This window comes from Acerihabitans arboris (genome assembly GCF_010131535.1).
GTDB lineage: Bacteria > Pseudomonadota > Gammaproteobacteria > Enterobacterales > Enterobacteriaceae > Acerihabitans > Acerihabitans arboris.
Genome location: NZ_WUBS01000004.1, coordinates 57,672 through 288,357, shown reverse-complemented (window position 1 = coordinate 288,357; position 230,686 = coordinate 57,672). Strand labels below are relative to the sequence as shown.

Here is a 230,686-nt window from a genome sequence, read left to right as displayed (position 1 = left end):
TCCCTGCTCTTCTTATAATAATTGGTCTTAGTCCAGTAGCGGGTCAACGCGCTGAGCTGTTCAAAGGTGGTGTCGGATTTATCATGCACCACCAGGTTAAAGCCGGAGCCATGGTTGGCCTTGATAACAAACGCATCCGGCAGATTGGAATAAATCTCTGCCGTCAGTTCGCCAAAGACGGCGTGCAGTTTAATAAGATACTTTTCCCCAATGGTGTTGGCGATATACTCGCGCACCTTAAATTTATCCGCTAAATTGGTGTAGATAGTTTTAGGCCGAAAGTTTCTAATGGTGATTTTTTCACTAAAAGTTGTGGGCTGGGCAACATTAGGCCATTTTTTGAAAACGCGCGCATATTTTAATTGATGATATAACATGTCCGGTAACAAGTTAAAGGCTTGCCTGACGAGTGGATTTAACATAGTTTTGCACCTCAATTATAAATTTTGGAATACTTTTATAGGCACTGAACAGCTGGTAAGTGACTAACCCTTTTTTGAACATCGCATTGAGCACCAATAGTGATATGACTTCGGACAATAAGGTGGATAACGCCGCTCCTTTAATGCCAAAGAGCGGGATAAAGTGATAATTAAGACCAATGTTTAGTAATGCGATAACCGGCATCTTTAACGCGACGAAACGATAGCCGGAGTGCATCAGTATTATCCGATACGAAATGGTGCCCAATACGCTGCAAAGGGAAGTCAATCCACATATCAACAGGATAGATGCCGAATCCATAAACGCGTCGCCATAAATTAACTGTATGATATCCTTGCTGAAAAAACCTAAAGCCACGATCACCGGCGCGCAGAGCGCCAGCGTAATCATATAAAGCATACGCACCCGGTCGCCGGCTCTGCGGGCATCGCGCTCGCTGGCGATGGTGCTCATAAACGAGGTTATCAAAGCCATGGGAACCAGCACCCATCCCCCGCTTATTGCCAGAGCCGCGCTATAAATACCCACGGCATGGTAACCCATAAATTTTGCCAGCATTATCTGATCGATACGGGTATAGATCACTATTGCCAGGCTGGATATGGCCAGCGGGAAACCCACTTTGAGCAAATAAATATTATAAAAGGTACTGTATTTCGCTTTAAGCCTTCTTTTATGCCGCATGCCTTTAGCGCGCTGCTCCCGGCTAAACAGTATTTTTCTCACCATATAAGGAATAATACTTCGGACCGCCAGTGAAAATGCAAACCATATTAAACTCAACTGCAGCCAGGCGAACATCAGGTTGGTCGCCACGAATAGCACCAGCACCGAATTGTTGATCACCAGATTAACTTTGGATGCCAGGGTGGCATCGTAATACAGCTTATAGATGTCGCGTAAAGTAAAAAACGTCCCTGCTAACAGTACCAGCAATATCTCGGTATGTTCCAGGGGTAAAAAATAACAGGCCCAGGTAATAAGTCCAATGCTAAAAATGATGAATAGCATCAATTTCAATCGTAATGAGGCGATCATTAAATTCATGCCGCTGTGCGGCTTCTTCGCAATACGATTAAACAATACATTGTCGCTGCCCAGTTGTATAAAGGGCAATATCAGCGCAATAATAGACACTAAATAGCTTAATGTCCCGAAATTTTCAGGCCCTAAATAGCGGGCTATATACATTGCAGAAATGATGCCGGCACCGGCAAAGCAAAATTTCTCAAGTATGATCCACAATGAATTATAGATGATAGCTCGCATGATCCTCTTATGGGTAAAATTTTATGAAAATGCCATTCTCAATAGAGCTTTTAAACTTTACTTAGGAATGGAGGCCATAGGCTCTCATCCGAAATATAACTTTATCGAATAATCGAAAAATATAGCCTTATGGATATATGCGCAAATAAAAAAAAGTAAAATATTAAAGCAATGTTGAGTTTTATTTTATAAATCCATAACGCTTTAATGTGAAAACCATATTTCATCTTTATTTCATTTCACTTTATAGGCAGTATGAATTTTTTGAGGCAAAAAAAACCCGAATCATCATTCGGGCTCTTATTAAGAAGATCATCATAGCGGCGCTGACCAGGTAAGATTATTTATCGCCTAATGCCTGGCAATCAAAGGCGATGCCGTCGAATTTAACCGTCATGCTTTTACAGGAAAACGCATCGCTGGATGCGCTGTTATATCCCAATGGGCAGGTCAGCGTCACTGCGCTGACCTTGTTGAACCTGGCCAATTCCAGCGCATATGAGGCAAACGGGATCTTAATTGTTGAAAATAAATACATTATCAAAGGTGATAAAATAAAAAAAGCAAACAATCCCATCATGATTTTACTTTTTGTTTGAAGAATCCTTGCGGCAAAAGCGTAGGAAACATCTCTTAACGCATTCGATCTATTCACTGTGGTTTTAGCGATCGTCTTGGTTGTTCTTGAATGAGAGGGCAATGCCCAGATGGGTTGGCCGTAAATCTCGTCATCCAGGGGCGGGTTGTCCTGGATCCCGCTATCGTAGGCCGCTTTATTGCTGGATTCCGGTAGCTGTGGAGGCTGCTGAGGTAATGCCTCTGGCACGGCTTCGTCCAAGGACGCAGGATTAAATGAAATATTAACCATCTGTTTTTCCTCAATAATGTAGCCAATGCGAGGAATGGTTTTGATAATGTCATGGTTATCATCTCCCAACTTTTGACGTATCGATTTGATCGTCTGGTTAATGGTTGAATCCGAACAATAGGTTCCTTTCCATATCTGGTTGACCAGCTCAGCGCGCGTCACTACCGCAGGTGAATTCTGGATTAATAAATTGAGAATCTGATACTCTTTCCAGCGAAGTCGATTATGGATGTCGGGCGCAATTTTCACTTCAAGATGATTGATCGTGATGGGTTGTGTAAGTTTCATCTCCAAATACCTCAATAGTATTTTTTTTCTTATTGCATCACTGATGCGCACGTTACGCGCGATCATAAAATTTTCAAGATGTATAAAGGCCAACTGCCTGATATTTTATTTTTTTCATCCCCCACTTACCTGATCATATGTTCCTCCAATAGGTTGTTTTTACGTTTTGCAGAATGAGTCCATATAAACAATAGACGAGCTCTCAGATCTCGCGACGGTAATAATTCTGAATTTAAAAACAACAAATCATGACATCAGGCGCAAGTGAAATTAGCAAAGACTAATAGTTTAGGCATTTTGCTAGGGGTTTTTATAAAATTTCATCCTTTTCGCTTTTGCCGCGTTGAATAGAAACGCATTAACTTTAAACTTTTAATTGTAAATAACCAGCCTGTTAACCTAATCCCACACCGGCCCCAACGTAGCCCTCTAGGCGTTTACCGATAGTAAAACAGATAGGCTTATTGGACTTGGTATTGCCACTATTGTCTAAAGATCAGAACGTTATTTAAACGTAAACCGGTTCCGGACGAAGGTTCTAGAATAATTATTCATGCCGCCAGCCTTGCTGCGCCTTTTGGCGCAGGGTAACTAAGATATCGGCAATCCGGTGTTTCCTCCTTTCGCACAAGAAAATGGCTAACTTTTTTTACCGGACCAGGGTGCCGGTTAGCTTGAGATAATTCTTAGTGATTTCACTTTCCGTTGCGTAAATGTGAACATTTTATGTCATATCGTCCTGTAAAGGACTCCGTCGGACGGGGCTCTTAAGCACTAATTGTCAACGGCCGGCAAAAAATTGACTATAAATGTCGGCATGATTATTAGCCATTGCCGATTTTAGCAATGTGCTCGGGGCCAGACACGATTTCACGGCGCAGGCGCAAGATTGTTCTTTGCCCTCTCTGCCGGTATGTTAAATGCTTAGTTGTGAAAAAAGTTTGAAGATGAAAAGGTTTTGCACCATGAACATCATATTTTTTCACCCGGCGGAGAACGCTGCGGTGTGGCTGGACGGGTTGCGGCGGCGTTTGCCCGGCGCGCAGATAAGGCGGTGGCGGGAGGGCGATACTATGCCGGCCGATTATGCCCTGGTCTGGCATCCGCCCACCGGGATGCTGGCGGGCAGGACCGGACTGAAGGGCGTGTTTGCGCTCGGCGCCGGGGTGGATGCGCTGATGGACCAGCTGCGCCTCCATCCCCACATGCTGCCGGAAGATGTGCCGCTGCTGCGGTTGGAGGATACCGGCATGGCGCAGCAAATGGTGGAGTATGTTATTGCGGCGGTGCTGCGTTATTATCGCCGTTTGGATGAGTATGCCTTGCAGCAACGCCTGGGGGAATGGCGCGAACTGGCGATACCGGCTAAGGACGATTTTGTCATAGGCATTACCGGCGCCGGGGTATTGGGGCGCAAAGTGGCAATGGCCGTTAACGGCATGGGATTCCCGGTGCGTTGCTGGAGCCGGAGTGTGAAAGTTATCCCAGGCGTCATCAGCTTTGCCGGGCAGGAAGGGCTCGACGACTTTCTGTCAGGGGTGCAGGTACTGGTGAACCTGCTGCCCAATACGCCGCATACCACCGGCATCCTCGACGCGGCCCTGTTTGCGCGCCTGAATAAAGGCGCGTTTATCATTAATATTGCCCGTGGCGCGCATCTTGTGGAAAGCGACCTGCTTGACGCCATGGCGCAAGGGCATATCGCCGCGGCAACCCTGGATGTGAGCCGCCAGGAGCCGCCGCCGGCCGATCATCCCTTCTGGACATCGCCGCGCATTGCTTTTACTCCGCATATTGCCGCCATGACATTGCCGGAACTCGCCATGGACAGCATTGCCGACAATATCCGGCGCATTGAGAACGGACACCTTCCCCGCGGCCGGGTCGATCGCCATAAAGGGTATTAATGCCATTGCGCAAGCGGCCGTTTTATGACAAGGTCGGCGCCGGTTTTGGATTTTGCTGAATTGTATAAGTTGAACGACTGGAAACGGATAAAATGATGAATGATTTTTCCATGGTTTGCCGGGTGCTCGGTACGCTATTTTACCGACAGCCGCAGGATGCCATGCTGGCGCCGCTGATGTTGCTTATCGGCGAAGGCAAACTGGCGGCCCATTGGCCGCTGGAGCAGGATCCCCTGCTGGAACGCCTGCAGAAAAGCTGCGATCCGCAGGGCTTGGCCGCGGAATATCGTTTTCTGTTCTCGGGTGCCGGGGCGCAGGTATCGCCGCTGCGCTCCGCGTGGGTGACGGCGGATGACAGCGATATCGGGACGTTCCTGCGGCAGCTCGGCATGCCGGCCGGCGACGGCCCGGCGGATCACTTCGGCGCGCTGCTCCTGGCCGGCTCCTGGCTGGAAGATCACGCTCAACTGGATGAAACGCAGGCGCAACGCCAGCTGTTCGATTTCTATCTGTTGCCCTGGAGCGATCGTTTCCTGGGCAAGGTCGAAGCCTGCGCCACCGGTGACTTTTATCGGGTGCTGGCCATCATCTGCCGCGAGGCCCTTCAGGCGCTGCGTGAAGAGCTGGACGAAACCCCCGCCTGCTAGCGGAAGATCGCGCCCTGGCTCGCCAGGCCCGCCATCGCCGGGCTTAATCCCGGCGTGTCGAAGGGAGCGCTTTCAGCCAAACGGGATGACCAGTTTGCCCGGCCTGACTTCCAGGCCCTGGGCCAGTTTCTTGACCATCGCCTCGTTTTTATTGCGGTTGGCATCCAATACGTATGCCGGCGTATTGTCGAAATAAGACTTCAGCGACTGGTCCAGATAAGGCGACAATGCCCGGAAGGTTGTGTCCAGGTCGGCCGGTCGCACCTGATAGTCAACCAGACGCATATCCTTCAGGTATATCGCCCCCTGCGACTTGTCATAATACGGTTGCGCCTGCAGAGTCAGTTTTGCGTCTGCCTGTTGCGATCCAAACAGCGTATCGATATTCAGGCGCGCATTACCGGATAATCTCACCTTATCCGGTTCGGCGCGGCCGATCTCGCTCGCCAGGCTGCTGACGACGATATGGGCATTGGCCAGGCCGGGAATGCCGATATTTTTGCTGAAATCGTTATGCTTTTGCAGATAAGCGTTCACGTCCTGCTCGCTTAGGGTGTATTGCGTCAAATTATTGCAACCGCTTAGCAGGCTACTTGCCAGCACGCAGCTGAAAAGCAGCCTAAGCCAGGCCAAGATAAGATTTTTCATACTGTCCTCAATTACTTACCCTGGTTATTGCGCTACGCTGGTGAGCAGGTTGACCTGAGTCTGGTTGGCCATATTATCGCGATACCCGGCCACCCGGGCCGGCCACTCCAGGCCGGCAACGATGGTCAGGGAGCGCAGCCGGGCGAACAAATGGAAATCGTCGTCCGACAGCTCGCCGTTGCAGGCGTTGGACTGCTGAATCAGCGGCTCAAGGTCGCGCAGCTGTTGGCTGACCTTTTTTACCAGCCCCGGCGTACGGGACATCAGTTCCTCAAAGCCGCCGCTGGCGGCTTCTTTTTTATTGATAAAATAGCTGCGCGCCGCCGGGGTGGCGAACTCTTCGAACCTGCCGTTAACATTACGCGGCAATACCAACGGATAGGCGGCCGCATGGTTTTCTTCAAGCCATTTGCCGATGAGCGGATTGACCGGCCCGGTCACCAGGGGGCTGGCGTAATGAGTATCGACAAAATGGACGATATCCATACTTTCCGGCATATAGCCGCCGTCGTCCTTTTGCAGGATCGGCGCCATTTTTTTCCCTACCATGCCGATGGGCGTGGCCTCGTCATCGTTAGCCAGTACCTTCAGTTCTATCGGGATATTTTTCAGACCGAAAATCATCCGCGCCTTAACACAAAACGGGCAGTGCTCATAAATGTAGAGTTTCATAATATGGTCTGTTCTCCTGGTTGAAAGCGTGCGACGCGTAATTTACAGAGCGCCGCAGGGACGTTATGTTCATTATGGGACAATAGGGGCCCGGTCACCCAATATTAGCGGCCGCTCAACATGGCCGGCTCAATCCTGCGCTGGTGGAACTGGCGGTATAACCCGAGCAGGGTCCCCAGGCCGATAACCCCCAGCATCACCCAGGGCAGGTCGGGCACATCCAGATCGTGGCCGACATCGTATAACCAGCCGCCGCCGCTATAGCCGATGGCGCCGCCGAGTGCCAGCCCGAGACGGCTGAAACCAAGATAACTGCCCCTGGCCCGGCTGTCCGCCAGCGACGCGCCGAGGGTTTCCCGCGCCGGCTCGGCGATAATCGAACCCAGGTAAAACATACCGATCAGGCAAAACAGCGTCTGCAGATTGTCGGCCATGCCGATGGGGAACAGGCTCAGCGTCATGATAAGCAGGCCCGCCATCAGCCTCAGTTCCAGGCTGAAACGCTTTTCGCTCCACCGGGCGATGGGGTAGAGCAGCGTGAGCGACAATACCGCCTCGATAGCATACATCCACTTCACCGCGGCGGGCTGCCCGGACACCTCGTTGACCCGGATGGGCAGCATCAGCATTACCTGTACCGCCAGCATATAATACCCGGTCAGCGTAAGCACGTAGGTCACGAAACGCCGATCCCTCAGTACCCGCCGCATGCCGTCGCGCATAGGGGCGCGCACCGACGAGATGCGATATGCCGGCAGCCACCAGGCGTTGAATATCGCCGCCAGGATAAACATCAGCGCGCCCGCCCAGCAGACCAGATGGAAGTCGTATTTCAGCAGCCAACTGCCGATAAGCGCGCCGATAACCGAACAGGCGCTGTCCTGCATCATTAGCAGGGAAAAGAACCTGCCGCGCTCATGGGGCCGGATCAGCTTGACCACCAGCGCGGTGCGGGGCGGATCGAACAGCGTGCCGCCAAGACCGGACAGCAGGCAGGAAAGCCACAGTATCCAGGGTTGATCGGCGACCGCCATCAGGGCGAAGCCCAGTGCGCGCAGCAGCATGCCGGAAATGATCATCGGCTTGGCGCCCAGGCGATCGGCGATGGCGCCGCCAAAAATCCCCAGGCCCTGCTGGACAAGCTGCCGCAGTCCCAGCGCGATGCCGACCAGCAGCGCGGCCCAGCCCAACTGGTCGACAAACCTGATGGAAATGAGCGGGAATACCACAAAAAAGCCCAGGACCACCAGCATGTTATCCATGAGAAGAAAATACTTACCCAAGCTCCGAGCTTGCGATACCGATGACATGCTTCACCACAAACAAAAAAGACATTTTACGAGGATGCTTATTCTGAACGTAATACGCCGATAACGATAGCCCGCAGCGGATGATAATTTTCTATCGAAAAATAGTAATAGAAACGCTAATTTATAAGAGGGATCATCTTCTCGTGCGTTAACACGGTAAAAGTGACGACGATAAATTGTACTATGGTGAAATCACCGGGTGAGGGTTACCGACGCGCTTCTGGCCGGGCGCCTCACACCAACGGAAAAACTGTGTAATAGCCCGGACAGCGGAGGGAAGATGTTTGGCTATCGATCGGCGTCGCCAAAAGTGCGACTGGTTACCACCAGACTGGTGGTGCGTTTGGTCCATGAACGCGATGCTTACCGCCTGGCGGAGTACTATGCCGGCAACCAGGCCTATCTCAAGCCCTGGGAGCCGGTGCGTGACGAAAGCCACTGCTTCCCCTCGGGCTGGCAGGCCCGGCTGGGATTGATTACCGAAATGCACCGGCAGGGCACCGCCTACTATTTTATCCTGCTCGATCCCGAGGAGAACGAGGTCTACGGCGTGGCCAATTTCAGCAACGTGCTGCGCGGCTCGTTCCATGCCTGTTTCCTCGGGTATTCCCTGGGCGAAAAATGGCAAGGGCAGGGATTGATGTATGAAGCCCTGCAGTCCGCTATCCGCTATATGCAGCGCCATCAGCAAATGCACCGCATTATGGCCAACTATATGCCGCACAACCAGCGCAGCGGCAATCTGCTTACCCGCCTGGGATTCGAGCGGGAAGGGTATGCCAAGGATTATCTGCTGATAGACGGCCAGTGGCGCGATCATATACTGACGGCGCTCACCTACACCGACTGGAAACCCGGCCGGTAAGCACTTTTCATTGGGGCACTTACATTATGACATTGCGTATCGGGATTGTCGGCTTGGGCGGCATCGCGCAAAAGGTCTACCTGCCGCTGTTATGCCAGGCGCGGGACTGGGACGTGGCCGGGGCGTTTTCCCCCAATCAGGACAAGGCGCGCGCGCTGTGCGCGGCCTACCGCATCGACAGTTTCGCCAGCCTGGATGCGCTGGCGCAGCGCTGCGACGCGGTTTTTGTCCATACCAGCACCGCGACCCACTTTGCCGTGGTGAGCCACCTGCTGGAGCGGGGGGTGCATGTTTATGTGGATAAGCCGCTGGCCGGGACGCTGGAACAGGCGGAACGGCTGGTCACCCTGGCGGCCCGTAAACGACGGGCGCTGATGGTTGGGTTCAACCGCCGTTTCGCGCCGCTTTACCTCAGGCTGAAACAGCAGATGCGGCAGCCCGCCTCGATCCGTATGGATAAACACCGCCTGGACAGCGTTGGTCCCGGCGATATGCGTTTCACGCTGCTTGACGACTATCTGCATGTGGTGGATACCGCGCTGTGGCTGGCGGAAAGTGAGGACACTCCGCCGGCTAACGCAGGCGCAACGCCAGCGGCGCTTTCCGCGCTACCTGCGGCGGCGCTTTCCTCGCCGCCCGCCGGCGCGCCGCAGCTGACCGGCGGCACCCTGCAGGGCAATGCCGCCGGCCAGATGCTGTACGCCGAGCACCATTTTATGCACCGCGGCTGCGCCGTCACCACCAGTATGCATCGCCAGGCCGGCAGCCAGGGTGAAACGGTGAGCGCGGTCACCGCGGGCGCGCTGTACCGCATCGAGGAGATGCGCCTGTGGCGCAGCGAAAGCCAGGGAGTCATCAGCGAGCTGCCGGTTCCCGCCTGGCAAACTGTCCTGACCCAACGCGGTTTTACCGGCGCGGTGGCGCATTTTATCGATGCGGTGGCGAACCAAACCCAACCTGAAACCAGCGGCGAACAGGCGCTAAGGGCGCAGGCCCTGGTGGAGCGCCTGACGGACCTCTGACCCTCTTTATGTTTTTCACCTTTGCCCGTGCCCAGACGGGTCGGTTGCCCCTTTTTTACCCGCCTGCATGACGGCGCAGGCAACTTTGCATCGGCGCATTGGCGCGATCCGGGTTTATGGTCCATAGTCAGAGAACCCGATATCGGCGCGCTGCCCGCGGCGGCGCGCCGGGGGGCGTTTAACGCGTCCCCACATGAGTTCCTACATATCTAGTCAGCCCTCTGGGCATGTCATTCCAGGCGCTAAACAAAGCGCCTCTTTCCAGGGTTAGTATCGCCGCCATCGCAGAGCGGAGTTTGCTGCGGTCTGAGTCATTGACGGCGGTCAGTGTCGGCGCGTTATCGACATAATGTTGCATTTTGCACCTATAACATTTCGTGATGCCTGTGGCATGAAGCCGCAGGTTTAAGGTCGCTATGAAAAAATTGCTCGCTGGGATCTACCGTTTTCGTGAAGCCTCGTCGCCGTGGAACGATCCTTCCCCGGTCAGGAAAGAACTTTTTGGCGTCGAACGCCTGGAACAGCATGCCGAAAGCCTGGCGACGGCCCAGACCGTCACCGATAACCCGCCGAGGGTCTCACCTTTGCGCCAGCGGCTGAATGATAACGCCGCGGTATTGCTGGCGGCCTATCGCGCCAGCGCCCTTGAGCTGGAGAAGGGCCATACCGTGGTGCCGGCCGCCGAATGGCTGTTGGACAACTATCATTTGGTCGAAGCGCAAATCCGTGAAATCCGCGAAGATTTGCCGCCCAGCTTCTACCGCCTGTTGCCGAAACTGGCCCAGGGACCTTTTGCCGGTTATCCCCGGGTTTTCGGCGTGGCCTGGGCCTTTATCGCCCATACCGACAGCCATTTCGATCCGGAAAATCTCAAGCGCTTTATCGCCGCCTACCAGCGGGTGCAGCCCCTCACCATCGGTGAGCTGTGGGCGGTGGCCATTACCCTGCGTATCGTGTTAATCGAGAACCTGCGGCGACTGGCGGATCAGATGAGCGAAGGTCGCAAAGCCCGCCAGGAGGCCGAGGAACTGGCCAACAAGCTGTTGGCCAAGGGCAATGCCCAGGCGGCGATGGAAGCGGCGCATTTATCCCGCTACGTCTCGCCGCTTAATGAACATTTTGCCGCGCAGCTGGCGAAACGCCTGCGCAACCAGGATCCCCGCACCACGCCGTCCCTGGCCTGGCTGGAAGACCGGCTCAGCCAACAGGACAGCTCCATTGAGCTGATTGTGCAAAATGCCCAACAGCGCCTGGGCGCCTCCAACGTCACGGTACGCAACATTATCACCAGCATGCGCCTGATCTCGGATATTGATTGGGCGACCCTGTTTGAAAGCGTCAGCCTGGTGGATGAACATTTAAGCCAGTACAGCGCGTTTAACGAGATGAACTTTACCACCCGCAATCTTTATCGCAGCGCCATCGAGCAACTGTCCCGCGGATCGTCGTACAGTGAGCTGGATATCGCCCGGAGGGCGCTGGACGCCGCGCGCGATGCCGCCGCCGGCCAGACCGACCCCCTCGAAGCCGCCCGCGTCGGCGATCCTGGTTATCACCTGATTGCCGGCGGCCGTCGGCGGCTGGAGCGGGCCATCGATTTTAAACCGCCCTGGCGCTTGCGCATCAGCCGGTTGGCCATTGAACCCGGTATTGCCGGCTATGCCGGGGCCATCATCTTGTTCAGCCTGCTGCTGGCCGCCTGGGCTGGGCGCCTGTTGGTGTTGTCCGGTATCGGCGCCGGCGCGCTGGCGATATTCCTGATCCTGGCGCTGCCCGCCCTGAGCGATGCCGCCAGCGCGCTGGTCAACCGGCTGGTTAACTGGCGGCTCGGCGCATCGCCCCTGGCCGGGCTGGCGTTAACCGACGGCGTGCCGACGGCGTTGCGCACCATGATCGTGGTGCCGGTGCTGTTGACCGACCAGCAGGAGATCAACGAGCAAATCGAGCGGCTGGAAGTGCACTATCTGGCCAGCGGCGAGGGGGATCTGACTTTTGCCCTGCTCTCCGACAGCCTGGATGCGCCGCAGGAAACGTTGCCCGGCGACGCTGAACTGATCGCCTGCGCCCGGGAGGGCATCGCCCGACTAAATCAACGCCACGGAGCGGGACCCGCCGGCGCCCGGTTTCTGCTATTGCACCGCCGCCGCCTGTTTAACGAGCGCGAATCCTGCTGGATGGGCTGGGAACGCAAGCGCGGCAAACTGCACGAATTGAATCGTCTGCTGCGCGGCGCGCGCGATACCAGCTTCCTGCCGGGCAGCCGCGTGCCGGAAGGGGTGCGTTATGTCATAACCCTGGACGCCGATACCCGGCTGCCGCGTGAAACCACGCTGCTGCTGGTGGGCAAAATGGCCCATCCGCTTAACCGGCCGAAATTCGACGCCGTGCGCAAGCGTATCGTCAGCGGCTACGGCATCCTGCAGCCCCGCATTACCCCGTCTTTACCCTTGGGCACCGACGGGTCGGTCTACCAGCGCGTATTCTCCGGGCCAGGCGGCATGGATCCTTATGCCGCGGCGGTTTCGGATGTTTATCAGGATTTGTTCGGCGAAGGCTCCTATACCGGTAAGGGCATTTATGATGTCGATGCCTTCGACGCCGCTCTTGACGCGCGTATTCCGGAAAATACCCTGCTCAGCCACGACCTGTTCGAGGGCATTTATGCCCGCGCCGGCCTGGCCTCCGATGTGGAACTGGTGGAAGACTCTCCCGCGCGCTATGACGTGGTGGCCAAAAGACAGCACCGCTGGACGCGCGGCGACTGGCAGTTATTGCCCTGGATATTCAACGGTCGCGACGGCCTGAGCCCGGTTCCCGCCGTCGGACGCTGGAAGATGATCGACAATCTGCGCCGATCGCTGCTCGCGCCGCTCAGCCTGCTGGCTTTCGGCTGGAGTTGGCTGCTGCCCCCGGAAACCGCCGCGTTGGGGACGGTGATCCTTATCGCCGCTATCGCCGTGCCGTCCTTGCTTCCGATTGTCTGCGATTTATTGCCGCGCCGGCGCCGCATCCCGTTGCGTACGCATTTACGTAACGTCGCCGTCGATTTGCGCTACGCATTGCTGCGCATCCTGATGCAGGTGGTTTTTTTAGCCGATAACGCCTGGACTATGCTGGACGCCATTGCGCGTTCCTTATCACGGGTATTTTTCAGCCATCGCAAGCTGCTTGAATGGACCACCTCGGCCCAGACCGGCGGCAGCCCGCGCCTTGGGCTGCGGGGATTCTACCGGCAAATGTTCGCCGGCATCCTGCTGGGCCTGGTGATAACGGCCGCCACACTGTTCCTGGCACCGTGGAACTGGCCGTTGGCCGGCGTGTTTGCGCTATTATGGCTGCTGTCGCCCCTGATGGCGTTATGGGCCAGCCGGGAGCCGGTGATAGCGCCGCAGGCGACGCTGACAGCCAAGGAAACCCAGGCGCTGCGCCTGATCGCCCGCCGGACCTGGCGATTTTTTGAAACCTTTGTTACGCCGGTGGACAATATGCTGCCGCCGGATAACTTTCAGGAAGAACCCCGGCCGGTGGTCGCCCACCGCACGTCGCCCACCAATATCGGGCTGTATTTATTATCCACCGTGTCGGCCCGTGATTTCGGCTGGGCCTCCACCGGGGCGACGCTCGCGCGGCTTGAGGCGACCTTTGCGTCGCTGGACAAGCTGCAGCGTTATCGCGGCCACTTTTTCAACTGGTATGAAACCCGCAACCTGGAAGCCCTGGCCCCGGCCTATGTGTCGTCGGTGGACAGCGGCAACCTGGCCGGCCACCTGATAGCCCTGGCCAATGCCTGCGAAGAATGGCGCTGCGCGCCCGTATCGCCGGAATGGCGGGCCGGCGCGGTGGATCAGGTGTTATTGATTCGCCAGGCGTTAAAAAAAGCGCCGGAAATAGACGACCTGCCGCTGGAGGCGCTGCTTGACGAGATCGCCCGCCAGCTGGAGCAGGGGCAGCCGGATCACAGCCTGCTGCCGACGCTCGCCACGCTTACGGACGAGGCGTACGGCTTGATGCGCGATCTCGACGTCTCCCCCGAGGAAGAACCCGCCGATGACGCCGCGTCCGAGGGCGCGGCGGATCCGACGCTGATGTTCTGGCTTGAGGCATTGAAACAGAGTATCGCCGATATCAATGCCGATCGCCTGCTGCCGGTGGATATCTATAATGAACGCCTGCAAGGGCTGGCCGACCACGCGCGGGAATTGGCGCTGGGCATGGATTTCCGCTTCCTGGTCGACGGCGAGCGCAAGTTACTGTCGATCGGCTACTCCTTTACCGACAACCAGCTCGACAGCGGCTGTTATGACCTGCTGGCGTCCGAAGCCAGGCTGGCCAGCCTGTTTGCCATCGCCAAAGGGGATATTCCCACCCGGCACTGGTTCCGCCTCAGCCGTGCCGCCATCCGGTCCGGCAAGGGAGCAGCGCTGATCTCCTGGTCGGGATCGATGTTTGAATACCTGATGCCGTCCCTGGTCATGCGCGCGGCGGCCGGCACGCTGCTGGAACAGACCAACCGGGTGGTGGTGGCCCATCAGCAGACCTACGGCCGCATGCTTAAGATTCCCTGGGGCGTGTCCGAGTCCGCCTACAATGCCCGCGATTTGGATTTTACCTATCAATATTCCAATTTCGGCGTGCCGGGACTGGGGCTGCAGCGCGGCCTGGCGCAAAACCAGGTGATTGCGCCTTATGCCACCGGACTGGCGTCGATGGTGGACGGGCGCGGCGCGATGCTCAACTATCGCCGCCTGGCGGAGATGGGCGCGCGCGGCGACTATGGTTTTTACGAGGCGCTGGACTTTACGTCCGCCAGGCTGCCGGATAACCAGAAGGTGGCTATCGTGCGCAGCTATATGGCGCATCATCAGGGCATGACGATTGTCGCGCTGAACAACACTTTGCTCGATGGGGTCATGCGCGCGCGTTTTCACCGTGAACCGATGATCCAGGCCAGCGAACTGTTATTGCAGGAACGGATGCCAAGGGAAGTGGCGCTGACCAAACCGCATGCCGAAGAAGTGAAAAAAGCGGTGGCGAAATCAGGCCACGAATATCTCACGCAGCGCCGTTTTTCGGCGTTGCCCGCCGGCGCGCCGGTTACCCATCTGGTTTCCAACGGCCATTACGCGGTCATGCTGACCGTGTCCGGCGGCGGCTATAGCCGCTGGGGCAATATTGCCATTACCCGCTGGCGCGAAGATGTCACCCGCGACGACAGCCGTTCGTTTATCCGCTTTCGCGATCTGCGCAGCGGCAAGGTGTGGTCGGCCGGGCTGCAAACCCAGGGGACGGATTCGCAAAGCGAACGCCGCATTCGGGCGTTGAAAGGCAAGTCGTTCAACCAGGTCATCTTCAGCGAGGATGACGCTACCTTTATCCATCATGATCGGACGCTGACCACCACGCTTAACGTCCTGGTGTCCGGCGAGGATGACGGCGAGGTCCGGCGTGTGATGTTAACCAACAGCGGCCGTCGCACCCGCGAGGTTGAACTGACCTCCTATGCGGAGATTGTGCTGGCGCCGGCCAATACCGATATCGCCCATCCGGCGTTCGCCAAAATGTTTGTGCAGACCCGTTATTTGCCGGAATTTACCGCGCTGATTGCCACCCGCAGGACCCGTACCCCGCAGGAGCCGCACGTTTGGGCGGCGCATTTGTCCATTGTGGAAGGCGAAAGCCTCGCCGATGCCCAGTATGAAACCGATCGGGCGCGGTTTATCGGCCGTGGGGCTTCCCCTACCCACGCGGACGCGGTGCTTGGCCGGCAGCCGCTGTCCAATACCGTCGGCACGGTACTGGACCCGATTTTCTCGCTCCGGCGACAGGTGCGCATTCCGGCCGGCACCTCGGTCAGGGTCACCTACTGGACGCTGGTGGCGTCCACTGAAGAGGCGCTGATGGCGCTGATCGACAAGCATCACGATCGCAGCGCGTATAAGCGGGCGAAGACCCTGGCCTGGACCCAGGCCCAGGTACAGTTGCGCCATCTGGATATCAATGCCGAGGAAGCGGCCGACTTCCAGCGGCTGGCCGCGCCGCTGTTATATGCCGACTCCCGTTTCCGCGCGCCTTCCGCCACCATTATCCGCGGCTCCGGCGTCCAGTCCGGCCTGTGGCCGTTGTCGATCTCCGGTGATTTGCCGATTGTCCTGCTGCGCATCGACGATATCCAGGATATTGCCCAGGTGAAACAGTTGCTGCGCGCGCATGAATACTGGCATATGAAGCTGCTCAGCGTCGACGTGGTGATCATCAATGAGCATTCGTCGTCTTATTTGCAGGATTTGCAGATCGCCATCGAAACGGCGGTACGCAGCAGCCAGTCCCACCCACGGTACACCGGCGATTCCTCGCGCGGCGGCGTCTATACCCTGCGCGCGGATCTGATGACCCAGGAGGCGCGCATGCTGCTGCAATCGGTGGCGCGGGTGGCGCTGCTGGCGCGGCGCGGCAGTATCGGCACCCAGCTGGCCTCGCTGGAGCTGCCGCCGGTATCCCTGCTGCCGCAGCGCAAGATGCGCCTGCCGACCCCCGGCCCGTTGCCGATACCCTCGGGTCTGGTGTTTTTTAACGGCACCGGCGGTTTTGGCCAGCGGGGACGCGAGTATGTCACCGTGATCGATGCGGATACCTGCCCGCCGGCGCCCTGGATCAACGTAATCGCCAATCCGGACTTCGGTTTCCAGGTGTCGGCCCGCGGCAGTGGTTATACCTGGGCGCAAAACAGCCGGGAAAACCAGCTGACCCCTTGGCTGAACGATGCGGTGGCGGACAGCGGCGGTGAAGCTATCTATATCCGCAACGATATTACCGGCGCCTTGTGGAGCCCGACGTTCCACCCGATAAACGATGGCGGCCGCTACCTGGCCCACCACGGTTTCGGTTATTCGCGTTTCGAGCATAATACCCTGGAGGCGGCGGTGGAGCTGCTGCAGTATGTACCGCTGGCGGACTCGGTCAAGATCTCCCGCCTGACCATACGCAACCTGAGCGATCAAACGCTGCACCTGTCCGTTTCGGCCTATGTCGAGTGGGTGCTGGGCACCTCGCGCAGCGCGTCCGGTCCCTATATCATCAGCGAACACGATGAAAGCACGGGCGCGGTGCTGGCGCGAAATTCCTGGGGAACGGCGTTCCAGGGACGGGTGGCGTTTGCCGACCTCGACGGTCGCCAGGATGCCTTCAGTACCGATCGCAGCGAATTTCTCGGCCGCAACGGCGCCATGGACGCGCCCGCCGCGCTGGTCAACGGCGGCCGTCTGAGCGGCGCCTGCGGCGCCGGCTACGATCCTTGTACCGTATTGCAGACCCATATCGAGGTGGGGGTAAACCAGAGTATCGAAGTGGTGTGGTTTATCGGCCAGAGCGACTCGGCCGAAGGCGCCCGCCGCTTAATCGAAAACTACCGGGCCGCCGATCTGAACGCGGTGCTGGCGGAGGTAACCCAACACTGGCAACAGCGGCTGGGGGCGGTACAGGTCACCACGCCCGATCCGGCCATGGATATCATGCTTAACGGCTGGCTGCTGTATCAAACCCAGGCCTGTCGTATCCAGGCGCGCTCCGGCTTCTACCAGGCCAGCGGCGCCTATGGCTTTCGCGATCAGCTGCAGGACGGCATGGCGCTGACCTTCGCGCAGCCGCAGCAGACGCGCGGCCATTTGCTGCGCGCCGCCGGACGGCAGTTTATGGAAGGCGACGTGCAGCACTGGTGGCTGCCTCATTCGGGCCAGGGCGTGCGCACCCGCATCTCCGATGACCGGGTATGGCTGTCGTTTGCCGTCGCCAGCTATATTAACTGTAGTCATGATGAGACGGTGCTGGACGAAGTGCTGCCCTATCTGGAAGGCCCCCGCCTGGCGGAGGGCGAGCACGACGCCTTTTTCCAGCCGATGGTGGCCGCCGAGAGCGCGACGCTCTATCAGCATTGCGTTCAGGCCATGGAGCAATGCCTGCAGCTTACCGGCGCGCACGGCCTGCCCCTGATGGGCACCGGCGACTGGAACGACGGCATGAACCGGGTCGGTGAAGGCGGCAAGGGCGAAAGCGTCTGGCTGGGCTGGCTGCTGATCCGCACCCTGACCCTGTTTATGCCCTGGGTCTCGGCCCGCGAGCCCGAACGGGCCGCGCGCTGGCGGGCGCATAAGGAATCCGTGGGCCGGTCGATTGAGCGCCACGCCTGGGACGGCGAGTGGTACCGGCGGGCAACCTTTGACGACGGCACCTGGCTTGGCAGCAAAGATAACGATGAGTGCCGGATTGACTCCATTGCCCAGACCTGGGCGGTGCTTTCCGGCGCGGCCGACGGCAAACGCGCCGCGCTTGCCATGGCGTCGCTGGAGAAATGGTTAATCCGCCGCGAGGACAAGCTGGCGCTGCTGTTCACGCCGCCGTTTGATAAAACCACCCACGATCCGGGTTATATCAAAGGCTATCCGCCGGGATTGCGCGAAAACGGCGGACAGTATACCCATGCGGCCATGTGGGCGATCCTGGCGTTCGTCGGGTTGGAGCAGGGTGACAAGGCGCACGAACTGTTTGCGCTGCTCAATCCTGTCAATCATGCCCGCACGCCGGAGCAGGTGGCGCGTTATAAGGTCGAACCCTATGTTATCGCCGCCGACGTGTATTCCGTGGCTCCCCATGTTGGGCGCGGCGGCTGGACCTGGTACACCGGGTCGGCCGGCTGGATGTACCGCGCCGGCGTGGAGGGGATCCTCGGCATTCGCCGGGAAGGGGCGACGCTGATTGTCGATCCGTGCCTGCCCTCCGGCTGGCCGGGCTTTGACGCCGAAGTTCTGGTGCTGGACACCCGCTTCACCATCGAGGTGACCAACAGCGGCCTGTACCCGCGCGGCGTAAGCGAAGCGTTGCTGGATGACGCGCCGCTGACGGTGACCGGCAGGCAGGCGCGTACGGCGCTCGATGGCGGAACGCATCATCTGGTGCTGAAGCTATAACGCCGCGCGTGCCCGGCGACGGTACTGGAATATTTTCGGCTGGCCGTCCCGGGCTGTCAGGGCGGGGTGCTTACGCCGCGTAACAACTCGCAGTAGCGATTTCCTGAAGTCAGGGTAGACTAGGCGCACCACAAAAGGATAAGGATGTCGGCGGGGCTGTTTTATGCCACCAACCGCGGCATCCGGGCGCGGTAGAAAAAATAACACCATGAATTTATTGAAATCACTGGCTGCCGTCAGTTCCATGACCATGTTCTCGCGGGTGCTGGGTTTTGCCCGCGATGCGATTGTTGCCCGCATTTTCGGCGCCGGCATGGCGACGGATGCGTTTTTTGTCGCCTTTAAACTGCCCAACCTGCTGCGGCGTATTTTTGCCGAGGGCGCGTTTTCGCAGGCATTCGTGCCGATTCTGGCCGAATATAAAACCCAGCAGGGCGAGGAAGCCACCCGTACCTTTATTGCCTATATCTCCGGTCTGCTGACCCTGGCGCTGGCCTTGGTCACCCTGGCCGGCATGCTGGCCGCGCCGTGGGTTATCATGGTTACCGCGCCGGGATTCACCGATACGCCGGATAAATTTATCCTGACCTCGTCGCTGCTGCGCATTACCTTTCCTTATATCCTGCTGATTTCACTGGCGTCGCTGGTGGGCGCCATCCTCAATACCTGGAACCGTTTCTCGGTGCCGGCGTTTGCCCCGACGTTGCTTAACGTCAGCATGATCGGGTTTGCGCTGTTCGCCGCGCCGCATTTCCATCCGCCGGTGCTGGCCCTGGCCTGGGCGGTGGTGGTCGGCGGCGTGCTGCAACTGGGGTACCAACTGCCGCATCTGAAAAAAATCGGCATGCTGGTGATGCCGCGCATCCAGTTCAAGGATGCGGGCGTCTGGCGCGTGCTGCGCCTGATGGGGCCGGCGATCCTCGGGGTATCCGTCAGCCAGATTTCGCTGATCATCAACACCATTTTTGCCTCGTTCCTGGTCTCTGGCTCGGTATCATGGATGTATTACGCCGATCGCCTGATGGAGTTTCCCTCCGGCGTGCTGGGCGTGGCGTTGGGCACTATTTTGCTGCCGTCGCTGGCCAGGAGCTTTTCCAGCGGCAACCATGAGGAGTACTCCCGCCTGATGGACTGGGGGCTGCGGCTGTGTTTTGTGCTGGCGTTGCCGAGCGCCGTGGCGCTGGGCATCCTGGCCAAACCGCTTACCGTATCGCTGTTCCAGTACGGGCGGTTTTCCGCCTTTGACGCGGCCATGACGCAGCGGGCATTGATGGCCTACTCGGTGGGCCTGATAGGCCTTATCATGGTGAAGGTGCTGGCGCCGGGGTTTTATTCACGCCAGGATATCAAGACGCCGGTCAAGGTGGCGATAGTGACGCTTATCATAACGCAGCTGATGAACCTGGTGTTTATCGGTCCGCTCAAGCATGCCGGGCTGTCGCTGTCGATCGGCCTGGCCGCCTGCCTGAACGCCGGATTGCTTTATTGGCAATTGCGTAAGAAAAACATGTTCCAGCCGCAGCCGGGATGGCTGCCGTTCATGGTGCGACTGATTATCGCGGTGGCGGTGATGGCGGCGGCGCTGCTGGGCATGCTGTGGGTAATGCCCGACTGGGCGCAGGGCAGTATGTTGGCGCGCCTGCTGCGCCTCGCGCTGGTGGTGGCCGTGGGCGTGGTGGCCTATTTCACCACCCTGGCGGCGCTGGGATTTCGTATCAGGGATTTTGCCCGTTCGGTCAGCTAATAAAAAACCGCGCGCCGGCCAAGCCGGCGCGCGGTTTCTTTAACGCCTGGGGTTACATGCGCTCGACGGTCTGGATGCCCAGCATCTCCAGGCCCTGCTTCAGGGTTCTTGAGGTCAGCAGCGCCAGCTTAAGACGACTTTGCAGGATATCGTTATGTTCGGCGGTCAGGATCGGGCAATGCTCGTAGAAACTGGAGAACAGCCCGGCCAGATCGTAAAGGTAGCTACACATCACGTGAGGCGTGCCGTCGCGGGCCAGCACGGTGATGGCTTCCTCAAACTGCAGCAGGCGGGCCGCCAGCAGCGTTTCCTGTTCCGCTTCCAGCCTGACCGGCGCCGTCAGCTGCCGTTCATCCAGGCCGCTGCGTTTAAACACCGACGCGACCCGGGTATAGGCATACTGCATATAGGGCGCGGTATTGCCTTCAAAGGCCAGCATATTGTCCCAGTCGAAGATATAGTCGGTGGTGCGGCTTTTGGACAGGTCGGCGTATTTCACCGCCCCGATGCCCACCACCCGCGCCAGGGTTTCCAGCTCTTCCGCCGGCATGTCCGGATTCTTTTCGGCGATCAGGCGGCGGGCGCGTTCTAGCGCTTCATCCAACAGATCGGCAAGCTTGATGGTACCGCCGGCGCGGGTTTTAAACGGTTTTCCATCCTTGCCGAGCATCATGCCGAACATATGGTGCTCCAGCGGGACGGATTCCGGCACATAGCCGGCTTTGCGCACGATGGACCAGGCCTGCAGCAAATGCTGGTGCTGGCGCGAATCGATATAATAAAGCACCCGGTCGGCCTTCAGCGTTTCGTAACGATATTTGGCGCAGGCGATATCGGTGGTGGTGTACAGGTAGGCGCCATCCTTCTTCTGGATGATCACCCCCATCGGCTCGCCTTCCTTGGTGCGAAATTCCTCCAGGTACACCACGGTGGCCCCGTCGCTTTCCACCGCCAGGCCCTTGGCTTTCAGATCGGCGACAATGCCCGGCAGCATATCGTTATACAGGCTCTCGCCCATCACGTCCTTACGGGTAAGGGTCACGTTCAGGCGGTCATACACCTGCTGGTTCTGCGCCATGGTGATATCCACCAGCTTACGCCACATCTGCCGGCAGTATTCGTCGCCGCCCTGCAGCTTGACCACATAGCTCCTGGCCCGCTCGGCGAACTCGGCGTCTTCGTCATAGGTTTTTTTCGCCGCGCGGTAAAATTCTTCCAGGCTGGATAATTGCATCTCCGGCTCGCCCCGGGACTGGATTTTCTCCAGGTAGGCTATCAGCATGCCGAACTGGGTGCCCCAGTCGCCCACATGATTGGCGCGAATCACCTTATGGCCGAGAAACTCCAGGGTACGCACCGCCGCATCGCCGATGATAGTGGAGCGCAGATGGCCGACATGCATCTCCTTGGCCACGTTCGGCGCCGAGTAGTCCACCACTATGGTCTGGGGAATGACCGGGGTGATATTAAGCCGCGGGGAGTCCAGCGCGGCATCGACCTGCAGCGCGAGCCACGCCGGGTCCAGGAAAATATTGATAAATCCGGGACCGGCAATGTCGATTTTTTGCGCTATGCCGTCAAGATCGAGCAGCGAAACCACTGTTTCCGCCAGCTGTCGCGGCGGGATACCGAGTTTTTTTGCCACGGACATGACGCCGTTGGCCTGATAATCGCCGAACTGCGCCTTGGCGGACTGGCGCACCTGCGCTTCACTTGCCACGGGCGCGCCGGCGGCCGTCAACGCCTGACTGACTTTGTCTGAAAGAAGAGACTGAATATTCACCGTATTACCTTTCTTACTAACGCTGGAAGAGGGGGGAACGCCGCCCCGGTTTTCCGGCTATCTGATATGTCGACCGCATGCCGCGGCATAGGCTTAATGCCCGGACGCAGGTCGAAAAGCAAAAGAAACACCGCTTATACCATAATCGGCGCGCCGAGTCAGTATGACCTGGCGGGTACCTGTAAAGTAAAAGCGGCTGTGGTGGCGGGCAAGGGATTAACCATGGGATATTCAGCCCATCAGGGGAAAAATGGGGGCTAGCGGTTGCGTGATCTTCTGGACGCGCCCAACTGATTACGATTTCTGGTGCGTAAGTGTTGAAGTATTGAAAACACCGCAATAACAACAAGTATTATGCACAATGTTAGTAACATCATAATTATATACTCTGAGTAATACCATTTATGAAAATAACGTATTTATCCGAGGTATACAATCCATGAAAAGCGCTTTAAGATAATACTGAGCACAGAATGCTCATTGATAAAAAAACGCGGCATAAGCGGCGCTTACGCGTGTTGCCAATGAGACAAAATAATATAAAGAAATGTTTTTTTTATTAAACAATATTAAAGGAACATTAAGTTATGTAATGAAATAAGATATTTCCTAGGATGCTATATTTTGGTGCGCTTGCATTAATTACGGGAATTGACAATGAATTGGATCACCATCCCACAATTAGCCGATCTCGCCGAGGACATTGTGTGTTTCGAACAGCGGCTCACGGCGCTGTCGTCGCGGCTCGGCCTGGTGCTGACCGATCACCGCATCGATCATATTGCGCTGCGCTGCCGGCAGGACGCCACGGCGCAGCGCTGGTTTGACGGCCTGCGGCGGTGCGGGCAATGCCTGAAAACCAGTGAATTCAACGGGCGCGCCATTGCGCTGTTCGTTATGCAAACGCCGATAAGCGTGGGGCCATTGCGCATTGACTGCGTGGAACTGCCCTGGCCGGGGCAGCGCCGTTATCCCCATGATGGCTGGGAACATATCGAGATCGTCCTGCCCGGCCCGCCCGACACGCTGGCGCAACGGGCGCTGGCGCTGCTGGCGGATTCGGCCCTGGCGGCGGCCGATATCAGCCTCAAACACAGCGCGCCGCAGGATGCGGGCGAGCGTTTGCCCAATCCGACGCTGGCGGTGACCGACGGACGGGTCACGATTAAATTTCACCCGCACAGCCTGCGCGCTATCGTGGGCAGCGAGGCGAGCGGCGGCTAGCCAAGCTCCCGAATTGCCCGTTCCATGCGTGCCACCGCCTGCTCCAGCAGGGCGCGCGGGCAGCCGAAATTCAGCCGGATAAACCGGGGATCGCCAAAATCCGCGCCGGCGGACAGGCCGACGCCCGCCTGCTCGAAAAATCGCTGAGCATTCTCCACGCCAAGCCGGCCGGCATCAATCCAGGCCAGATAGGTCGCTTCCGGCAGCGCCATGCGCAAACCCGGCAGGGCGTTGATGCGCGCGGCCAGCCAATCCCGGTTGCCGCGCAGGTAGTGGAGCTGCTCGTCCAGCCAGGGTTGCCCGTCGCGCCAGGCGGCGGTGGCGGCGACATACGCCAGCACATCCACATTCGGGACGATGCCGCTGCGTTGCGCAATAAATTTCATGCGTAACCGCGCATTGGGGATCACCGCCAGCGAAGCGCCCAGTCCGGCGATGTTAAAGGTCTTGGACGGCGACATCAGCGTGATGGAACGTTGTTCGGCATCCTCGCTCATCGATCCGAATGGAATATGCCTGGCCCCGGGCTCCAGCAGCAGATCGCAATGGATCTCGTCGGAGCAGACCAGCAGATTATGACGCCGGGCAAACGCCAACTGCTGTTCCAGCTCCTCGCGCCGGTAGACGGTGCCGCCTGGATTATGCGGGTTGCACAGCATCAACAACTGCTCCGTGCCGTCCATCGATTCCTCAATCGCCGCCAAATCCACCTGCCAGCGCCCCTGCGTTAGCGCCATCGGCGCCAGGCGCTGTTGACGCGCCGCGCCGCGCGCGGCCGAGCGGAACGGCGGGTAAATCGGCGTGGGGATAACGACGCCCATATCTTCCCGGGTCAGCGCGCGCACCGCCAGGTTAAGGCCGCTTACCAATCCCGGCAAAAAAACCAGCCATTCGGGTTTGACGCGCCATTGATAACGGCTGCGCATCCGTTCGACAAACAGCGTGGCCAGCTCCCCGGGAGGCGCGCCGTAACCAAAGACGCCGTGCTCGACACGCGCCCGCAATGCCTCGATAATAGCGGGAGGCGAGCGAAAATCAGTATCCGCCACCCACAGTGGAATAACATCGCGGCCATCATATTTTCGCCATTTATAACTGTCGCTGTGACGTCGGTCGATACTTTCGTCAAAGTTGAATGCCATAGTTATTTCCTTGGGTAATAAATAAGAAATTATCGCGACTGCCGAAGGGCTGTTTTTAAATGCCTGTTATCCTGGGGCGTCTATAAGGAGTATACAATGCCTAAATTGGAAGTCTGCTGCTATAGCCTTGACTGCGCCATAACGGCGGAGCAAGCGGGAGCGGACAGGATCGAGTTGTGCTCGGCCCCGACAGAAGGGGGGCTGACGCCCTCGCACGGCACGCTTCAACTGGCAAGGGAAAGGCTTACGCTTCCCGTTCACCCCATGGTCAGGCCACGGGGCGGCGATTTTTGCTACAGTGAAATCGAGTTCGACGGCATGCTTAACGATCTGGCGTTGGTACGCGATTGGGGCTTTCCCGGGGTGGTGGTCGGCGTGCTGGACCAAGAAGGGCATATCGATCTGCCGCGCATGCGGCGCATCATGGCGCAATGCGCTGGCGTGGCGGTCACCTTCCACCGCGCCTTCGATATGTGCATCAATCCCTACCAGGCGTTGCAGCAATTAACCGATCTGGGCGTGGCGCGCATCCTGACCTCCGGCCAACAGCAAAGCGCCGAAACAGGTTTAGCATTATTAAGGGAACTGAATGCCCAAAGCCGTGGTCCAATCATTATGGCAGGCGCTGGCGTGAGGTTAACCAATTTGCATAAGTTCCAACAAATTGGCATCCGTGAACTGCACAGTTCCGCAAGACAGGTGGTTGCTTCCGGGATGCGTTACCGCAAAGCGGGCGTAAGCATGAGCGTGGACAACGAAGCGGATGAATTTACCCGATTTTGCGTCGATGGCGATATGGTGGCGGCGATGAAACATGCGCTGTCCGCCTCTGCATCCTCCCCCTCGCACCGGCCGGCCTGACCGCTGATTTTGCCGCGCACACGAACTAACCCGCGTGATGCTTGCAAGTACCAGGCCCCAATATATTTCTTGGGGCTTTTTTTTATCCGCCGCAGCGTCATGTACCGAACCTCCGGTCGCTAATGCCGACGCGGTCTGCGCGGGCACGTCAGGGCTTGCGGGCAATCACCACTGCGCGCAGGGGGGCGGGGTAGCCCTCCACCGTCAGCCTGGGGTCGTCGGGATGCAGGAAGTCGGCCAGCGATTCGCTGGTCATCCATGATGTACGCCGCTGCTCGTTGGTGGTGGTCAGCGACGTGTCCGCCAACCGCACCTGCTCAAAACCGCATTTTTCCAGCCATAGCATCAGCGCGCCGGTGGAAGGAATAAAAAACACGTTGCGCATTTGGGCGTAACGTTCTCCGGGCACCAGCACCTGCCGGGCGTCGCCTTCGACCACCAGGGTTTCCAATACCAGTTCGCCGCCGCTGACCAATTGGTTCTTCAACTGCAGCAAATGATCCAGCGGCGAGCGCCGATGGTACAGCACCCCCATGGAAAATACCGTATCGAAGGCCGCCAGGTCGGGCAACTGCTCGATGCCCAACGGCAGCAGATGGGCGCGCTGATCCCCGCCGAGCAGCTTACGCACCGCCTCGAACTGGCAGAGGAACAGTTGCATCGGGTCGATGCCCACCGCCAGCTGCGCCCCCGCGCCGATGGTGCGCCACAGGTGATAACCGCTGCCGCAGCCCACATCCAGGATAATCCGCCCGGCCAGCGGGCTGATATGCGGCATGACGCGTTCCCATTTCCAGTCCGAACGCCATTCGGTGTCGATCTCGATATCGTAGAGGGAAAACGGGCCCTTGCGCCAGGGCATCAGCTGGCGCAGCAGCGATTCGACCCCTTCTTTTTGCCCCGCGGACAAAGGCGACTCACCCTGCGCCGACACGCCGCGCAGCAAATCCAGCCGGTGGGGCGTCAGCAGGGGCAGGCGATCGACGGCGTTGAACCACTGCCTGAATTTGCCGTGCAGCGAATCGTGCTGCCAGGCGCTCAGCTGCGATGGCAGGGTATTGAGCCAATGGTTCAGCGGGCCTTTGGCAATCAGCTGATAAAAATCACCAAAATCCGTCATGCCGCGCGCCCCGGTTTCACCGCAATCAATGAACCGAAATTAAAGCATTGGAACCAGACCTCGGCATGGCCGAAACCGGCCTGGCCCAGCCTGGCTTTATGGGTTTCCACGGTATCGGTGAGCATCACGTTTTCCAGCATGCTGCGTTTCTGGCTGATCTCCAGCTCGCTATAGCCGTTAGCCCGTTTGAAGTCATGATGCATGTTAAACAGCAGCTCGCCGATGCCGGCGTCGGTAAAGCTGAATTTCTCGGACAGCACCACGGCGCCGCCGGGGTTAAGCCCGGCGAACACCCGGTCGAGCATCAGCTGGCGATCCTTGGGCTCGAGGAATTGCAGCGTGAAGTTCAGCACCACCAGGGAGGCGTTGCCGATCGGCACGTCGCGGATATCCGCCTCGATAACGTCTACCGCCGTCGTGGCGCGAAACGCCTCGATATGCCGGCGGCAGCGCTCCACCATGGCGGCTGAGTTATCCACGGCAATGATACGGCAGCCGTCGGCGGTAATATTGCGGCGCATGGACAATGTGGCGGCGCCCAGCGAACAGCCAAGATCGTAAACCTGCGATCCTGGCGTGACAAAACGCCCGGCCAGCATGCCGATCATGGCAATAATATTGGAATAGCCGGGCACCGAGCGCTGGATCATGTCCGGGAAAACCTCGGCCACCCGTTCATCGAAGGTCCAGTCGCCCAATTTGGCAATCGGCGCGCAGAAGAGTTTATCGTGATTTGTCATCGAAATATCGGGGTTGTTCAGGGAAAGGCGCTATTCTAACAGATCGGCGGCACAAATCATGTGCCGCCATCCTTTATGCCGCCGGCACGCGCGGTGTTAACGCCAGCTTAACACCAGTTCCCAGGGCAGATACCACAAATTAAGCAACACCATCATGATCAACGACGCATAGGTGACGCTCATGCCGGTACGACGCCAGCTAAACTCCCGCTGGCGCAGGCCGAGCGAGTGCATAATCCGGCCGGCCATCAGCATCAGCCCGCACAGATGCAGGGTCCAGTTCGGCGTGCCGTTCATTTCCATGATCACCAGCATCAGCAGGCCTATGGGGATATACTCCACCGCATTGCCATGCACGCGAATCGCCGTCTGCAATTCATAAAAACCGCCGTCGCCGTAGGCCACACGATATGACGTTCGTAATTTTACGACATCCAATGACAGCTTAATCAACAACATGGCGCCGAAAACCACATAAAGCGCACTTACCATCTTCAACTCCATTACCCAGAAACCAAGCAGCGTGCAAATGATATCCTGACAGCGTGGCGCTGTCGTTATTATCGTGCTAAAAATACCCTGTTTTCAACAGTCAAAACAATGGGGCCTGTTGCGGCCAGGGCGGTATCGGCCCAACGCCGCTGATGCGGGCCGCGAGCAGCGGCCACAGCTGCTGGGCCAGGCGCGGCGCATGGCCGATATCGGGCGTATGGATAAACAGATAGGGCGAACGGCTTTGCGCCCACAGCCCCAGCTTATCCAGCCAGGGCTGGAACAGCCGGACGCTGTCGGTTATATCATCATTGCCGATATAACGAACCAACGGCCGGTCGCCGGTGAGTACGGCATGCACCGGCACCTTGGGTTTTTGGCGTTTGGCCGCCAGCATGGCGGCAGACGCGCCGGCGGATTGATGCACCGGACGGCTGTCGAGGATCACCCGGTTGACGCCGCGCTGCTGCAAACCCTGGTTAAGCCGCCGTTCGTCGTCGCCCTTGGCGAAGAACAGCGGATGACGCACTTCCACCCCATAGCTGAATCCTCCGGACAAGGCGTCGAGGAAGTTCCACAGATAATCCAGCTCCGCCGGGCCGAAGGCGGCCGGCAATTGCAGCCAGTATTGGCCGATGCGGCCTGCCAACGGATCGAGCACCTGATAAAACTGCGCAAGCTGGGTGCGGAAATCGCGCAACCCGCCCTGGTGGCTGATGGCGGCGGGAAATTTAAAGCAAAAACGGAAACTGTCGCCGGTCATGGCGCGCCAGTCATATACCCGCGCCGGATCCGGCAGGGCATACAGCGTGGTATTGCCCTCCACGCAGTTAAAATAGCGGGCGTAATCCGCCAGGCCGGCAATGCCGATAGGGTTCCAGGCGGCATGGTGCCACTGTGGCAAGCCGATAAACATGGCGGCACTCATCCTTGTCTTTTAGCGTATTAATAATAACAGATTAACGTGACAGCGCCGCCACGGCAAGATATTCAGCCGCGCGGAATTGCGGCGCTCTATTTAGCTCGTCGAAATAGTTGCATGTTATTATGGACGGGGGATTATCGCTATTGCATAATAAAAATAACACATGGCAACAGGATATATATGAAAATAAAAACCATTTCATTGAATAATTTCAAATGCTTTGAATTATTAGAATTGGAATTTAATGAACGCTTCAATGTTATTATCGGCGATAATGCAACGGGTAAGACCAGCATTCTCGACGCTATTTCTTTTGCGCTGGGCACTTTTTTTATCGGCGTCAGGAAGGTCACCGGCGACAGCGCCATTGAAATCCGCACGCTCAGGCAACACGAAAAAAGAAAAGTACTAACGGAAAACGCCTTGCATATCCAACTGCCGTTTAAAGTGGCGTTGTGCCATACCCTGCAGGATAAAGAATATCGCTGGACGCGCGAAACGGACAAAGTCACCGGCGGATCGACCTCCTACAAAGATGCGAACGCCATGATTAAGCATGCGGAACGTTTATGTAAGAATATTTATGAAGCGAATGATAATACCACTTTACCCCTGATTGCCTATTACGGCACCGCCCGGTTATTCAGCGATACATCCCAACGCCATCGCCTCTCCCGGGCCACGGCCCGGACGGAGGGTTATGCCGCGGCGCTCGATCCCCACGTCCTGCAGGAGCGTTTTATATCCTGGTTCGCCGATTATGAGGATTCGATTTTGAAGTTCGCCCGGGAAAAAAGCTTATATGACGCCTTTGTGAATACCATTACCACCCTGGTGCCGAACTGGCAAAAAATTCATTACAGCTGGACGCACAATACCATCCTCGGCTACATGGCGGACGGCACCTGGACATCGTTCGACATGCTCAGCAGCGGCTACCGCAGTATCATCAGGCTGTCCGCCGACATCGCCTACCGGGCGATAAAACTCAACCCGCACCTGCGGGAAAATGCCGTGTTGCTTACCGAAGGCGTGGTGCTGATTGATGAGCTGGATATGCACCTGCATCCGTCCTGGCAGCGCGACGTCGTGCAACTGCTCAAGGATGCGTTTCCCCGCATCCAGTTTATCGCCACCACCCATTCGCCGTTTATTATCCAGTCCATGCAAAGCCATGAGCTTATCAAACTGGCCGAGTGCCGGGTGGAAAGCACCTCGGACAATACCAACATGAAGGGCCTGGAGGATATCGTTGCGGATGAAATGGATGTCGGGGACGTCAGGCGCAGCAAACGATTCCTTGCGTACCAGCGCCTGGCCGAGCGTTATTTTTCGCTGCTAAACAGCGACACCGTGTCCGAGGCGAGTAAGACAGCCGCCAAACAGGCGCTGGATAATATCGAAACCGAATTTATGGATAATCCCGTCCTGGCGTATTTATTAGCCACCGAGAGAAAGCTAAAAGGATCATAATGCGGCCGCTCAATAAAAGATCGTTTACCGCACGGAAAGCGGAATATAAACCCTATGGCAGCGCCAAAACCGATCTTATGCGAGCTATCGGCGCTTATTGCAGCTATTGCGAGCGCCACAGCTATTCATGCGGCATCGATGTGGAACATATCAGGCATAAAAGCCAGTATATAGAACGGATGAATTTATGGTCCAATTTTCTACTGGCCTGTAAAAACTGCAATTCGGTAAAAGGGGTCAACGCCGTCAAAGACATGTATTTTCCCACCGTCAGCGATACGTTTCGCATATTTGCCTATCACTGGGACGGCAGGGTGGATATCAACCGGGCGGCGCTCGCCTGTCCGGCGGCGCGGGAAAAAGCCCGGTCGCTTATCCGGCTGGTGGGACTGGACCGGCGGCCCGGGCATCCCGACTACAGCCCCAGGGATAAACGCTGGAGCGATCGACGGGCTATTTGGGCGCTGGCCGAGCGCTACCTTACGCCTTGGCGCGCGGGCGTCCTTGATGCGCTGGTGATTGTCGATTTGGCTAAATTAAGCGGCGGCTGGTCAATCTGGATGACGGTATTCAAAGACGAGAAGCGGGTGCTGGATAAACTGATCGTTGATTTTCCCTGCACCAGGCTGGAATATTTCTCCCTGGCGTGAATAACCAGCATGGGATTGCCGATCGGGCCAATGCAGCCTGGCCAACCCGGCGCGACTCAACCGTCGGGTTCAACCCGGTGCCACCGCCGGCCATGCCGGCGCCGACCAGCTCGGCGAGTTAAGCTGTAGGGGTAAACCCGGCGCTGGGTGCGGCCCGGCCCCTTGCGGGGGCTGCCGTCCCGGGCGCGTGCCGCCAGGCGGTCAGAAAGCGGCCAGCACGTCCTTGCTGGTACGCACCCGGCCGATGCGCGGGAAAATATTTTTCATGCTGCCGTCGTGCTGTTCCTGGTTGTGGGCGCTGCAAACATCCTCGACCAGCACCAGTTCATAGCCCATTTCCCAGGCGTTGCGCGCGGTGGATTCCACGCCGATATTGGTGGAGATGCCGGCCAGCACGATGGTGGTGATGCCGCGACGGCGCAGCTGCAAATCCAAATCCGTGCCGTAAAACGCTCCCCACTGGCGTTTGATAATGCGGATATCGCTATCCTGCGCGCCCAATTGCGCGGGGAATTCCCACCAGTCCTCCGGCAGGTTTTTTGCGCCCGAGGGAGCATCCACCGGTTGTTGCGGCGCGTCGCCAAAGTCCGGCGACCAGCCGACCCGTACCAGGAATACCGGCGCGCCCAGCGCGCGAAAATGTTTCGCCAATGCGGCGGCCCGGGTGACCACCTGTTCACCGGTATAGGGGCCGCCGGCAAAGGGCACGATGCCTTTTTGCAGGTCAATCAGCACCAGCGCGCTGCGTGAAGGATCAAGTTTAAGCATAAAACGTCTCCGGTTGATAACAATACCCTTATTACAGGTCGCTGCCTGTTCATATAGCCATCGCAAGAGGGTATGTTATCAATGTGGTGTTATGACAGTGTCCCGGGTGGAATTTTTGTTAATAAGTATGTTAATGAATGATTATTTAACCAGCCGACGCGCGCGGGGTGCAGACGGGCTTATCCTGCGGGTGAATTTCCTTTATAATGGCCGCCTTTCGAACGCCGGCAAAATACCGATGCATCGCCGCCACTGTCGTCATTAATGAATAACAGCCCTGCCCCGCTTGAGTTAGCGGGACGGCGCGGGCTGAAAATCAAGGATATCGTTATGCGTACTGTATATTGCGGGCAGATCAACCTGTCCCATGTAGGCCAGGAAGTGACACTGTGCGGCTGGGTTAACCGCCGCCGGGACCTGGGCGGGCTGATTTTTATCGACATGAGGGATCGTGAGGGGCTGGCGCAGGTATTTTTCGACCCCGATCGCCAGGAGGCATTCAGCCGCGCGGCCGAACTGCGCAACGAATTTTGCATCCAGCTGACCGGCATCGTGAGGGCGCGCCCTGACAACCAGATCAATAAAGATATGGCTACCGGCGAGGTGGAAGTGCTGGCAACGCAGCTTACCATTATCAACCGCTCCGAACCCCTGCCTCTCGATTCAAACCAAACCAATACCGAAGAGCAGCGGCTGAAGTATCGTTACCTGGATCTGCGCCGTCCCGAAATGGCGCAACGGCTGAAGACGCGCGCGCGTATCACCAGCGCGGTGCGCCGTTTTATGGACGGCGAGGGGTTCCTGGATATCGAAACCCCGATGCTGACCAAGGCCACGCCGGAAGGCGCGCGCGACTACCTGGTGCCCAGCCGCGTGCATAAAGGCAAGTTTTATGCGCTGCCGCAATCGCCACAGCTGTTTAAACAGCTATTGATGATGTCCGGTTTCGACCGTTACTACCAAATCGTGAAATGCTTCCGCGATGAGGATTTACGCGCCGACCGCCAGCCCGAGTTTACCCAGATCGACGTGGAAACCTCCTTTATGAGCGCCGGGCAGGTGCGTGAAGTGATGGAACGTCTGGTGCGCGCGCTCTGGCAGGAAATCAAGGGCGTCGATTTGGGCGCGTTCCCGGTGATGACTTATGCCGAGGCGATGCGCCGCTTTGGGTCCGATAAACCCGATCTGCGCAATCCCATGGAAATCGTCGACGTGGCCGATTTGGTCAAGGACCTGGAGTTCAAGGTCTTCTCCGGCCCGGCCAACGACGCCAAAGGCCGCGTGGCGGTCATCCGCGTTCCCGGCGGCGGCCATCTCAGCCGTAAGCAAATCGACGAATACGGCAAGTTTATCGAAATCTACGGCGCCAAGGGCCTGGCGTACATCAAGGTCAACCAGCGTGACCTGGGCCTGGACGGGATACAAAGCCCGGTGGCCAAATTCCTCGACGCCGCCGTGCTGGAGGCGCTCCTTGCCCGCAGCGGCGCGCAGGACGGCGATATCCTGTTTTTCGGCGCCGATCGCCACAAGATCACCACCGACGCGCTGGGCGCGCTGCGCCTGAAACTGGGCCGCGATTTGCAGCTCACCGACGAAACCCGCTGGGCGCCGCTGTGGGTGATTGATTTCCCGATGTTCGAAGAGGACGACGAGGGCGGCCTGGCGGCGATGCATCATCCCTTTACCGCGCCGTTGTCCATGGATCCAGCGGCGCTGGCGACCGCGCCGCTGGACGCTGTCGCCAACGCCTACGATATGGTATTGAACGGCTACGAAGTCGGCGGCGGCTCGGTGCGTATCCATCGCAGCGAAATGCAGCAAACGGTGTTCGGCATCCTCGGCATCACCGAACATGAACAGCGGGAAAAATTCGGCTTCCTGCTCGACGCGCTGAAATACGGCACGCCGCCCCATGCCGGCCTGGCCTTTGGCCTGGACCGGCTGGTGATGCTGCTGACCGGCACCGACAATATCCGTGACGTTATTGCGTTTCCAAAGACCACGGCGGCGGCCGATCCGATGACCGACGCCCCAAGCTTCGGCAACGCCGCCGCGCTGGCGGAACTGTCCATTGCCGTGATTGGCAAGGGCAAGGAAGCGGCGGAACGCGGACAGCAATAAATGGCCTGGAAACGCCCGGTCTCGGTATTGATCGTCATTTATGCCGGCGATAGCGGCCGGGTGTTAATGTTGCAGCGGCGCGATGATGCGCAGTTCTGGCAGTCGGTAACCGGCAGCCTGGAGGGCGATGAGTCCCCGGCCGCCGCCGCCGCGCGCGAGGTCAGGGAAGAGACCGGTATCGATATCGACGCCGAGCGCCTGGTGCTGCGCGACTGCGAGCGCTGTATCGAATTTGAAATTTTCAGTCATTTACGTCACCGATATGCGCCGGGAGTGACGCGCAATACAGAATATTGGTTCAGTTTGACGTTACCCTCAGAACGGGTACCCGCGATCAGTGAACATTTGGCTTATCGCTGGCTGCCGGCGGCAGAGGCGGCTTTACTGACCAAATCCTGGAGCAATCGGCAGGCGATTGAAGAATTTGTTATTTATCCGGCCTGATAAGGCTTATTTCGGAGAGATTTATGGCAGGTCATAGCAAGTGGGCCAATACCAAGCATCGTAAAGCGGCTCAGGACAGTAAACGTGGCAAGATTTTTACCAAAATCATTCGCGAGCTGGTGACCGCCGCGCGCCTGGGCGGCGGCGACGTCGGCTCCAACCCGCGCCTGCGCGCGGCGGTGGATAAGGCGCTGGCGAATAATATGACGCGCGACACGCTTAACCGCGCCATCGCCCGCGGCGTCGGCGGCGACGACGATACACAAATGGAAACCATTGTGTACGAAGGTTACGGTCCCGGCGGCACGGCGGTCATGGTGGAATGCCTGAGCGACAACCGCAACCGCACCGTGGCGGAAGTGCGCCACGCGTTTACCAAAACCGGCGGCAACCTGGGCACCGACGGTTCCGTTTCCTATCTGTTCACCAAAAAAGGCGTGATCTCCTATGCGCCGGGCCTGACCGAAGATCGGGTGATGGACGCGGCGCTGGAAGCCGGCGCGGAAGATGTGGTGACCTATGACGACGGAGCGATCGATGTGTATACCTCGCCGGAAGATTTCGGCCAGGTCAAGGACGCCCTTGAGGCGGCCGGGCTACACGCCGAGTCCTCCGAAGTCGGGTTGATTCCCTCCACCAAGGCCGACCTGGACGAGGAAACCGCGCCCAAGCTGCTGCGCCTGATAGACCTGCTGGAGGACTCGGACGACGTGCAGGAAGTGTACCATAACGGCGAGATCTCCGACGAGGTGGCGGCAACGCTGTGACGGCGATCTGGTGTGACGCTAGCCTGGGCGGTGCCCGGATATGACCATTATCCTCGGTATCGATCCCGGTTCCCGTATCACCGGTTACGGCATTATCCGCCAGCAGGGAAGGGTGTTGACCTATCTCGGCAGCGGTTGCATTCGTACCAAGGTGGACGATCTGCCCAGCCGGCTGAAGCTGATTTATGCCGGCGTCAGTGAAATCATCACCCAGTTCCAGCCGGATTTTTTCGCTATTGAACAAGTGTTTATGGCGAAAAACGCCGATTCCGCCCTCAAGCTCGGCCAGGCGCGCGGCGTCGCCATCGTGGCGGCGATGAACCATGAGCTGCCGGTGTTTGAATACGCCGCTCGCCAGGTGAAACAAACGGTGGTCGGCATCGGCTCGGCGGACAAAAGCCAGGTCCAGCATATGGTCCGGGTACTGCTCAGATTATCCGCCAGTCCCCAGGCGGATGCGGCCGATGCCCTGGCGATTGCCATTACCCATTGCCATGTCAACCAGAACGCGCTGCGCATGGGCAACAGCCGCCTCAACCTCTCCCGGGGCCGCTTGGGGTGAAGACCCGACGGCGCTAGGATCAATCAACGCGCGCGTGAGCTTGACGCGGGCATGATGGGCAAGAAGGGTGAAGCGTAGCGCGCCGGCAATGGATTTGCGGCGTCTTTAGGATCTTGTCCATTATGCGCCTAGGCGCGAACTCGGCTGGATATTCATCCAGCCTTTATTATGTTATAAACATTCCATCGCGACATGATAAATAAGCCCTGAAAGGAAGGTAAATGTGATCGGACGTCTTAGAGGCATCATCCTGGAAAAACAGCCGCCGCTGGTGCTGCTCGAGATCCATGGTGTAGGTTATGAAATCCATATGCCCATGACCTGTTTTTATGCGCTGCCCGAAACCGGCGTGGAAGCGATCATTTATACTCATTTTATCGTGCGGGAAGATGCCCAACTGCTGTTCGGCTTCACCAACAAACAGGAACGCGCGCTGTTTCGCGAACTGATCAAGGTGAACGGCGTCGGCCCCAAGCTGGCCCTGGCCATACTTTCCGGCATGTCGGCGCAGCAGTTTGTCAATACCGTCGAGCGGCAGGAAATCAGTGCGCTGGTCAAGCTTCCCGGCGTCGGCACCAAAACCGCCGAGCGCCTGGTGGTGGAGATGAAAGACCGCTTCAAGGGCATGAACGGCGATTTGTTCGCCCTCGGCGGCGGCAGCGAGATTCCCCTCACCGCGCCGGCCAACGGCAAAGCGGATGCCGATCCGGAAGCGGAAGCGGTTGCGGCCCTGGTATCCTTGGGTTATAAGCCTCAGGAGGCCAGCCGCATGATCAATAAAGTGGCCCGGCCGGATGCCGATTGTGAATCGATGATCCGCGACGCCCTGCGTGCCGCGCTGTGAGGTAGAGGATGATTGAAGCAGACCGTTTGATTTCCGCCGGCGTGGTGATAGCGGAAGAGGTGATCGACCGGGCCATCCGGCCGAAGACCCTGGAAGATTATATCGGGCAGCCCCACGTACGCGAGCAGATGGAAATCTTTATCGAGGCGGCCAAAATGCGCGGCGACGCGCTCGATCACCTGCTGATTTTCGGGCCGCCGGGCCTGGGGAAAACCACCCTGGCGCATATCGTCGCCAATGAAATGGGCGTTAACCTGCGCAGCACCTCCGGGCCGGTATTAGAAAAACCCGGCGATCTGGCGGCAATGCTGACCAATCTCGAGCCGCACGACGTGCTGTTTATCGATGAAATCCACCGCCTATCGCCGGTGGTGGAGGAAGTGCTCTATCCGGCGATGGAAGATTACCAGTTGGATATCATGATAGGCGACGGACCGGCCGCCCGGTCGATTAAAATCGAGCTGCCGCCGTTTACCCTGGTGGGCGCCACCACCCGCGCCGGCTCCCTGACGTCTCCGCTGCGCGATCGTTTCGGCATCGTCCAGCGCCTGGAATTTTACCAGGTGGCGGATTTACAGCATATCGTCAAACGCAGCGCCCAATGCCTGGATCTGAGCATTACCGAATCCGGTTCCCATGAAATAGCCAAACGCGCCCGCGGCACGCCGCGTATCGCCAACCGCCTCCTGCGACGGGTCAGGGATTTTGCCGAGGTTCGCGCCCAGGGTAATATTACCGATGATGTGGCGGTCAACGCCCTGAATTTGCTTAATGTCGATACCGAGGGTTTCGACTTTATGGACCGCAAACTGCTGCTGGCGATTATCGATAAGTTTATCGGCGGCCCGGTCGGGCTGGATAACCTGGCGACGGCTATCGGCGAAGAAAGAGAAACCATCGAGGATGTGATTGAGCCGTATTTGATCCAGCAGGGGTTTATCCAGCGTACGCCGCGGGGAAGGATTGCGACGGCGTTTGCGTATAAGCATTTTGGGATAGTGCGCGGGGAGATATAGCGATTAGCCATAATCGCAGCTGGCCAGGCGGTGGTTGCCTTTTGGCGGTTGGGTGGGTTTCGCTTGCCGCGCGTGGTGGCGGACTTTCGGCGGCTGGGTGGGTTTCGCTTGCCGCGCGTGGTGGCGGACTTTCGGCGGCTGGGTGGGTTTCGCTTGCCGCGCGTGGTGGTGGGCTTTCGGCGGCTGGGTGGGTTTCGCTTGCCGCGCGTGGTGGTGGGCTTTTGGCGGCTGGGTGGGTTTCGCTTGCCGCGCGTGGCGAGTTTTTATGCCGCACCGTGCGGGCAATCGACGAAGGGCCGGCAGTCGCCCCGGCCCTTTCGAAACCCGGGCTCCCGGCAGATCGCGCGCCGCTGCGCGGTGCCTTCCGACCCGATCCACGCCCTATGGACCGCACGGTACGCGCTCCCGGCGCGAACCGTCCTCTCGCCGCATCCCTGCGGCTCGTCCGGCCGTGAACCGTGCCGTCAGCGCGCTTGATGCCGGGTCAAGGTCAAAAGCAAGTTCAAGGTCAAAAGCAAGTTCAAGTTCAAGGTCAAAACAGATTAAAAAGCATGTTTAAGGTTAAATGCAGGTGCAAGGTAAACAGCATAGGCTAAATAAGCCATTTGCTGCTGCATACCGGCGAAATTAAAATTACAAGCCGTGAAGTGAATTAAGGTATAAGCGTATAGGTCGTGTGTGCCGATAACGACTGTATAAAATAGTGAAAGGCCATGGTTGTGGTAATTTCTTTATTGTATTTAGAATGATAGTTATAGTATCTTAATTATATATCAACAAATACTAAAACTACGCTTGAGACTATAGAGAACAGTATAGTTGGATGATTATAAATTTTTATGGGAATATGGATAATTGGATAAACTAACTCAACTAACATTATTTTTATATTTTTCTGTCGACTTTTAATTCATTCACTGGTAACTTAACCGGTATAAACCCCCTCAATATAACTTAAGAGACGGTTGGAACATAAAGTGAGGGTTTCATTCATTACGCTAGGAGTATCATCCTTTAGTACTTTTATAAATTATAATGCATGTAATAAAAGTATACTTATTTCTGCGCTCTCTATCAATATAATTAATTGAATAATAAATATATTAAGTAATGACGCGATGGCAAAGAGTTAGCGCTCCTGACCACCGCTCACCATCAGCAACTATAAAAGGTAGTTACCATGGCTAAAAAGAATTGTAAGTCAGAATCCCTCACATCCCAAGCAAAAGTTGAAACCCATTTTTATACTGTGGGCTACGTTCCAAATGGCGGTAAGCGCAACGCGCCGCCCGCGCTGCATATTAAAGGCCGATGGCTGCATGGATGCGATTTTTTTACCGGCCAATGCGTCACCATTACCGCCAAAAATGGTCAGCATATTATCGATGCGGAACTGTTGGTTTAATTTATTAATAAAATAGTAACTATAAATAATTCATGTTCTAATTATATTTTTAAAAAAGTAATTGCGTAATCAGTTTAATATGGGAATTAATCTTATGTCTGAACTCGGGTGTTTTTTACAAGGAGCGGCAGCGTGTGGTTGATCTTGCCCGGCAACGCGCACGTCGCTGAACTTAGATTAACCGCGACACTGAACAGGTTAGCAGCAAAACTAAACCTATTGTTAAACGCCAATTTGGCATCTAATCAATGAAATAGTCCAGTAAGATGCCGAGATCTACGTCGTTGCGGTACTGCATTATAAGGATATATTCGCGGATTGCTTAAAAGTGGCTATATTAGCGAACCGGCAAAGTGATAACTGATGATTCCGAAACAGTGGATTAAACGGAAATATGATGGCTCGCCATGGAGCCATTTACCCAGCGATGGACCATAAGTGAAGGCGGGTCGTCGGCGGGGGGAACGGTTTCCAATCCGAACCATGCAGGGTTCGCGGGGCAAATGGATCCGCAGATGTAGGCGGGAATCGCCGCCAAGGTGCTCGCCACCGGTCGATGAACATGCCCAGTCGCTATGGCAATGGGCCGCCGCGGATTGTTTCGCAAAAGCTCACCAAATTTTACAGCGTCGCGGCACATGATGTGATCCATTGTAGGAACACCGCTTTGGAAAACGTGATGGTGCATAAACAGCATTGATGTTCCAGGGCCCTCACTGGATAGGGTCTCCTCCAGCCAAGGAAGATGTTCAACCACGCTGCCTGCGGAAGTTCCCTCGACCGTTGAGTCAAGTCCGATAAGGCGAATATCATCCATATCCGCCGTAAAATGCAATGCTCCCGAGGCGTCGTCGGTCCAGTAACTACAGCCCAAAACGGAGCGCATTACCGCACAGTTATCGGAATTACCCGGCAGGATGAAGGCAGGATAGTGTCTCTTATCCAGGCGTGCCGCGATTGTTTCGTAGCCGTCGAACCAGTCATTATCAATTAAGTCGCCGGAGAGGACCATGACGTCCGGTTCAATGAAATCGAGCCACGCCAGGGCGCGGTCAAGCCTGGACACGTTGTCATTGTCTGGGGCGGCATGAATGTCTGAGATTTGGGCGATAATCACGCGGACCTCCTGCGTCAAGCAACATCAATGGACCAACTTTGCTGTATACATCGGGGGTAACGTTACCGCCTGCTATAAACGTCTGCCGATTGGTAAATTCAGCCGCCCACCATACATCAACGTAGCGCTGGCCAGACAAGGGCATACCCGATATTGACACAATATTCAGGGAACTAACGATGTTCTTAATATGCCATTTATAACATACCCTGAGTAATCCCGTTCAACATTATAATATAACCACTGCCTCAAAGGCCCGGGTCAGTTAAATCTTGGCGTTGATTATAATTGACCGCCGGCTTGGCTTTGAGCATATTTTTGGCCGTGGCCCTAATATCATTCATGACCATGACCATGACCATGACCATGACCTTGACCTTGGGCCGGCATAAAGTCCGCCGACGAGGCTTGTCCCGTCCGTGCGAGCCGCAGGGATGCGGCGAGAGTGAAGGTCGCGCCGGGAGCGCGTCCTGAGCGGCGCGAAAGGCGGGATAAGGTGAGGAGGGCACCGCGCAGCGGCGGGCGATCTGCCGGTAGCGCGGGTTCCCAGGGCCGGGGCGACTGCCGGCCCTGGGTCGCTTGCCGGCACGGTGCGGCATAAAACCCCGCCCCACACGGCAAGCGAAACCCTCGCCGGACTTACACGCCAGCCCGAGAAGTATTCACATGCCAGCCCGAAAGGTACTCATCTGCAAACCCCCAATCGCGCCCGCTACGGCAAAATACCTATCCCTACACCCGCTGCCGGTTAAACAAACTCAATCCAAACAGCACCGACGCGCACAGCACCACCGACGGTCCCGCCGGCGTGTCATACCAGGCCGATAACGTCAATCCGCCGGTCACGGCAATCACGCCGGTCACGACCGCCAATAGCGCCATCTGCTCCGGCGTGCGTGAAAAACGACGCGCGGCGGCGGCCGGGATAATCAGCAGCGAGGTGATGATCAGCGCGCCGACAAATTTCATCGCCAGGCCGATGGTCAGGGCGGTGACCAGCATCAGCAGCAGTTTTACCCGCGGCAAATGGATACCGTCCACGTGGGCCAGCTCGGGACTGATGGTGACCGACAGCAGTGCCCGCCATTGCCAGGCCAGCAGTATCAACACCACCGCCACGCCCGCGGCAACCAGCAGGATATCATCCAGGGTGACCGACAGCAGATCGCCAAACAGATAGGCCATCAGGTCCACCCGTACATTCGACATCAGGCTGACCACCACCAGGCCCAGCGACAGTGCGCTGTGGGCCATGATGCCGAGCACGGTGTCGATGGCCAGCTGCGGATAGCGTTCCAGCCATACCAAAATCAGCGCCAGCGCCAGGGTCACGGCGATGACCGCGTAAAAGGGATTGATATTGAGCAACAGGCCGAAGGCGACGCCGAGTAACGAGGCATGGGCCAGCGTGTCGCCGAAATAGGACATCTTGCGCCAGACGACGAACGATCCCAGGGGGCCGGCCGCCATGGACAGCAGTACGCCGGCCAGCCAGCCGGGCAGCAGCAGTTCAATCATAACGCGCTGTCCTCGTGCCGGCGCACCACCTGGCCCTGCAAGTCGTGGGCATGATTATGGTGATGCCGGTAAACAGCCAGCTGTTCAACCCCGTGGTAACCGAACATGGCGATGAATTCCGGATGGGTGGAGACGATTTCCGGCGTGCCGGAGCAGCAGATATGCTGGTTCAAACACAGCACCTCGTCGGTTTTCGCCATCACCAGATGCAAATCATGGGACACCATCAGCACCCCGCAGCCCAACGTGTGGCGAATTTGGTCGATCAGATCGTATAGCGCCACCTGGCCGCTCACGTCCACGCCTTGGGTAGGCTCATCCAATACCAGCAGCTGCGGCTTATTGAGCAGCGCGCGGGCCAGCAGCACCCGCTGCATCTCGCCGCCTGACAATTTCTGCATCGGCTGTTCGAGCAGATGGGCCGCCTGCACCCGCGCCAGGGCGGGAACCACCTCGGATTTATTGACCCCGGGCCGCAGGCGCATAAAGCGGCCGACCGTCAGCGGCAGGGTGACATCCAGATGGATTTTTTGCGGCACGTAGCCGATACGCAGCCTGGCATCGCGCGCGAGGATGCCCGACGTGGGGACAATCAGGCCGAGCACCACCCGCACCAGGGTGGATTTCCCGGCGCCGTTCGGCCCCACCAGCGTCAGGATCTGGCCGGCGCGCAGCGCAAAGGAAATATTGCTTAAAACGTGTTTTTGCCCAAAGGAGACGGAAATATGATCGAGCGTTACCAGATTGGTCATGTGAATTACAGTTGCGAAACGGCTAAAATGTTATAATATCACACGCCCAACCGTTGCCGAAGAGAATTATCGCCATGAATCCGCTTAATAAAAAAGCCACTCGCCTGCTGTATGCCGCGGCGCTAACGCTGGTCCTGTCCGGCGGCCAGGCCATGGCTAATATAGTGACGTCGATAAGGCCGCTGGGGTTTATCGCCTCCGCCATCGGCGACGGCGTCGTGCCGACCGATGTTTTGCTGCCCGACGGCGCGTCGCCCCATGACTATGCGCTGCGTCCTTCCGATATTAAACGCATCCAAAGCGCCGATTTGGTGGTCTGGGTCGGGCCTGAGCTGGAAGCCTTCCTCAGCAAGCCGGCGGCGGCGCTGCCGGCCGGCAAAAACCTGATGCTGTCCGCGCTGCCGTCTATCCAGCCTCTGCTGATGAAAGGGGCCGATCACGACGAACCCGCGGGGTCCGGACATGCCGATGATCATCATCATGGCGAATATAATATGCACCTGTGGATGTCGCCGGAGATTGCTAAACAGGTTGCTTTCGCCGTTCATGACCAATTATTGCGACTGATGCCCGAGAAAAAATCACAATTAGATGCGAATCTGCTGTTTTTCACTGCGGCATTGACAAAAAATGACAAAAATATCGCTACAATGCTAGCGCCGGTGAGCGGAAAAGGGTATTTCGTCTTTCACGATGCCTATGGCTATTTCGAAAAACATTATGGTTTGAACCCCTTAGGGTATTTCACCGTTAATCCTGAAATACAGCCCGGCGCTCAGGCACTACACCATATTCGAACACAGCTGGTTGAGCAAAAAGCCGTGTGCATTTTTGCTGAGCCACAATTCAGGCCAGCCGTTATCAACGCTGTAGCCCAGGGAACGAGCGTGCGTATCGGCACCCTCGACCCGTTGGGCACCGGTATCGCATTGGGCAAGGCAAGTTATATCGACTTCCTGCTGCAATTGACGAACCAGTACGTGAGCTGCCTGGAGAAGAACTCATGAGGACAGGAATAAGTGCAGCAGATACTTCGCTCTATCACCCTGGCGTATAATAATCTGCCCCGGCCCCACCGCGTCATGCTGGGGTCGTTAACCGTAGTGACCCTGGCCGTCGCGGTCTGGCGGCCTTATGTATACTCCCCGGTCATGGCACCCACCGTCAGCCGGCCCGCGTCGGTCATCAAATCGCCAACGACGGGCGCGCCGCCGGTCGATCTTGCCCCGGAGGCCAGCGAGCCTATCGATCAATCCTCCGCAGATAACGACGACGACGTCCCGCCGGAAGATGAGCTGGACGAAAAGGTCGCGGATGAAACGGGCGTGCATGAGTATGTGGTCTCCACCGGCGATACGCTCGGCAGCATCCTGACGCAGTACGGCATCGATATGTCCGATGTCGGCCAATTGGCCCAGCAGTTTCCCGATCTGCGTAACCTGAAGATTGGCCAGCAGATTTCCTGGACCCTGAACGACGCCGGCGAACTGCAACGCCTGACCTGGGAAATGTCCCGGCGTGAAACCCGCACCTACGACCGTGTTGACGGCAACTTCAAGCAGAGCGTGGCCAACCAGGTCGGCGAGTGGAAAAACACGACGCTGGCCGGCCAGCTTAACGGCAGTTTTGTTAACAGCGCGCGCGCGTCGGGCTTGTCCAACGCGGAAGTCAGCGCGGTAATCAAGGCAATGCAGTGGCAGCTTGATTTTCGTAAATTGCAAAAAGGCGATAAATTCGCCGTGCTGACGTCCAGGGAGATGCTCGATGGGCGAAGTGAGCAAAGCGAACTGGTCGCGGTGCGCATCAACACCGGCGGCAAGGATTATTACTCCTTCCGCGCCGAGGACGGCAAGTTCTATAACAACGACGGCGCCGGCCTGGCGCGTGGTTTTATGCGCTTCCCGACCATGAAGCAGTTTCACGTGTCATCCAACTACAATCCCCGTCGTTTAAATCCGGTCACCGGGCGTGTGGCGCCTCATCGCGGCGTCGATTTCGCTATGCCGGTGGGCACGCCGGTGCTGGCGGTGGGCGACGGCGAAGTGGTGGTCAGCAAAAACGGCGACGGTGCCGGTAACTATGTGGCCATCCGGCACGGGCGGCAATACACCACCCGCTATATGCACCTGAAAAAGTTGCTGGTGAAACCGGGCCAGAAGGTGAAGCGCGGCGATCGCATCGCGCTGTCGGGCAATACCGGGCGCTCCACAGGTCCGCATCTGCATTATGAAATCTGGATAAACCAGCAGGCGGTCAATCCGCTCACCGCGAAGCTGCCGCGCACCGAAGGGCTGAGCGGCAAGGAACGCCTGGACTACCTGGCGCAGGTCAGGCAGGCAATGCCGCAGCTTCAATTCAACTGATATGGTATCTTAACGGCAGCCGGTGGATGATCGGCTGCCGTTTTAAGTTTATGATTATCTATACATAACGCCAAGAAGGGACATAGAGCCCGCCCAATCAATTGACAGCACGGGTCTTCGACCGCCTGGGCAATTGACAGCAAAGAGAGTTGCATGGAAAACGATAACAAGATTACCGCCGTTGAATTTGTGCCGACCTTCAAACCCGAATTTTATCACCCGCGCTACTGGGGCGTGTGGTGCGGTATCGGCTTAATCGCCGGCGCAACCTATATTCCGCCGCGTGTGCGCGATCCGGTATTGGGCGCCCTCGGCCGTTTGGTGGGGAAATTCGCCAAGGGCGCGCGCCGTCGCGCCAGGGCCAATCTGCGCTACTGCATGCCGGAGTTGAGCGAGCCGGCGCGGGAAAAAATCATTGATGATATGTTTGCCACGGTACCGCAGTCGACGGTGCTGATGGCCGAGCTGGCGTGCCGGAACCCCGAGCGGTTGCTAAGCCGGGTTCACTGGCATGGCGAAGAGATCATCGAACAGGCAAAACAGCGGCAGCGCAATATTATTTTCCTGGTGCCGCACGGCTGGGCGGTGGACGTGCCGGCCATGCTGATGTCGGCCACCGGCCAGAAGGTGGCCGGGATGTTCCATAACCAACGCAATGCGTTGGTGGACTATATGTGGAATCGGGTGCGTCGTCGGTTTGGCGGGCGTCTGCATGCCCGTAACGACGGGGTTAAGCCTTTTGTCAGCTCGGTGCGGCAAGGATGGTGGGGCTATTATCTGCCCGATCAGGATCACGGGCCGGAGCATAGCGAGTTTGTGGATTTTTTCAGTACCTATAAGGCGACGCTGCCGGCTATCGGCCGCCTGATGAAAATTTGCCGGGCGGCGGTGATCCCGTTGTTTCCAGTCTACGACAGCAAGACCAGCCGGCTGGATATTTATGTGCGTCCGCCGATGGACGATATTGCGGGCCGGGACGATCGGTATATTGCCCGGCGGATGAACGAGGAAGTGGAAAACCTGGTGGGGCCGAATCCGGAACAATATACCTGGATCCTGAAACTGCTGAAAACGCGCAAGCCCGGCGATCCCGATCCCTATAAGCGCTGATTGCTCCGCACGGGCGCTGCCCCCGATTGGCTAATGGTGTTAAGCAGGACTTGGGGGACAGCCCTGCTTGTCGGGGCTGGGGAAGAGGGCCCCTGGCGAGCCAGATAGCGCCCGGGCGCCTTCGCCGCCCAGGGCCCGTTACTGATTTGGCTACTCTACCAGCAGGATGCGGCTGGTGTTGGTGGTGCCCACCATGCTCATCACATCGCCCTGGGTGATAATCACCAAGTCGCCCGACATCAGGAAACCTTTATCGCGCAGCAGGTTGGCGGCATGGGTAGCCGCGGCCACGCCGTCGCCGTCGCTGTCGAAATAGACCGGCGTCACCCCGCGATAGAGCGCGGTGAGATTCAGCGTATGCTCATGCCTGGACAGGGCAAAAATCGGCAGGCCGGAGCTGATGCGCGACATCATCAGGGGGGTGCGGCCTGATTCGGTCATGGTGATAATGGCGCTCACCCCTTTCAGATGATTGGCCGCGTACATGCTGGACATGGCGATGGCTTCTTCGATATTGTCAAACTGCACGTCCAGGCGATGTTTGGATACATTGATGCTGGGGATCTTTTCCGCGCCCAGGCAGACCCGCGCCATGGCCGCCACCGTTTCCGCCGGATACTGTCCGGCCGCGGTTTCGGCGGAGAGCATCACCGCGTCGGTGCCGTCCAGCACCGCGTTCGCCACGTCCATGACTTCGGCGCGGGTCGGCATCGGGTTGGTGATCATCGATTCCATCATCTGGGTGGCGGTAATCACCGCGCGATTCAGCTTGCGGGCGCGACGGATCAGTTTTTTCTGGATGCCGACCAGCTCCGGATCGCCGATTTCCACGCCCAGATCGCCACGGGCCACCATCACCACGTCGGAAGCCAGGATAATATCGTCCATGGCCTCGTCGCTGGCGACCGCCTCGGCGCGTTCCACCTTGGACACGATCTTGGCGTTGCAGCCGGCGTCGCGGGCCAGGCGGCGCGCATAGTTGAGATCTTCACCGGTACGCGGAAAGGAGACCGCCAGGTAATCCACGCCGATTTTAGCGGCGGTAATGATATCGGCCTTATCCTTTTCGGTCAGCGCGGGCGCCGAGAGTCCGCCGCCCATTTTATTGATGCCCTTGTTGTTGGACAACGGGCCGCCCACGGTCACCTCGGTAAATACCTTCATGCCCTGGACTTCCCGTACTTTCAGCTGTACGCGGCCGTCGTCAAGCAGCAGGACATCGCCGGGAACCACATCGCCGGGCAGGCCTTTATAATCAATGCCGACGCTTTCCCGATCGCCCTCGCCGACGCCCAGGTTGGCATCAAGGAGAAACTTATCGCCGACGCTCAGGAATACCTTGCCTTCCCTGAAGGTCGACACGCGAATCTTCGGCCCTTGCAGATCGCCGAGTATTGCCACATGCCGTCCCAGCTTGGCGGCAATTTCACGTACTTTATTGGCCCGATTGAAATGATCTTCCGCAGTACCGTGGGAAAAATTAAGGCGAACCACATTGGCGCCGGCGGCAATAATTTTTTCCAAATTATTGTCGCGGTCGGTGGCTGGCCCCAGGGTAGTTACAATCTTGGTTCTTCTGAGCCGTCTGGACATGGATAACTCCGTTGACTTGGGCATTATTGGTGTAGCGAAAACATCGAAACCGACGGTAACATGAGATTGCGGCAAGATATGCCGCGCGTTTCCGTAAGTCCGGCTGTATTAAAACGTTCCCCATCTTTGCGTCGCCCGGTGGAGCCAGGGCTGTCATGAGAGGTTATTTTTCATATCTTACGATATTAATCAAATTTATATGCTGCTGAATCGACTTTATCAAAGCGCGATTCCCTTAACGCTTCCTTGACCCGCTTCAAGTTATCCCTGAATTTTGCGCCGCGGCGCAGGGTAAATCCGGTGGCGAGGACATCGATCAGGGTCAATTGGGCAATGCGCGATATCATCGGCATAAAGACATCGGTATCCTCGGGCACATCCAGGGCCAGCGTCAGCGAAGCCTCGTGGGCCAGCGGCGAGTACGGGGACGTGATGGCGATAACGGTGGCGTCATTCTCCCGCGCCAGCCCGGCCAGGTCCACCAGCATTTTTGTCCGGCCGGTATGGGAGATCAGCACCACCACGTCGCCTTCGCTGGAATTCATGCAGCTCATGCGCTGCATCACGATATCCTCGGAATAGACGATGGGGATGTTAAAACGAAAAAATTTATTCATGGCGTCGTGGGCGACAGCCGCGGAAGCGCCCAGGCCGAAGAAGGAGATTTTCTTCGCCTGGGTCAGTAAGTCCACCGCCCGGTTGACCGCGCTGATGTCAAGGCGGGTTTTTACCTGCTCCAGGCTTGCCATGGTGGATTCAAAAATTTTTACCGTGTAGGAATCAACGCCGTCATTCTCATCCACATTACGGTTTACATAAGGTGTACCATTAGCCAAACTCTGTGCAAGCTGCAATTTGAAATCAGGATACCCTTTGGTATCAAGGCGACGGCAAAAACGGTTGACGGTAGGTTCGCTCACGTCGGCCATCCTGGCCAATATGGCAATGCTGGAATGAATAGCGGTCTGCGGCGAAGCCAGGATCACCTCCGCCACCTTGCGCTCGGACTTACTCAGCAATTCCATATGACTGTTAATTTTTTCCAGCATGTTCATAAGTTAATAGCTCATGGGTTTCACCGATTTCACACAAAGGAGAAATCATTACCGATTTGTTGAAATATACTACGACCCGCGGTGCAAAGGCAGTTAATCTGACCGGCACGGCAGGTTTTTTGCCAGACTATGAGCTGTGTCTAGCTTTCATAAGTGTAATGTATTGACAAAAATGTTAATAAATTACATTTTCGTTGGGGGCATGGTGCATTTTCAGGCGCAAATATGCGTTGTCACGCGGTTTTTATGGCAATTTTTTGGCCGGCATCAAAATAAAACCATTCAAAATGTAATAAAATTACAAACATCCTGCACGAGGAGAGGAACATGGCGCTAACATCCATAGCCCAGGCATGCGATCTGGTTATTTTCGGCACCAAAGGCGATCTGGCACGCCGCAAGCTGCTGCCGTCGCTGTATCAGCTGGAAAAAGCAGGTTCCATTCACCCGGAGACGCGTATTATCGGCGTCGGCCGGGCTGATTGGGACGTGAAAGCCTATACCAAGGTGGTGCGCGAGGCGCTGGAAACCTTTATGAAGGAACCCATCGACGAGAAACTGTGGAAAACGCTTAGCGGCCGCCTGGATTTTTGTAACCTTGATGTTAACGAAACCAAGCATTTCAACCGGTTGGGGGAAAAACTCGACCAGGAAGCCCGCACCACCATCAACTATTTCGCCATGCCGCCCAATACCTTTGGCGCCATCTGCCAGGGCCTGGGCCAGGCCGGCCTGAATAAAGAGCCGAGCCGGGTGGTCATGGAAAAACCGCTGGGCACCGATCTGGCGTCTTCGCGCGTTATCAACGATCAGGTGGCGGAGTATTTTAAAGAGTGCCAGGTATACCGTATTGACCATTACCTGGGTAAAGAAACGGTGCTAAACCTGCTGGCGCTGCGCTTTGCCAACTCCCTGTTCGCCACCAACTGGGATAACCGGACTATCGATCATGTCCAGATTACCGTGGCGGAAGAAGTGGGCATAGAAGGGCGCTGGGGGTATTTTGACAAGGCCGGCCAGATGCGCGACATGATCCAAAGCCATCTGCTGCAGATCCTAAGCATTATCGCCATGTCGCCGCCATCCGATCTGACCACCGATCGCATCCGCGATGAAAAAGTGAAGGTGCTGCGCGCCCTGCGGCCAATCGACCATACCAATATGCGCGATACCACGGTGCGCGGGCAATATACCGCGGGGTTCGTGCAGGGTAAAAAAGTGCCCGGCTACCTGGAGGAAGAGGGCGCCAATAAGTCCAGCAATACCGAAACCTTTGTCTCGATCCGGGTGGACATCGACAACTGGCGCTGGGCCGGCGTGCCTTTCTACCTGCGGACCGGCAAGCGTTTGCCGACCAAATCTTCCGAGGTGGTGGTGTATTTCAAAAACCCGGCGCTCAACCTGTTCCGCGATTCCTATCAGGTGCTGCCGCAGAACAAGCTGACCATCCGCCTGCAGCCCGACGAGGGCATGGATATTGAAATCCTCAACAAGGTGCCAGGGCTTGATCATAAACATCGCCTGCAAACCACCAAGCTGGATTTAAGTTTCAGCGAAACCTTTAGCCATGAGCATTTGGCGGACGCCTACGAGCGGCTGCTGCTGGAAACCATGCGCGGCATCCAGGCGCTGTTCGTGCGCCGCGACGAAGTGGAGGAGGCGTGGACCTGGGTGGATTCCATTATGGAAGCCTGGGCATCCGACAATGAAGCGCCTAAGCCTTATCAGGCCGGCACCTGGGGACCGGTGGCGTCGGTTGCCATGATTACCCGTGACGGGCGCTCCTGGAACGAGTTCGAATAATACCGCATTCCCAACCGGTGCCGGATAATACGTCCCGCACCGGTAATTTTTAACCGCGCGTGGTGTTAACAATGTGAACCCGCGGTGATGATGTTTATACGGAGACAGAAAGTCATGAATAACTGGAAAACAAGCGCGGAAACTATCCTGACCTCAGGCCCGGTAGTGCCCGTTATCGTTATCAATAAGCTGGAACATGCGGTTCCCTTGGCCAAGGCGCTGGTCGCCGGCGGGGTACGCGTGCTGGAAGTGACCTTACGCACCGTCTGCGCAATGGACGCTATCCGCGCCATAGCCAAAGAAGTTCCCGAGGCCATCGTCGGCGCGGGCACCGTGACCAACGTAGAACAACTGGCTGAAGTCACCGCCGCCGGCGCCCAGTTCGCCATCAGCCCTGGCCTGACCGAGCCGTTGCTTAAAGCCGCCGTCGCGGGCACCATTCCATTGATTCCAGGCATTGCCACCGTATCCGAACTGATGCTTGGTATGGATTACGGCCTGCGTGAGTTTAAATTTTTCCCGGCCGAAGCCAACGGCGGCGTCAAGGCGCTGCAAGCCATCGCCGGCCCGTTCTCGCAGGTGCGTTTTTGTCCCACCGGTGGTATTTCACCGAAAAACTACCGCGATTACCTGGCGCTGAAAAGCGTGCTGTGCATCGGCGGCTCCTGGCTGGTGCCGAACGACGCGCTGGAAGCGGGCGATTACGCGCGCATCACCGAGCTGGCTAAAGACGCGGTGTCCGGCGCCAAGCTCTAAAAGCATGTCCTGGTAAATATAAAAAGCCAGGCTCCCTGTTACCGGAAGCCTGGCTTTTTTATTAAGTTTTGCCGGGGATATCAGCCGCTGACCTTGACCGCCGCCGCGCAGGCCTTGGCAGTCCTCACCGCGTCTTCCACCGTGTCCGCCATGGCCAATGCCACGCCGAGCCGGCGCTTGCCGCTTATCCCGGGCTTGCCGAACAGCCTGATCTGCGTATGGGGTTTCAGCGCCTGCCCAAGACCGCTAAAACGCACATCGGTACTGTCCAGTTCCGGCAGGATGACCGCCGAAGCCGCCGGGCCGTACTGGCGTACGGCGCCGACCGGCAGTCCCAGGAAAGCGCGCACATGCAGGGCGAACTCGGAAAGATCCTGTGATATCAGGGTCACCATGCCGGTATCGTGCGGACGCGGCGAAACCTCGCTGAAAATCACGTCGTCGCCGCGCACAAACAGTTCGACACCGAATAATCCCCTGCCGCCGAGGGCGGTTACCGCTTTCTGCGCAATGTCGCGCGCGCGCTGCAACGCAAGCACGCTCATTTGCTGTGGTTGCCAGGATTCGCGGTAATCGCCGTCTTCCTGGCGATGGCCGATGGGATCGCAAAAATGGATACCGTCGACCGCGCTGACGGTGAGCAGGGTAATTTCAAAATCAAAGGCGACCAGCCCTTCGACAATCACCTTGCCGCCGCCGGCACGGCCGCCCTGCTGGGCATAGGTCCAGGCCGCGTCCAGGCCGGCGGCGTCGCGCACCAGGCTCTGGCCCTTGCCCGATGAACTCATCACCGGCTTGATGATCAGCGGATAACCGATGGCCGCCACCGCCTGCTCCAGTTCGGCGCGGTCGGCGGCAAAACGGTAGGTGGAGGTGGGCAGTCCCAGGGTCTCGGCCGCCAGGCGGCGGATGCCCTCGCGATTCATGGTCAGGCGGGTGGCCTGGGCGCAGGGCACCACATGATGGCCCTGTTGCTCCAGGGTCACCAGCATATCGGTGGCAATGGCTTCAATTTCCGGCACGATAAAATCGGGGCGTTCCAATTCAATCACCGCCCTGAGCGCCTCACCGTCCAGCATATTGATGACGTGCGCGCGGTGGGCGACGTGCATTGCCGGCGCATCGGCATAACGATCGACGGCAATCACTTCCACGCCCAGCCGTTGACACTCAATGGCCACCTCTTTGCCCAGTTCGCCGCTGCCGAGCAGCATAACCCGCGTAGCGTTGGGACGTAACGCCGTTCCAATGATTAGCATACGTTTTCACCTGACTTGATAAAAATTGCGCGCAGTATAAACGAAAACGTTTGCGTATGCAGCAGCACCGGTGAATCGCCGCTCATTCCGACGGGCAGACGCGGCCGGGGCGGAAAGAAAATATCCGGCTTTTGCCGTAGTTCGTATAATTCCCGTTCTCAAGGTAAATTTAACAGGCTATTATCATTCAATACCTTGAGACACGGATTACAGGACAAGTGGAGGATTTATGCATAAAACGGGAATCGGCCGGATAGGCGTTATCGCTATCGGCATGATGCTATCGTCAATCGCGGCGGCGGAAGATCAGGCGCCGCCGGTGGTGGCGCCAGCAACGGCCGCGCAAACGTCAACGGACAGCAGCTCATCCACCACACAACAGGCCGACGGCCAGTCGCAGGATGCCCAACCGGCTACCGCCGCCCCGGCGCAGACGACGCCGGCGGATCATGCCGCCCCTGCCAGCGAGCCGGCTAAAAAACCGGTGACGGACAAACCCGACGCCGATAAACCGGCCGTTGACAAACCCGCTGCCGACAAACCGGCCGCAGATAAAGCGGCGGCCGATAAATCCGCCAATGATAAACCCGCGCCGGCTAAAAAAGCCGCCCCGGCGGATAAAGCCGCCAAGTCCGATACCGCGGCGCCCGCCGCCGCGCCCAAGGAACCGGTCAAAAAAAACCAGCCTGGCAAAATCTATAAGGTTTCGGCCTGTCCCGACCAGAACGCCCCCCAGGTGGCGGAGTTGATTAAGCAGGACTACACCCAGAACCGTTTCCCCCATACCGACGACGATAAAAAAGCCCTAGGCGATACCATTGTCGCGCAGGTGAATCCCGAAGATATTACCGGCAGCGGGGATAATTGGCAGGCGCCGCTGAAAATCCGCGGCCAAACCGCCGATCGCGCTTACCTGGTTGACCTTGATTGCGAAAAAGGCGAAATAAGTTATTCCCTCCAGCCGTAACCCTCCTACCGGACGCGCGGCGTAAACGCGCGTCCGGCGAGGGTTCCTCCAGCTATCTTTGCAAACCCTTTTAATAACTTGACACTAAATCCTCTAGCTTAGGTGGTGTGGCACCGGCCATCGCCCGGCATACACTACCGAATGGGGAACGACAATGAATCAATGGATGCATAAAATCCAGGCCATGGTCCAGCCGAAGGGCGGCCAGGGCGGCGGCGCTAACCTGGCCGGACTGCTGGCGCCCGGCGCGCTCGGCGGGCTGGTCGGCCTGCTGGTGGCGAATAAATCCTCGCGCAAGATGGTTGGCGCGGTGGGCAAAAATGCCTTGTTTATCGGCGGCGGCGCCGCGATAGGCGCGGTTGTTTGGGATCAGTACAAAAAACGCGTGCGCGACGCCCATCAAAATGACCCGCAGTTTACCCAGCCCGCCACCCCGGTTGACCGGCGTACCCAGCGGCTGGTGATGGCGCTGGTGTTTGCCGCCAAGGCCGACGGCCATATCGACGACAGCGAGCAGCGATCCCTACGGGAAAGCATGCATCAGTTGGGGTTAGGGGAGGATGTTGAGCATCTGGTCCAGGACGCCATCGCCCAGCCGCTGGACCCGGAGCGCCTGGCGCGGGATATTCACAGCGAGGACGAGGCCCTGGAGATCTATTACCTCAGCTGCGCGGTGGCCGACGTCGATCATTTTATGGAGAGGAGCTATATGGATGCGCTGGCGCGTGCCCTGAAAATTCCTGACGACGTAAAAACCGGGCTGGAGCAACAGGTTAACGCGCGCATCGCTCACGTCCCGACGCGTTAATCATCCCCGCCGGGCGAGGGCGATAGCTTGCGCTGCGCTTGGCAACCCGCCATATTCGTGCCACTCTATTTCTTATGAGAAATAAGGAAGGGTGCGTATGAGATTTCCCCCGATAGCTGAGAAAAGACCACATAACCTGACCGTGCATGGCGAGACACGTGTCGATAATTATTATTGGCTGCGCGATGACAAACGTGAAGACCCGGCTGTACTGGACTATCTGGCCCAGGAAAATACCTATGGCGAAGCCATGATGGAGGGTCACGAGGAACTGCGGCACCGGTTGTTCACCGAAATGGTGGAGCGCATACCCCAGCAGGATCGCTCGGTGCCCTATGTCCGCCGTGGTTACCGTTACCAGAGCCGCTATGAGCAAGGCAACGAGTATGCCATCTACACCCGCCAGCGCGTGGATCTGGATGAGGCGGCGGAGTGGGACATCCTGCTTGACGGCAACAAGCGCGCGGCGCAAAGCGAATTCTATACCATGGGTTCGCTTGAGATCAGTCCCGATAACGCCATCATGGCGGCGGCGGAGGATTTCCTGTCGCGGCGCTTATATGGTATTCGTTTTAAGAACCTTGCCCGCGACTCTTGGTATCCGGAAGTGATTGAAGACGCTTCGTCGGGCTTTGAGTGGGCCAACGACTCGCAAATCCTCTACTATGTGCGCAAGCATAAAAAAACGCTGCTGCCCTATCAGGTCTACCGCCACCGGGTCGGCACGTCCACGGGGCTGGATGAGCTGGTGTATGAGGAGCAGGACGACGCCTTTTACGTCAGCGTGCATAAAACCACCTCCGAGCGCTATATTATCATTGCGCTGGGCAGCACCACCTCAGGCGAAATCCTGCTGCTGGACGCCGACGATCCGCAGGCGCGCCCGCAGGTGTTCCTCACCCGCCGTCACGACCACGAATATTCGCTGGATCACTTCCAGGGCCATTTTTATGTGCGCTCCAATCGCGACGGCAAGAATTTTGCCCTCTACCGCGGCGAAACGGGCGATGAAAAGCTATGGCAGCCGGTGATCCCGCCGCGCGATGACGTCGTATTGGAAAGCTTCACCCTGTTTAACGATTGGCTGGTGGTGGAGGAACGCCACCAGGGCCTGACCAGCCTGCGGCAGATCCACTGGCGAAGCGCCGGGGAGAAGGGCATCGCCTTTGACGACCCGACCTATGTCACCTGGCTGGCCTACAATCCCGATCCCCATACCCAGTGGCTGCGCTATGGCTATTCTTCCATGACCACGCCGACCACGCTGTTCGAACTGAATATGGAGACCGGCGAGCGCAGGCTGCTCAAACAGTCGCAGGTGAAAAATTTCAACGCCGGGCATTATCGCAGTGAGCGGCTATGGGTCACCGCCCGCGACGGCGTTGAAGTCCCGGTATCGCTGGTTTATCGCCAGGATCTGTTTCGCCAGGGGCACAACCCGCTGCTGGTGTACGGCTATGGCTCCTACGGCAGCAGCATGGACCCGGATTTCAGCGCCAGCCGGCTTAGCCTGCTCGACCGTGGTTTTGTGTTCGCCCTGGCGCATATTCGCGGCGGCGGGGAATTGGGCCAGCAGTGGTATGAGGACGGCAAGCTGTTTAATAAGCTGAATACCTTCCACGACTTTATCGACGTCAGCCGCTACCTGCTGGACAGCGGCTACGGCGACGTCAAGCAGGCGTTTGCCATGGGCGGCAGCGCGGGCGGCCTGTTAATGGGCGCGGTGATCAATATGGCGCCGGATCTGTTTAAAGGGGTGGTGGCGCAGGTGCCGTTCGTGGATGTCGTCACCACCATGCTTGATGAAAGCATACCGCTGACTACCGGCGAATATGACGAATGGGGCAATCCGGAAGAAAAAGAGTATTACGACTATATGAAGCGCTACAGTCCCTACGATCGGGTCAGCGCCCAGCCCTATCCGCATCTGCTGGTCACCACCGGCCTACATGACTCCCAGGTGCAATATTGGGAGCCGGCCAAATGGGTGGCTAAACTCAGGGCGGCGAAGACCAACGATAACCTGCTGCTGCTGTGCACCGACATGGATTCGGGACACGGCGGTAAATCCGGGCGTTTCAAGGGTTATGAGGGTATTTCGATGGAATATACCTTTATCCTGTCCCTGACGGGGCAGGCAGCATCGCAGGATGCCGGCACGGCGGCGCCGGCAAAATAGGTCAGGAACGGCAGCGCGCGCGTCGACGCGCTGCTTAAGATGATTGGTTCAGGTAATGGTTAATGCTAAAACGCATATCTCCCGACAAATCCTTCAGGTTTTTCAGCATCCATTTCAGATAGCCGGGATCTTCCAGCGCCACCCGTTCCATGGGCTGGCCCCGGTACTTGCCGAACTTCATGGTGGTCAGCAGGGTAACTTCATTGCATAACGCCGCCATCTCCTCCGCGCTCCAGCCGGAATCATTGATGATCTTCACCAGCAGCGCCGCCGTGACGTAACAGTCATACAGGGCGCGGTGCGGATACAAACCTTCAGGCACGGTCACCTCCAGGTTTAGCGCGTAGCGCAGATACTGATTACCGTATTTCAATCCGGGATAGAGTTTGCGCGCCAGTTTTACCGTGCAGATCCATTGACCCTGCATTTCCGGCAGCATGCGCCGGTCGAAGGCGGCATTATGCGCCACATAATACGGGCTGCCGTGATAGCGGCCGATAACCTTGGCGATGCGCGGTTTATCCTCGACCATGGCCTCGGTGATATGGTGGATGGCCATGGCCTCATGGCCGATGGGTCGATCGGGATTGACCAGATCGCTCATGGCGTTGCACAGCTGGCCGTCAACGACGTCCACCGACGCCACTTCCACCACGCCGCCGTCCAGGCCGCAGGTTTCAGTATCGATAACGCGAAAAGACATGACTTTACCTGTCCAGGATAAGGAAGCTCCTATTATGCCCGGAATCGCGCCAACAAAAAACCCGCATCAGATGCGGGTTTAACAGTGGTTAGCCTTACACGATATCAGGCTGGGTCTTTCTATTACGCTTGTCGGCGCGTTTTTCTTCCGGCGATTTTAGCGGTTTCTTTTTCGTGTCTTTCTTACGATCCATTCCCTTACTCATGATTTACCTCTCTGTAAAAGAACCGGAAATGTAGAAATGATTAACTGCCAGTTGGCATCGATAATCAAGTCAATTCGTGCTATTTTGCTGCCCGTCCGACGGGACGGCAAGCTATGTCACGCGGGCTTGGCACGCGGTTCACCGGCGCCTGCCTTGCGGCCGCTGGTTCACTCAGGCCGGGGCACAGCTCCACCATTATAGGCCATTGGCGGATTATTTTCGTGGCTCATATGGCAAACGGGAATAATTTAGCGACGCCTGGCGATAAACAGCCAGCCGTTCGCGAAAATAGTCGCGCAGGTGCTCCGGCTGTTCCCGCTCGACGTGTTCAGCCACCACCGGCATATTGTAGCGCTCCTTGAACGCCACGCCTGACGCGGCGAGATCGATGTTGATCTTGTCCATTGCCTCGTTGCCGAGCTTGGCCAGGTTATACTCCATACCGCCTCCTGTGGCACATAAGATTACGACGCTAAAAATAAGGCACCGCACGGGAAAACGCAAGCCTGGTCCGGGCAAGGATACAAATAATAATCGTTTGTATTAAGACGCATTATGCAATTGTCGTGATAATAGCTGCGAAAACGATCCGCCCAGTTCATAATACAAATAAGAATACCTATCACTACCATTTTTGAATAATTCTTTCAGCCGGCGATAGTTAAATTATTAAATAAATAAGATTATGATTTAAAAGTAAAAATATTATATAATGGCTCATTGGTTAAATTAAGGTTTAAATTTTGTTAGCATATGGGCATAATGTTTACAGCCACTTTTCAAATTACTGTCATAAGGAAGTCCGCCCATGCTAAAACAAGAAATGGCCATTAAGCTTAATGAACAATTAAACCTGGAGTTTTTCTCCGCCAATCTTTATCTGCAAATGAGCGCCTGGTGCAGTGATAAGGGCTACGAAGGCGCTTCAGCCTTCCTTAAGACCCAGTCTCTTGAAGAGATGGATCATATGCGCCGTCTGTTTGACTACCTGAACGACACCGGCACCATGCCGGTGCTGGGCGCCATCGAGGCTCCGCCGACCGGCTTCACCTCGCTGTCGGAACTGTTCAAGCGTACCTATGAGCATGAACAGATGATCACGCAAAAGATCAACGAGTTGGTCCATGCGGCGATGATTTCGCAGGACTACCCGACGTTTAATTTCCTGCAGTGGTACGTATCCGAACAACATGAAGAAGAAAAGCTGTTCAAATCGATTCTTGATAAGCTCGCGCTGGTGGATACCAACAACAGCGGATTATTCTTTATCGATCAGGATTTGAAAAAAATGAACGGCGGCGAGAATACGTCCCCGGTTATTTAAGCCGTCGCATCACGTACTTGGCTTTACTCGACTTCAGCCCCGGCTGCCGTTATCATCAGCTTGCGTTCAGGTAAGCAGGGTAGCAGCGCCGGGGTTTCTCGTTTCCGACAAACTGACAAAAAACCGGCCACGGCGGCGCCAGGTGCCCGCCTGCTGCTTGTCTAGCACCGCATAGCGTCGGGTTATCCGACAGGGTAATTGTGTTCAGTCTTAGGAAATGACATCGATGTCCAGCCAACGTTTTACCGCTCCCGTGTTTACGCTGATCTTAACCGCCCTGACCCTGCTGGGATCACCACAGGCCCAGGCGCATGCGCACCTGAAAACGCAATACCCGGCCGCCAACGCCAGCATGACCGCCGCGCCCCAGGCATTAACGCTGACCTTCAGCGAAGGTATTGAAGCCGGCTTCAGCGGCCTGACGCTGACCGGCCCGGGCAACGAGCCCATTCCCACCGGCGCCGTGAAGGTTGACCCCACCAATCCAATGCAAATCATCGTACCCATTGAGAAACCCCTGACCGCAGGTGAATATCGGGTGCAATGGCACGTGGTATCGGTGGATAGTCATAAAACCCAGGGCAGCTATCAATTCAGCGTTAAATAAATGCTAAGCCTGGCGGCCTGTTATTCCGCCTGCCGCTATATCCATATCGCGGCGATAATGCAGGCGTTCGGCATGGCGCTGTTTTGTGAATACCTGGCGCCGTCCGGGCTGCGCGGCCGGCTGCGCGCCGCGTTGGGCGGCACGATACGCATCATGGCATGGATAGCCATGCTGTCGGCGGTTGCGCTGCTGGCGTTGCAGGCGGGGCAAATGGGCGACGGATGGACGCAAACCCGCTCCCCCGCGGTGTGGCAAGCCGTGCTCGGCACGTCCTTTGGCGCCGTCTGGCAATGGCATCTGCCTATCGCGCTGGCGGCGGTATCTGCCGCGGGCTTTGGGACGATAACGGCACTGCGTCATCGTTTATTGCTTGCCGCCATGGCCGGCCTGCTGTCAACCCAGGCGTTGGTCGGCCATACGGCAATGAGCGAAGGCCTGCGCGGCCTGCTGCAGCGGCTCAATCAAATCGTGCATCTGTTTTCCGCCGCCTGGTGGCTGGGCGGATTGTTGCCGCTGATGATCTGCCTGCCGCTGTTGCGTCAGTCGCCGCGCCAGGATGCGCTACAGGCATTAATCCGGTTTTCACGCAGCGGACACTTTGCCGTGGCGCTGGTCATTCTCAGCGGCATGGCCAATACCGCGCTGGTGCTGGGCCAATGGCCGGTCGATTGGTCGGCGCCGTACCAGCGGCTGCTGCTGATAAAGATAACCGTGGTGATGGTGATGGTGATCCTGGCGGTGACCAATCGCTATGGCGTGGTGCCGGCCATGGCGCGGCACCACCCGGCGGCTATTCGCATCTTGACCTTGATTACGCTTGCAGAGATGATCCTGGGCAACCTGGTGTTGCTGCTGGTGAGCATATTCGCTACCTTCGAACCTTGATAACTCACCCTGGCGCTTAGCGGGCGGCGGGTCCAACAGTAGGATAAACCATGAAAACCCGGAGTATGTTGTTGTTGCTGTTAGCCTTTGCCGCCCAGGCGGCCAGCGCGGCGCAGATTATTACCGTCAGTAAATTCCAGTTCGGCAAGCAGTGGGCCTTTACCAAAGAAGAGGTGCAGCTGCTCTGTCGCCCCGATGGCTCGCTGTTTGCGCTGAATATGAGCACATTAATGCAGTATCCGCTTAATCAGCAGGCCACCCATGCCATGACCAGCGGCCAGGTCAACGCCACGTCTATCGACGGTATCCTGCTCGACGACCCGGACAATCCGGGGGAAAAAATGAGCATCGCGCCCTTTGCCGAGCGTGCCGGCCAACTGTGCGACGCGCCGAAGTAAACTCAGGTACGGCGCCGGCGTGAGGGCAGGGGGTTATGTGTAGTAAGCTTATAGTTGATTATGTTAATATTTCTAAGTGTGCTTGATATCACAAAGTTATCATTTGGTGAAGTAATCTGGGTGGGAATGCGACTGTGGCGATGGAAAAATCGCCATCCGTACCTATACTCAGCTAATGTAAGTCTTAACAGCTTACATTAATGCCAACTTTTAGCGCACGGCTCTCTCCCAAGAGCCATTTCCCTAGACCGAATATAGGAATCGTATTCGGTCTTTTTTTAACATACTGATTTTAAAGTGTATTTTTGACCTTCTCCCGAAAACTCCCGAAATTCTATATTCGGTCTAAATCAAAACGTACTCCGCGCCGCGGGCGTCGAGGTATTTTTGTGTCATGGACATATTCTTGTGTCCGAGTAATTTTTGCGCAAATTCCGCTCCATATTCGATTTCATACAGGCGCCCGGCCAGGCTCCGCATTTCGTGAAATGATGGCGGGTTTTCGCTAAACTGGATCCCGCTCGTTTCCCTGACATCAGAAAATGCCTGCGTCAAACCATCCGCCGTAAGGGGGCCTGGTCGCCGGCCGCCACGCCGTACATCAGAATAAATCAAATAGTCAGAAGGGTTATACTTCCGGCAGTGCTCCACGATATCGCCCAGTCTCATGCCGGCCGCCTTCAGTTTAAGATCCAGGGGTATGGCCAGCTTGGCGCCGGTTTTTTCCTGATCCACGAATAACCTGCTTTCCCTTATATCGGAAAACCGGAACCTGGCGATGTCCTCTCGGCGCTGCCCTGTAGACAGCGCCAGATCCATGGCGTTTATAATCCACGGACTGGACTGCTCGGCCGCCTGGCGGATACCCCAGAATTTGTCGAGCATCAGCCGCTCGCGCTTCACTTCGGGCGCCGGTGCCCGGGTTGGGTCAACCGGATTTTTTTCGATATATCCTTCCACCATTGCCTCCCTGAAAATATCTGACAGCACTCCCCGCAAACCCACCGCCATACTTTTCTTTCCGCTCGCAATATATCCTTCCAGAAATCCAGCTATTTGCCTGGTGGTGATTGAATCTAAAGCCAAAGTGCCGAATTCATCTTTGATGGTGGCTATTTGATTTTTTCGCACCTTTATTGTATTGGGCTTTAAGTCCCTTCGCTCGAGGATAACAAAATACCGATCCAGCCATTTAGATAGGGTAAACAGTGGCGTCTCTTTTATTCGTTCAAGCAGGCTAGAAGGAATATAACTCTGATCGAGATAACTATTTACCTCTATAGCCTGGGCAACAGCTTCCCGGCGGGAGATCTTGCCCAGAGAGAATTCCTGCCCGGTTATCGGATTGCGCCATGAGTAAATGTGAAATCTTTTGCGAAAGGCCAAATTACGGGGCAGGTTAGCGTCGTAACGTTGTGGCCTTTTCGCCATGCTGCAATTTCTCCAGTAAAGTGCCAGTCAAAGGTGTGCGTTTTTGGCCTGCGGTTATCCGTTGGTGTTTTTTCTCCTTGATATCGACATACATAGCATCGGACAGCAGCCGATATTCTTATGGCCACCCGGCAAACTACAGTAACAACCGAGGCCGCGAATGTTCAGGAAAACGTTAACCATATGTCTGACGCTGATGTTGATAGCGAGTTGCTCGCAAAGTACTCCTACCCCACAGACAAAGACGGTAGTCGTTGATACCGCCTGTAGCTGGGTGAGGCTCATCCGCCTGACTCCCGAAGATATCAAAACGCTAGACCCGCGCACAAAGAGGGACATCCTGGCGCACGATAAAGCAGTAGATGTTAACTGCCACAGCCAATAAAGCTATTTTAAATGGTGGGCTAACTTATTTTTCATTAGGCTTTTTCTGTTGCTCAGGAAATGCTATTTCTGACTTTTTCGCAAGTCTAGCTTCATCCGGGAAATATCCGCCGTTACTGGAAGTTTTTTTAACAATCAAGACTCCATCTTTGACTTTAATATTAAGAGTGCCAAATATGACTTTTTTGCCCATGATGTAATCAAAAGCAACTGCCTCTATCTCATCCCTAAAGGATTTTTTGTCACCACTAAGTAGGACGAATTCAAAAGGAAGGGCTTTTTGTAATTTCTCAGTTGCGATTATTCCGTCAACTTTGGAATCTTCGACAGTCATTTCTATGCGCATGTACTCGTGCTGATCAGTAAGCCATTTCGGAGGATCGATATCATACTCTGTTGAGTTATCCCAGATACCGGTAATGGCGGGGGAACTACCATACCATTTCTTAAATTTATCAATATTATCAACGGCTTTGTCGCCATTTATCAAAACCCATGCCACAATTACTGCAAGGACGGTTAAAGAAGGCCAAATGGCAAATTTCCATATGTTCACAAGGTAAATCTCTTTTTTAGCTTCTGCTTAATATACATATACTTCGGAAAATTTGCAGTACTGTTTCTTCGCTTATCGCAGGCTAACCAACCAACTTATAGGGCATTATCACAGGTATTCACTGAGTTTCTGTGATAATGCGCATGCAAAGCCACCCTCAACTCCTTTCAGCCCACCTTGGGCATGGTTGCTGGTGGCTTTTTATATTCAGGAGCACCAATGCCTCCACGTATCCCCCGCGCCTACCGTAAGAAAGGTTGCCCCAAAACTACGAGCGATCCATCCGGCTATTGTGAAGCGCACCGCGGCGAAGGGTGGAGCAACTATAAGCCAGGCATGACCCGGCACCAGCGGGGTTACGGCAGCCAGTGGGACACCATCCGGCCACGCATCCTCAAGCGCGATAAGTACCTGTGCCAGAACTGCCAGCGCCAGGCGCGCGCGCGGGAGGCCAAGTGCGTTGACCATATCATCCCTAAGGCCCACGGAGGCACCGATGATGATCGCAACCTTGAAAGCTTGTGCTGGCCCTGTCACAAGGCCAAGACGGCCAAAGAACGGCTCGGATGAGAATAATTATCACCACCGGGTGGGGGGGATCAAATCTCTACCGCCCTTTGCATCCCGTACTGCCCGCCTCCTTTGATTTTTATACCCGCGAAAAATGAAATTAAAACTGGAGCGATTATGGCTGGAGCGATGGGCCGATCCGGGCGTCGCGCCAAGCCTACCGCCCGCAAGGAGCAGGCGGGAAATCCCGGTAAGCGGAGCCTGAATAAAGACGAACCGGTGTTTACCCCGATCAAGGGTGTCGAGCCGCCGGAGTGGTTAATTGAAGATGGCTTAACGCTGGCCACGGTGATGTGGCAACTGACCACCAAAGAGCTATGCGGCCAGGGCATTCTTTGCGTCACCGACCTGTCGGTGCTGGAGCGCTGGTGCGTCGCGTATGAGTTTTGGCGCCGGGCCGTCAAGAAGATCGCGGTGCAAGGCAATACCGTCACCGGGGCCACCGGCGGCCCGATAAAAAATCCTGAACTCACTGCCAAAAAAGAGCAGGAGTCAGAAATGAACACCACCGGCTCGATGTTAGGGCTGGATCCCAATAACCGCCAGCGGCTAATCGGCCTGGCCGGCAAAGCCAAAACCGACAACCCCTTTATCAGGATGATCACATCGTGAGCCGTAAAGCCTATCCGAACGTCAACGCGGCCAATCAATATGCCCGCGAGGTCGTGCGCGGCAAGGTTCCGGCCTGCCAGTATGTGATCGACGCATGCCAGCGCCATATTGACGATTTGGCCACCGAGAAAAGCAAAAAGTTTCGCTTTCGGTTTGATAAGGACCTGGCCGAAAAGGCGGCAAAGTTTATTCAGCTGTTACCGCACACCAAGGGCGAATGGGCCTATAAACGTATGCCGATCACGCTGGAGCCATGGCAACTCTTTATCCTCTGTTCCGCGTTCGGCTGGGTGCATAAGGGAAGCAAGCTGCGACGTTTTCGCGAGATTTATACCGAGATACCGCGCAAAAATGGAAAATCGGTGATCTCGTCGGGCGTAGGCCTGTTTTGTTTCACCTGCGATAACGAATTTGGCGCGGAGGTGTATTCCGGCGCCACCACCGAGAAACAAGCCTGGGAAGTGTTCCGCCCGGCGCGGCTGATGTGCAAGCGCACCCCAGCGCTGGTGGAGGCGTTCGGTATCGAGGTCAATGCCTCGAATCTCAGCCGGCCGGAAGATGGCGCCCGCTTTGAGCCGGTGATCGGTAACCCGGGCGATGGCTCTTCGCCGCATTGCGCCATTGTCGATGAATATCACGAGCATGACAGCGACGCGCTTTATACCACTATGCTAACGGGCATGGGCGCGCGCCGGCAACCGTTGATGTGGGCGATCACCACCGCCGGCTACAACATTGAAGGGCCCTGTTATGACAAGCGCCGCGAAGTGATCGATATGCTTAACGGTACGGTATGGTCATCATCTCAACCCCAATGAAGAGCTGATACCGCTAAGCGCATCAACGGTTTGCGCCAGCGCCGGGTTGGACTGGACACGCGCATGCATCGTCAGGCCGACCAGGGACAGATACCGGATACCGGAATTAACGCTTTCAAGCAAAGCGGTTTTGCGCGATTGGGTCATGCGGTCGGTGGAAACGGTCTCCGCCGCCACCGAGCCAATCGCCGCCGTCGCCCGCATCACATAGGCCGGGATATTCTCGGCGGCGGCTTCGTTGACCGGCACGGCGGGCATACAATTCAATTGCGCCAGCAGACCGTCGATCAGCGTGGCGTCTTCCGTGGCGTCGGTGATTGCCAGCAGTTCCCGACAGGTAAGCTGATGCGGCTGGTCCGGATTGAGCTTGTTGCGCAGTACCTGAGGGTTCATACCGATACGTTCAGCGATATGCTTCAACTCGCCTTTGTGTGTATTTGCAAACAGGCGACATGCATTTTCGAGATTTTGATGTTTGGATACTTGATAATCAAACATGGTTGCCATCCTTAGAAACTTGAATAATCAAGCTAGGCTTTGATGTAGCGGCACTTGATAGCCTGGTGGCGGTTCTTCTCGCGCCAGGCTTCCAGGTTGATAAGGGCGTTGCCGTGTTTTTCCATTACGACAATGCTTTTTTCGCCAGTTATCTCGCATTTGCGAATTCTTCGAACGGTAGCTGTAGGAGTAGGGGCCAGTAGCACGATGCCTTAGCGATCCATTTTTCAAGCACTGAATGGCTGATGCCATTGATGGCAGCAAAATCCTTTTTAGAAATGGTGGGAGACGCCATTTTTAAGGACATATGGTCAGCGACAGCCAGGTCTAGTGCTTCGGCAACGAATTTGCCAAGTATCGGAGTTAATGAATCAACCAAGGAAGAGATGATCTCGCTCTTAAAGACTTGCCTTGAACTTTGTTTTGGCATTGCATTCTCTGAATCCATAAAGCAATATCTCTCGTATGTGGTTTGTGTTCTATGGTGTTACATGTGGTGTGTAGTCACTATAGATCACAATGTGTGTGTTTGTGAATACTCATGGGGTGTATTTATTGGATATTAATAATTTTGACGGGAATGCTTCGTTGGTATTGGAACGGATCATGTCAAGCTACGGCGTCGCCACTCAAAAGGCGCTTAGTGAGGCAACCGACATTCCGACAAACACTGTCAGCAATTGGGTCCAGCGTAATAGCGTACCAAGCAATGTCATTCTGAAATGCTCTGTTGATACTGGTGCGGACGCAAGGTGGTTGGTTACGGGTGAGCTTGCAAAAGCAAACTCCAGTCAGCGGAGTAGGGCGCTGAAAGGTAAACCGCTCTACGACAAGATCCTGGCATCTGGCGGCAAAGCCGTGCTGCGCCGTATTCTCGATGCCTACGGATTCGATACGCAAAAAGAGCTTGGCGATTTATTAAACATTTCATCCGGTACAATCAGTACCTGGGTAAGGCGCAATTTTTTCCCCGGTGATGTGGTTATCGCTTGCGCTCTTGATACCGGCGTATCCCTGGAATGGCTATCGACGGGTTCAGGCGCCATGCAAGATCTGCCAATAGCTGTAAAGAATTCTGTACTAGGGGCGATAACGTTGGAGAGTTTGAAATTGGTCGCTGGCAAACTTGAGCCGCAAGGGCAGTGCATTTTCGATAATCGATTTTTACCTAAAGACATAAGCCAGGATTCGTTACGTTATATTTATTCTGGGAGTAGGGCGTGGTTAATCAGTTTTGATAGTCTTGAACTATCAAATGGGACATGGTTGCTGGATATTGATGGGACGCTAGATGTGTACAGTGTTTCGAGGCGGCCGGGAAATCGCCTACGCGTTTCGGGTAAAGATGGTGAGTTCGAGTGTTCTGTTAATGAGGTTAAAGCGGAGGGGATAGTGGCCGTGTGCATAAAGAAATTTTTATAAGGATTTGTATGGCCGGTAGAGCTTTCATTTATATCAATGCTAACGGGTAGATAATTTTTATTAATTGGGAAAGGTTAGCAACTCGAAATAGCATATCAGGGGAATACGTATTTGGGCATACATGTTAAAGATTTCTTTATTAGATTTTAAAAATAATTTATTTTTTTAAAAGCGTAAAATTTTTAGTCATTTTAAACAACAACGAGGGGTAAGTTCATGCAATCGATTACTGCTAAGTTTCCGCCATTGCCACTAAATGAATTGATACCACGCATTAATGGATTTGAAACTAACTCATTAAATGAAAAACAATCACTTATCACTGATTTGATTAATGCCCATACAATTTTTAGTGTTGATATATTAAAAGGTTCTGTTTTTAGGCGCGCACGGAAAATTAATGAGAAAGATTACCCTGAATTAGTACAAGATCTGCTGTGGAAACCGGATGGTTTAGCTGTTTCCGGAAGAGCCAATCCAGAAGGATTTTCAGTTTTATATGTAGCTGATAAACCTGAGACAGCATTTAGAGAGACTCATATTGATGCTCACTTTGTTTTACTTTAAGAATTACAAATTCGAGCAGGGGTAAAATGTAGAGTTGCACCTATCGGTGAATTCCTTAGAATTCAGCGTGTTGGTCGAGGATATCTAACTGGTGATATGTCGAATACAATAAGTAATATGTTGAACGTCTGTAAACCAGAAGAAGCTAAATCGCTGCTGATCACTGATGCATTTTTGTTAGAATGCATGATAAAGGACAATGACCCTTATTTAATTTCGTCATTTATAGCTAAATCTATATTTGAAAAAGACAAGAAAATATCAGCTGTTTCTTATCCTAGTGTACGGCAATATGGCGCTATAAATTTTGCAATAAGGACAGAGAATTTTTGGAAGTCTTGGTCAGTGATAGCTGCTCGTCGGAAGCAAGTAAACCATTTGGCATGTGGCTACTATGAATCATCACGTACAGAGCATGTTACGGGAGTTACTAGGTTCGGCAAGTTAGTTTGGGAGAAGGGTGCCATAGATAATAATTCGTCCCGTCCGCTTGAACAACCTTGGCATCCTCAATAATGTCGTGGAAAGCTTATCCCATAATATTAACACTTGCCAGAGGGAAGGTAACTGTAACCATTTTGTAGATACTACCTATTGTAATTTATTGTTTTAAAACAAGATTTAGTATTCAGCTATTTGTTAACTTAATGAATACACACTCGTGGTGTTTTTTTATCTGTACTATATGATCAACTACAGCACCAAAGAAAAGCTACTCCGCATAGTTATCGATATTCTCTTCCAGTAATTCGTTCATATAATTAGACAGCAGACGTAAAGCAAAGGTAATTTCCTCTATATTAGCCTGATCCATGGCGGCAAAAAGAGTCAGCTTCACAAGATAAAGAGATTCATTTAATTCAATGCCGTTCATCAATAAAAAAACGGATGTCGCCTGAAATGCTGTTCTTTTATTAGCATCATTAAACGCATGCGCTTTAGCAATTCCGATCAGATACATAGCGGCGAGTTTAAATACGTCATTGCAATGTCCATAATAGTGCAACGCCTCGACGCGGCCTAGTGCCCCCGCAAGTTTATTGCTATCCGGCGGTCCCGATAATGGCAGCGTCAAAAACTGGATTTCAGTAACTTGCTCTTGCGTCAAAAAATCAAAATCCATCATTTATCACCCAAGATCTTTATAGTATTAGCATGCCGGGTTCTTGTCGTCGCAAGGGCATCCTTAAACGATAATTTCTTATAGCCTTTATCTCTGAAAGAATCAGACGAAGGGGTAATGTCTTCGCCTCGGTTAGAGGCTGCATCATTGGCTGAATGTTTAAGCATTTTCTGCCCTGCCTGTTTGACGGATAATTCCCCGCCATCGCGTAAATAGGCCAGCCAGTAGGGAAGGTTTTGCTGAAATTCTTCATAGGATATTGATTTCATGGGCACCTCCTTTATCGTATCTCGCAATGATAGCATACAGCCTATCAAGAGAAAATGCGGCTATGGGAGTAGGGTACTGGAACATAATTTCTTATCATTATTAATCACATATTTATCAATAAGATAACGTGATTATGCATTGCCTTAGCCCTTACTGAGGGGCATGACCGCCTGGTACTCAAGGCTCAGCCTAAGCCTAAGCTGTGCTATCCAGCTGAGCCGAAGATATTGACGTGCCATCAAGGCCTATCCAGTTCACTGCTGTTTACCGCGATATTTGACCGCCTATTTGCCAATTTGCCGTTGTGTGTAGGCAAGGCGGCCAACGTCATGATTTACGGTAGCCATTTTGTAGGCACTTTTTGATGTAATCTATTTAACTTATTGCATTTATTGTGTTTTTATCAGCGTGAATAGTATTCGGTCTTTTCAAATTAATTATTTGTAACCAATTCCGAAAATTATTTCCAAGCAATCGGCCCTGTTATTGACGTAAGGCTACGTGGACCAGATGAACCCGTAGCCGCCGCTCTGCGCTTTACACCTCTGCTTAGACATGAGGTGGGCATGGACAGGGCGTCGCATGGGCTGGAACGGACCTGAGCGGCTTGATTTGCGATAGGCTAAATTGCTAAAGATAGACGATGGCGCGCGGATATTATTTTAGTATTCACTATTGCCACCGCCAAAAAAGGCCGAACCGGCCTTTTTTAACGATATCGATTACGTTTGTATTTAATATAACGATCGTCCGCTAACTAAAATTATCAGTTAAATCATCGAGCATAAATATCCTGCGCCGGAAAAATAGCTGCCATCATATTTTTTAGGATGGGGATGATAGCCAATGGCTTTACCATTGCCATCCCGGGCACATGAGCTGTTTCCTTCATCCTGCAGGTTTTTTGGCACCGCCCCGAATAAACCCGGATTATTCCAAAACTGCTTTTGACCGGAAGGCGTCACAATCTTGGGTGACGAGGTAGAAGGCTTATCCCCCGGGGTTCCGCTTAAATATGAGCAGCCTGAAGAGGACAGGATTATAAAAGCCAATGGTATCAAAAAAAGCGATCTTTTCATTTTAATTATTCCTGGGATGTGGTTTTATGCTTGAAACAAAAATATAGTTTTCAGTCGAATAACGTGTTTATCTTATTTTTAACCTCTGCGTTTTGTACGGTTAAAAACATAACGGCATGAGTTTGCTTGTAAGGCTTAACATATTCAAATATGTTAATGTGAAAATGGGTGAAATTTTAGTTTCATGGCGTCATTAAAAATAAAATGGCGATATGAAATTTATCTGTAAGATAATTCCTGGCCGTGAAATTAATCATATATTACATTATTTTAAATAATTATTTGTATAATTTAAGTATTTATATTATTGAATTTATTGACTTTTTATTTTTGGTTTGCTCATATTTCGATTTCACACCTTTGAATCAAATCCACGGTATGCGACGACTGAACGCTTTACAATGTCGACAAGTCATTAGGCCCATGTATTTTTAGTTATCGTCCAGATACTCCTCTAATCGCCGCTGGCTTATGGTTTTTATCAATCTATGCTAATTATTATCTTCACCATCCGATATATCACCGGCGTGGACCGGGCGCATGCATCATGAATTTTCCCCATCTCATCAAACCATTTGCCGCGGGGACGATGACAATAGATATGGCAAGGGCGCGGCTAACTGCCGCCCCTGTGCCGATAACAGAAAAAAGAGGCTAAAAGTATGCAACCGCCGATGGAGATAGCTCATCAGCGCCGTGCCGTAGGGCAGTTTTGACCGTTGGCCATGTTCTGGGGCGTTACATCAACCCACGGCTAAAGCAATCAAAACACAAAGTGTGAATAACCCCAGCAAAAACATATGCCAATCAAATTTAACTTGCATGGCTATGGCCTCCCGTCACAACAGTTGTTTTTATGATGGTTGATTCATGGGCAACTTGCTGTGACTCATTTACCAAAATGAAGGCCGGGCCCAGGCGTGGTATTTTTTGCTGTGGCTATAGTACAAATCTCCATCCCATTGCGCCCACGACGCGCGGATGGATTAAACCTCGCGCCGGCGAGTATCGAAGCTGTGGGTAATGGCCAAGCCTGGGTTGAATCTAAGTACTGGCCACGCCGGAGTAACCCGGATGCCTGCCGTTAGATTTTTTAGCAGGCCCGCTCCCGAAGCGCATCTCCGCAGTACCCGGCGGCACGGCCTGTTTATAGCGGTTGATTTATTCCGAGTTGGGTAATAACGCTGGCTTATTGATCATTCAGTATTGCTTTTACGGCTTTGGCGTCATGCCGTGCGCGAATAGCGTTTATCAGCACCGATCGTCCCTGAACCCCGGTAATATTCGTTGATTATGCTCGTCGTGGCTGAATTAGCGCCAATTGGCTTAGTTGCTGATAAGCGTAGTCCCAAAAAGTACGGACTTTTTGCGGCATGCGCTGCACATTGTTCGCCACCAGCTGCACCGGCATCGGTAAGGGTTCGTATGCGGGCAGCAACCGCACCAGGGCGCCGGTCGCCAAATCCTCCGCCGCCTGGTAAGAGCGTAAACGGGCAATGCCCTTGCCCGCGCGCGCCGCCAGCAGCTGTGTTTCCACATCGTTAAGCAGCAGGCGCGGCGTTAAGCGTACCCGCTCGTTATTTTCATGCGGGCCGAAACGCCATTCGCGCAACGCGGGGCGCAGGGTGCCGACGATGGTGTCGTGATCGGCCAGTTGCCCCGGTTCACGGGGTTCGCCGCGCTGTGCCAGATAGGCCGGGCTGGCGACGGTCACCCGCGTCACCTCACCCAGCTTGCGCGCGACTTTAGATGAATCCTGCAGATGACCAATGCGTATCGCCACATCAAGCCCTTCATCGATCATGTCGAGATTGCGGTCGTTTAACAGCATCTCAATCTGGATGTGCGGATAACGTTCGAGAAACGACAATACCACCGGCGCGACATGCTTGCGTCCGAACTGTACCGGCGACGTGATGCGCAGCAAACCGGTGAGCTGAATTTCCGCGGTATCCATTACCGCATCCTGATAATCGTTCAGCAAAACGCGGGCGCGTTCCGCCAGCCGCAGGCCGGATTCGGTCGGCGCCAGCCGCCGCGTGGTGCGCTCCACCAGCCGCGCGCCGAAACGTTGTTCAAGCGAAGCAATGGCCCGGGTTATCGCCGGCGCGGAACGGTGCAACCTGCGTGCCGCGCCCGCCAGGCTGCCGTGCTGGATCACCGCCACAAATATCGTCAATTCATCTAAGCGGTCCATATTTTATTCCGATAAATGGAATTATGATTTTCCATATTCCCGCATTATTAACACATCGCGCAAGAGTATTCTGTTCAGCATCGCCTTCAGGAGACTCATCATGGAAACACTACAACTTTACGGCACCCGGCAATCCGGGCACTGTCATCGCGTGGCCCTGCTGCTGCGCATGCTTAACCTGCCTTATGATTTTATCGATGCTCCGGCCGGGGTACGGCAGGCCGAGGATTTCCGCCGCCTTAATCCTTTTGGCCAGGTCCCGGTACTGCTTGATGGGAAGCGGATCCTGACGGACAGCAACGCCATTATGGTTTATCTGGTAAAGCGTTACGCCCCCGGTAGCCACTGGTTGCCGGAAGATCCGTCATCGGCGGCGCGGGTACAGGTATGGCTGTCCAGGGCCGCCGGGGAAGTGCGCTATGGCCCCGCGTCCTGCCGGATGGTGACACAATTTTCCGCCCCGGAGGATTATCCGTCGGCGCTGGCGATCGGCGGACGGTTTTTGCCACAGATGGAACAACATCTGTCCGGGCGTGATTTTTTAGCCACCGGCCGGCCCACCATCGGCGATTTGGCCTGCTACAGCTATGTGGCGGCGGCGCCGGAAGGCGGTATCTCGCTCGCGCCATACCCGTCAATCCGGCGCTGGGCCGCACGTATCGCCGCGCTGCCTGGCTTCTTCGCCATGCCGCCATTACCGTTGCCGGGATCTGTCGGGAGGGAATAACATGTTTCATCCAGATGAATTACGCGCGCAGGCCTTGGCGGGTTTTTCCAGCGTCAGCGGCGGCATTTATCCGGCCATGCCCGATCAGCACCGCGAATTTTTTGCCCATCTGCCCTATTTGTTTGTCGCGGCGCCGGATGAACGGGGCTGGCCGGTCGCCACGGTGTTTAGCGGCCCGACAGGATTTCTGCGCTCACCCGACGCTGCGCATTTGCGCATCAGCTCAGCGCGCCGGCCAGACGATCCTGCCCAGGCCGCGCTGCAAACGGGAGCGCCGGTCGGCGCTCTGGGCCTGGATTTCAGCAATCGCCGTCGCAATCGCGTTAACGGCGTGGTCGGCCGCACCGATAAAAACCGGGTGGAAATTATAGTGCGCCAGAGCTTTGGCAATTGTCCTCAATACATTCAACGGCGTGAGCTGTACCCGGCGCCGGCGCGTCCGTTACCTATTGAGCACCTCGGCGTTCTGGATGATGACGCAAGAAAATTGATCCGGCAGGCCGATACCTGCTTTGTCGCCAGCTGCGCGCATTGTCATTTGTCCCAGGGCGGGGTGGATATTTCACATCGTGGCGGCAAACCGGGGTTTATCAATCTTGTCGGCGAAACGCTGTGGATACCGGATTTCCGTGGTAACCGATATATGAATACGTTAGGTAATTTACTGGCGCAGCCGCGCGCGGCGCTGCTGTTTATCGACTTTGCGCAGGGGGATATTTTGCACCTGCAGGGAGAAACACGGATCCTGTGGCAGGCGGAAAACGGCAACGAGGTCCAGGGCGCGGAGCGCTATTGGCGTGTTGACCTGGCAAACGCCTGGCGTTTCCGGCGGGCATTGCCCTGGCGCGGCCGCAACGTGGAGTTCTCGCCGGCAACCTTGGGGACCGGCACGTGGCATGGCGACAACCAACCACAGACCTAAACCGGCGTCATTACCTGATGTTAATGCCCATGGCGCAGCGCTTAACGATGCCATTATGCGCGGGCTTTAAGCATTTCCATGCTTCCGATCGGGAAGGGGCGCGGTAATTTTAACCGGCAGTGTTATACTGGGCAGGACAAAATAACTCAGCTCAGGATGAAAAAGTGGAATTTACCACCGAGAATACCAATAACGGCGAGTTGTTAACCATAACTCTGATAAGCAAAATTGGCGCCGAGGATTACCGGGCACAGGAAAGCATACCCGTTTTGCAGGCCGACGCTGATGAAATCCGGCGCGCCAAGGCCAGGCTGATTTCCCGATTTAACGAGCGCAATGGAAAGTCTGTTGTCGGGAAGCCATTGCCCGGCGATGCCCCCCATGCTTGATTTTACCAAGCCGGCGAAAGCCGGCTTTTTTTATGGCACGCCGGGCAATGCGCTTAGCAGCGGGGCCAGCAAACCCTGGCAGGACCAGGATGAATAAGGATGCCTTGGCGTGACGTAATCTTATGTTTGGGAATAGAACGCCAATAATAATGGGTATCCTCCCTTAGAAAAGGTTTTGATTAAAGAATATTGTTCAAAACGTGGCGATGGATATTGTATTGCGCAGACCTGACGTACGGTGAATTACTATTAAAGTAACGACTCATTTTTAAGCTGCCACCGGTATCAGTATTCATGTGATAATGACCGGAACGTAAAACCTGCTGGATATTCAGGGGTAAAATGAATCTATTTAATGATGCTAAAATCAATAAGACGATAAATGAATTATTGGAAAATGAAAGTACCAGTCAAGATATTATGCAAGCCAAGTCATTATTCACCACTTTAACACAATTGAGAAATGACAATTTACACACTGCGGGCCAGGCAAGCAGGCATAATAGAGGTAAGCGCAGCCTGGCGCATAACCTTTTATGGTATTTTTTCGCTTCCCAGCCTTTTTTACCTTCGCCCGGGGCCATTGCCGCCCACTCGACCAAAACACTGACCGTAGCCGGGATGGATGCCGCCACCCAACCGCAGCCCCACGCTTTGTCGCCTTATGCCGCTTATCCGGCCGGCATCAACAACCCCGAGCAACCTGACGCCGGGACTGGACATGCGGCCACCGACGCCGGCGCTCCCTATCGGGATCACAATAAACGGCGGCCGGCCGACGATATCCAGGCAGGGACGCAAGCGTTGGCACTGCAAAATGAACATGTTGCCTTTTATTTGCAGAAAACCGGCATCATAAGGCCGGAGTGTGGTATGCATCACGAGCTGCTGATAAATCGGGTAATTGATTGCCTGACAAACCCGGGGACTTTCCTGCCGGAACTGACCCGGGCATTAATGACGGGGTCGGGTCTGTTTGGCGCCCAGCCGGAAGAAACCCTGAGCGTTGATCATCAACTGGAGTGGGTAAAGCAATGGATTGCCGCCAATGTGTTTGGCGGTTCCGTTGATGAGTTTCTTGTCGCCTGCATTATCGCGGGCATCCCCGGAAAAACCAAGCAAACATCCAGGCAGCATATGGATAACGCCATGCTGCTTAGCGCCGTTGACCATCATGTTGCCTCGCTTAGCACTCTAACGGTGGCGTCGGTAGAGTATATATTTAATGAAATTTTGCTAACCGCCATGCCGACGCTCGGCGTCGGTAAAGGGAGTTCCCTTGGCGAAGCGGATTATGTCGGTTCCCTTGATTGGGTTTACCTGCACGCCGGCGTGCAATTTGCCCATGAAATGCGGCTTGAGAGCGATCGGCTGTCAAAGTATGGGCTGTTGTCCTTAGGTGTTTCCCTGGAAGCCACGCTGCTTTCCAATACGGTTTCCCCAGGCATAATTCAGTTTTTTATCCGTCCCGCCGTTATTTATTTCCTGGTAAACAAGCTGATTGATGGCAAACCCATCACCGATCCGCGCTTATTAACAGATCCCGCTGTCAGGCAGCGCGCGGTAGAGCATTTTTTCGCCGACAGCCGGCTGCGCAATGAAAAAAATAACCCCTTCACGCAATATAGCCTGGCCATTGAAGGTTATCGTACCCGCACCCAGTTGGCCGAAGATATATTGCATGATCGCTGTGCTATGGACGCAACCGGCCATTATGCCGTCGACGCGGAAAGCTATAAAAATAATTACGATGGGTACAGCTGCAAAACAGATAACGGCGGCCCGCTGCCGACAATCGAATTGCTGCCCAACGTTAGCGATGAGTTTCGCAAACAAAACCGACATATTGTCGAATATTACCGGGCGGTGGATACCTTGCTTCTGGCCGGGGCGTTTAATACACTTTCCGCCGCGGATACGTTATTTTTCGAAAAAAACCAGATCAAATTGGCGACAGCGTATTTTTCCTCTTTTGACCAGTTCAGGGGCGTGCTGGGCGCGCATACCATCCCGCGCAGTACCTATATTATTCATTTATCGGCGGACGCGGTATTGTTCTCAACGACGGGCGCCGGTGAACGCATCTATGCGCTTGAACGTCGCCACGGTCGCCACGGGGGGTACGGCTTAACGCGGATCGACCGCGATACGCGCTCTTATTATGCGTTGCTCGACGATCAGACGCCGCGAAGAGACCGGGATTATCTACTGAAGATAGCCGCCGGCGGCAGCCAGGCCACCGTGTTGAAACCGGCCGGTGAATCCCTGGACGGCTTGATCCGCGGTTTATCCGGGCTGGCGCAGGAAAACCTGCGCACGCAGCTGGATGTGCAGGGTTATGACGCCACCACCCGGGAGAAGGTGCTGAAGGGATTGCTGTCCCTGGTGCCGTTACATGACTGTATTTCCGGCATTATCGCCGGCGACCGTGAGGCGGTTGTCCCTTGTGTGTTCGATATGTTCAGCCTGCTGCCGTTATTGGGCAAGGCCGGGTCGATGGTATCGCGTATGGCGATACAGGGCGGGAAGGGCACCGCCGCGGCCGTACGCATCAGCCTGGGCAGCTATGCCGCCAGGCAGTCGCTGGACAACGCGCTGTCCGCCGGCGCCGGGCATTTTGTCAAATACGCCATGGTGCCCGCCGCCGGGGAGTTAAACCAAAAAGCGTTTATTGCCATGGCGGTGGAGCTAGCCCGTTTTGCCGACCCCGCCATGGTGGAGATTCTCTATCGCTCAAGCGCTGCGGCAACCAGGCGGCTTAGCGCCGCCATCGGGATCATTGCCGGTCGCCTGCCGGAAATCGCGCCGATCCTGCCAAAAATTACTAAACTGGCGGACGCCGGCGGCGCTGCGGGAACGCGCGTTTCGTATAGAACCGCGCGCCTGGCGGGCACCAATCGCTATCTTCCGATCGCGCCGCTGGACGGTGACAAATACCGTGGCAAGGCTATTTATGTCCAGATCGATCCGCAGTCAGGGAATTTCAAGGGTAAAAAATATACGCTCTCGGACGACAACCAGCTGATCCCCGTGCCGAGGCCAGCGGCGATTCACCTGAAAAATGTCTTGCGGGAAGGATTGGGCGGCAAAGGTGGGAACAAGGCGGTAAGGGTATGGAATTCGCAACGAAGTTTTGATGATATGGTGTTGGTTGATCTTCCACAGTATCCCAATCCGCAATATCTCCAGATTGAGAGTTATGGTTCCCGGGAAGCGGAAACCCTCCTGTTTCCCGAATTGGGCATCCCGTTGCAGCAAACGCCCCTGGACATCATTGCCTATGCCCAGGTATTTGAGGCGCTCGATCCATCGCAAAAATTGGCCATTCGTGCCTGGACCATGGTCGAGGGAGATACCACCCGCTATCATGACGGCACAAAAAATTTGGCGCGGATGGTCAATTCACCGGTCAATGCCGAAATCAATCTTCATTTGTTTGAAAAAGTTCCCAGGGCGTCCTGGGAAATCAAGGAACGTCTGGTTTATGCACACCTGCTGGCGTCGTTTAACAGCCCGCTTCCCCGTCAGTCCGGCAGCTTTTTACGCGTTGCGGAATATAGGGGCCAGGACATTCCATGGGCTGATACTATCGGTCCAGGCGACATCGTGACCAATTACCCGGGGGTGATGAGCGTTGCGTCAAATGACGACTATGTTCGTCTGTTCACCGAACAGACTGCTGAAGAAGCCGGGGAGGGTCGCTGCCAGGCGCTGGTTTATTACAAAATCCACGGCGGCGCCAATTGCCTGCCGCTGCCATACCCGATAGCCAGCACGGTTGAAACCGAAAATGAGCTCATTTTCGGACCAAAGTCTTTTTTCCGGGTGACGGGGATTAGCCGCGCCGAATTGATCGGCGGCGAGCTTTACCCGCTCACCCGTTTCGGGGTGGTATTGGTGGAGGTTGAACAACCGGTTGCGTCGGCAAAAAATCTTTTTACCGGCGAAGTATATTATTTCAATTAGCAGTGAAAAATAACGGCCCTGTCCATGGGTATTTGGCCGCTGGTGACGTCGCGTTTATGGGTAACGGCTCTATTATCATATCTTCCTGGCTGGCGTGCCGGCAAGATAATGATGACGCAAACGCGAATAAATCCTTAAAAGTATAGCTTTGCGCTTGTAATGAATTAGGCGTTAAGAATTTCATAACGGATTGGACTCTCATAAAGGCGCTATCATGAAATTATTGACCCTCCACGCGAAAAAAAATCATACCGATACTGAAACGGAGCTGATGACCAATGATAAAACGCTAAAAGAACGGCAAGAAACAGAAATGCTCTTTGGCATGATAAAGCATGCGCGCAATGAACAGGACGGGCGGAACATTCCGTCCGCATCTCCGCTTGATACCGGGCGCAAGCGCATCGGTTTGCGGCTGCTGTACGCTTACGGCCTGTTGACGCGATTACCGGCATTACCCGGCGCGCTGACGGTGGATCCCGATAATGAAAAGGTGCTGGCCGGGCTTGGAAAAATCGCTGCGGCCGGTTTGCCGCGGGACCCGGGATCGGCAAGGGCCAGGCGGGATGCCGGCCATGCCGTTGAGGGCCCCGATCCCTTTACCCGAGAGGATCGCCGTGCCGCGCGTTATTTGCAACAGCGTGAAATGGAACAACGGTATAATAAACCGATAATAAACCTGGCGCAGCAAAATAACTTTATTTCCGGATTACTTTATCATTCGCCATGGAATATGTCGGCGCTTGATAATATTCATTTTCCCCAAGCGATAAGGCTGGTGGACAGTACTTTGCGCTATCTTATCGCTAAACCAGAGGGATTAGCCAAAATTGCCTATGTTTTATTGCAAAGTTCTGGGCTGTATGGCGCGTCCCCTGCCGAAAGGCTAACAAAAAACGTTATGAATAAAGTCGTCGACGACTGGATTAGCGAAAATGTATTCGGTTCCAGCATTGAAACATTCGTGGCGCGCGGGCTGCTTGGCCAACCGCAGCCACAGGGGCGGGAGCCGGCGCAGGGCGCTATCCCCTTTAACGTAAAAACCTGCCGCGACATGATTATCGCCAATCTTGGCGCATTCAATACCGGCGGGGCGGCGTTGGACGAGGCGGCTGCGATCGGGAAATTATCCCCTTATCGCTACCTGCTTGATAACATTATTACTCCGGCGATGCCAACGCTTTTTTTTTCCCGGGAGAAGCAACGTCCTGATAGCCTGCAACTGGGCACCCTGGACTGGTGCTACCTGCATATCGGACTCGCTTTTGCCGCTAAAGGCGCGTTTGACGTCAGCGATATAACACAAGGGGAGCTGATTGACATCGGCTGCTCGTTATCGGCGCTGATGATGATGGGATCGTTGTCGGCCGCCATGATTGACCTGTTTCGTTTCCCGGCATTGCTGCATTACCTGAAGTTCAGGCTGGATAAAGATAAAAACGCCGCCCCGGAGATTGATTTGCGCGCCGACGATACCCAGCAAAACGCCTTGATGCATTTTTTTTCCTCCGGCGAAGCCAGGGAATATGCCGTCAATCCGTTTAAACAATTCAGCGACGCCATGAGCGGATATCAATCGCGCACGGTAATGGCGGCGGCTATCCTTAAAACGCGCTGTGGCGACCTGCCGGCGGAGGAACTCGCGCGCAGGCTGGATCTCTATAAAGAGAATCCGGACGACTATCATTGTCCTCCGGGGCCGGACCATCGGCCTGTCGACTACCTGACCGACCTGAATCACGCCTTTGAACAGCAAAATCAGGCTATCGCCGATAAATATGCCGTTGTCGATCGGTTAATGATCATGGATGCCATGGCGTCCCTGCCCGATGAGGAACAACATTATCTGGTTTCTGCAACCGTGAGAAAGGCGGGCGCGGATTTTTCACGCCTGGATTATGTTACGGGCCTGCCGGCGGAATATTTTATGACCGGGGTCAAACCGGCGGTGCAGTTATTGACCGGTATCGACCTTTTTTTGGCCGCCAGGGAGGGTGAAGAGCGTATATTTGCCCTGGTTCGCGCCGAGGCCGGCTATTGGCTGAAGCGGGTGGATCGTCAACAGGAAAATTATTACGCCCTGATGGAAAAAGATATCAGCGGCAGCCACCGCTATTATCGGCTAAATATCTATGGGGGCGAGCGTTCGATGGGGTTATATAAACCCCCCGGGGACGCGCTTGCCGCCGTCGCTGAACACATTACGTCACAGCATGGGGCACGCCTGGCGAACGCGCTTTATACCCATGGCTACGACGAAACCGCGCAGGAAGCGTTAAGCCGTTTCCTGCTCTCTTTTATCCCCTTTTATCATTGTGCCGCCTGGGATCCGCACCGGCGGGAAGAGGCGTTGATCTCCTGCGTGATGGACGGGCTGAACCTGTTGCCGCTAGCGGGGCAGGCCGCGACCCTGTCGTCGCGAATGGCGGCCAAGGTGGGCGTGGGCAGCGTCTTATCCACGCGGGCCGGCTTGTCCAGCTTTGCGGCCGGTTCAACGCTGAAAGGCGCGTTGGGCGCCGGTATGCGCACATTTGCCAACCTGGCCATGGCTTCGGCGGCGGAAGAACTGGATCGCAGGGCGTTAATCGGTCTGTTGACCGAGTTGGCGCGCGCCATGGATCCCGGCATGGAAACGGCGGGCTTATTGGGCCAGGCGGCGGTAGACCAGGTGCGGAACGCCGCCAGGTTATTAAGCGGCCATAGCCCGGTTATGCGGAAGTTATTCCAAAAACTGGAAAATGACGTGCCGCGGGTCAATCTCCCCACCGCGATAGACGAGTATGCCACGGGCCGTTTGCCGGGCATCGGGCACGCCATCCCGATTACGCGGCTGTCCGGGGATCGCTATCTTGAGCAGCCGGTTTACGTCAGGATCAATCCGCAGACCGGCGATTGCTTCGGCAAAAAGTACACCCTGTTGCAGGATAATACCCTGGCCGCCGTTCCCCTGCCGGCGGCAAAGCACCTGAGGAATATTCTGCGTGTGGGTTTGAGCGGCAGGGGGGCGGGCAGCGCGGCAAAGGTGTGGAACCGGTTTAACAGCGTCGATGATATGGTTACCGAAGTGATTAACGGCGTGGAATGCACGGTACACATTTCACGTTATGGCGAACCGGGGAGCGAAGCGCTGCTGTTTCCCGAACGGGGCATCACCCTGTCCCAGCAACCCTTGGATCTCGAACGCTATAAATCGGTATCAGACAGCCTGCCTTACAGCGAAAGGATATCCATGCGCCTGTGGACACTTGCGGGCGATGAGGGATCCGGTTACTCAGATATCGAAAGGTTGCTTGAAATAAAGGAATTTTTGCCCGTCAAAGGCAGGATCAATAGCAATCTGGCGGATGGTGTCGCGTTGGAGAGGTGGGAATTTTGGGACAGGTTTATTTATACCAATCTATTGGATGTCTTTAAACGGCCTTTCCCCCGGCAGTTGGGCCACTACCTGGGGGTAGGGCAATACCCGCCAGGGGAATATATTCCCTGGGCGGATACCATTGGGCCCGGCGATATTGTGACCAATTATCCCGTTTTTATGAGCGTTGCCGCGGTGGACGATTATGCAAGATTCTACACCGCCCGGGCCGAAGGCGCCGCTAGCAAGGGTATAAAACACCAGCAGGCCATGATGTATTACAAAATCGAGGGGGGACGACAATTCCTGCCGTTGATTACCGGGCATGCGGCCAATGCGAAGGCCAGCGTGGAATATTTAGTACAGCCTAACAGCGTGATGCGCGTCAAAAGCGTCTCCACGGCCTATATGCTCGAAGGCGACACCACACCGCAGCGCATTGGGATTGTCCTGGAGGAGCATATCGGACCGGTAAGGGAGGCCAAAAATATTTATTCGGGCGAGACGGTGTCGTTCAGCGACGATCAATGGGCAGGCCAGGTACGGCGTTATCATGAATCTTTACTTTAAACCCGTGCCGTGGCCGGCGGCCGGCGCGCCGCTTATCAGGTTAGCGCTCGTCGTCGCATCGGCGGGCTGCGTCTCCAGCACCTGTTTTATTACCCGGTAGCAATCATCGATATGGGCATTGCCGAGGAATTTCATGGCGCTAAAGCTCAGCCCCGCGGCCGCCGCCTGGCCGATAATCGGTACATAGCGGGTCACCGACTTGGTCGCCACCCGCACCCCCACCCGCTTGAGCACCATTTTCACCAGTTCGCGGGTAATAGTGCTGCCGATAAGCCTGCTGCCGATGCCGGTAATCGCCACCAGGGTATATTTTTTGCGATTGGGGTGCACCCTGTCGATCTGCGCCGCGGAGAGACCGAATTTTTCATTAATGGTCGGCAATAGGGCCATCAGCAGCGAAACATCGGCGCCGATATCCAGGCCGGGGATGGGGATCACCGCGGCGCCGGCCGACAATCCGGCGCGGCGGGTGACGATTTTTTTACACTCCACGCGCACCTGTTCCAATTCCGCCAAACTATTGATCATTAGGTATTCCTGCTATGCCGATAACAATGCAATTATCACGCCTGTGACTATCGGAGCGATAGGTTGCCCTAGGGTCAGGGGCAGGTAGAATATTGTGACTACCCTCAGTAACAAATTCCCTGACTGTCTTTAGTCGTCAGCCTTCGGGCTGACTTTTTTTTGCCGTTTAAAAGTCGGCGTACTCACTGGCCGGCAGCCAGAAGCCGTCAATAAATTGCTCGATGGGATAACAGCCGCCATAACGCAGGCGCTGTTCGTTCATGGCGGAAAGGCATTGCGCTTCACTACGATAAGCGCCGATCAAGACTTCTTCGCAATCCTGGCCCAGGTAACAGATAAAAATCATTAATGCATACATACCGGAAACCCTTTACTGAGATGCCCTGCCGGCGCTTGGCCGGTTATTGTCGGTTTATAGCCTGAAGTATAGCCCAGCGGCGCGGGGCTGCAGTAGCCAGGGTAAAGACGATAATGGCCCTATGCGGCGTGGCGGCAGGGGGCTGGACGGCAAAACGACGGGGTTAGGCCGGTGATGGATAACCCGCCGGGCGGCGGGTGATGACGTTATTCCAGGCGCATTATCCAGGCATCGCTATCGTTATCATAGTGTTGCCGGAACAGCACATGCTCCTTGCCGTCCAGGAACGCCGGGATGCTGGTGTTTTCATCCCATCCGTCCAGCTGCTTGCACAGATCGGGATCGGATTGGCACGGGATACGCAGGATATTCTCAACGTTGCGATCCGCTCCGGCAGAGAGTTCGGCGTCGTCAACTTCAAAACTTCCTATTTTGACAGTAGTCTTGGTCATATATAAGCCCTTTTACGCTATCTCGCCAGGATAAGTCCTTAAGCAAGCCACGTATAAAGCATAGTCAAGATCGCACAAAACGCTAAACGCCGCCCGGCCTTGGGTTCAACCTTGCGGAGGAATGGCGGTGCCCCATTCATGCCACTCTTTCGGCTCTTCACCAGACAGCAGGAAATGCTTGCCGGCTGAGGCCTTGGGCGCCAGCGGCGTGGTCGGCGGGGTGGCAAAGGCGATGCCGCCGCGGATAAACTGCTGGAAAGTGCCGCTTTTCACCGTGCCGCCGGTGAGGCCGAACTTGAGGTCATAACCCGAGGCCAGCCAGAAGACTGAATTATTGCGCACCAGATGTTGGTATTGTTTGCTGATGCGCAGCGCCACGTATACCCGATCCGCCAGCGATCCCAGCGACAGGCTGGTGACGGTGCCGACCTCGATGCCGCGGTATAACACCGGCGTGCCGATTTGCAATGAGCCGGCCTCCGGTGTGTCCACCACCACGTTTAATCCGTCAAGGTAACGTGAATCGGTAATGGTTGCCTCCTGCAGCTCAAAATTGCGCGTGGCCTGACCGCGCCCTGGCTCGACGTTGATATACGGCTGCAGCAGGGTTTCCAGGTGATTGACGCCGGCGGCGGAAATTTCCGGCGTGACCACGGAAAAATGCGTTCCCACCCGGGCAAAGGTTTGCACATATTCCGGATACAGCACCGCCTGCGCCATCACCTCGCTGTTTTCCGTGGACAGCTTCAGGGTCTCCAACTGGCCGATATCGATACCCAGGTAACGGATCGGCATGCCCGGCGACAGTTTGCTGGCGTCGTAGGTGCGCAGCACAATCTGGCTGCCCACCGCCCGGGCGGCATTTTCCGAACCGTAGAGTTTACGCGGCGCCCCTTTTGCCAGTACCGCGCCGTCCAGGTTATCAAAGCTGATGGCACCTTTCAGGGCGCGGTCGAGCGGTGATGCCTGCACGGTGATGCCGTTGCCGTTAATCTGCACCCGGGCGCCGCCCTCGGCCCAGAAAATACTATTGGGCGTAAGCAGCTTGCGGTACTGCGGGTGTATATACACCTCTACGTCGAAGCTTTGCGCTGTCGGGCGCACGTCGATGATTTCACCCACCTGGAACTTGCGGTACATCACGATGGAGCCGGTTTGGATATCCGGCAGGCTATCGGCGGTGAGCGTCAGCGTCGGCGCGGGTTTGTCGCCCTGGATACCCTGATCGGCCATTTCCCGGTTGCCATAAAGCGGATAACGCGCGAGCGGCTCGCCCTGGCTGCCGGGGATAATCACGATGCCGCCGTCCAGCCATTCCTGCGCGCTGGTGCCCAGCACCCGCACGCCGTCCAGGCCGAATTTCACGTCGACCCGGCTGTTAACGATAAATTTAGTGTTTTTATGCAGCAGGTCGGCATATTCGGGATTGATTGCCGCTTCAAACACCACCTGGTTATCGATGAGCCGGCGGCTGATAACTTTACCCACCGGGATACCGTGCAGGGTCAGCGGCTGGCCGCCGTCGATGCCGTAGCTTTGCGGCGCCGTCAGGCTAAAGGTTCGCACCCCGGGTTCCTGCAGCAGCACATGGTTACTGTCGAGCAGGGTAAAATGCTGCCGCGGTTCGCCGCCGCCCGGGATCAGCTCCAGGGTGACGCCGGTCAACAGGTTGCCGAGATTGGCGTTGTTTAATGACAACTGCGGCGTATGCATTTCTATACGGGTGTCGCTGCGCATCAAATCGACGATTGCCGGATTGATGGTCAATTCACCGGTGACTTTATTATCACCGCCCAGCGTCATTTTGGTCAGGGTGCCGACTTCCAGCCCCTGGTAGAGAAGGGGGGTATGCCCCTCGCTCAGGTTCTGGCCGTTAGGCAGATCGAGCTGGATGATCACCCCGCGCTGGCTGTGGGCCAGGTCGGGGTAGAGCGTAAAGTTGTCATCGGAACGGGCCTGCTCGCCCTGCGGCGGGGAATCAAAGGCTATGGCGCCGTTCACCAGCGCCGCCACGCTTTCCATCTCCACCCGGGCGCCGTGGAAATCCACATCGGCCTTGAGGCCGGAGACGTTCCAAAAGCGTGTTTCCTTTTTCACCAGATCGGTAAAGCGCCGGTCAATCAGCACGTCTATATTGACGCCGCCTTTGTCGCGTGAAATGTCGTAATCGTAGACTTTACCCACCGGCAGCTTTTTGTAATACACCAGCGAACCGGTGTTAAGCGAACCCAGGTTATCCGCATGCAGATGCACCAGTAGCTCACCGGTGTTCACCCGGTATTTGGGCTGGGTGTCGAGGGCGATAAAATGCTTTTCCTCTTCGCCTTTGCCCGGCATCATGCCGATATAGTTGCCACCGACCAGGGCATCCAGCCCTGAGATGCCGGCAAGCGACGCCTTGGGCGTCACCAGCCAGAACTGGGTGCCTTTGCGCAACGCGTCGCGCATGTCGCGCTTGATGCTGACCTCGACCCTGATGCTTTTGAGATCGTCGCTGAGCTTGATATTCTGCACCGTGCCGACCTCAACCCCCTGGTAACGAACCGGGGTGCGTCCGGCCACGATGCCGTCGGCGGAAACAAAATCAATGGTCGCGGTGGATCCGCGTTCCTGGATAGTACTGTAGACCAGCCAGCCGGCAATCAGCAGGGCAATAAACGGCAGCAGCCAGAAAGGCGATATACGGCGCTTATTTTTGACTGCCGCGCTAGTCGGTGTAGTCGGCGTTTGTTGCATGTGCATCCCATATCAAACGGCTGTCTAACCACTCGACAGCGAGGATTGTCAAAATAACGGCGGCGCCAAAAAAAAACGCCGCCGGTCCGATGGTAAAGGCCAGCAGCTGGTCGCGATCGACCAGCGACATCGTGATGGAAATAACAAATAAATCCAGCATCGACCAGCGTCCGATCCAGCTTACGAAGCGCAGCAAGCGAATGCGCGTTTTCAGGCCTTGCCGGACGTTGAAATGAATAGTGATCAATAAGGTCAGCAACACCACGACCTTAATAAAGGGCACCAGGATACTGGCGATAAATACGATGGCCGCCACCGGGATATTATCCGCCGCCAGCGAGCCGATGCCGGCCAGGATGGTGCTTTCATTACGGCTGCCGTTAATATAGATAATTGAAATCGGCAACAGGTTGGCGGGAATAAGCAGCACCATGGCGGCTATCAGCGCCGACCAGCATTTTTGCACGCTGTGGCGCCGGCGGTAACGCAGCGGTACATGGCAGCGCGGGCAGCGGCCGCGCACATCGGCGTTGCCGGTAAAATTGCAGGCCAGGCATACCCGCAGGGTCGCCATATTGGTCCGGTACGGCAGCCGGGCCGGCTGGGGATAGAATTTTTCCCATAATTGCCCGATATTCAAATGCGTCAGCGTCAGTACGCTGAGCAGCGTCAGCGCAATGAACGCCGGCAGCGCCAGGCCGGTGGTGACAGCGGCGTAATCCTTTACCTTGATGGCCGCCACCCCCATGCCGATCAGGTAAATATCCAGCATTACCCACTCTTTAAGCCTGTCGAGCATCAGCAGCACCGGACGCAGGTTCATCCCCAGCCGGTGGCCGAAATACAGGTACAGCAGGGAAAAAACCAGCGTGCAGGGGGCGCCGATGGTGCAAAACGCCACCATGCTGGCGGTGATGGGATCGCCTTGTAGCGCCATCTGCCAGATGCCGTGCAAAAGATTGGCGCTGATCGACGCTCCCAGCAGGCGCACGCTAATCAGCGAGTCGGCGTAGGCAAAGGGCATCAGCAGCAGCATGGTCGCCGCCATCACCGCCAGCTGATTAATGGTCCATTCATGGCCAAACGCCACCTTGGCCCGGCAGCGCGGGCAGAAAGCGTCCTGGTTGTGGTTTAACGCGGGCAGGATAAATAACGCGTCGCACTGGGCGCAGCGCTGATAGCGGCCTTGCGGCAAAACGCAATGAATGTGCTGTATTTTCATATTCCGGGACGCTGAGCGGGTTTACGCGCCATCATGCCTGCCTTTCATATTCCATCAATCGGCAATCGACCCCGGCATGGCATTGCCGGATGGGGTTGCGCAAACATACCTGCGGATACTGGCTTTGTGAAGTCATAAAGGGTTAATCTTGTGGCCGTGGGCATTTATTGCTTAATGTATTGCCGCCGGCCCGTTGGCTGGTATAAGACAGATTAGCTCATTTATTGGCTTTAATATGAAAAAACAACAATGCTATGCTGAATTACTACAAAATTTGTCGTCGCTGATCGAGGGCGAAACGCATTTTATCGCGGCGATGGCCAACTGTAGTGCATTGCTCTTTGAACATCTCGAGGGTGTCAATTGGGCCGGTTTTTATCTGCTCGACGGTGATACACTGGTGCTCGGTCCTTTCCAGGGCAAAGTGGCCTGCGTGCGCATACCGCTGGGCAAGGGCGTCTGCGGCGCGGCGGCGGCGCAAAACCGGATACAGCGGGTGGATGACGTGCACGCATTCCCGGGGCATATTGCCTGCGACGCCGCCAGCAATGCCGAAATCGTGCTGCCGATTACCCTTGATGGCCGGGTCGTCGGGGTGCTGGATATCGATAGCACGATTTACCATCGCTTCGACCAGGACGACGAAGATGGCCTGAAAGCCTTGGTGGAAAGGCTCTGCCAGCAGTTAGAGCACACCGATCTGCGACGTTTTATCAATAATACTTTATATTGATAGACAGATAACGTGGCATTTGCCGATGGCGTCATTATAATGACGCCTGTTCATGCCTGCGCTGGTTGGCAAACCCGTTGTAATCAGGAAAATTCATGGAAAATCAACCCAAGTTGAACAGTAATAAAGAAGTCATCGCCTTTCTGGCCGAGCGGTTTCCGCTTTGTTTCACCGCCGAAGGCGAAGCGCGGCCGTTGAAGATCGGCATTTTTGCCGACCTGGTCGCGCGAATCCAGGGGGAGGACAGCCTGAGCAAAACGCAGTTGCGTTCCGCTTTAAGGCTCTATACGTCTAGCTGGCGCTACCTGTACGGCATCAAGCTCGGCGCCCAGCGCGTCGACCTTGACGGCAATCCCTGCGGCGAATTGGAAGCGCAGCATGTAGAACATGCCCGCAAGCAGCTTGAGGAAGCCAAGGCCAGGGTCCAGCAGCAGCGCGCAGCCCAGCAGGCTAAAAAACGGGAAAACGGCGAAGCGCCGCAGCCGCGTCGTGCCGCGGCGGTTAATCAGCCCGCCGCCGCCGACAAAAAAGGGCCGGACGGCGCCGCCGCGCCGCGCAAGCCGCGTCCGGCCAACCGACCCAGGAACGATGCCAAAAGCGATCGTCCGTCACAGCCGGTAAAACAGGCCGCTCCCGCGCGCCAGATACCGGTTACCGATATTTCGAAATTGCATATTGGCCAGGCAATCAAAGTCAAGGTGGGCAAAGATCCCATGGAAGCAACGGTTATGGAAATTGCCAAAGAAGGGGTACGTGTGCAGCTTTCTTCCGGGATGGCTTTGATTGTGCGCGCAGAACACCTGCAGTTCTGATACGGAGGCCAACCAGGGCATGAACAAATTTGTCAGAGTAACTGCAATTGCAGGGTTGTTACTGGCGGGATCGGCATCGGCGAATGATAATAAAATCACCCGCGCCGACCAGATTCCCCAGCTTCACGAAGAAGCGCAACAAGAGACCGTCAGCGAACGCGTCACCGCACGTTTTACCCGATCCCATTATCGCCAGTTTGATCTGGATGATGCGTTCTCGGCCAAAATATTCGACCGCTACCTGAATATGCTCGATTCCAGCCACAACGTCCTGCTGGCCTCGGATGTTGCCCGGTTCGCCGATAAGAAAAACCAGCTGGATGATGAATTAAAAAGCGGCAAGCTGGATGTCCCGTACGCGTTATATAACCTGGCCCAGCAACGGCGTTTTGAGCGTTATCAATATGCCCTCGCCGCGCTTGCCAAACCGATGGATTTCACCGGCAACGACACCATTGAACTCGATCGCAGCAAGTCTCCCTGGCCGCAGAACGAGGCGGAGCTGAATAAGCTATGGGATGCCAAGGTAAAATACGATCAGTTGAGCCTCAAGCTCACCGGCAAGGATGATAATGAAATCCGCGATATCCTGACCAAACGTTATCAGTTTGCCATTCGGCGCCTGGCGCAGAGCAATAGTGAAGACGTGTTCCAGCTGGTCATGAACGCCTTTGCCCATGAAATCGATCCTCATACCAATTATCTTTCGCCGCGCAATACCGAACAGTTCAACACCGAAATGAGCCTGTCCCTGGAAGGCATTGGCGCGGTGCTGCAAATGGATGACGATTATACGGTCATCAATTCGCTGGTGCCGGGCGGGCCGGCGGCGAAAAGCAAAACCATTACCGTGGGCGATCGCGTCGTGGGCGTCGGCCAGACCGGCAAACCGATGGTGGATGTCATCGGCTGGCGGCTGGATGATGTGGTTTCGCTGATCAAGGGGCCGAAAGGCAGCAAGGTTCGCCTGGAGATCCTGCCGGCGGGCAAGGGCACCAAGACACGTATCGTCACCGTGACCCGCGAGCGTATCCGTCTTGAGGACCGCGCGGTTAAACTCACCATCAAAGAGGTGGGCAACCAGAAGGTCGGCGTTCTGGATATTCCCGGTTTTTATGTCGGCCTGACCGATGATGTGAAGGTACAACTGCAAAAACTGCAAAAACAAAACGTCAGCAGCGTGATCATTGATTTGCGCACCAACGGCGGCGGCGCCTTGACTGAAGCCGTCTCCCTGTCCGGTCTGTTTATTCCCAGCGGCCCGGTGGTGCAGGTGCGCGACAATAACGGTAAAATCCGTGAGGACAGCGACAACGACGGCATCGTTTATTACAAGGGTCCCCTGGTGGTGCTGGTCGATCGTTTCAGCGCCTCGGCGTCGGAAATCTTTGCCGCCGCCATGCAGGATTACGGCCGGGCGCTGATCGTCGGCGAACCGACTTTCGGCAAAGGCACGGTGCAGCAATACCGCTCCCTGAACCGGATATACGATCAAATGCTGCGTCCTGACTGGCCGGCGCTGGGTTCTATCCAGTACACCATCCAGAAATTCTACCGGATTAACGGCGGCAGCACCCAGCGCAAAGGGGTAGTACCCGATATCATCATGCCCACCGGCGACGAGACGATTGAAACCGGCGAGAAATTTGAAGATAACGCCTTGCCCTGGGACAGCATCAACGCGGCCACCTTCACCAAGTCCGGCGACCTGAAACCCTTCTCCGCCGAACTGTTGAAAGCGCACCAGGAAAGGATAGCGGCGGATCCTGAATTCCAGTATATCGCCCAGGACATCGCCCGCTTCCACGCCCTGAAGGATAAACGCAATATCGCCTCGCTTAATCTCGTCCAGCGCGAGAAAGAGAATCACGAGGATGACGCGATCCGGTTGCAGCGCACCAACGAGCGCCTGCAGCGGCAGGGTAAAAAGCCGGTGAAGACCATCGACGCTATCCCCAAGGATTACCACGAGCCCGATCCGTACCTGGATGAATCCGTGCATATCGCCCTGGATTTATCCAAGGCGGAAAGCACGCAGCCGGCAGCGCAGCCCGCGCCCGTCAAATAATCGGTCCATTACCTACGCGGATTCCAAGGCGCCTTCACGGCGCCTTTTTTTATGCGCGCCAGTTGTACGCATCGGCAAAGCGGAAAAGATTAACAAAATGTAAAGTTATGTCTTTTTAGGCACTTAATGGCCGGTAAAGCTTGAAAACGCCCGTGAAGCCCATACGATCAGGGTAACGCACTGGGCGTTATTTCTGAGGAATCACCTGTTTATGATGCGCATCGCTCTCTTTCTACTCACCAACCTGGCTGTCATGCTGGTATTCGGTCTGGTACTGAGCCTGACGGGGATACAGTCTTCAAGCGTGACCGGGTTAATGATCATGGCCGGTTTGTTCGGTTTCGGCGGCGCTTTCGTTTCACTGCTGATGTCGAAATGGATGGCGCTGCGCTCGGTCGGCGGTGAAGTCATTGAACAGCCCCGCAACGAGACCGAACGCTGGCTGCTGGATATTGTCCGCCGGCAGTCGCAGCAGGCCGGCATAGCCATGCCGCAGGTGGCCGTTTACCCGGCGCCGGACATCAACGCCTTTGCCACCGGCGCGCGGCGCGACGCTTCCCTGGTGGCGGTCAGCACCGGCCTGTTGCAAAACATGAGCCGCGACGAGGCGGAGGCGGTCATCGCCCATGAAATCAGCCACGTCGCCAACGGCGACATGGTGACCATGACGCTGATCCAGGGTATCGTGAACACCTTCGTGATTTTTGTCTCGCGCATCCTTGCCCAACTGGCCGCCGGCTTCATGTCATCCAATCGTGATGAAGGCGAAAGCAGCAACGGCAACCCGATGATCTATTTCGCCGTCTCCATGGTGCTTGAACTGGTGTTCGGCGTGCTGGCGAGCATTATAACCCTGTGGTTCTCCCGTCATCGCGAGTTCCACGCCGATGCCGGATCGGCAAGGCTGGTCGGACGTGAAAAAATGATTGCCGCGCTGCAGCGTTTGAAAACCAGCTATGAGCCCCAGGAGGAAAGCAGCATGCTGGCGTTTTGCATCAACGGCAAATCCAAATCGTTCAGCGAGTTGTTCATGTCCCACCCGCCGCTGGATAAGCGTATCGAGGCGCTGCGGGCGGGCACCTATCTGAAATAACGAATGGAATGGTTTTTTACCCGGCCGCTGAACCGGCCGGGTTAGGGCAATGATGCTTATTTCTTTTGGCTAGCGGACGTTTCGCGCGCGGTTTTCAGCCGTCGTATCGGCTGTCGCGCCCGCGGCGCTTGCATCCAGCGCCGCCGTTTTATCAGCCGCCGTGCCTTGGGCGCTCCCGGTCCGGACGTCCTGGCGTTGGGGGGTGGGCTGCCTGATGCGCAGCGCGCTGACCAGCGCCGCCGCCGTGGCAAAGCAGCCGGCCAGCACCAGCGCCGCATGGGTGCCGGCGGTGCCGAACAAATTAAACATCAGCGCCACCAGCGCCGCCCCGGAGGTCTGCCCGAACAGCCGGGCGGTGCCCAGCATGCCGCTGGCGCCGCCGCTGCGGTTGCGCGGCGCGGAGGTAATAATCGTATGGTTGTTTGGCGACTGGAATAAGCCGAACCCCGCGCCGCACAGCATCATCCGCCAGATTATCTCGCCGTCTCCAGGCATCGCCGGCAGCCAGGCCAGCGAAAACAGGCCCAGCGCAAACGCGGCCAGGCCGACGGCGCCCAATAGCCCTGAATTCACCCGGCCGATCAGCCGGCCGGCCACCATGGCCAGCAGCATGGTGGCCAACGGCCAGGGGGTGAGCAACAGTCCGGTCGCCACCTCGCTGCGGCCCAACACGCTTTGCAGATAAAACGGCAGGGATACCATGGCCAGCATTTGGGCGCAAAAAGAACAAATCGAGGTGCCCATGGAGAGTGAAAACAGCGGGATACGAAACAAGTCCACCGGCAGCAGCGGCCAGGGCTGGCGCAGCTGGTGCCGCACGAAAAACACCCCCGCCACGGCCGCCAGCGCCAGCTCAATCAGGATCCACTGCCCGCTGAGGCGCTGGGAAAATCCGCCCAGCGCGGAGAGCAGCAGCCCGAAGGTCAGGGCGTTCATCAGGGCGCTGAACCCGTTGAACCGTTGCCCGCTGTTGTTCTGCGCGTTAGCCGGCAGGAACCGGCGGCCGAGATAAAACGCCAGCATGCCGATAGGGACGTTAATGGCGAACAGCCATTGCCAGGAGGCAACGGACAACACCCCGGCGGCCACGGTCGGACCGGCGGCGGTGGATACCGCCACCACCAGCGTATTGATGGCAATCCCCCGTCCCAGCAGACGCGAGGGATAAATAATCCGTATCAGCGCGGTATTGATACTCATCAGCGCCGCGGCGCCGAAGCCCTGCAGCACCCGGGCGCTAATCAGCATCCACAGGTTATCCGACAGGGCGCAGATCAACGACATCAAGGTGAATACCGCCAGTCCGCACTGATAAACCCGTCGGTAGCCGTAAATGTCCCCCAGGGTGGCGAAAGACAGCAGCGTCATTATGATGGACAGCTGGTAGGCATTGATCACCCAAATCGACGTGGCGGGGCTGGCGTGCAGTTCACGCGCAATGGTCGGCAAGGCCACGTTGGCGATGGCGCCGTCCAGGACGGCAAGGCTGATGCTGATGGCAATGGTTAAAATCGCGCCATAACGTTGTGGGGTCGGAATGCCGTCGGCATAATTCTGGGTCATGAAGGCTTAACATACCGTTAAAAGTATTATCCTAGCACCAATTGCCGGGCTTAGAGATCGTCCCATAGCGGGATTAATGTAATAAAACGTTCATCGTTGGTTAAAAACATCCTGTAAAGCCAATGAGCATTGCGTTGAATGTCGGCTTACCTTTATAATAAAAATCATGTTCTACTTTTTTTAAAACAAAACGCTGATCAGGACCTTTATAACAATGGCGATTGCAGATTTAGACAGACAACCCGATTCCGTATCGTCAGTATTAAAGGTATTCGGGATTTTACAAGCCCTGGGCGAAGAGCGGGAAATCGGTATCACCGAACTATCACAGCGGGTGATGATGTCCAAGAGCACCGTTTACCGTTTTCTGCAGACCATGAAGTCGCTGGGTTATGTCTCGCAGGAAGGCGAGTCGGAAAAATATTCCTTAACCCTGAAGCTATTTGAGCTTGGCGCCAAGGCGCTGCAAAATGTCGACCTGATCCGCATAGCCGATATCCAAATGCGGGTATTGTCCAACCTGACCCGTGAAACCATTCACCTGGGTTCGCTGGACGAAGACAGCATCGTTTATATCCATAAAATCGATTCCATGTACAACCTGCGCATGTACTCCCGGGTCGGCCGCCGCAATCCGCTCTACAGTACCGCCATCGGCAAGGTATTGCTGGCCTGGCGCGATCGGGACGAGGCGCGGGAAATCCTTTCCGGCGTGGTGTTCAACCGCAGCACCCGGCGGACCGCACCCGACAGCGCGGCCCTGCTGCCGGAGCTGGATCTGGTGCGCGAGCAGGGTTACGGCGAGGATAACGAAGAACAGGAAGAGGGGCTGCGCTGCATCGCGGTGCCGATCTTCGACCGCTTCGGCGTGGTGATTGCCGGCCTGAGTATTTCGTTCCCGACCATCCGTTTCTCGGAAGAGAATAAAAGCGGTTATGTGAAGATGTTGCATGACGCGGCGCGGAATATCTCCCGGCAAATCGGTTATCAACACTATCCCTTTTAACGGCTGGGTTAAGCTACAGAGAGGCGTCGCCATGTCCCAACCCTTTTCGGAGAACCAGGAACTGGTCTCCGATTTAGTTGCCTGTCAATTGGTTATCAAGCAGATACTTGATGTCATCGATGTCATTGCCCCGGTTGAAGTGCGGGACAAAATGTCGGGCCAGCTGAAGAATATCGATTTTGCCACCCATCCCGCGGGGCAGGATCCGGTTACCCGCCGGGCCATTGAAAAAGCGATCGCGCTGATCGACTTGAAATTCGACCGGGCGGGCCAGCCTTGACCTGAGGCCAGGTGCCCGGGCATATCCTTGGCACCCTATCTTCTTCCATCCATATCATCCGCTTTATAAATCATTATTCTGATAATGAAATCCCTGTGGTTATCGTTTGTTTAAGTTTTGCTGGCTAGAATAATGATATTGCGACGGTACAGGACGCGGGTTTTGAAAAAAAGCACTTCACTATCGATACTGGTCATTTTGCTGCTGTGCCTGATGCTATGGCTATCGGCGCTCAATAGTTTTTGCGATCAGGGCGGTGATTTTTTCAGCGGCATGTGCCTGGTGACCAAATGGATGCCCTGGTAAGCGATGATATCGTTAGCGGACGCCGGATGAGCGGATCGGCGGGCAATTTTATGATGCGGGATACAATGATGGCCCCGGAGTGATAAGATAGCCTCTGGTTTTTCAGTGGCAAGGTCACTTTATGAACGAGTTTGGATTTGATACCGTCAATATCGCCTCGATGGCGATCGCAGTAGTGACGTTTATTGTTTGCCTGGTGGTCTGGTTTTACCTGAACCGCGCCAGCGTCAGGGCAAACGAGCAGATTTCGCTGCTGAACGAATTGCTGGAACAGCAGAAAAAGCAGACCGAATTACTGCTGCGCCTGGGTCAGGGCAATAATCCCGACAGCGACGCCAAGACGTTGCCGACCGGCGAATCCATCATGTTTAAAGATTTTATCGCCGAACGGTAAGCCTCCTAATTGTATGCCATCCTGCCGGGCGCAGCGGTGGCAACCATCGCATAATCAGGTTATTTCCGCATTTTTACCGTTGGATTCAATCCAATGGAAGAATCGAGAGCACGATGACGAAAAAAAATCCTTGGTATGACGCTGCCAAACTTCACCACACTCCGGAAGGTTTTCGTAATATCGAGCCGGGAATAAGAACGCCCGGCGCGTATAAGAAATGGCAGGATGACAGGAAACGGCAGGGACTGCCGAAAGCGCCGCAGGGCGGATATCCGGGGTTTATCGAGCGCTGGTGGCAACCCGCTGATTTCAGCGGCACCGAGGATGCCGTCTGGTGGCTGGGGCATGCCTGCCTGGTGGTGCGCGCGGCGGGGCGCTATATCCTTATCGACCCGGCGCTGGGCAAGCGCGCGTCGCCGTTGCCGTTTATCGGTCCCAAACGCAAAACGCCGGTGGCGGTGGATATTGCCGGTTTGCCGCCGATAGAAATGATCCTGTATTCCCACAACCATTATGACCATTTGGACAAAGGCACCCTGAAAAAGCTGCTCAAGCGTTTTCCGGCGGTCCAGGTCATGGCGCCGCTGGGCATGGGCACTTGGCTACGCAAACGGGGCGTACGTTCGGTGAAGCAGTGCGACTGGTGGGATAGCGTCGATGTCCACGGTATACGGCTGCACAGTGTTCCCGCCCGGCATTGGAGCCAGCGTACCCTGAAAGACCACAACCGCAGCCTCTGGTGCGGATGGGTGGTGGAAACCAGGGACTGGCGTTTTTATTTTTCCGGCGATAGCGGCTACACCTCCGGCCTGGCGGAAATCGGCACGCGGCTTGGGCCGTTTGACATCGCCGCGTTGCCCATTGGCGCCTATGCACCAGAATGGTTCATGGGGGAAAGCCATATGAGCCCCGCGGGCGCGGTAAAAGTCTATCAGCAGTTGCGCTGCCCGCAGGTTATCCCGATTCATTGGGGGGTGTTTGAACTGGCGGATGAAGCGCTGGATGAACCGCCGCTGGAACTGGCCCAGGCCTTATTAACCGCGGGAGTAACGGACCATCGATTCCATCCGCTGAAAATTGGCGGAAAAATAGTGCTGTAGCAACATTATAGCTGTCGGGATATAAAACCCGGCGGCCATAATAATCCTGAAATAGCCGCGACCCCCTGACGGCGGGTGATATCCTCTCTCTGCCGGAGGCGGGTCACCCTTGGCTCAGGTCGCGCGCGTCCGGTTATTTATTTCATTAAAATGACATTAGCCATATAAAGCCTATTAAAGAATTAGCTTGTTTAACTCATCATCTATTAATAATAAACCTGCCCGGGAGGATAAGTTAACCGATTAACCTCGGGACTATCATGGCGATAAATTAACCTTACCGCCCGCTTTACATCAGCGCTTTTAACATTGAGTATACATTTTGCCATCCCTGCGCTGCACAATATTGGGGACCACTCATGGCGCAGCGTCTCTGGCCGGGGCAGTGCGCCACGCGCCGTCCGGCCTGGCCCTCTTTGCCGAACATGGCCGGACGGTAATTTTATTACATGGATAGTCGATTCAGGTATAAGCAAAACTGAAAAAGTGTGAGCCTGGCCTCTTGTTTTCTTTTATAAGTAAATGAATAGTTATTCTTGAATATTGCATTGGACGTTGACAAAGGTTTGCGCTAAGGTTATCGATAAATGGTACAGAATTCATCGCGGTGGCTAACCTCGTAATCTAATGGGCTAAATTTTCAACTATTAGATGCGTGTGCAGCCTGCCTGATGTAACTGAACGATTTAATTATGTGCGACATATCCGGCCCTGATCAAAAATGGCTTGCCATTGATAACAGAGTATGTGATAACGCATTTGGGTAAAACGAGGTACAGTTCTGTATATGAATGGCATTTTCAGTAAAGAAGTTTTGCGTAAAGACGATATCGTTGCATACCGCTTCTCTGCCGATCCTAATCTTAGTGCCTCAAGCAGTAACGACTCCAGTTTGTCTCTGTCTCGCCTAAGGGCGATTTAAACACTCCAAAGGAAATATGCAAGATGGCAAAGATCAAAGGTCAAGTGAAGTGGTTCAACGAGTCTAAAGGTTTTGGTTTTATCACTCCGGCCGATGGTAGCAAAGATGTGTTTGTTCACTTCTCCGCTATTCAGGGTAACGGCTTCAAAACTCTGGCCGAAGGCCAGAACGTAGAATTCGAAATCCAGGATGGCCAGAAAGGCCCTTCAGCAGTTAACGTAACTGCTCTGTAATCCATGCCGCTTCGGCGGCAATCAGTCAATTGGCTGATGGATAACATGTAATTCCCCCTGCCGGTGCCGTACTGGCAGGGTGTTTAACGCGCGCCCCGCCGGCCATATCGTCTGCTTATCCCACCCTGCATATCCTCAATCCTTGCCCATCATGTCGTTTACCACGGCGCACGCCGCTTCATAAAACGTGAGACGGTATCCCGCGTCAGGGTAAAATGACCAACCCGGCGTGCTGGTTGCGGCCGCTGATGGTCGGATAGGTGGGGTCGACCGCCCGCTGAAGGCTGTTGCGGCGAAAACTGGTATAAGCGAACGCCGGGCCCGCCGGCGTAGCGCCGTCGCCGGCGGCGTTAACCGCGCCTGCTGTGCCGCTCAATGTACATATCGTGCAATGACCGATATCGTCCACCGCCGGGAAACCCGCCGCGTTGAGCTTAAAGCGGGCGATAGCGGCTAAATCCAGGCGCCGGTGCGCCGGGGTGACGATAGTCGCCGGTATCATCGGCAGGCCCTGTAAAAAATTCTCCACCAGGCTTTCGCTGACTTCATAACAGCAGGGACCGGCCGCCGGGCCGATAGCCGCCACCCAGTTCGCCGGGTCATCATCTTTTGACAACATTCCGGCAAATTCCTCGATGATACCCGCCAGCAGGCCGCGCCAGCCGGCATGGAGCGCGCCGATGCGTTTGCCGTCGCGCCGGGCGAACAGCAGGGGCAGGCAATCAGCGGTCAGCACGCTCAGCAGCAGTCCGGGGGTGGCGGTCAATACGCCGTCCGCCTGGCCGCACTGCTCGGCCGGCATGCTAACCGGACGGATATGGGTGCCGTGCACCTGTTTTTTGATCGCCAGGGTATCTTGCCAGGGCCGCAACGTCTCCGGCATCAGCTGGGACTTGTCGCCAAATCCATGTCTTACGCCCGCGATGGCGTTAATCAGGGGGGAGGAAGCTGTCATAATGGCCTGCGATAGTTTTTGGCGGTAAACGGGGTAAGACCTTAGATTATCTTAATTTTACCCTTTCCAGCCGCCCATGATTGTAACAAAGGAACAATACGGGGCGATAAACGGAAAAATTTGCGCTTTGTTGCAAAAAAGTAAGCCTTGTAGCACTGTTTTTAAGCTATTGATCCGGCGGATCGGTTTTAATGCCTCTTATAAGAAAAACAGCCGTAAGAGAGCAGTGTGAAAACAAGTCCTGGTCAGGGTAAGCAGAATTTCATCCAATGGCGCTTTGGCCTGATGTGCATCGGTATTTCGGCCATCCTGGCGGTGCTGCTGATTCGCATCGGCTGGCTACAGGTGATCAAGCCGGACAACCTGGTGGCCCAGGAAAATATGCGTTCGCTGCGGGTAGAGCAGACGCCGATCTCGCGCGGCATGATAGCCGACCGCAACGGCCAGCCGCTGGCGGTGAGCGTGCCGGTTGACGCCATCTGGGCCGACCCCGACGAAGTGGCGCAAAAGGGCGGGGTGGTTGACTCTTCCCGCTGGCAGGCGCTGGCGCAGACGGTTAACCTGCCGTTCAACGAATTGTCCGCCAGGATAAATCACGATCCCCATATGCGCTTTATCTACCTGGCGCGCCAGGTAGAGCCAAACGTCGCCGACTATATTAAGCAGTTGAAGCTGCCCGGCATCTATTTCAAGGAAGAGTCCAGGCGCTTTTATCCGGCCGGGGAAACGGCGGCCAATCTGGTGGGATTTACCAATATCGACGATCAGGGCATCGAGGGCATTGAAAAAAGTTTTAATCATCTGCTGACCGGTGTGGCGGGGCGGCGGGTGGTGCGCAAGGACCGTTTCGGCCGCGTGGTGGAAACCCTCTCGTCCACCGATAGTTCGCCGGCGCATAACGTGGCGCTGAGCATCGACCTGCGGCTGCAGCGTGAAACCGAGGAGGCGTTAAGCAACGCGGTAGCCTTTAACAAGGCGGATTCCGGCGCCTCGGTACTGGTGGATGTCAATACCGGCGAGATCCTGGCGATGGCCAGTTATCCCACCTTTAATCCCAATAACCGCGCCGGGGCAAACGAGGACGACTTTCGCAATCGCGCCATCAGCGATATTTTCGAGCCAGGCTCCACGGTAAAACCGATGGTGGTGATGACGGCGCTTAAACAGGGCATCGTCAGGCCGGACACACTGCTCGATACCCATCCTTATACCATCGACGGCCACCTGATCCGCGACGTGGCGTTCTATCCGCAGTTAACCCTGACCGGCATCCTGCAAAAATCCAGCGATGTCGGGGTCTCGCGCATGGCGTTGGCGATGCCGGTTACCGCCTTGCTTAATACCTATCGTGGGTTTGGCCTGGGCCAGCCCACCGATCTCGGCCTGACCGGAGAAAGCCCCGGACTGATGCCCCATCGACAGCGCTGGGGCGAGCTGGATCGGGCGACCTTCTCCTTCGGTTATGGACTGATGGTCACGCCGGTACAGCTGGCGCGGGTCTATGCCACCATCGCCAGCGACGGCATTTACCGGCCGCTGTCGATTACCCGCATCGATCCGCCGGTAGTCGGCCAGCGTATTATGGAGGCGGCGCTGGTGCATGAAGTCAAACATATGATGGAAAGCGTCGCCCTGCCCGGCGGCGGCGGTATCAAGGCGGCCGTCAGGGGCTACCGGGTGGCGGTGAAAACCGGCACCGCCAAAAAAATCGGTCCGGACGGTCATTATATTGACAAATATATCGCCTATACCGCCGGGATCGCGCCGGCCAGCCGGCCGCGTTTTGCGCTGGTGGTGGTTATCAATAATCCCCAGGCGGGGAAATACTATGGCGGCGCGGTCTCGGCGCCGGTATTCAGCACTATCATGTCCGAAGTGCTGCGCATCATGAATGTCGAGCCAGACGCCCTGCCTGTCGATGCCAGCCGCTTGGTTACCGCGGCCAAAGCGGGCGCCGGCGCTTCCTGACACCGGGCGATGACGCTGCCGCTTACAGGCGCCGGCGCCTCATGACGCATGACGTCGCCGTTGCCGTAACGGGCACTGGCGCCTCGCGGCCCATGACATTGCCGCTGCCGCAACGGACGGTTTTGCGGTAATATACCCCCTTGTTTTTGGTCAAGCCCGGAACCGGTTATGTCCTGTTATCAATGCCCTTTGTGCCATTTGCCGCTCGCGCGCACCGACAACTATTGGTCCTGCGCGCAGCGGCACCGTTATGACTGCGCCCGGGAGGGATATGTCAATTTGCTGCCGGTGCAGTTCAAGCGCAGCAAGGTCCCGGGTGATAACCAGGAGATGATGCGGTCGCGGCGCGCGTTCCTGGATGCCGGCTATTACCAGCCGATGCGCGATCGGGTAATGTCGCTGGTAAACGAACTGCTGCCGGACCCGCCCGCCGACTGGCTGGATATTGGCTGCGGGGAGGGGTACTACACCGAGCGGCTTGCGGCGACGCTGGCGCAACGTCCGGCGGGCGGGCGGGTCTATGGGCTGGATATCGCCAAAACGGCGGTGCGCCTGGCGGCGAAGCGTTATCCCCAGGTGCGGTTTTGCGTAGCGTCCAGCCAGCGCCTGCCGTTCACCGGGGCCTCGCTGGGCGGTATCTTACGCATCTACGCCCCCTGCAATCCCGAGGAAATGTACCGGACCCTGCAGCCCGGCGGGCTGGTGGTCACGGTGGCGCCCGGTCCACGGCATCTTTACCAGCTTAAGGCCGGTATCTATCCGCAGGTGGCGCTCCATCCGCTCAAGGATGAACATTTCGCCGGTTTTACCCCGCTGGCGACGCACCGCCTGGGTTATAGCATGGACATGACCGGCGAGGCCGCGGGCGCGCTGTTGCAAATGACGCCGTTTGCCTGGCGCGCCACGCCTGAGGTTACGACCAGCCTAACCAGCCTGGCGCGGTTTACCTGCGAAACCGATTTTATCATCCGCGCCTGGCGGCGTGAGCCTTGAGTCTACAGGCCGGGCAGGACGGCCCGGCCGAAATGGGAATATAAAATATTGCAGCCGATGCCTATCAGGATGGCGCCGCCGATAATTTCCGCTTTTTTACCGAGCAGCGGGCCGATAAAGCGCCCCAGCAGCATGCCCATGGTGGTCATGATCATCGTGGCCATGCCGATAATCATCGCGGTATGCAGGATATTGACCTCCAGGAAGGCCAGGCCGACGCCGACCGCCATGGCATCCAGGCTGGTGGCGATGGCGGTGGCCACCAGCACCCTGAGGCTATGCTGTCCCGGGCGCGGGACGCTGTCCGCTTGCTGGCGCAAACCGCCGATGACCATGCGCGCGCCCAGGCAGCCCAGCAGGGTAAACGCGACCCAGTGATCCCACTCGAGGAGATACTGGCTGGCCATCAAACCCAGCGACCAGCCAATCAGCGGCGTAACGGCTTCGATGCCGCCAAAGATGAGTCCGGTGCGCAATGCTTCGCGAAAAAGCGGTTTATGCAAGGTGGCGCCTTTGCCGATAGAGGCGGCAAACGCATCCATGGACATGCCGAACGCCAGGATCAGGGTTGCGGAAAGGTTCATTATTGTAACGCCTCGGCTGGGAGCCAATATACACGCTTCCCCATCATCCCAACCCTACGATGGTTCGTCGTGTCTATAGTCTCGCCGACCTTCCTGGTCGCCCGCACCACGTTCAAGCCGGATTAGCAGCTTATAACGAGTATGTTGATACGGGCATTTCCGCTTTATCGGGCGAAAACCGGCTACTCCCTAATGACCGAAAAACCATAACATAGTATTTTGCCGTATAACAACCACAAAAATGAAATAACCTTTTTAAATGCAAATGATTGTCGTTTACTAATTTAAACATAAATATTAGGGTTATTTAAAAACATAAATAGTAAGGTTAAAATACTAACATAAATAATAACGATGACCCACTGGTTAATAATAACCTTATATTATAGGTTGTTATTATGTTAATTATTTTCAAGGAATTGGTTATAAATCCTTTGCAAATCATCAAGATGCTGGACCTGTATCAACAGTCGTCTTTTCTCCAGATCAATGACCAGGTAGCCATCCTCGGATAAATTCATATTTTTTATCCGGTCATATTTGATAAAAACATTGGCATAAAAAAAGCCGTCGGCTTTGAAAATAAATTTTGGCCGCCGGATATAGGCCAAATATAGCGCCATGAATGCCAATATTAATAATAAAGTGGTGGTAAAGACAGTACCGTTATTAGTGATATTTTGGTAAACCAAAATCAGCACCAGGCCGATAAAAATCAGGCCGTCGATACGGCTCTGGCGTTTTAAGCCGATTTTTAGCCGGGTCTTGCCCTTGAGCGCGCCGTCGACAATAAACTCATCATAAATGGCAAACGCCAATGACAGCGTGATGATAACCAGCAGGCCGATATCGGTAACAGACATCCCTGACTCCTTCCTTAAAAAATAAAAAACCGGGGGAAGGGCCCCCGGTTGCGGATTGCTCCGTTTAGTCCATGGCTGTTACAGGCCCAGCAGGCCAATCCAGTAACCGAAGATACCGATGGCGAAGAAGCCGACGATAATCCACAGGGCGTTCACCTTGCGCCGCAGCAGCCACATGCACCCGAAGGTCAGCAGCAGAGGCACCAGGCCCGGCATCAGCTGGTTCAGGATGGTTTGCACGGTGGTTACCGTGGTCTGGCCGTCCGGACCGGTAATGCGCGACACCACCATCGGGATATTCACATGGGTCCACTTGTTAACCAGCGCCCCCATCACGAACAACCCCAGGATCGAGGCGCCCTCCGTCAGTTTCTGCAGGAAGCCGCCGCCCATGTCGTTAACGATATCGACGCCCTTTTTGTAGCCATAGGCCACGCCGTAATAGCGGGTTGCCAGACGCACGGCGTTAAACAGGATAAAGAACAGCAGCGGACCGAGCAGACTGCCGCTCATGGCAATCCCCGCGCCCAACGCGGCGAACACCGGACGTACGGTACCCCAGAAAATCGGGTCGCCCACGCCGGCCAGCGGTCCCATCAGGCCGACTTTCAGGCCGTTGATGGCCGCATCGTCAATGGGGGCGCCGTTGGCGCGCTGCTCTTCCATCGCCATGGTGACGCCTAATACCGGCGCGGCCACGTACGGATGGGTATTGAAGAATTCCAGATGACGCCTGATCGCCTGTTTGCGATCTTCATTGTTCTCCGGATACAGGCGACGGATCACCGGGACCATCGAGAAACAAAAGCCCAGCGCCTGCATACGTTCAAAATTCCATGATCCCTGGAAAAGGTTCGAGCGAATAAAGACAGCACGCACGTCGCCGGGGGTCAGTTTCTTTGGACCAGTAGTTATATCGACCATTTCGCTCACCTATTAATCAAGTTCATTATCAAGATCGTTAACGCCCCTGGCGGCGCCGCCATTTCCACCGTTGGTCTGGTTGTATTTCGGACTCAACTGGATATAAAGGACTGCCATGACCACGCCAATCACACCCAGCGACACCAGGTTGAAATTGGTGAAGGCCGCGGTAACGAAACCCAGATAGAAAAAGGGCATCAGGTAGCCGGCGCGCATCATGTTGATGACCATCGCGTAACCTACCACCACGATCATGCCGCCGGCGATATTCAGGCCGTTGGTCACGACTTCCGGGATGGAGCTGAGCATGGCATGGACGGCATCGGTACCGACGGAAACGCCGACGATAACCGCCGGAATGGCGATACGCATGGCCTGCAACAGCAAAGCGCCGACGTGGATCCAGCTCAGCGCGCTGAGATTGCCGTTTTCGGCGGCTTTGTCGGCGGCATGCTGGAAGGCCACGGTAATGGTACGAACGATAATGGTCAGCACCTGGCCGGCGGCGGCCAGCGGGATAGCCAGCGCGATGCCGGCGCCCACGCTTTGATTACCGGCGATAACCAGGATGGTGGAGATGATGGACGCCAACGCGGCATCCGGCGCGACGGCGGCACCGATGTTCATCCAGCCCAGGGCAATCATCTCCAGCGTACCGCCGATGATAATGCCGGTCTTCATGTCACCGAGCACCAGGCCGATTAACGTACAGGCCACCAGCGGACGGTGGAACTGAAACTCATCAAGTATTGAACCCATACCTGCAATACAGGCCACGATAAATATCAGCACAATTTGAAGCGTGGTGATCTCCATTGTACTTCTCCTCTGACAAACGTAAGAGAGCGGTAAATCTTTTTTTCAGTAAATTTATACGCTCTTAGGTGTTAAATTTTCCGGCGGATTTACTTACCGAGTTTGTTTATTAAATCCATCATCTTCAGCGGTGAGTCGGACGAGACCTTGCGGACTTCCAGCTCAATGCCCCTGTCATTCAATTTACGGAACGCGGCGATATCATTCTCATCCACCGAAACCGCATTATTCACCTGGATTTTCCCCTGGCGGAATGCGATGCCGCCGATGTTGACCGACGTGATTTTGACGCCGCCTTCCACTACGCGCACTACGTCGGTAGGGTTGGTAAACAACAGCATCACACGATCCTTGGCATAAGCCGGGTTATCGTAAACACGGATCGCCTTGGCCACGTCCACCACATGGGCGGTGACGCCCGGAGGAGCAACCTGGGTTAACAACGTTTTGCGCACGGTATCGGCGGCGACTTCATCGCTGACCACGATAATACGCTTAACATTGGTTTCCTTGGTCCAGCGGGTTGCCACCTGACCATGGATCAGGCGGTCATCGATACGCGCCAGGCCGATGGTCATATGACCGCCGGCATTGGGATGCGGCTTGGCGGCGGGGGCCGCGGCGGCAACTGGCGCGGCGGCGGCCGTGGCCGTCTCCGGTTCAGGCGCTTTCAATGCCTTGACGCCGGCGCGTCCGGTTTCCACGGCGATGTTGACCAGGTCGGCAAACTCCCGGTTGTCGTCACGCGCCATAAAGGTTTCCGCCAGCATGGGGATATTGACGCCGGTAACGACTTCGTACTTCTCCTTATCGACCACAATACGGCTGGCGGCGTTAAACGGGCTGCCACCCCAGGTATCAACCAGAAATAACACGCCTTCCTGGGTATCAAGTTGCGCTATGCGCGCGGTATATTTTTCAATCAGTGTTTCAGCATTTTCCCCGGGAACAAAATCTATCCAGGCAACGTTTTGTTGTTCGCCCAATATCATTTCGGCCGTTTTAAGCAACTGCTCGGCCGCTGACCCGTGAGTGCCAATTATGATAGCAATACTCACTGATACCTCCTCTGTTAACAAATTAGGTTAAGCAGCAACACCACCCGGCGCGTCTGGAGCCGAAAGCACTGGTGGTATAACGTCTTAGCCAGGGTATTTTTTTTCGCCACCCTGTTTGATGCCCGCTGTGTGTGTTGAAACGATTCACATGAACATGTGAATCAATAGCGGTTAAACGCGATTTATTTTAGTGTGTAAAAAAATAAAAATTGTGACGGCGCTCAGCTATTTGTGTATGGGGAAACCAATGAGCACACAAATCAGTGTAGAAGACACTAATGACGGCTGGCAGACGAAAAAAGTTTTATACGTCCGCGGCTTTACCTGATAGAGTAATTTGTCTTAACCGATCGAGGAGCGATGGGCCGCAGCCCCCCCTATGGACTGTCACCGAAAAAATTTCACCCCTGATTTGTGGTTTTCATCTTTACCTGCCCAGGCCCCGCCGGCGCTTTGTGCCAGCATCGGGTTACGCTATCCCGCACCGCCGGGAATCCAATCTGTTATCCCCATGTCTTCCATGTGGCGTTGCGCCGCCCGCCTGACGGTCTTTCCGGCCGTGGTTCAGCAGGCCTGCGCGTTGGATACCCGTATATCGCTATGCTGTTTTAATGGGGTTTCGCCCTGGAGCAAAAGATGGAATTCTTAATGGATCCGACCCTGTGGGTGGGTCTGCTGACGTTGATATTGCTGGAAATAGTACTGGGTATCGATAACCTTGTATTTATCGCCATCCTGGCCGAAAAGGTCGCGCCGAAAAAGCGGGACAAGGCGCGGGTGATCGGCCTGGCATTGGCGTTGCTGATGCGTTTGGGGCTGTTGTCGTTAATCTCCTGGATGGTTACGCTGACCAAGCCGCTGCTGACCGTTGGCATGTTCAGTTTTTCCGGGCGGGATCTGATCCTGCTGCTGGGGGGGCTGTTTTTACTGTTCAAGGCCACCACGGAACTGCATGAGCGGCTGGAAAACCAGGAGCCTCAGCATGACGCCAACCGTGGTTACGCCAGTTTCTGGGCGGTAGTGGTGCAGATTGTTATCCTGGACGCGGTATTTTCCCTGGATGCGGTGATTACCGCGGTCGGCATGGTAAATAACCTGCCGGTAATGATGACCGCCGTGGTTATCGCCATGGGCATTATGCTGCTGGCGTCTAAATCGCTCACGCGCTTTGTCAATGCCCATCCCACCGTGGTGGTGCTCTGCCTGAGCTTTTTGCTGATGATTGGCCTGAGCCTGATAGCCGAGGGATTTGGCTTCCATATTCCCAAGGGTTACCTGTACGCGGCCATCGGCTTCTCGGTGCTGATCGAGCTGTTCAACCAGATCGCCCGGCGTAATTTCCTCAAAAACCAGTCGCGCGGGCCGATGCGCCAGCGTACCGCCGAAGCTATTTTGCGGTTAATGGGCGGGCAGAGGCTGCGCGAGGAAGGAGAGTCGGAAACGCCGGATGTGCCCAAGGCGCAGTTTGCCGATGAGGAGCGTTATATGATTACCGGCGTTCTGTCGCTGGCGTCGCGCTCCCTGCGCAGCGTTATGACGCCGCGTAATGAAATTTCCTGGGTGGACTGCCGTCGTCCGGTGGCGGAGCTGCGCGCTGCGCTGCTGGCCACGCCGCACAGTATGTTCCCGGTGTGCGACGGCGAACTGGATCAACTGGTGGGCGTGGCCCGCGCCAAGGATGTGATGGTGGCGTTGGATAACGGCGAGGATGTGCAGGCGTACGCCGCGCAGAATCCGGCCATCGTGGTGCCGGAAACGCTGGATGTGCTTAACCTGCTGGGGGTATTGCGGCGGGCAAAGGGCAGCTTGGTGGTGGTGTCGAATGAGTTTGGCGTGATCCAGGGATTGGTGACGCCGCTGGATGTGCTGGAAGCCATTGCCGGCGAGTTCCCGGACGAGGACGAAACGCCGGATATCGTAGCCGAGGATAACGCGTGGCTGGCCAAGGGCGGTACTGATTTGCACGCGCTGCAGCAGGCGCTGGACAGCCATGAATTAACCCGGGGCCATGAGAATGCCGCCTCCCTGGCGGGGTTGCTGCTGGCCGAGCGGGATCAACTGCCGGTGGTGGGCGAGGTTATCGAGCTGGGCCAGTGGCGGTTTACCATTTTGCAGATGCTGGAATACCGTATCGAGCTGGTGCGTATTGAGCGGATCGCGCCGCCGGCGGATGATGGAGAAGAATAGAGGGTTCTTTTTAACACGGCCCATGCGGGTTCGGTGGTTACGTGCCTACCGCGCCATTGGGCACTCTGGCGGCCAGAAACACCATGGCCGCTTCGACCCAATCGGCGCGCTCTTCCTTTAACATGGCCCATGCGGGTTCGGTGATTGCGGGCCTGGCGCGCCGTCAGTCGCACTGGACCTTAATGGCCAGGCCGCCGCGTGAGGTTTCGCGGTATTTGGCGTTCATGTCCTTGCCGGTCTCGTACATGGTTTCAATCACCTTATCCAGCGATACGCGCGGGGCGCTGGTGCGCCGCAGCGCCATGCGCGAGGCATTGATGGCCTTGACCGAGGCAATGGCGTTGCGTTCGATACAGGGCACCTGCACCTGCCCGGCCACCGGATCGCAGGTCAGGCCGAGATTATGCTCCATGCCGATTTCCGCCGCCACGCACACCTGTTCCGGGCTGCCGCCCATCAGTTCCGTCAGTCCCGCCGCCGCCATGGAGCAGGCCACGCCCACTTCCCCCTGGCAACCGACCTCGGCCCCCGAGATGGAGGCATTCAGCTTGTAGAGAATGCCGATGGCGCCGCAGGCCAGGAAATAGCGCAGGTGAATCTCGGGTGTAACCGGCTCGATAAAGTGATCGTAGTAGGCCAGCACCGCCGGCACTATGCCGCAGGCGCCGTTGGTCGGGGCGGTGACTACCCGCCCGCCCGCGGCGTTTTCCTCATTGACCGCCAGCGCGAACATATTCACCCAATCAATCGCCACCATCGGATCGCTGGAGTGCTTATCGGTGGAAACCAGCATGCGCCGCAGCGCCGACGCGCGCCTGGGCACCCGCAGGGGGCCGGGCAATACGCCTTCGGTGTTCAGCCCGCGATCGATACAGGCGCGCATGGTTTGCCAGATATCATTGAAATAACTATCGATATCCGCCCGGCCATGCAGCGCCAATTCATTAAGCATCACCAGCCCCGACAGCGACAGGCCGGCCCGCTTGCATTGTTCGAGCAACTGCTGGGCGCTGGCGAACGGGTGGGGCACGCTGATCTGGTCGATCACCGGCTGGCCGAAGTGCGCTTCATCGACGATAAAACCGCCGCCGACCGAATAATAGGTCTGGCTGTAGACGAGCCGTTCACCGGCGAAAGCGTGGATGCGCATGGCGTTTTCATGCAGGGACAGGTAGTCGCCATGGAATACCATGCCGCCTTCGCGGGGAAAATCCACTTCATGCGGCCCGCCGGCCAGCATCAGGCGCTGGCGCTGTTCGACGTCGCGGATAAAGGCCGGTGCGGCGTCGATATCCACGGTATCCGGGCGATTGCCCGCCAGGCCGAGGATAATGGCGATATCGGTATGGTGTCCTTTGCCCGTCAGCGATAACGAGCCATAGACATCCACGGCGATGCGCGTGACATCGTTGAGCAACCGTTTTTCGACGAGGTCGTCCACGAATTGTTTACCGGCTTTCATTGGGCCCACGGTATGGGAACTGGACGGGCCGATGCCGATTTTAAACATATCGAAAACGCTTATCACGTTGACTCTCCTTCATGCAGATAAAGATGTGCATACCTGGGGTAATGCACTTGATTGTAATGACTCGCGGCGGGTTAGGCTTGCGCTTTCGCATGATAAAAACTAATCCAGGAATAGCTTCCATAGCGAATCATATCCCGTCTCAGCGCGCCGCGAACTGATTGGCCGGATGATTTCATCCCGATTACGGCTAATGTGAAAGCCCCTTCCGGACCCGGGCCAGGCGGCCGCGCGCGCCCGTAGCGGCTAAACATATGACCTTGTAATATAAAAACCTATAATATAATATTTTATTGGATGTATATTCTGGTTAATACCACATTTCGGTATATTGTAGCGATTATTGGCATTTTTGGAAGATGTTTATGTGCAATAGGTGACGGCGAAGGGATTAAAGATGGATATGCTGGCCCAGCCGATACAAAATCTGCGCGGTCATGCCCCAGACCATATGGCTTTGATAAAAGGAAAAATAGACCCGCAGGGTTTTGGCGCGCCGCTCGATTTGCAGGGGCGTATAGCTGGCCAGGGAGAGCGCCTGATGCAGCGGGATTTCGAACATGTCCTCAACTTCGTCCAGGCTGGCGCGAAAACGCGTATCGCTCGCCAGCAGGCCGACGATGGGCGTGACCTGGAAACCGCTGTTGCTGTCCACCGGCGGCAGTTGCCCCAGTATCCTGACCGACGCGGCCGGAATGGCGACTTCCTCATGGGCCTCACGCAGCGCGGTGGCAATCAGCGAGGCGTCCTGCTCATCCGCCGATCCGCCGGGAAACGCCACCTGGCCGGCATGCTTGCGTAACGACGTGGACCGGCGCGTCAGCAGCACCGTGGGGGTGTGGTGGCAGATAATCGGGATTAGCACCGCTGCCTGGCGCTGGTTGCGCGCAGGCTCATGGCGCTGGGGCAACTGCAGTTGGAAGCGGGTGATAAAATCCTCAAGCGTCAAAGCGTCGTCGGCGCTGTTCATGGGCAATCGAGTCATGGGCGATTGAGCTCCAGCAGCAACGGCAGGATTTTAGCGACTTTGGCCAGCGTTTCCTGGTATTCCGCCTCTTCCTGGCTGTCGGCGACAATCCCGCCGCCCGCCCAGCAGTAGATACGCCCACGCTCGGTGAGCAGGGTGCGTATGGCGATATTGGTGTCCAGAGAGCCGCAGCGGCTCAGGTAGCCGATACTGCCGCACCAGGCGTTGCGACGCTCTGGCTCCAGCCGGTCGATTAAGGTCATCGCCTTGATCTTGGGGGCGCCGGTAATGGATCCGCCCGGGAAGCAGGCGCGCAGCAGATCGCAGGGAGCGCGATCCGCGGGCAGCAGGGCGGTGATGGTGCTCACCATATGGTACACCGCCGGGAACGCCTCGATTTTAAACAGTTCCGGCACCCTTACGCTGCCGGGAACGGCAACCCGGCCGATATCGTTGCGCAGCAAATCCACGATCATCAGGTTTTCGGCCTGGTCTTTTGGCGACGCCGCCAGTTTTTGCCCCTGCAGCAGATCGGCCCGGGCATCCGCCAGGCGCGGCAGCGTGCCTTTGATGGGACGCGTTTGGATCCGCCGGCCGCGGACCTGCAGGAACCGTTCCGGCGACAGGCTCAGCACCGCCTGGCCGGGCAGACGTATAAAGGCTGAAAACGGCGCGCCGTTGCGTTCCAGTAGATGGCAGAACGCTTGCCATTCATCGCCTTCGCAGGCGGCGCTAAAACGCTGGGCCAGGCATACCTGATAACAATCGCCGGCCTGCAGGTGCTGCTGGATGCGGCGAAATTTTTCACCATACTCTTCACGGGTCATATTGGCCTGCCAGCCGCCGTTTAAACGAAAGGGCCGGCCGGGCGCGGGCGCCTTCGGCGACATCAGATTCCGTAGCAGCGGCGCCGGGTCGCGGTAGCTTACCAAGGTCAGCCGGCCGAGCAGGTGGTCGGCAATGACCGCCCAGTCATACAGGCCGACGGCCATATCCGGCAGGGTCAGATCCCGCCTGGCAGCGCTTGGCAGCGTTTCAATCCGCCGGCCGAGATCGTAGCCAAACAGGCCCAGCGCGCCGCCCAGAAACGGGAGGTCGTCGCGCGGGCCGGGGCTGACGCCCAGCCGCTCGACCTGCTGCTGCACCAGGGTAAAGGGGTCTTCACCGCTGGTTACCGACTCCCCGCCGCGGCAAATCACCGTGGTGGCGCCATGGGTCATAAGCGTCGTCACCGGGTTGGCGACCATGATATCAAAACGGCTGTCCTGGTGATCGGCATGGCCCGAATGCAGCAGCATGGACCAGGGCCTGGAGGCGCGAGGGGCGAACAGGGTTTTGATGGCATCGCGATGATAAGGTAAGGCAGTCAGTTGTGGCAGCATGTAAACAATGTGATCCAGATGATCCCGTCCAGGTTTACCGGCAAAACGCGCCGGGCGTTTTGCATGATATCGGCTCCCGGGCCGAACATAAAGCGCATTGATTGGCATAGCGGGCGGTGGCGTGAGACAATAGCCCATCGACTTGCCCTTCTGGAGAAAACGCATGCTGACCGATATGCCCGCATTAAATCATGAACAGCAGCAGCAGGCCGTCGAGCGCATCCAGGCCCTGATGGCCGACGGCATGAGCAGCGGCGAAGCCATCCGGCTGGTATCGAGCGAAATCCGCGCCACCCATACTGGTGAACGGGTATCAGTTCGCTGGGATGATGATGAAGACGACGAGCGGTCTTTTGCCGAGCGCAGCGCCGACGACCGCAACGCCCGGGACCTGGCCGAGGGCGTGGATCAGGACGACGACGAGGACGGGGCGATATAGCCCCCTCCGACCCTGGCCCCTGGCGTGAACCCAGGCCTTGGCCCGGACCCCGTAACGATCCCCGCCTTGGGTTATAAATGAATCAATTTAAATCGCCGCGACAACCTTGATTTCCACTTTGTAGCGCGGATTCATCAGCCTGGCCTCGACGGTGCAGCGCACCGGCGCGCTGCCCGGCACCACCCAGGCGTTCCACGCGGCGTTCATGGCGGCAAAATCGTCGCCGTCGGCCAGGAACACGGTCACGTCCAGCAGGCGGGTTTTATTGGAGCCCACCCGCTTCAGCAGCCGGTCGATAATCGCCAGCGCCTCGGCGGTCTGGGCGGTGGCGTCGCCATCCAGGTCTTCCGGTACGCTGGTGTAATATACCGTCTGGTTGTGGATCACCGCCTCGGACATGCGCGCGCCGGGATCGATTCGTTCAATGGTCATACTGTTCGCCTTAAAGCCATCATGGGAAACCACCAGCATAACATAGTGTTTTAAGCAAAGAAGGTGGTGGATGACCCCCGGCCTTGGCATAATCCGACAGCAACCGAATGACAGAGAGACAGCGTGACAGATGATTTTGCGCCGCAGGGCGCGTTGGCCAAGGCCATCACCGGATTTAAACCGCGCGAGTCGCAGCGCCTGATGGCCGAGGCGATCGAGCAGGCCATAGATAAAAAACAGCCGCTGGTGGTGGAAGCCGGGACCGGTACCGGCAAGACCTACGCCTATCTGGTGCCGGCGCTGCGCTCCAAACGCAAGGTTATCATCTCCACCGGCTCCAAGGCGCTGCAGGATCAGCTGTATGCCCGCGATCTGCCCAAAGTGGCGGCGGCGCTGGATTACCAGGGGCAAGTCGCCCTGCTGAAAGGGCGTTCCAACTATCTGTGCCTCGAGCGCATGGAGCAGCAGCTGGCCGGCGGCGTCAATATCGCGCCGGAAACCCTGGCCGAGCTGTCCGGCGTGCGTAACTGGTCGTCGCAAACGGTGGACGGCGACGTGGCGAACTGCAGCGGCATCGCCGAGGACAGCCCGGTATGGCCGCTGGTCACCAGCACCAACGACAATTGCCTGGGCGGCGATTGCCCGCTCTACAAAGACTGCTTTGTCGTCAAGGCGCGCCGCAAAGCCATGGACGCCGACATTATCGTGGTCAACCACCATCTGTTCCTGGCGGATATGGTGGTGAAGGAGGGCGGCTTCGGCGAGCTTATTCCCACCGGCGATGTGATGATATTTGACGAAGCGCACCAGATGCCGGATATCGCCAGCCAGTACTTCGGCCAGCAGCTTACCAGCCGCCAGCTGATGGATCTGGCCCGCGACATGACCCTCGCCTACCGCACCGATGTGCGTGATATGGCCCAACTGCAAAAAAGCGCCGATCGGCTAACCTTCTGCACCCAGGATTTCCGCCTGGTGCTGGGTGAACCGGGTTTTCGCGGCAACCTGCGCGACGTGCTGGCGCAGCCTGCATTGCAGCGCGCGCTGCTGCTGCTCGATGATGCCCTGGAACTATGCCACGACGTGGCCAAGCTGGCGCTGGGACGCTCGGCGCTGCTGGACGCCGCTTTTGAGCGCGCGGCCCTGTACCGCGCCCGGCTAAAGCGCCTGAAAAATGTTCAGGAGCCGGGTTTCAGCTATTGGTATGAATGCAACGCCCGGCATTTTGTGCTGGCGCTGACGCCGCTGTCGGTCTCGACCCGCTTTCGCGAAGTCATGAGTGAAAAAGAGGGCACCTGGATCTTTACCTCCGCCACCCTGTCGGTCAACGATCGCCTGGAGCATTTTACCCGGCGCATCGGCCTGGACGATGCGAAAACCCTACTATTGCCCAGCCCGTTTGACTATGCCACCCAGGCGCTGCTGTGCGTGCCGCGCTTCCTGCCGGAGCCCAACCAGCGTGGGGCGGCGGTGCAGTTGGCGCGGATGCTGGCGCCGGTGATTATCGCCAACCAGGGACGTTGCTTTTTCCTGTGCACGTCCCACCAGATGATGCGGGATCTGGCGGCGGAGTTTCGCGCCTCGCTGACCCTGCCGGTGCTGCTGCAGGGAGAAACCGGCAAACGCCAGCTGCTGCAACAGTTCGTCACCGCCGGCAACGCGCTGCTGGTGGCCACCAACAGCTTTTGGGAAGGGGTGGATGTGCGCGGCGACACGCTGTCATGCGTGATTATCGACAAGCTGCCCTTTACCGCCCCGGACGATCCGTTGCTCAAGGCGCGCACCGAGGACTGCCAGCTGCGCGGCGGCGATCCCTTTGCCGAGGTGCAGATCCCCGAGGCGGTGATTGCCCTCAAGCAGGGGGTGGGACGGCTTATCCGCGACAGCGACGACCGCGGCGTGCTGATTATCTGCGATCAAAGACTGGTGACCCGGCCCTACGGCCAGATCTTCCTTAACAGCCTGCCGCCGGCGCCGCGCACCCGATCGCTGCAATGCGCCATCGACTTCCTGCAGCGCCGCTAAGCGCGCGGCGTATCCCTTTGCCCCGGCGGGTATGTTATGATATCCGCCCGATTTGGCTCGAGTCTTTTACACCCGCCTGAGGTTTGGCATGTCTACGCGAATTTTAGCCCTTGATACCGCGACTGAAGCCTGTTCCGCGGCGCTTTGGATTGACGGTGAAATCAGCGAACGTTTTGCTATCTGTCCCCGCGAGCACACCCGGCGCATCCTGCCGATGGTCGACAGCCTACTGGCGGAAGCCGGCATCGAACTTACGCAGCTTGACGCCTTGGCCTATGGCCGCGGCCCCGGCAGTTTTACCGGCGTGCGCATCGGCATCGGCATCGCCCAGGGGCTGGCGCTGGGCGCCGAACTGCCCATGATCGGCGTCTCGACCCTGGCGGCGCTGGCGCAGGGCGCCTGGCGCCGGTCCGGCGTCAGCCAGGTGCTTTGCGCCATCGACGCCCGCATGGGTGAGGTTTACTGGGCGCGGTACCGGCGCGGCCACAACGGCGGCTGGCAGGGTGAAGCGAGCGAAAAAGTGCTTAAACCGGCGCAGTTGGCGCCGGCAGCCGCCGATCTGGCCGGCACCTGGGCCACCGCCGGTACCGGGTGGCAAACCTATCCCGGGCTTGTCGCCCACCCCCAGGTTCGGCTGGTCGACGGCCATACGCAACTGCCGGCGGCCGTGGATATGCTGCCGCTGGCGGTGCTAAGCTTATCGGAGGGCGGGGCGCTGGCGGTGGAATTACAGGCGCCCACCTACCTGCGTAACGAGGTCACCTGGAAAAAGCTTCCGGGACGCGGATAAATAGCAACTTATGCTGTCGCCGCGGGTCAAAGTAATATCCTATGAATTGCCGGCGTTGAAAAATCCGCGCTCAAAACCCGTGCTTAGAATAAGTAGCCTGGGATGTGATGTAGCAAAAAGCGTAACCAACAAGCCGGATTGGCGACAACGGGTATGGGGAATTTAGCGCAAGATGTTAATGCAAATGATGGTCTCCGGCGCCGGGCGCCGGCGTTTTCCCTGGACCGCCCTGGTCCTGGTGCTGTCGGGTTGCGCCACGGTGCCGGATGCCGTTCGCGGCACCTCGCCCACGCCACAGCAGGATCTGGTACGCGTGCTCAACGCGCCGTCCCTGTATGTCGGCCAGGAATCCCGCTTCGGCGGCAAAGTGGTCAAGGTCACCAATCTCAACGGGCGCACCCGGCTGGAAATAGCCTCGGTGCCGCTGGACGATTCGGCGCGCCCGACACTGCACCAGCCCTCCAACGGCCGGGTGGTGGCCTATGTCAACGGCTTCCTCGAGCCGACGGATTTTAATCGTCAGTGGGTCACGGTGGTCGGTCCAATCACCGGCACGGAAAAAGGCGTCGTCGATAAGGCCGACTATACCTTCGTGGTGGTGCGCGCCGACGGTTACAAACGCTGGCAGCTGACGCAGCAGGTGGTGGCGCCGATGGGACCGCCGATGTCGCCCTGGGGCTGGGGCGGACGCTACGGCCGCGGCTGGGGGCCTGACTGGGGCTACGGCTATGGTTTCGGCAGTGCGCAGGTGGAAACCGTACTCACCGAATAGTGATGCATCGCTCAATCCTGATATCGTTTGCCCCCGGGGTGTCGGGTTCCGTTACCCTTAAAGGTAACGACTCAGGCAACGTGGGGCGATTATGAGCACACCGAACATCGCAGGGCAGGCCATGGAGAGAGTATGGACGGCGCGTTATCCGCCCGAGGTGCCGACGGAAATCGATCCCGATCGTTACGGTTCGCTGTCGGGGTTGTTCGCTAACGCCGTACGTCGTTTCGCCGAACTGCCGGCCTTTATCAACATGGGCGAAACCCTGACATTTCGCCAGCTCGATGAGCACAGCCTGGCGTTTGCCGCCTACCTGCAGCAGTCAGGCCTGCGCCCGGGGGATCGCGTTGCGCTGATGATGCCCAACCTGCTGCAGTATCCGGTGGCGCTGTTCGGCATCCTGCGCGCCGCCATGGTGGTGGTGAACGTCAATCCGCTCTACACCCCCGCCGAACTGCGCCACCAGCTCGACGACAGCGGCGCCGCCGCCATCGTCATCGTCGACAATTTTGCCCACACCCTGGAACAGGTGCTGAACGATGTGCCGGTTCGCCAGGTGATACTCACGCGCATTGGCGATCATTTCCCGCCCCTGAAACGGGCTATCATCAATGGGGCGGTAAAATACCTCAAGCGCAAGGTGCCGCCATACCGCCTGCCGCTGGCGGTTTCCTACCAGCATGTCCTGCGCGCCGGGCGCCGCCTGGATTTCAGCCCGCCGCTCATCGGCGGGGACGATCTGGCCTTCCTGCAGTATACCGGCGGCACCACCGGGGCGTCGAAAGGGGCCATGCTCACCCACCGCAATATCCTCGCCAACCTGGAACAGGCAAAAGCCGCCTATGGGCCGATTTTGACCCTGGGCCATGAACTGATGGTCACCGCCCTGCCGCTCTACCATATCTTTGCCCTGTTGGTAAACTGCCTGCTGTTCGTGGAAATGGGCGGCTGCAACCTGCTGATTACCGACGCCAGGGATTTAGCGTCGATGGTCAAGGCCATGCGACGCCATCATTTCACCGCCATTTCCGGTGTGAACACGCTGTTTAACGCCTTGTTGCATAACGTGGCGTTCCGCGGCCTGGACTTTACCTCGCTGCATTTGTCGGTGGGCGGGGGGATGTCATTGCAGCAGCCGGTGGCGGACGACTGGCATGCGCTGACCGGCAAACATCTGCTGGAAGGCTATGGACTGACCGAATGCTCGCCACTGGTGTCCGGCAATCCCTATGATTTGAAGCATTTCAGCGGCAGCATCGGCCTGCCGGTGCCGTCCACCGACATCCGGCTGGTGGACGGGGACGGGAATAGCGTGTCCCCCGGCCTGCCGGGAGAACTGCTGATCAAGGGCCCGCAGGTCATGGCCGGCTATTGGCGCCAGCCGCAGGCCACCGCCGAGACGCTTAAAGACGGCTGGCTTTCTACCGGGGATATCGTTACAGTGGATCAACAAGGCTTCGTTCGCATCGTGGATCGCAAGAAGGATATGATCCTGGTGTCCGGCTTCAATGTCTTCCCCAATGAAATAGAGGATGCGGTGGTCCGGCATCCTAAGGTGCTTGAGGCGGCGGCGGTTGGCGTGCCAAGCGATGAGTCCGGCGAAGCGGTAAAAATCTTCGTGGTAAAAAAAGAGCCGTCCCTGACCCGCGAGGAACTCCTGAGCCATTGCCGATTGTACCTGACCGGCTATAAGATGCCCAAACTGGTGGAGTTCCGCGACGCGTTACCTAAATCCAACGTAGGCAAAATTTTGCGCAAGCAATTACGCGATGAAAACCGCTAAGCTCTATTTGCCGCCATGACTTACAGTAAGAGAACTCTGTGTCAAATTACCAATTAATAACCAATGATGACGATTTACAACGGATATGCGAGCTTGCCCGCCTTCACGATCGGGTTGCGCTGGATACCGAATTTGTCCGCACCCGCACCTACTATCCACAGTTGGGATTGATTCAATTATTTGATGGCGAAACGTTATCACTTATCGATCCGCTGGCTATCGGACAATGGCAGCCGTTTCGCGATCTGCTCGCCGACCGGCGGGTAGTGAAAATCCTGCACGCCTGCAGCGAAGACCTGGAAGTGTTTTTGCACTCGTTTGACCAGATGCCGGTGCCGATGCTCGATACCCAGGTCCTGGCCGCATTTAACGGTCGGGCGCTGTCCAGTGGTTTTGCCGCGCTGGTGGCCGAATACCAGCAGGTGGTGCTGGATAAAAGCGAGTCCCGCACCGATTGGCTGGCCCGGCCGCTGAGCGCCAGGCAGTGCGACTATGCCGCCGCCGACGTGTTCTGGCTGCTGCCGATGGCCGATCGGCTGATCCAGGAAACCGAACTGGCGGGATGGACCGACGCGGCGCGGCAGGAATGCGACGCCCTGTGCCAGCGCCGCCAGGACATCGTCGACCCGGAGCTGGCTTATCGCGATATCGGCAATGCCTGGCAGCTGCGCACCCGGCAGTTGGCCTGTCTGCAAAAGCTGGCCTCCTGGCGCTTGCGCAAGGCGCGTGAGCGGGATATGGCGGTCAATTTTGTCGTGCGTGAAGAGAATTTATGGCAGGTGGCGCGCTACATGCCCGGTTCGCTGGGCGAACTGGATAAACTGGGGCTCAGCGGGCCGGAAATCCGTTATCATGGCAGGATATTGATCCAACTGGTGCAGGAAGCGGAAGCCATGGCCGATGACGAGCTGCCGGAACCGTTGGTTAATCTTATCGATAAGCCCGGCTACCGCGTTATGTTCAAGACCATCAAGGAACATATCGCCGTCGCCAGCCAGGAATCGGGTTTAAGCGTGGAGCTGCTGGCCTCGCGCAGGCAGATCAACCAATTATTAACCTGGCATTGGCGATTGACGCCGGGACAACGCACGCCTGAATTGCTCAGCGGCTGGCGGGAAAGGTTGTTCGGGGCGCGGCTGCGTGGAATACTCGATGGCGCAACGGCCACCACGGACCTGCCTTCGGCATTGTAATAACCTTCGTGCGCGGAACGCGGTAATGCGTCCCCCTGCAACAGCAGGGGGATTATTGGCTCGGTATCATTTCGGTGTTTCTTCCGCTTCCGGCAGCGTCACGTTCAGCTCCAGGATGGAGATATCTCCTTCCCGCTGCTCGAGTTGCACGGAGACCATTTCAGGGTCGATCTGTACATACCTGCAAATGACTTCCAGAATGTCGCGTTTCAACTGCGGCAGATAATGAGGCTCGCTATCGCCCCGCCGGCGTTCCGCAACGATAATTTGCAGCCTTTCCTTGGCTATATTGGCTGTCGTTTTTTTGCGGGAGAGAAAAAAATCGAGTAAGGCCATGGTTTATCCCCCAAACAGGCGTTTTAAGAAACCCTTCTTCTCTTCTTCAATGAAGCGGAAGGGACGTTCTTCTCCTAACAGGCGATCTACCGTATCCGAATAGGCCTTGCCGGCATCAGACTCCACATCAAGTATCACCGGCTCACCCTGGTTGGAAGCCCGCAGCACGGACTGATCCTCGGGGATGACGCCCAGCAGGGGAATTCGCAGTATTTCAATCACATCTTCCATGCTGAGCATATCGCCCCGGTTTACGCGTCCGGGGTTATAGCGGGTCAGCAGCAGATGTTCCTCAATCGGGTCCTGGCCGTTTTCGGCGCGGCGGGACTTTGACGACAATATGCCGAGGATACGGTCCGAGTCGCGTACCGACGAGACTTCCGGGTTGGTGGTGATAATGGCCTCATCGGCAAAATAGAGCGCCATCAGCGCGCCGGTCTCGATGCCGGCCGGTGAATCGCAGACCACGAAATCAAAATTCATCTCCCCGAGGTCGGCCAGGATTTTTTCGACGCCCTCGCGGGTCAGGGCATCCTTATCCCGGGTTTGCGAGGCCGGCAGGATATACAGATTGTCGGTGCGCTTATCTTTGATCAGCGCCTGGTTCAGGGTGGCGTCACCCTGGATGACATTCACAAAATCATACACCACGCGCCGCTCGCAGCCCATGATAAGGTCAAGGTTGCGTAAGCCGATATCAAAATCAATCACCACCGTCTTTTTACCTTTCCGGGCTAAACCGGTGGCAATGGCCGCGCTTGATGTGGTCTTGCCAACGCCCCCTTTGCCCGAAGTAACAACTATAATGCGTGCCATAAATGGATTCCTTGTCAAGGGCTTAATTTAGCGGTTGAATGGTTAGCGTATTATCTTTCAGGCTGAGTCGGGCGGCTTTGCCCGCGTACTCAGCCGGGATTTGATCGCTTAACCAATACTGACCGGCAATGGAAACGAGTTCAGGGGAAAGATGGGTACAGAAAATCTGGCATTGCGCATCTCCCGACGCGCCTGCTAAAGCCCTGCCTCGCATCATGCCATAAATATGTATATTGCCGTCGGCAATAAGTTCGGCCCCGGCGCTGACGCTACTGGTCACGATCAGATCGCAATCGCGCGCGTAAATCTGCTGGCCGGAGCGTACCGGGGTATCCACGCGCCGGGTCTTCAGCGCCGCCGCCGGGGCGGCCGGCGGCGCTGCGCGTTTTTGCGGCTTGCCTTCGTTCAGCAACGGCAGGCCGCTGCGGACAATGGCTTTTTTCAGCCGGTCGTCCTTGCATCCGCTGACGCCGACCACGTGCAGGCCGGTGTCCAGAAAGGTCTGCCGCAGCTGCTCCCAGTCCGTATCCCGTGTCAGGGTGGCGACGTTTATGACCACCGGAGCATCCTTCAGAAAAGCAGGCGCCTGTTCGATTTTTTCCTGTAATGCCTGACGGATATCCTCAGGCTGGGCGTCATGTACATGAATTACCGATAGGGTAAAACTACTGCCTTTTAACTCAATGGGCGTCTGTGACATCTATCCTGACTCAGTCTTGACTCATGTATTTTCCCGGCAAGCTACCGGTAAGCGATATTCCGAAGCACTGCATGCATGTTATAGTTACTGCTATATACAGGCAAGACACTAAACCATGTAAACCGGGTAAAAAATATGTTTTGTGTGATCTACCGAAGTACCAAACAAGATCAAACCTATCTTTATATCGAGAAAAAAGATGATTTTTCCCGGGTGCCGCCTGATTTAATGGCCCGATTCGGCAAACCGGTATTGTCCATGCTATTCCCATTAAATGGTAGCAAAAAACTGGTCGCGGCGGATATAAATAAAGTAAAACAAAGCCTGGCCGACCAGGGCTTTTATCTGCAATTGCCGCCACCCATCGAAAATTTATTGGCGCAGCATCATAAGGCCGCCCAAAATAGCTGATCATTGATCCACTATTGGCGGTCAATGCGCCCGGGTCATGCTATCGGATGTGCTATATAGCAGCGTTATCGCCAGGTTCTATATTGCCGCATCGCCGCGCTGTAAAAAGTACCTATAATAATAACTCGGCTGCGCGGGCGGCCCCGCGCAAAAAAAAACGCGCTAAGGAAACTGCCCATGAAATTATCCGCCACCGAAGGATGGAAACCAGGACAGGGATGGGGACAAGAGCTACGCCTGCCGCAGGGATTCCCGGCGCAGGCCGCCGGCCTGAAAGACGCCCAGGCGCAAACGGCGGGCGCCTGGAGCGGGCAGGGCGTGCGGTTGGCCGACGGCGGTCCCTTGCCGGCCTCGGGGCAGCGCGCCTGGGTGATTATCCCGGACGACAACCAAAGCCGGGCGTTCCTGGTCTATGACAATTTCCGCCCCCTGATGCGCTGGAACCGCTTGTATTATTTTGCCATCAGCATCGGCACGCTGGCGGATGCGCTGGATAAATAACGGCCACGGTGAAGCTTTTCGGCGACTGATGTATGATGATGTCAGGCGCTAATGCTTATTTGACACACCATTTAATGGCAGGAGACTTAGGACATGTATCAACATCGCGACTGGCAAGGGGCGTTACTGGATTTCCCCGCGAATAAAGTGGTCTGCGTCGGCAGCAACTATTCCGATCATATCAAGGAGATGGGCAGCGCCACGCCTACCGAGCCGGTGCTGTTTATCAAACCCGAGACCGCCTTGTGCGATATTCACCAGCCGATCGCCATTCCCGCCGAACTGGGGGAAGTGCACCATGAGGTGGAACTCGCCGTCCTGATCGGCATGCCGCTCAAGCATGCCGATGAAGCCCACGTGGCCCGGGCCATCGCCGGCTACGGGGTGGCGCTCGACCTGACGCTGCGGGAATTGCAGGCAAAATTCAAGAAAGCCGGGCAACCCTGGGAAAAAGCCAAGGGGTTTGACGGCTCCTGCCCCATCTCCGGTTTTATCCCGGTGGCGGAATTCGGCGATGCGCAACAGGCGACGCTGACCCTGAAGGTGAATAACGATATTCGCCAGCAGGGCAATACGCGGGATATGATCACGCCAATCCTGCCGTTGATTGCCTATATGAGCCGATTCTTTACCCTGCGTCCCGGCGATATTATCCTGACCGGCACGCCGCAGGGCGTGGCAAAACTCCAGTCGGGCGATCTGCTTTCCGTGTCCCTGAACGATCGGACCCTGGATACCCGTATTATTTGAGCCTGAAATCATCGCCGCCTTGCGTCACAGCTAGACGGCAAATAAAATAGCTTCCTGCCGCCGAATGCTTGATAACATCGGTCATTTTAATCCCGCGGTCCTATTTTTTACCCGTGCCGCCCGTCGCCTAACCGGATACCATGATGACAAGCCGCCCTTTTTGGCAAGAAAAAACCCTGGCCGAGATGACCGACGACGAATGGGAATCGTTGTGCGATGGCTGCGGCCGCTGCTGCCTGCATAAGCTGATTGACGATGACACCGAGGAAGTCTATTTCACCAACGTGGCCTGCAACCAGCTGAATATCAAAACCTGCCAGTGTCGCCATTATGATAACCGCTTTGAGTATGAGCCGGATTGCATCAAGCTCACGCGCGAGAACCTCACCACCTTCGACTGGCTGCCGCCCACCTGCGCCTATCGGTTGCAGGAGGAAGGCAAACCGCTGCCGCAGTGGCATCCGCTGATTACCGGCTCCAAGGCCGCCATGCACGGCGAGCGTATTTCGGTGCGTTATATCGCGGTGCGTGAAAGCGAAGTCAACGACTGGCAGGATCATATCCTGAATAAACCGTCGTGGGCGCGGTAAACGGCCGTTCGCCGCGTGTTTCAGCCAAGCGCCTTTTGCGGGCGCGCCAGCGAAGGATACTGGAACAATACGCGGCCGACGCCGCGGTTAAGCGCCCACCAGATGGCAATCGCCCCCGCCGTGCATAACGCGGTCGCCGCCAGCGGATAAAACGTCATCCACAGCAGCGAGAACAGGTGATGGTCGAATGCGTGGTAGCGCATCAGCGCTCCCAGCATGGGCACCGCCAGCAGTTCGGTCAGCAGTTTATGCAGCACATAGATCTGCAGGGTATTTTTGCCTATCCAATTCAAGGTGTGCAACGACTGGTTATACAACGACCAATGACGGTTGACCCACTGGCAGCATAATATGGCGACGCACACCGCCAGCGCGCTGGTAAACAGGCTCCGATCCATGGCGAATCCCCAATGGATCAGCGCCATGATCCCGAGCGCCGCCAGCAGCGCCAGGCGGGAGCGGTTAGCGGCCAGCAGGGCAACGATGCGCGCGCCAAGGAAACAGCCGGTAAAAAAGAAAATCCCGTTTTGCGCCACGCTTGCCGGCCCCCACCAGGGCACCGCGCCCAGGACGCAGGCGTAATTCAGCAGCGCGCCCGCTCCCAGCAGCGCTGCCCAATGGCGCCGCCACAGTTTGCAGGCGACAAAGTAGAGCGCCAGCGCATACAGATACCAGGGGCTGGACATTGCCGCCGCCACATACAGCAGAAACTGGCCGGTGGAGGCCGCATAGGCGGCGTTGCGCGCCATCAGCCGCCAGTCGTCGAACGCCAGCTCCCTGTTGATCATGCTCACGCACAGCCACTGCACGGCGCACCAGAGCAGGTAGAGGTAAAGCAGGTTAAGCGGTTTTTTGGTCATGACCTCCCGCCAGGAGCGGTTGATGACGCCATCCGCGGCCAACAGGCCGGAAATAAAGAAAAACGCCGGCATGCGCAGCGGCACCAGGTAATGGTTGACCCCGACCCAAAGTTTGGTGATGAGCATATGTGCGTCAATAACCTCAAGTGACGGGATATAGCTGGTGGTGATGATATGGTTTAATACCACCAGCAAGATGCAGATGCCTTTCAGGGAGTTAATCCATTGGATTTTTTTTTCAGTGGCAGGCATGCAAAACTCCCCGTCGGCGGCGATGTTGAGCGAACTACAACGGAGGGTAGCGGGAGGCGACGGCGGGCACGAGTGAAATTGCGCAATTTGCGTACGATTTCACTTTGCTCATTTATCCTGCACGGGGCGGTGAAGAGCCTGGGCGGGTAAAAAAAGGACCTCGGCGGGTCCTTTTTCTTTTAACGATTGAACAGGTCGCGCTTTTTCGGACGGAACGGCTGGGCGATCAGGACTAATACCCCGACCAGCAGGTAGGCGCCAAAAATAACGATCATCCACTGCGGCATCTCCAGCGACATAAAATGCCACTGTCTTACCGCGCAATCGCCGGTGGCGCTGAACACCGACGGCAGCCATTTATCCAGCGGTAGCCAGGACGGAAAGCTGACGAAAAAATCACAGGTGACAAAAGGCGACGGATTAAGCTGGATGTCCGTATGCTTCATCGCCAGCATCAGCCCTTCCCAGGCGCTGTACAGCCAGATGACCAATGCGCCATAGCGCAGGGGCGTGGAGGGCGCGATGGCGCCGACGATCCCGGCCCCCATAATGCCAAATAGCGCGCAGCGCTGATAAATACACAGCACACAGGGTTTTAATAACATGACATGCTGAAAATAAAGCGCCACCAGTTCCAGGGCAAAGGCGGTCAGCGCCAGTAATATCCAGGCACCACGCCCTCTTGAGCAGCGGTTAAAGAAATGCAACATACAGTATTATCCAGGCCGGTTGCTTTTAAACAGGCAGTTTAAATCAATTAAAGACAGAAGCCAGCCTCTTTTTTTCGGAATAGGTCACTTGATAACATACTTGTTTCCTATTTATTCAATCTGATGGCTTACCGCTTTTTTTTCTGCCACTATTTTGTGATGCCGCTTACGCCTGTTATACCGCTGCGCTGGCATGATGAATGACGGCAATACGCGGCCTTATCGGGCTTTCCCGACGGAGTAATGCGTCAGGCATGGCATTTTATTGCCATTTATGACAGGGTTTTATCGTTACGGCGCTTAACGCCCTATATCGGGTTCGCGCGTTCTGCTATCATTAGGCCGTTTTTAGCTCACATACGCATGCTGCTACGGAACATAACATTATGGTCATTAAGGCGCAGAGTCCTGCCGGTTTTGCGGAGGAGTATCTGATTGAAAGTATTTGGAACAATCATTTCCCGCCAGGTTCAATCCTGCCCGCGGAGCGCGAGCTTTCGGATGTGATAGGCGTTACGCGCACCACCCTGCGCGAAGTGCTGCAGCGGCTGGCCCGCGACGGCTGGCTGACAATCCAGCATGGCAAGCCCACCCGGGTGAACAATGTCTGGGAAACCTCCGGGTTGAATATCCTGGAAACCCTGGCCCGTCTCGACCATGACAGCGTGCCGCAGCTGATTGATAATCTATTGTCGGTGCGCACCAATATCGCCTCGATCTTTATCCGCATGGCGGTGCGGTTTTATCCGGATAAAGCGCAAAATGTGCTGGCCCAGGCCAAAGATCTGGAAGATCAGGCGGATGCCTTTACCGAAATGGATTACCGTATTTTCCATGAGCTGGCCTATGCGTCGGGCAACCCGATATACGGCCTGATCTTTAACGGCCTGAAGGGATTATACCTGCGGGTGGGGCGTTATTACTTCTCCAACCCCCAGGCCCGCGAGCTGGCGCGCAATTTCTACACGCATCTGGCGGCGCTGTGCCGCGATGGGCTGTACGATCAGGTGATCGATCTGGTGCGTCATTATGGTAAAGAAAGCGGCATGATCTGGGATACCATGCAGTCCGCCATCCCGCGTGATATCGCGGAACTCAGGCGCTAGCCTCAAGCCAAAAAAAAGGTCAGCGCAAGCTGACCTTTTAGCAAGGCGGCGCCATTACAGCGGTATGGACCGCGGCGGGCAGCGCTCAATCAATTCCACATTGCCGTCGTCGTTAACCTGTTCCATATAAACGTCAAAACTCCACAAGCGATGGATATGCTTCATCACCTCGCGGCGGCTTTTCGCCAGCGGCGCCCGATTTTGCGGGGTGTAGCGCAGCGTCAGCGAGCGATCGCCGCGCAGATCCACATTCCAGATCTGGATATCAGGCTCAAGGTTGCTCAAATTGTATTGCGATGAGAGCTCCTGCCGTATTGCCCGGTATCCCTCCTCATTATGAATGGCGGCAATTTCCAGATAGTTATTGTGATCGTCATCCAATACGGTAAACAGGCGGAAATCACGCATGATCTTCGGCGACAGGAACTGGCTGATAAAACTTTCATCCTTGAAATTGTGCATGGCGAAATGCAGCGTTTCCAGCCAGTCGCTGCCGGCGATATCCGGGAACCAATGCCTATCTTCCTCGGTGGGCGACTGGCAGATACGCTTGATGTCCTGGAACATGGCGAAGCCCAGCGCATAAGGATTGATGCCGCTGTAATACGGGCTGTTATAAGGCGGCTGGTAGACCACATTGGTATGACTGTGCAGGAACTCCAGCATAAAACGATCGGTGACTTTTTTCTCATCATACAGATGGTTGAGAATGGTATAGTGCCAGAAGGTCGCCCAGCCCTCATTCATCACCTGGGTCTGCTTTTGCGGATAAAAATATTGGCTGACCTTGCGCACGATACGCAAGATCTCACGCTGCCAGGGTTCGAGCAGCGGGGCGTTTTTCTCCATAAAGTACAGCAGGTTTTCCTGCGGCTCATGGGGATAACGGCTGGCCTGGGCCGGCAGCTCTTCCTTCTCGCGCCGCGGCAGGGTGCGCCACAGCTCGTTGACCTGGCTTTGCAAATACTCCTCACGGCTCTTTTGCCGCGATTTTTCTTCCTGCAGCGAGATTTTCTGCGGTCGTTTATACCTGTCGACGCCGTGGTTCATCAGGGCATGGCATGAATCCAGCAGCTGTTCCACCTGCTCGACGCCGTAGCGCTCTTCGCATTTAGTAATATAGTTGCGGGCGAATATCAGGTAATCGACAATGGAACTGGCATCGGTCCAGCTGCGGAATAAATAGTTATTCTTGAAAAAAGAGTTGTGGCCGTAGCAGGCATGCGCCATCACCAGCGCCTGCATGGTCATGGTGTTCTCTTCCATCAAATAGGCGATACAGGGGTTGGAGTTAATAACAATTTCATAAGCCAGCCCTTGCTGGCCCTGTTTATACCGCTGTTCGGTCTCGATAAACTTTTTACCAAACGACCAATGGGTATAATTAATCGGCATGCCGACGCTGGAATAAGCGTCCATCATCTGCTCGGAGGTAATGACTTCTATCTGATGGGGATACGTCTCCAGCCTATAGAATTTCGCCACCCTGTCGATCTCGTCCAGGTAATCCTGCAGCAATTCAAATGTCCAGTCGGGTCCATCGCTAAGACAAGTGGTATCCTTAAAACTTTCATCAAGAGAAATCGTCATCAGCGCACCTCATCGTTACAGACAGCACTTCATCATGCTGGCTTATAATTAATCGTAGTGCAAGATGAAAATCACGCGGCCGATAGGGCGAATATAATCTCGGCGTGATTCACCATAGGATCGGATAATAATGCGGGTCATCATTCTAGGAAGTGGCGTTATCGGCGTGGCAAGCGCGTGGTACCTTGCCCGGGCGGGACATGAGGTGCTGGTGCTTGATCGGCAGCCTGGCCCGGCGCAGGAAACCAGCGCCGGCAACGCCGGACAGATTTCTCCCGGCTATGCCGCGCCCTGGGCGGCGCCGGGCGTGCCGTTGAAGGCCATCAAATGGATGTTCCAGCGCCATGCGCCGCTGGCCATCCGGCTGAAGTCCAGCGATCGCCAACTGCGCTGGATGTGGCAAATGCTGCGCAACTGCGATAGCCACCATTATTATGTCAATAAAAGCCGCATGGTGCGCCTGGCGGAATATAGCCGCGATTGCCTGAAGGCGCTGCGGGACGAAACCGGCATCGCCTACGAAGGCCGCCAGGGCGGCACGCTGCAGGTGTTTCGCACCGAGCAGCAATACGCCAGCGCCGCCAAGGATATCGCCGTGCTGCGTGACGAAGGCGTGCCCTATGAATTGCTGGAGTCCCATCAGCTGGCCGGCGTCGAACCGGCCCTGGCGGGAGTGGCCCATAAGCTCAGCGGCGGGCTGCGGCTGCCGAATGATGAAACCGGCGATTGCCAGTTGTTTACCCAGCGCCTGGCGGCGATGGCCGCCGAACAGGGGGTTGGGTTCCGTTATAACTGCGCTGTCAGCGGCCTGATGCGTTCGGGCGGCCTGGTGGCGGGCGTCGCGTGCGACGGCGAGCTGCTGCAGGCCGACGCGTATGTGATGGCGCTGGGGTCATATTCCACCGCCATGCTGCGCGATGTGGTCGACATTCCGGTCTATCCGCTGAAGGGCTACTCACTGACCCTACCCTTGGCGGATGAGCAGGGCGCGCCGGTATCCACGGTGCTGGATGAAACCTATAAAATCGCCGTGACCCGTTTTGACCAGCGTATCCGGGTCGGCGGCATGGCGGAAATTGTCGGTTTTAATACCGACCTGGAAAAGGCCCGCCGGGACACCCTGGAAATGGTGGTGCGCGATCTGTTCCCGTTCGGCGGTCATATCGAGCGGGCCACCTTCTGGACCGGACTGCGGCCGATGACGCCGGATGGCACGCCTATCGTCGGCGCGACGCCGCTGAAAAACCTGTACCTCAATACCGGCCACGGCACGCTCGGCTGGACCATGGCCTGCGGATCGGGACGGCTGCTGGCGGATATCATCAGCGGCAGGCGGCCGGATATTGCCTATGACGATTTATCGATGGCCCGCTATGACGGCAATTTCAGGGCCGGGATAGAACCGAAAATGGCCTGAACCGGCGCCTTAACGCGGTAACGAGGTGAGCGTACCCGACAGCCGGCGGGTATACCGGCGGGCGACGCCGGCAAACACCGCGCCCAACAGCATCACCAGCGTCAGCGCCAGGCGCGGCGAGAGCGGCAGGGCGATAAACGCCAGGCTCACGGCGGCCGCGCCCGCCATCTGGACAAACCCGTTCAGCGCCGCCGCCACGCCGGCCTGGTTGGGGTAAGGCTCCAGCGCGTAGCTGGCGGAAGGCCCCATCAGGAAGGCCAGCCCGGAACAGGCCACCGCCACCGGCAGCATATAGCTCAGCCAGTGGGTTTGCCAGCCCGGGGGCGACCAGGCGACGCTGGTCAGCAGCAGCAGGCCGCCCAGCGCCATCAGCAGGGCGCCGATGGTCAGGCAGGCGGGACGGCCCGCTTTGCGTATCACCCGGTTGGCAATGACGCTGACCAGCATGATCCAGAAGCCGTTGGCGCCAAAGGCCACCGAAAACTGTAGCGGGGTTAGCTGCGCCACGCCCATCAGCACCTGGGAAGAGAGCGACACATAGGTCAGCGCCATGGCCATGGCGCCGGTATTGACCAGGGAATACACCAGGAACCGTCGCTGCCTGAGGATTGCCAGGTAGGCCTTAACCGGCAGGCCCAGGCGGCGCAAGGTCTGGGCGGGGCGGGTTTCCGGCAGCCCCCGGGCTATCAGTATCAGCACCGTTAACGAATAGGCGGACAGGGCCCAGAAGGGCGCCCGCCAGCCGAACCCTTCGGCCAGCAGTCCGCCGGCCAGCGGGGCCAGCGCCGGCACGATATTCAGCGTGCCGTTAAGGAAGCTGAAGGCCCGCGCGGCGTCGTCGCCGTTGAGCCGATCGCGCACGCAGCTGAACAAGGCTACGGTGGTGCAGCATACCGCCAGGCCCTGCAAAATACGCGAGGCGATAAATATCGCGGGCTGTTGGGCCAGCGCCGCCATGACGGCGCCGATGCCGTACAGCGCCACGCCCGCCAACGCCATGGGACGGCGGCCGAAATAATCCACCATGGGCCCGGTCAGCAGCTGGCCGACGCCCATCACCAGGATAAACAGCGGGATAGTGGATTGAATCAGGGCTTCTGGGCTGCCCAATCCCTTGGCGATAAAGGGGATCACCGGCAGGTACAAATCGATGCCCAGCGGACCTAACAATACTAATGACAACAACAGCAACAGTAATTTTTGCATCAATAACCAAACATAGGGAAAGTCGTTAAGAATAGTGCCGGGACGCGGCCAGGGAAAGATGAAAATGGTCATGCCGGCTAATATATGATAATTTTTGTTATATTATTTCTGATGTTGTTACCCACAAATGAATACTGAATATAAAAGTTTTTCCAAATTACTGCACCTCACTTCCCGTGCGCTGCGCATGGCCATTGACCGGCGGTTGAAATACCTGGGGCTAAGCCAGGCCAGCTGGGTCGCGGTAGCGGCGATAGCCGGCGCGCAGTCGCCGTTGTCGCAAAGTGAACTGGCGCAGATACTCGGCGTCGAGGGCGCCACCATAGTCTCGATGGTCGACCGGCTGGTAAAGCTGGATCTGGTCCAGCGCATCCCCACCGCCCAGGACCGGCGCAAAAAATTGCTGGTGGTTACCGTGGCGGGCAAGGCGCTGTACGAAAAAGTCCGCATGGAAGCCGATGCCATCGGCAAGGAGATCCTGGAGAACGTGGCCGAACAGGATATGCAGGTCGCCATGCAGGTGCTGACCAAAATCTACGCCGCCACGGAATCCCTGGCCTGACGTATTTTACCATCCGGCGCCTTTATAACCCGACGACTGTTACCACCTGACGTCTTGATAGCCCGGCGTCCTTGATAAAGAATGCGCGCCGTTCGGCGCGGGCCGCGCCACCTTACGCCATATCCGTCGCCTTCAGACCTGCTCCTCGGCGATTTTGATGCCGATTTTGCTCACCTGCTGATCTTCTTTTTCGGCGATGGTCCAGACTAATCCTTCGGAAACGACATTATCGCCCACCACCGGCTCGCCGCCGCCCAGCAGTTGCATCACAAAGGCGCCCAGCGTCAGCTCATGCTCCGCTTTTTCATGCAGGTCCAGGCCATAGATGGCCGCGACGTCTTCCAGCCGGGCATCCGCCTCGAGAATGAAATCGCCAAAAAAGCGCTGATCCAACGCCACCGGCGGCGACTGGCTGAACAGCCTGCCCAGCGCGGGCAAATCCCGTTCCCGCCCGATAACGCAGAGCACATCGCCCTCTTTCAGCCGGGTATTGCCGGTGGGATGCAGCATAACATTATCGCGAAACAGGGCGGCGATGCGGGTATGTTTGGGCATTTTCATGTCGCGCAGCGCGGCCCCGACGCACCAGTTATCCTGATTGAGCTGATAGATAAACTGCTCCCAGGGGTTCTCCGGGTGGATATCCATGCCCACGCGGCTGATCGGCGATGCGGTCGGCGGCACCACCACGCGCGCCAGCCTGGCGGCGTAACCCAAAGAGGAACCCTGCAGCAGCAGCGAGATCAGCACGATAAAAAACGCGACGTTAAAATATAATCGGGCATGATCCAGCCCGGCCATCATGGGGAAGACCGCCAGGATGATGGGCACCGCGCCGCGCAGGCCCACCCAGGAGAGGAATACCCGTTCACGGGCGGTAAAGTTGCGAAAGGGCATTAACCCCACCCAAATGGACAGCGGCCGGGCAACCAGCATCAGCCAGAGCGACAGGATCAGCGCCGGTACCGCAATTACCCACAGATCGCTGGGCGTTACCAATAATCCCAGCACCAGGAACATGCAAATCTGGCTCAGCCAGGCCATGCCGTCGAAGGTTTGCAGAATGCCGTGTCGGTTACGGATCGGCCGGTTGCCTAGTAAAAACCCGCACAGATACACCGCCAGGATGCCGCTGCCTTCCAGGGCGGTGGTCAGGGCAAAAATCATGATGCCGCCGCTTACCGCCAGCAACGGGTAGAGGCCGGGGGCCAGAGAAATACGATTAATGGTTTGCTGGAGCAGCCAGCCGCCGCCCAGGCCGAACAGCACGCCCAGGCCGAATTGTTGCACCAGATGCACCACAAACATCCAACTTAAGTGGGTTTCGTGGCTTTGAATCATCGCAATGAGCGTAATGGTCAGAAACACCGCCATCGGATCGTTGCTGCCGGACTCGATTTCCAGCGTCGCGTTAACGCGCTCGTTAAGCCCTTTGTCGCCCAGCAGCGAGAATACCGCGGCGGCGTCGGTTGAGCCGACGATGGCGCCGAGCAGCAAACCTTCAATCAGGTTGAGATGAAACAGCCAGGCCGCCATCATGCCGGTCATCCCGGCGGTAATAAGCACGCCCACCGTCGCCAGCGACAGCGCGGGCCATAGCGCCACGCGAAACGACGCGGCGCGGGTGCGCATGCCTCCGTCGAGCAAAATCACCGCCAGCGCCAGGTTACTGATGAGATAGGCGACCGGATAATTGTCGAAACCGATACCGCCGATGCCGTCCACGCCGGCCAACATGCCTATCACCAGGAAAATGACCAGGATAGGAATACCCAAACGGGAAGAAAAGGAACTCAGCAGGATGCTGCCGCCCACTAAAATGGAACCAATAATAAATAAACTGATGATGGTGCTGCTGTCCAACCTAACTCTCCTTTTATCGTTATTACCGCACCCGTTCGTCCTGAACGGAAATAGTGGGCTTATGTATCCCGGTAACGGCTGCCGGGAGATGGTATGAACCGCTGTTAATGTAGAAAGGGGCTTTAAAACTACCCCCTTTCACACCAACAACAAAGCCGTTTTTTACTAAAAGGCTATTTTTGACCATTTCACGCCCGCGCGGCGGGATAACGGGTGAAAATAGATGCCGGGGGTTTTTTGCCCGGGCGGGGCCGGGGTTATCCAGGCGGCGGCGGAAAGCCGGCGCCGGTCGTATGGCGCATGCCTGAAAATTTCTTTCATGTTACTATAAAATACCGCTGATATGAGTTATTGAATTACATTCCAATGAAATTAAATGGGCAGTACTACGATGCGTTGATCATGAAAGAGTGGCATGATTTGATCGCCATAACCAGCGATGCTGCTCATAACATATTGATTTCCCTGCTAGATGAAGATATTGATCTTTTGGTGGATGATTTTTACGACTCTATGTTGGGTGACGATGACGCCCGGCTTTTTTTGTCGAGCCAGCAGGTCAAGGATCGGCTGCATGGCACGCTTGCCCAATGGATCCGGGGGGTATTGAGCAGTTCCACCGCCGATCTGCCGGCGCTGGTCGCCGTCCAGCGCAAAGTCGGCGATGTGCATGCCCGCATCGGCATCCCCATAGATCTGGTGGCGCGCGGCGCCCGCCGGGTTAAAATATCCCTTTATACCCGTCTGCGGCGTGATATCACCGATTTGACCTTATGTTACGACGCCATGCGCTTTTCGTCCCTGGTCATGGACATGGCTATCGAGGTCATGACCACCGCCTATTCACGCTCCCATGAAAACAGCACCAAGGATAAAGAGAACTACCGGTTATTGTCGATCCTGGATAATGTCCACGTCGAACGCGAGCGCCAGCTTGCCGCTGTGCTGAACTGGGAAAATCGTTTTATTTACAATGTTGCCACCGGTTTGCCCCTGGCGGAAATCGCGCCCCTGGCCGAAGCGGAGTTCGGGCTATGGTTCCAGCATAAGGGACGGTATGTGTTTGAATCCGTGGATCAGGTGGCCGCCATCGAAGCGCTGTTAACCGGCGCCGACGCGTTTATCGCCTCCTATAGCGCCGAGAAGGTGGCGGTGGTGGAAGAACGTTATATATTGCTGCGCACCGTGCGTAGCCAGGTGCAGAAAATCGGCACGCTGCTGGCGGGGCTGTTTGATGAACTGGCTAAATTTGAAAATGGCAAAGACCCATTAACCAATCTGCTTAACCGGCGCTTTATCCCCACCATATTACGGCGGGAAATTGCCCTGGCGATGCGCTCCGGTACGCCGTTTGTGATGGCCATGCTGGATATTGATTATTTCAAAAGCATTAACGACCGCTTCGGCCATGATGCCGGCGATGCGGCGTTGAAGGATATAGCCGCCATCCTCCATGAGAGCGTGCGCAGCAGCGATTATGTATTTCGTTACGGCGGCGAGGAATTCATGCTGCTGTTTGTGGAGGCCTCGGAAAGCCAGGCGATTGCCATTATCAACAGCATTCGCGATCGCCTTGAAAACCGTCCGCTCCATCCCTCAGGCGGCGGCAAGGTCAGCCTGACGGTCAGCGTCGGCCTGTGTTTGTTTGACGGTCATCCGGATTATGAACGTTTAATCAAAAAAGCCGATAGCGCATTATATCTGGCCAAACGAAACGGCCGCAATCGCACTGAAACCTACCGTGACGGGCAACCAGCCGCAGCGGGGGATGAGGTGTAAGGTAAACGGCAAGGGCGGGATCATCCTGGATTCTAAAGCCTAAATCAGCCAGAAAATACCCGCAGTCTGGCTGATTTACCTGAAGTTAACACTACCTTTCATTGACCTGTTTGTGGAACAATTCACGAAACACCGGATAGATATCTTCCTGATCGCGGATATGCTGCATGGCAAAATTTTCGTATTTAGCCTGCAGATCCTCATATTCGCGCCACAGGGTTTGATGCGCCCGGCGGGTTATTTCGATATAGCTGTAGTAACGCACCATCGGCAACAGTTTGGTGGCCAACAGTTCGTGACACAACGGCGAGTCGTCCGCCCAGTTATCGCCGTCGGAGGCCTGCGCGGCGTAAATATTCCATTGCGCCGGATCATAGCGTTCCTTAACCACCTCTTCCATCAGCTTTAACGCGCTGGACACGATGGTGCCGCCGGTTTCCTGGGAGTAGAAAAACTCATGCTCATCCACTTCCTTGGCCTGGGTGTGATGGCGGATATAGACCACATCGACGTTTTTATAGGTCCGGCTGAGGAACAGATACAGCAGAATATAAAAACGTTTCGCCATATCCTTGGTGGCCTGGTCCATCGATCCCGACACGTCCATCAGGCAGAACATGACCGCCTGGCTTGACGGTTCGGCCCGTCGCTCGAAATTTTTATAGCGCAAATCAAAGGTATCGATAAACGGCACCCGGGCAATTTTCTGCCGCAGCTCCGCTATTTCCTTGTGGATCCTCTCTTCTTCCAGCAGTTGGACCGGTTCGCTGTTGGCAAGCAGCGCCAGCTCTTCCTCCAGCTCGCGGATAGTGCGGCGCTTGCCGGCGGTCATGGCGGTGCGCCTGACCAGGGAGTTTTGCAACGACCGCACCACGCTGATGTTGGCCGGCACGCCGGTAGAGGTGTAGCCGGAGCGGTGCGTTTTAAACTCGTTAAGCTGTTTGTGCTGGTTTTTTTGCAGATTCGGCAGCGCCAAATCCTCAAACAGCAGATCAAGATATTCGTCTTTCGATATCTGGAAGACAAATTCATCCTCGCCTTCACCGTCCTGGCTGGCATTGCCCTGACCGCTGCCGCCGCCGCCCGCCGGCGGACGCTCGATGCGGTCGTTCTGGATAAAGTGATCGTTGCCGGGATGCACACGATGACGCATGCCCCCGCGTCCCTGATGAAAAATAGGCTCATTGATATCGGTATTGGGAATCGACACCGACTCCCCGCTTTCTATATCGGTAACCGAACGCTTATTAATGGCCCCGGCAATCGACTGTTTGATTTGCGACTTATAACGGCGCAAAAAGCGCTGGCGGTTTACCATGCTTTTGTTTTTGCCGTTAAGTCGTCGGTCAATAAAGTAGGCCATATATTTCCTCCGGGCGACAATGTCCGCGCGCTTCACTTATGACGATGCTGTTCGACGATAAGTCGCGACGGTCTGTCACGGCGCGGCGGTATGGCCGCGCCGTGACGACAATGTCGGCTACTACAGTCAAGACGATTTCCTAACCCGCAGATACCATTCACATAACAGGCGCACCTGCTTGCGGGTATAACCCTTCTCCATCATGCGATCCACGAAGTCGTCGTGTTTTTTCTGCTCGTCAGTGGATGTTTTCGCATTAAATGAAATTACAGGCAACAACTCTTCGGTGTTGGAGAACATTTTTTTCTCAATAACGGTGCGCAGTTTTTCATAACTGGTCCAGTTAGGGTTGCGTCCGTTATTGTTGGCGCGGGCGCGCAGCACGAAGTTAACGATTTCGTTACGGAAATCTTTCGGGTTGCTGATACCGGCCGGCTTTTCAATTTTTTCCAATTCCGCATTCAATGCTTCACGATCAAATAACTGGCCGGTGTCCGGATCGCGGTATTCCTGATCCTGGATCCAGAAATCGGCATAAGAAACGTAACGGTCAAATATATTTTGACCGTATTCTGAATACGATTCGAGATAAGCGGTTTGAATCTCCTTACCGATAAACTCGGCATATTTGGGAATCAAATAACCCTTGAGATGTTCGAGATATTTTTCCGCAATATCCTGCGGGAACTGCTCGCGTTCAATTTGCTGTTCCAGGATATAGAATAAGTGCACCGGATTGGCGGCCACTTCGCCGTGATCAAAGTTAAATACCCGCGAGAGGATTTTAAAGGCGAAACGGGTGGATAATCCGTTCATACCTTCGTCAACGCCCGCGTAATCACGATATTCCTGGTAGGATTTGGCTTTCGGATCGGTATCTTTCAGGCTCTCGCCGTCATAAATACGCATTTTCGAATAGATACTGGAGTTTTCCGGCTCTTTCAGGCGCGAAAGAATCGAGAAACGGGCCAGTGTTTCCAACGTGCCGGGCGCGCAAGGGGATTCCGACAGCTCGCTATTGACCAGCAGCTTGTCGTATATTTTTATTTCCTGCGAAACCCGCAGGCAATAAGGCACCTTGACGATATAGACACGGTCAAGGAACGCCTCGTTGTTTTTATTATTACGGAACTGAACCCATTCAGATTCGTTGGAGTGCGCGAGGATGATGCCGTTGAACGGCAGCGCGGCAATCCCTTCTGTTCCGTTATAATTCCCTTCCTGGGTGGCGGTCAGCAGGGGGTGCAGCACTTTAATCGGCGCCTTGAACATTTCGACGAATTCCATGATGCCCTGGTTGGCGCGGCACAGGGCGCCGGAATAACCGTAGGCGTCAGGGTCGTTCTGGGCGTGATCCTCGAGCTTGCGGATATCCACCTTACCCACCAGGGCGGAGATATCCTGATTGTTCTCATCCCCCGGCTCGGTCTTGGCGATGGCTATCTGCTCAAGGATGGACGGCCATACCTTGACAACCTTGAAGCGGGTGATATCGCCGCCAAACTCATGCAGCCGCTTGGCCGCCCAGGGCGACATGATGGTGCCGAGATAGCGGCGGGGCACGCTGTATTCTTTCTCGAGGATATTGGCGTCTTCCTGCGGGTTGAACAGGCATAACGGATGATCGTTCACCGGGCTGCGCTCGCCGTTGGCGCTCAGGATATAGATAGGCACCCGCTGCATCAGCGCCTTCAGGCGCTCCGCCAGCGATGATTTACCACCGCCGACCGGCCCAAGCAGGTAGAGGATTTGCTTTTTCTCTTCCAGCCCCTGGGCCGCATGCCGGAGGTACGACACAATCTGTTCGATGGCTTCTTCCATGCCGTAGAACTCTTCAAAGGCCGGGTAGCGTGCAATAACGCGGTTGGAGAACAGCCTGGAAAGCGGCGGCTCCTGCGCGGTGTCCACCATGATTGGCTCGCCGATAGCCATCAACAGCCTTTCCGCCGCGTTGGCAAACGCGCTGCGATCCTGGCGACAGATAGTGAGGAATTCCTGCAGTGTGAACTCTTCGTCCTTGGCAGCTTCGTAGCGCTGACGATACTGGTCAAATATGTTCATAGCGATGCCCGTCCTTCGTTATTAGCACAGGTTAAAAAGGAGCTAGGATAAGTATTTAGTGGCTCCTGAAAAAATCGATCTCTCCTAAGTACAGCAACCACTATGCCAACTTTGTTTGCACTTTATTGCTATCGGTCTCAGGAAAAACCTTTCTCTATAATAAAGTTTAGTTGGCATCTGGCAAATGTCATTTATGGTTAACTCATTTTTTAAGTTATATCAATGACTCAGTTAACGTTTTTTTACTAAAGCCCGATGTGGCGCGGCCTGTGGGCCTGTCAACCGATTCTGGCATAGTGTATATAAAATTAGGATATAATTTAGACGGTAATTGTTCTTTTCTGTAAATAATCGGCAAACGCCGCCGGTTTCCTTTACACTTCACGTTTATATTGCGATACCTTGATCTTTTTAACACTACGGGAAGCATACATTGTGAAAACTCACGCATTAACATTACTGAGTCTCGCGATAGCCACGGGCCTCTGTGCCCCGGCGGCGATGGCCGGTACATGGTCTCTTGGCGCGTCGGCATTGCATACCACCAGCCCTTATAAAGGCGCTGACGACCGGACGGTGCCATTCCCCATCATCAACTATGACGGGGACAGCGTCTACCTGCAAGGCCTGAGTGCCGGTTATTATCTGTGGAAAGATGCGCAAAACCAGCTGTCGCTGACGGCCGAATATTCACCCTTCGGTTTTAAACCGAGCAGTAATGATTATGGCTACATGAAGCAGCTGGACAAGCGGCGCGGCACCGCCATGGCGGGGCTGCGCTATAAGTATATGGCGGATTGGGGCATAGTTCGCGCAACCTATTTGGGCGATATCCTCGATAACAGTAATGGTTTTACCGCCGATCTTGCTTATCTCTACCCCTTTACCTTTGACCGGTTGACCCTGTTGCCTGGTATCGGCGCCAATTGGGCCAGCGATAATCAAAACGATTACTATTATGGCGTCAGCGGACACGAATCCCGGCGCAGCGGATTAGCGGAGTACCAGGCGGACGACGGATGGTCGCCGTACGTGGAGCTGACCGCGGTCTACGCCCTGAATGAAAACTGGAACGCCTCGCTGATGGCGCGCTATACCCGACTTAACGACGAAGTGAAAGATAGTCCGATGGTGGACGCCAGTTCGACGACGCTTATCGGGGTAGGCATGACCTACCGCTTCTAAATAGTGCGCGCCATGCTTTATATTGGTGCATTTTCGCGCGGGCGCACCAATAAAGTGCGCCCGCGCTGATTTATAGAACAGGAGGAACTATGGCCAGTAAGCAGGTGATTTTCCCCGATGGGCAAGCTCTGCCCGCGATAGGCCAGGGCACCTGGTATATGGGCGAGCGGTCCAGCGATACCGCGGCGGAAACGCGGGCGTTGCAATATGGGCTCGATTTGGGGCTCAGCCTGATTGATACCGCGGAGATGTATGCCGACGGCGGCGCGGAGAGCGTGGTCGGCCGGGCGATACGCGGCCGGCGCGACGAGGTGTTTCTGGTGTCCAAGGTTTATCCGCAAAATGCCGGCGGACAAAAGACGCTTACCGCCTGTGAGAACAGCCTGCGCCGTCTGCAGACCGATTATCTCGATCTGTATTTGCTGCACTGGCGCGGCGGCATACCCTTGTCCGATACCATTACCGCGATGGAGAAGCTGCGCCAGGCGGGGAAAATCAAGCGTTGGGGCGTGTCGAACCTGGACGTGGCGGATATGGGGGAGCTGTGGTCGCTGCCGGGCGGCGACGCCTGCATGACCGATCAGGTGCTTTATCACCTGGCTTCGCGCGGTATCGAATACGATTTGCTGCCCTGGTGTCAGGAGCGGCGGGTGCCGGTGATGGCGTATTGTCCGCTGGCGCAGGCCGGTAAGTTGCGTAACGGCCTGATGGATAACCCGGCGGTGCAGCATATCGCCGGGGAGTTGGGTGTTACCGCCGCCCAGGTATTGCTGGCGTGGGCGATCCGCCGTCCCGGGGTTATCGCTATTCCCAAGGCCGGCAGCGAAGCCCACGTGAAGGAGAACGCCCAGGCGCTGGACATTGAGCTCGGCCAGGCGCAGCTTGACGCGCTGGATCACGCGTTCCCGGCGCCCCAGCGCAAAACCCATCTTGATATTGTCTGATTGCCGCTAGCGCCCGGATGGCCCGCCCCTCCTTTCACACGCCTTATGCGGGCGCGGTGTCAGCGGGCCGATCTTGCCGTGGAGAGTATTAGGCTTTACGTACTTTCAGCACGGCGGACAGCCGTGCGGGAGCGGTCGGGGTGGCCACCAGCGGTTCATTGACCCGCGCGGTTTCCACGCAAACGTAGGTTTTATAACCCTCATCCGATACGTCGCTCATTTTACGGGCTAATTCCGCACCGGGATTCCAGGCCACCACGTCGCTGTGGTTATGATGGTGAATTTCGATAACGCGCTTGTTGCCGCGGTCATGAATCAGGCTAACGTCCTGCGGGCGGGTATAGACCCGGTCCACTTCGCCGCTGAAGGACACATCGCCCTGCTGCTCCGCCTCGACGCCGCCGTTTACCTTGTCGATATAATGGGTGCCCAGGCCGCCCACGCTGACGTTGGCGATATCCTTGATATTGAAGTAGCTGTGCAGGGCGGTGGTGTTCTGGAAATCGCCTTTGGCTTCCAGTTCGATGCCGCAGGTCGCACCCAGGGTAAATTTAGCGGTCAGGGTAAAAGGTTTCGGCCAGTATTGTTCGGTCACGGCGCGGTCATGCAGGCTGAGGGCCAGGGTTACCTGCTGGCCGTCTTCCTGATGAAGGTCGAGATGCCAGGGCAGGATACGCGCGAAACCATGATTGGGGCTGGCGACCTTGCCGAACCAGGGCCAGCAGATGGGTACGCCGCCGCGAATCGCCACGCCGTCCTTGAACTCGCTGATATCGCTTAACCACAATACCGGTTCTTCACCCGCGGGCTGCCAGGCCAGCAGATGCGCGCCCTGCAGGGTCACCGCCGCCTTCACCTGCGGATGATCGATAACGATAACCGGCAGTTCATCCAGCTGACGCAAGCTTATGGAGGATGAGAGCTGCTCTTTGACGGGTAGGGCGAAAAGAGTGTTGTACATACGTGGGCCTTCCTAAGTTAAGAATTGGAGTCAAATAAAAAGGGCGACATCGCTGTCGCCCCATAAGCCATTCTTTATCGACAGTGTTTACTTGGCGATATGGGAAATCAGATCCAGTACTTTATTGGAATAGCCAGTTTCGTTATCGTACCAGGCTACCAATTTTACAAAATTCTTGTTCAGCGCGATGCCGGCCTTGGCATCAAATACTGAAGTCAGTTTTTCGCCGTTGAAATCGGTGGAAACCACGTCTTCGTCGGTGTAGCCCATGACGCCTTTCAGCTCGCCTTCGGACGCCGCTTTCATCGCCGCGCAGATTTCTTCATACGTTGCGCTTTTTTCAATGCGCGCGGTTAAATCGACCACGGAAACGTTAGGGGTCGGGACACGGAAGGACATGCCGGTCAGTTTACCGTTCAGCTCAGGGATGACTTTGCCCACGGCCTTGGCGGCGCCGGTTGAGGACGGAATGATATTCTGGGACGCGCCGCGGCCGCCGCGCCAGTCTTTGTGGGACGGGCCGTCAACGGTTTTCTGGGTAGCGGTGGTCGCATGGACGGTGGTCATCAGCGCTTCAACGATACCGAATTTGTCATTAAGGACTTTGGCCAGCGGCGCCAGGCAGTTGGTGGTACAAGACGCGTTGGAAACGATATCCTGGCCGTCGTAGGATTTATGGTTCACGCCCATGACGAACATCGGGGTGTTGTCCTTGGAAGGACCGGTCAGAACCACTTTTTTCGCGCCGGCGGTGATATGCTTGCGGGCGGTTTCGTCGGTCAGGAAGATACCGGTCGCTTCAGCAACGACGTCAACACCAACGTCACCCCATTTCAGGTTAGCCGGATCCCTCTCTGCGGTAACACGGATGGTTTTGCCGTTTACAACCAGATGGCCGTCTTTCACCGCCACGGTGCCGTCGAAACGACCGTGAGTTGAATCGTACTTCAGCATGTAAGCCATGTAGTCAGCGTCTAGCAGGTCGTTGATAGCGACGATTTCAACATCGTCACGTTCCTGGGCGGCACGGAAAACAATACGGCCGATACGGCCAAAACCGTTGATACCTACTTTGATAGTCATATATTCCACCAGCTAATTATTAGTGAATAAAAGGTTACTTGTAAACTTACAAAAACCTCGCGCAGCGTCAAGCGGAATCGTGTCAATTATTGCTACAAATCAAACCTAATCACACAATCTGAACGTAAATTGTCCGTTCCGCCACCCGCACAGCTACGAATAATATGGGGGCGAAGGCCCGCCATTTAAACTGCACCTGGCAGCTAAATGTGATATGCGTCACACTTACCGCTCACTTCGTTTCTCGTCCCCTAGTTTAAGCTAAAAATCGCCCCGGCGTTGTTAATTATTTGTTATAATAACCCGGTTTCAATCCACTTTAATTTATCAATCGCCTGAGAAACGCACGTATGGCTAAAAATGATCCCGACCGTATCGCTCCCGACAGCCTGACCGAAATGCAGCGCCACGTCACGCAGGAGCGGGGCACCGAGCCGCCCTATAGCGGTAAGTTGCTGGAAAATAAGCGTACCGGGCAGTATCATTGCCTGTGCTGTAACGCTCCGTTATTTTTTTCTGAAACTAAATATGACTCCGGCTGCGGCTGGCCGAGTTTTTACCAACCGGTTAATGATACCGCCATCCGTTATCTGGATGACAACTCGCACGGTATGCATCGCGTGGAGATCCGTTGCGGCAATTGCGATGCCCATTTGGGGCACGTATTTCCGGACGGCCCCCAGCCGGGCGGCGCCCGTTTTTGCGTTAACTCCGCCTCGCTGCGTTTCAGGGATAAGGAAAACGGCGACGAGATCGCCGGTTGAACCTGATGGTATGTTCGGGCCGCGGGACGCAGGGGTAATTACACGCTTTAAACGATTCAGCTAATTATTCTTAATATGAGGAATAGATCGTGGATGTTGATGCGCTTATGGCTAACCTGACGCCTGAAATCTATCAGCGTTTAAAGACGGCGGTTGAGCTGGGTAAATGGCCGGACGGCGTTCCCCTGACCGGGGAGCAGAAGGATAACTGCCTGCAGATGGTGATGCTGTGGCAAGCGCGCCACAATCACCGGCCGGAGCATATGAGCATCGGCACCGACGGGCAAATCGTGATGAAGAGCAAGCGCGAGCTGCTTGATGAGCTGACCGGCCGGCCGGTGGTGCGCCTCAAGCCCGATTGACGGCATATCTTTCAGGCCCCGCGCCGTGCTCGCTTACGGCGCTGGCGTGCGCTCCTCGTCCGTCCCTATGCGCAAAGGCTCCACACGTCCCGACGCGCGGCCGCCTGAGGATAGCCACGCATCCTCATTCGCCCAGGCGACAGCCGCCGGCAGATTACCCCGTCGCATCAGACTCCCCGCATCACCTCGTCCAGGGTTACCAGCCTGGCGCCGTGGCGGCGCATTTCCTCCAGCGCCTGCCGGCTGTCGCCGGCGGCAAGATTAACGCCGCGGCATCCTTCGGCCAGCACGTCGGTGCGATAGCCGAGCGATAGCGCGTCGAGCACGGTAAATTTGACGCAATAATCGGTCGCCAATCCCATTACCGTCAGATGCGTGATGCCCAGCGCGCGCAGCCAGTCGTCCAGCTCGGTTTGCCCGCGGTGGCCGTTATCAAAAAACGCGCTGTAGCTGTCGATGTCGGGCTGGCGGCCTTTGAGGATTTTTTTATCGATCCACTGATAATGCAGCCGGGGATGTAGCTGAGCGCCGGGCGTATCCTGTACGCAATGCACCGGCCACCATACCTGGGGAAGTCCGTCGAGCAGGCCGGCGCCGCCCACCTCATTGCCGGCGTTGACCGCAAAACTACCGTGATGGCGCGGGTGCCAGTCGAGTGAGGCCACCACCGGAATACCCGTGCGGCGGCAAAAGGCCATTGCCTGGTTGGCGACGGATATCACCGCGTCTCCGTCGGCCACCGCCAGCGCCCCGCCCGGACAAAAATCATTTTGTAAATCGATCAACAGTAATGCGCTGTTCATGGATCCCTCCCGTTTACTCTTTGACGGTTAACTCGCCACGCAGGTTCTGCTGCATCAGACGGCAGATATCGCCGGCCGCCAGCGGCTGGCTTAATAAAAAATGCAGTTTGGTCAGGGTCGCCTCCACGGTCATGTCGAATCCGCTGATGACGCCGGCCCGCGCCAGGGCGTTGCCGGTGGCGTAACCGCCCATATCGACCCGGCCGGAAAAACATTGGGTCAGGTTGACCACGATACTGCCGCGATCCACGGCCCGGCGCAATTCATCAAGCAACGCCGGATGCTGCGGGGCGTTGCCTATGCCGTAGGAGCGCAGGATCAGCGCTTTGACCGGCTGGCGCAGAAAGTTGCCCACCACGTCGGCGGAAATACCGGGATAGAGCGTGACCACGCCCACCGGCTGCGGCGTTATCGGGTGCACGATAAGCCCGGCACCGTCCCCGGGCGGCAGCGGCGGGGCAATGCGGCGGATATGGATGCCCGCTTCCAGCAGCGGCGGCAGGTTTGGCGAGGCAAAGGCGTCGAAACCGTCGGCGTGGGCTTTGGTGGAGCGGTTGCCGCGAAACATTGTATTGTTGAAAAACAGGCTGACTTCATTGACCGGGTAGTTGGCCGCCAGGTAAAGCGCGTTGAGTAAATTGGTCTGGCCGTCGGAACGCAACTCCTCCAGCGGGATCTGCGAACCGGTGACGATCACCGGCTTATTAAGGTTTTCCAGCATAAAAGAGAGCGCGGAGGCGGTGAACGCCATGGTGTCGGTGCCGTGCAGAATGACAAAACCATCATAGAGATGATAATTTTCGGCCACATCCTGGGCGATATGCTGCCAGTCGTCGGGCGTCATATCCGAAGAGTCAATCAGGGGCGCGTATTCATGCACGGTAAAGTCGGGCATTTCCGGGCGATAGAATTCGGGCATCAGGGCCAGCTGGCGCTGCAGGTGTCCCGAGACCGGGATATAGCCGTTTTCAGAGCGTTGCATACCGATGGTGCCGCCGGTATACGCGACATAAATGGATTTTTTTGGCATGAAAGGGCAGATATTGACGGGATAATAACGCTAATTATACGTGCTGGAAGTAATAACACCAGCCCCACCCGGGGCTGGTCGCGGTAATGATAACCGCGCTATTGGACATCGCCGCAGGTCAGGCAATAGGCATAACGGTTCTGCGGGTCGTTCAGCGTCGGGAACGCCCCCGCCTGCATGGAAAACAGCGCGGAGACCTGCGCGGACGGCACCGGCAGGAACGCCTGGATCATTGCGGGCAGATGGGCGTAAACCGATGCGCTGGCCTGCGACAGAAGCAGCTCAATCAGGCTTGGCTCATCAAAGTACCAGTTAAGGTGATGCTGCTGAAGCTTAGCCAGCTCGGCCGCTTTCGCCACCGCGTCGTCAAAATCGCCCAACTGGTCGACTAATCCGTTGGTCTTGGCGTCGCTGCCAATCCAGACATGGCCCTGGGCAATCTTGTCGACCTCTTCCGGGGATTTATTCCGGGCCTTACCCACAAGCGTAATGAAGTTCTGGTAGCCGTTTTCGATATTGAGCTGCATCATCTGCGAAAATTCCGGTGGCAGGGCCTTGGTAATCGACAGGTCGGCCAACGGGGAGGTGGCGACCCCGTCGGTATGCACGCCTATGCTGCCCAGGGAATCCTCAAAGGTGTTGATCACGCCGAAAATACCAATCGAGCCGGTCAGGGTACTGGGGCTGGCGATGATGTAATTGGCCGGGGTGGAAATCCAGTAGCCGCCGGAAGCGGCCATGCCGCCCATGGAGACGACCACCGGTTTGCCCGCGGCGCGTGCCGCCTCAAGTTCGGATCGAATCATCTCGGAGGCGCTGACGCTGCCGCCGGGGCTGTTGACCCTGAACACGATGGCCTTCACTTCCGGATCCAGCCGGGCGTCGCGGATTTGCCCGGCGGTGGTGTCGCCACCGACCGACCCAGGGGTTTCCGGACCATCGACGATCGCGCCGCTGGCGAAGATTACCGCAATCTGGCCGCCTTTCTGCGGCGGCTGCGGCGTTTGGTAATCATAGATACTGACGGAGTTAAACGCTTTTTTCTCTTTATTCCAGCCAAACGCCTTGGTCATCTCCGCTTCGATGGCCACGCGCGAGGCGACGGTATCGACCCACTTATTCGCTAGCGCAAACTGCGCGGTATCGCCGCCGGCGGACCGCAGGCCGGCCAGCATCGCCTGGGCGCCAGGGAACAGCTGCTGCGGCGTTATCTGGCGGTTGGCGGCCACGGTATCCAGGTAGTGCTGCCATAACTGGCCGAGCCAGCGTCCATCGGCATCACGGGCGGCGGGGGACATGTCATCGCGCAGGAACGGCTCGACCGCGGATTTGTAGGTGCCGACCCGGAAGATATGGGTATTGACCTTTAATTTATCCAGCAACGATTTGTAGTACAGGTTATTGGTGGCCAGGCCATGGAGGTCGACCGCGCCCTGGGGCGTGAGGTAGATTTTATTGGCGAAGCTGGCCAGAAAATATTGCGCCTGGTCATAACTGTCGCCAGCGGCGTAGATGGGCTTGCCGCTGTCGCGGAACTCGCGCAGCGCCTTGCCGATATATTGCAGCGATGTCTGGTCGGCGCCGGCAAAATCCTTTAGCGACAGCACCAGGCCGGTAATATTCTTATCCGTTTTGGCCTGGCGCAGCATATCCACCACGTCAAACAACGAGTTTTCCTGTAAACGATTACTGGACGCGCCCAGCAGCTCTCGGCCGATTTGACGGAATTTATTATTGACCGACGGCTTATCCTGCACCACCCCGGTAAGATCCACCAGCAGCGCGCCTTTGCCAGGCTCCGGCGCCGACAGGTGCATTTGCAGGTAAATGCCTACGCAGATGACAATAATGAAAATAAGGAAAAGGTTAAGGATAAATTCGCGGATGAAATTCAACAAACGCCAGCACCACCTGAACGGGCCGGAAATTATTCGCCACAATGTGCGCATGTGTTCTCCATAAAAACTACGTGTGCAGGAATCATAATCTAAAATCAACCCAGCGACGTTTACCTGTCAATGTCGCGGTGGATGAGTATTCGTCACAATGCCGATGAGAGTATGTTGTCAGGTATCCTAAAGATCCCTCCGCCAAAAGTCAGCATTTAAGATCATAAAAAATCCGCTTAAAAAGCGTCATACTGTTTCCAGCCAAGGGCATATGTTAACGTAGTCGTTATGCCCAACATCAGGAGTAAGGTAATGGATGCATTAGAACTTTTGTTAAACCGGCGCTCGGCGTCAAGACTTGCCGAGCCGGCTCCGGCCGGCGAGGCCCTGGATAATATCATCCGCGCCGGCATGCGCGCCCCCGATCACGGCGCGCTGCAACCCTGGCGGTTTGTAATAATAGAAGGAGAAGGGCGTACGCGTTTTAGCGAGCTGCTGCACCAGTCCGCCCTGGCCGCCGGATTGGATGAAAAGGGCATGGAAAAGGCCGGGCAGTCGCCTTTCAGGGCGCCGATGATTATCGCCGTGCTGGCCTGGTGCGATACCCAGACCAAGGTTCCCCACTGGGAGCAGGTGGTATCGGCGGGCTGCGCGGTGCAGGCGATGCAGATGGCCGCCCTGGCGCAGGGATTCAACGGCATCTGGCGCACCGGGCTCTGGGCGACGGCGCCCGCGGTGAAACAGGCTTTCGGCTGCCGTGAGCAGGATGAAATCGTCGGTTTTCTGTATTTGGGCACCCCGCAGTTAAAAGCGTCCACCACCATCCTGCCGCCGGAAACGGAGCCGTTCGTGCGCCACTTCTAGCGTTGCCGCTCGGCGCGGGATATTTCACCGCCGACCCGCCGACCCGCCGTACGCCTGGTGCCTTGACGGCGCGTGGCGCAGTCCGTGCAACAATGGTATCCTGAGGCCCGTGAATCCGGCCCTGGCGGCCGGTATGAAAAAGTTAAACCTGATGGTGCGCGATGCAGCTTTTTATTGCTGAGAAACCCAGCCTGGCCCGGGCGATTGCCGACGTATTGCCGCAACCCCACCGCCGGGGCGACGGTTATATTGCCTGCGGGCCGGACCATGTGGTGACCTGGTGTATCGGTCATCTCCTGGAGCAGGCGCAGCCCGACGCCTATGACGCACGTTACGCCCGCTGGTCGCTGGCCGATTTGCCCATCGTGCCGCAAAAATGGCGGCTCCAGCCGCGGCCGTCGGTGCAAAAGCAGCTAAATGTAGTGAAAAAACTGCTGGCCGACGCCTCGGAAGTGATCCACGCCGGCGACCCGGACCGCGAAGGTCAACTGCTGGTGGACGAGGTGCTCGATTACCTGGCGCTTAGCGGCGATAAACGCCGCAACGCCAAGCGCTGCCTGGTCAACGATCTTAATCCGCAGGCGGTGAGCAAAGCCATAACCCGCCTGCGCGAGAACCGTGAATTTATCCCGCTGTGCGTATCCGCGCTGGCGCGCGCCCGGGCCGATTGGCTGTACGGCATCAACATGACCCGCGCCTACACCCTGCTTGGCCGCAACGCCGGTTACCAGGGGGTATTATCGGTGGGCCGCGTGCAAACGCCGGTGCTGGGGCTGGTGGTCAAGCGCGATGAAGAAATTGAAAATTTCGCGCCGAAAACCTTTTTTGAGGTCAAGGCGCATATTGTGACACCGTCACAAGAACGTTTTGTGGCGCTTTGGGTGCCCAGCGAAGCCTGCGAATCCTATCAGGACGAAGAGGGTCGCCTGCTGCACCGTACGCTGGCGGATCATGTGGTCACGCGTATCGCCGGCCAGCCCGCGCGGGTGACGCTCTACCAGGATAAGCGGGAAGCCGAGGTTCCGCCGTTGCCTTTCTCGCTGTCAACCCTGCAGATCGAAGCCGCCAGGCGCCACGGGCTGAGCGCCCAGCAGGTGCTGGATGTGTGCCAGCGCCTGTATGAAACCCATAAGCTGATTACCTATCCCCGGTCGGACTGCCGTTACCTGCCGGAAGAGCATTTTGCCGGCCGCCAGGCGGTACTGGGCGCCATCAATGCCCACCAGCCGGATCTGATGACCCAGGCGACGTTTGATATACAACAGAAAAACCGCGCCTGGGATGATAAAAAGGTCGATGCGCATCATGCCATTATCCCCACCGCCCGCAGCAGCAAAACGGCGCTGACCGAGAATGAGCAAAAGGTCTATGCGCTGGTGGCCAGGCAATACCTGATGCAGTTCTGCGCCGACGCGATGTTCCGCCGCTGCGTGATCAACCTGGATATCGCCGGCGGCAAGTTCGTCGCCAAGGCGCGTTTTCTGGCCGAGGCCGGCTGGCGAACTCTTCTGGGCGGCAAGGAGCGCGACGAGGAGAACGACGGCACGCCGCTGCCGGTGGTGGCGAAAGGGGATGAGCTGCTGTGCGAGTCAGGCGAAGTGGTTTCCCGCGAGACCCAGCCGCCCAGGCCGTTCAATGACGCGACGCTATTGTCCGCCATGACCGGTATCGCGCGGTTTGTGCAGGACAAGGAATTGAAAAAAATTCTGCGCGCCACCGACGGGTTGGGCACCGAGGCCACCCGCGCCGGGATTATCGAGTTGCTGTTCACGCGGGGTTTTTTGGTTAAGAAAGGGCGCAATATCCTGTCTACGCCTACCGGACGCGGCCTGATCCACGCCTTGCCGCCCAGCGCCGCCAGTCCGGATATGACCGCGCATTGGGAAGCAACCCTAACCAAGATCAGCGAGAAGCAGTGTCGCTACGAGGACTTTATGCAGCCCTTGACCTCCGCTCTGCACAGCCTGATCCAGCAGGCGCGGCGGCAGCCGTCGCCGCCGTCCCTGCGAGGGCTGCCGCCGGCCGCGGCCAAGGGCGCGCAGGCTAAAAAACCGTTGCGCCGCGCAGCTAAATCCCCCCCCAAACCGCAGGCGGGCGCCGCCTGAGGCCGACCGTGACGCCGTCACTTATGGCGTGTGGTTTCAGGCAAGGCTGTATCCGGCCAGCGTGCTGGATAACGCTGTTGCCGACATAGAGTGACGTTGTCACTTTAGGCGCATAAATGCCTGTAGTATGGGCACATCCGCGGGCGCCAGCGCGTAGGTTACGGCGGTTGCCGGCGTAACCCAGGCTATTTCGCTGTGACAGTGTAACTCAATCTTGCCGCCAAAAGCGGGCACGTGCCACGCGTGCAGCATCATCCGCCGGTCAGGTAAGCTAATGTATTCGCTGGCGATATACGCCCCAACGCGGGCATCAATGGACAATTCTTCCCTGAGCTCACGCCGCAGTGCCTGCGTCTGGCTTTCGCCGGCTTCCATTTTGCCGCCGGGAAATTCCCACAGGCCCGCCTGGTCGCGCCGGCCGTCCCGGCGCGCCAGTAATATCCTGCCCTCATGCTCGATAACGGCCGCCACCACCTCAATGGGCGGCAACGATGCCGTCACAGGGTGAAATCCGCCCATACCGGCGCATGGTCCGACGGTTTTTCCATGGCGCGGATGTCATAGTCAATGCCGGTGGCGGCGCAGGTCTGCGCCAGCAGCGGCGAGGCCAGCAGCAGGTCGATGCGCAGTCCGCGGTTTTCATCAAATCCGCGCGAACGGTAATCAAACCACGAGAACCGGTCGGCGCTGTCGGGAAATTGATGGCGGTAGGTATCGATCAGTCCCCATGCATGCAGCCGTCCCAGCCATTCCCGCTCTTCGGGCAAAAATGAGCATTTGCCGGTGCGTAGCCAGCGCTTGCGGCTCTCTTCGCCGATGCCGATATCCAGGTCGGTGGGGCTGATATTCAGATCGCCCATGATCAGCAGCAGGGATTGCGCGTTGTGATTTTGCTCGACGTACTGCTGCAAATCCTGGTAGAAGCGCTGCTTGGCGGGAAATTTGATCGGATGATCGCGGCTTTCCCCCTGGGGAAAATAGCCGTTGACCAGTGTCAGGATACCTTGGGGAGTGGCAAAATCGGCCATGATGATGCGGCGCTGGGCGTCGATATCGTCGCTGGAAAATCCCCGGCGTATCGCCAGCGGCTGTTCCCGGCACAGCAGCGCTACGCCGTAATGCCCTTTTTGACCATGGTAATAAACGTGGTAGCCGTGCCGGGAGACCTCTTCCAGCGGGAACATATCGTCATGCACCTTGGTTTCCTGTAGCCCGATGACGTCGGGCCGGTGCTGCTCGATAATGGCCGCAAGCTGGTGGGGTCTGGCTCGTAGCCCGTTGATGTTAAAGGAGACAAACTTCATGGTTGGCGCCATCAGAGAGGTGATAAGTGATGGTAGCAGAAAAGGAAAGGCTTTCAAACGGCGCAACCTTGGATGAAGGTGGAGGTCCAACCTCGGTCGAAGGTTCTCATCCTTCCCCCAACGGGAAGTTTGTCTGTATGGCGTTTTTGGGGAAGCGATGCAGTGTATGCGGAATGGTGGTGGGGGAAGGATTATTCGTCGCTTCGCTCCTCACCCTGCGGGCCGATGCTGGCGCATCGTTGTCTCGCTGCGCTCGGCTCGAACCTTGGTCGAAGGTTCTCATCCTTCCCCCAACGGGAAGTTTGTCTGTATGGCGTTTTTGGGGAAGCGATGCAGTGTATGCGAAATGGTGGTGGGGGAAGGATTCGAACCTTCGAAGTCAGTGACGGCAGATTTACAGTCTGCTCCCTTTGGCCGCTCGGGAACCCCACCTGGCCTATAAACGATTATCTCGTCAAGCGGGGCGCATCATATCAAATAAGGCGGCGCTGTAAAGAGCAAAGTCGCGTTAAATGATTCACTTGCCGGTTTTTTCAACATAAGGCGGCAAAAGCCGCCATGTCGACGGCGGAGGCGGCGGATATCCATACCATTAGCCGCTCCGACCCGGGTTTCATCACAAAATGATGGTGCGGTTGCCGTAAACAAATACGCGCTGCGCCAGTACCCGGTACAACGCCCGGCTGAGGACGTTTTTTTCGACATCGCGACCGGCGCGCATCATATCCTCGGCGGTGTAGGTGTGATCGACGTTAATCACGTCCTGGCTGATGATCGGTCCCTCGTCCAGATCATCGTTTACGTAATGGGCGGTGGCGCCGATGATCTTGACGCCGCGCTCGTAAGCCTGGTGATAAGGCTTCGCGCCGATAAAGGCCGGCAGGAACGAGTGATGGATATTTATCAGCTGGTTGGGATAATGACGCACGAAAGTAGGGGTCAGGACACGCATATATTTCGCCAGCACCACGTAATCAGGGCTGTACCGGTCTATCTGTTCCGCCATGCGCGCGTCATGCTCCTCGCGGGAAAAGCCCTCGTGGCTGACCAGATGAAAGGGGATATCAAAACGCTCCACCAGGATACGCAGCGTGTCGTGATTGCCAATCACCGCCGCGATATCCACATCCAGCCCGCCGTAGGCGCTTTTCATCAGCAGATCGCCCAGGCAGTGGGCTTCCTTGGTCACCAGGACCACGATACGCCGCCGCCCGGCCTGGTTCAGCTCGCGTTGCGTACCCGACGGCAAAACCCGGTCGAGATCGGCCAGCAGCCGCTCGTCATCAAACAAGCCTTCTAGCTCGGTGCGCATAAAAAAACGCCCGCTGCGGTGATCAACATATTCATTATTTTGCACGATATTAAGATGGTGACTGAAGCAAATACTGGTGATTTGCGCGATCAGGCCTTTTTCATCCGGGCAAATGGTGCGTAAAATTTTTCTCTGTATAGTTTGCGACTGCATTAACTTGCTGATCCTGTCGAAGCCGATAATCTGTCATGAAGCGCCGATCGGGAAAGCGCGACCGGCTCAGTGTCCACAACACTTCTTATATTTTTTACCCGAACCGCAGGGGCAAGGGTCGTTCCTGGCGGGCTGCTTATGCAGGCCGTCGATATAATACCAGCGATCGTCCATTCGGACAAAGCGTGAGCGCTCGTGGATAAATCCCGGCCGTTGTCGCTGCACGTCAAAAAAACGGGCGATAAATTCCACAAAACCTTCCTGGGCGTTTTTTCCGGCGGATTCTTCCCTGAGGGTGAGGCCGCGCCACTGCGTAGCGGCGCATTGCCCGGCCAATTCGGCGCGCCAGCGCGAAGCCTGGCAATCGGGATGCCAGGTGGCCACCAGGTAATCGATGTTCCGCTGCGCAAACGCGGTATAACGCGAGCGCATCAATTCTGCCGGCGTACCGGGATGGCGGGCGCCGCTGATAAATGGACCACAGCAGTGGTCCAGTAACCGGCCGCTGTCGCAGGGACAAGTAATATCCACAAAACCTCTTCTAATGGCGACGTTAACGTCGGCGCAGGTTAGCCGAACCGGCCGATCCTGGCCCGGTACAAGCAATAAAATCGGCTATTTTATGCCATACCAAAAGCCATGGCAAAAAATCAATGATTTTGAACAAAAAAGCATATGGTTTTTCAATGAAATGGCTATTTATCCTTGTCAAAGTGCAGTTAAACCTCCATGATTTTGCCCGGATAGGGTGCATTTTTACCTAATGACTACTACGCTCCTTACTTAGGCAACATCATTTTAACGTCGTTGGACAGTTATTCGGCGTATTGAATAGGGCTTCAGGGGAGATGTCGGTAGTCAGTAGGAGCCGATTAACGGTCAAGCACAGGAAAGCATGAATTTTAAGCATCACACTAATCAGCCCCTGAAAGTTATCAAAACTAAAAGTGGTCTGTATGAGCCGCTGATAAGCTGGTTGGAATAAGAGGTCTTTGATGGCGAAGCCGTTAGTAAACAAACAAATTTTAGTTGTTGAGGACGAACCCGTTTTCCGCGCCGTACTGACGCAATTTCTCCAATCGCTGGGCGCCGTGGTTCATGAAGCATCCCATGGCGGCGAGGCGTTGAAAATGCTGCCATCCACCAAACCGGATCTGGTCATCTGCGATCTTGAAATGGCTGAAATGAACGGACTGACGTTTGTGGAACGTTTCCGATCGTTTGATATCTCCACGCCGGTGCTGGTGGTGTCCGGCACCGATCAGATGACCGATATCGCCAAAGTGCTGCGTCTTGGCGTGCAGGACGTGCTGCTCAAGCCGCTTGACGATTTTGTACGTTTACGGGAAACCGTGCTCGGCTGCCTTTATCCCGATATGTTCACCTCCCAGGTCGACGAAGAGGAACAGTTGTTCCAGGACTGGGACGCGTTGAGCCAGCATCCCGGCGCCGCGGCAAAACTGCTGAAGCAGCTCCAGCCGCCGGTGCAGCAGAATATTGCCCGCTGCCGGGTCAATTACAGGCAGCTCACCATGGCCGAGCAGCCGGGGCTGGTGCTGGATATCGCCGCGTTATCCGAACACGATCTGGCGTTTTACTGCCTGGACGTGACCAGGGCGGAAGAAAAGGGGGTATTGGCGGCGCTGCTGCTGCGCGCCCTGTTCAACGGCTTACTGCAAGCGCACCTGGCCAATCGCGCCCATCGGCTGCCCGAGCTCACCACGCTGCTCAAGCAGGTCAACCAGTTGCTGCGCAAAGCCAACCTTGAAGGGCAGTTCCCGTTGCTGGTGGGGTATTACCACCGCGGCCTGAATAACCTGATTTTGGTATCGGCGGGATTAAACGCAACGCTCAGCGCCAATAACCAGCAAATTCAGCTCAATAGCGGGGTTCCACTGGGCACCATGAGCGGCGCCTACCTTAACCAGATCAGCCAGCACTGCAATGCATGGCAGTGCCAGGTCTGGGGTTTGGGCGGCAGGCTGCGGTTAATGCTTTCCACCGAGTAAGCCGGCGACAGTTGCGCAGTCAACCGTTTGTCGGTTATTTGAGCAGCCAAGTTATTAATTTTTAACCCGTTCTAAAATGGGTAATTGTCCTAATTTTTTATCAAACACCTCCTTTCATCAGGCACCTTCTTCTTAAGCTGGTATACTTATTAGGTTTAAAATTAGATAAATAATATTTTATTATCTTGATGATAAGAGAGAGGTGGTTGATGTCTGCTATTAATACCAAGGTTAGAAAAGCGGTAATTCCGGTTGCCGGATTGGGAACGCGTATGCTCCCGGCGACCAAGGCAATCCCGAAAGAAATGTTACCTTTGGTCGATAAGCCCCTGATTCAATATGTCGTTAACGAATGTATCGCTGCCGGTATTAACGAAATTATCCTGGTTACCCACTCTTCAAAAAACTCCATTGAAAACCATTTTGACACCAGCTTTGAGCTTGAAGCCATGCTGGAAAAACGCGTTAAGCGTCAGCTACTGGCCGAAATCCAGGCCATCTGCCCGCCGCATGTTACTATCATGCAGGTGCGCCAGGGTCTGGCGAAAGGGCTTGGGCATGCGGTTATGTGCGCCCATCCGCTGGTAGGCGACGAGCCGGTGGCGGTTATCCTGCCCGATGTGATCATCGATGAGTTTGAATCCAATCTTAAAACTGAAAACCTCGCCGAAATGCTGGCGCGTTTCGCCGAGACCGGGCGCAGCCAGATCATGGTTGAGCCGGTGGAAGACGTGACCAACTATGGCGTGGTGGATATCCAGGGCAAGGATTTGCAACCGGGCGAAAGCGCGCCGATGGTCAATGTGGTGGAAAAACCTGCCGCCGAGGACGCGCCGTCCAACCTGTCCGTGGTCGGCCGTTATGTGCTGTCCGCCGATATCTGGCCGCTGCTGGAGAAAACGCCTCCGGGAGCCGGTAATGAAATCCAGCTCACCGACGCCATCGCCATGCTGATGGAAAAAGAAACCGTGGAGGCTTATCACCTTAAAGGTCTGAGCCACGACTGCGGCAACAAACTGGGCTATATGGAAGCGTTTGTTGAATACGGCATCCGCCATGAAAGCCTGGGAAAAGAATTCACCCAATGGTTAAAAGAAACCATCGCGGACTGATTTTTCAATTTTAGGGTACATTTTTACCGGGAATTCAACATGAAAGTGACTGTGTTTGGTATCGGTTATGTTGGTTTGGTGCAGGCGGCGGTACTGGCTGAAGTCGGTCATGACGTGCTTTGCGTCGACGTCGACGAGCATAAAGTCGAGAATCTGAAAAACGGCAACATTCCTATTTATGAGCCGGGACTGACCCCGCTGGTGAAGCAAAACTACGAATCCGGTCGGCTGCAGTTTACCACTGACGCCAAAGCCGGCGTTAGCCACGGCATCATGCAGTTTATCGCCGTGGGAACTCCCCCCGACGAAGACGGCTCCGCCGATCTGAAGTACGTTACGGCGGTGGCCCGCACTATCGCCCAGTATATGGACGATCATAAAGTGGTGCTGGACAAGTCCACCGTGCCGGTCGGCACGGCGGATAAAGTCAGGGCGGTAATGCAGGAAACGCTGCAGGCGCGCGGCAGCAAGCTGACCTTCGATGTGGTCTCGAATCCTGAGTTCCTCAAGGAAGGCGCGGCGGTTGCCGACTGCATGCGTCCCGAACGTATCGTGGTAGGCACCGATAACGATGATGTGGTGGAGCTGCTGCGTGAACTGTACGAACCGTTCAACCGCAATCATGACCGTATGATCCTGATGGATATCCGCAGCGCTGAGCTAACCAAGTATGCGGCAAACTGCATGCTGGCCACCAAGATAAGCTTCATGAATGAAATCTCCAACCTGGCGGAGCTGCTGGGCGCCGATATTGAGAAAGTGCGGCAGGGCATCGGTTCCGATCCGCGTATCGGTTACCATTTTATCTATCCGGGCTGCGGTTACGGCGGCTCATGCTTCCCCAAAGACGTCCAGGCGCTGATACGCACCGCGGAGCACATCGGTTACCAGCCTAAGCTGCTGCAGGCGGTGGAGGATGTCAACTATCAGCAAAAGGATAAGCTGCCGCAGTTTATCAAACGTCATTTCGGTGAAAACCTTGCCGGCAAGACCTTTGCCCTGTGGGGGCTCTCCTTCAAGCCCAATACCGACGACATGCGTGAAGCCTCCAGCCGGGTATTAATGGAAACGTTATGGCAGGCGGGGGCGCAGGTGCAGGCCTTTGATCCGGAAGCGATGGACGAAACCCAGCGCATCTACGGTCATCGTGCCGACCTCAAGCTGATGGGCACCAAGGAAGCCGCGCTGCAAGGCGCGGATGCCCTGGTTATCTGTACCGAATGGCAAAATTTCCGCGCGCCTGATTTTGATACGATTAAGTCAGCGTTAAAGCAGCCGGTTATTTTCGACGGGCGCAACCTGTATGATCCGGAGCGTCTGGCAACCCGCGGCATTACCTATTACGCCATCGGTCGCGGTGCTTCGCTCGCGACTTATAAGTAAGAGGGCAGCATGAAACTTTTGGTAACCGGAGCCGCGGGTTTTATTGGTTATCACGTCAGCAAGCGGCTGCTTGCTGACGGCCATCAGGTTATCGGCATCGATAACCTGAACGATTATTACGATGTACGCCTCAAGCAGTCGCGGCTCGATCGATTGCGGGGCCACGCCGCCTTTACCTTCCATAAGCTGGATTTAGCCGATAGACCGGGAATTGCCTCCCTGTTTGCCGTTGAAGGATTCCAGCGTGTGATCCATTTGGGCGCCCAGGCGGGAGTACGTTATTCGCTGGAGAATCCACTGGCATATGCGGACTCAAACCTTATCGGCCATTTAAATATCCTGGAAGGGTGCCGGCATAATAGCGTTGAACATTTGCTTTATGCCTCATCGAGCTCGGTATATGGACTGAATCGCAAAATGCCCTTTTCCACCGACGATTCGGTGGACCATCCGGTGTCATTGTACGCGGCGACCAAAAAAGCCAATGAGTTAATGTCTCATACTTATTCACATCTCTATCAGCTTGCGACCACCGGCTTACGTTTTTTTACCGTATACGGTCCCTGGGGCCGCCCGGATATGGCATTGTTTAAATTTACCGAAGCCATGCTTGCCGGCAGGAGTATCGATGTGTATAACCGCGGCGAGATGCGGCGTGATTTTACTTATATAGACGATATAGCCGAAGCCATTATCCGTTTACAGGAGGTGATTCCCCGGGCGGATAGCCAATGGACGGTGGAAACGGGGTCTCCCGCCACCAGCTCGGCGCCGTATCGTGTATATAATATAGGCAATAGTCAACCGGTCAAATTGATGGAATACATTCAGGCGTTGGAGAACGCATTGGGCATTAAGGCTCAGATGAATTTATTGCCCATGCAGCCCGGCGATGTACTCGAAACCAGCGCGGATACCACCGCATTGTATCAGGCCATCGGCTTTAAACCACAGACCGAGGTGGCGGAAGGAATACAGCATTTTGTCAATTGGTATCGTGATTATTATCACCAATGACTTAAGCGAAAATGGTGTGATTAAAGTCATAAGGCGGCCATGGGGCCGTTTTTTTTGATCTTTGATCCGGCGTCGGTTAATCGCTTGACCAGCCTGGCCTGCAAAAGAGGGAAATTTAGTTGCACCATGATTGCCCATTAAATGTGTATTGAGCTAATAATGCTGTTCATAATTTATACACATCATGACTTTTGTTTTGCGCCGGCGCAAAAAAAAACACCCATCGAGTATTCAAACGGGTATTTTATAAAAGCGGTAACGATTGGATTACAGCAGGAAATCGTCCAGCGTCTTGCCTTCGTCTTCAATAGACTTCTTGATGACGGCAGGCGTACGGCCCTGGCCGGTCCAGGTTTTGCTTTCACCGTTTTCGTCGGTGTATTGATATTTAGCCGGACGAGCTGCACGCTTGGTTTTACCAGTAGCTTTAGACGCGCTCATGGTTTGCAGCAATTCATTCGGGTCGATACCGTCGGCAATCAGCATTTCACGATATTGCTGTAATTTGCGAGTACGTTCTTCGATTTCAGCCTGTGCTTGGCTGTCTTCCTCACGGCGTTCGTTGACAACGACCTCAAGTTTCTCCAGCATTTCTTCCAGAGTTTCAAGGGTACATTCTCTAGCTTGCGCACGCAGAGTTCGGATGTTGTTAAGAATTTTAAGTGCTTCGCTCATTGTCCTAATCTCGAATAATATAAGTGGGGCGTCGGAGTAATAATAGAGCGGTAGTTTCTTTTCTGCAATAGCTAGTTTGTAAGTAAAGTAAAAAATAATCTTTTTTTTAAACCGCATCCACCCGACGACAGTAAATATAAGGCATCGCGCGACTAATGACAAATTGATTCGCCATGTTGCGTTTTTCCCCTGCCGCAGTTTATGGCGCGCATATTGCGCAAGACGTTTCATTATGAGCCATGTTTATATCAGGGCTGGAAATAGCAAGGTTATAACCACCTGATTAACCGCGGCCGGTTAATGATGGCCCACGCGGGGGGCAGGGTGGGATCGGATGACAAATGGCCAGCGGGTGAATGGTAAAGTAGCCTGTAAATGATTCAGTAAAATTACACTGTTTTTTTATTCATCCCGCGGGGCCGGCCTTATTAGACCGCGGCCCGCCCGCGCCCGCGCCCGGTGAGCAGGGAATCCAGCGGGGCGGGGCCGGCCCTTTGTGTTAAAGAATATGATACACTTATGGTCATATTTATTATGCCGTGATTTTTTTGCCGGGGTGACGGGCTGATGGCTCAACTATATTTTTATTATTCAGCAATGAATGCGGGTAAATCCACCGCGCTGCTGCAATCTTCGTATAATTATCAGGAGCGCGGCATGCGCACCCTGGTATTTACCGCTGAAATAGATAATCGTTACGGACGCGGCCAGGTCCGTTCCCGCATCGGACTTTCCTCGCCGGCGGAGCTTTACCGTCCTGATACCGATATGTTGGCCGCCATCAGGCGGGCGCATCTGCGGCAACCGCTGCACTGCGTCTTGGTGGATGAGAGTCAGTTTTTAACCCGCGAACAGGTTAGCCAACTGGCGGACGTGGTGGATAGTTTAGATATTCCGGTCCTTTGTTATGGCTTAAGGACTGATTTTCGCGGCGAGTTGTTTCCCGGCAGTCAATATCTTCTGGCCTGGGCGGATAAATTAGTCGAGTTGAAAACCATCTGTTATTGCGGTCGCAAGGCCAACCGGGTATTACGGCTGGATGACGCAGGCAAGCCCGTGCATGCCGGCCAGCAGGTGGTGATTGGCGGCGAGGAACGTTATGTCTCCGTATGCCGGAAACATTATAAAGAGGCGCTGGAGCAGGATTTGCCCGTGCCCGGCTATATCCGCCTGGCGCCGTCGGCCTAAATTCACGCCGCTGCCGGTTAGGCCATTGGGGCCGCGTTATCAAAAAAGCCCTGGCGGGCTCGTGGCGGCAAAAAACGGTGTTGGCCGGGTCTTCGCATGCCCGGCGCCGAAAAAGCCCTCAGCGCGGCGTACAAAGGACATAATACGCCTTACCGGCGGCTGAGGCCGACGCATAAAAACCATCGTAAACGCCGCAGTGTAGAAGACGTCGTCTGAAGCGGTGGCGCGCAAACAGCACGGTGAGTCGCTTCGCTGCGTTGGTGCGCGCGTCATGGCGCTAGTACGCATTGCGGCGCATCAAACGGCCCTGGTGTCGCCGCTAAGCTGAAGTGTCCGGGTTCCGGCCAGGCTAAAATGTCGCCGGCAATGGCGCTAGGGGATTGCTTGGTCGGCAATAAGGGGGACGCTTACGCTATGCCGTATTTGCTGCGTGAGTTCGCCGACCGCACGTGGGAGCGGCCCTTTCGCGTGGTAAAGATTGATTGCGAGCGAGGGGAGTTTAGGCAAGTTCTCCCCAAAGGGTAGAATATGGAGATCGTCCGGAACGGTCGAGGCTAGCCACACCGTTACCGCAAGATCGGCCCGAACCGCGGCGCGTGTCGCATCAATGCTGCCGCTCTCGAACATGGTTCGCCAAGCAAGATCGCGTTCACTGAGCGCCCGCAAAACAACGGGACGGAAAGCGCAGGTTTCCGCAACCATGGAAACCGGAAGCGGGGTCTTCAGATACGCCGCGCCGCCCTTCGCGCCGACCCAGACCAGACGATCAACTGCCAAGCATTCACCATCCGGCTTCCCAACCGGCTCCTCGATCAGGGCGAGGTCTAGCGCGCCATCGGCGACGGCGGTCAAAAGTTCAGGAGACGCTAGACAAACAAGCCTGAGATCCACCTTCGGATGCGCTTGCGAAAAAGTCTTAAGAATCGGGGGTAGCCATGTCCCTACAAGATCATAAGGCGCACCAAGGCGGACGAGGCCATCTATCGCCCCTTCCGCCATATCTGCCCACAATTCGTCATTAAGCGTAATAAGTCGCCTTGCCTTTCCCAGGAACCGCTCTCCGTTTGACGTCAGACGAAGCGTCCGCCTCTCACGAATAAATAAAGCGCCAGATAAGTCTTCCAGCCGGGCAATCTGCTGGCTGACTGCGCTCTGCGTAAGATGCAAAGCGTTTCCGGCCGCCGTCATGCCGTTATGATCGGCGACGGCGACGAAGGTGCGAAGCAGAGTGATATCAAGATTGCGAACCATAGCATGCATTATGACTCGTAATGCATGACATGCACAATATGAGATTCAGATATGCATGGCGCCACGATAGAATTCATCCACTACGTTTGGAGGATTGAATGTCCGTCGCTGAATTTTTGCCACTGATTCTGTTCGTCATCGTGTCCACGATTACCCCAGGCGGTGCTACGACATTGGCTACCGCGTCCGGCGCCCATTTTGGCTATCGCCGTTCCTTGCCATTCATGTGTGGGATCGCGGCGGGTCTTGCTTCCATGGCCGCTGGGGCTGCTGGTGGATTAGGGGGCGTTATTCTGGCGTTGCCGTCCCTTCAGTTCGCCATGAAGCTCGTCGGCACACTTTACCTATTATGGCTGGCATGGAAAATGGCGCGCAGCGGCCCACCACGCTTGCATTCGGACATCACCAAGCCCACGAGATTCTTGGGTGCCGTTTGGCTGGTTTGGCACAACCCGAAAGGTTGGGCGATGACATTGGGAGCCGCCGCCTCTTTCGCCTCGCCGGCGGCTGAACCATTACGTCTCGCTCTCACCCTCGGATGCTCGTTCGGGCTCGCGGCAATCTTTTCGCTGTCCCTCTGGTGCATTGCCGGCTTGCTGTTCGCCCGCCTCCTTCGGACAGATACGCAATGGCATGCACTTAACGCTTTATTGGGCGTTCTACTCGCTATTTCAATTATTCCGATGTGGCTCGAATGAATGACGCGCTTCGCCTTGAGCGACCCTGCGCAGGGAACGGGCGTTACAGCTTGGCCGCTACACTGGCGGGGCGCAGGGCGTCGGTTATGGATAACGTTAAGTTGGCTGCGCCGGACGCAAAAAAGCCCCTTACGGGGCTTTTTTATGTTTCCCTCGCCGGAGCGGGGATATTGGGTGAGCGAAGTTTAGCGCTTACCGGCGGCAAGAACATCAGCTGGTGACTTTCTTGCCTTTTTTCTCGGTTTTAGCTTCATTTATCGTCGCCTGGATATTGCCGACCGGCGCGGGCGCCGCCGAGGCCGCTACGGCGTTTTCGAAGGGTTCGACAAATTTACGGCCGTAATACGTATCCATCAGGATTTGCTTGAGTTCGGCAATCAGCGGATAACGCGGGTTTGCGCCGGTGCACTGGTCATCAAACGCATCTTCGGACAGTTTGTCCACCTTGGCCAGGAAATCGGCTTCCAGCACGCCGGCTTCGCGAATGGACGTCGGAATGCCAAGGTCGGCCTTGATCTCGTCAAGCCATGCCAGCAGGTTCTCGATCTTCTGCGCGGTACGGTCGCCCGGTTTGCTGAGTCCCAGATGGTCGGCGATTTCGGCATAACGGCGACGGGCCTGCGGACGATCGTACTGGCTGAACGCCGCCTGTTTAGTCGGGTTGTCGTTAGCATTGTAACGGATGACGTTGGCAATCAGCATGGCGTTGGCCAGGCCATGGGGAATATGGAATTCCGAACCCAGTTTATGGGCCATGGAGTGACACACGCCCAGGAAGGCGTTTGCGAACGCAATGCCGGCGATGGTGGCGGCGTTATGTACGCGTTCACGGGCGACCGGATTCTTGGCGCCTTCATGATAGCTGGCCGGCAGGAACTCTTTCAGCAGCTTCAGCGCCTGCAGCGCCTGGCCGTCGGAAAACTCGGTGGCCATGATGGACACATAGGCTTCCAGCGCATGGGTGACCGCATCCAGACCACCGAAGGCACAGAGGGATTTCGGCATGTTCATCACCAGGTTGGCGTCGACAATCGCCATATCCGGCACCAGGGCGTAATCCGCCAGCGGGTATTTCTGGCCGGTGGCGTCATCGGTCACCACGGCGAACGGCGTCACTTCCGAACCGGTGCCCGAGGTGGTGGTTACCGCAACCATCCTGGCCTTCACGCCCATTTTCGGGAACTTGTAGATACGTTTACGGATATCCATAAAGCGCAGGGCCAGCTCTTCGAACGGGGTGCCCGGATGTTCGTACATCACCCACATGATCTTGGCGGCGTCCATCGGGGAGCCACCGCCGAGCGCAATGATGACGTCGGGTTTGAACGACATCATCTGTTCAGCCCCTTTACGCACGATGCTCAGGGTCGGATCGGCTTCCACTTCAAAGAATACTTCGGTTTCGATGCCGTGGTTTTTCAGCACCGAGGTGATCTGGTCGGCGTAGCCGTTGTTGAACAAATAACGGTCCGTGACGATAAATGCGCGTTTGGCGCCGTCGCTGGCCACTTCGTCCAGGGCAATCGGCAATGAACCACGACGGAAATAGATGGATCTGGGAAGCTTATGCCACATCATATTTTCAGCTCGCTTGGCCACGGTTTTTTTGTTAATGAGATGCTTGACCCCGACGTTCTCGGAAATCGAGTTCCCACCCCAGGAACCGCAGCCCAGCGTCAGCGACGGTGCCAGCTTGAAGTTGTAGAGGTCACCGATGCCGCCTTGCGAGGCCGGGGTGTTGATCAGGATGCGCGCGGTCTTCATCTTGTCGCCGAAGAAATTCACCCGTTCCGGCTGGTTGTCCTGATCGGTGTACAGGCAGGAGGTGTGGCCGATGCCGCCCATTTCCACCAGTTTTTCCGCCTTCATCACCGCGTCTTCGAAGTTCTTGGCGCGATACATGGCCAGCATCGGAGACAGTTTTTCATGGGCGAAGGGTTCTGAATCGTCCACCAGCGTGACCTCGCCGATCAACACCTTAGTGTTGCCCGGGACCCGGACACCGGCCATGTCGGCAATCTTCGCCGCCGGCTGGCCGACGATGGCCGCGTTCAGCGCGCCATTCTTCAGGATAATACCCTGCACGGCCTTCAGTTCGTCGCCACGCAGCATATAGCCGCCATGGCTGGCAAAACGTTCGCGCACCGCGTCATAAATTTCGTCGACCACGATAACCGATTGTTCGGAGGCGCAGATCACGCCGTTATCAAAGGTTTTCGACATCAGGATGGAGGCCACCACGCGTTTGATATCCGCGGTTTCATCCACCACCACCGGGGTGTTGCCGGCGCCGACGCCGATGGCCGGTTTACCGGAGCTGTAGGCGGCCTTGACCATGCCCGGCCCGCCGGTGGCGAGGATCAGGTTGACCAGCGGGTGATGCATAAGCTGGTTGGACAATTCTACCGTCGGTTCGTCAATCCAGCCGATGATATCTTTCGGCGCGCCGGCGGCCACGGCGGCCTTGAGCACGATTTCCGCGGCGCGGTTGGTGGCGTTCTTGGCGCGCGGATGCGGCGAGAAAATAATGCCGTTACGGGTTTTAAGACAAATCAACGCCTTGAAGATGGCGGTGGACGTCGGGTTGGTGGTGGGCACGATGCCGCAGATGATGCCGATAGGCTCGGCAATGGTAATGGTGCCGAAGGTATCGTCCTGGGCCAGGATGCCGCAGGTTTTTTCGTCTTTGTAGGCATTGTAGATATATTCGGAGGCAAAATGGTTTTTAATCACTTTATCTTCGACGATACCCATGCCGGATTCGGCCACGGCCATCTTGGCGAGAGGGATGCGTGCATCGGCCGCTGCCAGGGCGGCGGCGCGGAAAATCTTGTCCACCTGCTCCTGGGAAAAGTTGGCGAATTCGCGTTGGGCTTTCTTAACGCGTTCTACCAACAAATTGAGTTCAGCGACATTAGTAACAGCCATAATGCTCTCCTAATAAAAGTTAAAATTTTGGTTAAATTGTTAAGCTCTTTAAGTAAATAGCCTGCCCACAAATGTGCATAAGACTAATATTATACTAAGTAGTCTATCTGCCCAATGATGGATATGCATTGGCACAAATGGCTTTTTACTTAACGAGCTTGTTCAATCATTTAGTTTAACAATATTTCTGGCTAAGCAGTCTATATTTTATTCGATGCCAGGGTTCGGCCTGAAGAGATCTTAAAGAGTATTGGCGTAGTTATATGTGATACATATCACAAATTTTTGATGCTGACTCCATTCAGCTAGACAAGATTGTCGTAAAGGTTACAGAGAATCCATTATTAGGTTAACCAAATAAATGTCGGGATAAATCACATCACAACCCATTAACATAACGATTGCAAAACTACGCACAACCGTCGCTCTGGACCCAGAGTACGGGTTATGCCGTTGGCGCACAATGCGAATCATCCTTAAAGCAACCCGGCTTATAGCGCCCGTGGTTAGGGAAAAGTAATGCATCACATTATGGCAAAACATGCACAAAAAAAGGCAAGGCGCACCATAAAGCGTCAGCGTATATTTACTGCGCAACGGCGCTCCGGTAGCGAAAAAGCAAAAAAATAGTGTTTTAATTCAAACCGATAAAAATCATCATCGGAATTTTCCGGATTTTTTTTCAACCCGGAAGGCTCAGGGTCTTGTCACGATGCAACACAGATGTTATTAGTGTTTATCCTTGTATCATTAGCCGTTTATTCTCTTTGTAGGGCACAAATTGACCTTATGTGTTTATATGTAACAAATGATTAAATAATAATTTTTTTTTCATGTAAGGCCGATATTCCTTGATTTTATATGATGGTAAATAACTTCTTTCAGGTCCTGCGTCCCACCAGACCGATATTTTTGCCGGTGTCGCGCCGGCTTGTTTCCTTTATAGCCTTCACCAATAAGGAATACCGCTCCTTCGCCTTATGGTTGCGTTCATCCTATAGGGGCGGGGGAGTTGTCATACCCGTTTAACGGGAACCTGCGTGTCGCCAAGTCATGGTCACGCAATAATAAAAAACTGGAGTGCACTGATAATGACCAACATCACGAAAAAGACACTGCTGACGGCGGGCATCTTTGCCGCATTAGGCATAGTGCCGGCAGGAACCACTTTCGCCGCGGACGTTCCCGCCGGCGTACAGCTTAGCGACAAACAGGAATTGGTGCGCGGCAACGGCGCCGAAATCCAATCCCTTGACCCGCATAAAATCGAAGGGGTGCCGGAATCCAATATCAATCGCGACGTGCTGGAAGGGCTGACCATCAATGACCTTTACGGCCACACGCAGCCTGGCGCCGCTGAAAGTTGGGAAACCAAGGATAACAAAGTCTGGACATTCCATTTACGTAAAGATGCCAAATGGTCCAACGGCGATCCGGTGACGGCGCAGGATTTTGTCTACAGCTGGCGTCGCCTGGCCGACCCGCAGACCGCCTCGCCGTATGAAAGCTATCCGCAGTATGCCCACATCGTCAATATCGATGAAATCATCGCTGGCAAAATGAAACCCGATACCCTGGGCGTCAAGGCCGTGGATGATAAAACCCTGGAAGTCACGCTCAGCCAGCCGGTACCTTACTTTCCGAAACTGTTAAGCAATCCGGCCATGTCGCCGGTGCCGCAGAAGGTGGTGGAGCAATTTGGCGAAAAATGGACCCAGCCGGCCAATTGGGTGGGCAATGGCGCTTATAAGGTCAAGGATTGGGTGGTCAACGAACGACTGGTTCTGGAACGTAGCCCGTCATATTGGAATAATGCCAAGACGGTGATCAACCAGGTCACCTACCTGCCGATCTCGTCGGAAGTGACCGATGTTAACCGCTATCGCGCCGGCGAATCCGATATGACCTATAACAACCTGCCGATTGAATTATTCCAGAAGCTAAAACGCGAAATTCCGAAAGAAGTGCATGTCGATCCTTATCTGTGCACCTATTATTATGAAATAAATAACCAAAAGGCGCCGTTTAACGATGTGCGCGTGCGCACCGCGCTGAAGCTGGGCATGGATCGCGATATTATCGTCAATAAAGTCAAGGCGCAGGGCGATCTGCCGGCCTATGGCTTTACCCCTCCGTATACCGACGGCGCCAAGCTGACCCCGCCGGAATGGTTTGGCTGGAGCCAGGACAAACGTAATGCCGAAGCGCGCAAGCTGCTGGAGCAGGCCGGTTACACCAAAGACAAGCCGTTGACCTTCGATCTGTTGTACAATACCTCCGACCTGCACAAAAAACTGGCCATTGCCGTTGCGTCGATCTGGAAAAAGAACCTGGGTGTTGAAGTGAAGCTGGAAAACCAGGAATGGAAAACCTTCCTTGATACCCGCCACCAGGGCACCTTTGACGTGGCCCGCGCAGGCTGGTGCGCCGATTACAATGAACCCACCACGTTCCTGAATATCATGCTGACCAATGGTTCCAGCAATACCGCGCATTACTCCAGCCCGGCGTTCGACAAGATCATTGCCGACGCGGTAGAGGCGAAAAGCGAGGACGCGCGCGCGACATTGTATCAGCAGGCTGAACAGCAGTTGGATAAGGATTCCGCTATCGTCCCGGTGTATTACTATGTTAACGCCCGTCTGGTAAAACCTTACGTCGGCGGTTACACCGGTAAAGATCCGCTGGATAATGTGTATGTGAAAGATCTTTACATAATTAAACACTAACCACGCGTAATGGATGATGACAGGGCAGGGCCGTCGTGGGCCGTGCCCTGTTTTTCCTGTTCAATGTGAACGGCTTGAATAAGTGCACGTTATAGGTATTAGGCATGCTAAAGTTTGTTATCCGCCGGTTTCTTGAAGCGATTCCGACGCTATTCATTTTGATCACCATTTCATTTTTTATGATGCGGCTGGCGCCCGGTAGTCCTTTTACCGGCGAGCGCGGGCTGCCGCCGGAAGTGATGGCCAACATCGAAGCCAGATACCATCTCAACGATCCGATGATTAAGCAGTACGGCGCCTATCTGGTACAACTGGCGCACGGTGATTTCGGCCCGTCGTTCAAATATAAGGACTACTCGGTCAATGACCTGGTGGCCAACTCATTTCCCGTCTCGGCCAAGCTCGGCCTGGCGGCCTTTATCCTGGCGATGGTGGTGGGCGTATTCGCCGGCGTGATGGCGGCCCTGCGGCAAAACACCAAATGGGACTACCTGGCCATGGGGTTTGCCATGACCGGCGTCGTGATCCCAAGCTTCGTGGTGGCGCCCCTGCTGGTGCTGATCTTCGCCATTACGCTCAAGTGGCTGCCGGGCGGGGGCTGGAACGGCGGCGAGCCCAAATTTGTATTGCTGCCGATGATTGCCCTGTCGCTGGCCTATATCGCCAGCATCGCGCGTATTACCCGCGGCTCGATGATCGAAGTGCTGCACTCCAACTTTATCCGCACCGCGCGCGCCAAAGGCTTGCCCATGCGGCGTATTATCTTCAGCCATGCCCTTAAACCCGCCTTGCTGCCGGTGATCTCCTATATGGGCCCGGCCTTCGTCGGCATTATTACCGGCTCGATGGTCATCGAAACCATCTTCGGATTGCCCGGCATCGGCCAGCTGTTTGTCAACGGCGCGCTGAACCGTGATTATTCGCTGGTGCTGAGCCTGACCATCCTGGTCGGCACGCTGACCATTTTATTCAATGCGATTGTCGATGTGCTGTATGCGGTTATCGACCCGAAAATTCGTTATTAGGCTGGAGCACTCACATGTTAGTTGGAAATAAAAATAGCGAGGCTCTGGAGAAATTCAGCGAAACACTGGAAGTGGAAGGCCGCAGCCTATGGCAGGATGCCCGCAGGCGCTTTATCCATAACAAGGCCGCGTTAGCCAGTCTTATCGTCCTGGGCCTGATCGTGGTGTTTGTTGCCCTGGCGCCGTCCCTGGCGCAGTTCAGTTATGACGACACCGACTTTGCCATGATGTCGGCCGCGCCGGGCATCGAATCCGCGCACTACTTCGGCACCGACTCCTCCGGCCGCGACCTGCTGGTGCGGGTGGCCATCGGCGGGCGCATTTCATTGATGGTCGGTGTTGCCGCCGCGCTGGTGGCGGTGATCCTGGGCACGCTCTACGGCGCGTTGTCGGGTTATCTCGGCGGTAAAATCGACTCGGTGATGATGCGCCTGCTGGAAATCCTCAACTCCTTTCCGTTTATGTTCTTCGTTATCCTGCTGGTGACCTTTTTCGGTAAAAATATCTTCCTGATATTTATCGCCATCGGCATGGTCTCATGGCTGGATATGGCGCGTATTGTGCGCGGCCAAACCCTGAGCCTGAAACGCAAGGAGTTTATCGAGGCGGCGGTGGTCAGCGGGGTGCGTACCCGTAATATCATCCTGCGCCATATCGTCCCCAACGTGCTGGGGGTGGTGGTGGTGTACGCATCGCTGCTGGTGCCGAGCATGATCCTGTTTGAGTCATTTCTCAGTTTCCTGGGCCTCGGGACGCAGGAACCGCTGAGCAGTTGGGGCGCCCTGTTAAGCGACGGCGCCAACTCAATGGAGGTCTCGCCCTGGTTGCTGATGTTTCCCGCCTTTTTCCTGGTGGTGACGCTGTTTTGTTTCAATTTTATCGGCGACGGCCTGCGTGATGCCCTCGACCCGAAAGATCGTTAAGGAGTGCCGTGATGAGCATAATCGACCATACCATGCCGGGAGCGCCGGCACCGGCATTGCTGAACGTCAAGGATTTACGGGTGACCTTCGCCACCGCCGACGGGGATGTTACCGCGGTTAACGACCTGAACTTTACCCTGCGCGCCGGCGAAACGCTGGGCATCGTGGGTGAGTCCGGTTCAGGTAAATCGCAGACCGCGTTTGCCCTGATGGGCCTGCTGGCGTCCAACGGCCGCATCGAGGGGTCGGCGGCCTTTAACGGCCGGGAAATCCTTAACCTGCCGGAAAAGCAGCTGAACAAGCTGCGCGCCTCGGAAATCTCGATGATTTTCCAGGACCCGATGACGTCGCTTAATCCGTATATGCGGGTGGGCGAGCAACTGATCGAAGTGCTGATGATGCATAAAAATGTCAGCAAGCATGAGGCTTTTGAAGCGTCGGTGCGGATGCTCGACGCGGTAAAAATGCCCGAGGCGCGTAAGCGGATGCGTATGTATCCGCATGAGTTTTCCGGTGGGATGCGTCAGCGGGTGATGATTGCCATGGCGTTGTTGTGCCGGCCGAAGCTGTTGATTGCCGATGAACCCACCACCGCGCTGGATGTGACCGTCCAGGCACAGATCATGACGTTGCTTAACGAACTCAAACGGGAGTTCAATACCGCCATTATCATGATTACCCACGATCTTGGCGTGGTGGCCGGCATCTGCGACCGGGTGCTGGTGATGTACGCGGGCCGCACCATGGAATACGGTAAGGCGCGCGATATTTTTTATCACCCCAGTCATCCATACTCCATCGGCCTGCTGGCGGCGGTGCCGCGCCTGGACGCCGACGGTTCGGCCATGATGGTCACCATTCCCGGCAATCCGCCCAACCTGCTGCGTTTGCCCAAGGGTTGTCCGTTCCAGCCGCGCTGTCCTTACGCCATGGACATCTGCGTTACCATGCCGGCCCTTGAGCGGTTCGGCGAAGAGCGCCTGCGCGCCTGCTATAAGCCCCTGGAGGAATTGGCATGAACGCCATGGATGAACAAAAGAAAGTGCTGCTTGATGTCGACAACCTGAAGGTGTATTTCGAGGTGAAAGGCGATAAGCAGTGGTTCTGGCAGCCGGCCAAGAGCCTGAAGGCGGTCGATGGCGTGTCTCTGCGGTTGTACGAAGGGGAAACCCTGGGCGTGGTGGGCGAATCGGGCTGCGGCAAATCCACCTTTGCCCGGGCGCTGATCGGGCTGGTGAAATCCACCAGCGGGCGGATCGCCTGGCTGGGCAAAGAGCTGCAGGGGATGAGCAGCGACGACTGGCGCGCGACCCGTAACGATATCCAGATGATTTTCCAGGATCCGCTGGCCTCGCTTAATCCGCGCATGACCATCGGCGATATCATTGCCGAGCCGTTGCATACCTATCATCCGAAAATGCCACGTCAGCAGGTGAAGGATAAGGTGCGCAACATGATGCTGAAGGTGGGGCTGCTGCCGAACCTTATCAACCGTTACCCGCATGAGTTTTCCGGCGGGCAGTGCCAGCGCATCGGTATCGCCCGGGCGCTGATCCTCGAGCCCAAGCTGGTGATTTGCGACGAGCCGGTCTCGGCGCTGGATGTGTCGATCCAGGCGCAGGTGGTGAACTTGTTGCAGCAGCTGCAGCGGGAGATGGGGCTGTCGCTGATTTTCATTGCCCACGATCTGGCGGTGGTGAAGCACATTTCCGATCGGGTGCTGGTGATGTACCTGGGCCATGCGGTGGAGCTGGGCACCTACGATCAGGTGTACAACAATCCGCGGCATCCTTATACCAAGGCCCTGATGTCGGCGGTGCCGATACCGGATCCGGATAAAGAACGCAATAAAATCATTCAACTGCTGGAAGGGGATTTGCCGTCGCCGATCAACCCGCCGTCGGGCTGCGTGTTCCGTACCCGTTGTCCCATAGCCAGCGAGGAATGCGCGGTAACCCGGCCGATTTTGCAGGGCAGCTTCCGCCACGCCTGCTCGTGCATTAAGGTGGATGTGAGCCAGCTGGCGCAATAACCGGTCATTTAACACGATCGTTGTGGCGACGGGCGCAGGCGGGCATGGCGTGCCTGGGTAGCCGGCGGGGCGCGTTATTCTTTCCAGAGGATATGGCAGATTTTTTCCGATTTATCGCGGCAAATCAGCATGCGCGCGAATACGTCGTTGACCTCCTGCCCGTCCTCGTCCGCCAGGCCGATAACCACTTCCGCGAAAAAATCCGGGTTGAGATCAAAATCAACCTGCTCATGCCACTCTTCCGACGGGTCAAACAGCTCCGCCGCGCCGCGTTGTTCAAACTGCAGGTGGAAAAGAATCAGATCGGCCTGGTCAAGGTTGTCCGGCGCCAGCTCCAGGAAAATATCATAAGCCTGCTCGAGAGTTTCATCATCTGTCAGGCGATTGTCCAAATCCATAACCAGGGTCCTGTTGGTGTATCACGGGTGCGTCAAGGGATAGCGAAGCGCTATTACAGCATGACCACCGGCAAAATTACAGCAACGGACTGAAAAAGTAGAACAGGCGTTCCACTATGCGTTGCCAATAGGGTCGTTTCGCCCATACCTGCGGATCGATAAGCCGCGAGCGGGCGATATAATCCTCCTGCACCCGCGCCAGGTCGCTGCCGAAGTCATCGTCATCGATTACCAGGGTAATTTCAAAATTCAGCCATAGGCTGCGCATATCCAGGTTAACGGTGCCGACCAGGCTCAGCTGGCCGTCCACCAGCACGCTCTTGGTGTGCAGCAGGCCGCCCTCGAACTGATGGATATTCACCCCGGCTTCCAGCAGCTCGGCGAAAAAGGCCCGGCTGGCCCAGCCGACCAGCATGGAGTCGTTATAGCGCGGCACCACGATATGCACGTCCACGCCGCGTTGGGCCGCGGTGCAAATCGCGTGCAGCAGATCGTCGCTCGGCACCAGGTAGGGCGTGGTCATGATCAGCTGCTGGCGCGAGGAATAAATCGAGGTCAGCAACGCCTGGTGGATCATCCCTTCCGGGAAGCCGGGGCCGGAGGCGATGACCTGGATGGTATGTCCGGTCGCCTGTTCAAACGGCATGATATTGACATCCGGCGGCGGGGGCAGCACCCGTTTGCCGGTTTCTATCTCCCAGTCGCAGGAGTAAATAATCCCCATGGCGGTGGTCACCGGACCTTCCATCCTGGCCATCAGGTCAATCCATTGCCCGACGCCGGCGTCCTGCTTGAAGTAGCGCGGGTCGACCATATTCATGCTGCCGGTGTAGGAGATATAATTATCAATCAGCACCATTTTGCGATGTTGACGTAAATCCATGCGCCGCAGGAATACCCGCAGCAGGCTGACATGCAGCGTTTCCACCACCTCGACGCCGGCATTACGCATCATGGCCGGGTAGGGGCTGCGAAAAAAGGCTACGCTACCGGCGGAATCGAGCATGATGCGGCAGCTTACGCCGCGCCTGGCGGCGGCCATCAGCGCTTCCGCCAGCTGATCCACCAGGCCGCCGGCCTGCCAGATGTAGAACACCATCTCGATATTGTTCTGCGCCAGCCCGATGTCCTTGATCAGCGCTTTAAGGGTGTCCTCGGTGCCGGTCAGCAACTGCAGCTGGTTGCCTTTCAGGCCGCCCATGCCCTGGCGGTGTTCGCACAGCTTAAACAGCGAGCGGGCGACTTCGCTGTTTTCGGTGGCGAAAATCCGTTTGCACTGCTTAAGGTCCTGCATCCACCTTTCCGTGGACGGCCACATGGCCTTGGCCCGTTCCGCGCGGCGCTTGCCGAGGTTAAGTTCACCAAACAGCAGATAAGTAATAATACCCACCAGGGGGAGAATATAGATGACCAATAACCAGGCCATTGCGGAGGGAACCGCGCGTCGCTTCATCAACACGCGCAGGGTGACACCCGCGATCAGCAACCAGTAGCCGAACACCAATAGCCAGTTGATTACAGTATAAAAAGTAGTCATAGAGGCGAGAAATCCTGTTCGCAAGGCGTTAGGCATGAGTGTACGCATAAGGGGCGAAAAGAGGAAATTGTTTTGCCGCGCGCGGACCGTTAAGCGGTTTGGCGTACCGCCCCACAGGCTTGGCAGGCCGGGAAAATGATTTATAATGGCGTACTCAATATCAGGCAAGAGTCAGTTCGAGCCATGAAAAGAAGCAGAAATGAAGTCAGCCGCTGGCGCATGTTAAGGCAGGCGCAGCGCCGGCGTAGTCAGTGGGTGGAAGCCCAGTCCCGCACTTACCGTCACCTGACCCGTTTACGGCATCTTCAATTAAAACAGCAGCGCCGCTCGTTGCTCTTTTCCGTGACGTCTTACGGTATTTGACCGCGATAACGGCGATAAAAAAACCGGCTTTAAGCCGGTTTACCGTATTTGAGTTCCATGTTACGGTTTTAATCAGGATTATCCCTTTCCTTATTATGTCTCTGTCACTGTGTGGCGGTGGTCGTTGATGTCGACGTCGACGTCCCGGTGCCGGTCGGGTCGCTGGCCGATGCCATGGCGGCCACCGAACCGGCAACAAAGCCCGGGTCGGACGTCGTCGCGGCACCGGAAGCGCTTTGCGTAGCCGCTTCCGTCGTTCCCGCGGCACCGGCTGCAAATGCAGCGGTGGTGCCGGCGGCGGACATTACGAGTATTGCCATAAAGATTTTCTTCAACATACATACCTCCAGTTGTTAACTTCTTAACGGGGAGTACAGCATTTACAAAGTATTAGATATTGCTTCCCGCTACAAACCGGATGTTGGCGCCGAACCGCGCATTTCATGAATATTTATGCTAATCGCGTCAGTAAACACCTGATTTAAAGTTGGTTATTTTATGTACTAAGATAATTCCTAAATGATAATCAGATTTAATGCGCATCAGCGTAATTCCTTTATTTTTAAAGGCTTATAGCGGAAAAATGGCTTCAAAAACGTATTTAATATTAATTAGGGTTAAGTAAAGTGCGTTATATTCCCGACCGCCATTACCAAATACGATAATAATTATCACGGCCCGAAGGTTATTTTAGAAAATAATATTCAGTTGAACGTCGGGATTTTATCGGCCCGGCCGCCGCGGCGTCGCCGGGCTGCGACAGGAATGCGCAAAGAAAACGACGATGAATAGCACAGGGTTAACCAGGCCGGAAGCGTTAATGATAGCGCAAGATATTATGCCTGTGCGGGGAAGGGAATGGTAAGCAGTGGTAATGAGTTACGGCAAAAGACGCCGGATTAACCGGCCCACGAAAGAGCGGGCCATTATCACGCGCCCGCGCCGGTATCGCGGCCACCGGTTTGGGCGGGGTCGAATCAGAAGGTTTTACGGTAGGGTCTTACCAGGACGTGTTTATACACGCCCGCCGCAACATAGGGATCGGCATCAGCCCATGCCTGCGCTGCCTCAAGGGAATTGAATTCAGCAATCACCGTGGATCCGCTGAATCCCGCCGCTCCGGGTTCATTACTGTCTATCGCCGGCATCGCGCCCGCCGTCAGCAAGCGGCCCTCATCGCGCAGCAACTGCAGCCGCGCTACATGGGTGGCTCGTACGGATTGACGTTTTTCCAATGAACCGGCTACGTCTTCAGCATAGATAACATAGAGCAAGGGCATTACTCCCAACAGGATTAGATTCACATAAAGTAATTTACGTTATGACATTGAACCCAGCTGCGCAATGAAAAAATTTCCCTGGGCGCTAACGGTTGTCCTGGCAGGGATATTTGCCGGTTTATCCTCCCAAGGGGCCAAGAGTTTGTTTTGAGTTATTGAATATGATTGCTATTTGCATTTAAACTTCACCCTTACTGAAACTTTTGTTGATATGGCGTTGATAATTTTGAATCCGACCCGTCGATTTTCGTGGCCGTTTATCTTGTCCGCAGGGCTGCATACCTCGCTGGTGGCAGGATTGTTATATGCGTCGGTTAATCAGATTACCGCCCCGAGCGCGGTGGAGCAGCCGATGAGCGTCACGCTGGTGGCGCCCGCGCCCGAACCACTTGCCGCGCCCCCCCAGCCGCCGGTGGAGCCGCCTAAGGTTGAACCCGAGGCGGTGCCCGAGACGCCGCCCGAACCCGAGCCCGAGCCTGTGCCGGAACCTGTACCCGAGCCGGAGCCGCCCGCGCCGGTACAACAGCCGAAACCGCTGCCTAAACCCAAGCCCAAGCCGGTGCATAAAGACGTGGTTAGACCACAGCCGAAGGTCAGCGAGCCTAAAGCCGAACCGGCGCCGGTGGCCGCCACGCCGCGCGAGGCGCCTGTACGCGCAGCTACCGCGCCCGCGGCGACCTCGGCCGCGCCGGTGGTCAATGAAGGACCAAGAGCGCTCAGCCGTCCCGATCCGAGCTATCCTGAGCGCGCCAGGGCGTTGGGTATCGAGGGAACCGTTAAGATCCAGTTTGATGTCGATGAAAACGGCCAATTGGAAAACCTGCGCATTATTTCCGCCACGCCGCGCAATATGTTCGAGCGGGAGATTCGCCAGGCGACCCGCCGCTGGCGTTACCAAAGCGGCAGGCCCGCCAAAAACGTCAATTTGACCGTGGTGTTTAAGCTATCCGGCGTCAGCAGTAATTAACCCGTCCCGCCCGCCTGCCCAGATCGGGCGCGCGGCGGACCGCGGGAACCGCGGCCGGTAACGGACCAACGGGCGTGGCCGCGGGTAGAAGCACCGGCGGGCCGGGGTCAGGGAGTGCCGGGAGCGAAATGACGCTTGCCGTCGGGCAGGGGACGCGCCTTGCCCGCGTCGTCCACCGCGACATAGGTAAAAGCCGCCTCGGTGGCGCGATAGCGCTGGCCGATGGGCGCGGTAGACACCTTTTTGACCCACACCTCGACGTTGATGTTAAGCGAACTGTTGCCGGTGCCGGTGCAGCGGGCATAACAGCAGACCACGTCGCCTACCGCCACCGGTTTCAAAAAGGTCATGCCGTCGACGCGAACCGTGACCACCCGGCCTTCGGCGATTTCCTTGGCCAGGATAGCGCCGCCCATGTCCATCTGCGACATCAGCCAGCCGCCGAAAATATCACCGTTGGCATTGGTGTCGGCGGGCATCGCCAGCGTACGCAGCACCAGTTCGCCGGAAGGTAAAAACGGATTGTCACTCATCAGGGGTTCCGCTTGGTTTGATAGCGGCCCGCCCAGCGGCGGGCCAGGGGGATCATTGGGAGTTTTTCTGGTCTTCCGTCATATGACGATAGACATAAACCCCGCTTAACAGGGTAAACACCAGCGTCAGGCCGGTCAGGCCGAACACCTTGAAATTAACCCAAACGCTTTGCGGCAGCCAGAAGGCGATATAAATATTGGCGGCGCCGCAGGCCAGGAAAAACAGCGCCCAGGCGACGTTAAGATTGTTCCAGACCTGTGGCGGCAGGGTCAGTTCCTTGCCCAGCATGCGCTGTATCAAAGGTTTGCCCATGATGAACTGGCTGACCAGCAGCGCGATGGCGAACAGGCCGTAAATCACCGTGACCTTCCATTTGATAAATTCGGCGTTATGGTAATACATAGTCAGGGAGCCGAAGATGGCAACCATGATAAACGTCAGCAACGTCACTTTTTCCACTTTCCGGTACCTGATCCAGGTATAGATCAGCACCAGCGCCGATGCGGCTATCAGCGCACCGGAGGCAATATAAATGTCATACAGTTTATAAAAGACAAAAAACACCACTAACGGCAGAAAATCAAGAAACTGCTTCATAAAAAAATCCGTGGTTGGTTAATCGGCGCCTGTGGTCGTTCAGGCCTGGCGCAGCAACATATATAGGCGATACAGGTAAATCAGCAAGAGCGCCGAGATAATATTACTTAAACCGTTAAGCAACACCGCGGCCACCAGCGACGATACCTGGGTAAATTGCGCCGCCAGCAATAACACCGTCGCCTTGGCCAGCAGCCATACCAGCACCGCCGGGGTAATCAGGCGCAGATTGGCGAAAGCCAGTTTACTACTCAGCCGCATGGACTTGAATACCCCCAGGTTATCGCTGGCGGCAATGACCGGCGCCAGGCTGAGCGCAATGGCCACCAGGATGCCGGGTATTACAATCAATATTAGTCCGAGTTGCACCAACAGCGTGGTAATAAATACCAGTAATAACAGGCGGGGCAGCAGAGGCGCGGACAGTCCGATGGCGCGCAGCACGCTGACCGGCTGCCGGTCCGACACCAGGCGAATCATGGTCAGCAGCGCCCCGGCCAAAATCACATTGCCCACCAGGCCGGCAAAGGTACCGGCGGCGGAGGCTTTCAGCAGTACCTTTTGTTGTTCCGGCGTCATTTGCTGCACCAGTTCCTGCAGGCTCATGCTGGACGTATCGGCCATATCGCCGCTGTCCGCGCTGAGGATAACGAGCTGATCGCTGCTGGGCGACAGCGCATGGCCGAGCGCCACGCTAATCAGCGCCGCCAGCAGGGCCAGCAAGACAATACTGGTAAACTGGTTACGGGTAAAATTCAACATGTCGCGGTACAGGGTACTTGCCATAATTGGCATGTAGAGCTCCTTGGCAGAACGTTCTAAATTATCAGCCCGGTATTCTACCCTGTTAATCGCCCGGTTGGCACCCCGACGCATCATGATGGCGTTTTTCAGCCATAATAACCCCCTTCGCGCCGGCTGGCGCCAGCGGCGGCAGGCCATAATGCGCCCTGGCGCGATCGCAGGCGTCGTTGGGCCGTCCCTGCTCGCCCGCCATGGTGAACTCGCGGCAGGGAGAGGGACGCCCGGCATAGATGGTGCAGCGGACCGATTTCCCCACCTCGCCCTCCAGCGCACGGCAACGCGGCGACCGGCCGTTGGTGCCGGCCATGCAGCGCAAAAATGGGGTAAGGGGCTCGGTTAACGCATTCGGCACCACGCCGCCGCCGTCATCGCCCTCGGCCCAATAGAAGGACACGCGGAACCATGCGCAACACGCGCCGCAGCTCATGCAGGGATTGCCGTTTTCACTCATCGTTTCATCCGCCGACTCCCCGGCGCCGAACCTCAATTGCCTAAGTGTTAACTTACGCCCGGCGCGCTGGAAAGCCAATAAAATCCCCGGCCGTATTTTTTTTATACTCTTTCGGCCACGGTTGATTTGGATCAATCTCAACCAAGTCAGTCCCTTGGTATAAAACATGATAAACAAGGTTCAACTCAAAATTACCCTACAGTATGGCAAAGTAATATGCGAGCTGGATCAATTTTGCCTGGCAAAGGCATTACCTCGACAAGGAGCAGGGAATGAACAGGTTAGCAATAGGCATGGCGGCGGCCGCGCTGATGTCGGTGACGGCGCAGGCGCATCAGGCCGGGGATGTTATTTTCCGCGCGGGCAGCGCTACGGTGCGGCCCAATGAAAGTTCTGACAATGTGCTGGGGTTGGGCGGCTTTAACGTCGATAACGATACCCAGCTCGGCCTGACGTTCACCTATCTGGTGACCGACAATATCGGCGTGGAGCTGCTGGCGGCAACGCCGTTCAAGCATCATGTCGGCCTGAAAAGCACCGGCGATATCGCCTCGGTAAAACATCTGCCGCCCAGCCTGGTGGCGGAGTATTATTTCGGCGACGCCCCGGATAAATTGCGGCCTTATATCGGCGTCGGCATCAACTATACCACCTTCTATGACGCGCGCTTCAACCAGACCGGGGAGGATGCCGGACTCAGCGATTTAAGCCTGAAGCACTCCTGGGGCCTGGCCGGCGTGGCGGGACTGGATTATAACTGGAACGACAACTGGCTGGTCAATATGTCGGTCTGGTATATGGATATCGACACCGACGTGCGCTTCAAGGCCGGGGGCCAGCAGCAGTCGGTCCATACCGAAATCGATCCCTGGGTGTTTATGTTCGGCGTCGGCTACCGGTTCTGAACCGGCGGCCGACCCTCCCAATCCGCGATGTCAAACGGTGGGAGAGCGTGCCGCCGGGGTTGAAACGGCCATTTCCCGGTCGCCCCACGACAGGCCCTGCCCACTGTTCTCCATCGTTATTTGATGCTGATATCGTTTTCCACCGAACGCACGCCCTTGACGCCGCGGGTAATGGTCACCGCGCGGTTGGCGTCGGCCATCGAGCTGACGAAACCGCTTAACTGCACCCGTCCCTTAAAGGTTTCAACGTTGATTTCGGTGCCCTTAAGGTGGTCATCGGCAAGCAGTTGCGCCTTGACCTTGGTGGTTACCACCGTATCGTCAATATAACCGCCGGTGCCTTCGGACTTGGCGGTCGGCGCGCACCCGCTAACCACGGCCGCTAAAATCACGGTTGCTGCAAGAGTCGTAAGGGCTTTCCACATTTTCATTTTATCTCCTTGGTTTTAAGTTATTTTTTTTAATACGTCACCAGCATCTTACAGGATGGCGGCGCAATTGATACGCCACCATCAAAGTGTTGTAGATAAAATGATTTTTTTCAAATCAACCGCGGGTGGCGGCCTTCATTTTGCTGACAAACGCGCTAAGCTGCGTTAGCGTGGCCGCAGGGTCCTCCAGGTTGCGTTCAATAATCTTGACGATGGCCGAACCGGAAATCGCCCCGGCCGCGCCCGCCGCCAGCGCGGCGCGCACCTGCGACGGCTCGGAAATGCCAAAGCCCTGCAGCGACGGCGCGGCATGGAACTCCGTGAGCGTCGTCACCAGGTGGGCCAACGGCACATGGCCCTGGTTTTCACTACCGGTGACGCCGGCGCGGGATAACAAATAGGTATAACCGCGGCCGTGGGAGGCGATTTCGCGCAGCAGGTCCTTATCGGCGTTCGGCGGGCAGATAAAGATCGGCGCCACGCCGTGGCGCATCGCGGCGGTACGGAACGGCAGGCTCTCTTCCAGCGGCACGTCGGCCACCAGCACCGAATCCACGCCCACCTGGGCGCAGTGGGCATAAAACGCGTCGATGCCCTTGTTAAACACCAGATTGGCGTACATCAGCAGGCCGATGGGGATGGCGGGGTATTTCTGGCGAATGACGGCCAGCATTTCGAAACACTGATCCGGCGTCACCCCGGCGGCAAACGCCCGCAGGGTGGCATTCTGGATGGTCGGGCCGTCGGCCAGCGGGTCGGAAAACGGAATGCCCAGTTCCAACGCGTCGGCCCCGGCCTCAACCAGGGTATCGATAATCTTCAGCGACAGGCCGGGATTAGGATCGCCAAGCGTGACGAAAGGCACGAAGGCCCCTTCTTTACGGCGGGAGAGCGTGGTAAACAATTGCTGATAGCGTTCCATTACATTTCTCCTCGCGCTTTCAAAATATCGAACACGGTAAAAATATCCTTATCGCCGCGGCCGGAGAGATTGACCACCAGGATCTGCTCTTTGTCCGGCGCCGCCTTGATCATCTTCAGCGCATGCGCCAGGGCGTGGGAGGACTCCAGCGCCGGGATAATGCCTTCATGGCGCGAGAGGGCTTTAAACGCCGCCAGCGCTTCCTCATCGGTGGCCGACACATATTCCGCGCGGCCGATGCTGTCCAGGTAGGCATGCTGCGGACCCACGGAAGGGAAATCCAGGCCGGCGGAAATGGAGTAGGATTCCTCGATCTGCCCGTCCGACGACTGCATCATCGGCGATTTCATGCCGAAATAGATGCCGATGCGGCCGTGTTTAAGCGACGCGCCGTGCTGGCCGGTCTCGATCCCCAGGCCGCCCGGCTCGACGCCGATAAGCCTTACCGACGGTTCGTCGATAAAGTCAGCGAACATGCCGATGGCGTTGGAGCCGCCGCCGACGCAGGCCAGGACCGCGTCCGGCAGGCAGTGTTCCCGTTCCCGCATCTGGGCCTTGGTCTCCTCGCCAATCATGCGCTGGAATTCGCGCACTATGGTGGGGAATGGATGCGGACCGGCGGCGGTGCCCAACATATAGTGGGCGCGTTCATAGCTGCCGGACCAATCGCGCAGCGCTTCGTTGCAGGCGTCCTTCAGCGTGGAGGAACCGCTGTGCACCGGGATCACTTCCGCGCCCATCAGGCGCATGCGGAACACGTTGGGTTCCTGACGTTGAATATCCTTGGCGCCCATATAAATGCGGCACTTGAGACCCAGCAGCGCGGAAGCCAGCGCCGAGGCCACGCCGTGCTGGCCGGCGCCGGTTTCGGCGATGATTTCGGTTTTGCCCATGCGCTTGGCCAGCAGGGCCTGTCCGAGCACCTGGTTGGTTTTGTGCGCGCCGCCGTGCAGCAGATCCTCGCGCTTGAGGTAGAGTTTGGTCTTGCTGCCGGCGGTCAGGTTGCGGCACAGGGTCAACGGCGTGGGGCGGCCGGCATAGTTGGTTAACAAATCGCTGAATTCCGCCTGGAAAGCCGGGTCGCTTTGCGCGCTGACGAAGGCTTCCTCCAGCTGCAGCAGCGCCGGTACCAGGATCTGCGGCACATACATGCCGCCGAATTCGCCGAAATAGGGATTTAATAGTGTCATGCGTTCCTGTCTCTTGTTGATCTGGGCAATCGATTAATAGGCGCGCAGCGTCTGAAATACCGTAGCCAGTTTATGGTGATCTTTAATACCCGGGGCGCTTTCGACGCCGGAGTTAAAGTCCAGCCCGACGCAGCCCAATTGCGCGGCGGCCACGCAGTTATCCGCCGCCAGCCCGCCCGCCAGCATGACGTTATCCAGCGCAAGCCCGTCCAGCAGCGACCAGTCGAAGGGTTGACCGCTGCCGCCGCCGTTATCCAGCAGGTAGCGATCCACATCGGTGAAATCGCGCGCCGGCGCGTGGGTGCGCATATCCAATGCTTTCCAAATGTAGCAGTCGGCCGGCAGCAGGCCGCGCAGGGTGCTGATATAGGCCTGGTCCTCGTTGCCGTGCAGCTGTACGGCGTACAACGACAGCGCGGCGGCGGCGCTCGTCACATCGGTCACGGGGGCGTCGCGAAACACGCCGACGTAGCGCAGCGCGGCGCCGGCCATCACCGCGCGGGCGCGGGTAATATCAATACATCTGGGCGATGAGGGCGCAAAAATCAATCCGCCGTAGAGCGCGCCCGCTTCAAGCGCCGCCCTTGCATCCTCGGGGCGCGTCAGGCCGCAGACTTTATTTTCGCCCAGCAATATACGGCGCACCGCGCCGTCCAGATCCGGTTCCGACATCAGCGCGCTGCCGATCAGGAAACCGTTGGAGAAGTGACTCAGTTCCCTGACGTGGCGATAGGCGGTAATGCCTGACTCGCTGATCACCGTCACGCCCGGCAGCAGCGGCGCCAGCCGGCGGGTACGGTTTAAGTCGATGGACAAATCACGCAGATCGCGATTGTTAATGCCCACCACCCGGGCGCCCAACGCCCGTGCGCGGCAGCACTCTTCCTCGGTTATCGCCTCGGTCAGCACGCCCATGCCAAGGCTGTGCGCCAGATCGGACAGTTGGCGGTAGGTGTCGTCGTCAAGTACCGACAGCATCAGCAAAATAGCGTCAGCCTGGTAATAACGGGCCAGGTAAACCTGGTAGGAATCAATGATAAAGTCTTTGCACAGCACCGGCTGGGTGACCACCCGGCTTATCTGGCGCAGGAAATCGAAGCTGCCCTGGAAGTATTTTTCGTCGGTCAGGCAGGAGATGGCGGCGGCGTAATGTTTATACACCCCGGCAATGGCCGCCGGGTCAAAATCCTCACGGATCAGGCCCTTGGAGGGCGACGCCTTTTTGCACTCCAGGATAAACACGGTGCGCGAACCCCGCAGGGCGTGATAGAAACCGCGCGTGCTCGGCCGCACCTCGTCGCGGAACCCGGCCAACGGCTGACGTTGCCTACGATCGGCTATCCATAGTTTTTTATCAGCGACAATTTTTGTCAGTACCGTATCCTGCATTTCTTATCCTCTTGCTGCCAAAGCGACAACCCGTTCATAGGCGCCGCCGCCGCGGATGGCCGCCAGCGCCTGTTGGGTATTTTCGCGGAGATTTTCCTGACCGAACAATTTCAATAACAGGGCGACGTTGGCGGCAACGGCACATTCATGGGCGTGATCGCCTTTACCTTGTAACAACCGGGCCAAAATGTCACGATTTTCTTCCGGCGAGCCGCCCAGCAGGGCGTCCATTGACTGCGCCCGCAGGCCGAAATCCGCCGGCGCCAGCTGGTAGCTGGTAATCTCGCCTTGATTAAGCTCCGCCACCTGCGTCGGCGCGTGCAGCGCCACTTCATCCATGCCGCCGCCGTGTACCACCGCGGCGCGCCGATAGCCGAGCACCCGCAGCGTTTGCGCAATGGGCAGCACCAGCTCCGGACTGTAGACGCCAATCAGCGCCAGCGGTGGACGGGCGGGGTTGATCAGCGGCCCGAGTACGTTAAACAGGGTGCGGGTTTTCAACTGCTGGCGCACCGGCATGGCATGGCGAAAGCCGGTGTGGTACTGGGGGGCGAATAAAAAGCATACCCCCAGCTCGTCCAGCGCCTGGCGCGACATTTCCGCCGGCATATCCAGCCGGATGCCGAAGGCCGCCAGCAGATCCGACGATCCCGACCGGCTGGAGACGCTGCGGTTGCCGTGTTTGGCCACCCGCGCGCCGCAGGCGGCGGCGACAAAGGCGCTGGCGGTGGAAATATTTATGCTGTTGCTGCCGTCGCCGCCGGTGCCGACGATATCGGCAAACGGATAATCCGGACGCGGGAACGGCAGGGCGTCGGCCAGCAGGGCGGTGGCGGCCCCGGCGATTTCCTCGGGATGCTCGCCGCGTATTTTCATGCTGATCAGCGCCGCCGCCAGCTGGGCCGGTTCAAGTCCGCCCTGGATAATCTGGCCGAAAAGCCGTTCGCTTTCCTGGCGGCTGATGCGTTCGGCCCGGTAGAGTTTTTCCAATATCTGTTGCATGTTCAGGTTCCTATAATTCAGGCCAGCGCCCAGTCCAGGGTTTGGTTAAGCAACCGCGCGCCCTGGGTGGTCAGGATGGATTCGGGATGAAATTGAAAACCGCAGACGCGATCGGCGTCGTGACGCACCGCCATCACCATCTCGTCAAAGTGCGCGTTGACGGTAAGTCCCTCTGGGATTTGGCTGCCCACCAGCGAATGGTAACGCGCCACCGGCAGCGGATTGGGCATGCCGGCGAACATGCCGACGCCGTCGTGGCTTACCAGCGACGCCTTGCCGTGCAGAATTTCCCCCGCCTGGCCGACATAACCGCCGTAGGCCTCCACAATCGCCTGGTGGCCGAGGCAGATGCCGATAATCGGCATCTGCCCGCGCAGCTGCGCCAGCAACTGCGGCATGCAGCCGGCGGCGGCGGGGGTGCCGGGGCCGGGCGAGAGCATCAGGATCGGATTTTCCATTTCCTTGATACGCCCGAGAATGGTGTCCGCCGGCAGTTGGTTGCGGTACACCATCACCCGGTGGCCGGTGGCGCGCAGCTGATCCACCAGATTGTAGGTAAAGGAATCGATATTATCGAGTAACAGGATATCAGCCATCAGAACACCTCCCTGGCATGATGTGCGGTCGCGATGGCGCGCAGCACGGCGCGCGCTTTATTCCGGCTTTCATCGGCTTCCGCCTGCGGCACCGAGTCCAGCACCACGCCGGCGCCGGCCTGTACCGTGGCGATGCCGTCCTCGACATAGGCCGAGCGGATGACGATACAGGTATCAAGCAGGCCGCTGCCGGTAAAATAACCGATGGCGCCGCCGTAGCTGCCGCGCCGGGCGCCTTCGGCCTCGGCAATCAGCTGCATGGCCCGCACTTTAGGCGCGCCGCTCAGGGTGCCCATGTTCATGCAGGCGCGGTAGGCGTGCAGCGCGTCAAGATCGGCGCGCAGGGTGCCGACCACCCGCGAAACCAGGTGCATGATAAAGGAATAGCGATCGACCTTGGTCAAATCGGCGACATACCGGCTGCCGGGTTCGCAAATGCGCGCCAGATCGTTGCGCGCCAGGTCCACCAGCATCAGGTGTTCGGCCAGCTCTTTATGGTCGGTGCGCATTTCCAGCTCGATGCGGCTGTCGAGATCGCGGTCCAGCGTGCCGTCCGGCCTGCGGCCGCGCGGCCGGGAGCCGGCGATGGGATAGATTTCGATCTGCCGGTTGACGGCATCGTACTTGAGCGAGCTTTCTGGCGAGGCGCCGAACAGGGTAAAGTCGTTATCCTGCATAAAAAACATATAGGGGCTGGGATTGCTTTCTTTCAGGGTATGGTACGCGGCCAGCGGCGACGGGCAGGGTAGCGAAAAGCGCCGGGACGGCACCACCTGGAAAATTTCCCCCTCGCGGATCGCCTGCTGCATGGTGGTGACGATACGGCCGAATTCCTCATCGCTGCGATCGGTTTCCAGGGTCATGCTGTCGATGACCTGATGGGGGATCGGCCCCGGGGCCTGCCGCAGTTGATGCTGCAGCTGTTCAATGCGCGCCTGTAAACGGCGTTTCTCACCGGCCAGCGGGGTGAACAGGCTGCCCTGCAGACGGCAGGTGCGTTGCTGATGATCGAGGATTAGCAGGGTTTCCGCCAGGTAAAAGCAAAAATCCGGGCAACGCTGCCCCTGGCTCACCTCGGGCAGCGATTCAAAGCCGGCGACCAGGTCATAGGCGAACAGGCCGCCGAGGAACAGCGCTTCCGGCTGGTCGGCTGGGGTCGGCACCAGCGCCAGCAGCAGGCGCAGGCAATCGAATACCGACAGGGCGCGCAACCGCGCGTCTTCGTCCATCTCATCCGCCACCATCGGGAACAGCAGCTCGCGGCCGCTGGGATGGGCGTTGATCACCACCCCGGCCGGCAGCGCCGCGTCCAGCAGCGGCAGCAGCGCCGCGCCGTTGGCGGTCAGCGCCTGCAGCTGGACCTTCTGTCCGAGCGCGGTGATGCGCATGGCGCTGTCGAGCACCATCAGGCTTTTCAGGTTTTGCTTGTTGTCGATTTCGGCGGACTCGAGCAGCAGGGTCGCCGGACGGGCGCCGCAAAGCTGGTTGAACATCGCGGTAGGATCGTCGCGATAGGTGGCCGTGGCCTGCAGCAGTTCTACTTGAGGTTGTGTGGCTTGCATAATGTTTTCCCTGATTATCGCCCATAAAAAAACCCGCTTGAAAGGCGGGTTAGTAGGGATCTTGCTCTGTCCGACGACAGCGACGCATGATAACACCACCCGCTAAAGGGAGATGCGCCACCAGCGAAGCGTTACCAGGGTTAAGGTTGTCATCGTCAGATTCTCATTGGTTGTCTTGATGCGTACTAGTAAACTAGTTCAGCAATGAAAAGTCAACAGCTGCCGCTTAAAAGCAGTTAAATATTTAACAGGTTCGATTCAACGGCGTTTGACGTTATGATATGGGCGTTAATTTTTGAAAGGTAACCTATCGTTGACCGAGATCTCCGTTAAATCATCGCTGCTGACCCTGTACGATCTGCATAGCCATACCACCGCCTCCGACGGGCTGCTGTCACCGGCGGAGCTGGTGGCGCGCGCCGTGGCCATGGGCGTCGACGTCCTGGCCGTGACCGACCATGACACCATTTCCGGCCTGGCGGAGGCGCGGCGGGCGGTCAGCGATGGCGCGCTGCCGCTTACGCTGGTCGCCGGGGTGGAGGTGTCCACCCAATGGGCCAATCACGAGATCCATATTGTCGGCCTCGGCATCGACGACGCGCATTCGGCCATGGACGCGCTGCTGGCCGCCCAGCGCGAAAAGCGTCTGGCCCGGGCCCGGGCCATCGCCGAGCGGCTGGAGCGCGCCGGCATCAATGACGCCTGGACGGGCGCCAACCGGTTTGCCCGGGACGAACTGGTGACGCGCGGCCATTTTGCCCGTTACCTGGTCGGCATCGGCGCCGCCGATAACGTGGCCAAGGTGTTCAAAAAATACCTGTCCAAGGGTAAAACCGGCTATGTCCCCCCGCAGTGGTGTACAATCGACGAGGCGGTGGACGCCATACATCAGGCGGGCGGACAGGCGGTGCTGGCCCATCCCGGCCGTTACCAGCTGTCGGCGAAATGGCTTAAGCGCCTGATGGATCATTTTGCCGGGGTCGGCGGCGACGGTATCGAAGTGGCGATGTGCCAGCAGTCGCCGCAGGAAAAAACCATGCTGGCGGGCTACGCGCGCGAGCGGGGCCTGCTGGCCTCGCAGGGATCCGATTTTCACCAGCCCTGCGGCTGGATCGAGCTTGGCCGAAAACTGTGGCTGCCGGGCGGAGTGGAACCGATATGGCGCGATTGGCCGGTCAACCGGCCAGCTGTAGCAAGGGAATTGTCCGAAGGATAAACGCGGTTTGCCGGGGCGTTGCTCCCTCTAGACTAAATAAGGAGTCATAATGAGCCAGTTTTTTACTATTCATCCAGAAAATCCACAGCCGCGGTTGATAAGCCAAACCGTTGAACTGCTGCGTAAGGGCGCGGTGATTGTCTATCCTACCGATTCAGGCTACGCGCTTGGCTGCCGTCTGGAGGACAAGGCCGCCATGGAGCGCATCTGCCTTATCCGGCGGTTGGACGGTAATCATAACTTTACCCTGGTCTGCCGCGATCTGTCCGAGCTGTCGACCTATGCCCACGTGGATAACCAGGCGTATCGCCTGATGAAGAATAATACGCCGGGCAAGTATACCTTTATTCTTAAAGCCACCAAGGAAGTGCCGCGGCGCCTGATGAACGACAAGCGTAAAACCATCGGCGTGCGCGTGCCCTCCAACGCCATCGCCCTGGCGCTGCTTGAAGCCATGGAAGAACCGCTGATGTCCACCACCCTGATGTTGCCGGGCAATGACTTCGCGGAATCGGACCCGGAAATGATCAACGATCACCTGGGTAAACAGGTCAACCTGGTGATCCACGGCGGTTTTCTCGGCCAGCAGCCGACGACGGTTATCGATTTAACCAACGACGCGCCGGTGGTGGTGCGCGAGGGCGTCGGGGATATCTCCCCCTTCCTGTGATGACCGGCCGGCGCTCCCGATGGGTTTACCGCCGACCCCGGTTTCCCGGGCGGGGGATGCATTGCGGGGCCGGCGGGCGGCGTTTTCAGCCGGTGCTCCGGCCCGACCCAAACTAGGCATTGTCATACCCGCGGTCATAGTGTAAAATAACCAGCTATATTTCAGTTAAGTCGCTGATAAATTTAATAAATAATGGCGAAAGCCACCATTCGACGCCTGTGAAGGCGACAGCCGAGGTTGCTCAATGAGCGAAAAGCTGCAAAAAGTCCTGGCACGCGCCGGGCATGGTTCCCGCCGTGAAATTGAATCCATGATTGAACAAGGCCGCGTCAGCGTCGACGGCAAGATTGCCACGCTGGGCGATCGGGTTGACGCCGTCAGTTCCATGAAAATCCGCGTCGACGGACGGGTGGTTTCCATCACCGCGTCCGATGAAGCGGTATGCCGTGTCCTGGCCTACTACAAGCCGGAAGGCGAGCTCTGCACCCGGCGTGACCCCGACGGCCGCCCGACGGTGTTCGATCGGTTGCCGAAACTCAACGGCTCGCGCTGGATTGCGGTGGGGCGCCTGGATATCAACACCTCCGGCCTGCTGTTATTCACCACCGACGGTGAGCTGGCCAACCGCCTGATGCATCCAAGCCGGGAAGTGGAGCGCGAGTACGCGGTGCGCGTATTCGGCCAGGTAGACGACGAAAAGCTGCGGCTGTTAACCAAGGGCGTTACCCTGGAAGACGGCACCGGCGCGTTCCGCACCCTGAGTTTCCAGGGCGGCGAAGGCCTGAACCAATGGTACAACGTGACCTTGACCGAAGGCCGCAACCGTGAAGTGCGGCGCTTATGGGAAGCGGTGGGAGTACAGGTCAGCCGTCTGATCCGCACCCGCTACGGCGCCATCCCGCTGCCGAAAGGCTTGCCGCGCGGCGGCTGGACCGAACTGCCGCTGGCTGAAATCAACTATCTGCGCGAGCTGGTGGAAATGCCGCCGGAAACCGTCACCAGGGTGCCGGTGGAGAAGGAACGCCGCCGCATGAAGGCCAACCAGATCCGCCGGGCGGTAAAACGTCACAGTACGGTTACGCCCACCCGGCGCGGCGGACAGAGCAGCAAGCGCAACTCCGGATCGTAAAACGCCCATCCCGCGCGCCGATGGCCGCGTCAAACGCCTGTTTGACCGGCCGCGGCTGGGAATTCCCTGATTCGTCAACACCCCGCCGTATCCCGATAGCCGCGTCCAACGCCGGCTTGAGCGGTCTTGGCCCGGCGATCGACCGGACCGCCGACATCGGCAATGCCTCATAGCCGCGGCCAACGCCTGCGCGCGCGGCGCCCACCTTACCAGTCCACGCCCTGCTGCGCCTTGATACCCGCGTCGAAGGCATGTTTCACCGGGCGCAGCTCGCTGACCGTATCCGCCAGCTCCAGCAGTTCCCGATGGCAGGCGCGGCCGGTGATAATCACCGTTTGCTGCGGCGGGCGGTTTTTCAGCGCCGCGACGATCGCCGGTAAATCGATATAATCGTAGGTAACCATATAGGTCAGCTCGTCGAGCAGCACCAGATCCAGGCTCTCGTCCGCCAGCATACGCAGGCCATGCTGCCAGACTTCCTGGGCCGCGGCCCTGTCGGTCACCCGGTTCTGGGTATTCCAGGTAAAGCCGGTGGCCATCACCTGGAATTCCACCCCATGCTGTTCCAGCAGGTTTCTTTCGCCGTTCGGCCACTGCCCCTTGATAAACTGGATCACCCCGGCCCGCATGCCGTGGCCGATAGCCCGGGCGACGGTGCCGAAGCCGGCGGTGGTCTTGCCCTTGCCGTTGCCGGTGAACACCATCACGATGCCACGCTGCTCGGAAGCCGCGGCGATGCGGGCGTCCACCTGCTCTTTTAAACGCTGCTGGCGCTGCTGGTGCCTATCTTCACTCATCTGTTCATCCTGTCTGATTACGCCGGGCCCGGTTTACGGTCCGGCTGGGCATCAAAACTGATACCGGTTTTGCGACGGCTGTCATCACCCATCAGATAAAGATAGATGGACATAATTTCGGCGGGGGTTTTCAGCCGCGCGGCGTCTTCCCGGGGAAAAGCGCTGGCGCGCATGGCGGTGCGGGTGCCGCCGGGGTTAATGCAGTTAACCCGCAGGGTGGCGGCGGGATATTCGTCCGCCAGCACCTGCATCATGCCCTCGGTGGCGAATTTGGACACCGCGTATACCCCCCAGTTGGCCCGTCCCTGGCGCCCGACGCTGGAACTGCTGAACACCAGCGACGGCCGGGATGCCTGCAACAACAGCGGCAGCATCGCCTGGGTCAGCATAAAAGTGGCGTTGACGTTGACCGCCATCACCTCTCGCCAGCTGTCGGGGGACTGCTGCGCCATCGGCACGATTTCACCCAGCAACCCGGCATTGTTCAGCAGGCCGTCAAGACGCGGCTGTTCGGCCGCCAGCCGCTGGCCGAGCAGCCGGTAATCGCCGGCGGGGGCCGCGGATAAATCGAACGGAATAACGCGCGCCGGCCGGCCGCCTTCGGCGGCAATCAATCCCGCCACCGCCGCCAGCTTGGATTCGGTTCGCCCGAGCAATACCAGCGTTGCGCCGTGGCGGGCGTAGGTCAGCGCGGCCTCGCGGCCGATGCCGTCGCCGGCGCCGGTCACCATGATGATGCGGCCGGCCAATAAGTCATGTTTGGGCTGATAGTACAAGGGAAACTCCTTTGTTAACCCGTCCGGTCACCCCTGGGTGATAATTTATCGCCTTTTTAACCGTCGGTCCCCATTTTATGCCTGAAACAGGACCCCATTTCAATCGTTAACGGTTAACCTCCTTTATAAGCGTAAACCTGCGTAATATTCTGATTTTTCCGGCGACGTATACCCGGACCTTCGCTAGAATGAAGCACAACGGAAAACATATTCAGCAAGGCGGCAGCGTGGAATTTATTACTCTTTATGGTCTCTTCCTGGCAAAATCCATCACCGTGGTCCTGGCCATCGGCGCGGTGTTGCTGCTGGTCATGGCGTTGCGCCAGCGGCAGCGCCGGCGCAAGGGCGAAATCCAGATAACGGACCTGGGCAAACAGTACCGCGAAATGCAAAGGGAAATGCAGCTGGGGCGCATGGGCGAGGCCGAACAGCGTATCTGGCACAAACGGTATAAAAAGCAGGAAAAAGGCGAGGCCAGGCAGGCGCGCGCGCGCGCCAAGCATGGCGAGAAATCACCGCAAAAATCCTGTCTGTATGTCCTGGATTTCAAAGGCAGCATGGATGCCGGCGAGGTGGCTTCGCTGCGCGAGGAGGTTTCGGCGGTGTTGGCGGTGGCTAAACCGGAGGACGAGGTACTGCTGCGGCTGGAAAGCCCCGGCGGGGTGGTGCACGGCTACGGCCTGGCCGCCTCGCAGCTGCAACGCCTGCGCGACCGCGGCATCCGCCTGACGGTGGCGGTGGATAAAGTGGCCGCCAGCGGCGGCTATATGATGGCCTGCGTGGCCGATCGCATCATCGCCGCGCCGTTTGCCATCGTCGGTTCCATCGGCGTGGTGGCCCAAATTCCCAACTTTAACCGCCTGCTCAAGCGCAATGATATCGACATGGAACTGCATACCGCCGGGGCCTATAAGCGCACGCTGACCCTGTTTGGCGAAAACTCGCCGGAAGGGCGGGAGAAGTTCCAGCAGGACCTGAACGAAACGCATCACCTGTTCAAACAGTTTGTCCACGAGATGCGGCCCACGCTGGATATCGAGGCGGTGGCGACCGGCGAGCACTGGTATGGCACCCAAGCGCGGGAAAACGGCCTGGTGGACGGCATCGGCACCAGCGACGATCTGCTGATCGCCGAAATGGCCAACCATGAGGTCATCAGCGTGCGGTTCGCCCGGCGTAAACGTTTGCTCGCGCGTTTTACCGACAGCACCGCCCTAAGTATCGAACAGCGCTTATTACATTTATGGCAACGGGGCCAGAAGCCGTTACTGTGATTATTCCCACGCCACCGGGCGGGTATGTCCGGCGATATGCGCTAACGCCCGCGGCCGGCAAACCGGCCCGCCGGCGCCGGAGATTTAATCCTCCAGGTGATATTTCTCCGACAGCACCACGGCAAGATGTTTAAACATATTAAACACCGCCGTGGTTTTCCGCGTCGGTACCCCGTCCTGGTCAAGAAAGAATTCACCCCGGAAAATCAGCACGCCGCCTTTCTGTTCTACCTCGGTTGCTTCCATGCCGTGCATATATTCATCGTGCGCGCGAATAATGCGATTAGCCTCGATAAGCAGGCTGTGGCGATCTAGGGGGGTGGTGTTACCGTACATAAGCGTTACTCCTGAGTGGGCTACGGGGCTATTGTAATACCCGGTTGTGTTCGGCTGCAAACAGACTAAGGTTTATTCGGTCGGCCGCGGGGATTTATAGGGTTTTACCGGCCGGGCTTTTTTTTGCGCCGCGAATATGTTGCGCCAACTTTTTTATCATGTAGAGTGTGGGCCTTCATAAGTCGGGGGGGGTAATTGAACTTTTTTCAATAGTTGGTTTATCAATGTTTAAAGATAATATTGATAAATAAATTTATTTTTCAATAGGTTAATCTCATGGCGAAAGCGAAAAGGCAGACTGGCTGAACAGAGGTTGATTTTTGGCGGCGCTGCCGCAATATAAAATTTGAGGAATGCCCAGCCAGGGTCTGGCGCACAAAAAGCTTCTTATTACAGAAGACATCATTCAGGTAAAGGTAAACATGGGTAAAGCTCTCGTTATCGTTGAATCCCCGGCGAAAGCCAAAACGATTAATAAATATTTAGGCAATGACTACGTCGTTAAGTCGAGCGTTGGTCACATCCGTGATTTGCCCACCAGCGGTTCCGCCACTAAAAAAAGCGCCGACGCCACCAAAATCAAAAAAGTCAAAAGCGACGCGCAAACCGCCCTGGTCAACCGCATGGGCATTGATCCCTACCATGGCTGGAAAGCGCATTACGAGATTTTGCCCGGTAAGGAAAAAGTGGTTAGCGAGCTCAAGGCCTTGGCGCAGAATGCCGACCATATCTATCTCGCAACCGACCTTGACCGCGAAGGGGAAGCCATTGCCTGGCACCTGCGGGAAGTGATCGGCGGCGATGACAACCGTTTCAGCCGCGTCGTATTTAATGAAATCACCCGCAATGCCATTACCGCGGCGTTTAAAAAACCGGGCGAGCTGAATATCGACCGGGTTAACGCCCAGCAGGCGCGGCGTTTTATGGACCGCGTGGTGGGATATATGGTCTCGCCGCTGTTGTGGAAAAAACTGGCCCGCGGCCTGTCCGCCGGCCGGGTCCAGTCGGTGGCCGTTCGCCTGGTGGTGGAACGGGAACGCGAGATAAAAGCCTTTGTGCCCGAAGAATATTGGGAACTGCACGCCGACCTTAAGGTGTCGGCCAAGGCGCAACTGCAGATGCAGGTTACCCACCACGGCGACAAGCCCTTTAAACCGGTCAACCAGGCGCAGACCCAGGCCGCCGTCAAGCAACTGGAAAACGCGCAGTACGTCATCGCCGATCGCGAGGACAAGCCGACCAGCAGCAAGGCCGGCGCGCCCTTTACCACCTCGACCCTGCAACAGGCCGCCAGCACCCGCCTGGGCTACGGCGTCAAGAAAACCATGATGCTGGCCCAGCGCCTGTACGAAGCGGGGCATATTACCTATATGCGTACCGACTCGACCAACCTGAGCCAGGACGCGCTGGCCATGGCGCGGGATTATATCGGCGCGGAGTTCGGCGCCAAATACCTGCCCAAGCAGGCCAATGAATATGCCAGCAAGGGCAACGCCCAGGAAGCCCATGAGGCCATCCGTCCCTCCGATGTCGGCAATTTAGCCGAGCAGCTTAAGGACATGGAAGCGGACGCGCAGAAGCTCTACCAGCTTATCTGGCGCCAGTTTGTCGCCTGCCAGATGATGCCGGCGCAGTACGACTCCACCACCCTGACGGTCAAGGCGGCGGATTACCTGCTGCGCGCCAAGGGTCGTATCCTGCGCTTTGACGGCTGGACCAAGGTCATGCCCGCGCTGCGCAAGGGCGATGAAGACCGCACCCTGCCGCAGGTCGCGGTGGGCCAGGCCCTCGATCTGGAAAAACTGCTGCCCAGCCAGCATTTCACCAAGCCGCCCGCGCGCTACAGCGAAGCGTCTTTGGTCAAGGAACTGGAAAAACGCGGCATCGGCCGCCCGTCCACCTACGTGTCGATCATCTCCACCATCCAGGATCGTGGTTATGTGCAGGTGGAAAACCGTCGTTTCTACGCGGAAAAAATGGGTGAAATCGTCACCGATCGCCTGGAGGAAAATTTCCGCGAGCTGATGAACTACGACTTCACCGCCCGCATGGAAGACAAGCTCGATCAGGTCGCCAACAACGAGGCCGAGTGGAAGGCGGTGCTGGACTCGTTCTTCAAGGAGTTCAGCGACCAGCTGGAAACGGCGGAAAAGGATCCGGAAGAGGGCGGCATGCGCCTCAACCAAATGGTCATGACCAGCATCGATTGCCCGACCTGCGGACGCAAGATGGGCATTCGCACCGCCAGCACCGGCGTGTTCCTTGGGTGTTCCGGCTATTCCCTGCCGCCGAAGGAACGCTGCAAAACCACCATCAACCTGATTCCGGAATCGGAAACCCTCAACCTGCTCGAGGGCGAAGACGCCGAAACCAACGCCCTGCGCGCCCGCCGCCGTTGCCCGAAATGCGGCACCGCCATGGACAGCTACCTGATCGACAACGGCCGCAAGCTGCACGTCTGCGGCAATAATCCACTGTGCGACGGTTATGAAATCGAGCAGGGAGAATTCAGGATCAAGGGCTATGACGGCCCGGTGGTCGAGTGTGAAAAATGCGGCTCCGACATGCATCTGAAACTCGGACGCTTCGGCAAGTACATGGCCTGTACCAACGAAGAGTGCAAAAACACCCGCAAGATCCTGCGCAACGGCGACGTGGCGCCGCCAAAGGAAGATCCGGTGCCGCTGCCCGAGCTGCCGTGCGAAAAGTCGGACGCCTATTTTGTCCTGCGCGACGGCGCGGCGGGCGTTTTCCTGGCGGCCAACACCTTCCCTAAATCACGGGAAACCCGGGCGCCGCTGGTGGAGGAACTGGCGCGATTTAAAGATCGCCTGCCGGAAAAACTGCGCTACCTGGCCGACGCGCCGGTAAAAGATCCCGAAGGCAATAAAGCGCTGGTGCGCTTTAGCCGCAAGACCAAGCAGCAGTATGTCTCCTCGGAAAAAGAGGGCAAGGCCACCGGCTGGACGGCGTTCTACATCGACGGCAAATGGCAGGTCGCCAAAAAATAACCGCCCGCCGATGGGGTAGACGCGGCCATGGTTTTTCTGGCCGCCAAAACGCCCCATGGCAGGGCATGCCCGTTATCAGCCTTGCTAAATCGGGCGTGTCGTCAATCACCAACCTGCGGGTTGGTTTTTTTATGTCTGATAAATAAGTTATATATAGCGATTTTTTATGATTAAATAGTATTAATTGCAAGATTAGCTTTCACCCTTCGACGCCCGGGAAACGACCGCGCCCTAAGGCCGCGATTTTGACCAGTGCTCTTGCGCCATATGTATGCCAGGATGACAAAAATGAAATTGCAGCAGCTTCGCTATATTGTTGAAGTCGTGAACCACAACCTGAACGTATCTTCCACCGCTGAAGGCCTCTACACCTCCCAGCCCGGCATCAGCAAACAGGTGCGCATGCTCGAAGACGAACTCGGGGTACAGATTTTCGCCCGCAGCGGCAAACACCTCACCCAGGTCACGCCGGCCGGCATGGAGATTATCCGCATCGCGCGCGAAGTCCTGTCCAAGGTCGATGCCATCAAGGCGGTGGCGGGCGAGCACACCTACCCGGACAAAGGCTCGCTGTATGTCGCCACCACCCACACCCAGGCGCGCTATGCCCTCCCGGAGGTGATCAAAGGGTTTATCGAACGCTATCCCCGGGTCTCCCTCCACATGCACCAGGGATCGCCGACGCAAATTGCCGAAGCGGTCTCCAAAGGCATCGCGGATTTTGCCATCGCCACCGAAGCGCTGCACCTCTACGACGACCTGGTCATGCTGCCGTGTTACCACTGGAACCGCGCGATCGTGGTACTGCCCACCCACCCGCTGGCGGGCAAGGAACACATCACCATCGAGGAACTGGCGGCCTTCCCGCTGGTCACCTACACCTTTGGCTTCACCGGCCGCTCGGAGCTCGACACCGCCTTTAACCGCGCCGGGCTTACGCCGCGCATCGTCTTCACCGCCACCGACGCCGACGTCATAAAAACCTATGTCCGCATGGGACTGGGGGTCGGGGTGATTGCCAATATGGCGGTAAGCGGCGAGGCCGATCCCGATCTGGTCAAAATCAACGCCGACGCCATGTTTGCCCTTAGCACCACCAAAATCGGCTTTCGCCGCAGCACCTTCCTGCGCAGCTATATGTATGATTTTATCCAGCGCTTCGCGCCGCACCTCACCCGCGACGTGGTGGACACCGCGGTGGCCCTGCGTTCCAATGAAGAAATCGAAGCGATGTTCAAGGATATAAAATTACCGGTAAAGTGACCTGCTCAGCGCATCCGCGGCGCTGACGACACTTTATGTTATAAAAAAGTTGCGTAATTCTTGTAAATTGTTTACTGCAATGCCTCAACCTGAATAGGGTTATGACTATAATAAAGTAAAAGTCTGGAGGAGAGCTATGTCGACAACCCTGCGGGAAGCCAGTAGGGACCAACTGGTCATACGCGATAAAACCTACCGCTATTACAGCCTGCCGCGGGCGGCCCGGCGGTTGGGCAACCTGGACCGGCTGCCTAAATCCATGAAGGTCCTGCTGGAAAACCTGCTGCGCAACCAGGATGACGATATCGTTACCGAGGCGGATCTGCGCGCCCTGGCGGGCTGGCTGGAGCATGCCCATGCCGACGGCGAAATCGCCTATCGTCCGGCGCGGGTGCTGATGCAGGATTTTACCGGCGTCCCGGCGGTGGTGGATCTTGCGGCGATGCGCGAGGCGGTCAAGCGCCTGGGCGGCGACGTCGATAAAGTCAATCCCCTGTCGCCGGTCGATCTGGTTATCGACCACTCGGTTACCGTCGACAGCTACGGCGACGACCGCGCATTTGCCGAAAACAATCAATTGGAAATGGAACGGAACCTCGAGCGCTACAAGTTCCTGCGCTGGGGACAGCAGGCGTTCAGCCGCTTTCGCGTGGTGCCGCCGGAAAACGGCATTTGCCACCAGGTTAACCTGGAGTACCTGGCGCTCACCGTCTGGCATGAAGAGCAGGACGGCGAGGCGGTGGCCTATCCCGATACCCTGGTGGGCACCGACTCGCATACCACCATGGTTAACGGCCTGGGCGTGCTCGGCTGGGGCGTGGGCGGCATCGAAGCCGAGGCGGCCATGCTGGGCCAGCCGGTCTCGATGCTGATCCCCGATGTGGTCGGTTTTAAACTGCTCGGAAAACTCAACGAAGGCATTACCGCCACCGACCTGGTGCTTACCGTCACCCAAATGCTGCGCAAGCACGGCGTGGTGGGCAAATTTGTCGAATTCTACGGCGACGGCCTGGATGCGCTGCCGCTGGCGGATCGGGCCACCATCGCCAATATGGCGCCCGAATACGGCGCCACCTGCGGTTTTTTCCCGGTGGACGCCATTACCCTGGATTACCTGCGCCTGACCGGCCGCTCCGAGGAGCAAATCGCCCTGGTGGAAGCCTACAGCAAACAGCAGGGCCTGTGGCGCCATCATGGCGACGAACCGCGCTTTACCAGCACCCTTGAGCTTGATATGGGCAGCGTGGTGGCAAGCCTGGCCGGCCCCAAACGCCCGCAGGATCGCGTGGCGCTGCCGGGCGTGCCCGCCGCGTTCCGCGCCAGCGACGAGCTGGATTTCACCAAGCGCACCCACCATCCCGATTTCCAGACCTTCGAGCTGGACGGACAAACGCATGAACTGCACCAGGGCGCGGTGGTGATTGCCGCCATCACCTCCTGCACCAATACCTCCAATGCCAATATCCTGATGGCCGCCGGCCTGCTGGCGCGCAATGCGGTTAACAAAGGATTGCGCACCCAGCCCTGGGTCAAGACCTCGCTGGCGCCCGGCTCCAAGGTGGTTACCGATTACCTTGCCGCCGCCGGCCTCACGCCTTACCTGGATCAACTGGGTTTTAACCTGGTGGGCTACGGCTGCACCACCTGTATCGGCAACTCCGGCCCGCTGAAGGCGTCCATCGAGGCGGCGATAAAATCCGGCGACCTGACGGTGGGGGCGGTGCTTTCCGGCAACCGTAACTTTGAGGGACGCATCCACCCGCTGGTGAAAACCAACTGGCTGGCCTCGCCGCCGCTGGTGGTGGCCTATGCCCTGGCCGGCAATATGATGGTCAACCTGAGCGAAGATCCGCTCGGCGCCGACCCGCAGGGGCAACCGGTCTACCTGCGGGATATCTGGCCCGGTTCGGCGGAGATCGCCGATGCGGTCGCCCTGGTCAACAGCGCTATGTTCCACAAAGAGTACAGCGCGGTGTTCAACGGTAACGCGCAATGGCAAAATATCGAGGTCAACAGCACGCCGACCTATGACTGGCAGGACGATTCCACCTATATACGCTTAACGCCGTTTTTCGACGACATGCAGCATCAGCCCAAGCCGGTGGAAAACATCCACGGCGCGCGCGTGCTGGCGATGCTGGGCGATTCGGTTACCACCGACCATATTTCCCCCGCGGGCAATATCAAGGTGGACAGCCCGGCCGGACTCTACCTGCGTGAAAACGGCGTCGAGGCCGGCAACTTCAACTCCTACGGATCGCGGCGCGGCAACTACGAAGTGATGGCGCGCGGCACCTTTGCCAATATCCGCATCCGCAACGAAATGGTACCGGGGGTGGAGGGCGGCATTACCCGTCATATCCCGTCCGGCGACGAGCTGGCGATTTACGATGCCGCCATGCGCTACCAGCGGGACAAGGTGCCGCTGGCGATTATCGCCGGAAAAGAATACGGCTCCGGCTCCAGCCGCGACTGGGCGGCCAAGGGGCCGAGGCTGCTGGGCATCCGGGTGGTGATTGCCGAGTCGTTCGAACGTATACACCGTTCCAACTTAATCGGCATGGGGATTTTGCCGCTGGAATTCCCGGCCGGCGTGACCCGCAAAACGCTGGGCCTGACCGGCGACGAGACCATCAGCGTCAGCGGCCTGGACGACCTGACGCCGGGCCAGGCGGTGGCGGTGCGCATCACCCATGCCGACGGACGCCAGGAGGCGATACAGGCCCGTTGCCGCATCGATACCGGCAATGAGCTGACCTACTTTAAACATGACGGCATTTTGAACTACGTGATTCGCAAGATGCTGTAATCTTGCCGGCGCGTCCCAACCCCCGGGGGGGGGACGCGAAGCGGCGGGAGTAATGAAGTGGTCAAATTCGCGTGACATTGATGATGTGGAGTATATTATTTGCAGGTAGTGTTTATTTAAGTTGCCAGGTTAAATTATTATCTTGATTGGCCTGAAGCATTATTTCTGTTATTATTAACCGATATAAAGTATCAAGTTATCAACCTTAAAGACGGTCAGGATTTAAATATCATTTTTGACTCTTTATATTCAATCCTTCTTTTGATTTACTCTATTAATACATCCACTTTTGTGATCTCGACAGGGTTATTATATTCTTCGTTTGATATAGAATGCCGCCACTGCAAAGGTAGCGCCCGCATGAAAATATATTATTATTTTCATGCATGGCTATTTTTAACGTTAGAGCAATATGTTTAACATATTCACGGCATTTTTATTTAAACGTTCCCCGAGGAGAACAGCACAATGAATAGCATCACGGACAGCGCGTCGGTGCTGGAGGCGTCCCCCGTCTCCGGCTGGCGCAGAAGCGACACCATGTGGATGTTGGGCCTGTACGGCACGGCCATCGGCGCGGGCGTGCTGTTTTTACCCATTAACGCGGGCATCGGCGGGCTAGTGCCGCTCATTATCATGGCGGTTATTGCTTATCCGATGACCTTTTTTGCCCACCGCGGATTATGCCGTTTTGTATTATCCGGTAAAAATGGCGGCGAGGATATAACGGAAGTCGTCGAAGAACATTTTGGCGTCGGCGCTGGTAAATTAATCACCTTGCTGTATTTTTTTGCTATCTATCCTATTTGCCTGGTGTATGGCGTGGCGATTACGAATACCGTTAACAGCTTTATTACCCATCAGCTTCATTTGCCGGCGCCACCGCGGGCGATATTATCACTGATATTGATCCTCGGGCTGATGACCATTGTGCGTTTTGGCAAGGAGATGATCGTCAGGGCGATGAGCATCCTGGTTTTTCCATTTGTCGCGGCGTTAATGCTGCTGGCGCTTTATTTAATTCCCAACTGGAGCACGGCTATTCTCGACAGCGCCACCGTTGCCGGCGGCATGACCGGCAATAGCCTGATGGTTACGCTGTGGCTGGCGATCCCGGTGATGGTGTTCTCGTTTAACCATTCGCCGATTATCTCCTCGTTCGCGGTGGCAAAACGCGAGGAATATGGCGTGGGTGCGGAGAAAAAATGCTCCCGTATCCTGGCCTGCAGCCATGTGATGATGGTGGCGACGGTGATGTTTTTTGTGTTCAGCTGCGCGCTCAGCCTGTCGACCGCCGATTTGATGGAAGCCAAGGCGCAGAATATTTCCATCCTGTCATACCTGGCCAATCACTTTAACAACCCGCTGATTGCCTGGATGGCGCCGATCATCGCCACCGTCGCCATCAGCAAATCCTTCCTGGGCCATTATCTCGGGGCGCGCGAGGGTTTCAACGGCATGATAATCAAGTCATTGCGTGGCCGGGGCAAAACCGCCTCCGAAGCGTCGCTTAACCGTATTACCGGCATCTTTATGCTGCTGACCACCTGGCTGGTGGCGACGCTGAACCCCAGCATCCTCGGTATGATCGAGACCCTGGGCGGGCCGGTTATCGCTATGCTGCTGTTTTTGATGCCGATGTACGCCATCCAGAAAGTCCCGGCGATGAAAAAATACAGCGGCGGCGTTAGCAACCTATTTGTCGTGCTGATGGGCCTGGTCGCCATGTCGGCGATTATCTATAGCCTGATGGGCTGACGCCGGGCCGGGCCGGCCCGGCCCGTTTTCGCGCCGACGCTCCCGCAGGGAAACATCATCTGCGCAGTATGTTAAGGACAGGGTTATGGTTAGCATTTTTGATATTTTCAAGATAGGCATCGGTCCATCCAGTTCCCACACCGTCGGCCCGATGAAGGCCGGGAAAATGTTTGCCGACGACCTGCTGGCGCAGGGGCTGCTCCCCTCGGTCGGGCGTATCGCGGTGGACGTGTATGGTTCTCTGTCGTTAACCGGCCGGGGGCATCATACCGATATCGCCATTATCATGGGCCTGGCCGGCAACGCGCCCGCTACGGTTGACGTGGACGCGATTCCGCAGTTTATCAACCAGGTGCGCCAGCGCGGACGGCTGCCCCTGGCGGACGGCTACGACGTGGATTTTGCGGTGGCATCCGCCATCCGGTTTCGTGACGAGAACCTGCCGCTGCATGAAAACGGCATGGTTTTCAACGCCTGGCGGCAAGACGAATTGGTGTACAGTAAAATCTATTACTCGATCGGCGGCGGCTTTGTGGTCGATCGGGAAAATTTCGGCAAAAAGAGCCCATCCGGGCGGGCGGTGCCATTTCCATTCTTTTCGGCGCAGAACCTGCTGCGCCATTGCCGCGATAACTGCCTGTCGCTGTCGGCGGTGGTAATGAAAAACGAGCTGGCGCTGCATAGCCGCGAGGAGATCGAGCAATACTTCGGCGCGGTATGGAGCACCATGCAAAACGCCATGCGGCGCGGCATGAACACCGAAGGCGTATTGCCGGGGCCGATCCGGGTGCCGCGCCGTGCCTCCAGCCTGCACCGGCTGCTGTTCACCAACGATCGCTTCTCCAGCGATCCGATGAACGCCATGGACTGGGTGAATATGTTCGCCATGGCGGTGGCCGAGGAGAACGCCGCCGGCGGACGGGTGGTGACCGCCCCGACCAACGGCGCCTGCGGTATTATCCCGGCGGTGCTGGCTTATTACGATCGTTTTATCCAGCCGGTGACCTCGGAGGCATACCTGCGCTATTTCCTGGCCTCCGGGGTGATAGGCGCGCTGTACAAAATGAACGCCTCGATTTCGGGCGCCGAGGTGGGCTGCCAGGGCGAGGTTGGGGTGGCTTGCTCCATGGCGGCGGCCGGGCTGGCGGAGCTGTTGGGCGGCAGCCCTGAACAGGTCTGCATCGCGGCGGAGATCGGCATGGAGCATAACCTTGGCCTGACCTGCGATCCGGTGGCGGGCCAGGTGCAGGTGCCCTGTATCGAGCGCAACGCTATCGTGGCGATGAAGGCGGTTAACGCCGCGCGCATGGCGGTGCGCCGCACCACGGAACCACGGGTGTCCCTGGATAAGGTTATCGAGACCATGTACGAAACCGGCAAGGATATGAACGCCAAATACCGCGAGACGTCGCGCGGCGGCCTGGCGATCAAGGTGGTGCTGTGCGAATAGCGTGGAGCCGGCGGGCGTCAAGCCAGGGCCATCGCCATCGGGGGGGCGCTCCCCGCGTGCGTACGGCGTTATCCCGGGGGCGGGGTTAGCGCGGCGGCGAGGATAGCGCCGCCTGGGCTCACCACAGAATATTGTTTTCGGCGGCGGAGATATACCAGTCGACGGCGGAGGCGTCGGCGTTGTTTTCCACCGGCGGTTTTTCCGCTTCGTCCGCGGAAACGGCTTTCTTACGGATGCGCAGCGGCGCATTCTGTTTTTCACCGCTGATTTGCGCGTTAAACGAGCGCACCTCGGCGTCGAACAACACCCCTTCCAACTGATGCAGGCGGTTTAGGCCCCGCAGGATGCAGATAAGCGTGCTGAGGGTGACCGAACCGCCCATTTCGGCGCGCTTGATGGTGGCAATGCCCAACCCGGAGCGTTCGGCCAGGTCGATTTGCGACAGGCGCTGCTCGATGCGCGCGTCTTTGATCCGGCAACAGAGATCGGCAATGATTTCGCTGTCGCTCATGGTACTGAACTTCATGGCAAGGGACCCTGGATGTAAAGGGGGCACTATACCTTAACGAAACACGGCGATCCGGGCGGTCGATCCCATATCGCGGGACTCAGCGACGCGCCGGGTGGCGGAGCGGCCATCCCCGGCGGGTGGGGTGATGAAGCGGGGGGCGGGTTATTTGATATCCAGCAGATGACCCATCTTGGCGGCCTTGGTATTGAGGTAACGTTCATTTTCCGGATTGCGGCCGACGATAAGCGGCACCCGCTCGGTGATGTTGATGCCGGCCTCGGTAAGGATTTCCACCTTTTGGGGATTATTGGTCAGCAAACGCACCGACTCAACGCCCAGCAGTTTAAACATGTCGGCGCACAGGGTGAAATCCCGCTCGTCGGCGGCAAAACCCAGTTGGTGGTTGGCCTCCACGGTATCGGCGCCTTTATCCTGCAGGGCGTAGGCGCGGATCTTGTTCAGCAGGCCGATATTGCGGCCCTCCTGGCGGTGATAGAGCAGGATGCCCCGGCCTTCCTCGGCAATGTGGGTTAATGCGGCCTCGAGCTGGAAACCGCAGTCGCAGCGCAGGCTGAACAGGGCGTCGCCGGTGAGGCACTCGGAGTGCACCCGCGACAGCACCGGTTCCACCCCGGTAATATCACCAAAAACCAATGCCAGGTGATCGTGTCCGGTGGCTAATTCCTCGAATCCAACCATCAGGAAATCGCCCCAGGGTGTCGGCAGTTTGGCTTCTGCCACACGTTTAAGCTGCATGTTACTCTCCAAAACTTCTATAACGACGCTCATCCCACTTTCGGTAATGCCCTTTGAGCAAATAGGGTGCGGTCAGGTGCGCGAAGATTCATTAATAGTGCATTTTGCCATAATTTTACTGAAAACTGACGGTGTAAAATCCTGTTTACTGGCAAAATATTCATTTGATGGTCACAATTGCTTACCAAGCGGCACGCCGCGTTGGGAATATTGCCGCCGCCCCGACGTTAAACTATTCAGCGGTAAAGACATTTAACGGAAAAATATTTTTATGTATGAAATAGCGAAACGTACCGGCCTGGGCGCGGTGTTACTGATGATAATACCAATTTTGGTTTGGGTCAGTGGCTGGCAGTGGCATCCTGAGAATGGGGCCGGCTGGTGGCGGGGCATGTTCTGGGTAACCCAGACCGTCACCTCCCCCTGGGGGGCCGTGACCAGCGCGTTATTGCTGGGCTGGTTTCTCTGGTGCCTGCGCTTTCGCCTAAAACCCGCGCTGGGACTGGCCTGTATCCTGGGCGCGACATTGTTAATCGGCCAGGGGCTTAAAACGGTTATCAAGGACCAGGTGCAGGAGCCGCGGCCTTATGTGCTTTGGCTGGAGGACCAGTTCTCCATCGACGATCGGGCATTTTACTCGCTGCCGCGCAAGGCGCGTTCGCAGTGGGTGAAAAAAGAGTTACAGGATGAGCGGCAGATCCCGCCTTGGCTGCGTAGGCATTGGCAGCACGATACCGGCTTTGCCTTTCCCTCGGGACATACGATTTTCGCCGCCAGCTGGGCGCTGTTGGCGTTGGGCCTGCTGTGGCCGCGCCGGCACTTTACGTCGGTGGCGTTGATCATGGCATGGGCGGTGGCGGTGATGTGCAGCCGGATGATCCTGGGCATGCATTGGCCGCGTGATCTGGTGATGGGCACGGTATTGAGCTGGCTGATGATTACGCTTGCCTGCTGGCTGGTGCAGCGCTGGGTGGGGCCGTTGACGCCCAAGCCCGACGAGGCGCGGGATATTAAAACCCGCGCGTAGTTTTCCCGATAGGTTCCATTGTTAACCCCGCCGGCACGCTTTAGCTTTGGTATTGGCGGGCCTGCCGCGCCATAAGGCGTTACAGCGCGATTCGATGTAATCGTCTTGTTGCGTTTTGTGACAGCTCTCGCTATTCCTGACAATCGCCATGGACATTATGCCAGGGACTTGCCACACTCCGTATGAATATAAAATCAAAAGTGAATATATATTCACATGTATTCATCCAGGAGAACAATAATGAACACCTACCTACTGAAACCTTGTGTCGCCGCCGTCCTCTTGTCGTTGTCCATGGCCGCGTTTGCCGCGGATAAAGGGCTAATTGCCATTATTACCCCGTCCCATGATAACCCGTTCTTCAAGGCGGAGGCCGACGCCGCCTCGGCCAAGGCTACCGCGCTGGGTTACACCACGCTGGTCGCCTCCCATGACGATGACGTCAGTAAACAGAACCAGCTGATTGAAACCGCCATTGCCCGCAAGGCCAAGGCCATTGTGCTGGATAATGCCGGCTCCGACGCCACCATCGGGCCATTGAAAAAGGCCAAGGCCGCCGGTATACCCGCCTTCCTGATCGATCGCGAAATCAACGCCACCGGCGTCGCGGTGGCGCAGATCGTTTCCAATAATTACCAGGGCGCGCAGCTGGGCGCGGAAAAATTTGTCAAGCTGATGAACGGCAAAGGCAAATATGTGGAACTGCTGGGCAAGGAATCCGATACCAACGCCCATGTACGTTCGCAGGGCTACCACGACGTGATTGATGAATACACCGGCCTGAAGATGGTGGCCCAGCAAACCGCCAACTGGAGCCAGACCGAGGCCTTTAGCCGGATGGAGTCCATCCTGCAGGCCAACCCGGACATTACCGGCGTCATTTCCGGCAACGATACCATGGCGCTGGGGGCCGAAGCGGCGCTGAAGGCCGCCGGGCGCAAGGATGTGATCCTGGTGGGTTTCGACGGCAGCGACTATGTGCGCGACTCGATTATCGCCAAGGGCAACATCAAGGCGACGGTGCTGCAGCCGGCCGCGGCGCAGGCGGAAATGGCGGTGGAGCAGGCGGATGTCTACCTGACGACCGGCAAGGCCGCCAAAGAAGAGAAGCAGCTGATGGACTGCGTGCTGATCGACGAGACCAATGCCAGAAACCTGAAGACCTTTAGCCTGAAACAATAATCCATGCGCGGGAAGGGGCCGGGCGGCCTCTTCCCTGGGAGACGACATGCAGCTCAACGCATTACGCAAGACGGGATTAGGGTGTGTGATCCTGCTGCTGTTGACGGCCTGTGACGTGGTCGGCCTGGACAGCAGCGGCAAACCCATTATCCCCGCCGACCCTTCGGCCGGGCCGGACTATTCCAGCCAGACCCCGGCGCAGATCGCGCAGGCATTCTGGGTGCCGAAGATTCTGCCCGCCGCGCACGTCAACGCGCTGGACTGGGCCGCGCTCAAGCAGGCCCAGGGGCAGCTGAAAGGTACGGACGGCAAGAGCGTCTACACCAAATTTAGCGGCAAGGTAACCGCGGTGGATACCGACGGCCTGGAGCGTAAGCTCCAGCTAAGCGTCAACGGAGAGCCGCTTACGCTGCAATTGGGACCCATTATCAAAGGCAACGCCGTGCGCGACGCCGCCGGGTTTATCCGCTTTGAGGATTTTAAAAACCAGGTGCAGTTCGCCCAGGTGGCCAAGGCGCTGAACAAACAGGCGTTAAGCGGCCTGCCGGCGCTGGACGCAGGTTGGATCGGCCAGCCGGTGGACGTGCTGGCGGCGGTAACTTTACGCGCAGACGGCATCGACGACGCCGTGGCGCTGGAGATGACGCGGGGGACGACACAATGAGCGCGACACCGGACATCATCCTGCGCGCGCAGGGCATCAGCATGCTTTACCCCGGCACGCTGGCGCTGGATAACGTGGACTACAACGTTTATCGCGGCAAGGTGAATGTGATTATCGGCGAGAACGGCGCCGGCAAATCCACCCTGATGAACGTGCTGGCCGGGGTGCAGCAGCCCACCGCCGGCCGGATTGAGCTTGACGGTAAGCCCGTCGCCTTTGCCAATACGCGCGACGCGGCGGCGAAAGGCATCGGCATGGTGCACCAGGAGCTTAACCTGTCGGAAAACCTGAACGTGGCGGAGAATATTTTTCTCGGCCGCGAACACCAGAAGGGATTATGGCCTATCGACCAGGCCGGGCAGGAACGGATTGCCGCCGAGCTGATGGACCGACTGGACCAGCCCATCTCGCCGCGCGAACTGGTGGCCAACCTGAAGGTCGGCCAGCAGCAAATGGTGGAAATCGCCAAGGCGCTGGCGGAGCAGGCCGATATCCTGATCCTCGACGAGCCGACCTCGGCATTAAGCAAAACCGAGGTGAACGTGCTGTTCCGGGTGATCCGCGAACTGACGCGCCAGGGGGTGTCGGTCGTGTATATTTCGCACCGGCTGGAAGAGCTGATGGCCATCGGCGATTACATCACCATCCTGCGCGACGGACGTTTCCAGGCCGAGGCGGTGGTCAGCGAGATAGACGTGCCCTGGATCGTGCGCGAGATGCTCGGCGGTGACCCTGTCACCACATTTCTCAAACCGGGGCGCACCTTCGGCCTGCCGGTGTTGCAGGCCGATCACATCACCAGCGTCAACGATGCCGGCCATCCGGTGGTCAACGATGTATCGTTCAACGTGCGCGCCGGGGAAATCGTCGGCATCTATGGCCTGATGGGCGCCGGCCGTACCGAGCTGTTCGAATGCCTGCTCGGCACCGAGCGCAATTACCTGGGCAAGATCTGGCTGGGGGATTTGCCCGTCGCCACCGGCATGTCCACCGCCAACCGCATCAGGCTCGGCATGAGCCTGGTGCCGGAGGACCGGAAAAAGACGGGGATTTTCCCGGCCTCGTCGGTGGCGGTCAACCTGACCATCGCCAGCCTGTGGCGTCGGTTGCAGCACGGCTTCAGCATCATGCGCCTGGAGGAACAGCGGGCGGTGGCGACCACCATCGGCAACCTGTCGATCAAAGTCTCGTCGCCGGATGTGGAAATCCAGGCGTTAAGCGGCGGCAACCAGCAGAAGGTGGTGATCGGCCGATCGCTGCTGACCAACCCGAAGCTGCTGCTGCTGGACGAGCCCACCCGCGGCATCGACGTGGGCGCCAAGGCGGACGTGTTCGAGATGATGGTGGCGTTGTCGGAGCAGGGCATCGGCATTTTGTTTTCCACGTCGGACTTAAAAGAAATCATGGCGGTCTCCGACCGTATTCTGGTGATGTCGAACGGTACATTGACGGCCAATGTCGAGCGTCAATCGGCCCAGGAATCGGCATTGGTCACGGCGAGTGCAAAAGGGTTTTGATATGAAAGCAACCAACACCGCGACATTAGCGCCCCTGACGGGCACCCGGCGCTTTCGCTCGCGCGAAAATATGCTGCTAATGCTGCTAAAACTGCGCACCTTTATCGCGTTATTCCTGATCCTGGGATTCTTTACCGCGACGGTGCCGGGATTCCTCGAGACCGGCAGCATCATCATCATGATGAAACACATCTCGATCAACGCCTTTCTGGCGCTCGGCATTACCTTTGTCATCATTACCGCCGGCATCGACCTGTCCATCGGCGCCACCCTCGGCCTGTGCGGTATGTTCGCCGGCTGGATGCTGACCCAGGGCATCGTGCTGCCGATGTTCGGCGTCGCCATCTTCCCCAGCGTCTGGCTGATTATACCGGCGGTGCTGGTGCTGGGCGGGCTTATCGGCGCGATTAACGGCTGGATTATCACCCGCTATAACGTCGCGCCTTTTATCTGCACCCTCGGCACCATGTATATCGTGCGCGGGGCGGCGATGCTGCTGTCCAACGGCGAAACCTTCCCGGGCCTGGATGGCAATCCGCGCCTGGGCAATACCGGCTTCGACCTGATCGGCTCCGGCACGCTGTTCGGCGTACCCTACAGTATCTGGATGATGTTCGCGCTGGCGCTGATCGTTGCCTATATCGCCCGCCGCCTGCCGTTCGGCCGGCATGTGTATGCCATCGGCGATAACGAGCGCGCCGCCGAGCTGTCGGGCATCAAGGTCAAGCAGGTCAAGGTCTGGGTCTACACCATCTCCGGCCTGTGCGCCGCCGTGGCGGGGATCGTGGTGTCCTCGCAGCTGGTGGCCAGCCATCCGGCCACCGGCACCGCGTTTGAGATGAACGCCATCGCGGCGGTGGTGCTGGGCGGCACGTCCCTGGCCGGCGGGCGCGGCACCATCGTGGGCACCCTGATCGGCGCGTTTGTCATCGGCATCCTGGCCGACGGCCTGGTAATGATGGGCGTCAGCGAGTTCTGGCAGATGGTGATCAAAGGCATGGTGATCATCGTGGCGGTGATTATCGATCAGATGCAAAACCGGATGCAGCGCAAGGCGGCTATTGTGTCGCAGAAAATCATCAAAGAGGGCGCGCCGGAATAACGTCATATAGGCGCGGCAGGCTGATGGCGGTTTTTTTTGGCTTAAGCTGAATAAATATTCTTTTATGCGTAAAAATGCGAGCGCGGCGAGAAACTAACGAAAGAGAGGTATCGTCATGAATCCCTATACATTGTCCGTGGATGAACTGGTTACCAAGGCGCGTCAGATCCGCCGCCATATAGTAGCGTTGAATGCCGGCAGCCCGGCGGGAGGCCATACCGGCGCCGACCTTTCCGAGGTGGAAATCCTCACCGCGCTGTATTTCCGCGTGCTGAACTGCGCGCCGGACAGGCTCGACGACGCCGAGCGGGATATCTATATCCAGTCAAAAGGCCACGGCGTCGGCGGTTATTACTGCACGCTGGCCGAAGCCGGGTATTTCCCCAAGGAATGGCTGCCGACCTATCAGTATCCCAATTCCCATCTGCCAGGCCATCCGGTGCGCCATAAAACCCCGGGCATTGAATTAAATACCGGCGCGCTCGGCCACGGCCTGCCGGTGGCGGTGGGCATCGCCCTGGCGGCCAAGCGCGACAACAGCAGGAGAAGGGTCTTCGCGTTGACCGGCGACGGCGAGCTGGCCGAGGGCAGCAACTGGGAAGCCGCCCTGGTGTCCGCCCATTATGGCCTGGATAACCTGGTGATTATCAATGATAAAAACAAGCTGCAGCTGGCGGGGCTGACCTGCTCGATCATGAATACCGATCCCCTGGCGGATAAGTGGCTGGCGTTCGGCCTGAACGTTACCGAATGCGCCGGCAACGATATGCAATCGGTGGTGGACGCGCTGGAAAACCTGCCGGCCAACGGCAAGCCCAACGTGGTGATCGCCAATACCGAAAAAGGCGCGGGCATTTCTTTTACCCAGGGACGCGCCGAATGGCATCACCGCGTATTTAAAGGCGATGAAATCACACAGGCGTTGGAGGAATTAAAAGATGAGTAACGCAGAACATTTGGCAAGCGTCATGGTGGCGCAGTTTATCAAGGCGGTGGATAACGGCATGGATCTGGTGCCGGTGCTGGCGGATTCCACTTCCACGGCCAAGATCGGCCCGTTTATCGCGCGTTTCCCGGATCGCATCGTCAACGTCGGCATCGCCGAACAAACCATGGTCGGCACCGCGGTCGGGCTCTCCATCGGCGGCAAGATTGCCGTAACCTGCAACGCCGCGCCGTTCCTGATTTCGCGCGCCAATGAGCAGGTAAAAATCGATGTCTGCTACAACAACTGCAACGTAAAGCTGTTCGGCCTTAACGCCGGGGCCAGCTATGGGCCCCTGGCCAGTACCCATCACAGTATCGATGATATCGCGGTGCTGCGCGGCTTCGGCAATATCCAGATTTTCGCGCCGTCTTCCCCCGAGGAGTGCCGGCAGATTATTGATTATGCCCTGGCCTATGTGGGGCCGGTGTATATCCGTCTGGACGGTAAAGCGCTGCCCGCGCTGCATGACGCCGGCTATCGCTTTAAACCGGGCCAAATCGATGCGCTGCGCCGTGGCGGCGACGTGGCGCTGGTGGCCATGGGGTCGACGGTGCATGAAGCGGTGGACGCCGCCGGGCTGCTGGCGGAGCAGGGCGTTTCTGCTGCGGTCATCAACGTATCCTCGATCCGCCCGTGCGATACTCGCCAGCTCCTGGCACTGCTAAAAGAGAGTAAAAAGGTGATTACCCTTGAAGAGCACAATATCAACGGCGGCGTCGGCAGCCTGGTGGCCGAGGTGCTGGCCGAGGCGGGCTGCGCCATCCCGCTGGTGCGTTTGGGCATCGGCGACGGCGAGTACGCCATCGCGGCGGACCGGACGGCGATGCGCGCCCATCACGGGATCGACGCCGCGGGCGTGGTTCGCACCGCCCTGCGCGTCTGCCGGGGAGGCTGACCATGGCGATCCCCATTATCCTGGCGATTGACGAGGGAACCACCAATGCCAAGGCGATCGCCGTCGACCGGGAAGGCCGCATCCTGGCCAAGGCGGCGGTGCCGCTGTTGCTTAGCCATCCCCGGCCGGGCTGGGCCGAGCAGGACCCCATAGCGATATGGCAAGCGGTCTGCCGGGGCGTGGAGGACTGTCTGGCGCAGCTGCCCGACGCGCAGGTTACCGCGGTGGCCATCAGCAACCAGCGCGAATCGGTGATGATCTGGGAGCGCGCCACGGGGCTGCCCCTGACGCCGGTGGTCAGCTGGCAGTGCCGCCGTTCGCAGGATTTTTGCCGCGAACTGGCGCAAAGCGAGCAGGCAGCGCTGGTATACCAGCTTACCGGGCTGCCGATCGATCCGCTGTTTCCCGCCGCGAAAATCCGCGGCATGCTGGCCGCGTTGCCCGCGGGCGCCGAGCGCGCCGCCCGGGGTGAACTGTGCGTCGGCACGGTGGACTGCTGGCTGAACTGGCAGTTGACCGGCGGCCGCTCATTCAGTACCGATTACGCCAACGCCTCGCGCACCCAGTTATTTAATATCCGCGAGCACCGCTGGGACGAGCGGCTGCTGGCGGTCTTCTCGATCCCCGCCGCCTGCCTGCCCGAGATCAAACCCTCGGCGGCGGTGCACGGCCGCACCCGGGCCGGAGCGGTGCCCGGCCTGCCCGAAGGCATCCCCATCGCCGCCCTGATTGGCGATTCCCACGCCGCCCTCTACGGGCAGGGCGGCAGCCGGGCCGGCGATGTCAAGGCGACCTACGGCACGGGTTCATCCCTGATGCTGGCGGTGGATGAGATTGGCGCGCGGGGGCAGGGCCTGAGTTCCACCGTGGCCTGGCACGACGGCGAGGTGCGTTACGCGCTGGAGGGCAATATTACCCATACCGGCGCCGGGCTTGCCTGGGTGGCGCAGCTGCTCGGCGTGACGTCGCTGACGCGGTTGTCCGAGATGGCGTTAAGCCAGGCGGGCAACCAAGGGGTATTTTTTGTGCCGGCGCTGTCCGGGCTTGGCGCGCCCTACTGGGACAGCCGGGCGCGCGGCCTGATCTGCGGGCTGACCGACGCCGCCACGCCGGACGTGCTGGCGCGGGCCGGGCTGGAATCCATCGCCTACCAGATCGCCGATGTGTTTTTTGCCATGGAACGGGCCGCCGGGCGGCGGCTGCCGTCGCTGCGGGTTGACGGCGGCGCCACGCAAAACCGCTGGCTGATGCAGTTCCAGGCCGATCTATTGCAGCGCCCGCTGATCTGCAACCTGAACGCCGAGGTTTCCGCGCTGGGCGCGGCCTATCTGGCTGGCCGGACGCTGGGCTGGTGGCCGGACAATCAACATATCGCGGCGCTGCCGCGTGAAGTGGAATACATCGAACCGCGCGCCGAGACCGCGGAGATGCGTGACAACTATACCCTCTGGCAGGCGGCCGTTGCGCGCGCCCGTTATCAGCCGGAATAACCCTATCGGGAGTGAAGCAATGTCGAGAAAAATAGTAGAACAACTGACTTTTGCCGTGATCGTCGGCAACCGGGGATTTTTTCCCAGTTATCTGGTGACGGAGGCGCGTCGGGATGCGGCTGTGGTATTTGAGCGCCTGGGCATCAACATCATCTGGCTGAACGAGACCCAAAGCAAGCTGGGCGGGGTGGAAACCTGGCAGGACGCCAAGGCCTGCGCCGCGCTGTTTCACCAACGTCAGGACGAGATCCACGGCGTGGTGGTCCTGCTGCCCAATTTCGGCGATGAAAAAGCGGTGGCGGACGCCATCCGCCTGTCCGGCCTGAAGGTGCCGGTGCTGATCCAGGCCGAGCAGGACAGCCTGGATAAAATGGGGCTGGCCACCCGGCGCGACAGCTTTTGCGGCAAGATTTCCCTGTGCAACAACCTGCGTCAGTGCGGCATTCCGTTTACCCTGACGGCGCGTCACGTCTGCGCCGTCAACGGCGCGGCGTTCGAGCGGGACCTGCGGCAATTTACCCAGCTTTGCCGGCTGGTGCACGCCATGCAAGGCGTGCGCATCGGCGCTATCGGCGCCCGTCCGGCCGCGTTTAATACCGTGCGTTACAGCGAGAAGCTGCTGGAGCGGATGAACGTGTCGGTGGAGACGCTGGATCTGTCCGAGATCTTCACCCGCGTCGGCAACCTGAGCGATAACGACCTGCGGGTGGGCGAAAAACTGGCGCTGCTGAAGGATAACGCGGACGCCGGCGCCATTCCGGCGGAAAAACTCCATACCATGGCCAAGCTGTTCGTGGTGATAAGCGAGTGGGTCATGGCCAATGATATCGACACTACCGCCATCCAGTGCTGGACGTCGCTGCAGGAGAACCTTGGCATAAACGTGTGCTCGATCATGAGCGTGATGTCGGGACAGCTGATGCCCAGCGCCTGCGAAGTGGACGTGATGGGGGCGCTGTCGATGTACGCGCTGGCCAGCTGTTCGCTGTCGCCTGCCTCCATCGCCGACTGGAATAACAACTTCGGCGACGAGCAGGACAAATGCGTGCTGTTCCACTGCGGCAACTTCCCCAGCGAAAGCCTGGAAAGCCCGGCCATGGGCACGGCGGATATTATCGGCACCACCGTCGGCTGCGAAAACACCTGCGGCGCGGTGCACGGGCGCATGAAGGCGGGACCCCTGACCTACTTCCGGCTATCATCGGATGACTTTACCGGTAAGGTCAGGGCCTACGTGGGCGAGGGCCAGGTGGTGGACGATCCGCTCGACACCGTCGGCTGCCGCGCGGTGGTGCAGATCCCGGCCATGGAGCCGCTGCTGCGCCATATCTGCGAGCAGGGTTTCGAGCATCATGTGGCCATGAACCATTCGGCCACCGCGGCGGTGCTGCACGAAGCCTTTACCAAATACCTAGGCATCGATTGTTATTGGCATGCGCGTAGCTAAAGGCTCCATAAGGTTAGCAACCGGGCCGGGCAGGCATGCCCGGTTTAATCCGCCCTGAGTTATCACTTTGCCGCCAGCGGCGTTCAGGCAACGTCATAGCCAGACGGCAGATCCCAAACACGAATGCGACGACTGGATAACAAGCAAAGATAATCCGGCAAGCCGGTTATACCAGCCGCTCACCCACCAGGCGGTCGGTTATCAACACATCAATATACCGGCCTTCCAGCGCGCCTTTAATCGCGGCGACCTTTTCCTGGCCGCCGGCCAGCGCCACCACCCGGGAACATTCGCGCACCTGCGGCAGCGGCATGCCGATAACCGGATCTTCGTCATCCGCCAGCACCGCTTCGCCGCGGGCGTTAAAATAGTGCAGGCAGATATCGCCCACCGCGCCGCGCTCCGCCAGCAGGCGCAGCATTTTTTCGTGATAATAGTTGCCGGAGTTCATCAGCAACTGCGACGGCTCCAGGGCGCCGATGCCCACCAGAGCCACGTCCACTTCGCTGAATTTGGCCACCACGTCCGCCACCTCGCTGCTGTTGATAAGCCGCATGCGGTCCTCAACCGAGCGCTCGATGCTTTGCGCCGGCAGCAGGTAGGCCTTGCAGTTGAGCTGATCGGCCAGCAACTGGGTCAGCAGGGTAGCCTGCACATTGCCGTTGGGACCAACGCCTCCCAGCAGTTGAATCACGCCGCTGGCCTTGACCGCCAGCGGATGCAGGTTATCCACCATTTCACGCAGCGTGCTGCTCCAGGACGAAATGCCCACCAGATCGTCCGGCCGGATGCTGGTCTGCATATAATGCGCCGCGGCGGAACCAATGGCCTGCTTGATCTGCTGGGTCCCGGCGCCGTCGGGCACATCCACCACGATGGCCTGGTCGATGCCGTAGCGCTGCTGGATAGCCGACTCCAGGCCCATAAACATATTCGGCGGCTGCACCACGCTTATCTTCACCACCCCTTCCTTTAGACAGCGGGTAATGGCGCGCGAGACGAAGGATTGCGACAGATGCAGGGCGGCGGCGATATCCGCCTGTTTTTTATTTTCGGTATAATAGAGCGTCGCAATCTTTACCAATAAGCGCTGTTCATCTTGCCTGGACATGCGACGTTCCCCAACGGATCCCTTTCATACCCACATTTTTATGCATAACTGAATAAATAACAAGCCGCGCATGGCGTGATGGTTGGGTTTTCTCCCCGCTGCACCTATAGTCATTACACGGGCTTGTTGAAACGGGCCGGCGAAAACGGTTTCCGGGGCGGTGGGCTACAGATAATGCCGTTATGTTGTCTACAGCATTTCCTTCGTAACGCGGGAAATGCTAATTTATACCATCTTGGTGCCGGTTTATGGATGCGGCCCATCCGAATAACGCTGTTTGCGGGAAATAATGTGAAATATGTTCTGATATTTTTGCTGGTTCTGGTGATTTTTATCATTTCTTTCACCTTTGGAGCCCATAACGATCAGGTTGTTACCTTTAACTATCTACTGGCGCAGGGGCAATACCGGGTATCGACGTTACTGACGGTACTGTTTGCGATGGGGTTTATCCTCGGCTGGGTGATTTGCGGCCTGTTTTACCTGCGTGTGCGCCTCGCGCTGCTGCGCGCCGAGCGCAAAATCAAGCGTCTGGATCAGCAGCCCGCGCCATCTGGCAACGTTGACATTGTCACGACCGCACCCGTCGCCAGCAAGGAATAACCGGTTATGCTAGAACTGCTGTTTCTGTTGTTGCCCGTGGCCGCCGCGTATGGCTGGTACATGGGGCGCAGGAGCGCGCAGCAGGATAAGCAACAGGATGCCAACCGCTTGTCGCGTGAGTATGTCGCCGGGGTCAACTTCCTGCTGTCCAATCAGCAGGACAAGGCGGTGGACCTGTTCCTTGATATGCTTAAGGAAGACAGCAACGCCGTTGAGGCCCACCTGACGCTGGGCAACCTGTTCCGCTCGCGTGGGGAAGTGGATCGCGCGATCCGCATCCATCAGGCCCTGATGGAAAGCACCGCCCTGAGCTTTGAACAACGGCTGCTGGCCATCCAGCAGTTGGGGCGGGATTACATGGCGGCCGGGTTTTACGATCGCGCCGAAGAGATGTTCAACCAGCTTATCGACGAAGACGATTTTCGCACCGGCGCCTTGCAGCAACTGCTGCAAATCTACCAGGCGACCAGCGAGTGGACCAAAGCCATCGAAACGGCGGAGAAGCTGGTCAAGTTGGGCAAGGAGCATCGCCGGGTGGAAATCGCGCATTTTTATTGCGAACTTGCTCTGCAGTCCATGGGCAGCGACGATCTGGATAAGGCCATGACGCTGCTGAAAAAAGGGTCGGCGGCGGATAAAAACTGCTCGCGGGTGTCCATCATGATGGCGCGGATTTTCATGGCGCGGCAAGATTATCCGGCGGCGGTGACCGTATTGGAACGGGTGCTGGACCAGGATAAAGAGATGGTCAGCGAAACCCTGCCGATACTGCAGGCCTGCTATCAGCACCTCGATCAGCCGGCGGCCTGGGCCGGCTACCTGCGGCGTTGCGTCGAGCTGAACACCGGCGCGGCGGCGGAACTGATGCTGGCCGACGTCATCGAGCATGACGACGGCACCGAGGTGGCGCAGGGCTATATCAACCAGCAGCTCCGCCAGCATCCCACCATGCGCATGTTCCATCGGTTAATGGATTTCCACCTCAGCGAGGCGGAGGACGGCAGGGCCAAGGAGAGCCTGCAGGTACTGCGCGATATGGTCGGCGAGCAAATCCGCACCAAGCCCCGCTACCGCTGCGGCAAATGCGGTTTCACCTCCCACAGCTTGTACTGGCATTGCCCCTCCTGTAAATCCTGGGCTTCCATCAAGCCGATTCGTGGCCTCGACGAGCAATAAGCCTGCCTTGCCGGGCTAGGCATTTGCCGCGGCGGCAGGTAACATATCGTCAAGAATCAAGGCTGTCCGGATGAGGCATCATTAAAGGTTTTAGCCATGACAAGCAATCTATCAGCGACCCACGGGTCACGTTCCCCCTCGCCGGTTATCGTCGCGCTGGATTATGCCGACCGCGCGCTGGCGCTCTCGTTCGCCAACCGGGTATCCCCGCATGACTGCCGCCTGAAAATCGGTAAAGAGATGTTTACCCGGTTCGGCCCCGCGCTGGTACGGGAATTGCGGGATAAAGGCTTCGATATTTTTCTCGATCTCAAATTCCATGATATTCCCAATACCGTGGCCAAGGCGGTGGCGGCGGCGGCGGAGCTGGGCGTGTGGATGGTCAATGTCCACGCCAGCGGCGGCGAGCGGATGATGAGCGCGGCCAAAGCGGCGCTCATGCCTTATGGCGCGCAGGCGCCGCTGCTGATCGCCGTGACCGTCCTGACCAGCATGGATGACGGCGATCTGGCTGGCCTGGGCATTCCCTACAGCGCTTCGGAGTATGCCGGGCGCCTGGCGGCGCTGACGCAGCGCTGCGGCTTGGACGGCGTGGTGTGTTCCGCCCACGAGGCGGCGGCGTTCAAAGCCCGCTTCGGCCGGGAATTCAGCCTGGTGACGCCGGGCATCCGGCCGGAAGGCAGCGACGCGGGCGATCAGCGCCGTGTCATGACGCCGCTGCTGGCCCGGCGCGCCGGCGTGGATTATATGGTGATCGGTCGCCCGATTACCCAAGCCGCCGATCCGGGCGCCGCGCTGCAATCCATTTTAAACCAGTTGCAAACGGGAGAAGCCTGATGGACGACAACAGCCGGTTAGTCTATTCCACCCACGGCGGCCGTATCGACGAAAAGCCCCGGTCCGCCCAGCGTCCCGCCGGGGACGGTATCGTGCGCATCCAGCGCCAGACCAGCGGCAGGAAAGGCAAGGGAGTTTGCCTGATTACCGGTCTGGATATGGACGATGACGCCCTTGACCTGCTCGCCGCCGAACTGAAAAAAAAATGCGGTTGCGGCGGCTCGGTAAAACAGGGTGTCGTCGAGATCCAGGGGGACAAACGGGATTTGTTGAAACAACTGCTGGAAGCGAAAGGACTGAAGGTCAAACTGGCCGGGGGTTAAGCGTGGCCACTCCCCGTCCGGCAGCGTCCGGGCGCCGAGAGCGCCGGACCCGGCCCGCCAGGGAGTGGGTTAAACCATGATGAACCGATTAATGAACCTGATGGCCGATAATACCGCCGACCGCCGCGCCGCCGACCGTACCCAGGCCGCTGCCGTTGGTCAGCACCGCGCCACCCAGGGCGCCGGCGCCGGCGCCTATAGCGGTATTACGATCCCGCTTGGACCAATTCGAGCATGAACTCAGCGACAAGGCGAGGGTAACCGCTAACACCGCGGCGGCAATACGTTTTGTTGAACTGTTCGTCATCGTCAACTTCTCCATACCTAGCTATATAATAAGTATTTATTATAGTACCGACTCGGTTGTTTAGCTTGTTTTACAATAAAAAAATCGCTGAATGTTTCCTGCCCCGGCGTCGGGGCGGTTTCAACACGCTAAAACGGGTCGATAGCAGAAGACAACCGGATCTTTAGCCGTTTTGACCATACCGGTTGCCCGCGGGTGCCCGGACAATGTCCTTATGGAGTTTATGAGGACAACGCGATGCTGAACGAATTAAAAGAACAGGTACTGGCCGCCAACCTGGCCCTGCCGCGCCATCACCTGGTGACCTTTACCTGGGGGAATGTCAGCGCGGTCGACCGCGGGCGGGGACTGATGGTGATCAAGCCGTCCGGGGTCAGCTATGAGGATATGACCCGCGACGATATGGTGGTGGTTGAACTGGAAACCGGCCGCATTGTCGAGGGCGGCAAAAAACCGTCCTCGGATACCGATACCCACCGGGTGCTGTACCTGGAGTTCGCCGGCATCGGCGGCATTGTGCATACCCATTCCCGCCATGCCACCATTTGGGCGCAGGCTGGACTGGATATTCCCGCCTGGGGCACCACCCATGCCGATTATTTCTATGGCGCCATCCCCTGTACCCGGTTGATGACCGAGGCGGAAATCCAGGGGCGTTACGAATGGGAAACCGGCCGGGTGATTGTCGAGACCTTTAAAACGCGTGATATCGAGCCTGCCGCCATTCCCGCCGTGCTGGTGAACTCCCATGGTCCCTTTGCCTGGGGCAAGGACGCCGACACGGCGGTGCACAACGCGGTGGTATTGGAAGAGGTGGCCTATATGGGCATCTTCTCCCGCCAGCTAACGCCGCAACTGCCCGCCATGCAGCCGGAATTGCTGGATAAGCACTACCTGCGCAAACATGGCAAGAATGCGTATTACGGGCAATAATCCAGGCTTTAATCCACCCGCTCGGCCCTTGGCGATAAAATAACCAGCGGCAAAGCGGGTGTTATTTATTTGATGTATAAATTAATTAATATCATAATTATTGTTTAATATACGTTTATAACCCGCAATATTTTTCACTCCGGTCATATATTATCCTCAGGTTTCCGATCATTTGCCGTTGTTGCGCTTAACCGGCGTTAATTATCCGCGATACCCTGCCCGCCGTCCGTCTCCTGGCGGTAATGCCGACTGGCCCATGCGGGCCGCCATGCGGCGCCGGTGCGGCATGCGGCTATATTTAACTGGCCGACGGACAGAAATGTGATCCGCGTCTCATTTTGAAACCCTATATCCATTCAATTAAAATGATCTTCTTTTAAAAAAGAAACATTGTTTCATTTTATGCTCCAGATCACTGTATTTCAGGATGTAACCGGTTACTTTAACGCTCAATTGACCCCGTCACTGAATGGGGCATGGCCATGGAACGGCGCCCTACGACTCATGGGAATACATTCGAACTTAGGTGGAATCACGATGCAAATCAAACGTGCAATTGACAAAATCCCTGGTGGTATGATGCTGGTGCCGTTATTTATCGGCGCGTTATGTCATACTTTTGCCCCGGACGCGGGTAAATATTTCGGTTCATTTACCAACGGCCTGATCTCCGGTACCGTGCCTATCCTGGCGGTGTGGTTTTTCTGTATGGGAGCGTCAATTAAACTCAGCGCCACCGGCACCGTTTTGCGTAAATCCGGTACGTTGGTGGTAACAAAAATCGCCGTTGCCTGGGTTGTTGCAGCGATTGCATCACGGGTATTGCCGGTGAACGGCGTGGAAGTCGGCTTTTTTGCCGGCCTGTCGACCCTGGCGCTGGTCGCCTCCATGGATATGACCAACGGCGGCCTGTACGCCTCCATTATGCAACAATATGGCACCAAAGAAGAATCAGGGGCGTTTGTCCTGATGTCGCTGGAATCCGGCCCGTTGATGACCATGATTATTTTGGGCACCGCCGGTATTGCGTCTTTTGAGCCGCATGTGTTCGTAGGCGCGGTGCTGCCGTTCCTGATTGGGTTTGCCCTGGGCAACCTGGATCCGGAGCTGCGCGAATTCTTCAGCAAAGCGGTGCAGACGCTGATCCCGTTCTTTGCCTTTGCCCTCGGCAATACCATTAACCTGGGCGTGATTGCCCAAACCGGGCTGCTGGGCGTACTGTTAGGGGTAGCGGTGATCATCGTTACCGGTATTCCGCTGATCCTGGCCGATAAATTTATCGGCGGCGGCGACGGTACCGCGGGTATTGCGGCCTCCAGCTCAGCCGGGGCAGCGGTGGCCACGCCGGTGCTGATCGCCGAAATGGTGCCGGCCTTCAAGCCGATGGCGCCGGCGGCGACCGCCCTGGTGGCCACTTCGGTGATTGTCACCTCCATCCTGGTGCCGATTATCACCGCGCTCTATTCCAAGCGGGTGAGAAAAGGGCATGTAAGCCAACTGGATGAAGAACAGGCCGCGTTAGAATCAAATGCCGTCGAAAGATAAAAGATAACCTGTTGCATTGTTAACAATACCCCCGCATGCCGGGGGTTTTTTTTGTCAATGCGCGTGGTCTTCCTGCAAAATATCATCATGCGAACGAGTGTTTTCTGAAAAATTTATCATCGTTTACCAACTATTGAAATTATCGATAAAAATGTTGCTAACATTGAAATAGGTGATAACAGTAGGGATGAAATTACGCGGAAATATATGCAATTTTACTCAAAGATAACGTTAGCCACAGTAACGTTAATCCGGTTTTAGCGTCGCCGGAGGATGTTAACGTTTATGCACTCCTAACAATAGTTATGTTGTATATCATATATCCGCGAAAGGATAATGGGTGTTCATGTGCGGGTCGTGTCGAATCAAAATAGTGATAACCCAATCACTATATGCTGTTGTCCCGGCAGGATCGGTTTTTTTTAAGTCAGAGGACATAAAGATGTTTATCCATTCAGGCGCCATGGGCAGGGGCGCGTTTTCCGGCAGAAACAGTACCGGGGAAGCCGGTAGCCAGTACCCCGCTCCCCGGCTGAACGCCGGGGGCACCCGCGATGAAAACGGCTATGACGCCGGACGCCGGGTGGCTGGTGAATTAGCGTATTGCCGCCAGGAAACGCTGAGGCCAGCGCCAGTGCACAGCCGGCCCCCGGGCGGTATGTCAAATAGCGGTAACCGGCATATAGGACAAAACGCGGTCAGTTCCAGCGCCATGACGTCAATAAAAACAGGCGGTCGGCATAAAGTAGAGTGTCTCCAGATGTCACCCGCAGATGCGTTGCGCCGCAGGGCGGCTGGTGGAAATGCCGCAGCCGCCAAGATCCCCAAAATTATACATTATATATGGTTAGGCAATCCAAAAAATATATCGATGACTGCCTTGGGTAACATTGTATTTAGCGCCAGGCTAAACGCGGACTACAAAATTAAATTATGGGTTGATAGCCCTCATAAAATGAAAGCGTTTTTAATTGAATCAGGATATTCTGCTGCGTTTTTTTCCAGAGTGGAGATAGTAAATCCGAGGGTGCCTTCCAACATTGAGGCAGCCATTGCAAGAGAATGTACGGATACCCGTTATAAAAATTATGCCGCGGCATCGGATATTTTAAGATTATCCGTGCTGGAAGATTATGGTGGAATATATATGGACGTGGATGTTGCGCTCAGAGATAAATTGGGAGATCTTTCATCCGGCAAGGCTGCGAGTCTTGAAAATGGCGGTGCTCTGTTTCATATCGAGGCTCGTGAGCCTAACAACAAAGCAGATTTGCCTATAGTCACCTCAAACGGCGTTATAGCATCCATCAAGAATTCCAGGGATATCCACCTGTTATTGGATAAAGTCCTCGCACATTATCAGGTAAGAACAGAAAAAATCGGGAAGAATACAGTTAATATAATCGACGCGATTATTGATTGCCTCAGTTTTCGGCCGTTTTTAAAACCTTTCTTGATCCGTTTAGCGGGTTTTATCAAGCCAGGTTTTGCCGAGCATGTCAAAATTAAGGCATCCGAAGAATTTATGTGGTGCAAAAAAAGATCTGAAGCCAATGCCAGATTGAATGGCACCATGGATACTACCGGCCCGGGGGTTATTGAACAATTTTTGGAAACAAAAGATAAGTATATATTTGAAAATTATTGTCATGCAAGCAACAAGGAGAGTGAACTTTTACAATCATTGCTCTTGAATAATGTGGATAATTTTGGCCAGATAAAAATAAGATACGGGAAGAGGAGGCGAGCAGGTGAGGGTAATATGAAAAACCTCGGTCGAATAACAGAAATATTCGGCGAATGGAAACGGGGACTTAACGACAAGGCTAAATGGAAAATATTTTCAAACAATAAAAAGTCAGCAGAAGTATAAGTCCTTCATGCTGTTTTATGGGTAATCACGAACATGGCGATAGCCTGCAATATCAGTTGCCCGGCAACCGGAGCCGGTAATCGCAGGTGGACTCATAAGGAGAGGCGCAAGCCTCCCCTTATGCATCAGATTATGAAACGGGACGGGCAATCACCGACCGTGTTTCCTGGCGCACTTCCGCCACCGTCACCTCGATGTGGTCCCCCTGGCGATAACGCTCCTCGCCCTTGACCTGCACCGTGCCGGTTTCCTGGCTGCACACCAGTTCGTCGCGCACGCTATGGATAAAGGGCGCCGGGATAAACGCCACCGCGCCGTTTTCAACCAGGCGCACGCGCATGCCGCCGCGCGAGACGTCAATGATTTCGGCGGCATAGCGGGTGTCGCCGCCGGCTTCATCCTTCAGGAAGCGGGCGTAGAGCCAGTCTCCCACATCGCGTTCCGCCATGCGGTTTAACCGCCGGCGCTCGGACATCTGCATGGTAATCTCTTCCGATGGGCGCGTGGCGGTCCCCTGGCTTATCAGCGCCTTCAGCAGGCGATGGTTGATCATATCGCCGTATTTACGAATCGGCGAGGTCCAGGTGGCATAGGCGTCCAGACCCAGGCCAAAATGCGGGCCGGGTTCGGTGCTGATTTCCGCGAAGGTCTGGAAACGACGCACGCGGCTGTCGAGATAGGAGGTCGGCAGGGCGTCCAGCCGACGGCGCAGGTTGCAAAAGCCGGGCAGCGTCAGCAGGGTGGCGGCGTCGGCCTCGACATCATTGGCGGCAAGGATAGCCACCGCCTGGTCCACCAACGTCTCGTCAAAGCCGTTATGGATGTTGTAGACGCCGTAACCCAGGCCGTCGCGCAATACCCGCGCGGCGCAGACGTTGGCGGCAATCATCGCTTCCTCGACCATGCGGTTGGCGATGCGCCGGGGTTCGATCTGGATGGACAGCACGTCGCCTTTATCATCCAGGACAAAACGGTAATCGGGCCGATCCTTGAACACCAGGGCATTGACCTGGCGCCAGGCGGCGCGGGACAGGCAGACGCGTTGCAATAAACGGATCTGTTCGGCGATGGCCGGGCTGCCGGGTTGCCATACGCTTTTGCCTTCCGTTTCCAGCCAGTCGGACACCTCGTCATAGGCCAGTTTGGCCTTAGATTCAATCCAGGCGGCAAAGAAGCGCGGCTGGTCGCCGAGCGAGCCGTCGGCGTTGACGGCGACGCGGCAGGCAAGCGCGGGACGGCGCTCATTGGCGCGCAGGGAACACAGGTTGTCGGACAAATCGCGCGGCAGCATCGGGATATTAAAGCCCGGCAGGTAATTGGTAAACGCGCGTTCGCGGGCAATCATATCCAGCGGGCTGTCGGCGGCGACATAGGCGGTCGGATCGGCAATGGCGATAGTTATCACCAGCGCATCTCCCTCGCCCGCCTCGACGTACAGCGCGTCATCCATATCTTCGGTGCTGGCGCTGTCGATGGTAACGAAATCCAGGGCGGTTAAATCCTCGCGCGGCAGGTTGTCATCGGCCAGCACCAGCCCCGCCGGCATCTGCGGCGCCTCGCGCTCCAGGTTATGCCGGGCGAGGGTGACCCACCAGGGGGCGAAGTGGTCGTCGCCGACGGTCACCAGGTGGGTAATCTCCGCGTAAAACTGCCGATCGCCCTTCAGCGGGTGGCGGCGCATTTCCGCCACCGCCCAATCCCCGGTCTGGAACTCATGTTCCACGCCGCGCACCGGGCGGCAGGGGATGACTTCGCGGATCAGCGGATGGTTCGGCACGATGGACAGGCGGTCGTCCTTGAGCTGGACGCGGCCGACAAAGCGCGACAGAAACGGCTCGACCAGTTCTTCCGGCTCGACGATTTCCCGATCTTTTTCAGAGCGCACGGTGGCGGTGATCCGATCGCCGTGCATGACTTTTTTCATGAACGGCGGCGGGATGAAATAGCTTTTTTGAGCATCGACTTCAAGGAAGCCAAACCCTTTCTCAGTACCTTTGACCACGCCTTCGACACGCGGCGTCTGAGAGTGAAGTTGCTGTTTAAGCTGCGCAAGCAGCGGGTTATCTTGAAACATAATGTCCAGAAATAAGAGTGTAAAAAGGCTTCAATAACGGCAGACAGTTTTACGCGAATCGGCAGGCGGCGGCAAGTATAACGACCCGATCGCGGGAGAAAAAAGCCGCCCGCGCGGGCGGCGGGCGGGCGGAGTGGCGCAAAAGGGACTAAATAATGCGCGCGTCGGCGGTAACCGGGCTGCGAACCAGGCGCACCGGCACCGACTTGGAGGTGGGGGTATGGGTGCCGTCGCCAAAGCTTGACAGCGGCACCAGCGGATTGGTTTCGGGATAGTAGGCCGCCAGATTGCCGCGCGGAATATCATAGCTTATCGCCTTGAACCCGCTGACCTTACGGCTGACGCCGTCGTGCCACAGCGTTTCGATATCCACCCGGTCGCCGTCGGCCAGTCCCAGCGCCGCCAGATCCTCCGCGTTGACAAATACCACGTCCCGCTGGCCGTAAACGCCGCGATAACGGTCGTCCATGCCGTAGATGGTGGTGTTGTACTGGTCGTGCGACCGCAGGGTCTGCAGCGTAAAGGGCACCGCCTGGCCGTCGATTTGCGGGAACAGGGTGGCGGGCAGTACGGCGGCGCTGAAGCGGGCCTTGCCGTCCGGGGTGTTGAAGCGCAGCTCGGCGGCGGCGTTGCCCAGGTAAAAGCCGCCCGGTTGCTCGCAACGGCGGTTAAAGTCGGTAAAACCGGGCAGGGTGGCCGCGATATGATCGCGGATCAGATTATAATCGCCCGCCAGCCGCGGCCAGTCGAGCTTATCCCGGCCCAGCACCGCGTCGGCAATGCCGGCGACGATGGCGGTTTCCGAACGCTGCAGGGCGGAGATCGGCGGGTTAACGCCTTCAGAGGCATGCACCATGCTAAAAGAATCCTCCACCGTGACATACTGGCTGCCGGTGGCCTGCATATCGCGCTCGGTGCGGCCCAGGGTCGGCAGGATCAGCGCGTCGGCGCCGGTAATCAGATGGCTGCGGTTCAGTTTGGTGGCGATATGCACCGTCAGGGCGCAGCGGCGGATAGCCTGCTCGGTGCGCGCGGTATCGGGCGCCGCCGCCGCCAGGTTGCCGCCCAGCGCAATCAGCACCCGGATTTCACCGCGCAGCATGGCTTCCAGCGCTTCCACGGTGCTGTGGCCCGGCGCGCGCGGCGGGGTGAAGCCGAAATGCGCCGCCAGGCTGTCGAGCATCGCCCCCGAGGGTTTCTCGTCGATGCCCATGGTGCGGTTGCCCTGCACATTGCTATGGCCGCGCACCGGGCACAGGCCGGCGCCCGGCTTGCCCAACTGGCCGAACAGCAACTGCAGGTTAACGATTTCGCGCACCGTGGCCACCGAGTGCTTATGCTGGGTCACGCCCATGGCCCAGGTGCAGATGACCCGTTGCGCATGGCGGTAAATCTCGGCCGCTTCACGCAGCTGCCGCTCGTCCAGGCCGGACTGCCGGATGATATGTTGCCATGAGGTGGCGTCCACCGCCGCCAGATAGTCATCCACGCCCTGGGTATGCGCCTGGATAAAGGCGTCGTCGAACAGGCCGGGCAGGTTTTCAGCCAGCTGTCGACGATGGGTTTCCAGCAGCGCCTTGACCATGCCGCGCACCGCCGCCATATCGCCGCCCAGGTTGGGCTGGAAATAACGCGAGCTGATGCGCCCCGACTTCGGCGTCAGCAGTTCCAGCGGATTTTGCGGATCGGCAAAGCGTTCCAGCCCGCGTTCGCGCAGGGTATTAAAGGTCACGATGCTGGCGCCGCGATCGGCGGCGTGGCGCAGGCTGTGCAGCATGCGCGGATGGTTGGTGCCCGGATTCTGGCCGAAGACGAAAATGGCGTCCGCATGCTCGAAATCATCGAGGTGAATGGTGCCTTTGCCGACGCCGATGCTTTGTTTCAGGCCGCTGCCGCTGGCTTCGTGGCACATATTGGAACAATCGGGGAAATTGTTGGTGCCGAACATCCGGCCGAACAGCTGGTATAGATACGAGGCTTCATTGCTGGCGCGCCCCGAGGTGTAAAGCTCGAGCTGGCCGGGATGATCCAATCCGCGCAGGTGCTGCGCTATCAGGGCGAAGGCGTCCTGCCAGCTGACCGGCACATAACGGTCGGTCTGGGCATTGTAGCGCAGCGGCCGGGTTAGCCGGCCCTGGTACTCCAGGAAATAGTCGCTTTGCCCGTAGAGCTTGCTGACGCTGCGTTGGGCAAAAAACGCTTCGTCCACCCCTTTGCGGGTGGCTTCCCAACTGACCGCCTTGGCGCCGTTTTCACAAAAGCTGAAGGTGCTGGTATTGTCGTCGCCCCAGGCGCAGCCCGGACAGTCGAACCCTTTGGACTTATTCACCCGCAGCAGGTTGCGGATGTTTTTGAACGCTTGTTTACTGTCGATGACATAGCGGGTGGTGGCTTCAAGAGACCCCCAGCCGCCCGCGGCGCCGGTATAAGGTTTTATCGCAGGTTTAAATTTCATTATAAAAATTCGCAGGTGGATGGTGCCGGGTGAATGTTAAATAATCTTTAACGCCTTGCTCTTATAAGGTTAAGTCTAATCAGTTCGTTATGTTGCGTCTAATCGAATGCGCTTATCGCAGGATAGAGCGGAGCTATGGCGCACGGCGGGGCGGTTATTTGTGACCCGGCTCAAAGATCCGGTTATCGGGCTGCGTTGCGGGCTGAGGGTTTTGCAGGTTGGCTCATAATTAACCTCCTGAAGATAAAACGAGAACAGCGCTTATGAAAGAGTTAGCCAGCAAGATCCACGGCTTTGGCAAAGCGTTAATGATGCCGATTTCGGTTATCGCCGCCGCCGGTATTTTCCTCGGGCTGGCGGCGGCCATGCAGAATCCGGCGGTTACCGGCGAAGCCTTTGCCAATCTGCATTACCCGCAGTTGGTGATCGGGTTTATCCGCCAGGTGGCCGGCGCCGTGTTCGCCAACCTGCCGCTGTTTTTTGCCGTCGCCAGCGCCATCGGCCTGGCCAAGGCTGAAAAGCCCACCGCGGCCTTTGCCGCCGTGATTGGTTTTATCGCCATGCACGTGGGTATCAGCGCCAGCCTGGCGGCACAGGGCCTGACCGCCGCCGCCACTACCGTGCAGGCGTTGACCGCTCACGGCATGTCCAGGAACGACGCGCTGGTTTATTCCGCCGAGTTTATCCCGATGCTGGGTATTTTTACCTATAACATGAGCGTATTGGGCGGGGTGATCGCCGGTCTTGTTACCGTGGCGCTGCATAATCGTTTTTATACCCAGGTGCTGCCGACGGCGATAAGCTTTTTTAGCGGCCGGCGTTTCGTGCCCATCGTCACGGTCGTGGTGTTGCCGCTGGTGGGCCTGGGCCTGTCGTTTGTCTGGCCCACCATCGGCGCGGGCATCGCCTGGGTCGGCCAGCTGATTGGCAAGAGCGGCCAGTACGGCATGTTTATCTATGGTTTTGCCGAACGCCTGCTGATCCCCACCGGCCTGCATCATATCCTGAATGAAACCGTGCGTTTCACTCCCATCGGCGGCATGGTGACGGTGGATAGCCAGACCATCGTCGGCGCGCTGAATATCTTTAATACCGCGCTGACCCATCCCGGGCTGCTCGACGACCAGGCGGTGCGCGACGCCACCCGTTTCCTGGCGCAGGGCAAGATCCCGGTGATGATGTTCGGCCTGCCGGGCGCGGCGCTGGCCATGTATCACTGCGCCCGTCCCGAGCATAAAAAGCGGGTCAAGGCGCTGATGATGGCCGGGATGCTGGCGTCGTTCACCACCGGCATTACCGAGCCGCTGGAGTTTTGCTTTATTTTTGTGTCGCCGGTGCTGTACCTGTTTCACGCCGCGCTCAGCGGCCTGTCGTTTATGCTGATGGATGTGATGCGGGTGATGATCGGCAACGTACAGGGCGGAGCCATCGATTTGGTGGTATTCGGCATGCTGGGCGGGGCAAAAACCCATTGGTGGTATCCGGTGATGCTGGGCGTCCTCTACTTTCCGCTTTATTATTATGGCTTTCGCCTGGTGATTACCCGAATGCGGGTGGAAACCCCGGGGCGCGAGGCGGAGGAAGTGGAAGAACCGGCGCGCAAGGCGGTCAGCGCCGGCGAACGCGCGGAAAATATCATTACCGGCCTGGGCGGACAGCCCAATATCGCCGACGTCGACTGCTGTTTTACCCGCCTGCGGGTGCGGGTCAGGGATATGCGGCTGGTTATCGATCGGACCCTGATGCTGACCGGGGCCAGCGGGGTTAAACGCGTCAGCGATAATGATATCCAGGTGATTTACGGTCCCCAGGTGGAAAAAATAGCCCAGGACGTCAAGACCACGCTTGGGGTCGGCACCTGAGGCGTACCCGTATCGTCGCTTCATCTATGGAGCGGGGCGTTTTCCCGGGCGGCCTTTCCCGAGCAATATGGCCTTCCCGCCGGCGGTTACAGCGCCGGACCCGGCGGGGCGTGATAATGTTATACTCGTGCCATTGCCCCTCCCAGCCAGAATCTATGGATATTAAACAGCTTATCTATTTGTGTAACCTGGAGCGCGAGCGCCATTTCGGCCGCGCCGCCGAGGCCAGCTTTGTCAGCCAGCCCACGTTGTCCGCGCGCCTGAAGAACCTGGAGCGGGAGCTGGGCGTGGCCCTGATCCACCGCGGCAACAGTTTCCAGGGCTTTACCGCCGAAGGGGAACGGGTGCTAACCTGGGCGCGGGAAATCGTGTCGGTGTACCAGGGGCTGAAGCTGGACGTGGCGTCGCTTAAGCAGGGACTGGAGGGTACGCTGCGCATCGGCATCGTGCCGCAGTGCGGCATTCCCCTGGCGCAGCTGTTGTATGACGCGCGCCAGCAGTATCCCGCGCTGGAGTATCAGGTGACGGTGCTGAGCGCCGACCCGCTGCTGGAGGCGCTGACCAATCATAGCGTGGATATCGGGATTGGCTTTTTTGAACTGGGGCTGCTGGCGGAGCTGCATTACCAGGCGGCCGCCATCGCCGATCGGGGCGTTGAGCTGGTGTTTCATCCGCGGCATTTTCC

Annotated in this window: 204 protein-coding genes, 1 tRNA gene, 1 other RNA gene, 3 pseudogenes, 1 riboswitch and 1 other annotated feature (2 of these 211 only partly in view); of the genes and pseudogenes, 117 read left to right on the top strand and 92 right to left on the bottom strand. The window is 56.9% G+C overall.

Going from position 1 to position 230,686, the window contains the following annotated elements; translation table 11 throughout:
* From GRH90_RS07450 to GRH90_RS07440, 3 genes are all read right to left on the bottom strand, one after another.
* On the bottom strand, nucleotides 1-377 hold the 5' portion of the coding sequence (locus tag GRH90_RS07450; protein WP_281352737.1) for an ATP-grasp fold amidoligase family protein. The gene continues 427 nt to the left of window position 1, outside the view; only the first 377 of its 804 coding nucleotides appear in the window; it begins with the start codon at nucleotides 375-377; the stop codon falls past the left edge of the window.
* Nucleotides 378-390: 13 nt separating this feature from the next.
* The gene (locus tag GRH90_RS07445) at nucleotides 391-1,713 is read right to left on the bottom strand and encodes a flippase (RefSeq protein ID WP_162365307.1); all 1,323 of its coding nucleotides are present in this window, start codon (nucleotides 1,711-1,713) and stop codon (nucleotides 391-393) included.
* Nucleotides 1,714-2,053: 340 nt separating this feature from the next.
* The gene (locus GRH90_RS07440) at nucleotides 2,054-2,869 is read right to left on the bottom strand and encodes a winged helix-turn-helix domain-containing protein (protein WP_162365306.1); all 816 of its coding nucleotides are present in this window, start codon (nucleotides 2,867-2,869) and stop codon (nucleotides 2,054-2,056) included.
* A 965-nt stretch (nucleotides 2,870-3,834) separates the two neighbouring features.
* On the opposite strand from GRH90_RS07440, the gene ghrA reads away from it, so the two are divergent.
* On the top strand, nucleotides 3,835-4,776 hold the full coding sequence (ghrA, locus tag GRH90_RS07435) for a glyoxylate/hydroxypyruvate reductase GhrA (protein ID WP_162365305.1): 942 nt from the start codon (nucleotides 3,835-3,837) through the stop codon (nucleotides 4,774-4,776).
* A gap of 95 nt (nucleotides 4,777-4,871) precedes the next feature.
* Entirely contained in the window at nucleotides 4,872-5,423 is a 552-nt protein-coding gene (locus GRH90_RS07430) for a TorD/DmsD family molecular chaperone (protein WP_162365393.1), read from the top strand.
* A gap of 72 nt (nucleotides 5,424-5,495) precedes the next feature.
* On the opposite strand, the gene GRH90_RS07425 is transcribed toward GRH90_RS07430, so the two are convergent.
* The 3 genes from GRH90_RS07425 to mdtH form a co-directional block, all read right to left on the bottom strand.
* Nucleotides 5,496-6,071 (bottom strand): lipoprotein, encoded by a 576-nt coding sequence (locus GRH90_RS07425; RefSeq protein ID WP_162365304.1) that lies wholly within the window; start codon nucleotides 6,069-6,071, stop codon nucleotides 5,496-5,498.
* A 24-nt stretch (nucleotides 6,072-6,095) separates the two neighbouring features.
* Nucleotides 6,096-6,743, bottom strand: coding sequence for a glutaredoxin 2 (grxB, locus tag GRH90_RS07420; RefSeq protein WP_162365303.1), 648 nt, complete (start codon nucleotides 6,741-6,743; stop codon nucleotides 6,096-6,098).
* A gap of 104 nt (nucleotides 6,744-6,847) precedes the next feature.
* Nucleotides 6,848-8,053, bottom strand: a complete 1,206-nt coding sequence (mdtH, locus tag GRH90_RS07415) for a multidrug efflux MFS transporter MdtH (protein WP_162365302.1) — start codon at nucleotides 8,051-8,053, stop codon at nucleotides 6,848-6,850.
* A gap of 280 nt (nucleotides 8,054-8,333) precedes the next feature.
* Here mdtH and rimJ point away from each other — a divergent pair, with 280 nt between their 5' ends.
* The 4 genes from rimJ to murJ all read left to right on the top strand — a co-directional run bounded on the left by rimJ (nucleotide 8,334) and on the right by murJ (nucleotide 20,644).
* Nucleotides 8,334-8,918, top strand: coding sequence for a ribosomal protein S5-alanine N-acetyltransferase (gene rimJ / locus GRH90_RS07410; RefSeq protein ID WP_162365301.1), 585 nt, complete (start codon nucleotides 8,334-8,336; stop codon nucleotides 8,916-8,918).
* A 26-nt stretch (nucleotides 8,919-8,944) separates the two neighbouring features.
* Nucleotides 8,945-9,940 (top strand): Gfo/Idh/MocA family protein, encoded by a 996-nt coding sequence (locus GRH90_RS07405; protein ID WP_178113053.1) that lies wholly within the window; start codon nucleotides 8,945-8,947, stop codon nucleotides 9,938-9,940.
* 416 nt (nucleotides 9,941-10,356) lie between these two features.
* Nucleotides 10,357-18,900, top strand: coding sequence for a glycoside hydrolase family 94 protein (locus tag GRH90_RS07400; protein WP_162365300.1), 8,544 nt, complete (start codon nucleotides 10,357-10,359; stop codon nucleotides 18,898-18,900).
* 208 nt (nucleotides 18,901-19,108) lie between these two features.
* Nucleotides 19,109-20,644 (top strand): murein biosynthesis integral membrane protein MurJ, encoded by a 1,536-nt coding sequence (gene murJ, locus GRH90_RS07395; RefSeq protein WP_162365299.1) that lies wholly within the window; start codon nucleotides 19,109-19,111, stop codon nucleotides 20,642-20,644.
* A gap of 52 nt (nucleotides 20,645-20,696) precedes the next feature.
* On the opposite strand, the gene argS is transcribed toward murJ, so the two are convergent.
* On the bottom strand, nucleotides 20,697-22,427 hold the full coding sequence (gene argS, locus GRH90_RS07390) for an arginine--tRNA ligase (RefSeq protein WP_162365298.1): 1,731 nt from the start codon (nucleotides 22,425-22,427) through the stop codon (nucleotides 20,697-20,699).
* A 657-nt stretch (nucleotides 22,428-23,084) separates the two neighbouring features.
* On the opposite strand from argS, the gene GRH90_RS07385 reads away from it, so the two are divergent.
* Entirely contained in the window at nucleotides 23,085-23,651 is a 567-nt protein-coding gene (locus GRH90_RS07385) for a VOC family protein (RefSeq protein ID WP_162365297.1), read from the top strand.
* Here the strand turns inward: GRH90_RS07385 and GRH90_RS07380 are convergent.
* Entirely contained in the window at nucleotides 23,648-24,793 is a 1,146-nt protein-coding gene (locus GRH90_RS07380; protein ID WP_162365296.1) for a MalY/PatB family protein, read from the bottom strand. The two genes, GRH90_RS07385 and GRH90_RS07380, sit on opposite strands and share 4 nt — an antisense overlap.
* Nucleotides 24,794-24,889: 96 nt before the next feature.
* Between GRH90_RS07380 and cutC the strand changes: the two genes are divergently transcribed.
* Nucleotides 24,890-25,654, top strand: coding sequence for a copper homeostasis protein CutC (gene cutC, locus GRH90_RS07375; RefSeq protein ID WP_162365295.1), 765 nt, complete (start codon nucleotides 24,890-24,892; stop codon nucleotides 25,652-25,654).
* Between the two features lie 148 nt (nucleotides 25,655-25,802).
* On the opposite strand, the gene cmoB is transcribed toward cutC, so the two are convergent.
* The 4 genes from cmoB to GRH90_RS07355 form a co-directional block, all read right to left on the bottom strand.
* Nucleotides 25,803-26,774 (bottom strand): tRNA 5-methoxyuridine(34)/uridine 5-oxyacetic acid(34) synthase CmoB, encoded by a 972-nt coding sequence (gene cmoB, locus GRH90_RS07370; RefSeq protein WP_162365294.1) that lies wholly within the window; start codon nucleotides 26,772-26,774, stop codon nucleotides 25,803-25,805.
* Nucleotides 26,771-27,514, bottom strand: a complete 744-nt coding sequence (cmoA, locus tag GRH90_RS07365; RefSeq protein WP_162365293.1) for a carboxy-S-adenosyl-L-methionine synthase CmoA — start codon at nucleotides 27,512-27,514, stop codon at nucleotides 26,771-26,773. The genes cmoB and cmoA overlap by 4 nt, the downstream gene beginning before the upstream one ends.
* A 96-nt stretch (nucleotides 27,515-27,610) precedes the next feature.
* Complete coding sequence (locus tag GRH90_RS07360; protein WP_162365292.1) at nucleotides 27,611-28,006, bottom strand: MAPEG family protein; 396 nt, start codon at nucleotides 28,004-28,006, stop codon at nucleotides 27,611-27,613.
* 100 nt (nucleotides 28,007-28,106) lie between these two features.
* Nucleotides 28,107-28,922: a DUF72 domain-containing protein gene (locus GRH90_RS07355; RefSeq protein WP_162365291.1), complete on the bottom strand. Its 816-nt coding sequence runs from the start codon at nucleotides 28,920-28,922 to the stop codon at nucleotides 28,107-28,109.
* A 189-nt stretch (nucleotides 28,923-29,111) separates the two neighbouring features.
* Between GRH90_RS07355 and GRH90_RS07350 the strand changes: the two genes are divergently transcribed.
* Both GRH90_RS07350 and GRH90_RS07345 read left to right on the top strand, forming a co-directional pair.
* Nucleotides 29,112-30,404: an AAA family ATPase gene (locus tag GRH90_RS07350; RefSeq protein WP_162365290.1), complete on the top strand. Its 1,293-nt coding sequence runs from the start codon at nucleotides 29,112-29,114 to the stop codon at nucleotides 30,402-30,404.
* The gene (locus GRH90_RS07345) at nucleotides 30,404-31,054 is read left to right on the top strand and encodes an HNH endonuclease (RefSeq protein ID WP_162365289.1); all 651 of its coding nucleotides are present in this window, start codon (nucleotides 30,404-30,406) and stop codon (nucleotides 31,052-31,054) included. Before GRH90_RS07350 ends, GRH90_RS07345 begins: the two co-directional genes overlap by 1 nt.
* A 201-nt stretch (nucleotides 31,055-31,255) precedes the next feature.
* Here the strand turns inward: GRH90_RS07345 and GRH90_RS07340 are convergent, their stop codons facing one another.
* Nucleotides 31,256-31,822 (bottom strand): hydrolase, encoded by a 567-nt coding sequence (locus GRH90_RS07340; protein ID WP_162365288.1) that lies wholly within the window; start codon nucleotides 31,820-31,822, stop codon nucleotides 31,256-31,258.
* A 330-nt stretch (nucleotides 31,823-32,152) separates the two neighbouring features.
* On the opposite strand from GRH90_RS07340, the gene aspS reads away from it, so the two are divergent.
* From aspS to GRH90_RS07305, 7 genes are all read left to right on the top strand, one after another.
* Nucleotides 32,153-33,943 (top strand): aspartate--tRNA ligase, encoded by a 1,791-nt coding sequence (gene aspS / locus GRH90_RS07335; protein WP_162365287.1) that lies wholly within the window; start codon nucleotides 32,153-32,155, stop codon nucleotides 33,941-33,943.
* Nucleotides 33,944-34,387 carry a dihydroneopterin triphosphate diphosphatase gene (gene nudB / locus GRH90_RS07330; protein ID WP_162365286.1) on the top strand — a complete coding sequence of 148 codons (444 nt, stop codon included), beginning with the start codon at nucleotides 33,944-33,946 and terminating at the stop codon, nucleotides 34,385-34,387.
* A 23-nt stretch (nucleotides 34,388-34,410) separates the two neighbouring features.
* Nucleotides 34,411-35,154: a YebC/PmpR family DNA-binding transcriptional regulator gene (locus tag GRH90_RS07325; RefSeq protein ID WP_162365285.1), complete on the top strand. Its 744-nt coding sequence runs from the start codon at nucleotides 34,411-34,413 to the stop codon at nucleotides 35,152-35,154.
* Between the two features lie 40 nt (nucleotides 35,155-35,194).
* Nucleotides 35,195-35,716, top strand: coding sequence for a crossover junction endodeoxyribonuclease RuvC (gene ruvC / locus GRH90_RS07320; RefSeq protein ID WP_162365284.1), 522 nt, complete (start codon nucleotides 35,195-35,197; stop codon nucleotides 35,714-35,716).
* A gap of 223 nt (nucleotides 35,717-35,939) precedes the next feature.
* Nucleotides 35,940-36,560: a Holliday junction branch migration protein RuvA gene (gene ruvA / locus GRH90_RS07315; RefSeq protein ID WP_162365283.1), complete on the top strand. Its 621-nt coding sequence runs from the start codon at nucleotides 35,940-35,942 to the stop codon at nucleotides 36,558-36,560.
* Nucleotides 36,561-36,568: 8 nt separating this feature from the next.
* A complete protein-coding gene (gene ruvB / locus GRH90_RS07310; RefSeq protein ID WP_162365282.1) occupies nucleotides 36,569-37,576 on the top strand; it encodes a Holliday junction branch migration DNA helicase RuvB in 1,008 nt (335 codons plus the stop codon).
* Between the two features lie 1,180 nt (nucleotides 37,577-38,756).
* The gene (locus GRH90_RS07305; RefSeq protein WP_162365281.1) at nucleotides 38,757-38,981 is read left to right on the top strand and encodes a SymE family type I addiction module toxin; all 225 of its coding nucleotides are present in this window, start codon (nucleotides 38,757-38,759) and stop codon (nucleotides 38,979-38,981) included.
* Between the two features lie 382 nt (nucleotides 38,982-39,363).
* Here GRH90_RS07305 and GRH90_RS07300 read toward each other — a convergent pair whose 3' ends face one another.
* The 3 genes from GRH90_RS07300 to znuC all read right to left on the bottom strand — a co-directional run bounded on the left by GRH90_RS07300 (nucleotide 39,364) and on the right by znuC (nucleotide 42,368).
* Nucleotides 39,364-40,098 (bottom strand): metallophosphoesterase, encoded by a 735-nt coding sequence (locus tag GRH90_RS07300; RefSeq protein WP_162365280.1) that lies wholly within the window; start codon nucleotides 40,096-40,098, stop codon nucleotides 39,364-39,366.
* Nucleotides 40,099-40,830: 732 nt separating this feature from the next.
* Nucleotides 40,831-41,616, bottom strand: coding sequence for a zinc ABC transporter permease subunit ZnuB (gene znuB, locus GRH90_RS07295; protein WP_162365279.1), 786 nt, complete (start codon nucleotides 41,614-41,616; stop codon nucleotides 40,831-40,833).
* A complete protein-coding gene (gene znuC, locus GRH90_RS07290) occupies nucleotides 41,613-42,368 on the bottom strand; it encodes a zinc ABC transporter ATP-binding protein ZnuC (protein WP_162365278.1) in 756 nt (251 codons plus the stop codon). The genes znuB and znuC overlap by 4 nt, the downstream gene beginning before the upstream one ends.
* A 74-nt stretch (nucleotides 42,369-42,442) precedes the next feature.
* Between znuC and znuA the strand changes: the two genes are divergently transcribed.
* The 3 genes from znuA to lpxM all read left to right on the top strand — a co-directional run bounded on the left by znuA (nucleotide 42,443) and on the right by lpxM (nucleotide 45,841).
* On the top strand, nucleotides 42,443-43,375 hold the full coding sequence (gene znuA, locus GRH90_RS07285; RefSeq protein ID WP_162365277.1) for a zinc ABC transporter substrate-binding protein ZnuA: 933 nt from the start codon (nucleotides 42,443-42,445) through the stop codon (nucleotides 43,373-43,375).
* 12 nt (nucleotides 43,376-43,387) lie between these two features.
* Nucleotides 43,388-44,731, top strand: coding sequence for a murein DD-endopeptidase MepM (mepM, locus tag GRH90_RS07280; protein ID WP_162365276.1), 1,344 nt, complete (start codon nucleotides 43,388-43,390; stop codon nucleotides 44,729-44,731).
* A 153-nt stretch (nucleotides 44,732-44,884) separates the two neighbouring features.
* A complete protein-coding gene (gene lpxM, locus GRH90_RS07275) occupies nucleotides 44,885-45,841 on the top strand; it encodes a lauroyl-Kdo(2)-lipid IV(A) myristoyltransferase (RefSeq protein ID WP_162365275.1) in 957 nt (318 codons plus the stop codon).
* 150 nt (nucleotides 45,842-45,991) lie between these two features.
* On the opposite strand, the gene pyk is transcribed toward lpxM, so the two are convergent.
* Nucleotides 45,992-47,434, bottom strand: coding sequence for a pyruvate kinase (gene pyk / locus GRH90_RS07270; RefSeq protein WP_162365274.1), 1,443 nt, complete (start codon nucleotides 47,432-47,434; stop codon nucleotides 45,992-45,994).
* Nucleotides 47,435-47,619: 185 nt separating this feature from the next.
* A complete protein-coding gene (locus GRH90_RS07265; protein WP_162365273.1) occupies nucleotides 47,620-48,489 on the bottom strand; it encodes a MurR/RpiR family transcriptional regulator in 870 nt (289 codons plus the stop codon).
* A 327-nt stretch (nucleotides 48,490-48,816) separates the two neighbouring features.
* Here GRH90_RS07265 and zwf point away from each other — a divergent pair, with 327 nt between their 5' ends.
* Nucleotides 48,817-50,292, top strand: coding sequence for a glucose-6-phosphate dehydrogenase (gene zwf / locus GRH90_RS07260; RefSeq protein WP_162365272.1), 1,476 nt, complete (start codon nucleotides 48,817-48,819; stop codon nucleotides 50,290-50,292).
* Nucleotides 50,293-50,406: 114 nt separating this feature from the next.
* Complete coding sequence (locus GRH90_RS07255; protein ID WP_162365271.1) at nucleotides 50,407-51,048, top strand: bifunctional 4-hydroxy-2-oxoglutarate aldolase/2-dehydro-3-deoxy-phosphogluconate aldolase; 642 nt, start codon at nucleotides 50,407-50,409, stop codon at nucleotides 51,046-51,048.
* Nucleotides 51,049-51,128: 80 nt separating this feature from the next.
* On the opposite strand, the gene purT is transcribed toward GRH90_RS07255, so the two are convergent.
* Nucleotides 51,129-52,307, bottom strand: coding sequence for a formate-dependent phosphoribosylglycinamide formyltransferase (gene purT, locus GRH90_RS07250; RefSeq protein WP_162365270.1), 1,179 nt, complete (start codon nucleotides 52,305-52,307; stop codon nucleotides 51,129-51,131).
* Nucleotides 52,308-52,536: 229 nt separating this feature from the next.
* On the opposite strand from purT, the gene GRH90_RS07245 reads away from it, so the two are divergent.
* The 3 genes from GRH90_RS07245 to GRH90_RS07235 all read left to right on the top strand — a co-directional run bounded on the left by GRH90_RS07245 (nucleotide 52,537) and on the right by GRH90_RS07235 (nucleotide 56,261).
* The gene (locus tag GRH90_RS07245) at nucleotides 52,537-53,274 is read left to right on the top strand and encodes a YebF family protein (RefSeq protein ID WP_162365269.1); all 738 of its coding nucleotides are present in this window, start codon (nucleotides 52,537-52,539) and stop codon (nucleotides 53,272-53,274) included.
* Between the two features lie 154 nt (nucleotides 53,275-53,428).
* Nucleotides 53,429-54,082 (top strand): tellurite resistance TerB family protein, encoded by a 654-nt coding sequence (locus GRH90_RS07240; protein WP_162365268.1) that lies wholly within the window; start codon nucleotides 53,429-53,431, stop codon nucleotides 54,080-54,082.
* 97 nt (nucleotides 54,083-54,179) lie between these two features.
* On the top strand, nucleotides 54,180-56,261 hold the full coding sequence (locus GRH90_RS07235) for a S9 family peptidase (RefSeq protein WP_162365267.1): 2,082 nt from the start codon (nucleotides 54,180-54,182) through the stop codon (nucleotides 56,259-56,261).
* A 34-nt stretch (nucleotides 56,262-56,295) separates the two neighbouring features.
* Here GRH90_RS07235 and exoX read toward each other — a convergent pair whose 3' ends face one another.
* Both exoX and GRH90_RS07225 read right to left on the bottom strand, forming a co-directional pair.
* The gene (gene exoX / locus GRH90_RS07230) at nucleotides 56,296-56,964 is read right to left on the bottom strand and encodes an exodeoxyribonuclease X (RefSeq protein ID WP_162365266.1); all 669 of its coding nucleotides are present in this window, start codon (nucleotides 56,962-56,964) and stop codon (nucleotides 56,296-56,298) included.
* 418 nt (nucleotides 56,965-57,382) lie between these two features.
* The gene (locus tag GRH90_RS07225) at nucleotides 57,383-57,610 is read right to left on the bottom strand and encodes a DNA polymerase III subunit theta (RefSeq protein ID WP_162365265.1); all 228 of its coding nucleotides are present in this window, start codon (nucleotides 57,608-57,610) and stop codon (nucleotides 57,383-57,385) included.
* A gap of 367 nt (nucleotides 57,611-57,977) precedes the next feature.
* Between GRH90_RS07225 and ftnA the strand changes: the two genes are divergently transcribed.
* From ftnA to GRH90_RS07205, 4 genes are all read left to right on the top strand, one after another.
* Entirely contained in the window at nucleotides 57,978-58,493 is a 516-nt protein-coding gene (gene ftnA / locus GRH90_RS07220) for a non-heme ferritin (RefSeq protein WP_162365264.1), read from the top strand.
* Between the two features lie 226 nt (nucleotides 58,494-58,719).
* Nucleotides 58,720-59,100 (top strand): CopC domain-containing protein YobA, encoded by a 381-nt coding sequence (gene yobA, locus GRH90_RS07215; protein WP_162365263.1) that lies wholly within the window; start codon nucleotides 58,720-58,722, stop codon nucleotides 59,098-59,100.
* Nucleotides 59,101-59,985 carry a copper homeostasis membrane protein CopD gene (gene copD / locus GRH90_RS07210; RefSeq protein WP_162365262.1) on the top strand — a complete coding sequence of 295 codons (885 nt, stop codon included), beginning with the start codon at nucleotides 59,101-59,103 and terminating at the stop codon, nucleotides 59,983-59,985.
* 50 nt (nucleotides 59,986-60,035) lie between these two features.
* Nucleotides 60,036-60,383, top strand: coding sequence for a YebY family protein (locus tag GRH90_RS07205; protein WP_162365261.1), 348 nt, complete (start codon nucleotides 60,036-60,038; stop codon nucleotides 60,381-60,383).
* A gap of 345 nt (nucleotides 60,384-60,728) precedes the next feature.
* On the opposite strand, the gene GRH90_RS07200 is transcribed toward GRH90_RS07205, so the two are convergent.
* Nucleotides 60,729-61,814, bottom strand: coding sequence for a tyrosine-type recombinase/integrase (locus GRH90_RS07200; RefSeq protein WP_162365260.1), 1,086 nt, complete (start codon nucleotides 61,812-61,814; stop codon nucleotides 60,729-60,731).
* Between the two features lie 196 nt (nucleotides 61,815-62,010).
* On the opposite strand from GRH90_RS07200, the gene GRH90_RS26190 reads away from it, so the two are divergent.
* Nucleotides 62,011-62,199, top strand: a complete 189-nt coding sequence (locus tag GRH90_RS26190) for a hypothetical protein (RefSeq protein ID WP_246235934.1) — start codon at nucleotides 62,011-62,013, stop codon at nucleotides 62,197-62,199.
* 24 nt (nucleotides 62,200-62,223) lie between these two features.
* Here the strand turns inward: GRH90_RS26190 and GRH90_RS07195 are convergent, their stop codons facing one another.
* Nucleotides 62,224-62,754: a hypothetical protein gene (locus GRH90_RS07195; RefSeq protein WP_162365259.1), complete on the bottom strand. Its 531-nt coding sequence runs from the start codon at nucleotides 62,752-62,754 to the stop codon at nucleotides 62,224-62,226.
* 219 nt (nucleotides 62,755-62,973) lie between these two features.
* Between GRH90_RS07195 and GRH90_RS07190 the strand changes: the two genes are divergently transcribed.
* From GRH90_RS07190 to GRH90_RS07180, 3 genes and pseudogenes are all read left to right on the top strand, one after another.
* Entirely contained in the window at nucleotides 62,974-63,324 is a 351-nt protein-coding gene (locus GRH90_RS07190; protein ID WP_162365258.1) for an HNH endonuclease, read from the top strand.
* Nucleotides 63,325-63,441: 117 nt separating this feature from the next.
* Complete coding sequence (locus GRH90_RS07185) at nucleotides 63,442-63,936, top strand: phage terminase small subunit P27 family (protein WP_162365257.1); 495 nt, start codon at nucleotides 63,442-63,444, stop codon at nucleotides 63,934-63,936.
* A pseudogene (locus GRH90_RS07180) lies at nucleotides 63,933-64,730 on the top strand (terminase large subunit domain-containing protein); the annotation flags it as partial. The gene GRH90_RS07185 and the pseudogene GRH90_RS07180, both read left to right, overlap by 4 nt.
* A 6-nt stretch (nucleotides 64,731-64,736) precedes the next feature.
* On the opposite strand, the gene GRH90_RS07175 reads toward GRH90_RS07180, so the two are convergent.
* Nucleotides 64,737-65,252 (bottom strand): phage regulatory CII family protein, encoded by a 516-nt coding sequence (locus GRH90_RS07175; RefSeq protein ID WP_162365256.1) that lies wholly within the window; start codon nucleotides 65,250-65,252, stop codon nucleotides 64,737-64,739.
* Between the two features lie 148 nt (nucleotides 65,253-65,400).
* Entirely contained in the window at nucleotides 65,401-65,700 is a 300-nt protein-coding gene (locus GRH90_RS07170; RefSeq protein ID WP_246235922.1) for a hypothetical protein, read from the bottom strand.
* Nucleotides 65,701-65,783: 83 nt separating this feature from the next.
* Here GRH90_RS07170 and GRH90_RS07165 point away from each other — a divergent pair, with 83 nt between their 5' ends.
* From GRH90_RS07165 to GRH90_RS07155, 3 genes are all read left to right on the top strand, one after another.
* Nucleotides 65,784-66,674, top strand: a complete 891-nt coding sequence (locus tag GRH90_RS07165; protein ID WP_312857174.1) for a helix-turn-helix domain-containing protein — start codon at nucleotides 65,784-65,786, stop codon at nucleotides 66,672-66,674.
* 216 nt (nucleotides 66,675-66,890) lie between these two features.
* A complete protein-coding gene (locus GRH90_RS07160) occupies nucleotides 66,891-67,241 on the top strand; it encodes an RES family NAD+ phosphorylase (RefSeq protein WP_162365255.1) in 351 nt (116 codons plus the stop codon).
* A gap of 96 nt (nucleotides 67,242-67,337) precedes the next feature.
* Nucleotides 67,338-67,757 carry a hypothetical protein gene (locus tag GRH90_RS07155; protein ID WP_162365254.1) on the top strand — a complete coding sequence of 140 codons (420 nt, stop codon included), beginning with the start codon at nucleotides 67,338-67,340 and terminating at the stop codon, nucleotides 67,755-67,757.
* A 196-nt stretch (nucleotides 67,758-67,953) separates the two neighbouring features.
* Here the strand turns inward: GRH90_RS07155 and GRH90_RS07150 are convergent, their stop codons facing one another.
* From GRH90_RS07150 to GRH90_RS07135, 4 genes are all read right to left on the bottom strand, one after another.
* Entirely contained in the window at nucleotides 67,954-68,367 is a 414-nt protein-coding gene (locus GRH90_RS07150) for a type II toxin-antitoxin system death-on-curing family toxin (RefSeq protein WP_162365253.1), read from the bottom strand.
* Nucleotides 68,364-68,633 carry a hypothetical protein gene (locus GRH90_RS07145; RefSeq protein ID WP_162365252.1) on the bottom strand — a complete coding sequence of 90 codons (270 nt, stop codon included), beginning with the start codon at nucleotides 68,631-68,633 and terminating at the stop codon, nucleotides 68,364-68,366. Before GRH90_RS07145 ends, GRH90_RS07150 begins: the two co-directional genes overlap by 4 nt.
* A gap of 771 nt (nucleotides 68,634-69,404) precedes the next feature.
* Nucleotides 69,405-69,713, bottom strand: a complete 309-nt coding sequence (locus GRH90_RS07140) for a hypothetical protein (protein ID WP_162365251.1) — start codon at nucleotides 69,711-69,713, stop codon at nucleotides 69,405-69,407.
* Nucleotides 69,714-71,004: 1,291 nt separating this feature from the next.
* A complete protein-coding gene (locus tag GRH90_RS07135) occupies nucleotides 71,005-71,910 on the bottom strand; it encodes a LysR family transcriptional regulator (protein ID WP_162365250.1) in 906 nt (301 codons plus the stop codon).
* A gap of 100 nt (nucleotides 71,911-72,010) precedes the next feature.
* On the opposite strand from GRH90_RS07135, the gene GRH90_RS07130 reads away from it, so the two are divergent.
* From GRH90_RS07130 to GRH90_RS07110, 5 genes are all read left to right on the top strand, one after another.
* Complete coding sequence (locus GRH90_RS07130) at nucleotides 72,011-72,637, top strand: glutathione S-transferase (protein WP_162365249.1); 627 nt, start codon at nucleotides 72,011-72,013, stop codon at nucleotides 72,635-72,637.
* 1 nt (nucleotide 72,638) lies between these two features.
* Nucleotides 72,639-73,559, top strand: coding sequence for a pyridoxamine 5'-phosphate oxidase family protein (locus GRH90_RS07125; RefSeq protein ID WP_162365248.1), 921 nt, complete (start codon nucleotides 72,639-72,641; stop codon nucleotides 73,557-73,559).
* Between the two features lie 164 nt (nucleotides 73,560-73,723).
* A complete protein-coding gene (locus GRH90_RS07120; protein WP_162365247.1) occupies nucleotides 73,724-73,948 on the top strand; it encodes a hypothetical protein in 225 nt (74 codons plus the stop codon).
* Nucleotides 73,949-74,569: 621 nt separating this feature from the next.
* A complete protein-coding gene (locus tag GRH90_RS07115) occupies nucleotides 74,570-77,914 on the top strand; it encodes a hypothetical protein (protein WP_162365246.1) in 3,345 nt (1,114 codons plus the stop codon).
* A 214-nt stretch (nucleotides 77,915-78,128) separates the two neighbouring features.
* Entirely contained in the window at nucleotides 78,129-81,839 is a 3,711-nt protein-coding gene (locus tag GRH90_RS07110) for a hypothetical protein (RefSeq protein ID WP_162365245.1), read from the top strand.
* On the opposite strand, the gene GRH90_RS07105 is transcribed toward GRH90_RS07110, so the two are convergent.
* The 5 genes from GRH90_RS07105 to yebS form a co-directional block, all read right to left on the bottom strand.
* Nucleotides 81,831-82,367 carry a hypothetical protein gene (locus GRH90_RS07105; RefSeq protein ID WP_178113051.1) on the bottom strand — a complete coding sequence of 179 codons (537 nt, stop codon included), beginning with the start codon at nucleotides 82,365-82,367 and terminating at the stop codon, nucleotides 81,831-81,833. The two genes, GRH90_RS07110 and GRH90_RS07105, sit on opposite strands and share 9 nt — an antisense overlap.
* A 166-nt stretch (nucleotides 82,368-82,533) precedes the next feature.
* Complete coding sequence (locus tag GRH90_RS07100; RefSeq protein WP_162365244.1) at nucleotides 82,534-82,725, bottom strand: YdfD/YebW family protein; 192 nt, start codon at nucleotides 82,723-82,725, stop codon at nucleotides 82,534-82,536.
* Nucleotides 82,726-82,931: 206 nt separating this feature from the next.
* Nucleotides 82,932-83,177 carry a DUF1480 family protein gene (locus tag GRH90_RS07095; RefSeq protein WP_162365243.1) on the bottom strand — a complete coding sequence of 82 codons (246 nt, stop codon included), beginning with the start codon at nucleotides 83,175-83,177 and terminating at the stop codon, nucleotides 82,932-82,934.
* Nucleotides 83,178-83,282: 105 nt separating this feature from the next.
* The gene (locus GRH90_RS07090; protein ID WP_162365242.1) at nucleotides 83,283-85,913 is read right to left on the bottom strand and encodes a PqiB family protein; all 2,631 of its coding nucleotides are present in this window, start codon (nucleotides 85,911-85,913) and stop codon (nucleotides 83,283-83,285) included.
* Entirely contained in the window at nucleotides 85,885-87,135 is a 1,251-nt protein-coding gene (yebS, locus tag GRH90_RS07085; protein ID WP_162365241.1) for a membrane integrity lipid transport subunit YebS, read from the bottom strand. Before yebS ends, GRH90_RS07090 begins: the two co-directional genes overlap by 29 nt.
* Before the next feature lie 235 nt (nucleotides 87,136-87,370).
* On the opposite strand from yebS, the gene msrC reads away from it, so the two are divergent.
* From msrC to htpX, 4 genes are all read left to right on the top strand, one after another.
* Nucleotides 87,371-87,868, top strand: coding sequence for a free L-methionine (R)-S-oxide reductase MsrC (gene msrC, locus GRH90_RS07080; protein WP_162365240.1), 498 nt, complete (start codon nucleotides 87,371-87,373; stop codon nucleotides 87,866-87,868).
* Between the two features lie 95 nt (nucleotides 87,869-87,963).
* Nucleotides 87,964-88,680 (top strand): RNA chaperone ProQ, encoded by a 717-nt coding sequence (gene proQ, locus GRH90_RS07075; RefSeq protein ID WP_162365239.1) that lies wholly within the window; start codon nucleotides 87,964-87,966, stop codon nucleotides 88,678-88,680.
* Between the two features lie 19 nt (nucleotides 88,681-88,699).
* Nucleotides 88,700-90,748 (top strand): carboxy terminal-processing peptidase, encoded by a 2,049-nt coding sequence (gene prc, locus GRH90_RS07070; protein ID WP_162365238.1) that lies wholly within the window; start codon nucleotides 88,700-88,702, stop codon nucleotides 90,746-90,748.
* Nucleotides 90,749-90,959: 211 nt separating this feature from the next.
* Nucleotides 90,960-91,841: a protease HtpX gene (htpX, locus tag GRH90_RS07065; protein WP_162365237.1), complete on the top strand. Its 882-nt coding sequence runs from the start codon at nucleotides 90,960-90,962 to the stop codon at nucleotides 91,839-91,841.
* A 69-nt stretch (nucleotides 91,842-91,910) separates the two neighbouring features.
* Here htpX and GRH90_RS07060 read toward each other — a convergent pair whose 3' ends face one another.
* Nucleotides 91,911-93,404 (bottom strand): MFS transporter, encoded by a 1,494-nt coding sequence (locus GRH90_RS07060; RefSeq protein ID WP_162365236.1) that lies wholly within the window; start codon nucleotides 93,402-93,404, stop codon nucleotides 91,911-91,913.
* Nucleotides 93,405-93,618: 214 nt separating this feature from the next.
* On the opposite strand from GRH90_RS07060, the gene kdgR reads away from it, so the two are divergent.
* The 7 genes from kdgR to cspE all read left to right on the top strand — a co-directional run bounded on the left by kdgR (nucleotide 93,619) and on the right by cspE (nucleotide 97,645).
* Nucleotides 93,619-94,410, top strand: coding sequence for a DNA-binding transcriptional regulator KdgR (kdgR, locus tag GRH90_RS07055; RefSeq protein WP_162365235.1), 792 nt, complete (start codon nucleotides 93,619-93,621; stop codon nucleotides 94,408-94,410).
* A gap of 31 nt (nucleotides 94,411-94,441) precedes the next feature.
* Entirely contained in the window at nucleotides 94,442-94,690 is a 249-nt protein-coding gene (locus tag GRH90_RS07050) for a DUF2766 family protein (RefSeq protein ID WP_162365234.1), read from the top strand.
* Between the two features lie 162 nt (nucleotides 94,691-94,852).
* A complete protein-coding gene (gene mgrB, locus GRH90_RS07045; RefSeq protein WP_246235920.1) occupies nucleotides 94,853-94,996 on the top strand; it encodes a PhoP/PhoQ regulatory lipoprotein MgrB in 144 nt (47 codons plus the stop codon).
* A gap of 121 nt (nucleotides 94,997-95,117) precedes the next feature.
* Complete coding sequence (locus GRH90_RS07040) at nucleotides 95,118-95,390, top strand: YebO family protein (RefSeq protein ID WP_162365232.1); 273 nt, start codon at nucleotides 95,118-95,120, stop codon at nucleotides 95,388-95,390.
* Between the two features lie 113 nt (nucleotides 95,391-95,503).
* Entirely contained in the window at nucleotides 95,504-96,490 is a 987-nt protein-coding gene (locus tag GRH90_RS07035; protein ID WP_162365231.1) for an MBL fold metallo-hydrolase, read from the top strand.
* Nucleotides 96,491-97,277: 787 nt separating this feature from the next.
* Nucleotides 97,278-97,412 carry a DUF2627 domain-containing protein gene (locus GRH90_RS07030; RefSeq protein ID WP_132921323.1) on the top strand — a complete coding sequence of 45 codons (135 nt, stop codon included), beginning with the start codon at nucleotides 97,278-97,280 and terminating at the stop codon, nucleotides 97,410-97,412.
* 23 nt (nucleotides 97,413-97,435) lie between these two features.
* Entirely contained in the window at nucleotides 97,436-97,645 is a 210-nt protein-coding gene (gene cspE / locus GRH90_RS07025; protein WP_005968829.1) for a transcription antiterminator/RNA stability regulator CspE, read from the top strand.
* Nucleotides 97,646-97,850: 205 nt separating this feature from the next.
* On the opposite strand, the gene GRH90_RS07020 is transcribed toward cspE, so the two are convergent.
* Entirely contained in the window at nucleotides 97,851-98,600 is a 750-nt protein-coding gene (locus GRH90_RS07020; RefSeq protein WP_162365230.1) for a purine nucleoside phosphorylase YfiH/LACC1 family protein, read from the bottom strand.
* A gap of 285 nt (nucleotides 98,601-98,885) precedes the next feature.
* On the opposite strand from GRH90_RS07020, the gene GRH90_RS07015 reads away from it, so the two are divergent.
* Together GRH90_RS07015 and rlmA are read left to right on the top strand one after the other, a co-directional pair.
* Complete coding sequence (locus GRH90_RS07015) at nucleotides 98,886-100,568, top strand: penicillin-binding transpeptidase domain-containing protein (protein WP_162365390.1); 1,683 nt, start codon at nucleotides 98,886-98,888, stop codon at nucleotides 100,566-100,568.
* A 168-nt stretch (nucleotides 100,569-100,736) separates the two neighbouring features.
* Entirely contained in the window at nucleotides 100,737-101,561 is an 825-nt protein-coding gene (gene rlmA / locus GRH90_RS07010) for a 23S rRNA (guanine(745)-N(1))-methyltransferase (protein WP_162365229.1), read from the top strand.
* 2 nt (nucleotides 101,562-101,563) lie between these two features.
* Here the strand turns inward: rlmA and mntP are convergent, their stop codons facing one another.
* The 5 genes from mntP to manX form a co-directional block, all read right to left on the bottom strand.
* Entirely contained in the window at nucleotides 101,564-102,145 is a 582-nt protein-coding gene (gene mntP, locus GRH90_RS07005; RefSeq protein WP_162365228.1) for a manganese efflux pump MntP, read from the bottom strand.
* 6 nt (nucleotides 102,146-102,151) lie between these two features.
* Nucleotides 102,152-102,348: riboswitch (yybP-ykoY riboswitch) on the bottom strand.
* Nucleotides 102,349-102,546: 198 nt separating this feature from the next.
* Nucleotides 102,547-103,008: a DUF986 family protein gene (locus tag GRH90_RS07000; RefSeq protein ID WP_162365227.1), complete on the bottom strand. Its 462-nt coding sequence runs from the start codon at nucleotides 103,006-103,008 to the stop codon at nucleotides 102,547-102,549.
* Between the two features lie 78 nt (nucleotides 103,009-103,086).
* Complete coding sequence (locus GRH90_RS06995) at nucleotides 103,087-103,932, bottom strand: PTS mannose transporter subunit IID (protein ID WP_162365226.1); 846 nt, start codon at nucleotides 103,930-103,932, stop codon at nucleotides 103,087-103,089.
* A 12-nt stretch (nucleotides 103,933-103,944) separates the two neighbouring features.
* Entirely contained in the window at nucleotides 103,945-104,748 is an 804-nt protein-coding gene (locus GRH90_RS06990; protein WP_162365225.1) for a PTS mannose/fructose/sorbose transporter subunit IIC, read from the bottom strand.
* An 89-nt stretch (nucleotides 104,749-104,837) separates the two neighbouring features.
* A complete protein-coding gene (manX, locus tag GRH90_RS06985) occupies nucleotides 104,838-105,806 on the bottom strand; it encodes a PTS mannose transporter subunit IIAB (RefSeq protein WP_162365224.1) in 969 nt (322 codons plus the stop codon).
* Nucleotides 105,807-106,442: 636 nt separating this feature from the next.
* Between manX and GRH90_RS06980 the strand changes: the two genes are divergently transcribed.
* On the top strand, nucleotides 106,443-107,993 hold the full coding sequence (locus tag GRH90_RS06980; RefSeq protein ID WP_162365223.1) for a TerC family protein: 1,551 nt from the start codon (nucleotides 106,443-106,445) through the stop codon (nucleotides 107,991-107,993).
* A gap of 163 nt (nucleotides 107,994-108,156) precedes the next feature.
* Here the strand turns inward: GRH90_RS06980 and GRH90_RS06975 are convergent, their stop codons facing one another.
* The 3 genes from GRH90_RS06975 to pabB all read right to left on the bottom strand — a co-directional run bounded on the left by GRH90_RS06975 (nucleotide 108,157) and on the right by pabB (nucleotide 111,870).
* Nucleotides 108,157-109,521, bottom strand: coding sequence for an L-serine ammonia-lyase (locus GRH90_RS06975; protein ID WP_162365222.1), 1,365 nt, complete (start codon nucleotides 109,519-109,521; stop codon nucleotides 108,157-108,159).
* 391 nt (nucleotides 109,522-109,912) lie between these two features.
* On the bottom strand, nucleotides 109,913-110,506 hold the full coding sequence (locus GRH90_RS06970) for a CoA pyrophosphatase (RefSeq protein ID WP_246235918.1): 594 nt from the start codon (nucleotides 110,504-110,506) through the stop codon (nucleotides 109,913-109,915).
* Complete coding sequence (pabB, locus tag GRH90_RS06965; RefSeq protein WP_162365221.1) at nucleotides 110,503-111,870, bottom strand: aminodeoxychorismate synthase component 1; 1,368 nt, start codon at nucleotides 111,868-111,870, stop codon at nucleotides 110,503-110,505. Before pabB ends, GRH90_RS06970 begins: the two co-directional genes overlap by 4 nt.
* Nucleotides 111,871-112,033: 163 nt before the next feature.
* On the opposite strand from pabB, the pseudogene GRH90_RS06960 reads away from it, so the two are divergent.
* Nucleotides 112,034-112,216 (top strand): annotated as a pseudogene (locus tag GRH90_RS06960) (YoaH family protein); the annotation flags it as partial.
* Between the two features lie 180 nt (nucleotides 112,217-112,396).
* Here the strand turns inward: GRH90_RS06960 and GRH90_RS06955 are convergent.
* Nucleotides 112,397-112,741, bottom strand: a complete 345-nt coding sequence (locus GRH90_RS06955) for a RidA family protein (protein ID WP_162365219.1) — start codon at nucleotides 112,739-112,741, stop codon at nucleotides 112,397-112,399.
* Between the two features lie 123 nt (nucleotides 112,742-112,864).
* Here GRH90_RS06955 and yoaA point away from each other — a divergent pair, with 123 nt between their 5' ends.
* The 5 genes from yoaA to rnd all read left to right on the top strand — a co-directional run bounded on the left by yoaA (nucleotide 112,865) and on the right by rnd (nucleotide 119,304).
* Nucleotides 112,865-114,766 carry a DNA repair helicase YoaA gene (gene yoaA / locus GRH90_RS06950; RefSeq protein ID WP_162365218.1) on the top strand — a complete coding sequence of 634 codons (1,902 nt, stop codon included), beginning with the start codon at nucleotides 112,865-112,867 and terminating at the stop codon, nucleotides 114,764-114,766.
* Between the two features lie 88 nt (nucleotides 114,767-114,854).
* Entirely contained in the window at nucleotides 114,855-115,556 is a 702-nt protein-coding gene (tsaB, locus tag GRH90_RS06945; protein ID WP_162365217.1) for a tRNA (adenosine(37)-N6)-threonylcarbamoyltransferase complex dimerization subunit type 1 TsaB, read from the top strand.
* A 187-nt stretch (nucleotides 115,557-115,743) separates the two neighbouring features.
* On the top strand, nucleotides 115,744-116,328 hold the full coding sequence (locus GRH90_RS06940; protein WP_162365388.1) for a Slp family lipoprotein: 585 nt from the start codon (nucleotides 115,744-115,746) through the stop codon (nucleotides 116,326-116,328).
* Nucleotides 116,329-116,449: 121 nt separating this feature from the next.
* Nucleotides 116,450-118,111 (top strand): long-chain-fatty-acid--CoA ligase FadD, encoded by a 1,662-nt coding sequence (fadD, locus tag GRH90_RS06935; RefSeq protein ID WP_162365387.1) that lies wholly within the window; start codon nucleotides 116,450-116,452, stop codon nucleotides 118,109-118,111.
* Nucleotides 118,112-118,149: 38 nt separating this feature from the next.
* Complete coding sequence (rnd, locus tag GRH90_RS06930) at nucleotides 118,150-119,304, top strand: ribonuclease D (protein ID WP_162365216.1); 1,155 nt, start codon at nucleotides 118,150-118,152, stop codon at nucleotides 119,302-119,304.
* A 66-nt stretch (nucleotides 119,305-119,370) separates the two neighbouring features.
* On the opposite strand, the gene minE is transcribed toward rnd, so the two are convergent.
* Genes minE through minC form a run of 3 tightly spaced genes read right to left on the bottom strand, consistent with a single transcriptional unit; the run spans nucleotide 119,371 to nucleotide 121,156 of the window.
* The gene (gene minE, locus GRH90_RS06925) at nucleotides 119,371-119,640 is read right to left on the bottom strand and encodes a cell division topological specificity factor MinE (RefSeq protein ID WP_162365215.1); all 270 of its coding nucleotides are present in this window, start codon (nucleotides 119,638-119,640) and stop codon (nucleotides 119,371-119,373) included.
* Between the two features lie 3 nt (nucleotides 119,641-119,643).
* The gene (gene minD, locus GRH90_RS06920) at nucleotides 119,644-120,456 is read right to left on the bottom strand and encodes a septum site-determining protein MinD (RefSeq protein ID WP_162365214.1); all 813 of its coding nucleotides are present in this window, start codon (nucleotides 120,454-120,456) and stop codon (nucleotides 119,644-119,646) included.
* 22 nt (nucleotides 120,457-120,478) lie between these two features.
* Nucleotides 120,479-121,156, bottom strand: coding sequence for a septum site-determining protein MinC (gene minC / locus GRH90_RS06915; protein WP_162365213.1), 678 nt, complete (start codon nucleotides 121,154-121,156; stop codon nucleotides 120,479-120,481).
* A 135-nt stretch (nucleotides 121,157-121,291) separates the two neighbouring features.
* On the opposite strand from minC, the gene GRH90_RS06910 reads away from it, so the two are divergent.
* From GRH90_RS06910 to ycgN, 4 genes are all read left to right on the top strand, one after another.
* The gene (locus GRH90_RS06910; RefSeq protein WP_162365212.1) at nucleotides 121,292-121,567 is read left to right on the top strand and encodes a YcgL domain-containing protein; all 276 of its coding nucleotides are present in this window, start codon (nucleotides 121,292-121,294) and stop codon (nucleotides 121,565-121,567) included.
* A gap of 177 nt (nucleotides 121,568-121,744) precedes the next feature.
* Entirely contained in the window at nucleotides 121,745-122,068 is a 324-nt protein-coding gene (locus tag GRH90_RS06905) for a lytic murein transglycosylase (RefSeq protein WP_162365211.1), read from the top strand.
* A gap of 93 nt (nucleotides 122,069-122,161) precedes the next feature.
* Entirely contained in the window at nucleotides 122,162-122,818 is a 657-nt protein-coding gene (locus GRH90_RS06900; protein WP_162365210.1) for a fumarylacetoacetate hydrolase family protein, read from the top strand.
* A 143-nt stretch (nucleotides 122,819-122,961) separates the two neighbouring features.
* Nucleotides 122,962-123,408, top strand: coding sequence for a cysteine cluster protein YcgN (gene ycgN / locus GRH90_RS06895; RefSeq protein ID WP_162365386.1), 447 nt, complete (start codon nucleotides 122,962-122,964; stop codon nucleotides 123,406-123,408).
* A gap of 20 nt (nucleotides 123,409-123,428) precedes the next feature.
* Here ycgN and GRH90_RS06890 read toward each other — a convergent pair whose 3' ends face one another.
* Entirely contained in the window at nucleotides 123,429-124,520 is a 1,092-nt protein-coding gene (locus GRH90_RS06890) for an acyltransferase family protein (RefSeq protein ID WP_162365209.1), read from the bottom strand.
* A gap of 179 nt (nucleotides 124,521-124,699) precedes the next feature.
* Nucleotides 124,700-125,230, bottom strand: a complete 531-nt coding sequence (gene dsbB / locus GRH90_RS06885; protein WP_162365208.1) for a disulfide bond formation protein DsbB — start codon at nucleotides 125,228-125,230, stop codon at nucleotides 124,700-124,702.
* Between the two features lie 386 nt (nucleotides 125,231-125,616).
* On the opposite strand from dsbB, the gene fadR reads away from it, so the two are divergent.
* Nucleotides 125,617-126,336: a fatty acid metabolism transcriptional regulator FadR gene (gene fadR / locus GRH90_RS06880; protein ID WP_162365207.1), complete on the top strand. Its 720-nt coding sequence runs from the start codon at nucleotides 125,617-125,619 to the stop codon at nucleotides 126,334-126,336.
* A 54-nt stretch (nucleotides 126,337-126,390) separates the two neighbouring features.
* On the opposite strand, the gene GRH90_RS06875 is transcribed toward fadR, so the two are convergent.
* Nucleotides 126,391-127,926: a SpoVR family protein gene (locus GRH90_RS06875; RefSeq protein WP_162365206.1), complete on the bottom strand. Its 1,536-nt coding sequence runs from the start codon at nucleotides 127,924-127,926 to the stop codon at nucleotides 126,391-126,393.
* A 130-nt stretch (nucleotides 127,927-128,056) separates the two neighbouring features.
* Here GRH90_RS06875 and GRH90_RS06870 point away from each other — a divergent pair, with 130 nt between their 5' ends.
* Nucleotides 128,057-129,343 carry a D-amino acid dehydrogenase gene (locus tag GRH90_RS06870; RefSeq protein WP_162365205.1) on the top strand — a complete coding sequence of 429 codons (1,287 nt, stop codon included), beginning with the start codon at nucleotides 128,057-128,059 and terminating at the stop codon, nucleotides 129,341-129,343.
* A gap of 9 nt (nucleotides 129,344-129,352) precedes the next feature.
* On the opposite strand, the gene GRH90_RS06865 is transcribed toward GRH90_RS06870, so the two are convergent.
* Entirely contained in the window at nucleotides 129,353-130,549 is a 1,197-nt protein-coding gene (locus GRH90_RS06865) for a multidrug effflux MFS transporter (protein WP_162365385.1), read from the bottom strand.
* A gap of 127 nt (nucleotides 130,550-130,676) precedes the next feature.
* On the opposite strand from GRH90_RS06865, the gene GRH90_RS06860 reads away from it, so the two are divergent.
* Nucleotides 130,677-131,111: a MarR family winged helix-turn-helix transcriptional regulator gene (locus GRH90_RS06860; RefSeq protein WP_162365204.1), complete on the top strand. Its 435-nt coding sequence runs from the start codon at nucleotides 130,677-130,679 to the stop codon at nucleotides 131,109-131,111.
* A gap of 132 nt (nucleotides 131,112-131,243) precedes the next feature.
* On the opposite strand, the gene GRH90_RS06855 is transcribed toward GRH90_RS06860, so the two are convergent.
* Entirely contained in the window at nucleotides 131,244-132,974 is a 1,731-nt protein-coding gene (locus tag GRH90_RS06855; protein WP_162365203.1) for a potassium/proton antiporter, read from the bottom strand.
* Between the two features lie 366 nt (nucleotides 132,975-133,340).
* Between GRH90_RS06855 and GRH90_RS06850 the strand changes: the two genes are divergently transcribed.
* Nucleotides 133,341-134,753, top strand: a complete 1,413-nt coding sequence (locus GRH90_RS06850; protein WP_162365202.1) for a diguanylate cyclase — start codon at nucleotides 133,341-133,343, stop codon at nucleotides 134,751-134,753.
* A gap of 91 nt (nucleotides 134,754-134,844) precedes the next feature.
* Here GRH90_RS06850 and GRH90_RS06845 read toward each other — a convergent pair whose 3' ends face one another.
* Together GRH90_RS06845 and GRH90_RS06840 are read right to left on the bottom strand one after the other, a co-directional pair.
* Nucleotides 134,845-136,116, bottom strand: coding sequence for a YeaH/YhbH family protein (locus GRH90_RS06845; protein ID WP_162365201.1), 1,272 nt, complete (start codon nucleotides 136,114-136,116; stop codon nucleotides 134,845-134,847).
* 126 nt (nucleotides 136,117-136,242) lie between these two features.
* Complete coding sequence (locus tag GRH90_RS06840; protein ID WP_162365200.1) at nucleotides 136,243-138,177, bottom strand: PrkA family serine protein kinase; 1,935 nt, start codon at nucleotides 138,175-138,177, stop codon at nucleotides 136,243-136,245.
* 501 nt (nucleotides 138,178-138,678) lie between these two features.
* Between GRH90_RS06840 and GRH90_RS06835 the strand changes: the two genes are divergently transcribed.
* Complete coding sequence (locus GRH90_RS06835; RefSeq protein WP_162365199.1) at nucleotides 138,679-139,362, top strand: MipA/OmpV family protein; 684 nt, start codon at nucleotides 138,679-138,681, stop codon at nucleotides 139,360-139,362.
* An 89-nt stretch (nucleotides 139,363-139,451) separates the two neighbouring features.
* Nucleotides 139,452-140,306: an aldo/keto reductase gene (locus GRH90_RS06830; RefSeq protein WP_162365198.1), complete on the top strand. Its 855-nt coding sequence runs from the start codon at nucleotides 139,452-139,454 to the stop codon at nucleotides 140,304-140,306.
* A gap of 88 nt (nucleotides 140,307-140,394) precedes the next feature.
* Here the strand turns inward: GRH90_RS06830 and GRH90_RS06825 are convergent, their stop codons facing one another.
* Both GRH90_RS06825 and gapA read right to left on the bottom strand, forming a co-directional pair.
* The gene (locus GRH90_RS06825) at nucleotides 140,395-141,267 is read right to left on the bottom strand and encodes a D-hexose-6-phosphate mutarotase (RefSeq protein WP_162365197.1); all 873 of its coding nucleotides are present in this window, start codon (nucleotides 141,265-141,267) and stop codon (nucleotides 140,395-140,397) included.
* A gap of 87 nt (nucleotides 141,268-141,354) precedes the next feature.
* Complete coding sequence (gapA, locus tag GRH90_RS06820; RefSeq protein WP_162365196.1) at nucleotides 141,355-142,350, bottom strand: glyceraldehyde-3-phosphate dehydrogenase; 996 nt, start codon at nucleotides 142,348-142,350, stop codon at nucleotides 141,355-141,357.
* 350 nt (nucleotides 142,351-142,700) lie between these two features.
* Between gapA and msrB the strand changes: the two genes are divergently transcribed.
* Both msrB and GRH90_RS06810 read left to right on the top strand, forming a co-directional pair.
* Nucleotides 142,701-143,114, top strand: a complete 414-nt coding sequence (msrB, locus tag GRH90_RS06815) for a peptide-methionine (R)-S-oxide reductase MsrB (RefSeq protein WP_162365195.1) — start codon at nucleotides 142,701-142,703, stop codon at nucleotides 143,112-143,114.
* Nucleotides 143,115-143,203: 89 nt separating this feature from the next.
* Nucleotides 143,204-143,476, top strand: a complete 273-nt coding sequence (locus GRH90_RS06810; protein WP_162365194.1) for a YeaC family protein — start codon at nucleotides 143,204-143,206, stop codon at nucleotides 143,474-143,476.
* 167 nt (nucleotides 143,477-143,643) lie between these two features.
* On the opposite strand, the gene pncA is transcribed toward GRH90_RS06810, so the two are convergent.
* The 3 genes from pncA to sppA form a co-directional block, all read right to left on the bottom strand.
* Nucleotides 143,644-144,279: a bifunctional nicotinamidase/pyrazinamidase gene (pncA, locus tag GRH90_RS06805; RefSeq protein WP_162365193.1), complete on the bottom strand. Its 636-nt coding sequence runs from the start codon at nucleotides 144,277-144,279 to the stop codon at nucleotides 143,644-143,646.
* 13 nt (nucleotides 144,280-144,292) lie between these two features.
* A complete protein-coding gene (ansA, locus tag GRH90_RS06800) occupies nucleotides 144,293-145,309 on the bottom strand; it encodes an asparaginase (protein WP_162365192.1) in 1,017 nt (338 codons plus the stop codon).
* A gap of 98 nt (nucleotides 145,310-145,407) precedes the next feature.
* Entirely contained in the window at nucleotides 145,408-147,258 is a 1,851-nt protein-coding gene (sppA, locus tag GRH90_RS06795; protein ID WP_162365191.1) for a signal peptide peptidase SppA, read from the bottom strand.
* A 252-nt stretch (nucleotides 147,259-147,510) separates the two neighbouring features.
* Between sppA and GRH90_RS06790 the strand changes: the two genes are divergently transcribed.
* Together GRH90_RS06790 and GRH90_RS06785 are read left to right on the top strand one after the other, a co-directional pair.
* Complete coding sequence (locus GRH90_RS06790; RefSeq protein WP_162365190.1) at nucleotides 147,511-148,062, top strand: NAD(P)H nitroreductase; 552 nt, start codon at nucleotides 147,511-147,513, stop codon at nucleotides 148,060-148,062.
* A 161-nt stretch (nucleotides 148,063-148,223) separates the two neighbouring features.
* Nucleotides 148,224-150,167 carry a DNA topoisomerase III gene (locus GRH90_RS06785; RefSeq protein WP_162365189.1) on the top strand — a complete coding sequence of 648 codons (1,944 nt, stop codon included), beginning with the start codon at nucleotides 148,224-148,226 and terminating at the stop codon, nucleotides 150,165-150,167.
* Nucleotides 150,168-150,266: 99 nt separating this feature from the next.
* On the opposite strand, the gene GRH90_RS06780 is transcribed toward GRH90_RS06785, so the two are convergent.
* The 6 genes from GRH90_RS06780 to GRH90_RS06755 form a co-directional block, all read right to left on the bottom strand.
* The gene (locus tag GRH90_RS06780) at nucleotides 150,267-150,656 is read right to left on the bottom strand and encodes a pyrimidine (deoxy)nucleoside triphosphate diphosphatase (protein WP_178113060.1); all 390 of its coding nucleotides are present in this window, start codon (nucleotides 150,654-150,656) and stop codon (nucleotides 150,267-150,269) included.
* A gap of 8 nt (nucleotides 150,657-150,664) precedes the next feature.
* Complete coding sequence (gene xthA / locus GRH90_RS06775; protein WP_162365187.1) at nucleotides 150,665-151,471, bottom strand: exodeoxyribonuclease III; 807 nt, start codon at nucleotides 151,469-151,471, stop codon at nucleotides 150,665-150,667.
* Nucleotides 151,472-151,645: 174 nt separating this feature from the next.
* Nucleotides 151,646-151,775, bottom strand: a non-coding RNA gene (locus GRH90_RS06770) — RtT sRNA.
* Nucleotides 151,776-151,818: 43 nt separating this feature from the next.
* Nucleotides 151,819-151,903, bottom strand: a tRNA-Tyr gene (locus GRH90_RS06765).
* 184 nt (nucleotides 151,904-152,087) lie between these two features.
* Nucleotides 152,088-152,936: a formyltetrahydrofolate deformylase gene (gene purU, locus GRH90_RS06760; protein ID WP_162365186.1), complete on the bottom strand. Its 849-nt coding sequence runs from the start codon at nucleotides 152,934-152,936 to the stop codon at nucleotides 152,088-152,090.
* A 66-nt stretch (nucleotides 152,937-153,002) separates the two neighbouring features.
* Nucleotides 153,003-153,467, bottom strand: coding sequence for a YchJ family protein (locus tag GRH90_RS06755; protein ID WP_162365185.1), 465 nt, complete (start codon nucleotides 153,465-153,467; stop codon nucleotides 153,003-153,005).
* 464 nt (nucleotides 153,468-153,931) lie between these two features.
* Here GRH90_RS06755 and rssB point away from each other — a divergent pair, with 464 nt between their 5' ends.
* The 4 genes from rssB to GRH90_RS06735 all read left to right on the top strand — a co-directional run bounded on the left by rssB (nucleotide 153,932) and on the right by GRH90_RS06735 (nucleotide 158,457).
* Complete coding sequence (gene rssB / locus GRH90_RS06750) at nucleotides 153,932-154,945, top strand: two-component system response regulator RssB (protein ID WP_162365184.1); 1,014 nt, start codon at nucleotides 153,932-153,934, stop codon at nucleotides 154,943-154,945.
* Nucleotides 154,946-155,154: 209 nt separating this feature from the next.
* A complete protein-coding gene (gene galU / locus GRH90_RS06745) occupies nucleotides 155,155-156,057 on the top strand; it encodes a UTP--glucose-1-phosphate uridylyltransferase GalU (protein WP_162365183.1) in 903 nt (300 codons plus the stop codon).
* Between the two features lie 39 nt (nucleotides 156,058-156,096).
* Entirely contained in the window at nucleotides 156,097-157,440 is a 1,344-nt protein-coding gene (locus GRH90_RS06740) for a UDP-glucose dehydrogenase family protein (RefSeq protein ID WP_162365182.1), read from the top strand.
* A 9-nt stretch (nucleotides 157,441-157,449) separates the two neighbouring features.
* Complete coding sequence (locus GRH90_RS06735; RefSeq protein ID WP_162365181.1) at nucleotides 157,450-158,457, top strand: NAD-dependent epimerase; 1,008 nt, start codon at nucleotides 157,450-157,452, stop codon at nucleotides 158,455-158,457.
* 267 nt (nucleotides 158,458-158,724) lie between these two features.
* Here the strand turns inward: GRH90_RS06735 and hns are convergent, their stop codons facing one another.
* Nucleotides 158,725-159,132, bottom strand: coding sequence for a histone-like nucleoid-structuring protein H-NS (gene hns, locus GRH90_RS06730; RefSeq protein ID WP_132921376.1), 408 nt, complete (start codon nucleotides 159,130-159,132; stop codon nucleotides 158,725-158,727).
* Between the two features lie 567 nt (nucleotides 159,133-159,699).
* Here hns and GRH90_RS06725 point away from each other — a divergent pair.
* Entirely contained in the window at nucleotides 159,700-160,320 is a 621-nt protein-coding gene (locus GRH90_RS06725) for a thymidine kinase (RefSeq protein WP_162365180.1), read from the top strand.
* Nucleotides 160,321-160,692: 372 nt separating this feature from the next.
* Here the strand turns inward: GRH90_RS06725 and GRH90_RS06720 are convergent, their stop codons facing one another.
* Nucleotides 160,693-161,571: a LysR substrate-binding domain-containing protein gene (locus GRH90_RS06720; RefSeq protein WP_246235916.1), complete on the bottom strand. Its 879-nt coding sequence runs from the start codon at nucleotides 161,569-161,571 to the stop codon at nucleotides 160,693-160,695.
* Between the two features lie 98 nt (nucleotides 161,572-161,669).
* Here GRH90_RS06720 and GRH90_RS06715 point away from each other — a divergent pair, with 98 nt between their 5' ends.
* Nucleotides 161,670-162,269 (top strand): LysE family translocator, encoded by a 600-nt coding sequence (locus GRH90_RS06715; RefSeq protein ID WP_162365178.1) that lies wholly within the window; start codon nucleotides 161,670-161,672, stop codon nucleotides 162,267-162,269.
* An 86-nt stretch (nucleotides 162,270-162,355) separates the two neighbouring features.
* Complete coding sequence (locus GRH90_RS26495; RefSeq protein ID WP_281352727.1) at nucleotides 162,356-162,490, top strand: hypothetical protein; 135 nt, start codon at nucleotides 162,356-162,358, stop codon at nucleotides 162,488-162,490.
* On the opposite strand, the gene adhE is transcribed toward GRH90_RS26495, so the two are convergent.
* Entirely contained in the window at nucleotides 162,480-165,197 is a 2,718-nt protein-coding gene (gene adhE, locus GRH90_RS06710) for a bifunctional acetaldehyde-CoA/alcohol dehydrogenase (protein WP_162365177.1), read from the bottom strand. The genes GRH90_RS26495 and adhE overlap by 11 nt on opposite strands.
* Before the next feature lie 1,091 nt (nucleotides 165,198-166,288).
* Here adhE and oppA point away from each other — a divergent pair.
* From oppA to oppF, 5 genes are all read left to right on the top strand, one after another.
* The gene (gene oppA, locus GRH90_RS06705; protein WP_162365176.1) at nucleotides 166,289-167,926 is read left to right on the top strand and encodes an oligopeptide ABC transporter substrate-binding protein OppA; all 1,638 of its coding nucleotides are present in this window, start codon (nucleotides 166,289-166,291) and stop codon (nucleotides 167,924-167,926) included.
* 104 nt (nucleotides 167,927-168,030) lie between these two features.
* Nucleotides 168,031-168,951, top strand: a complete 921-nt coding sequence (gene oppB / locus GRH90_RS06700) for an oligopeptide ABC transporter permease OppB (protein ID WP_162365175.1) — start codon at nucleotides 168,031-168,033, stop codon at nucleotides 168,949-168,951.
* 14 nt (nucleotides 168,952-168,965) lie between these two features.
* Entirely contained in the window at nucleotides 168,966-169,874 is a 909-nt protein-coding gene (oppC, locus tag GRH90_RS06695) for an oligopeptide ABC transporter permease OppC (RefSeq protein ID WP_162365174.1), read from the top strand.
* An 11-nt stretch (nucleotides 169,875-169,885) separates the two neighbouring features.
* On the top strand, nucleotides 169,886-170,893 hold the full coding sequence (locus GRH90_RS06690; protein WP_162365173.1) for an ABC transporter ATP-binding protein: 1,008 nt from the start codon (nucleotides 169,886-169,888) through the stop codon (nucleotides 170,891-170,893).
* Nucleotides 170,890-171,906, top strand: coding sequence for a murein tripeptide/oligopeptide ABC transporter ATP binding protein OppF (gene oppF / locus GRH90_RS06685; RefSeq protein ID WP_162365172.1), 1,017 nt, complete (start codon nucleotides 170,890-170,892; stop codon nucleotides 171,904-171,906). The genes GRH90_RS06690 and oppF overlap by 4 nt, the downstream gene beginning before the upstream one ends.
* Before the next feature lie 74 nt (nucleotides 171,907-171,980).
* On the opposite strand, the gene GRH90_RS06680 is transcribed toward oppF, so the two are convergent.
* The gene (locus tag GRH90_RS06680; protein ID WP_218586229.1) at nucleotides 171,981-172,310 is read right to left on the bottom strand and encodes an HI1450 family dsDNA-mimic protein; all 330 of its coding nucleotides are present in this window, start codon (nucleotides 172,308-172,310) and stop codon (nucleotides 171,981-171,983) included.
* A gap of 70 nt (nucleotides 172,311-172,380) precedes the next feature.
* The gene (gene cls, locus GRH90_RS06675; RefSeq protein WP_162365170.1) at nucleotides 172,381-173,841 is read right to left on the bottom strand and encodes a cardiolipin synthase; all 1,461 of its coding nucleotides are present in this window, start codon (nucleotides 173,839-173,841) and stop codon (nucleotides 172,381-172,383) included.
* 183 nt (nucleotides 173,842-174,024) lie between these two features.
* Here cls and GRH90_RS06670 point away from each other — a divergent pair, with 183 nt between their 5' ends.
* Nucleotides 174,025-174,204 (top strand): YciY family protein, encoded by a 180-nt coding sequence (locus tag GRH90_RS06670; RefSeq protein ID WP_162365169.1) that lies wholly within the window; start codon nucleotides 174,025-174,027, stop codon nucleotides 174,202-174,204.
* Nucleotides 174,205-174,308: 104 nt separating this feature from the next.
* Here the strand turns inward: GRH90_RS06670 and GRH90_RS06665 are convergent, their stop codons facing one another.
* Both GRH90_RS06665 and GRH90_RS06660 read right to left on the bottom strand, forming a co-directional pair.
* Entirely contained in the window at nucleotides 174,309-174,524 is a 216-nt protein-coding gene (locus tag GRH90_RS06665; protein WP_162365168.1) for a hypothetical protein, read from the bottom strand.
* Between the two features lie 657 nt (nucleotides 174,525-175,181).
* The gene (locus GRH90_RS06660) at nucleotides 175,182-175,478 is read right to left on the bottom strand and encodes a YciI family protein (protein ID WP_162365384.1); all 297 of its coding nucleotides are present in this window, start codon (nucleotides 175,476-175,478) and stop codon (nucleotides 175,182-175,184) included.
* Nucleotides 175,479-175,695: 217 nt separating this feature from the next.
* Between GRH90_RS06660 and GRH90_RS06655 the strand changes: the two genes are divergently transcribed.
* Nucleotides 175,696-176,451, top strand: coding sequence for an energy transducer TonB (locus GRH90_RS06655; RefSeq protein ID WP_162365167.1), 756 nt, complete (start codon nucleotides 175,696-175,698; stop codon nucleotides 176,449-176,451).
* A gap of 107 nt (nucleotides 176,452-176,558) precedes the next feature.
* Here the strand turns inward: GRH90_RS06655 and yciA are convergent, their stop codons facing one another.
* From yciA to GRH90_RS06635, 4 genes are read right to left on the bottom strand one after another with little or no spacing between them, the layout of a single operon-like run.
* On the bottom strand, nucleotides 176,559-176,984 hold the full coding sequence (gene yciA, locus GRH90_RS06650; protein WP_162365166.1) for an acyl-CoA thioester hydrolase YciA: 426 nt from the start codon (nucleotides 176,982-176,984) through the stop codon (nucleotides 176,559-176,561).
* 52 nt (nucleotides 176,985-177,036) lie between these two features.
* Nucleotides 177,037-177,582, bottom strand: a complete 546-nt coding sequence (locus GRH90_RS06645; protein ID WP_162365165.1) for a septation protein A — start codon at nucleotides 177,580-177,582, stop codon at nucleotides 177,037-177,039.
* A 39-nt stretch (nucleotides 177,583-177,621) separates the two neighbouring features.
* On the bottom strand, nucleotides 177,622-178,377 hold the full coding sequence (locus GRH90_RS06640) for a YciC family protein (RefSeq protein ID WP_162365164.1): 756 nt from the start codon (nucleotides 178,375-178,377) through the stop codon (nucleotides 177,622-177,624).
* A 52-nt stretch (nucleotides 178,378-178,429) separates the two neighbouring features.
* Complete coding sequence (locus GRH90_RS06635) at nucleotides 178,430-178,837, bottom strand: YkgJ family cysteine cluster protein (RefSeq protein ID WP_162365163.1); 408 nt, start codon at nucleotides 178,835-178,837, stop codon at nucleotides 178,430-178,432.
* 272 nt (nucleotides 178,838-179,109) lie between these two features.
* Between GRH90_RS06635 and ompW the strand changes: the two genes are divergently transcribed.
* A complete protein-coding gene (ompW, locus tag GRH90_RS06630; protein ID WP_162365162.1) occupies nucleotides 179,110-179,742 on the top strand; it encodes an outer membrane protein OmpW in 633 nt (210 codons plus the stop codon).
* A 116-nt stretch (nucleotides 179,743-179,858) separates the two neighbouring features.
* Here ompW and GRH90_RS06625 read toward each other — a convergent pair whose 3' ends face one another.
* From GRH90_RS06625 to GRH90_RS06595, 6 genes and pseudogenes are all read right to left on the bottom strand, one after another.
* Nucleotides 179,859-180,173: a BON domain-containing protein gene (locus GRH90_RS06625; protein ID WP_162365161.1), complete on the bottom strand. Its 315-nt coding sequence runs from the start codon at nucleotides 180,171-180,173 to the stop codon at nucleotides 179,859-179,861.
* Between the two features lie 115 nt (nucleotides 180,174-180,288).
* Nucleotides 180,289-181,095 carry a tryptophan synthase subunit alpha gene (trpA, locus tag GRH90_RS06620; RefSeq protein ID WP_162365160.1) on the bottom strand — a complete coding sequence of 269 codons (807 nt, stop codon included), beginning with the start codon at nucleotides 181,093-181,095 and terminating at the stop codon, nucleotides 180,289-180,291.
* Nucleotides 181,095-182,285, bottom strand: a complete 1,191-nt coding sequence (trpB, locus tag GRH90_RS06615) for a tryptophan synthase subunit beta (protein WP_162365159.1) — start codon at nucleotides 182,283-182,285, stop codon at nucleotides 181,095-181,097. The genes trpA and trpB overlap by 1 nt, the downstream gene beginning before the upstream one ends.
* 33 nt (nucleotides 182,286-182,318) lie before the next feature.
* A complete protein-coding gene (gene trpCF / locus GRH90_RS06610; protein WP_162365158.1) occupies nucleotides 182,319-183,674 on the bottom strand; it encodes a bifunctional indole-3-glycerol-phosphate synthase TrpC/phosphoribosylanthranilate isomerase TrpF in 1,356 nt (451 codons plus the stop codon).
* A 3-nt stretch (nucleotides 183,675-183,677) separates the two neighbouring features.
* A pseudogene (trpD, locus tag GRH90_RS26820) lies at nucleotides 183,678-185,272 on the bottom strand (bifunctional anthranilate synthase glutamate amidotransferase component TrpG/anthranilate phosphoribosyltransferase TrpD).
* Entirely contained in the window at nucleotides 185,272-186,834 is a 1,563-nt protein-coding gene (locus GRH90_RS06595) for an anthranilate synthase component 1 (protein WP_162365155.1), read from the bottom strand. The pseudogene trpD and the gene GRH90_RS06595 overlap by 1 nt, the downstream one beginning before the upstream one ends.
* Nucleotides 186,835-186,857: 23 nt before the next feature.
* Nucleotides 186,858-186,963, bottom strand: a sequence feature (Trp leader region).
* A gap of 184 nt (nucleotides 186,964-187,147) precedes the next feature.
* On the opposite strand from GRH90_RS06595, the gene rnm reads away from it, so the two are divergent.
* From rnm to rluB, 3 genes are all read left to right on the top strand, one after another.
* The gene (gene rnm, locus GRH90_RS06590; protein WP_162365154.1) at nucleotides 187,148-188,050 is read left to right on the top strand and encodes an RNase RNM; all 903 of its coding nucleotides are present in this window, start codon (nucleotides 187,148-187,150) and stop codon (nucleotides 188,048-188,050) included.
* Between the two features lie 49 nt (nucleotides 188,051-188,099).
* The gene (locus GRH90_RS06585; RefSeq protein ID WP_162365153.1) at nucleotides 188,100-188,720 is read left to right on the top strand and encodes an L-threonylcarbamoyladenylate synthase; all 621 of its coding nucleotides are present in this window, start codon (nucleotides 188,100-188,102) and stop codon (nucleotides 188,718-188,720) included.
* Nucleotides 188,721-188,964: 244 nt separating this feature from the next.
* Complete coding sequence (gene rluB / locus GRH90_RS06580; RefSeq protein ID WP_162365152.1) at nucleotides 188,965-189,849, top strand: 23S rRNA pseudouridine(2605) synthase RluB; 885 nt, start codon at nucleotides 188,965-188,967, stop codon at nucleotides 189,847-189,849.
* Between the two features lie 206 nt (nucleotides 189,850-190,055).
* Here the strand turns inward: rluB and cobO are convergent, their stop codons facing one another.
* Together cobO and GRH90_RS06570 are read right to left on the bottom strand one after the other, a co-directional pair.
* Nucleotides 190,056-190,646, bottom strand: coding sequence for a cob(I)yrinic acid a,c-diamide adenosyltransferase (gene cobO, locus GRH90_RS06575; RefSeq protein WP_162365151.1), 591 nt, complete (start codon nucleotides 190,644-190,646; stop codon nucleotides 190,056-190,058).
* Between the two features lie 17 nt (nucleotides 190,647-190,663).
* Complete coding sequence (locus GRH90_RS06570) at nucleotides 190,664-191,422, bottom strand: YciK family oxidoreductase (RefSeq protein ID WP_162365150.1); 759 nt, start codon at nucleotides 191,420-191,422, stop codon at nucleotides 190,664-190,666.
* Between the two features lie 227 nt (nucleotides 191,423-191,649).
* Here GRH90_RS06570 and sohB point away from each other — a divergent pair, with 227 nt between their 5' ends.
* Nucleotides 191,650-192,696: a protease SohB gene (gene sohB, locus GRH90_RS06565; protein WP_162365149.1), complete on the top strand. Its 1,047-nt coding sequence runs from the start codon at nucleotides 191,650-191,652 to the stop codon at nucleotides 192,694-192,696.
* A gap of 84 nt (nucleotides 192,697-192,780) precedes the next feature.
* On the opposite strand, the gene GRH90_RS06560 is transcribed toward sohB, so the two are convergent.
* Nucleotides 192,781-193,032, bottom strand: coding sequence for a YciN family protein (locus tag GRH90_RS06560; protein ID WP_162365148.1), 252 nt, complete (start codon nucleotides 193,030-193,032; stop codon nucleotides 192,781-192,783).
* Nucleotides 193,033-193,454: 422 nt separating this feature from the next.
* Here GRH90_RS06560 and topA point away from each other — a divergent pair, with 422 nt between their 5' ends.
* From topA to GRH90_RS06535, 5 genes are all read left to right on the top strand, one after another.
* Nucleotides 193,455-196,043 carry a type I DNA topoisomerase gene (topA, locus tag GRH90_RS06555; protein WP_162365147.1) on the top strand — a complete coding sequence of 863 codons (2,589 nt, stop codon included), beginning with the start codon at nucleotides 193,455-193,457 and terminating at the stop codon, nucleotides 196,041-196,043.
* A 288-nt stretch (nucleotides 196,044-196,331) separates the two neighbouring features.
* Nucleotides 196,332-197,306 carry an HTH-type transcriptional regulator CysB gene (gene cysB, locus GRH90_RS06550; protein WP_162365146.1) on the top strand — a complete coding sequence of 325 codons (975 nt, stop codon included), beginning with the start codon at nucleotides 196,332-196,334 and terminating at the stop codon, nucleotides 197,304-197,306.
* 136 nt (nucleotides 197,307-197,442) lie between these two features.
* Nucleotides 197,443-200,115: an aconitate hydratase AcnA gene (acnA, locus tag GRH90_RS06545; protein WP_162365145.1), complete on the top strand. Its 2,673-nt coding sequence runs from the start codon at nucleotides 197,443-197,445 to the stop codon at nucleotides 200,113-200,115.
* A gap of 468 nt (nucleotides 200,116-200,583) precedes the next feature.
* The gene (locus tag GRH90_RS06540) at nucleotides 200,584-201,873 is read left to right on the top strand and encodes an HAAAP family serine/threonine permease (protein ID WP_162365144.1); all 1,290 of its coding nucleotides are present in this window, start codon (nucleotides 200,584-200,586) and stop codon (nucleotides 201,871-201,873) included.
* An 85-nt stretch (nucleotides 201,874-201,958) separates the two neighbouring features.
* Nucleotides 201,959-203,323, top strand: coding sequence for an L-serine ammonia-lyase (locus tag GRH90_RS06535; protein ID WP_162365143.1), 1,365 nt, complete (start codon nucleotides 201,959-201,961; stop codon nucleotides 203,321-203,323).
* Between the two features lie 118 nt (nucleotides 203,324-203,441).
* Here GRH90_RS06535 and GRH90_RS06530 read toward each other — a convergent pair whose 3' ends face one another.
* The gene (locus GRH90_RS06530; RefSeq protein WP_162365142.1) at nucleotides 203,442-203,849 is read right to left on the bottom strand and encodes a helix-turn-helix domain-containing protein; all 408 of its coding nucleotides are present in this window, start codon (nucleotides 203,847-203,849) and stop codon (nucleotides 203,442-203,444) included.
* Between the two features lie 147 nt (nucleotides 203,850-203,996).
* Complete coding sequence (gene ribA, locus GRH90_RS06525; protein WP_162365141.1) at nucleotides 203,997-204,590, bottom strand: GTP cyclohydrolase II; 594 nt, start codon at nucleotides 204,588-204,590, stop codon at nucleotides 203,997-203,999.
* Between the two features lie 271 nt (nucleotides 204,591-204,861).
* Between ribA and pgpB the strand changes: the two genes are divergently transcribed.
* From pgpB to GRH90_RS06480, 9 genes are all read left to right on the top strand, one after another.
* Entirely contained in the window at nucleotides 204,862-205,617 is a 756-nt protein-coding gene (pgpB, locus tag GRH90_RS06520) for a phosphatidylglycerophosphatase B (RefSeq protein ID WP_162365140.1), read from the top strand.
* 240 nt (nucleotides 205,618-205,857) lie between these two features.
* On the top strand, nucleotides 205,858-206,799 hold the full coding sequence (locus GRH90_RS06515; protein WP_162365139.1) for a D-ribose ABC transporter substrate-binding protein: 942 nt from the start codon (nucleotides 205,858-205,860) through the stop codon (nucleotides 206,797-206,799).
* 46 nt (nucleotides 206,800-206,845) lie between these two features.
* Nucleotides 206,846-207,463, top strand: a complete 618-nt coding sequence (locus GRH90_RS06510; RefSeq protein ID WP_162365138.1) for a DUF2291 family protein — start codon at nucleotides 206,846-206,848, stop codon at nucleotides 207,461-207,463.
* A complete protein-coding gene (locus GRH90_RS06505) occupies nucleotides 207,460-208,980 on the top strand; it encodes a sugar ABC transporter ATP-binding protein (protein ID WP_162365137.1) in 1,521 nt (506 codons plus the stop codon). Before GRH90_RS06510 ends, GRH90_RS06505 begins: the two co-directional genes overlap by 4 nt.
* 1 nt (nucleotide 208,981) lies before the next feature.
* Nucleotides 208,982-210,082 (top strand): ABC transporter permease, encoded by a 1,101-nt coding sequence (locus tag GRH90_RS06500; protein ID WP_162365136.1) that lies wholly within the window; start codon nucleotides 208,982-208,984, stop codon nucleotides 210,080-210,082.
* 115 nt (nucleotides 210,083-210,197) lie between these two features.
* A complete protein-coding gene (locus GRH90_RS06495; protein WP_162365135.1) occupies nucleotides 210,198-211,028 on the top strand; it encodes a transketolase in 831 nt (276 codons plus the stop codon).
* Nucleotides 211,021-211,965 carry a transketolase family protein gene (locus GRH90_RS06490; protein WP_162365134.1) on the top strand — a complete coding sequence of 315 codons (945 nt, stop codon included), beginning with the start codon at nucleotides 211,021-211,023 and terminating at the stop codon, nucleotides 211,963-211,965. Before GRH90_RS06495 ends, GRH90_RS06490 begins: the two co-directional genes overlap by 8 nt.
* 2 nt (nucleotides 211,966-211,967) lie before the next feature.
* Nucleotides 211,968-213,455, top strand: coding sequence for an FGGY family carbohydrate kinase (locus GRH90_RS06485; protein WP_162365133.1), 1,488 nt, complete (start codon nucleotides 211,968-211,970; stop codon nucleotides 213,453-213,455).
* A 19-nt stretch (nucleotides 213,456-213,474) separates the two neighbouring features.
* Nucleotides 213,475-214,902, top strand: a complete 1,428-nt coding sequence (locus GRH90_RS06480; protein ID WP_162365132.1) for an L-fucose/L-arabinose isomerase family protein — start codon at nucleotides 213,475-213,477, stop codon at nucleotides 214,900-214,902.
* Nucleotides 214,903-215,068: 166 nt separating this feature from the next.
* Here the strand turns inward: GRH90_RS06480 and GRH90_RS06475 are convergent, their stop codons facing one another.
* Nucleotides 215,069-216,013 carry a sugar-binding transcriptional regulator gene (locus GRH90_RS06475; protein WP_162365131.1) on the bottom strand — a complete coding sequence of 315 codons (945 nt, stop codon included), beginning with the start codon at nucleotides 216,011-216,013 and terminating at the stop codon, nucleotides 215,069-215,071.
* A gap of 291 nt (nucleotides 216,014-216,304) precedes the next feature.
* On the opposite strand from GRH90_RS06475, the gene GRH90_RS06470 reads away from it, so the two are divergent.
* The 4 genes from GRH90_RS06470 to yciH all read left to right on the top strand — a co-directional run bounded on the left by GRH90_RS06470 (nucleotide 216,305) and on the right by yciH (nucleotide 218,952).
* Nucleotides 216,305-216,616 (top strand): LapA family protein, encoded by a 312-nt coding sequence (locus GRH90_RS06470; protein ID WP_162365130.1) that lies wholly within the window; start codon nucleotides 216,305-216,307, stop codon nucleotides 216,614-216,616.
* Nucleotides 216,617-216,622: 6 nt separating this feature from the next.
* Nucleotides 216,623-217,792, top strand: coding sequence for a lipopolysaccharide assembly protein LapB (gene lapB / locus GRH90_RS06465; RefSeq protein ID WP_162365129.1), 1,170 nt, complete (start codon nucleotides 216,623-216,625; stop codon nucleotides 217,790-217,792).
* 96 nt (nucleotides 217,793-217,888) lie between these two features.
* Nucleotides 217,889-218,629, top strand: a complete 741-nt coding sequence (pyrF, locus tag GRH90_RS06460) for an orotidine-5'-phosphate decarboxylase (protein ID WP_162365128.1) — start codon at nucleotides 217,889-217,891, stop codon at nucleotides 218,627-218,629.
* Nucleotides 218,626-218,952, top strand: a complete 327-nt coding sequence (yciH, locus tag GRH90_RS06455; protein ID WP_162365383.1) for a stress response translation initiation inhibitor YciH — start codon at nucleotides 218,626-218,628, stop codon at nucleotides 218,950-218,952. Before pyrF ends, yciH begins: the two co-directional genes overlap by 4 nt.
* A gap of 88 nt (nucleotides 218,953-219,040) precedes the next feature.
* On the opposite strand, the gene osmB is transcribed toward yciH, so the two are convergent.
* Nucleotides 219,041-219,259, bottom strand: coding sequence for an osmotically-inducible lipoprotein OsmB (gene osmB / locus GRH90_RS06450; RefSeq protein ID WP_162365127.1), 219 nt, complete (start codon nucleotides 219,257-219,259; stop codon nucleotides 219,041-219,043).
* Between the two features lie 237 nt (nucleotides 219,260-219,496).
* Here osmB and araD point away from each other — a divergent pair, with 237 nt between their 5' ends.
* From araD to GRH90_RS06435, 3 genes are all read left to right on the top strand, one after another.
* Nucleotides 219,497-220,192, top strand: a complete 696-nt coding sequence (araD, locus tag GRH90_RS06445; RefSeq protein ID WP_162365126.1) for an L-ribulose-5-phosphate 4-epimerase — start codon at nucleotides 219,497-219,499, stop codon at nucleotides 220,190-220,192.
* Nucleotides 220,193-220,729: 537 nt separating this feature from the next.
* Nucleotides 220,730-221,737, top strand: coding sequence for a 2-keto-3-deoxygluconate transporter (gene kdgT, locus GRH90_RS06440; RefSeq protein ID WP_162365125.1), 1,008 nt, complete (start codon nucleotides 220,730-220,732; stop codon nucleotides 221,735-221,737).
* 442 nt (nucleotides 221,738-222,179) lie between these two features.
* Nucleotides 222,180-223,610, top strand: coding sequence for a glycosyltransferase family 32 protein (locus GRH90_RS06435; RefSeq protein WP_162365124.1), 1,431 nt, complete (start codon nucleotides 222,180-222,182; stop codon nucleotides 223,608-223,610).
* Nucleotides 223,611-223,740: 130 nt separating this feature from the next.
* Here the strand turns inward: GRH90_RS06435 and GRH90_RS06430 are convergent, their stop codons facing one another.
* On the bottom strand, nucleotides 223,741-225,684 hold the full coding sequence (locus tag GRH90_RS06430) for an exoribonuclease II (protein ID WP_162365123.1): 1,944 nt from the start codon (nucleotides 225,682-225,684) through the stop codon (nucleotides 223,741-223,743).
* A 148-nt stretch (nucleotides 225,685-225,832) separates the two neighbouring features.
* Entirely contained in the window at nucleotides 225,833-228,139 is a 2,307-nt protein-coding gene (locus GRH90_RS06425) for an FdhF/YdeP family oxidoreductase (protein WP_162365122.1), read from the bottom strand.
* 263 nt (nucleotides 228,140-228,402) lie between these two features.
* On the opposite strand from GRH90_RS06425, the gene GRH90_RS06420 reads away from it, so the two are divergent.
* Nucleotides 228,403-230,001, top strand: coding sequence for a PTS transporter subunit EIIC (locus GRH90_RS06420; protein WP_162365121.1), 1,599 nt, complete (start codon nucleotides 228,403-228,405; stop codon nucleotides 229,999-230,001).
* Nucleotides 230,002-230,156: 155 nt separating this feature from the next.
* A protein-coding gene (locus tag GRH90_RS06415; protein ID WP_162365120.1) for a LysR family transcriptional regulator crosses the window boundary here: on the top strand, nucleotides 230,157-230,686 show its 5' portion. The gene runs 373 nt beyond the window's last position; only the first 530 of its 903 coding nucleotides appear in the window; its start codon is at nucleotides 230,157-230,159; its stop codon lies beyond the right edge, outside the window.

Bases quoted from the DNA above. Each gene is read 5' to 3' on its own strand.
- GRH90_RS07445 (WP_162365307.1), bottom strand. From the start codon at position 1,713: ATGCGAGCTATCATCTATAATTCATTGTGGATCATACTTGAGAAATTT.
- GRH90_RS07440 (WP_162365306.1), bottom strand. From the start codon at position 2,869: ATGAAACTTACACAACCCATCACGATCAATCATCTTGAAGTGAAAATT.
- ghrA (WP_162365305.1), top strand. From the start codon at position 3,835: ATGAACATCATATTTTTTCACCCGGCGGAGAACGCTGCGGTGTGGCTG.
- GRH90_RS07430 (WP_162365393.1), top strand. From the start codon at position 4,872: ATGAATGATTTTTCCATGGTTTGCCGGGTGCTCGGTACGCTATTTTAC.
- GRH90_RS07425 (WP_162365304.1), bottom strand. From the start codon at position 6,071: ATGAAAAATCTTATCTTGGCCTGGCTTAGGCTGCTTTTCAGCTGCGTG.
- grxB (WP_162365303.1), bottom strand. From the start codon at position 6,743: ATGAAACTCTACATTTATGAGCACTGCCCGTTTTGTGTTAAGGCGCGG.
- mdtH (WP_162365302.1), bottom strand. From the start codon at position 8,053: ATGTCATCGGTATCGCAAGCTCGGAGCTTGGGTAAGTATTTTCTTCTC.
- rimJ (WP_162365301.1), top strand. From the start codon at position 8,334: ATGTTTGGCTATCGATCGGCGTCGCCAAAAGTGCGACTGGTTACCACC.
- GRH90_RS07405 (WP_178113053.1), top strand. From the start codon at position 8,945: ATGACATTGCGTATCGGGATTGTCGGCTTGGGCGGCATCGCGCAAAAG.
- GRH90_RS07400 (WP_162365300.1), top strand. From the start codon at position 10,357: ATGAAAAAATTGCTCGCTGGGATCTACCGTTTTCGTGAAGCCTCGTCG.
- murJ (WP_162365299.1), top strand. From the start codon at position 19,109: ATGAATTTATTGAAATCACTGGCTGCCGTCAGTTCCATGACCATGTTC.
- GRH90_RS07385 (WP_162365297.1), top strand. From the start codon at position 23,085: ATGAATTGGATCACCATCCCACAATTAGCCGATCTCGCCGAGGACATT.
- GRH90_RS07380 (WP_162365296.1), bottom strand. From the start codon at position 24,793: ATGGCATTCAACTTTGACGAAAGTATCGACCGACGTCACAGCGACAGT.
- cutC (WP_162365295.1), top strand. From the start codon at position 24,890: ATGCCTAAATTGGAAGTCTGCTGCTATAGCCTTGACTGCGCCATAACG.
- cmoB (WP_162365294.1), bottom strand. From the start codon at position 26,774: ATGACGGATTTTGGTGATTTTTATCAGCTGATTGCCAAAGGCCCGCTG.
- cmoA (WP_162365293.1), bottom strand. From the start codon at position 27,514: ATGACAAATCACGATAAACTCTTCTGCGCGCCGATTGCCAAATTGGGC.
- GRH90_RS07360 (WP_162365292.1), bottom strand. From the start codon at position 28,006: ATGGTAAGTGCGCTTTATGTGGTTTTCGGCGCCATGTTGTTGATTAAG.
- GRH90_RS07355 (WP_162365291.1), bottom strand. From the start codon at position 28,922: ATGTTTATCGGCTTGCCACAGTGGCACCATGCCGCCTGGAACCCTATC.
- GRH90_RS07350 (WP_162365290.1), top strand. From the start codon at position 29,112: ATGAAAATAAAAACCATTTCATTGAATAATTTCAAATGCTTTGAATTA.
- GRH90_RS07345 (WP_162365289.1), top strand. From the start codon at position 30,404: ATGCGGCCGCTCAATAAAAGATCGTTTACCGCACGGAAAGCGGAATAT.
- GRH90_RS07340 (WP_162365288.1), bottom strand. From the start codon at position 31,822: ATGCTTAAACTTGATCCTTCACGCAGCGCGCTGGTGCTGATTGACCTG.
- aspS (WP_162365287.1), top strand. From the start codon at position 32,153: ATGCGTACTGTATATTGCGGGCAGATCAACCTGTCCCATGTAGGCCAG.
- nudB (WP_162365286.1), top strand. From the start codon at position 33,944: ATGGCCTGGAAACGCCCGGTCTCGGTATTGATCGTCATTTATGCCGGC.
- GRH90_RS07325 (WP_162365285.1), top strand. From the start codon at position 34,411: ATGGCAGGTCATAGCAAGTGGGCCAATACCAAGCATCGTAAAGCGGCT.
- ruvC (WP_162365284.1), top strand. From the start codon at position 35,195: ATGACCATTATCCTCGGTATCGATCCCGGTTCCCGTATCACCGGTTAC.
- ruvB (WP_162365282.1), top strand. From the start codon at position 36,569: ATGATTGAAGCAGACCGTTTGATTTCCGCCGGCGTGGTGATAGCGGAA.
- GRH90_RS07305 (WP_162365281.1), top strand. From the start codon at position 38,757: ATGGCTAAAAAGAATTGTAAGTCAGAATCCCTCACATCCCAAGCAAAA.
- znuB (WP_162365279.1), bottom strand. From the start codon at position 41,616: ATGATTGAACTGCTGCTGCCCGGCTGGCTGGCCGGCGTACTGCTGTCC.
- znuC (WP_162365278.1), bottom strand. From the start codon at position 42,368: ATGACCAATCTGGTAACGCTCGATCATATTTCCGTCTCCTTTGGGCAA.
- znuA (WP_162365277.1), top strand. From the start codon at position 42,443: ATGAATCCGCTTAATAAAAAAGCCACTCGCCTGCTGTATGCCGCGGCG.
- lpxM (WP_162365275.1), top strand. From the start codon at position 44,885: ATGGAAAACGATAACAAGATTACCGCCGTTGAATTTGTGCCGACCTTC.
- pyk (WP_162365274.1), bottom strand. From the start codon at position 47,434: ATGTCCAGACGGCTCAGAAGAACCAAGATTGTAACTACCCTGGGGCCA.
- GRH90_RS07265 (WP_162365273.1), bottom strand. From the start codon at position 48,489: ATGAACATGCTGGAAAAAATTAACAGTCATATGGAATTGCTGAGTAAG.
- zwf (WP_162365272.1), top strand. From the start codon at position 48,817: ATGGCGCTAACATCCATAGCCCAGGCATGCGATCTGGTTATTTTCGGC.
- GRH90_RS07255 (WP_162365271.1), top strand. From the start codon at position 50,407: ATGAATAACTGGAAAACAAGCGCGGAAACTATCCTGACCTCAGGCCCG.
- purT (WP_162365270.1), bottom strand. From the start codon at position 52,307: ATGCTAATCATTGGAACGGCGTTACGTCCCAACGCTACGCGGGTTATG.
- GRH90_RS07245 (WP_162365269.1), top strand. From the start codon at position 52,537: ATGCATAAAACGGGAATCGGCCGGATAGGCGTTATCGCTATCGGCATG.
- GRH90_RS07240 (WP_162365268.1), top strand. From the start codon at position 53,429: ATGAATCAATGGATGCATAAAATCCAGGCCATGGTCCAGCCGAAGGGC.
- GRH90_RS07235 (WP_162365267.1), top strand. From the start codon at position 54,180: ATGAGATTTCCCCCGATAGCTGAGAAAAGACCACATAACCTGACCGTG.
- exoX (WP_162365266.1), bottom strand. From the start codon at position 56,964: ATGTCTTTTCGCGTTATCGATACTGAAACCTGCGGCCTGGACGGCGGC.
- GRH90_RS07225 (WP_162365265.1), bottom strand. From the start codon at position 57,610: ATGGAGTATAACCTGGCCAAGCTCGGCAACGAGGCAATGGACAAGATC.
- ftnA (WP_162365264.1), top strand. From the start codon at position 57,978: ATGCTAAAACAAGAAATGGCCATTAAGCTTAATGAACAATTAAACCTG.
- yobA (WP_162365263.1), top strand. From the start codon at position 58,720: ATGTCCAGCCAACGTTTTACCGCTCCCGTGTTTACGCTGATCTTAACC.
- copD (WP_162365262.1), top strand. From the start codon at position 59,101: ATGCTAAGCCTGGCGGCCTGTTATTCCGCCTGCCGCTATATCCATATC.
- GRH90_RS07205 (WP_162365261.1), top strand. From the start codon at position 60,036: ATGAAAACCCGGAGTATGTTGTTGTTGCTGTTAGCCTTTGCCGCCCAG.
- GRH90_RS07200 (WP_162365260.1), bottom strand. From the start codon at position 61,814: ATGGCGAAAAGGCCACAACGTTACGACGCTAACCTGCCCCGTAATTTG.
- GRH90_RS26190 (WP_246235934.1), top strand. From the start codon at position 62,011: ATGTTGATAGCGAGTTGCTCGCAAAGTACTCCTACCCCACAGACAAAG.
- GRH90_RS07190 (WP_162365258.1), top strand. From the start codon at position 62,974: ATGCCTCCACGTATCCCCCGCGCCTACCGTAAGAAAGGTTGCCCCAAA.
- GRH90_RS07185 (WP_162365257.1), top strand. From the start codon at position 63,442: ATGGCTGGAGCGATGGGCCGATCCGGGCGTCGCGCCAAGCCTACCGCC.
- GRH90_RS07175 (WP_162365256.1), bottom strand. From the start codon at position 65,252: ATGTTTGATTATCAAGTATCCAAACATCAAAATCTCGAAAATGCATGT.
- GRH90_RS07170 (WP_246235922.1), bottom strand. From the start codon at position 65,700: ATGGATTCAGAGAATGCAATGCCAAAACAAAGTTCAAGGCAAGTCTTT.
- GRH90_RS07160 (WP_162365255.1), top strand. From the start codon at position 66,891: ATGCAATCGATTACTGCTAAGTTTCCGCCATTGCCACTAAATGAATTG.
- GRH90_RS07155 (WP_162365254.1), top strand. From the start codon at position 67,338: ATGTCGAATACAATAAGTAATATGTTGAACGTCTGTAAACCAGAAGAA.
- GRH90_RS07150 (WP_162365253.1), bottom strand. From the start codon at position 68,367: ATGATGGATTTTGATTTTTTGACGCAAGAGCAAGTTACTGAAATCCAG.
- GRH90_RS07145 (WP_162365252.1), bottom strand. From the start codon at position 68,633: ATGAAATCAATATCCTATGAAGAATTTCAGCAAAACCTTCCCTACTGG.
- GRH90_RS07140 (WP_162365251.1), bottom strand. From the start codon at position 69,713: ATGAAAAGATCGCTTTTTTTGATACCATTGGCTTTTATAATCCTGTCC.
- GRH90_RS07135 (WP_162365250.1), bottom strand. From the start codon at position 71,910: ATGGACCGCTTAGATGAATTGACGATATTTGTGGCGGTGATCCAGCAC.
- GRH90_RS07130 (WP_162365249.1), top strand. From the start codon at position 72,011: ATGGAAACACTACAACTTTACGGCACCCGGCAATCCGGGCACTGTCAT.
- GRH90_RS07125 (WP_162365248.1), top strand. From the start codon at position 72,639: ATGTTTCATCCAGATGAATTACGCGCGCAGGCCTTGGCGGGTTTTTCC.
- GRH90_RS07115 (WP_162365246.1), top strand. From the start codon at position 74,570: ATGGATGCCGCCACCCAACCGCAGCCCCACGCTTTGTCGCCTTATGCC.
- GRH90_RS07110 (WP_162365245.1), top strand. From the start codon at position 78,129: ATGAAATTATTGACCCTCCACGCGAAAAAAAATCATACCGATACTGAA.
- GRH90_RS07105 (WP_178113051.1), bottom strand. From the start codon at position 82,367: ATGATCAATAGTTTGGCGGAATTGGAACAGGTGCGCGTGGAGTGTAAA.
- GRH90_RS07100 (WP_162365244.1), bottom strand. From the start codon at position 82,725: ATGTATGCATTAATGATTTTTATCTGTTACCTGGGCCAGGATTGCGAA.
- GRH90_RS07095 (WP_162365243.1), bottom strand. From the start codon at position 83,177: ATGACCAAGACTACTGTCAAAATAGGAAGTTTTGAAGTTGACGACGCC.
- GRH90_RS07090 (WP_162365242.1), bottom strand. From the start codon at position 85,913: ATGCAACAAACGCCGACTACACCGACTAGCGCGGCAGTCAAAAATAAG.
- yebS (WP_162365241.1), bottom strand. From the start codon at position 87,135: ATGAAAATACAGCACATTCATTGCGTTTTGCCGCAAGGCCGCTATCAG.
- msrC (WP_162365240.1), top strand. From the start codon at position 87,371: ATGAAAAAACAACAATGCTATGCTGAATTACTACAAAATTTGTCGTCG.
- proQ (WP_162365239.1), top strand. From the start codon at position 87,964: ATGGAAAATCAACCCAAGTTGAACAGTAATAAAGAAGTCATCGCCTTT.
- prc (WP_162365238.1), top strand. From the start codon at position 88,700: ATGAACAAATTTGTCAGAGTAACTGCAATTGCAGGGTTGTTACTGGCG.
- htpX (WP_162365237.1), top strand. From the start codon at position 90,960: ATGATGCGCATCGCTCTCTTTCTACTCACCAACCTGGCTGTCATGCTG.
- GRH90_RS07060 (WP_162365236.1), bottom strand. From the start codon at position 93,404: ATGACCCAGAATTATGCCGACGGCATTCCGACCCCACAACGTTATGGC.
- kdgR (WP_162365235.1), top strand. From the start codon at position 93,619: ATGGCGATTGCAGATTTAGACAGACAACCCGATTCCGTATCGTCAGTA.
- GRH90_RS07050 (WP_162365234.1), top strand. From the start codon at position 94,442: ATGTCCCAACCCTTTTCGGAGAACCAGGAACTGGTCTCCGATTTAGTT.
- GRH90_RS07040 (WP_162365232.1), top strand. From the start codon at position 95,118: ATGAACGAGTTTGGATTTGATACCGTCAATATCGCCTCGATGGCGATC.
- GRH90_RS07035 (WP_162365231.1), top strand. From the start codon at position 95,504: ATGACGAAAAAAAATCCTTGGTATGACGCTGCCAAACTTCACCACACT.
- GRH90_RS07030 (WP_132921323.1), top strand. From the start codon at position 97,278: ATGAATGGCATTTTCAGTAAAGAAGTTTTGCGTAAAGACGATATCGTT.
- cspE (WP_005968829.1), top strand. From the start codon at position 97,436: ATGGCAAAGATCAAAGGTCAAGTGAAGTGGTTCAACGAGTCTAAAGGT.
- GRH90_RS07020 (WP_162365230.1), bottom strand. From the start codon at position 98,600: ATGACAGCTTCCTCCCCCCTGATTAACGCCATCGCGGGCGTAAGACAT.
- GRH90_RS07015 (WP_162365390.1), top strand. From the start codon at position 98,886: ATGTGCATCGGTATTTCGGCCATCCTGGCGGTGCTGCTGATTCGCATC.
- rlmA (WP_162365229.1), top strand. From the start codon at position 100,737: ATGTCCTGTTATCAATGCCCTTTGTGCCATTTGCCGCTCGCGCGCACC.
- mntP (WP_162365228.1), bottom strand. From the start codon at position 102,145: ATGAACCTTTCCGCAACCCTGATCCTGGCGTTCGGCATGTCCATGGAT.
- GRH90_RS07000 (WP_162365227.1), bottom strand. From the start codon at position 103,008: ATGTCTGTTACCGATATCGGCCTGCTGGTTATCATCACGCTGTCATTG.
- GRH90_RS06995 (WP_162365226.1), bottom strand. From the start codon at position 103,932: ATGGTCGATATAACTACTGGTCCAAAGAAACTGACCCCCGGCGACGTG.
- GRH90_RS06990 (WP_162365225.1), bottom strand. From the start codon at position 104,748: ATGGAGATCACCACGCTTCAAATTGTGCTGATATTTATCGTGGCCTGT.
- GRH90_RS06980 (WP_162365223.1), top strand. From the start codon at position 106,443: ATGGAATTCTTAATGGATCCGACCCTGTGGGTGGGTCTGCTGACGTTG.
- GRH90_RS06970 (WP_246235918.1), bottom strand. From the start codon at position 110,506: ATGACTCGATTGCCCATGAACAGCGCCGACGACGCTTTGACGCTTGAG.
- pabB (WP_162365221.1), bottom strand. From the start codon at position 111,870: ATGCTGCCACAACTGACTGCCTTACCTTATCATCGCGATGCCATCAAA.
- GRH90_RS06955 (WP_162365219.1), bottom strand. From the start codon at position 112,741: ATGACCATTGAACGAATCGATCCCGGCGCGCGCATGTCCGAGGCGGTG.
- tsaB (WP_162365217.1), top strand. From the start codon at position 114,855: ATGTCTACGCGAATTTTAGCCCTTGATACCGCGACTGAAGCCTGTTCC.
- GRH90_RS06940 (WP_162365388.1), top strand. From the start codon at position 115,744: ATGGTCTCCGGCGCCGGGCGCCGGCGTTTTCCCTGGACCGCCCTGGTC.
- fadD (WP_162365387.1), top strand. From the start codon at position 116,450: ATGGAGAGAGTATGGACGGCGCGTTATCCGCCCGAGGTGCCGACGGAA.
- minE (WP_162365215.1), bottom strand. From the start codon at position 119,640: ATGGCCTTACTCGATTTTTTTCTCTCCCGCAAAAAAACGACAGCCAAT.
- minD (WP_162365214.1), bottom strand. From the start codon at position 120,456: ATGGCACGCATTATAGTTGTTACTTCGGGCAAAGGGGGCGTTGGCAAG.
- minC (WP_162365213.1), bottom strand. From the start codon at position 121,156: ATGTCACAGACGCCCATTGAGTTAAAAGGCAGTAGTTTTACCCTATCG.
- GRH90_RS06910 (WP_162365212.1), top strand. From the start codon at position 121,292: ATGTTTTGTGTGATCTACCGAAGTACCAAACAAGATCAAACCTATCTT.
- GRH90_RS06905 (WP_162365211.1), top strand. From the start codon at position 121,745: ATGAAATTATCCGCCACCGAAGGATGGAAACCAGGACAGGGATGGGGA.
- GRH90_RS06900 (WP_162365210.1), top strand. From the start codon at position 122,162: ATGTATCAACATCGCGACTGGCAAGGGGCGTTACTGGATTTCCCCGCG.
- ycgN (WP_162365386.1), top strand. From the start codon at position 122,962: ATGACAAGCCGCCCTTTTTGGCAAGAAAAAACCCTGGCCGAGATGACC.
- GRH90_RS06890 (WP_162365209.1), bottom strand. From the start codon at position 124,520: ATGCCTGCCACTGAAAAAAAAATCCAATGGATTAACTCCCTGAAAGGC.
- dsbB (WP_162365208.1), bottom strand. From the start codon at position 125,230: ATGTTGCATTTCTTTAACCGCTGCTCAAGAGGGCGTGGTGCCTGGATA.
- fadR (WP_162365207.1), top strand. From the start codon at position 125,617: ATGGTCATTAAGGCGCAGAGTCCTGCCGGTTTTGCGGAGGAGTATCTG.
- GRH90_RS06875 (WP_162365206.1), bottom strand. From the start codon at position 127,926: ATGACGATTTCTCTTGATGAAAGTTTTAAGGATACCACTTGTCTTAGC.
- GRH90_RS06870 (WP_162365205.1), top strand. From the start codon at position 128,057: ATGCGGGTCATCATTCTAGGAAGTGGCGTTATCGGCGTGGCAAGCGCG.
- GRH90_RS06865 (WP_162365385.1), bottom strand. From the start codon at position 130,549: ATGCAAAAATTACTGTTGCTGTTGTTGTCATTAGTATTGTTAGGTCCG.
- GRH90_RS06860 (WP_162365204.1), top strand. From the start codon at position 130,677: ATGAATACTGAATATAAAAGTTTTTCCAAATTACTGCACCTCACTTCC.
- GRH90_RS06850 (WP_162365202.1), top strand. From the start codon at position 133,341: ATGAAATTAAATGGGCAGTACTACGATGCGTTGATCATGAAAGAGTGG.
- GRH90_RS06845 (WP_162365201.1), bottom strand. From the start codon at position 136,116: ATGGCCTACTTTATTGACCGACGACTTAACGGCAAAAACAAAAGCATG.
- GRH90_RS06840 (WP_162365200.1), bottom strand. From the start codon at position 138,177: ATGAACATATTTGACCAGTATCGTCAGCGCTACGAAGCTGCCAAGGAC.
- GRH90_RS06835 (WP_162365199.1), top strand. From the start codon at position 138,679: ATGGCCGGTACATGGTCTCTTGGCGCGTCGGCATTGCATACCACCAGC.
- GRH90_RS06830 (WP_162365198.1), top strand. From the start codon at position 139,452: ATGGCCAGTAAGCAGGTGATTTTCCCCGATGGGCAAGCTCTGCCCGCG.
- GRH90_RS06825 (WP_162365197.1), bottom strand. From the start codon at position 141,267: ATGTACAACACTCTTTTCGCCCTACCCGTCAAAGAGCAGCTCTCATCC.
- gapA (WP_162365196.1), bottom strand. From the start codon at position 142,350: ATGACTATCAAAGTAGGTATCAACGGTTTTGGCCGTATCGGCCGTATT.
- msrB (WP_162365195.1), top strand. From the start codon at position 142,701: ATGGCTAAAAATGATCCCGACCGTATCGCTCCCGACAGCCTGACCGAA.
- pncA (WP_162365193.1), bottom strand. From the start codon at position 144,279: ATGAACAGCGCATTACTGTTGATCGATTTACAAAATGATTTTTGTCCG.
- ansA (WP_162365192.1), bottom strand. From the start codon at position 145,309: ATGCCAAAAAAATCCATTTATGTCGCGTATACCGGCGGCACCATCGGT.
- sppA (WP_162365191.1), bottom strand. From the start codon at position 147,258: ATGCGCACATTGTGGCGAATAATTTCCGGCCCGTTCAGGTGGTGCTGG.
- GRH90_RS06790 (WP_162365190.1), top strand. From the start codon at position 147,511: ATGGATGCATTAGAACTTTTGTTAAACCGGCGCTCGGCGTCAAGACTT.
- GRH90_RS06785 (WP_162365189.1), top strand. From the start codon at position 148,224: ATGCAGCTTTTTATTGCTGAGAAACCCAGCCTGGCCCGGGCGATTGCC.
- xthA (WP_162365187.1), bottom strand. From the start codon at position 151,471: ATGAAGTTTGTCTCCTTTAACATCAACGGGCTACGAGCCAGACCCCAC.
- purU (WP_162365186.1), bottom strand. From the start codon at position 152,936: ATGCAGTCGCAAACTATACAGAGAAAAATTTTACGCACCATTTGCCCG.
- rssB (WP_162365184.1), top strand. From the start codon at position 153,932: ATGGCGAAGCCGTTAGTAAACAAACAAATTTTAGTTGTTGAGGACGAA.
- galU (WP_162365183.1), top strand. From the start codon at position 155,155: ATGTCTGCTATTAATACCAAGGTTAGAAAAGCGGTAATTCCGGTTGCC.
- GRH90_RS06740 (WP_162365182.1), top strand. From the start codon at position 156,097: ATGAAAGTGACTGTGTTTGGTATCGGTTATGTTGGTTTGGTGCAGGCG.
- GRH90_RS06735 (WP_162365181.1), top strand. From the start codon at position 157,450: ATGAAACTTTTGGTAACCGGAGCCGCGGGTTTTATTGGTTATCACGTC.
- hns (WP_132921376.1), bottom strand. From the start codon at position 159,132: ATGAGCGAAGCACTTAAAATTCTTAACAACATCCGAACTCTGCGTGCG.
- GRH90_RS06725 (WP_162365180.1), top strand. From the start codon at position 159,700: ATGGCTCAACTATATTTTTATTATTCAGCAATGAATGCGGGTAAATCC.
- GRH90_RS06720 (WP_246235916.1), bottom strand. From the start codon at position 161,571: ATGGTTCGCAATCTTGATATCACTCTGCTTCGCACCTTCGTCGCCGTC.
- GRH90_RS06715 (WP_162365178.1), top strand. From the start codon at position 161,670: ATGTCCGTCGCTGAATTTTTGCCACTGATTCTGTTCGTCATCGTGTCC.
- GRH90_RS26495 (WP_281352727.1), top strand. From the start codon at position 162,356: ATGGATAACGTTAAGTTGGCTGCGCCGGACGCAAAAAAGCCCCTTACG.
- adhE (WP_162365177.1), bottom strand. From the start codon at position 165,197: ATGGCTGTTACTAATGTCGCTGAACTCAATTTGTTGGTAGAACGCGTT.
- oppA (WP_162365176.1), top strand. From the start codon at position 166,289: ATGACCAACATCACGAAAAAGACACTGCTGACGGCGGGCATCTTTGCC.
- oppB (WP_162365175.1), top strand. From the start codon at position 168,031: ATGCTAAAGTTTGTTATCCGCCGGTTTCTTGAAGCGATTCCGACGCTA.
- oppC (WP_162365174.1), top strand. From the start codon at position 168,966: ATGTTAGTTGGAAATAAAAATAGCGAGGCTCTGGAGAAATTCAGCGAA.
- GRH90_RS06690 (WP_162365173.1), top strand. From the start codon at position 169,886: ATGAGCATAATCGACCATACCATGCCGGGAGCGCCGGCACCGGCATTG.
- oppF (WP_162365172.1), top strand. From the start codon at position 170,890: ATGAACGCCATGGATGAACAAAAGAAAGTGCTGCTTGATGTCGACAAC.
- cls (WP_162365170.1), bottom strand. From the start codon at position 173,841: ATGACTACTTTTTATACTGTAATCAACTGGCTATTGGTGTTCGGCTAC.
- GRH90_RS06670 (WP_162365169.1), top strand. From the start codon at position 174,025: ATGAAAAGAAGCAGAAATGAAGTCAGCCGCTGGCGCATGTTAAGGCAG.
- GRH90_RS06665 (WP_162365168.1), bottom strand. From the start codon at position 174,524: ATGGCAATACTCGTAATGTCCGCCGCCGGCACCACCGCTGCATTTGCA.
- GRH90_RS06655 (WP_162365167.1), top strand. From the start codon at position 175,696: ATGGCGTTGATAATTTTGAATCCGACCCGTCGATTTTCGTGGCCGTTT.
- yciA (WP_162365166.1), bottom strand. From the start codon at position 176,984: ATGAGTGACAATCCGTTTTTACCTTCCGGCGAACTGGTGCTGCGTACG.
- GRH90_RS06645 (WP_162365165.1), bottom strand. From the start codon at position 177,582: ATGAAGCAGTTTCTTGATTTTCTGCCGTTAGTGGTGTTTTTTGTCTTT.
- GRH90_RS06640 (WP_162365164.1), bottom strand. From the start codon at position 178,377: ATGCCAATTATGGCAAGTACCCTGTACCGCGACATGTTGAATTTTACC.
- GRH90_RS06635 (WP_162365163.1), bottom strand. From the start codon at position 178,837: ATGAGTGAAAACGGCAATCCCTGCATGAGCTGCGGCGCGTGTTGCGCA.
- ompW (WP_162365162.1), top strand. From the start codon at position 179,110: ATGAACAGGTTAGCAATAGGCATGGCGGCGGCCGCGCTGATGTCGGTG.
- GRH90_RS06625 (WP_162365161.1), bottom strand. From the start codon at position 180,173: ATGAAAATGTGGAAAGCCCTTACGACTCTTGCAGCAACCGTGATTTTA.
- trpA (WP_162365160.1), bottom strand. From the start codon at position 181,095: ATGGAACGCTATCAGCAATTGTTTACCACGCTCTCCCGCCGTAAAGAA.
- trpB (WP_162365159.1), bottom strand. From the start codon at position 182,285: ATGACACTATTAAATCCCTATTTCGGCGAATTCGGCGGCATGTATGTG.
- trpCF (WP_162365158.1), bottom strand. From the start codon at position 183,674: ATGCAGGATACGGTACTGACAAAAATTGTCGCTGATAAAAAACTATGG.
- GRH90_RS06595 (WP_162365155.1), bottom strand. From the start codon at position 186,834: ATGCAAGCCACACAACCTCAAGTAGAACTGCTGCAGGCCACGGCCACC.
- GRH90_RS06585 (WP_162365153.1), top strand. From the start codon at position 188,100: ATGAGCCAGTTTTTTACTATTCATCCAGAAAATCCACAGCCGCGGTTG.
- rluB (WP_162365152.1), top strand. From the start codon at position 188,965: ATGAGCGAAAAGCTGCAAAAAGTCCTGGCACGCGCCGGGCATGGTTCC.
- cobO (WP_162365151.1), bottom strand. From the start codon at position 190,646: ATGAGTGAAGATAGGCACCAGCAGCGCCAGCAGCGTTTAAAAGAGCAG.
- GRH90_RS06560 (WP_162365148.1), bottom strand. From the start codon at position 193,032: ATGTACGGTAACACCACCCCCCTAGATCGCCACAGCCTGCTTATCGAG.
- topA (WP_162365147.1), top strand. From the start codon at position 193,455: ATGGGTAAAGCTCTCGTTATCGTTGAATCCCCGGCGAAAGCCAAAACG.
- cysB (WP_162365146.1), top strand. From the start codon at position 196,332: ATGAAATTGCAGCAGCTTCGCTATATTGTTGAAGTCGTGAACCACAAC.
- acnA (WP_162365145.1), top strand. From the start codon at position 197,443: ATGTCGACAACCCTGCGGGAAGCCAGTAGGGACCAACTGGTCATACGC.
- GRH90_RS06540 (WP_162365144.1), top strand. From the start codon at position 200,584: ATGAATAGCATCACGGACAGCGCGTCGGTGCTGGAGGCGTCCCCCGTC.
- GRH90_RS06535 (WP_162365143.1), top strand. From the start codon at position 201,959: ATGGTTAGCATTTTTGATATTTTCAAGATAGGCATCGGTCCATCCAGT.
- GRH90_RS06530 (WP_162365142.1), bottom strand. From the start codon at position 203,849: ATGAAGTTCAGTACCATGAGCGACAGCGAAATCATTGCCGATCTCTGT.
- ribA (WP_162365141.1), bottom strand. From the start codon at position 204,590: ATGCAGCTTAAACGTGTGGCAGAAGCCAAACTGCCGACACCCTGGGGC.
- pgpB (WP_162365140.1), top strand. From the start codon at position 204,862: ATGTATGAAATAGCGAAACGTACCGGCCTGGGCGCGGTGTTACTGATG.
- GRH90_RS06515 (WP_162365139.1), top strand. From the start codon at position 205,858: ATGAACACCTACCTACTGAAACCTTGTGTCGCCGCCGTCCTCTTGTCG.
- GRH90_RS06510 (WP_162365138.1), top strand. From the start codon at position 206,846: ATGCAGCTCAACGCATTACGCAAGACGGGATTAGGGTGTGTGATCCTG.
- GRH90_RS06505 (WP_162365137.1), top strand. From the start codon at position 207,460: ATGAGCGCGACACCGGACATCATCCTGCGCGCGCAGGGCATCAGCATG.
- GRH90_RS06500 (WP_162365136.1), top strand. From the start codon at position 208,982: ATGAAAGCAACCAACACCGCGACATTAGCGCCCCTGACGGGCACCCGG.
- GRH90_RS06495 (WP_162365135.1), top strand. From the start codon at position 210,198: ATGAATCCCTATACATTGTCCGTGGATGAACTGGTTACCAAGGCGCGT.
- GRH90_RS06490 (WP_162365134.1), top strand. From the start codon at position 211,021: ATGAGTAACGCAGAACATTTGGCAAGCGTCATGGTGGCGCAGTTTATC.
- GRH90_RS06485 (WP_162365133.1), top strand. From the start codon at position 211,968: ATGGCGATCCCCATTATCCTGGCGATTGACGAGGGAACCACCAATGCC.
- GRH90_RS06480 (WP_162365132.1), top strand. From the start codon at position 213,475: ATGTCGAGAAAAATAGTAGAACAACTGACTTTTGCCGTGATCGTCGGC.
- GRH90_RS06475 (WP_162365131.1), bottom strand. From the start codon at position 216,013: ATGTCCAGGCAAGATGAACAGCGCTTATTGGTAAAGATTGCGACGCTC.
- lapB (WP_162365129.1), top strand. From the start codon at position 216,623: ATGCTAGAACTGCTGTTTCTGTTGTTGCCCGTGGCCGCCGCGTATGGC.
- pyrF (WP_162365128.1), top strand. From the start codon at position 217,889: ATGACAAGCAATCTATCAGCGACCCACGGGTCACGTTCCCCCTCGCCG.
- osmB (WP_162365127.1), bottom strand. From the start codon at position 219,259: ATGACGAACAGTTCAACAAAACGTATTGCCGCCGCGGTGTTAGCGGTT.
- araD (WP_162365126.1), top strand. From the start codon at position 219,497: ATGCTGAACGAATTAAAAGAACAGGTACTGGCCGCCAACCTGGCCCTG.
- kdgT (WP_162365125.1), top strand. From the start codon at position 220,730: ATGCAAATCAAACGTGCAATTGACAAAATCCCTGGTGGTATGATGCTG.
- GRH90_RS06435 (WP_162365124.1), top strand. From the start codon at position 222,180: ATGTTTATCCATTCAGGCGCCATGGGCAGGGGCGCGTTTTCCGGCAGA.
- GRH90_RS06430 (WP_162365123.1), bottom strand. From the start codon at position 225,684: ATGTTTCAAGATAACCCGCTGCTTGCGCAGCTTAAACAGCAACTTCAC.
- GRH90_RS06425 (WP_162365122.1), bottom strand. From the start codon at position 228,139: ATGAAATTTAAACCTGCGATAAAACCTTATACCGGCGCCGCGGGCGGC.
- GRH90_RS06420 (WP_162365121.1), top strand. From the start codon at position 228,403: ATGAAAGAGTTAGCCAGCAAGATCCACGGCTTTGGCAAAGCGTTAATG.